We start from the raw sequence: 230686 nt of genomic DNA, 5'->3' as shown, positions 1-230686 counted from the left end.
GAAAGATGTAGACGACTTTGAGCTTATGTGGTCAGAAGGAAAAAGTATTCGGCAAATAGGAGATGTACTCAACCGTGACCCAGACGAGGTATTGATATTAGCGCTGGATCGAATCAAAAACAGAAAGATAGAAGAACGCCCCGGCGGAGCATTGGGGGCGATGGCATGATTACTTTTGTGATAAACGAGCCTCCTATGGGAGCTGTCCGGATGACACAACGCGGCAAATGGACAAAAAAGAACGCTCAAAGGTATCTGGCTTACAAACAAATGATCGGACTTATAGCGCGGAAACAGTTCTCAGAGCCGCTAGAAGGGCCCATAGCAGTCGAAATAGGATTCAGATACCCGTTTCCTAAGTCGTGGACAAAAAAACGATTGAGAGAGGCGCTAGAGTCTCAAGAACTGCCGACGATTAAACCTGATATCGACAACTGTGTAAAAGGTATATTCGATGCACTAAATAAGATAGCTTGGAAAGACGATTCCCAAGTAGTGGCGCTGGTAACACGCAAGTATTATTCAGACCACCCAGAGATTGAGGTAAAGGTGTGGCAGATTGGTGAGGAAGCGCAAGGAATAATATAAATAATTCATATAACAACGTACAGAGGAGTATTAGCGATGGAGAACAAGACCCTTAAATATATCCCTGGCTATTATCCATATCGTATCGACGAAGACGGAAAAGTGTTTGCTCCACATGCAAAAACAGGCTTTCCGGTTTTAGTAAAAGAGAGCAATCGGATGGTAAATGTCCGTCAAGATGGGCGAGCAAAGAGAGTGAAAGTATCGGAATTATACCGTAGAGCATTTAACAAGCTGCTTCCAGAGGATTAAATCTATAGCCCCCAAGGGCAGAGAGGACAAACACATGGGTCTGAGTGACAAGGCATTGCAGATATGCAAGGACAACTACAAGAAGAATTGTGGCCGCTGCCCTATCCGAACGGAATGTATATATCCGATTGGACCCGGAATAGAAGCATGGGAAAGATGGACAGAAAAGGTTAACGATGCGGCGGAAAAAATAGCCCCATATGGGATAAGAAGGAGGGAACAGCCCTCCATAAGGGGGATAGACATATGAATGTTATTTCACTTGGCGTTGGTGTTCAATCCTCTGCAATTGCTCTTATGGCGATGAAGGGTGAAATTCAACCCCCGCCCGATCTAATTGTCTTTTCCGATCCGGGATGGGAGACCAAAGCGACCTATCAATATGCACGTTGGCTCAAAAGAACATTGGAGACTGGCGGCATGAAAGTCATATATACGAACAATGGGAACATAAAAAACGATTTGCTGAAGGCTGCAAAATGGGGAACTAGAGTAGCGTCATTACCTTTCTTCACCCTCTCTGAAGAAGGAGATACAGGTATTGTAATGCGGCAATGCACGTCTGAATACAAAATAAACGGCGTACGCAAAGCGATTAAGCAATACAGAGGCTTCAAGACAAGCAGGGGATTTGCAGACAAGGAGATTAAGCTTTGGATGGGTATAAGCACGGATGAAATACAGCGTGTGAAGCCCTCACAGGAACGTTGGATAGAAAATATATACCCGTTAATAGACAAGGGTATGAGTCGGATGGATTGCATGAGCTGGCTTGAAAGAAACGGTTATCCAGTGCCTCCAAAAAGCAGCTGCATCGGATGCCCATTCCATTCCGATCGCACTTGGCTAGAAATGAAGAGGCATGACCCGGAATCATGGAAAGATGCTGTAGAAGTCGATAAGGCGATTCGGAAGATGCCTAAAATCAAAGGTCAAGTATTCCTTCATCGGAGCTGCAAGCCATTGGATCAGGTAGAGCTTAACGAAAACCAGCTGGAATTTGATTTTGATGGGTTCGGGAACGAATGCGAAGGATTTTGCGGAGTTTGATATAAGGGGGATACACCCCCTACTACCTATAAAGGAGAGATAACGTGATCAAATGGGTTCCATTAGACAAATGCAAACCAGAGGTGGAAGGGCAATACCTTGTTTCTGACGGCGAGCATGTAGATGTAGCTGTCTATCAGTATTATTCCTGGGATAAAGATTTTGAATGGTATCCGCTGACCCGTGATCAAATAACTCATTGAGCCTTTATAAATCTACCGGGAGAGGCATAACAGCCTCTTACCCTATACCCCTATATAAGGAGCGATAAGCGATGAAGGTTAAAATTATTGATCCGCAACATCCGTGCTTTGGACTAGAGCTTGAAGGCGGCATTATCTACTTTGATTATTACCACATCGGCGGCAGACCCGATCTGTATCAGGTTAAAACGCCGGAGGGTAAGATTTATCGGCTGCTTACTGATCAAATAGATGCAGAACATTATGAGGCTCAAGAGGTTGCGAGGGAGATAGAACGTATTGGCGCCAATGTTGGGGATACCGTTTTGATTACTCGTTTGGGCAGCGGAGGAAGCAAAGCCGGATTCGATTTTTCTGTCCCACATGTAATTACCAAAATTGATGGATCAGGACACGTTGAATTTGATGATAGGGCGGCATACGGTTTTCGTCCAGATGTACAAGTCGTACCCCTATAAGGAGAGAATAAGTTGGGATAATACACCTCAAACGCCGCATAGAGCGGTTTTACGTTGACGAGGACGGAGAAACAGTATTTGCACTTTACGAGGATATAGATGGCTACATCCACTATAGATATTGCACGTGGGATACGGATAAATACACGATGTTGTCGGTTCTATTTGAAAAAGAATTTAGGGAGGAATAACAGTCATGAGCCCCAGCACAGTCAAGGAAGGTCAGACATACCACAACGGTAAAGGTGAAAAACGAACGGTAATCTTGATTGGCAATCGTGTTGGTAAAGACGGTGAGTTGTATTACAAGAAGGAACACGTTCGCGGCTGGTATCTTATGACCCTAGTAGGCTTTGCTAGATGGGCAAAAGGTGAGGTATCAGCATTAGGAGAGTAACCACCAATACAATACGCTCCTGGTTGAGCGTTGGAAGGGATATGTAAACATGAAAGCATACAAGGTATACGAGTTATCGACTTGGGGATACGACTCAAATGTTTCCTATTTCAAAAATCCCATTAAAGCAGAAAAAGATTTCCACAAGAGAGTCAAGCAAGGGATTTTAAGCGATGACTTGCCCTCACGTGACGATATGAACGGCTCTGCTCCTTGGGATGTAAAAGAGGGGAACATATTGCTACAGCCAAATCTTAAATTGATTGCAACCATAAGTTTTTGGGATTCACATCATACAGACTGCGGCATGGAATCTGGAATCTCTGAATATGAAATTAGGTTTGAGGAAATTGAGATTGCTTGATGATTAAACCAATACAGGGTGTACCCGATCATATCGTGCGAATGAACGTAATGATACCAAGGGAGGAGAGGAACAACAATGACAGATAAACCAAACATACAGGTAGGGGATCGCGTGAATCATCGTTGCATGGGAAAAGGCACAGTCAAATATATAATCCCTAGGAACATTGGTGTGCTTTTCGATCATAGTAAGGCGGGTATACCTATTTATGTTGATAGCGACAGCTTAACTAAACTCCAAAAGGTAAAAGGGAAACGCTGATGATAAGAGCCTATACCTCTAATAGCGAAGGAGTGAACGTTTTGAAAAAGTACCGAGTACAAACTGACAAGAATTCTTCTGCTCCATTGCTGACGCTAGAACAGGCAGAGAGAGTATTTGAGAGATGGAAAGATGATTACATGTCTGACACGGTTATAGCAGACGAATCTTATGTGGAGATCGTGGAAAGCGAAGACGATTTTGAAGATTATTTAGTTATCCAAAAGGTCATCGCAGTTATTGACAATGATCGAACCGAGTTACGAACACCAAGAGAAGAAGATTTTGATTGGGACTATTGGGCGAAGTGGCTAGAGGTTGCTGAATAGTTCGAAATTAACCACACTTACAGACATTTTTGAGAAGGAAGGAATGTTAGTGTCAGTTAACAACGATAAAGTGACCGCCGCTACACATTGGGTATGGACAGCCAAAGCAGAGCGACACAATGGTACACGCTCTGTCGAAGGTCAGGCTATATGGCCACATTATCTGCACGAAGCACCCCGTAAATGGCTGGATGAAGGGCTTATACAGGATTCAACCGAGTATGTAGACCCTGGTCAGGTTGATTTGTTCGAATTGATATAAAAGGAGCGACAAGATGGGGGCGATAGAACAAATGGAACTATACCCGAGCATCACAGAAGCCGATAAGAAGGCCGTACGCGAGTTGCTAGGCAATTACCCTAAGATGCGCCTTACCGTCGAATCATTAGGCCGTAAGGAGTCTCTAACGGCGGAAGAAAGGCGCGTGTATCAGGAATGGAGCAAGTTGATTACCGAATTAGACATGGCAATCAATTTAATCCTGGACGATGAGGTTAAAAAGATCATTGAGCACCGCTTCATTAAGGGGCGTAAATATAAATTCACAGTGATTCAATTCCAGAACCGCGGTATGAGTGTCAACACCATTGACCGCCGAATAGACGAAGGAGTCAAAAGTATAGCAGAAACCTTAAAGCTATGCGGAATTTTGGGGGTAAGTTGGGGGTAACGTGGGGGCAATTTGGGGGAGAAACCATTTTAAAGTAGGGACATAGGGTTAACGCCCGGGTGTCCCTGCTGTCCCTTACCACGGCAGGACTCGTCCACGCTTAAAGGCACCGCTTTGAACACAGGGTGATAGAGCACTGAGTTGCGGTGGTGTGGAAGCGGGGAGGGAATAGGTTAGAGTCCTTTCCAGGCGCTCCGCCCGGGCGCGGTAGAACTACGGGCAATATCAAATAAGCAAGCATGAGGGCATCGGTATACGGTGTCCTTTTTGCTATGTACAGGAGGAAACAAACGATGGCACAGAATTACGCGTATCTCGATCAATACGGCATTCTACATTTGCATAACCAGCAAGAGGCGGCTAAACACGGTAAGCATGTAGAAACTGAGCTGCAAGCAGACGAAAGCGGTTATCCGATTGTAGAGGGAAGCGGTGTAGTCTACTACAGCAATGAGGATGCAGCATACATCAAGGGTAACCGTAAAGATGGACAACGCATCAGTACGCCTGCTGTAATCAAGCAGTTGGTTGATCAACTCAAATAGGAGGGCGCAAAGTGGAACTGGTAAAGGTAAATAACGGATTGCTGACTGAGAAGTATACTACAGTTCACCATGAAAAGGACTACCAGTACAACGCGCCGCACTATTTTGAGGTTCAAGATCATAGCGGTAACGTCCTGGGGATTGTTCATTTCCAAGAAGGACCGATCCAAGAAGCTGGAGTAAACGGAGTAACCAACGAAGATTTAATTGCTATGGTTCTTGCGCGTCTTGAAGGATTCCAAAACAGTGAATTTCGATGCCGTGATAATGCAGTCGTAATCACGAAGTTGGAAGAAGCACTTCTGTGGCTTAGAAAACGGACATTGGAACGTGAAGCCCGAGGCGTGGAAGGTACTCATACGGTTTAAGTAACAACTTTTTCCCGGCTTAGTCCGGGGATATGACACATACAGGATTATAGCGGTTCGATTCCGCTGTGTGTCTTAATAGCTGTTTACGATTATAAGAAACGTGCTGTAAAATTCGGTTAAACACACCTTAGAGGATGGTACAGCCGATGATAATGGATCGTGAACAATTTAGAATGCGCTTGAAAGAGGGTAATCGCAAAGACTTGCCTCTTATAAAAATAATCGCATTCAAAGCAAAATACGCTAAATTGGAAGAAATGAACTTCAAGACACGTTTCGATAATCTTATGAGTGTACGTCTTAGTAACGCCCTGGCGAAAGAGTTCCAAGGAAAATCATTTCAAGAATTTGCTAACTATAAGCCCTCTTATTATTCAGGGATAAGTAACATGGGCAAGTTGACGTTTGCTGAATTTGTGAACGTGCTGTACGACATGGCCGTTCCGATACAGTTAGACTACAAAAGTAGTGAATACTATACTGTTGCTCAGCTTGCTAAAATATTGGTGGCTAAAGAAGAAGATATAATAAGGCAATTAGAATCAGGCCGCTACAAAGATGCGTTCATCAATGAAGAAGGTGAATGGCTGAAGCCGAAGCCGCCTGAAAATGGATACTAATAACGCAGTCGCCAATAGGCGGCTTTTTTATTTGCTGAAAGGGTGATATGAATGGCAAAGTATCGTAAAAAACCAATGGAAGTTGATGCAATTCAAGTGATTTACGGTCAAACAACACCGAATCAAGTGATTAAACAATTAGGCTGTAATCCTATTAAATCATTTAGGGATGAGCCACATATAGAAACGTTGGAAGGTCGGATGTTGATATCTGACGGAGATTATGTCATTAGGGGTGTGAAGGGTGAATATTACCCATGTAAACCGGATATCTTCCATGATACTTATGAGGAGGTTTGAACGTGAAGCTCTATACAGACGGAACCGTAGAAGGTACACCACAGGAGATAGCGGAGTATAAGGGTTTGAACGGTGATAATAAGCGGTCGGGGGAAGTGCGGATTGGGACGCTTTATATAGGGAATGAGCCGTTGTTTGATGTAAAGGTAAATGTAGCTGATCTAGGGAGGAATAAACTTGGGTCATAACTATGTCATTGTAGTGCTGCCAGAAACGATTATTCAGATACTATTGATAGTCATAGCTCTCATAGGTATAGGGCTTATTGTATGGCAATGGAGAAATGAACTTCGAAGGAAGAAGGCTATAGAAGGCTTGGAAGCTGTTGTAACCAAGTACGAGCAGGCATATGACCGAGTGTTTAATGAGGAGAAATAGACCCGTAATATACATCTGAAAATAGCTGAGAGGTGACAGCTAAGTAGGATACACGGGTCTATTTTTCATGGGGAGGGAAATACATTTGGAAAAGATTCTAAAGAGCTATATTGGAAAAAAAGTTGAGGTCAGTGCACAAGGAGAGTATGGAGTGTTTTCTCTTGTTGGTGAAATGGCTCTGGATGAAGTTAATAAATACGGTGTGTTTGTAAGTGATAAGAATTCGGAGACAGCACACTTTATTGCTTGGTCGGAAATTAAGTATTTGAGTGTCCAGAACTCGTGAAAAACGCGGTAATAACGATTTATAGATCGTTTTAGGCTATGGAGAATGACCAGATAAGGGAGGAAGCACATATGAAGAAATGTAGAGCGTGTGGAGATACATTCATGGAATTGAGAATCCAACCCGTTTTCGATGAGGTGCAAACTTTAGGTATGGCTTCAACCCAAAAAGTAATAAGTTCTTGGGAAGAAGTGTGTACAAATTGCGGTTCGAACGATATAGAACGCATCACCCATGAATTGCAGTGGCGCCCTGAAAAGCCTCCTGATTCTCCACAGGGGAATATAGCAACATTAACAATAGGAGACAAAAAGATAAACGTCACTTATTACAGAGCCAGACGAAAGAAATTCGATGTAAAAGAGGCTCAGGCTATAATGTCACGGGATAATTGGGAAGATGCTTTATCAACTGACGGATGGCAAAGAGCTTTACGTTTAGGGATGTTTAAATCAGTAAGGTTTAATGGGCAGTACATTTAAAATGTCCGCAAAACCAACACAAATAACCAGCCGGGGGTGGTGAAATGTAGTCATGGATTGGTCAGCAATCAGAGAAGAGTACGAAACAACGGATATCTCCTTAACCGACCTAGCTGATAAGCATGGTATTAAATACCCGACCATCAAGAGTCGGAAGCAGCGGCAAAGCTGGAGCAAAGATGCATCCTTATCTGTAAAAGATGCGTCCGATGGCGATAAAGATGCATCCCAAAAAAGACGCGGACCGCCCAAGGGTAGCAGGAATGCAGCGGGGCATGGTGCTCCGAAGGGTAATAAGAATGCAGTTGGCAATAAAGGTGGTCCCGGTGGCCCTTATGGGAATGACAAGGCTGTGACGCATGGGTTCTTCCGAAAATACTTCCCGCCCCGTACGATTGAGATCATGGAGCACATAGCAGAACGCGAACCCATTGATCTAATATGGGACAGCATCATGATTCATTACACAGCGATTATAGCCGCCCAACCGATTATGTATGTTGAGGATAAGGAAGATGTGACCAAGGTTCTGACCGAATCTGCAGACAACGCTTTTGGTGGATCTGAGAAGTGGGAATATCAGCATGCCTGGGACAAACACGCTGCTTTTATGAATGCTCAGAGCCGTGCTATGACCACGCTACAAGGACTCATTAAACGGTATGAGGAAATGTGCAGGCTTGGTTATGCTGACGAGGAACAGCAATTGCGCATCAAGAAGCTTAAGGGTGAAGTTGAGAAGATCAGCGGAGAAGAGAAGAAGCAGCCTATACACATTACAGTTGATTATGGTGATGGATCATGAGTACCGTAACCGTATCGTTCAATCCGAATTTCAAGGAAATGAACTTCACTCGAAAGCGTTACAGAGTATTCAAAGGCTCTGCTGGTTCTGGCAAGTCCGTAAACGTGGCTCAAGACTTCGTTATCAAACTGTCAGATTCGCGATATAAGGGTGCTAACCTTCTTTGTATCCGGAAGGTCAATGACACTAACCGAAACAGCACATACGCCGAATTGCAGGCCGCAATCAATCGCATCTATGGCGACCAAGTGGATGATTATTGGGACATGCCGCAATCTCGTTTGAGTATTAAGCATAAGTCCACCGGGAATGAGGTTATTTTCCGTGGTGTTAACGATGCCAGGGACCGGGAAAAACTTAAATCAATCAACTTTGCTCATGGGAAATTGACGTGGATATGGGTAGAGGAAGCAACCGAGCTTCAAGAATCAGACATTGATATACTTGATGACCGGCTTCGGGGGATACTGGACAACCCGAATCTGTATTATCAGATGACATTCACGTTTAACCCGGTGTCCGCCACTCACTGGATCAAAGGAAAATACTTTGACACTGAGCACGAGGATATCATTACGAACCATAGCACGTACCTGATGAACCGTTTCATTGATGATGCTTACCACCGCCGTATGATGCTCCGTAAAGAACGAGACCCAGACGGATATAAGATTTATGGACTTGGTGAGTGGGGTGAATTAGGGGGAACTATCTTGTCTAACTATACAGTGCATGATTTTAATACATCGTTCGCTATGTTCGATAGTATGACATTCGGGCAGGACTTTGGTTTCAATCATGCGAACGCGATTCTCACTGTCGGCTTCAAAGATGGTGAGATTTTTATTTGCAACGAAATATACGTACATGAGAAAGATACGGGTGAAATCATAGCCTTAGCTGACGGGAAGTTGGATAAGCGCATACCAATGTATTGCGATTCAGCCGAGCCTGACCGCATCAAGACTTGGCGCAATGCAGGGTACAAAGCTAGTGCCGTAGTCAAGGAACCAGGTAGCGTAAACGCTCAAATTGACTGGCTCAAGAAACATAAGATACACATCCATCCAAGCTGCTCGAACACGATTAAGGAAATGCAACAGTGGAAGTGGAAACATGATCCTAAGACAAACACTTATACAGATGAACCAGTCAACTTTTTTGACGATGCAATGGCAGCTCTTCGTTATGCCGTAGAGGGAATGCGTAAAGGCCCTACATTTGAGTTTTAGAGGAAGGAGGACACTATGACATTAGCAGAGGAAATAATGTACAACCTCGACAAGAATGCTCCTATGACTAATCGGGAGATAGCGCAGCAAGAGGTGAATGACTTTAAACTCTCACAACGTTATCAATGGATGCTAACTGGGGAAGCTTACTACAGGAACCAGACAGAGATACTTAAACACAAACGATATATCATCGGAGAGGGTGGCGCCCAAGTCGAAGTCAAGAACCTGGCTAACAATAAATTGGTTCATGGATTTGTCCGGAAGTTAGTTGACCAAAAGACTGGTTATTTATTATCTAAGCCTATCAGCATACAAACGGATGGCCCAGACGAATACAAAGAACAATTAGATAGTTTCTTTGGCAAACCATTCTTGCGCCAACTCAAGAATCTTGGGAAAAACGCTATTAATAAAGGTATCGGCTGGCTGCAAGTCTACTATTCCGAAATAGGTCAGTTGAACTTTAAGGTGATTCCGTCAGAACAGTGTGTGCCGCTGTGGAAAGATGGTGCTCATACGGAACTAGACAAGATGATCCGATTCTATCCGATGGAAGTCTATGAGGCCAAGACAAAAAAGACTGTCCACATTGTGGAGCTATGGGATACTGACGGTGTGATGAAATGGGTACAGGATACTACAATTAGCGCCGATCTTATGCTTTACGAGGAATTAAAAGAGCACTTCACGGCGCAAACGAAGAACGGCCAGGAGAAATTGAACTGGGAGCGCGTGCCCTTCGTCCCATTTAAGTATAACGATGAGGAAATGCCGCTGGTTGAGATCCTAAAAACACTGGTGGACGATTACGACAAACGTATGAGCGAGAACGCCAATAACCTCGAAGACCTGCCGAACAGTATCTACGTTATTAAAAATTATGACGGCACAGATGTAGGAGAAATGCGCCGGAATATGTCTCAGTTACGTGTGATAAAGGTAAGGGACCCGGGCGGGGTAGATACACTCAGCCTTGATATTGATACAGAAGCATTCAGTAATCATATGGAGATGCTCCGCAAGAGCATTTATGAGTTTGGTCGTGGGGTTGATACACAGTCAGACAAGTTTGGTAACAGCCCATCGGGCATTGCTCTGCGCTTCCTATATGGTGACCTGGACATGGATGCGAACATCATAGAGACAGAGTTTCAAGCCAGCCTCGAACAGTTGCTATGGTTCGTGAATCAACATTTAGCTAACACGACGAGCAAGGATTACTCCAAGTTTGATGTAGAATTCATTTTCAATCGGGACATTCTCATCAATGAAACTGAAGCTGTAACGAATGCAAAAGACAGTGTAGGTGTCATTTCTGATGAAACCATTGTGGCCAATCATCCTTTTGTAACGAACGTCCAGGATGAGTTGGATAGGATCAAGAAGGAAAGAATGGAATCAGCGTCTATTCCAACAGACCAACCATACGGCGGTACTGGTGGTACTTCACCTGAAACAGAGCCAAAGCAGGATGATGCGCAATGAAGTCTGAGGAATACTGGTCTAAGCGCATGGATGCCCTAAATGAGGCGCAGCTAGGCAAAGGTGATGCTCACGTCCGCAAAATGGAGATTGAGTACGCCAAGGCTAACGCATCCATCCAAAAGGATATTGACGTGTTCTACCAACGTTTCGCTAAGAATAACGAGATCAGTCTAGCAGAAGCGCGGCAAGTGCTCAAAGCCGGGGAGCTCAAAGAGTTCAAATGGACTGTTGAAGATTATATCAAGGCAGGCCGCGAAAACGCCGTTGATCAGCGTTGGATGAAGGAACTTGAGAATGCATCCATCAGAGTGCGTATGACTCGCCTAGAGGCTCTACAAATGCAGATGCGCCAACATGTCGAGGTGTTGACTGGAAAGCGTCAGGCAGGCGCTAGAGAGCTTATGGGTGACATATACAAGGATGGTTACTATCATTCGGTATTCGAGCTGCATAAGGGCACAGGGTTGGGTGCTACATTCTCCAAGCTGGACAAACGCCAGATAGAGGCAGTCTTATCGAAACCTTGGGCAGCCGATGGATCTAATTTTAGCGCTCGTATCTGGAAAGACCGGGACAAGCTGGTGCATGAGCTTCAAACCGTACTGACTCAAGGAATGATACGCGGCGATACACCGGACAAGATGATTAACGCCTTATCTGACCGAATGGGTGTTTCTCGATCAGCTGCGGCCCGGATAATACAAACGGAATCCGCCTACTTTGCCGGCCAGTCTCGTATGGATGCCTATAAGGAACTGGGCGTAGAGCAATACAAGTTTACGGCTACCTTGGATAAGCGCACATCATCTATCTGCAGGCACATGGATGGAGAGGTATTTGCGATTGGCGAAGCTGAGGTAGGAGTTACTTACCCGCCGCTGCATGCTTATTGCCGTTCAACTACAATTCCTTATTACGAGGATAACGTTCAGGAGCGAATAGCCCGGGATGAGGACGGTAAGAATCAGGCTGTACCAGGTGACATGACCTATGAGCAGTGGGAAAAGGAATATGTTAAACCGAACACACCAAGTGAACCTGCAGAAAGCAATACATCTGAGCCCGAGGTTGAAGAACCTGGAGGAAGTTTTAACCGGAAGTACAATCCTAAAGCTTCTTACCATGTTGATCTACCTAATGTGTCTGAACTGGTGTTAGAAAAGCTGGCTGAGGTTAACCGTAGTCTTGCCCGAGAAGGTCACAAAGCAGGCAAAGAAATCATGGTCATTATGGATCAAACCGCAGGCAAGAAAATCGGTAGAGCTGATGGCGTCATAAACAAAGTCACATTTACTCCTGAGATACATGAGTCACTTATCAAAGCGCCGCCGAATAGCGTGATCCTGACTCACAACCACCCGAGAGGGACAAGGGTTAACGTTAAGGATATACGTAATATGGCGATTTATCCCGCTATATCTAGCCTGCTTGCAGTCGGGCATGATGGCGGAGTGAGTGGAGTATCATCCAATGGTAAATCATCCGATCTGCTTGTGTTCAATAATGTGCTGGAATCTACCGCTTTGACCGCTCTTGAGCAGTTACAATCGTCTGACAACTATGCTACAATGTCAGAGTCAGCAAAGAATGAATATATGGATTATCTATGGCTACAGTTAATAATCAAGGAATTGGGGTGGACGTATGTCGAAGACTTCCAAGCAGCCAAAGCGGACTATCGGTTTAATCGATGATACGCCGCTGAAGTTGGATTTTACTAAATCGCCAAAAGAAATAGCTGCTGACATGTTAAGGCAAGTCAAAGAGCCGTTTGAAAAACAAAATAGTAAGGATTAAAGCCTGATTGCACATTTAGATGCAGCAGGCTTTTTATTTTGCCTATCGCCGTTTGGTATTGTGGGCGCAAAACACAAGACATCACTGGTCGAGACCAGGTTAAAAAACGAAGATGAAGGAGCGGTATTTATGGAATGGTTGAGAGTGTTGCTGGAGGGTCAAGGCGTGCCAGCGGACAAAATTGATGCTATCACAAAGGGGGTTGAGGAAAAGTACACCGGATATGTACCTAAGCATCGATTTGATGAAATCAATGATGCTAAAAAGCAGCTTGAAGGTGATTTGAAGGAACGTGATAAGCAACTGACCGATTTGCAGAAGGCGGCAGGGGATGTGCCAGCGCTACAAGATCAGATTGCGAAGCTTCAGGCGGACAATAAAGCCGCTAACGACAAGTACAATGCCGACATGCAGGAGTTACGTTTGAACACGGCGCTAAAGATGGCTTTGAGTGGTCAGGTACACAACGCTGATATTGTTGCGAAGCTACTGGACAAAACAAAAATCGAATTGGACGACAATGGTGCTATAAAAAGCGGTTTGGACGACCAACTCACAGGCCTTCGCGAAAGCGATGGCTTTTTATTTGTTCCAAAAGAGGACCCGAAGCCAGGATTCCAACCGAAAGGTGCTACACCAGCGGACGGGTCAGGCGGAAAGCAAGACCCAGGTAAGGGTGAACCCAATTATGGGAAGATCGCTGCGCAGAATAAGTCGGCAGATAACGGCGACCTGTCTAAAGCACGCGAGTCGTATTTTCAATAACAGGAGGATGAGAAAATGAGTAAATTTGTGGTCACTAAATACGGTAACAAAAAAGGAATCACCAAATTCCCTGATCATTATGTGAACTTAGCTATTACGGTGGATGATACAGGAATCACCGCTAATGCGGATGGAAAGAAAATTGTTCCTGCTGGAACGATTATCGGTAACGGAATTTTGAATGACATTACAAAGCTGGGCAAAAAAGCAGTCACAACCACTGGGGTTTCTAATGCGGAAGGTGTGCTATTTGAAGACGTTGATGTAACTTATGGCCCTGCACCGGGAGCATTGATGATTCACGGGTTCGTAGATCTGGGCAAAATTCCAACAGCACCAACAGCAGAAGAAATTACAGCACTCAAACAAATCACATTTTTGAAATAAGAGAGGACAGGTGAAGACATGCCAACTATTTTTGATCTTGTAACAGCCGAGAATATTACTACCTACTATCAGGAGACAGCATCGAACGCAATTCCTTACTTGGGAGCGACATTGTTCCCAGCGAAAAAGCAACAAGGGCTAGACTTGAAATGGATTAAAGGGGCGGGAGGCTTGCCAGTATCCCTTCAACCATCTGCATTTGATGCCAAAGCCACATTGAGAGACCGAATTGGCTTTGAAGAAATCAAAACCGAAATGCCGTTTTTCCGTGAAGGTATGAACATTGATGAAACAGAGCGTCAAGAGTTATTGAGACTCTTAGCGTCTCCTAATGCAGCATACTATCAAACGCTCATACAAAAGATTTACGATGATAGAAAAACGCTGATTGATGGTGCTACAGTGGTGCCTGAACGAATGATCATGCAATTACTTTCTTTGGGTCGGATCGACATTGTGGCCAATCGCCAGCAATACAAATACGATTACAAAATGTCTGATGAGCACAAAACCACACTTACGGCGGATGCAAAATGGAGTAATCCTGATGCTCCGATCATTCAAGACATCAAAACGTGGCAGGATTTAGTCGAGGATGACACTGGTGTACGTCCTGAGAATGCTATTTGCACACGGAAAACGTGGAATTACATTTTGAATAATAAAACTATTCGGTTGGATATGAATCCTGTAGGTGGTCAGAACATCATTATGACCGACTCCATGATGAAACAATACCTATTCAGCAAGTTGGGTCTTACTGTAGCTGTATACAACAAAAAGTTTGCTTTACAAGATGGCACAACAGGACTCTTCTACCCTGATGATTACTTTACCCTTATCCCTGCTAACACACTGGGCAATACGTGGTATGGTACTACACCTGAGGAAGCGGATTTGATGAGTGGCGGTACGGACGCTCAGGTACAGATCGTCAATACAGGCGTGGCGGTAACAACCTACAAAGAGCCGCATCCAGTAAACGTCAACACGATCGTATCTGAAATCGTAATGCCTTCGTTTGAACAAATGAATAACATCTTTATCGCTAAAGTTAACTAAGGGGAGACAATCGTCTCTCCTATTTATTTTGGGAGGAGTGAGTAGAGTGAAAGTGACTCTTACAAATAGTGCAAAGTACGGCGGTGAATTCCACATCAAGGGGCAGGAAATTGAGGTAGCTCCAAAGCATGTGCCGGGGTTGATCGCTGACAAAGTTATTAGCCCTGATACGGAAGTGCCTGAAGAACCCGTCGAAACGGATGTCAACAAAATGAATCTAGCTCAACTGAAGGATCACGCCGAACAAAACTCCATTGACCTTGCTGGCGCAACTAAAAAGGAAGACGTACTCGCAGCCATTCTGAAAGCGGGTGAAGGCAATGGAACCGAACCGCAGGGAAGCGCTGCTGACCAAGCTTAAAATCCTACTTGGCATCCCAGTTACTGATACGAGTAAGGATGTGCAACTTGGTTTTTCCTTGGATTTCACCATTGACGGCATCAAAAACTACTGCAACATATCCGACATACCGGAGCAACTAGAAAATACAATGTTGCTGATCACCAAGGACTATTACCTCAATCAGTTCGTTGCTCCGGCCGCAGCTGGTGAAGGTGAAAAGAACGTCCAGAGCATCAAGCGCGGTGACGTGCAATTCACATTCTTTGCGGATGCAAAGCAAGGCGTTGAGGGTACCGCCTTTATTAAGGCATATGGCGCACAGCTTAACGCATTCCGCAGATTGAGGTGGTAGCATGCAATTGGGCAATTCAGCAACAGAACGCAGACTGCTTGAAATGACCTATACGGGAGTTTGTCGGGTAGAGGGACAGATAACCTACAAAGACCCAGTAACAGGCACTGAGCGACCGCGCAAAGGTGTTATATTCGACAACCAGCCGTGTGCATTGTCTCAGGCATCCTTGCCAAGCGCGGCCCAAACGGACACGAACAATGATGTCGCATATGACGGCAAGCTGTTTATTGCGCCTGATATCGTTATTCCGTCTGGAAGCCGTATCTTTGTTACACAGGACGGCATGAGCTATGAATTTCAGCAATCGGGCGAGCCCTTCATTTATCCAACACATCAGGAGATCAAGATGAAGCGGGTTGGTAAGGCATGAGTTTTGCTGAGTTTGATTTTAGTGAGTTTGAGCAGCTAGGCAAGAGCCTGCGAAAGATGCAAGCCGACTATCCTCGCTTTGTAGAGGACTGCATACGCGAGCTTGCCAGCAGGCTTTTAGCTAAAACGGTGGCGAGGACTCCCGTAGATACGGGAATGCTCCGGCGTAACTGGCAGCTTGGTCCTGTAGAACGTGTAGGAGGCGGCTACAGCATTGAATTGTTTAACCCGGTTGAATATGCCCCTTATGTGGAATATGGACACCGCACAAGGCTGCACACCGGATGGGTGGAGGGACGGTTTATGCTGACAATTTCCGAAAGGGAACTTGAAAGAGAATTGCCTGCACTCATGGATCGCAAGCTGAAACGATTTATGGAAGACCACCTGAGGTGATGCAATGGAAGATGTTAAAAACGGAATATTGAAGTACCTGAGCACCTTTCGAACGGGTGTCCCAGTGTACGATGAGCGAATCGAGCAGGGTTTCAAGGAACCGTGCTTTTTTGTGTTGCTCATAAACGGCTCACAAGACCGCGAACTTGGGCGACGTTACATGAGAGTGGGCAACTATGACATTCACTATTTCCCAGACCCAGACAATCCAGAGAAGCGCCGAGAATGCGAGGCCGTGGCTGATCGGCTATATGAGGAATTGGAATACATCCAGTGGGAAGGCAGCCTGTACAGGGCGATTGGCTTAAAACACCAAATTGTCGATGATGTGCTGCATTTCTTCCTGGACATTAACGTTCACCTTATGAAACCAAAGGGACCAGAAACAAAAATGAGGACTTTAAAACAGGAGGCTGGTATACGTGGCTGATAACCAAGAAACAGAAACCGAGACAACGCCTGCGGCAGCGCCTACGAAGAAAGAGGCGGCACAATCCACAGCTTCGGTAGAACCCCGTTTTGCCAAAGAACAATTTCAAGAATCACAGCAGTTCACGCAGATTGAAAAAGATACACTGAACGTCCTTCTAGAGGATGACCAGGATTACACCATCGGTGAAGCTAAACGAGTTCTCGCTGAATGGTTGAAGAAGGAGGTTAAATAATGGCCGGCACTTGGGTTACACAGAACAAGGATCTACCTGGCGTATATACCAACGTTATATCTGAGCCTAAACCACTAGGCACGTTAAGCGATCGTGGTACCGTTACCCTGCCATTGACATTAAGTTGGGGACCAGCAAAACAAATCATTACTATCGATGCTGGTGATGATATTTCAAAAGCGTTGGGATATGACATTACACACGCGAGTCTCCTGTTGGTTAAGGAGGCTCTTAAACGCGCTAAAACGCTGCTTGTGTACCGATTAAACGAAGGGACAAAGGCTACGGTCACAAGCGGCAATCTTGTCGCTACGGCGAAGTATGGCGGCGTGAGAGGTAACGATATTTCAATCGTTATTCAGGCCGATATAGATACACCGTCTAGCTTCAACGTTCGCACCCTGGTTGAGGGCCGAGAGGTAAACACACAAAAGGTTGCTAACATTGACGGGCTGGTTGCGAACGAGTGGGTTAGCTTTAAGGCGACAGCTACAGATAAGACGTTGGCAGCTACGGCCGGGGCTCCGCTGACTGGCGGGGCTGATGGCACTGTAACCAACGCTGATCATTCCGATTATATGGCAGCCATTGAGACTCAAGTGTTTAACACCGTGGGTCTGCCTTATGATGATGCCACCCTTAAGCCTCTTTATGCCACCTACATCAAACGCCTGCGTGATGATGAGGGGAAATATGTACAGTTGGTTGTTCCAAACTATGATGCAGCTGATTATGAAGGTGTAATCAATGTGCCAAATGGTGTTATTTTGTCCGATGGCACAGTGATTGATAAAACAAAGGCCGTAGCATGGGTTGCGGCTGCAACAGCGGCGGCAAACGTTAACCAGTCATTGACTTACGCTGACTACGACGATGCTGTGGATGTTGACGTTAGGTTCACCAACCGAGAAGCTATTGCAGCAGTTCAAAAAGGGCAATTCTTCTTCATTTTTAAAGACGGCAAGGCTAAGGTGCAGCAGGACATCAACACTTTCCGCAGTTTCACGCCTACCAAAAATAAAGATTTCCGGAAGAATCGTGTACTTCGTACATTGGATGGTATTGGAACTGACTTGCAGAGAGTTTACGAAGGCTCATATATCGGCAAGGTGGATAATAATGCCGATGGACGGAATCTTTTTAAGAAAGAAGCCATTTCAATTTTTGAACTCAATCAAAGCATAAACGCAATCGAGGATTTTAATAGCCAAACAGACGTAACGGTAGTAGCCGGTACCGACAAAGATGCGATTTACGCCGAATACTTTGTTAAGCCTGTGGACAGCATCGAAAAAATCTATCAGAAAGTGCGGGTGAGATAATATGGCGTACTTAAAAGCTGGAGATACGATCTCTGGTCAAGAGGGACGAGCCTTTGCCACGATTAACGGCAACGTAGAAGAAATGTTTTACATTAAAACCCTTGAGGCTAAAGCAGAGAAAGAAAAAACCGATGTCAAAACCCTTGGTAAGCGGGGTACACAGCACAAAGCCAATGGCTGGAGCGGTTCGGGCAGTATGACAATCTACTATACAACAACGAGATTCCGACAGTTGATGTTAGATTACATCAAGACAGGTAAGGACACTTACTTTGACATCATGATTGTAAACGAAGACCCTTCCTCTTCGATTGGAAAACAAACTGTAGTTTTGAAAAGCGTGAACCTGGATAGTGTGATCATGGCCAAAGTCGATACCGACTCCGAAGTTCTGGACGAGGATATCGACTTTACTTTTGATGACGTGGATGTACCTGATAGCTTCAATGCCCCTACATTGGGAGCCTAATTTTAACTAAAAGGAGATTAATATAAATGAGCGACTTGACTTTGTTTTATGCACAAAACGTGGATTCTGAAATTACTGAAGATGTGGCAATTTCTCCACGATTCAAGGATAAAGAGGGCAAGCCTGTAAAGTGGGTTATTCGTAGTATCCCGGAAACTGAAAACTCTGTACTTCGCAAGGAGTCAACAAAGAAAGTGAAAGGTAAGAATGGTATCTACTCCAATGAATTTGATTCAGAGGCATACTTGTCCAAAATGGTAGTAGCGGCAGTTGTTTACCCGAATTTGAAAGATGTGGAATTACAAAAATCGTATGGTGTTCTGGGTGCTGAATCACTCATTAAGAAGATGTTACTATCCGGTGAGTATTCTACTTTGCTGGATAAAGTGCAGTCTCTGAGCGGTTACGATCGAGATATGAACGAATTGGTTGAAGAAGTAAAAAACTCATAAAGGAGGATAGCGGGGAAGCTAACTATGCCTACTATGCCCTCCATGAACTCCATATCCTACCGCATGATCTTATGGCAATGAGTCAGCGTGAACGTGCAGCTATTTACGCTATGATCTCTTATAGAATAGACCAAGAGAAGGCGGCACAAAAGAAAGCTAAGAAAAAATAATAGACGTTCCCTGAATGGCTTGGTAGAATGATGGTAAAATCTACCCATTCAGGGAGGGTCATTTGTGAAAAAAGTCCTGACTTTATTTTTATTGATTATTTCATTAACGATTGTATCTGCTTGTTCTTCTGCTAAGGAAGAAGCGGCTACTCCTACTCTTGATGATTATGTAAAAGCTTATACTGACGCAGGGGCCATTGAGCGTGGGAAACTCCAATTTGAAAACGGGAGAGCTTCAAACGGCAAAATACTATATCTTGATAACAGTCCTATACAGATAATGGAGTATGATACGCCTGAGGATGCTAAAAAGGCCCAAGAAGAAATATTTTTTCTCAAAAAGTATTCATTAAAGGGCAACATACTGTTAAACACCAATAACAAAGAAGCAAAAAAAATCTTTGATGAACTGAAATAATTCGGTTGAGAAAGGCGCCTATAAAGGCGTCTTTTTTTATGCCAGAAAGGAGAAATGATGGCAACAGTATCGGCAAGTCTCCAGCTATTTGATAATTTCTCGCAACGGCTGAATGCTGTAAATCAAGCAGTAGAGAATGCAACACGGCATATGGAACGTTTGCAAGCAATTGCACGAAATAATATACGAATCAGCGCAGATGGTAGTAACGCTATTCAACAATTAAACGCAGTACAACGCGCCTTGCAAACCATTAATGACAGGATATTGATCCACGTTGACGCTGCGAATGCTTTCCGAGAGCTTGAAGTCGTTAAGAACCACATTCGACAGATGGGTTCGGGGTCTGTCGTAAGTATAATCATAAATTCAGCGGACGTATTAAGAGAAGTATCACTAATACGCGACCGCATTAGGACGATGTTTACTAGGTCGGTCGTAGACATAACATTGAATGCTGGGGATGTGATTAGCCAGGCAAGACGTATACGACAAGAAATCGAAAGCCAATTACGCCATATACATGCCCGTATACAGGTCGAATTACCGATAGCTCTGCAAGCGATGTTCGGAAACTTACAGATGCTTGTATTAAGGCTAATTAGAGTAGTACGGCAATTACGGACTACTAGCGGAGCCAATGCTGCTGAACTCCAAAACGCTTTACAGCGGATAGCAGATTTAGAAAGAAAAATAGCCCAATTGCAAGAGCAAATAAACGGAAGCTTGAGAAGAGGCGAAGGAGCTTCATCTGGTTTGCTGGCTAACCTAAAAGGTATGGCAGCAGCCTACTTATCAATGCAAGGGCTTAAAGAATTGTTTAGCGCTACGGTGGGCGGCGCGATGGAGCAGCAGAAAATGCAGGATATGTTTGTTGCTCGTACCGGTCAGGAAGACGTGGGTAAAGCTATGTTTGAACGATTCAAGAAAAATGCGTTGGCGGCTGGGCAAGATGTAAATGAATCTCTTCAAGCCAGCCTATCGTTTTTCTCAGCTACGCAAAACGTTGACCAACTGGATAAACTGAATAACCTTGCTCAGCGATTGAATGCCTTCGATAGTGCCGGGAATGGTATGGAAGGAGCTGCCTTCGCCCTTAAGGAAGCATTGAGCGGCGACATTGTTTCTCTGGCTGAACGTTTTAACATGGGTAAATCCGACATTAGAGCATCCGGCATCGTGGACTTTGCTAAAAAAGGCGATATTGACGGTTTTATCAAAGGTTTTGACAAGTTGTTGGAATCTCAAAAGATGGGGCAAAAAGCGTTTGATACTATGCTGGCAAGTCCGGCCAAACAGTTAGAGATCATGAAGAACAATGTAAGATCCATGTTTGCAGATGCTGGTGGCGCTGCTACTAAGTCACTTCTACCAATGATCCAAATGCTAAACAATGCCTTTCAACAAGGTAAGTTCGACGCTTTCTTTGCTAATTTGAGCCAAGGATTAGATTGGGTTGTACAAAATGCGATTAAAGTTTTTAATGTTATATCTCAAGTATACGGCTTCATCTCTAGTAATTGGCAGAACATACTTCCTATTGTTAAAGGAGTTGCAGCAGCATTTATCGCTTGGAACCTTGCAATGAAGGGTGTAGCAGTTACCCAAGGGATTATAGCTTTTGCTACAGGAAGTAGTACAGCCATGATCTTTGCCCAAACGTTAGTTACTCGTGGGCTCTCTGCAGCATGGGCAACTTTAAACGCAACAATGAAAGCAAACGTGTTTATTGCGATCTTGACAGTGTTGGTTGCACTAGTGACATGGATGTATGAAGTTTATACGACTAACGACATGGTAGCGGCGGCAATATTACTAAAGTGGAATGAGGTATTGAACTTTTTTGATCAAGTTCCAATCTTCTTTGTTAAAGTTGGCGTGGGTATTGCTCAAGCGTTTTTGGATGCAAAAGCTAGTGTTATGCAAACAATGCAAGACATGGCCAATGGTGTGATAGACAAAGTGAATGACATGATTAGTGCTCTAAACAGCACAGGAATGACGGATATCAATTTTGTTAGTCAAACTCGGTTTGCAGATGATTCCAAGATATCTGCTGATAAATTTCGGAACGATTCTGCAGCTAAGATTGCAGCAATGGAATCCAAGGCAGCCGCTAAAGCCAGAAAGCGCCAAGATGACACCATGGACTATATCCGTAAACGTGATATGGATCGGAGAAAACAAAAAGCTGCTGCTAATCCTAAGGCAGACAAGCCTTTTGACTTCACTAAATGGAACGCGGCAGCTGACGCAGCTAAAAAAGCTAATGCCGGAAATGACAAGAAGAAAAACGTTGGCAAGGTAGATAAAGTCGGCAAGATCGAGGACAAGGTTGATATTTCCTCTGAAGATTTGAAGGTCATGCGGGATATCGCAGAAATGAAGTCTATACAGAACTTCGTGACTCTTACGCCTACAGTGCAAGTCAAGACAGGCGACATTAACAATGGGGCTGATGTAGATACGATCATCAAAAAGATTGGTGATCATCTGGAAGAACAGTTTGTTTCAACAGCACAGGGGGTGTACACATAACAATGGAACACGCCATACTACTAAGCTACAACAACGGGGAAGAAGCATTTCGTATCCCGGTCAATCCGCCAGAAATGAGTATTAAAGAAGCTGGAGACGGTTCCACATTTAAAATCGTGGACGGGGGCGAGATCAATGCGATTCAGTCACGGAAACTTACGGAGATATCCTTCGATAGCTTTTTCCCTGGACAAGCGTACCCATTCGTCAACACCGATGAATTACGTCCAATACCTGAATATATAGCTTTAATAGACAAGTGGATGGACACTAAGCGGCCCATCCGCTTTATTTATTCTGCGATCAGTTTTGATCCAGGCGCGCAGAAGAGTCCGCAGGAAATTGCTATAAATATGCCAGTCACGATTGAGGAGTTTGAGTGGAAACCTGTGGCTGGTACTTCGGACATTGAATACACGATATCTTTCAAAAAGTACGTGTTTTACAATGCGGTGCAGGCCAAGGTGAAGCAAACCACAACTAAGGCAGGCGCAAAAAAGACCATGACCACAAAGTCGAAAGCCAAGCGGCCTAATGAGAAGGTTAAACCTAAGTCGGTCAAGGTCAAGGCAGGCGATACGCTTTGGATTATCGCTAAAAAGAACTTGGGTGATGGGTCTCGTTACAAAGAAATTCAAACACTCAATAAGATTACAAATGCACAGGCCAAACAGCTAAAGGTTGGGCAAGTGCTAAGACTGCCGGGGTGATGGCATGGATATATTCATAGACAATCGAGATGGTAACGTGTGGCAAGTGTCTGGGGAGTCGATGGCCGGCAAAGAGAATGCGGCCGGGTTGGTTTCTGAGCTCACATGGAAGACTGAGCGCACCGGTAGCCCTGGTAGCGTAGATATCACGCTAGTCCGTGATGGGATCTACCAGAACAAAAAGTTCAAGGTCCAGAATGGAGATATCGTCCGGATTACCAAAGGAAAGTACAAGATATTTTACGGCTATGTCTTTAGCGTTGAGCAATCTGAGAAATCCGACATGAAGATCACAGCCTATGACCAAATCCGCTACCTGAATGCGAATGATACCTATGTTTTTAAAAACCTGACGGCCGGGGCCGTAATTAAGCGGATCGCTGAAGACTTTAAACTCAAAACCGGAATGATAGCCGACACGGGATATAAGATCCCGGCCATGGTGGAGGACAATCAAAAGCTATTGGACATCATCTACAAGGCTATAGACCAAACACTAATGTCAACCGGGACAATCTATGTATTCTACGACGACTTTGGCGCTCTAGCCCTTAAACGGGCCGCTGATATGCTTGTATCTGTATCCGTGGGTGATGGCAGCCTGATGACCGGATACGCGCTTAAACGGTCCATAGACAGCGAGACGTACAATTACGTCAAACTGGTGCGGGATAATAAAGAGAGCGGTAAACGAGACGCTTACGTTTACCAGGACAGCAACAATATCAAAAAGTGGGGGAAACTCCAGCTGTACGACAAGGTAGACGAAAAAATGAATGCTGCACAGATTAAGCAAAAGGCGCAAAACTTGCTCACCTTACACAATAGGGAAAGCAAAAGCTTGAGTATAGATGCTATGGGGGATTTAAGTATCCGGGCAGGTTGTTATGTGCCTGTCTTTATTGATGATTTAAAAGTGAGCCAAGTTTATTTGGTAGATTCATGTACACATAAATTTTCTGGGCTTGAGCACACGATGAGCCTAGAACTGAAGGTGATCTAACTAATGATTAAACAACTGCGGGATATAGCCTTAGGCAGTATAGAAGCATCCAAACCAAGCGAAAGCATGATAGGACAGGTGACAGGAGTAGATCCACTTGAAATTACTGTTGATCAACGGCTGGTGTTGGACGCAGATTTATTACTTGTCACGGAGCGTGTAAAGCGGTATGTGGTTAGTCTTACACACAGTCATGTATACAAAGACGAGACTCCAACGGAAACGGCTACGAAGACCACTCAAACCGCTCTGCCGGATGTGCTGGTAATCCGTGAAGGGTTGAAAATGGGGGATGCAGTTATCTTGCAACGCATGAAAGGCGGTCAAGAATTTGTCGTCATGGATAAGTTGGTGAAACCATGATACCAGAGGGCGGTAGCATCGTAGACGAGGAAATTGAAGAGGAAGAAATGCCCACCAAGACATATGCCTTAGACTTCACGAATGGACGTGCACGCGGCATTGTGGACGGTCTGGAGGCTATGCGGCAAGTGGTGTATAAGATACTACAGACATTACGTTATGAAAATCTAATATATTCCGATGATTACGGAGCTGAGATAGACCGGCTGCAAGGGCAGAGCCGGTTATTTGTGCAGACTGAGCTTAAGCGATTAGTGCGTGAGGCTTTGCTGGCGGATGACCGGATTACGGATGTGCGAGATTTTCAATTCACCTTCACAGGATCGGATGTACTGGCAGAATTCGAAGTCGTGACTACGCAAGGCAATTTCATGAACGAAACGGGGGTGAGCGGCATTGTATGAGGCTCAAACATTTGAAACCATCTTAGAGCGCATGCTAGCTCGTATACCGGACAGCATGGATAAACGGGAGGGCAGTGTTATATATGATGCGTTGGCCCCAGCTGCTTCCGAATTGGCGCAAATGTACGTGGAATTGGATACGAATATAAGTCTGATATTCCCGAACGCCGAAAACGAGGAATATTTAGACTCGGCGGTGGCGTGGTCCGGTATAACTCGTAAAGAAGCTACCAAAGCACATTGGCGAGGGAAGTTTTACGACAGCCAGGGGGTTCTCATGGATGTGCCTATCGGTAGCCGCTACAGCATTGAGGACCTAAACTATGTCGTACTCAGTAAATTGGGTGTCGGCCAGTTTGTAGTGGAATGCGAAACGGCTGGCGTAATAGGTAATCAATTTTCGGGTTCGCTCTTGCCTATTGATTTTGTCGACGGGTTGGCCCGAGCGGAACTGGTCGATCTATTGGTATCAGGAGAGGACACAGAAACAGGGGAGGCTCTATATGATCGGTATCAAGACAGAATATCCAAGCCTATTACAAGCGCAAATAAGAACCAGTACGTCAACTGGGCGCGTGAAGTAACTGGAGTTGGAGACGCTAAAACTTTTGCTCTGTGGAATGGACCTGGTACCGTAAAAGTAGTCGTGCTAGATAATAACAAACGCGCTCCGTCTGCAGCAGTTGTGCAGGCTGTGCAAAATTATATCGATCCTACACAGGACGGACACGGTGAAGGCGCTGCGCCTATTGGCCCGGTTGTCACAGTTGTCGGAGCGACTGAGGTTGCTATTAATGTAAATGTTCGCGTTGAACTAGCAAGAGATGCAACCGTAGCTGATGTAACAGAACAATTAAAAGTCAGCATCGCGAAGTACCTAGAAGGTTTGGCTTTCTCGGATACAGACTTTTTAGTACGGATAACGAGAATAGCAAACCTCATTTTGGATGTCCCGCAAGTGATTGATTACTTCGATCTAACTATTAACGGTTTAACCAGTAATGTTCAGGTTCCGCTAGATTCGGTTGCTGTACTTGGGACGGTGGAAGTACATGTCTAAGAAACTTATGTCCTATCTGCCTGACTATTACCAGGAGATCGAAGAGTTCGTGCAGATAATGGACGCTGAAGATATCGAGTTCGACAAGCTGGATGCCGCAATAGTGGATACATTTCGGCAGTTTCATCCAGAAACGGCCACTTGGGGAATTGCTTATTGGGAAAGAGATTTGAAAATAACTCCGCTCCCGTCTAAGCCGATTGAACAACGTCGCAGCGTAGTCATCTCTAAAATGCGTGGCAGTGGGAAAGTGTCAGCAAGCATGATAAAAAATGTGGCTGATAGCTATGATCGAGGCAAAGTGGATGTAATTGTATATCCGGCTGAATATCGGTTTGACATTAAATTTATTGGCACTTTAGGAGTGCCACCGAACTTGCAGGACCTAAAGGACGCAATAGAGGAAATAAAACCCGCGCATTTAGAAGTGCGATATAAGTTCCGGTATCTTGTCATACGTGAAATACACCATACGATGACCATTAATGCAATAAACAGCACTCCATTAAATAATTTTGCGGGAGGTGTGCCGATTGGCTAGTAATACACCTAAGCTAGGCTTATATATGAAGGACCCAGTAGCAGACGGTAACGATTTTTTCGATGTGAAAACGATGATGAATGACAACTGGGAGAAAATCGATAGTTTTGCTGGCTCAACAAAAGGAAATTTGGATAAGGTGACTAAATTTGTGGTGACGTCAGATATGTTTGGAGCCACTGGAAACAACACGGACCAAACACAGGCCATTCAAAATGCGCTTAATTATCTTGAGAGCGTGGGCGGCGGAAAACTTGTTCTCGGTGCAGGTACCTTCCTTCTGAGCCTAGCGAAAAGCGTTCATAGTAAAGCTTGTATCCTCATTCCAGCTGGAGTAACAATAGAAGGTTCTGGCATGGGTGTCACTATCTTAAAACGGCTGGAAAGTGAGCGTAATCAGGACGGAGTGTTGTTAGTTAATAAAGACTACGACACAAAAGGTGAATATAAAGCAGCCGGCAATATCACCTTGCGTAATTTCACGATTACTGATGGTGATGTTACTGCAACTCCTAGAACCTATGGGGATCTAATTGCACTGGGTCATGCGGATAATGTATTAATTGAGCGGGTTGGATCTTTAAATCATGATCAGCATTTTGTGGATGTTTGCGGTTCGAGGAATATCACCATTCGGGATTGCATGTGTAACAACTTACAAGACACCTATGGGAGTGCCACTATCCAAATTGACCGGGCGAAAAGCCTTGGCATTTGGGGCCTGTTGCTGGATGATACAAATCCAAGCAATGTGACTATTGAGGGGAATAATATCACTTCTATATCTGAACTGATACTACAACTTGGGCATGGAAAGTCTACTGTAGAGGACTTGAGTGTAGTAGACAATGTAATTGTTTGTGCAAGCACCGCAAAAGGACAGATCGCGATAGGAAATGATGAAGATACATCAATATCAACTGCAGATATTGAAGATAACAAGATTGAACTCAACAATATAAACAGTGCAGGAATCTACCTGGTTGGTGATCCAACAAACAAGTTTGAAAACATATCTATCTCCAGCAATATCGTAACGGGTAAGATGCGTGCAGCAATTTTTGTTGGCAGTTCTACGATGCCAAGCACATTTGCCGATTTCAAAAATGTTCTGGTATCGGAAAATACTATTGATATGGATATCAGAGACTCCACTAGCACTCATTACATTTCAGCCATCCGTGTAAGTAACGGCATTAGCGCTGCTATTTGTAACAATACCGTGCGCTTCGCCTGCCAAGGAGGTGGTTATGCAGAGGCTAAAATTATAAGGGCTGATAGCTTTAAGGACATTTTGATTAGCGCAAACCAAATTATAATGTCGGATTCCAATTCTCGAACAGACGCGCAGTTGTACGGAATCCAACTTGAAATGGATTCGGCTATTGCGAATAGTCTCTATTGCAAAGCAAAGATAATCTCAAATATGGTTCTGGGCACTGGGTACCGATGGGGTATTTCGGAGCGCGGAGGGGTTAATGTTTCAAACTTTTTACAAGCGGTGGTTTCACAAAATAATGTGTACGATGACGCACCAATGCAAGGGCATTACCATGAGTCCACGCCGTCGTTAGATGGGACCAATAACCTGCAGTTTGTAAACTTTGAATCTTTAGGTTTTGCGGCAACCGGTCCTGTATTGACAATTCAATCTGCAAAGACGTATACGTTTGTCTCGCCTATCAGAAAAAGCGGAATCACACAGACGGCATACACGACAAGTGGAACAATGTTTTTTAACCCGGTTTCGGCCACGGCATTTGGTACGGATACAGAGGGAATTGAGACGGCTTATTGGGTGGAGGGGGCGACCACCAAGTTTGTAGGCACAGTATTGAGCAAGTCTGTTACAGGGAATGATGCGAATGGGCGAGTTATTAACACACTGACAATCAACACTGGTAATGCTGGCTGTAACATGGCACTCAACTCAACCGACCATACGGGTGTAATTCGTACAAATGGATATTTAATGTTACGAATCGGAGTGTAAATTTACCAATAATATTGACTTTACTTCCCAATTATATGTAAGGTGTTTACATCTACTATAAGTTAGGAAGGTTGTTAGATGATGTGTAAGAAATTACTTATATTTTTATTCATGGTTGTTTGTATTTTAACTCTAGGAATTTCCTTTGCATCAGCAAGTGACTTTCGCATAAGTAATGTTTCTGGCACTAAGCATGGCATTTTGCACAAGGGTCGAAATTTTGTAATTAAAGCTGCAACGTTTGGTGCTACTGGTAATGGCACAGATCAGACCCGAGCTATACAGTCAGCTTTGAAATACCTAGAAAGGGTTGGAGGCGGTAAGCTTGTCCTTGGTAAAGGTACGTTTCTAGTAAGTCTTGCTAAAAGCGTTCATAGTAAAGCTTGTATCCTCATTCCGCCCGGAGTAACAATAGAAGGTTCTGGCATGCGTGCTACCATCCTCAAACGGATTAGTAGTGAACGGAAGGAAAACGGTATACTACTTGCTAATAAGGGTTACGACACAAAGGGCGAATACACAGCGGCGGGTAATATCGTGTTGCGAAATTTCACCATTACAGACGGTGATGTAACGGATAAACCGAGGACTTACGGAGACTTGATTGCGCTAGGACATGCGGATAATGTGCTTATTGAGCGCGTCCAATCGTTAAATCACGATCAACATTTCGTGGATATTTGCGGATCACGCAATGTCACCGTAAGAGATAACATCAGTAACAACCAACAAGATACTTACGGGACGGCCACAATTCAAGTTGATCGAGCCAAAAACCTAGGGATATGGGGGTTACTATTAGATGGAACTAATCCACAGAATGTCACTATAGAAAATAACAAAATCACTTCAATGTCCGAACTGGTGTTACAGCTTGGTCACGATCAATCAACTGTTGAAAATTTAAATGTAGTAAGAAATGTGATTACTGGTGCGAACACTGCCAAAGGACAGATAGCGATAGGAAAGGACGAGGACACATCAATATTGACCGCAAACATTAAAGATAATCAAATTAAGCTCAATAATGAAAAAAGTATTGGGATTAACCTGGTAACCGACACAGCTAATAGACTTGAAAACATTTCAATATCGGGAAATGTTATCACGGGCAAAATGCGAACAGCTACCTTTATAAATAGTGCTGTATCTACGGGTTTTGAGAACATTTTGTATTCACTTTACGTTGACTTGTCTTCTGCGATGAGGGTACTCTATTAATATCTATTAATAAATACCTTTTGGAAGGCGTTGACGATTTTGCGTAAAAAGATAAGTTTTTTGTTTGTGGCACTGGTCCTAATTATGACTACATCCTTCACTTACGCTAATAAGGTGACCAATGAGTCTACCACGTTTAAACAGAAACTTATATCTGTTTACGGCATTCATATGAATAGCGGAAAATTACCGGAGGCTCCGGAAATTATCTACGGAGAGCAGAAAAAGGTAGATGGACTAGATGTAAGAGATATAACTTTTTCTAGTTTTGATGGAGTAAAAGTACCTGGAGAAGTAATCTACCCGAAAGGGTTTAAAACGAGTAATAAGTATCCTACGGTCCTTGTATTTTCTGGACATGGGGAAATGGAAGAACTTATTTCAAAGCCAGAATCTTACCAACATGCTGGCGCTATGGGACTTGCTCAAGAGGGTTACCTCGTTTACACCATGGAGAATAGGGGCATGGGTAAGCTTGCAAAAATGGGCGATCACCTAGTCTTAGACGCGGTATCTCGCTTACATGGCGGTTCGTGGTATGGGGATATAACTACGGACGCTTTATATCTCAGCGCAGCGGTAAACAACGTCACTTACGTAGACCAAAAGAGAATTGGAACCGCTGGCGTATCTACTGGCGGAGCACTGAGTATGTTGGTTGCTGCTATAGATGACCGGGTTAGCGCTGCGTATGTACAGGGTTATCTCGGCACCTACGCAAAAACGTTCACAGACGGTACGCACGATATCTGTAACAACATTAGCGGGATTCTTAATATCGGCGAGATGTGGGATGTCGGCAATTTAATCGCTCCGCGCAGCGCATTATATGTTAATGGTGAGATGGACCATTTCCACTATGCAGATGCTCAGGTTTCATATGCAAAGATAAAGGAGCATTACAAAAAATTAGGTGTTGAAAAAAATGTGAATTTACTATCTCCGCAAGGGGTTACACATGAATTTTCCACTCAAGTTGCTGCGGATTTTTTCGATAAGCATTTTAAATAGGTTTTAACGACACGTCTTAAAAGGCGTGTTTTTTTATGCCCTCAGATTGGTTGAGGGCTTATTTTATAGAGAGAGATGGGGGAAAGGTCATGAATGAAACGGGGGATATCTTCAAAGGAGGGGAAGGGGATGTAGTGCCGATCCAAAGGCTTGAAGATGTGGAAAAAGGTTTGTCTGCACTGGGAGATGAATTTGCTAGGCTCGCAGCAGAAAGTAGAACGATGCAACTAAAACTCAACTATCTAGATGAAAGCCGAAGCCGCCACGAAGAAGATGTAAAGCAAATCAAGCAGTCTGCTGCAGAAATGAAAATTCAATTCAACGAAATTATGCGCCGGTGGGATACCTTGGATGCACGTATGTTCCAGTTACTTCAGCAAAGCCAAGAAGATGAAAAGGCAGGGCAAAAAAGTTGGATGGACTTCACTAAATTCGTTCTAGGCGGCACGATCATTGCTATTGTCGCATTTATCTTTAGAGGGGGATTGTGATAATTGTTTAATCCAAATAAATACACAATAGAACGGCGCTACATAAACAAGCGCCATAACGTAAGACCGGGTACTCGCATAACAAGCGGGAATCCGGTCTTTTTAGTTGCACACGACACGGGTAATCCAGGAGCGTCAGCGGACAACCATTTTACCTATTTTCAAAATCTAAAAGACCGGTCCGCATCTGCCCAGGTCTTTGTGGATGATAAGAAGATCCTTGAGATTATTCCAACTGGAACCGGATCGGATGCGGCCGAGAAAGCATGGCATGTCTTGTACAACGTCACCACGGACAATGAACTGTATGGCGACGATGCGAACGACATAGCTTTGGGTGTGGAATTGTGCTTTGGCGGCAAGATCGACACGCTGGAGGCTTACAAACGTTTTGTATGGTATCTGGCCTACTGCTGCAATAAATGGGGGATTAATCCACGTACACACATCCCATCGCACAAGCAACTGGACCCAACCCGTAAGAGAGACGTAGACCAAGCCCTTGCGACGATTGGCAAGACACTCAAGGAATTGATCTGTGATGTGGAAATGGAGCTTAAAGGAGCTTCTGCGGCTCCTACTGCGCTGGACTTTACGCCGTTACCTGTGTATATCGCTCAGTCACTTATTGATAACTATGTATCTCCAGCTTGGTTCGCTTCTCAAAAGGCAGAGGACCAGGAAGGCAAGACACATTTTCATAACCTTGCGAACAACCTGCGGGCAGCAGCCGGCCTTAATGAAAAGAATCTGCCTCTTGCTGGAGCTGTGAAGCTGTTTAAATCCAATGCACAAGAAATCATTTTCCGCTGGCTCCAACCAGCTTGGTTCAAGGCTAAACAAGCGGGTGACAAGGAACAAATGCAACACTATAACAATCTGGCTAATTATCTGCGTTCTGCCGCAGGTTTGCCAAAACAATAATAGGGGGATTTATAAATGCAAAATGTAATCGAAACAATTCAACCAGCTATTAGTACCATTGTTACAGCCATTGTAGGCGTACTGGTGACCTTTGCCTTAGCGGGGATTAATACACTTAAGAATAAGGCTAATAATTGGTTAGATGCACGCACAACAGACGCACAGAGAGAGGTAATTCATAAAGTAGCAGGAGAAGCTTTCGCGCTTGCTCAAACTACGTTTAAAGATGCTGGCGGGGTTCGTAAGATGCAAGAGGCTTTACAGTATGCATCCTTGCGGCTGACGGAACAAGGTATTGTGGTATCGCCTACAGAGCTACAAGCAGCAATTGAGAAGGCATATCTGGAGTATAAGGCCAAAACAAAAGCGGTACTCGCTACTGAAGCACAGCCAAACGAGGAGGCAGCACAGGTAGCAGCTAAGGAAGCGGTATCGGGTCTGGCAGCTAAGGTAAATGAACTGTTGGCACAGGCTACGGCAGAGGTTACGGCAAGTGCTCTAGTCCACCCTGAACCAGAGCCTGTTTCTCCGCCAACTGAATCTGTCCAAACGTCTGCTTCTGTGGAATAAACTATAAGTAAATACCCTACTGGCTTCGGCTGGTGGGGCTTTTTTTAGTTTGTTGGTTGTTAAATAGACAGTAAATTCACCTATATATCTGTAGTGGTTATAGTAGTAATATTTAGATGCAACTAAAAACAGACTAAAAACGTACAATAATCATCAGGAAATTTACTACACTATGCATTAAACGTATTACAATGAATTTATAACATACGAACTATATATAAATCGAAGATACAATTTTCAAATTGACAGCATAACCATATATTGAGAATGGTTGTGCGCGTAATCAACATATAGTATTATATATTTTTTGTTCATAAAATATTCGATCAAAACCGTAAATTTTATTTACTTTTAGGGTACAAAAGTTATAATGAAGGTACATAAAGCAGGGGACGTTGCATATACTAAGCCGAAAGGAGGTCAACAGTAATGGCTACAAGCAGTATTACACAAAATATTGTTTTAAAAGATAAAAAAAACAGCCGACAGTTGATTTCTGCACTAGAGAATGCTGATAAAAAACGGAGCAATCAGGTGACTTTCTCAAAAGCTCACAGAGAAATCCGTGGTGATAAGATTAAGGAGATTTTTAAGACTCTTTAATGAAAGGTTTTGTCGAATTCCCTTTGCTTGATATGATTGAACAACTTGGAGAGGAGCATGTTAAAAAAATCCTCTCTGATTTTTCGTGTCCGAGAAACAAAGATGTTGAATATTTTCTGAAAAATCGAGCTATTGAATTCTCTAAACAAAAGATTACACAAACTCAGTTGGTTTTTTTACAGTACAAGCAGGAGATGAGATTTGTAGCGTATTATTCGCTTACAAATAAAACGATTTCCGTAAAAGACGAAGGTCTTTCTAAAAGTTTAAGGAAAAGAATAGCAAAGTTTGGTACGAGAGACACGGTGAATAAAGGGTTCTTTCTTCCCGCTCCATTGATTGCGCAGTTAGGTAAGAATTTTACGGATAACCTAAATGAGCAAATTTCGGGCGATGAGTTACTGAAGATGGCATTAGACAAAATAATCACTGTTCAACTTATATTAGGAGGGAAAGTTGTTTATATAGAATGTGAAGACGTCCCTCGACTACTGGAGTTTTACTCTCGAAATGGTTTTATAGAGTTTGGAAGAAGAGTTAAAGAATCGGAAGATGAAGGTAGAATTGCGGGAGACTATCTATTGCAATTATTAAAAGTTATAAATAAGTAGAAAATAAGCACTGTTTACCATAAGGCAAACGATGAGATGAGTTTAGACTTATCCCTCATGATATTACATAATAACTCAGGCTGAAATTTACTTATAATCCGAAAGCATCGGTGATACCCTACTGGCATACGCTGGCGGGGTATTTTTATGTTTTCTTAGTTGTTAAATCGGCTGAAAATTTGCCTATATTTTTAGTGATGAATAATACTTTGTAGTTAATCTATAACCCTAAAACATCCCATATCTCTACACAAAACCGATGCCATCACAAGATATTTACCATAAAATAAAGAAAAAATTAGATTATGTTGGAAGGAGTTGAGGGATATATGTCGTATTATCATACTTAAGAACCACTAAATATGTATGTTGAAGAGGGGCTTTTTGACTATGACTGCTGAAATAGGAATATTAAATAAGACAGCTGTAGCTCTGGCAGCAGATAGTGCAGTGACTATCACGAATAGAAGGGGAGAAAAAATCTATAACTACGCAAATAAATTATTTTATTTATCAAAATATCATCCTGTAGGCATAATGGTTTATGGTAATGCTGAATTATCTGGAGTTCCTTGGGAAACAATAATTAAAGTTTATCGTAAAGTTCTTGATGGCAAAGTATTTGATACTCTAGAAGAATATGCTAATGATTTTTTTGAATTTCTTCAACAAAAAGATAACTACTTATTCACAGAGAATACCGTCAATGCTGGAATGGAGAATATTGTAATGAATTTTCTCCGGAAAATAAGAAACCAATTAATTGAAAATATGCAAGTGAATTTTGACGAAATTGATGATATTGATGATGTTGATCCTGAAGAGATCCTGTCTTTTTGTGATTCATACATCTCGGAAAGATTCGATGAGTTCTCAAATTATAATTATTTAGAACATTTTTCACATAAAGATGTCATTAGAATTCTAGAAGAAAAAGATCAGTTAATTGAAGAACTCATAAATTGGGCTTTTGATGGAATCCCCCTTAGAGCAGAGGCGAAAGAAAGTCTGAGAATGATGACGGCATTATATTTTTGTAAAGATATATTTGTAAATGAATACTCAGGGATAGTAGTAGCTGGTTTTGGTGAATTAGATACATTTCCTTCCCTGTTCTCATATCTTGTTGAATGTAAAATAGGCGATAAACTAAAATTCAGATCAGATGAACAGAATAAAGTTGAAATTTGTGAAGATAGACAAGGAGCGGTTGTTCCTTTTGCTCAAGACGATATGGTAAAAACAATACTAAGTGGTGTGGACCAGGACTATGAAAATTTTTCTAAAAATCTTCTCTTGGAGTTGTTTAGTAATTATCCTCATGAATTGATGAATATCTTAGAGGAGAAGATGGATTTGCCTCAAGATGTAAAAGCTCAAATACTTAAAGAATTTGTTAAGATGAGTGCAGGGTTGTTTAATTCACATAAAGACGAAACCCAAAAATACTTATATTCAAACCATGTATTTCCGATATACAATACAATTGAGATATTGCCCAAGGAAGAACTTGCTTCCATTGCGGAGACCTTGGTTAATATAACTTCTTTTAAACGAAAGATAAGTGCTGCTGCAGAGACAGTTGGTGGACCGGTAGATGTCGCTTTGATCACAAAGGGTGATGGGTTCATATGGATTAAGAGAAAGCATTATTTTGATCCAAACCTTAATCAGCATTTTTTCAGCAATTACTTTAGGAGGGATTCAAATGATTAGTTTGATGACAAAAGAAAGGCAGGATTTCTCTCTCTCTTGGAAGAAGAAATTATTAGATAAAACAAATACAGACAAAAACGCCGCAATTAGCGATCCAAAACAGTTAGCTAAATTAATCGCAAAAAAATCAATTAAAGATGTGATCAAAAATACAGAAATACCAAAAATAAAAGATCAGTAAATATAAAGGCATTGGTGACACTCTGCTGGCTAAAGCTGGTGGGGTGTTTTTACGTTTAAGGGGGAGGAATACATATGTTTAGATGGATATTTACCGTGTTGATAACAGTCCTATTAGCTGGATGCAGTGTACAACAAGACGTTGTAAAGACCACTAAGAGCGACCATGTAGCCGTTCCAGTAACACAGGTATCGGCAGACATGGTTAAGCTGGAATTCCCGTCAGACCGTTATCCTGAAACGGCACAGCACATTAAAGAAGCTATTGCAGCCGGAAAGTCACCAGTATGCACCATAGACCGCGAAGGAGCCGAACATAACCGGGATTTGTCATTGAAAGGTGTACCCACCAAGAAGGGCAAGGACCGCGATGAATGGCCTATGGCTATGTGTTCCGAAGGTGGAGAGGGTGCAGACATTAAGTACATAAGTCCAAAGGATAATCGTGGAGCTGGATCGTGGGCGTGGGTAGGGCATAAGCTGGATGAATATAAAGATGGAACGAAAGTTGAATTTTTCGTTAAATAGCAAAAGCTCAGCTAACCTGATTGGTTGGCAGAGCTTTTTTCATTGATCAGTTTGAATTTAGGTTAGATGTAAATAGATTATAGTGTTGTGTGAAATCAATCACAGTTGAATCACGAAATGTTCTATATTATGGAAATGTATTGAATATAATACCAAATAAATGGAGGATCAAAATGTTTAAAAAAATTATGATTCCCGCTTTGCTTGGTTCTGTTGTTGTAGGTTTACTTCCTGAAAACGCTGCCTTTGCTGATCAGGTAACCACTGTTACGGAGTCTACTTATTCCACTCAATCTACTACTCCAGATATTACTCAAGTTATTACCCCAAGTATTATTGGAATGAAAAGAATTTCAGACGTGCCCGACTTCGATTGGGGAAGAGGATGTACCATATCATCGGCAGCTATGATTATCAAGTATTGGGAGAGTCATGGATATCCATTATTAATTGACCGTGGCGTATCAGATGATGAACTACAAGATATTTTGGCAGATAAATATTTCCATCCTGACAAAGATGGCGGCGTGCCCTTCGTACGAGCAGTAAATGCCTTTGCTAGATATTTAGATGATGTAGGGTATATATATTCATTTGGGGGCTATGGTTTTGCCACAAACTCTGCACAAGAAAAAGCTTGGAATCTGATAACAGAGGAAATTAATGCAGGTAGACCTCTTTGGCTAACAATGAAAAGATACCAAGATGATAGAAGATCAATAGAAGGCGGACATGCTCTAGTTATTGTTGGTTATAAGCAAAATGCCTCTGGCCAGGAAAGAAAACTCATACTTCATACAACCTGGAAAGAAGGGAATGTTAATTATGAATGGAGACCCTCAGATTTTGATGCAGTTTATAGACTAAAAATGGGAAGCAAATAATAATAAATAATCTACAAAATATCAATAATTGTAAACCAAGCGCGTCTCAAATCTTAATATGATATGTAATAAAATAGAATCTGATTCTTTATAATGACGAAAGGTGGAATAAACATGAAAATAAGAAAGGTATTATCAGTCCTTTTTGCTGCGACATTGACATTGACATTGTCGCAAAGTGCTTTCGCAATATCTGGTCAGAATGACACTAGAGAAACAGCCTTAAATGTACAAAGTAGTAACTTTAATTTTGGATCATATCTGGACAAAAATGATGTAGATTGGTTTAAAGTAGTAAATACTTCGAGCAAAGAAATGGGGGCAATTGCCACTTTAAAAAGTCAACAATATATCAATTATGATATAGTTGCTTACTTTCCTGATAAAGGTGAAGAAGAGGTACTTGAAGCTCAAGACAATGGACAAGGGAAGAAAGATGTCTGTGGCACTAGTGGCCTGCTCCCTGGGGATGTGATCTATTTTAAAGTTGTAGGTCATGATGGGGCTTGGGGTGGTAACGGGAAAGGACTCGGTTATACCTTGAATATTAAGAGGGATTTTGATCGTTGAAAATTGATTTCTGTTTGAAAAGCACCTATATAGGTGCTTTTCTTCTGCTCATTATATAGCCTAGTAAATCATTAATTAAGCATACACATGTTATGATCTACGTAAAGATGGGATGACCACCGGCCGGAATTGCCAGCAGGAATTTACTATAGAGTACACATTCTGAGGCTGTTAAGAATAATGTTCGGTAATATGGAAAAGCCGTTACAGATTACCTACAACGAAGAATATCTCATAATACCTATTCTGAGGTGATCAGCATGAACCATACATATAAAGTGTTAAAGTCAGATATAGAACTATTTGCAGCTGCAATAAGCCAGGTGAGAGTATATGTTGTTCAGCCATTAGGTGAGGATTTGATAGATATCGTGGACTACGGCGGACCGGTCGAAAAATACACACCGGAGTCGATCAAGATTAACGCATCTTATTTCTTCCGTAATCAGTTTGAATTTAGAGTAGATGTGAAAAAGGATTCCTAATCGAAATGTGTTTTTTTTATGTCAGACAAAGCTCCCCTTACTTAGACATTCATTAAGTTTATATTTATAGATGAAGATACTATAGAGGAGGACTAAAAAATGAACATGAAATCGGGAAGGAAATCTATCTTATGTTTTTCCACAGCCGCTCTTTTGTTTTCGGCCTTAGCACCTTTGTCCGCTTTTGCAGATGGAACAACTGTCACATCTGATACTTACAACCAATCTCTAAGTCAAACGCTAGCATTATCTAATTTAGTAATTTTTAAAGAAGACTCACTATACACTGATGCGTATATTTCTGTAAAATCGGTGAAGTTTTCAATTGGTGGTTTAGAACATCCTTTTAAACTTGAAAACTATAAAAGAGTATCTTGGACAATGGATGAGAACGAGCCTAATGTAGAAAATGTATTGAGTACTAAAGTTGCACCAAAAACAGGAACTTTGCATGAAGCTAAAACCTCTGAGCGTCTTGATCGTATAAAAGAAAAATTTAATAAAAAAGATGGTATTATATATGGGTGGGTTCAACTGGCAGGTGAAGATACTTGGCATGAAGCAGGATCTGTAAAAATAACATTTCAATGAAAATGCTTTAAGGCCGTAGATATACAACTGTAGATATCTTTTTTCTTACATCATTGTTCCTATTTCGTGTGAGACTCATACCATAATAATCGTATGAGTCTTTTTTGCTTTGCGACAAGCTATGCGATACTTCGACATGACTCTCCAATTAGTATAAAGAAGGCTAAATATTATGGAGGTGTCATATGATAAAAGGGATCGCAAAAGGATTAATCGTATTTTTATTAGTTGCTATTTTTTCCGTTCAAGGTGTCTATGCTGAACCGGCAGCAATCAACCAACAAGCAGCTGGGTATACGTTGGAGTTCCCAAGTTCACGTTACCCTGAAACCGGGACACACATAAGGGATGCTATTGCAAACGGACATTCTGCTGTATGTACCATTGATCGAGATGGGGCAGAGGAGAATAGAAAGGAGTCTCTTAAGGGTTATCCGACTAAAAAAGGATATGACCGGGATGAATGGCCAATGGCAATGTGTGCTGAAGGGGGCGCAGGTGCGGACATTCGATACATAACCCCTAGTGATAACCGGGGAGCAGGCTCGTGGGTAAGTCATCAGTTAGATAAGTATGCTGATGGAACTAAGGTGAGGTTTATTGTTAAATAGTAAAAAGCTCTGCTAACCTTAATTGGTCGGCAGAGCTTTTTAATGTTATCATTTCATGGAACTTTTTCGCCGATATTCTCTATATATCTCCGTTAGTCCTAAGACTTCTTCCATCGTCAGGTTATTACGAAGGTGATTCAGAGCTTCGGCGATGTACAACGCTACCACCATTTGTTTTTGGCCATCAGTGCGTGGCCGTTCCTCTTGTAATTTATCTTGTATGTTCGTTCCTGCGATGTATTCCCATAAATTTTTCTAATTCCATTCATGGCTATTCCTCTCTTTTACGGATCAATTTAACCACTACTGTTATCAACCCTGCTAACGCAGCAGCACTAACCAACATGGTAATAATCACAAACCAAATTGCCTTTACCATAAGTTTACCTCCTAGAATAGAGGAGTCTCAAACATACGTTACTTACTCAGTTTATATAGGCAATACTGGTTCAGGGAAACATTTTCGGCTGCAGCTCGTTCGGATAACTGGCGGTGTAGACTTTTGGGAACACGAAGGTTAAACTTACCGCTGTATTCGTTTTCTCCTGGTGGCTCTGGAATAGGATCGCCGTACTCAAGCTTCACAGACAAGTAACCTTCCATGGCTCCTCTAACGCTCTCGTATGCTTCTGCGAACGTGTCCCCGTCACTTTGACAACCATCTAATTCCGCTACAGTAGCGAAGAAGTATTGGCCGCTTTCGTCATTCATTGGTCTGATTTGGATTGTATACGGAAGCGCCATGTAATACGCTAAATCTTTATGCTGATTATTATTTGCCATTATATATCGGCTAGGATATATTGAGGATTAAGGAAAGGGGAGCGGTCACTCCCCAATCCGACTCAGTACGTCTTTGACGTACGCCGCCTTTAATGGGTTTTTCTTTTTGATGGTGATTAGGTCGCCTTTATCATTTCGGAATTGGCAATGTGACGTTCCATCGTGTCTTGCCTTTATGTATCCGTAATGTTCTAGTACCTTTTCAGCCTCCTCAAATCGAATCCCGTTAGGGCGGTTTTTCATTTTTTCGATGATTTTCTCTATCCTAGCCATGTCTCACCTCCTGTATATATAGTACCATATGTAGTACTATTATGCAATGGGTTAACGGGAAAATATTCTTAGTTTTATGGGAACGTGCGTTTGAATATAATAGTAACAAAGGAGTGGATCGCTTTGTTACCAGACATCGAGCGTAAGTTACTGCGTATTCTTTACAACTTTTTTGCACAGAAACGACGAATGCCAACTATAAATGAGCTGGAGGTCAAGACAGGTAGGAGTGTAACAGATATAAAGGTAGGACTGCTGTCCTTGGAGAAGGATAATTATATTCTATGGGATGATAAATCCTCTTTGCGGGATATCGTAATTCTGGAGGGTTGGGAGCGTGGACAGATCAGGCCTATGTCACCAGGAGATGCGACTAGATACTTTACAGAATATTAAAACCCCGGATTGCTCCGGGGCATCTTTTATTCAAGACCAAATTGGGCTTTCGCTTGTAGCTTGTTACCTTGAAATGTGAAATTGGCATTTGCACCAAGTCCGCCCTCACCTTTATACGAATACATTACAGTATAGTATTTGTCTCCCTTTTCGCCCACCTCTGAGAGAGCCTCACCAGGACCACCGATAATTTTAGCAACTTCCTCATAAGTCATTCCATTTTTAATCTTGTTATATTTAGCTTTTGTAATAGTTCCGGAATTTTGCGGCTCTGCTACTGTACGACCCTCAATTTTTCCGTTATATAGTTTCCAATTAGATTCACCCTTAACGCCACGCGAACCGAGTTCACCACTGAAAGAAACAATATCCCCTTGATTCAGACCGTTTAGTTCTGAACGATCAGAAACTTTTACGATGACAACATCTCCGAGTTTTTTCTTTTCGGCGCTAATATCTGACCATGATTCGCCGTTGTAATCTGCTGGTTTACCGTAAACATAAAGACTGCTTGAGCCAGCTTCAATGACCACACCTGACCATTTAACAACTTGATTTCTTACACTGTCGAATGTTTCTCCCTGCTTGGAAACTGGCATTCCAAAGAGAGTAGATGAAAACTTATCAAAAGGAAGCGATGTGTCAATCAATGGCTTTTTAGCATCAGTCTGTTCCTTTTGCGCTGATTCAGTAGTAACTTCTTTCTCTTTAATAGGCGTAGCAGCTACTGGTTTGGAATTAGTTTCGGTTGGTTTCTGTGTGTCTGCGACTGATATTCCAATAATAAATATTATGAAAGTAGCTAACCCAAAGAGAAACATTTTCTTAGCCTTGCCATTCTTTTTTATTAAAGCTATAGCCCACAAAACAAAAAACACAAAAAAAGCCAGCAAAGCAATTACAGCAATTGCAGTCATTACATAACCCCTATCTATTTGGTAATATTATTATAAAAATAGTATATATGACCTAGGAATATTTTTCTAGTACAAAAGTTTTATAGATGGCAAATAAAATACCTTGTTAGGAACAAACGTTCGTAATATAATCGTTACATAATACATCAGGAGGCTACATACATGGGAAAGAAACTTGAGGGTAATGGATTATGGGAAAGTTCACGCATCATTTTGCCCGAACATAAAGAAGGATACTTAAAACTTATGAAAGACCGTCAGCGGCGCGGTAAACCGGAGTTGGATGACCAAGAGGTACAATTGATTGAGCAGGCTTTAATAGAGTCTTACAATACACGCACAACGATCACGCTCCTCGTATTTAGTCCGTTTGACGATGAGGTAATGACTGGTGTAGTTACGTCAATTAACACGGCTAGACGTGAGGTAAAACTGTTCCGGGGTGAAGATGATTTTAGTTGGATTAAGCTGGAGGATATTATTTCGGTAAATGCGTAAAATGCCTTGATTACCCAATACACCGCTATATAATTAAGGTAGATTAATTAGATGGGCGGTGTGAGGTGTTAAGTAATGCGATTTATATATTGCTTGGTATTTTGGATGCAATAGCCGTTATGGTGTTTAGTCTTAAAATATATATGCTACCAGTGGCGTCATATAAAAAAAGAATTATTGGTTTTGGGATATTAATAGCTGTGATTTCATTTTTTATGCGTGTTGTTTTTGACATTCCGAGGTGGGATCTACCTTTACAATATATACTATTTATATTGTTTTTTAGATATGGAATGTCGATTAAGACGCATTTAGCGGCATTTATCCTAGGAGCTGGAATTAGTGCATATGCGATTTTGCAAGTCGGCGTCTACTATCTTTATAACTTTCTGGGTATTTTGCAGACTGGGGTACTACAGCAAAACACAACTTATCAGGTCTACATCTTACAAATAACATATATCCTTATCTGTTTTGCTATATCGTTTATCCTTAGAATTTATTATACCGGCTTCTCGTTTATCGTTACTCCGCCGCACGATTTTATATGGAAAGAAAATTATTTATCCGAAGAAAATAGGAGGATGTCAGTTAGTGCTCTTTTATCCTCCGTCACCATCTTTATAGCAGAGGTTCTTTTATACCAGTCCAGTCCGTTTGTTCTTTTACTTATGTCTATATTCACCTTCGGTTTCTCCTATATTCTATCGAGAAAGGAGGACAAGGAAGATGCTAGAAAGGCTATCGAGGCGTATCGCGCTAGGAATAAAAAGAGCTGATCCAGAGGGGCCAGGAAGCGTTGAGGTGTTAACCTACATAATAGGTATAAAGCTTAATTGGTTTTCTGGTCTTGTGCTTACGGCGTTATTTGGATGGATGCTAGGACACATGGTAGGTGCACTCGTTGCCTTTTTTTCATTTGTTGCACTTAGGAAGTTTTCTGGAGGACTGCATTTTAAATCTTTAACGGTTTGTGCTGTGTTTTCAGCTGCGCTTTTTGCTAGTATACCCTTGGTGGATTTAGGACATAGTGGCACACTACTACTTACAGCCATAACAGCATTAGTCGTACTATGCGTGGCGCCGAATAACTTCGAAGAAATTAATCCTTCTAAAATAGATCCATATCTAAAATGGATTTCCCTGACTATTGTACTCACTAATTTTATTATTCAATCTCCTATAATTGCTCTTTCTTTCGCGGCTCAGGCTATTTTACTCCTACCGCTACCGATTATGAAGGGAGGTGAAAGAGCATGAAAAAGACTATTGCGCGTCTTGTGTCCAAACACTTATCTAAAGAAGCTAACAAAGCTGCTGTAAGCCGCAAAACAATTATCGGAGCTTTACCGCTGCCGAAAGAACTAAAGAAATGATTTGATCTATGGACAACAACAGAGAGATTTTTGCACCTGAGATTATGTCGGATGGTAGTTATGGAGATAGGTTTTCATTTTTTGAGAGTGATTTAGTCAGTATCGAAAATTGGAAACCAAAATCAAACTATGAAATACCGTTTTTTTTCACAACTAGCGGTAATTATACAGTTCCAACAACTCTCGGGGAATTCGTTAACGGATTTCCCGATTTTATTAGCCTGGATTCTGGCAATTTGGTTAATTTAAAAAATGTTTCTGCACACGAAACAGCAGACTATGGCGGCAAAGTTTTTTTTGGTGGTACCCAAGCTTATACTAGCGTTAATAAGACTAATTCTGTATTTTTGAGTGACCTTATTGATGCTGCTAAAAAGCGCCCCGATGATCAGCGGTTTATTATAGGTGAAACTAAGACTTCGGTTGGCCTTTACCCTGCGAAAGATGTTTGCTTTTTTGATATGTGGGACCCCAAAAAAAATTATCATGTTCCCCGTTTTCATAACCAAAATGAATACATCGCAATCATTTTGACCTTCAAAAAGTGTAAGAAGGTTTTTCCTTATCTGTTCCCCGCTACACCGAGTCACCTTATTAATTTGTCTAAAGTAGCAGGATATGATGAGCAAAGTTATGGAACGGAAATTATATTTAAGGATACGAATTATACTTGCCCTATATCTAAAAGCAAACTTGATATGCTTAAAAAAATATTAGATATTAACTAAGCCCGCCTTTGGTTGGGCTTTTATCATACATATAGGAAAAAGTCAAGAAAAATTCACCCTAGGATGGCGCAAATGGGTTCGACATCATACGACATTTTTCCCCTTTACGTTATAATATGATGTTGGTATAAAAAGGTTAAGAGATTCAAGAATTTAGAATAACAGGAACGAAAGTCCCTGTTACGAGAAGGAGCGTGAAAAAAACGCCTCCCATAAGAGAGACGCTTAATGTGGGTTGGCATCCCTGCCAGGATAGCCAAGTTAGATCCCACGGAAAAAGAATCATCGTGAGTATACAAGAAATTTATTATTCAGTAAAGTCAAACACAAAGGAGTACATCAATGCAGACACATAAGGTAGAGACAGAACAGAACTTAAGCCAGCAGGCGGCAGCAGCTCTTGCAGAAATCATTATGAATGTATATGATATAAAGCCACCTGCTATAATAAGGGTTATCTCACCTCTACAAGAGTATGAATTATTAATGGATAATATTTCTGAATGAGGTATGAACAATTAAATGGGAAAAGAGCAGGGGCTTCACTGCTCTTTTTTTGCTTTGTATCAGTTGAAAAATAACCCGCAAGTTACCCGCAAAAATGCTTGTATGTCGTTATTTTCTCTTGTAGATTTAGCTCGCTCAAAAATCGCAAAAACCCTTTACCCTTGCGGCTTTAAATCGCTTCCTGTATGCTTGTGTAGATAACGACTTATATATGTTCTACATTTGAGGTGGATAACATGAACAGAATTTATCTGGATCATGCCGCATCGACTCCTATGCATCCTGAGGTAGCGCAGACTATAATGGACATCATGACCGGCCAATTCGGCAACGCTTCAAGCGTCCATGCCTTTGGCCGTGATGCCAAGCGCACCGTCAGCGCAGCGCGGGATGCCGTTGCGGCCTCTTTGGGCTGCAAGCCTGAAGAAATTATATTTACGAGCGGGGGGACAGAGAGTGATAATCTGGCCCTGTTTGGGACGGCTACGGCAGATGGTCGTACTTCCGGCCATATTATTACAACCGCGATTGAACATCACGCCGTGCTTCATGCCTGCGATGAGCTGGAAAAAGCGGGATACCAGGTGACCTATGTCCCGGTCAATGGTTTTGGGCGTGTGAATCCCGCAGATATTAAGGCAGCTATTCGCCCGGATACTTTTTTAATTAGCATGATGTATGCAAACAATGAGGTAGGCGTGATTCAGCCGGTCCAAGAAGTAGGACAGATTGCGAGAGAGCATGGAATTATATTTCATGTAGATGCAGTTCAAGCCTTCGGGCATATATCAATCGACTGCGGGAACCTCCCGATTGACTTGCTTAGTGTGTCTGGCCATAAGATTAACGGGCCGCAAGGGGTGGGTGCATTGTATATCCGTCAGGGTACACGCATTCAGCCGCTAATGCATGGGGGACTTCAGGAGAAGAAACGCCGTGCCGGAACAGAAAATATCGCCGGCATTGCTGGGCTGGCTAAAGCCGCAACTCTTGCCAATGCTTCCATAGAGGAGCGAGGAGCACACGATATGGCTCTTCGCCAAACGTTGCTAAAAGCGTTGGAAGGCTCTCTGGGCAGCCAAGAGTTTATAATTAATGGCGATCCTGAATATTTTGTGCCTAATGTGCTAAATATTAGCTTTCCGGCCATTGGTACAGAGACCATGCTGATGAATCTCGATATGGAAGGAATTGCAGCGGCCAGCGGATCAGCCTGTACTTCGGGCTCTCTAGAGCTATCGCATGTATTGCAGGCGATGGATCTTCCTGAAGATGTTTTGAATTCAGCGATTCGGTTTAGCTTCGGTTTGGGTAATACTACGGAAGAAATGGAATACACGGCCAAGAAAATTGAAACCATATGGAAGCGGCTACGTACTAGGTACTAGGGATTTCTCCGCATTTTAGTAAGAAGGGAGGAGCGGTTTCCATTTCATTGCATGAACGGAAGCAAGGTATGACAGGCATGTAGGAAAAGCACCGCACCTTCGTTCGGACTGCATAGTAAGGAGGGACCCTATAGATGAGGCTTCAAGATATGATCGGACTTGCTGTTTTCGATGTCGAGAACGGGAAGCAGATTGGTAAAATACATGACTTTATGTTGACAGCTGATTGGCGAATTACAGGGATCGAGTTGGAAGGTAAGGGGCTTTTTTCATCTCATGTCAAAATGGTGGCCTGGGATGACATCGTTGCTTATGGTGAGGATGCGATCATGATTCGCAATCAGCAGGCCGTCCGTAAAACAGAGGCCCATGATATACAACATACGTACTTGTCTGGACCCGGTAAACTGAAGGATTTATCCGTGCTAACAGAGGAAGGGCTTATGCTCGGGCACATCTCGGATGTTTATTTTGACCAGGAAATGGGCAATAACATAATAGGCTTGGAAATCAGCGATGGTTTTGTATCGGATATTATTGAAGGGCGGAAATGGCTGCCCTGCACCGAAGATATGTCCATCGGGGAAAATGCTGTTATGGTTCCCCCGTTAAGCGAGCAGCGTCTGGAAAAAGCCATATATTCTGTTAATGGATAGGGTGAGTTTATTGAGATGTCCGAATTGTAATTCCAAAGATATCGGAAAAATTGGCTCCCATCAATTTTATTGCTGGGGATGCTTTATCGAACTTCAAGTGAATGGTGAAAAAATGTCTGTCTACCAAGTGGAAGAGGATGGAACGCTCAGTTCGCTGGACGACTTATTCTTTGGAGATGAGATGGCACAACAGGACTTGCCGCAAATTCACGCTTCTTCCTAAGCTTGACTCGGGAAGTGGACAGGCTGTTTACGAAGAGGTGTGATCTTCCACCTATTGCTTAACATATAGCTAAGTGGGTTGGATCATGCTTAATAAAAAATAGAGAGGGTGTCCCGAACGGCTATTGGCCTGGGGGCACCCTCTTTTGTATATCCTTTCTTGTGAAGATGGCTAGTTTTACAATTTAAAGCGTTTGACCTCTTCCAATAGAAGATCTGCATGAGAATCAAGTTTGGCAGAAAGGTCAGCAATATTGTTCATAGCATGACCTTGTTCTTGTACTGAGGAAGCTACTTCCTCGGTAGATGCTGCACTTTGCTCAGAAACAGCGACAACGCTGGAGATGACATCTGAAATATGTCCGGCATTTACACGCAGATGATCTGCTGCAGCAGAAACGTCCTCAATTTGGGCAAGCATGTGCTGAGAAGCGTCACGTATGGACTCAAACGCCTGTCTCGTTGCAATGGCAGCGTGCTCCTGTTCTACAGTTACAGCAAGAGCCTTCTTCATTTCCTCTGCGCTTTGTACTCCCGCAATTTTAATTTCTTCCAGCTTACTCATAATACTGTCACTGGAGCTGCCAGCTTGTTCTGCCAGCTTTCTCACTTCTCCCGCGACGACGGCAAAACCTCGTCCGTGTTCCCCGGCCCGTGCCGCTTCGATGGATGCATTGAGGGCCAGCAGGTTTGTTTGTGCGGCGATATCGTGGATGGCCCCGGCCAGCCGCCCAATATCCTGGGTTTTCAGCGTGAGCGAATCTACCGCTTCTCCTGCCGCAGTGGTCGTTTGTCTGGATTCGGCTGCTAGTTTCGCTTGACGCTCTGCTGTTTCATACCCGGCCAGCACGGCAGAATCTGTTTCGAATACAGCAGTTTGGGTCCGTTTGACACTTTCGCCAATCTGGTTGATGGAGCCTGTCATGTGTGTCAGCTTCTCAGAACCGGAATATACCGCCTCGGCTTGGTCGCTGGCTCCTTGCGCTAGCTCCTGAACTGCACTGGAGATCTGTGACGCAATGGTTCCAGTATCTTTGGCGTGTTGATGCATATCATGGGAAGCGGAACTGACATCGCTAGCTGTATCTGATACCTTGCGCAACAGGTGAGAGAGATTGTCTGACATGAGGTTAAAATCTGTCCCCAGACTGGCAATTTCATCTTTACCCTTAATATCTACACGAGCGGTCATATCGCCTTCAGCTATTCGTTTGACATTTGTTTGGAGTCTGCGAATCGGCTTGATAAAGTTGTTTGCCGCCCAGATCGCCAGCAGCATAGCAACGACTAAAATGATAGCAACAGTAATAATCAACTGATTACGAGTGGAGTAATATTCCTGAAAAGCAATATCTTTAGAAATAGACAGGCCTACAATCCAGCCTGTGCTAGGCATTCTTTTAAAATAAAGCTGACGGTCACTGCCGTTGTAGCTATAGTCTGTTTTTCCTGAAGCTGTGCTGAGCAGGGTCGTGGTCGATGATCCTAACTCGGGGGTTTCCTTGAGGTTTTTGCCAGCCAGCTTGCTGTCTGGGTGCGCGATTACGACTCCCTTTTGGTCAATCAAAAATGCGTAGCCCAATCCGTTCAAGTCTATGGCTTTAATCATTTTTGTCATATCGTTGAGCATAATATCCTCGCTGACTACCCCGGTGATAGAGCCGTTGGCATCCTTGAGAGGTTTAGCAATGGAAATGGTGAAGTCATTGCTGCCTGCATCAGTATAAGGTGAGGAATAGTACATTTCTCCCTTGGTTTTGGCGTCCTTGTACCACGGACGAGCACGAGGATCGTAACCCTCTTCAAACCAGCCAGATCCATCCCAGTAAGATCCATCTTCATACCCTGCATAAATGTTGGAAATATTTTGATCCTTATAGTTTTGGAAAGCTGCTTTTAGAGATGCTATTTTGGCATCTGATGAAATATCGCTGGATTCCAGACTCGCAGCTAATGTTTCAATAATTTCAGCTTTGCCGCCTGTCCATCCGTCGAGCTGATTGACGGTTTCGGAAGCTTTGCTGTTCATAAGCTCTTGGATATCATGATTGGCTTGATTTTTAACACTTGTCATGCTGATGACGGATAAAGGCCCGGCTGCAACGATTACAATGCAAGTGAAAAGGAGAATAAGCTTCATTTTTAAGTTCATGTAACGACCCCCGATGTTTCAGAAATGTGAAAGCTTAGGATAGTGCTTTGTACTTATATCGTCAGATCGAATGACTTTGTTTATTGTTTTCATCCATTTTCATCAAATTTTCACAATGGTTATTTATGGGACATCTTAGACTGGCGGGAAGGATTAAAGTAGAGGTACAGGCATATACTTAAAGGAGGCTAGTCCGGTAAGGGGGCATAAAATGGACCAATTAACGAAAAGTAGACTGTTCCGGTACGGCATATGGACGCTGCTGGGACTTGTCATTCTATATTTTATCTGGTTGCTGAGACCTTTGTTTTTTCATTTGTATGAATTTCTGAAAACAATCATTGCTCCGTTTGCGGTAGCGATGATCATCTCCTATGTACTTAATCCTGTAGTCAGTATGCTGGGCGGTCGAAAGGTGCCTCGTAGTGTGGCTGTACTGCTCATTTACGCTGTGTTTTTGTCCAGCCTTATTGTAATCCTGATGCATCTGATTCCAATGTTCATTGAACAACTGGATGAGCTGAATGAGCATCTGCCTGAATTGACCATGCATGCGCAGGGACTAATGACGAATATGGACAGCGGTATTTTACCCCAAGGGGTGCGTACGGGGATGAATCAATGGTTTTTCCAACTGGAGAATCGGATGGCTACTGGGATTTCTACCTTTATGGACAACATCGGTGGGATGATCAACATGCTGTTTAATGTGTTCATTGTACCTTTTCTCATTTTTTACATTTTAAAGGATTTTGACGTGTTTGAGCGGACGATTGTATCTTATCTCCCGCGTTCTCGTCGTAAGGCGATTGTATCGGTGCTTAAGGAAATTGATCAGGCGCTTGGCAATTATGTCAGGGGCCAATTGCTGGTGTGCGTCATTATTGGCGTGATGGCGTATATTGGATATATGCTGATTGGCATGCCTTATGCGCTGTTGCTGGCCGGCGTAGTGGCTCTTTTTAATATTGTTCCATATTTGGGACCCTTTTTGGGCGCTGCACCGGCAGTAATTATGGCTTCTACGGTTTCCTTAAAAATGGTGCTTTTAGTCGTATTCGTTAATGCCTGTATTCAAGTGCTGGAAAGTAATGTGATCTCTCCTCAGGTGGTGGGACGAACGCTGCATCTGCATCCGTTAGCCATTATTTTCGCTCTGCTAGTGGGTGGGGAAATTGCGGGAATTGCTGGCTTGATCTTGGCAGTTCCAGTGATGGCTGTTTTGAAGGTAGGGCTTCAGCATTTTTTTGCATATTACGTGAAGCGAAAAACAATCTAATTTCGTCTATATCCCGGATGCATGCTGTCTGAAATCGCGTTGACACGGCTAAATGACACGGATATACTGAATTGAGTATGTTTAAATGTGTTTATCCAGTAGGGAAAGCTCATTTCGGAGTGCGGGCTGAACCCGCCGGGATGCTCCCGTTACCAGTGAAAACAAGGCGATCGATCGTCCGTTAAGCAGATGTTGCTGTGCGCTTGCACATGCGGCATTTCGTACAGAGGGGACGACGATAACCAGGGTGGTACCGCGATACAATCGTCCCTGATCCGTTCAGGGGCGTTTTTCTATTTTTAATGGCCTGTGCCATAAACCAGTGACACCATAATTAGGAGGCTACTTATATGAAAGCTAGTGAAATCCGCTCCAAATGGCTGGAGTTTTTTGAAAGTAAAGGACATGTGATTGAACCAAGCGCACCGCTTGTTCCACACAAAGATCCTTCCCTGCTGTGGATTAATGCGGGTATGGCGCCGCTTAAGCCTTATTTTGACGGACGTGTAAAACCAGAAAATCCACGTATCGCCAATTCGCAAAAATGTATCCGCACGAACGACATTGAAAATGTTGGTAAAACGCGTCGTCACCATACGTTTTTCGAAATGCTCGGGAACTTTTCTATTGGCGACTACTTTAAGGAAGAAGTCATCACATGGGCGTGGGAGTTTCTGACAGACCCGAAATGGATCGGCTTTGATCCAGAACGTCTGGCTGTAACGGTATATCCTGAGGATGAAGAAGCGTACAAGCTGTGGAATGAAAAAGTCGGACTTCCGGCTGAACGTATCATCAAACTGGAAGATAACTTCTGGGATATCGGTGAAGGCCCTTGCGGACCTTGTACGGAAATTTTTTATGATCGTGGCGAAGCCTATGGCAGCGACATGACGGACCCTGAAATGTATCCGGGGGGAGAAAATGAGCGTTATCTGGAAGTGTGGAACCTCGTATTCTCACAATTCAACCATAACAAAGATGGCAGCTACACGCCGCTTCCCAATAAAAATATAGATACAGGCGCTGGTTTGGAACGGTTTGCATCCATTTTGCAAAATGTCGATTCCAACTTTGATACGGATATCTTCCAGCCACTAATCCAGAAAACGGCTGCCATGGCAGGAGTTAAATATAACGACAATGTCGACAGTGATGTGGCTCTCAAGGTCATTGCTGACCATGTTCGTACCGTTACTTTCGCGATTGGCGACGGCGTACTTCCTTCTAATGAAGGACGAGGTTACGTCATTCGCCGTTTGCTGCGCCGGGCTGTTCGCTATGGAAAAATGTTGGGCATGAATCGTCCATTTATGTTTGAACTGGTGGAAACCGTTGGGGACATCATGGGCGTATACTACCCTGAGGTGGTGGACAAGCGTGATTTCATCATCAAGGTGATTAAAACAGAAGAAGAGCGTTTCCATGAAACATTGACAGACGGATTAGCTATTTTGGCTGATATCAGTGCTCAGGCAAAGGCCGAAGGCCGCAATGTCATTAGCGGAGCAGATGCTTTCAAGCTGTATGATACGTATGGGTTCCCATTTGACCTCACAGAGGATTATGCGGACGAGCAGGGCTTGAAAGTTGACCGTGAAGGTTTTGATGAAGCGATGCAGGAACAGCGTCAACGTGCGCGTGATGCTCACCAAGATAATGCCAGCATGAAGATTCAGGGTGGAGCTTTGGCTGATCTGGCGGTTAAAAGTGATTTTGTTGGATATAATGACCTCATAACTGAGTCCAAAATTGTAGCGATTGTATATGATGATATGCTGGTGGAGAGTGTTAGTGAAGGGCAGTCCTGTCAGGTCGTGCTGGATGTGACTCCTTTCTATGCTGAAAGCGGCGGGCAAGTCAGTGACCATGGCTTACTGCGTGGTGGAACGGTAACCGCGAAGGTTGAAGGGCTGTTCAAGGCGCCGCAAGGTCAGCATGTGCATCAGGTCGTTGTAGAGGCTGGTGAGCTAAGCGTAGACGATACGGTAAAAGCTGAAGTAGATCAAGCTTCACGTGGAGAAATTGAGAAAAACCATACGGCTACGCATTTGCTTCACAAAGCGCTTAAAGAAGTACTGGGTGACCATGTCAATCAGGCGGGTTCCTTGGTAGAACCTGGGCGTTTGCGTTTTGACTTCTCCCATTTTGGTAGCATTACGCCAGAAGAGCTGGCCGATATTGAACTGCGGGTTAACCGTGCCATCTGGAGCCAGCTGGATGTGACGATTGAATTGAAGCCAATTGATGAAGCCAAGGCTCTTGGAGCGATGGCGCTGTTTGGTGAGAAATATGGTGATATTGTACGGGTCGTTAAGGTTGGCGATTACAGCATCGAACTGTGCGGAGGATGTCATGTCAGCAATACTTCGCAAATTGGCTTGTTCAAGCTTGTCAGCGAGAGTGGCATCGGATCAGGTGTACGTCGTATTGAAGCAGTGACCGGACGTTTTGGATTTGAGTATATGGAAGGTCAATTGGAGCTGTTGAAGGTGTCCGCTGGGCTTGTTAAATCCAAGCTGTCCGAGGTGCCCAAACGCATCGAATCTTTGCAGCAACAAATTAAAGACCTCAGTCGTGAAAATGAATCACTGCAAAGCAAGCTGAGCGCTATTGAGGCGGGTCAGCTGACCGATCAGGTCGTGCAGGCTGGCGGAGTGCAGTTGTTGGCTGCACGCGTGCAGGCCTCCAGCATGGATGCGCTGCGTGCGATTGCTGATGAACTGAAAAGTAAGCTCCCTGCAGCTGTGCTAGTGCTAGGTGCTGCAATGGACGACAAAGTTAATTTTGTCGTTGCTGTCCCAGCTGAGCATACCAAGGCAGGACTTCATGCAGGTAAGCTCGTGAAAGAAATTGCGGCCGTATGCGGCGGCGGCGGCGGCGGACGACCTGACATGGCGCAAGCCGGGGGTAAGGATGCCAGCAAGCTGGACGAAGCACTTCAACGTGCACATGAATTGGTGTCAGCAGCCTCACAAGGATAAAGTTCGATAATTTTTGCGGATTTTTGGAAAAAAACGGACTTAGACATTTCCTTGAAGGGCTTTGCTTATGGTATGATATAAAAGAATAAGCTGGCATAAACATGTACACATGTTTTGTGGAAGCGAGGTGTCAACAATGGATTCCATGGACAAAACGGTCAAATTTAATGTCAAGGCGGATGAGAAGGAAGCTTCTGCTCAGGAGATTTTGTTGACCGTATATGATGCGTTGGTAGAAAAAGAATACAATCCGATCAATCAAATCGTTGGGTATTTGCTATCCGGTGATCCGGCTTATGTACCACGGCATAATAATGCTAGAAGCCTGGTGCGTAAAAAAGAACGCGATGAATTGATTGAAGAGTTGGTTCGTTTCTATCTCGCTAAGCATCGTTAGGAGACAGGCATGAAAGTAATGGGATTGGATTACGGGGATCGCCGAATTGGGGTCGCCGTAAGTGATGCCTTCGGCTGGACCGCCCAAGGATTGGAAGTCATAGAACGACGCGGTGACGACAGCGAGTTCGGTAAAATTGCAAATTTGGTTCGTGAACATGAAATTGGCGAGGTTGTTGTAGGCTTGCCGAAAAATATGAACGGAACCGTGGGTCCACGCGGTGAGATTTGCATTGAGTTTGCGAACCGGCTCAAGGAGTTACTGGGTTTACCCGTTCACCTTTGGGATGAACGGCTGACGACGCGTTCGGCAGAGCGTGCGCTTCTGGAGGCCGACGTCAGCCGCAAAAAACGCAAGCAGGTGGTAGATAAACTGGCCGCAAGCCTGATCTTGCAAAATTATTTGGACGCACACAGTACAAGGTGAGGGGGATTTCGTAATGGCTGAAAATCAATTGGGTATGGAAGAAGAGCCGGAAATTATTTATATTGCCGATGACGAGGGCAACGAGGAAGAGTTCGAGGTCATTATGAAGTTTGAGGTAGATGGTTCCGAAGCAAAGTACATGATGGTTGCGCCAGTGGACCCTGAAGCTGATGAGTCCGATGTGTACGCCTTCCGTTACGAGGAAGAAGGCGATGATATTAAATTGTTTGTGATCCAAGACGATGCCGAATGGGAAATCGTCGAAGAGACCTTTAATACATTTGTAGAGGAAGAAGAAGAGGAAGACGGGAAATGACGAGCTATTCACGTGAAGACCTGAGCTGGACCTCTGATTTGAAGGAAACGTTTGACGGCGATGTAGAGTTGCAGGATGAACAGGGTCATGCGATACGCATGGAGTTGGAAGCAGAGTTCCAGGTAGGTGAGCAACGGTACGCCGTATTGCGTAGGCCTGGCGCTGCTGCTGGCGAACATGAGCTATATCATGTAAGCTCATCCACAGACGGCGAAATCTCCATCACCACCATTGAAGATGATGATGAGTGGGAAGATATTTCTGAGCTGTACGACGAATGTACGTTGCCAGAAGAGCTGTAATTCTGGATAACGAGGAGATCAAACCTGAAAGGGCGGACCAGTCCGCCCTTTTTGGCTGTGAAGGAGTTGGGTGGATGTGAAGCGAAGGACAAGGATGCTTACATTGCTTCTCGTGCTTGTTTGTATAGCAGGAGGTGCAATCTTCTATATATGGAATGCCATGCAGCCTGTTCAGCCAAAAACACAACCCGTTGCTTTTACGGTGGTAAGGGGTACGGGAACATCGGCTATTGCAGATACGCTGGAGCAAAAGGGACTTATACGTAATGCGCTCGTGTTTAAGGCTTATGTAAAATTCAAACAGCAAGGAAACGCATTTCAGGCTGGAAAATATGAAGCGCAGCCTGGCGCGACCTTTGATCAGTTGATTGCCAAGCTATCGGCTGGGGACGTAGTCAAAGAGGAAATGATTCGTTTTACAATCCCGGAGGGTTTTACGATTAGACAGATGGCTGATAAGCTGCAAAAGGAAGGAATGGCGGACCGGCAGCAATTTTTGCAGCTGGCCAACGATCCGTCCGCTTTTGACGTCGCGCTGGTGCGGGACATACCAAAGCAGACGGGGCTTCGCTATGCGCTGGAAGGCTATCTTTTCCCGGAAACCTATGAACTGAAAAAAGGAAGCACAACCAAGGATATCATTCAGACGATGCTGGAGCAGACGCAAAAACGTCTGGATACCATTTCTGATCTGGATGCCGGGTTGCAGCAACGCGGTGAAACACTGCATCAGTTGCTGACAGTTGCTTCTCTGGTAGAGCGCGAGGTGGTTGTAGACGATGAGCGGCCTATCGTAGCTGGCGTTATTTATAACCGTCTTCAACAGGATAAAAAGCTGGAAATTGATGCTACAGTTCAATATATGCTGGACAAGCAAAAGGAACGACTGTATTACAAGGATCTGGCTGTAGAAAGTCCGTATAATACGTATATGCATCAGGGACTTCCCCCAGGACCGATTGCAAGTCCCAGTCTGAAATCAGTAGTGGCGGCTCTACAGCCGAAAGCTACAGATTATTTATTTTATGTGACCAAAAAAGATGGGACACATAAACATTTATTTGCCAAAACGTATAAAGAACATTTGCATAACATTCAGGTAAGTAACCGTAAGACAAACTAGGAGGTGAGCCTATGGCTTACAAACCCGAACTGCTGGCAACTGCCAGCTCTCCGGAGGATGCCCGCCATATGCTGGAGGCAGGAGCTACTGCATTGCTGATTGGAGATGACCGCTTTGGGATGCGGTTGCCAGGACATTTTACCCCGGACCAAATCCGTGAGGTTGTGGAAGAGGCACGGAAGCATGCAGCGCAGGTATATGTATCTATGACGAATTTGATGACGAACGAGCTATTGCCACTTCTTCCCGAATATGTACAGACCATAGCTGGATGCGGCGTAGACGCCATTGAGTTTAATGATCCAGCAGTGCTCATGGCTGTGAAGGAGTATGCCCCTCATCTGAAACTCTTCTGGAACGGAGAGATGATTTCTACCAACTTCGCAACTGCCAACTACTGGGGTGAAAAAGGGGCGTCACGTGTCATCTTGGCCCGTGAGCTCAGTATGGATGAAATTACGGAAATGATACCAAAGTTGAACATAGAAGCACAGGTTCAGGTGCATGGAATGACTAATATTTACCACTCCAAGCGTAAGCTTGTTCAAAGCTATATGCTGCACCAAGGTCGCACGGTAGAAGGCGATCTCGGCAGAGGGCGTGGCTTGTTTCTGATTGAAGCAGAGCGGAAGGAAGAGAAGTTCCCTATTTACGAAGATATCAACGGGACACATATTATGAGTTCGGATGATTTTTGTATCATGGAGGATCTGCATATTCTGATGGAGGCGGGCGTGCACAGCTTTAAGATCGAGGGCTTGTTGAAACCCACCGCTTACAATGAAGCAGTTGTCCGTGCTTACCGTAAAGCAATAGACAGTTATACAGCCGACCCGGATGCTTATGTTTATGATGAAAGCTGGCTGGATGAGGTTCGCCGCCTTCAAGACCCTGAACGGGAACTTTCCTTCGGATTTTTCTACAAAGAGCAGGTTTATTAATTACAAAATGAATATACAGAGGGGGGAACGTCATGGGAACGATCACCAAAACGAGAAAATATACAGGTAAACGGAATCGTCTGGATAAGCCGGAGTTGTTGGCTCCTGCCGGAAATCTAGAAAAGCTGAAGTTTGCCGTTCACTATGGCGCGGATGCTGTATATATAGGTGGGCAAAAATACGGTCTGCGTTCTAACGCCGATAATTTCAGTTTTGAAGAAATGCGTGAAGGTGTGGAATTCGCCAACAAGTACGGTGCTAAGGTGCTTGTAGCGACTAATATCTATGCTCACAATGAAGATATTGCCGGAATTGAGGAATACTTGCGTAATCTGTATGAAGTAGGAATTCATGCTGTTATCGTCGCTGATCCGGCCATTGTATCCGTGGCATTGCGGGCAGTTCCCGGATTGGAAGTGCATTTGAGCACACAGCAGTCCACGCTGAATTGGCAAGCGGTAAAGTTTTGGAAAGACGAGGGACTGCCGCGTGTGGTACTTGGACGTGAAACCAGCTTGGAGGAAATCGAAGAAATTAAAAAGCATGTGGACATCGAAATCGAAGCTTTTGTCCATGGTGCGATGTGCTCTTCATTTTCCGGTCGCTGCGTGTTATCCAATCATTTTACAGACCGAGATTCTAATCGTGGAGGATGTTGTCAGTCTTGCCGCTGGAAATATGATTTGTTTGAGGATGCCCGTCCAGGTGAGGTTTGGATATCTGAGGAAGAGGCACAGGACAACAATGTATTAAAACAGTTCCAGCTTGGCGTTAACCAGCTTCCATTGTTTGAAGAGAGCGATAATGCTTTTTCTATGGGTTCCAAGGATCTGTGTATGATTGAAAATATTCCTGATCTGATTGATGTGGGCGTAGACAGCTTTAAAGTGGAGGGACGTATGAAGTCCATCCACTATGTGGCTACGGTCGTGAATGTCTACCGTCAAGCGATTGATTCCTATATGGCTGATCCGGAAAATTATGTACTCAAACCAGAATGGATTGAAGAAATTAACAAGGCAGCCAATCGTCCGTTAAATACAGGATTCTTCTATGATACACCGGATCATGAGGATCATATTTATGAGCCGGAAGAAAAAGCGGTCCCTTATGATTTTGCCGGACTGGTTATGGACTACGATGCTGCAAGTGGTATCGCAACGATTCAACAACGCAACCATTTTAAACCAGGTCATGAAATTGAATTTTTCGGTCCGAACGGAACATTTTTCAAGCAAACGGTCGGAACGATTTGGGATGAGGAAGGCAACGAATTAGATGCTGCACGTCATCCGCTTCAACGAATCAAAATGAAGGTGGATCAGCCTGTATCATATTTTGATATGATGCGTAAAAAGAAGTAAATAAGTCTTAAGTCACAAGTTAAAAGATTCAAAAGCCTCTCCTATCGGTTGGAGAGGCTTTTTTTTGAATAGTTTTCTAGGAAAAAAGTTTCACAAAATTTAGTGGGTACTCAAAGGAAAGCTACATTCCTTGTCGAATAGTTCCGATAGAGACTATATAGATAATAGATACATAATGGATGACGTGGAACAAGAAACTAATTATATAGTGGTAGGTGAGAGGAATGGGTTTTCGGAAAAAAGAGGGGAATACAGCAAAAAGGCAACCCAAGAAAAAGGATCAAATGAAAGGTTTAAAAGGAAGTAAAGTAACAACGGATAAAGGGGAGGAGACGGTTGTGATGTCTTCGAAGGGTACTCCCTGGGTAGCTGAGGTCTTACGTAAATGCACATACAATTTAAAGCGTTTACTTAAGCCTGAAAGATACAGTCAGGATTTTATGCATTTAGTCAAAAACTATAATCCGATCCGTTCGGTTGGGATGAAGTTGTTTCTGATCTTTTTTGCGGCCATTATGTTATTTGTGGTCAGCTTGGGAATGCTCTCGTACTACAGAGCTAAAAGCACGATTGAGCAAAATGCAGCTACAGCGTATCAGCAAACGGTTCAGCAAACTTCGGAAAAGCTTGATATTATTTTAGAGCGCTTTCAAGACACATCGACACAGGTATTTTTCGATACTGAATTAAGTGATCAGTTGCAAAAGGCTGTAAAGCAAGATAAAAATCCCTTTGCATCTTTTGTTGCTATGGGCGAAGTAAACAAGAAATTAACGAATATTGCTTTTACAAATAAAGCGATTGATTCATTGTATTTGTACCCGGAAGAAACCAGTTTAGCTGCAATGGGTACCGGAACACAAAAGGATGTACGGCAGGAAGCATGGTTTAAGGATATTTTGAAAAACAAGGGAATGGTTTGGCTACCTACGCAGGTGAATGACAATGGCAGCAAGACCTTTCGTCTAGCACGCTCCATGAACAGCATGTCCGGGTTGGGAGGGACTTATGTTCTGGTTATGGATTTAAAGGCCAGTGCGGTGGAGGACGAGTTGAAAGGTGTTAATTTGGGCTCAGGCAGTATGATTAGCCTTGTGACAGACAAGGGTGAGTTTGTAGGCTCTAATAATGAGAGCTTGGCCGGGGGAAAGACAAAGCTGGATTACGTTTCCAAGCTTGAAGGGATCGAAGGAAATCAAATTATGGAGCAGGTAGCAGACGGCAAAGAGCAAAGTGTGCTTACAGTTCATAATACACTGGGAACTTCCAAATGGATTCTTGTGGGTGTAGTACCTGTATCTGAGCTGGTGAGAGACGCTAAGGGAATTCTAACTACGACATGGGTATTTGCTGCGGTGGCTGCACTCATTGCACTGTTCATCGGCTTATGGATCGTGCGCCTCGTGGCTCGTCCACTGACACACCTGAAAGATTTAATGATTGAAGGCGCCAAAGGCAACTTGCAAATCCGAACGAACTATAAGGCTCAGGATGAAATTGGGCAGTTGTCTGCAAGCTTTGATACCATGATGGAGCAAATTACACTGCTGGTAGAACAGACGAATGCATCAGCACAGGAGGTACTGAATACAGCGACGGAACTGAGTGATGCCTCAAAGAAGACAGCCGTTTCAGCCAAAGAAATTGCAGCCGCAACGGAAGAGATTGCTCATGGTGCCACCAGCTTAGCAACAGAGGCGGAACGTGGTAGTGGATTAACTGGGAATATATCCCAACAAATGGATACAGTTATGACTTCTAATTATGAAATGAGTATGGTCGCACAAGAAGTTGAACAGTCCAGTGAAAAAGGGACAATTCAGCTGAAAAATCTATTGAGCAAGACTAAGGTTACGGAAGAAACTACGCATGCTTTGGTAGGCAAAGTAGACGAACTGAAGCAGACAACTTCCGATGTCTTTAAGGTGCTGGACGTATTACAGGATATTGCTAAACAAACGAACATTCTATCCCTGAATGCGACGATTGAAGCGGCACGAGCAGGGACAGCCGGGCGTGGTTTTATGGTGGTTGCAAATGAGGTCCGTCAGTTGGCAGAACAATCACGTCAAGCCATTCGTACGGCTACAGGTATTACGAATAATATCGTCAATGAGATGAATGAAACGGTACAGGCGTTATCTGAAGTATACCCGCTGTTCCGGGAGCAGATGGGTGCCGTACGAGAAACGACGGACATTTTCCAATCGGTGCAGCAGCAAATGGGAGAGTTCGCGCTTCGGTTGGGAACAGTCACCGCCTCCATTCATCATCTGAGTGAATCGCAGACTACTTTGTCCGAGGCAATGACCAACGTAAGTGCGGTAGCCGAGCAATCCTCGGCTACTTCGCAGGAAGTCGCCTCTCTCAGTAATGAGCAGGCCAATATCGGTAATCAGCTGGTAGGCTTGTCTGATAAGCTGGAAGGAGTATCGGTAAATTTGAAAGAACAGCTTTCAAGGTTTACAGTGTAGGTGTTCTAAAAAACAGGAGTATCAGGAGCGCAAATCATGAATACAAACACAAAGTTAGCTTGGGTGGTTCTAGCCATTACTATTTTTATAACGGTCTATTATTCGTTAGATGAAATTTTAGGTTGGAGCCCATATTCATCACTAGATATCCAATAAATTCGGTAACCCATTCAACAATACATGTTGAGTGGGTTTTCTTTTTCCATCACCGGACATACTACTGGAAAAATGATGAAAGGAGGATAAATGTGTCTAGGCATCATAGCAATTTCATTCGTCAACGTCGAATTGCATATATAGCTCTGGGGATCATGGTATCGCTACTGATTTTATGTTTCCGACTGGCTTGGATTCAGGGAACAGCGGGCATTCATTTGTCATTTTATGGGGGGCATTCGCTTAAAGAAATGTCAGTACGTCAGCGACAGGAAGGAATCGCTATTGATACCGGGCGTGGACAGTTTACGGACCGACACGGGCAACCCTTGACTGGAGGAGTCGTATGGACGCCAGTGCTTTTTCCCGATGTAGATGGCCGAGCAGCTTTGCATGGACAAGAACTGGCCAAGCTACTACATACAAGTAAAGGGCAACTGTTGACGCGATGGAAGGAATTGCAATCTCCACTCATATGGCGGGATGGACGTGGAGAGCTCGTACAAATCTATCCGAATGAAGCGGGGAGACTGCTGAAGTTAGCCCCTTCGCTCATAGAGCTTGTGCCGTATGCGCAACGTTATAGGGATGTGCCCAATGGCAGACAATGGCTTGGTTTTCTGTATGAACGTGGTGAACGAGCCAGTGAACTGCCGATGGGGGCAGCGGGCCTGGAAAGAACGCTAGAGCCGTTGCTAAGCGGCGTTGGTGAGACGTTCGTCTCTCGGCTTGTAGATGCGCAACGTCGTCCATTGACTCATGTCCCGCTTCGTGTCAGTGCTCCATCCAATAGTCACTATCCATTACAGGTGCAGACCACAATTGATCTCCCGTTGCAGGAACAGATTGAGAAGCTGACAGAATCTAATCAGTTGACAGAAGGGGCAGTCGTTGTACTTGATGCAGGCAACGCGGATGTGATGGCGATGGTGTCTCGCCCTTTTTATAATCCCAGTCATGTTAATCCGCAGCGAAAAACAGACTGGTCTAATCGTGCCCTCAAAGCAGTAACGCCTGGTTCTATTTTTAAGTTGGTTACGGCTGCGGCTGCACTTGAATCAGGTATGGTTCAACCGCAGGAGCAATTTCATTGTCATGGAGCCTATGGCAAGTACGGCTTGTCTTGCTGGAAAAAAGAAGGACACGGAACCCTGAACCTGGAGGAAGGGCTTGCCGTATCCTGTAATAGTGTGTTCGCCCATCTCGGCGAACGGCTTAACGCTGAGCAAATTCAGGCCGCAGCCTCTGCACTGGGATTGAGTCGAACCGTGGGCTGGCAGGACCGGAATCTGGCAGGGCTACCCCAATTCAGACCGCTGGATCACGAAGAAAAGGGAGCCGTATTCGGCTCCCATACAAATGCATCTGATCCAGGCGTACGTGTGCAGACAGCTATCGGCCAGCGTGATGTGCTGGTAACGCCTCTCCAAGCAGCCAACCTCATCGTCACCTTGCTGCACGATGGTCAAGTACATGCCCCGCGCATCGTAAAACGCATCAGCTACGCAGACGGAAGCACCTTGCTGGAGCTACCTGCTCACGCTGCTCCTTTATCCCAAGGTAGCCGCTCGATTCGCACATCCACGGCTCATATGCTGCGTGAAGCAATGGAACAGGTTGTGACACACGGTACAGGCGCCTCCTTGCGCAATAAAACATGGAAGCTGGCCGGTAAATCGGGTACGGCCCAAGCTTTAAAAAACGGTCGTCCTATAAATCACCAGTGGTTTATTGGTTACGGTCCGATAGAGCGGCCACGTTATGCGGTTGCCGTTCTTGTGCAAAATGCTTCAACGCATGCTGCAAATCAGGCCACAGCACTGTTCGGTCAAGTCATGGATCTGCTAGCTCAATCCTCCTGAGTTCCGCGAGTGGCTTCACGCTCTTCCTCCTGAATTTTGACGATAAAAGGAGGCTCGTCAAATTCCTCAGTCGGAAACCGGATCCATTGCTGCAAATAACCTTGTTGCCACAATTCCTTGAGCAAAATGATCAGAATGGGAGATAGGATTAATCCGGCCAATCCGAAGATGGATAACGATATAATGGCAAAAGAAAGCATTAGATAGGCAGATGAAACGCCGATGGAATTACCAGTAATTTTGGGCTCTGCCAACTGGCGCACAATCACGGTGACAGCCATGACAATAAGCAAGCCTACAGCCAAGCCGGTATTCCCCGTGATGAACAAATACACTGCCCACGGAATAAAGATAACAGGCACACCCAACAATGGCAAAATATCAAACAAAGCTGCTACGAGCGCCAACGATAGGGCATTATCCACTTGCAAAATGAGTAAACCTATAAATACGAGCACAAAGGTAATTCCTACCAATAAAGCTTGAGCCTTGAGAAAGGCGGAGATAGCTTTAAGTACATGATTTTTTAGAAAAAGGTACGCCGTTTTTAGTGTCTTCGGTGTTTTACTGCGGGCAATTCCCTTCCAGAGATTAATTTCCATACTCAAAAAGAACGCTAGAATGATGGCAACCGCAAAGTTGCCCATAAAAACGGTGAAAGAGCTGAGAAATTGAATGAAAAAGGATAACCCTAGTTGTGCCCATTTCGTAGCAATGGTGGTAGCAGTTGCAAAATAATCATTTACACGTTCGGTAACACCCGGAGGCAAGGCAGCAATTTTATCTTGAGAAAGATGAAGAACCCGCGTGAATTCCGTTTGGATAATCTGGGTATAATGTGGGAGATTTTGAGCGACTTTTGTAAATTGAGTAACCAGGATCAGGCCCAATCCGAAAAAAATAGCTAGTAATAAAATAATAAACAACAATACGGAGAGTGCGGAGGCAAAGGGCTTTTTCATACCTTTGCGATGAAAATAACGAGCAGTAGGTTCGATGCACCAAAATACGACGAATGAAAGGAACACAGGTGCGGCTAGCTGATACAGTTTGCTGGATACGAACATAATTAAATACACGGTTAATACAATCAGACCGATATCAAAAACAGTACGCCAATATTTTTTGTACAATGGAAGCATATGTATACAACGACTCCTTTAAGATTTTTATTTATTGTACACTAAATTGTATCTCAATGCTGACCAGTAGCAACGGCAAAATCTCGGCAGGCTTACGTCATTATGATAACATATAAGTAAGTGAGTTTTCTTCAGGAAGCCTGTTTGGAAGTTCAGAATAGAAAAGTGGGGATAAAACGTGCAGACTTTGCTGTTATGGATGTTTTACATTTCAACTTTTTATGCTTTTATTCCGGCGCTGGTTAGTCGTATATTTGGTTTCAGGGTGTTTAGGCGTGGCAAAAGTAACCAAGAATATGCGCTAACTTTTGATGATGGTCCTGATCCAGTCTATACATCACAGTTGCTCGATTTACTCAAGCGTTTTGATGCCAAGGCTACTTTTTTTGTTGTAGGGATGAATGCCGAAAAACACCCTGAACTTCTGAAGCGCATGCATGATGAAGGTCATCTGATCGGTATTCACAATTATGTGCACAAATCGAATTGGCTCATGCGGCCTGTTACGGTTAGAAGACAAATTGCCCAGACAGAGTCAGTCATTCGGCGAGTAACTGGCGAGGGAACGACCTTTTATCGTCCGCCTTGGGGGATTGTGAACTTTTTTGATATTTCCAAAAACAATGGTCGTCGAATCGTATTATGGTCCTCTATGTTTGGTGACTGGAAGGCCAGCATTGGAGCGAAACAATTAGCGGAAAGAATGCTCAAAAAGCTGAGGGGTGGCGAGGTGATGCTGCTCCATGACTGTGGTACGACCTTGGGGGCAGATGCAGAAGCGCCACAGAATATGCTCATTGCGCTAGAGAAGCTATTGATAGTCGCCCAGGAACGGCAGCTACGCAGCGTACGGGTGGATACATTGTTCTGTCGTCAGTCTGGCAACCAATCCACTGTCTCTGGCTTGTCCAGTACAGATTGGATGAAAAGAATGATGGTATTCGGATGGCTACAATACGAGCGGCTTTTTCACGCCTTGTTCCGCCTTCGTCCTGTCAGCAAGGGTAATACGATCTTTTATTATCGTCGCCGTACCTATCATGGACCCAATATAAACATGGAGAACGGTAGATGGCTGGAAAAAGGGGACCCCATAATTGAGCTTCATTTTGACAATAAAATGTTGTTTCAGTTGGGATCGACGGCAAAGTCCTTGGTACATCTAGCGATTCAATTGATTCGAGTTGTGAAAAGACAACTGCCTGATCTTACCCAACGGGTTGTACATGATTCTGGTATGAAGGGTGTAAAGGCGATCTATGCAGTAAGTATGATTCATCGAGGGCCTGAAAAATTAGGATTTCAAGTCCAGGAGCTTCCCCAAGGACTGTTTAAGCATGTGTCTACTGTATATTTAAAGCTGTTATTTCGTATCATCCATCCTTCGGGTTCAGAGCAATTGAGTGAAAAAAAAGAGGTTATGGTACCGAAACTAATCGTGATGCCCATTGATACCTTATTTGATCGTTTCCAACCGGGAGATTCGCAGCGGGCAGGCCAGGTTTTTGATCCAACTAATCAAAGGGATGTGGTTCATACACTCAACAGTAAAATGACCGAAGAAGGTGACCCTATTCATACTTCGATCAGGGCTTCACAAGCAGCAGATACAGGATCAGGTAGTTGATCTAATGAAAAAAGCCTCTTGATCCTTTGTAGGGGTCAAGAGGCTTTTTAGTAGTTCATATAATAATCTATATTGGCAAAGCACTTAGATTTTCATAATTCCGCCGTTACTTGCGTTCGTCACCAACTTGGAATAACGCGCCAGATAGCCTGTCTTCACTTTCGGCTCGAAGCCTTTCCAGTTGGCGCGACGACGTTCGAATTCTTCGTCTGTAATGTGAAGCTCAATCTTACGATTGTTCAGGTCCAGCTCAATGATATCGCCGTCCTCAACAAAAGCGATAGGTCCGCCTTCTGCTGCTTCGGGGGAAATATGACCGATGGAGATACCACGGGAAGCACCTGAGAATCGTCCGTCTGTAATCAGGCCAACCTTGGCACCAAGCCCCATGCCCACGATTTGTGAAGTTGGAGCGAGCATTTCAGGCATACCAGGTCCGCCTTTAGGACCTTCATAACGAATAACAACAACATGTCCTTCGGCAATTTTACCGTTAGCGATGCCAGCCAGCGCATCTTCCTGTGAATCAAAGCAGATGGCAGGACCTTTGTGATAACCGCCAACAGAAGGATCAACTGCACCGACTTTAATGATGGAGCCTTGTGGTGCCAAATTGCCGAATAATACAGCTAGACCACCGCGCTCGGAATAAGGGTTGTCCAATTTGTGGATGACGTTAGTATCCAGAATTTCCTGACCCTCTACGTTTTCACGAAGAGTTTTTCCGGTTACAGTAATACAGTCACCATGCAGTGCGCCCGGTTTCTTCAATAGTTCATTTAGCACTGCGCTTACGCCGCCTGCATTATGAACATCCTCAATGTGATAGTCGGAGGCAGGTGCCAACTTGGACAAATGAGGCACACGGTTTGCGACTTCATTGATGCGTTCGATAGGGTAGTCAACTTCAGCTTCATGGGCAAGTGCCAATGTATGCAATACTGTATTCGTAGAACCGCCCATTGCCATATCTAGTGCAAATGCGTTATCAATGGCTTCTTTCGTCACGATATCACGTGGTTTGAGATCGAGCTTAATCAATTCCATCAATTGGCGCGCAGATTGTTTGACGAATTCTTTACGTTCTTCTGCTACGGCGAGGATGGTGCCGTTACCTGGCATAGCCAATCCCATCGCTTCTGCGAGACAGTTCATAGAATTCGCTGTGAACATTCCAGAACAGGAGCCGCAGGTTGGACAGCCATATTGTTCTAGCTCAAGCAAACTTTGATCATCGATTTTGCCCGCCTGGAATGCACCTACACCTTCGAAGACGGAAGTCAGGGAAATAGAGCGTCCGTTCTTGTCTTTACCAGCTTTCATAGGACCGCCACTGACGAAAATAGTCGGAATGTTAACACGCAATGCCCCCATCATCATACCAGGGGTAATTTTATCGCAGTTAGGAATACATACCATGCCGTCAAACCAGTGAGCGGAAACGACAGTTTCCAGAGAGTCTGCAATAATTTCACGACTTGGCAGAGAATAACGCATACCGATGTGTCCCATGGCAATGCCGTCATCTACACCAATAGTGTTAAATTCGAAAGGTACACCGCCTGCTTCACGAATGGCCTGCTTGACAATTTTGCCAAATTCCTGCAAATGGACATGGCCCGGTACGATGTCAATATACGAGTTGCATACCGCAATAAACGGTTTGTCAAAATCTTCTTCTTTGACACCCGCTGCGCGCAGCAAGCTGCGGTGAGGAGCGCGGTCAAAGCCTTTTTTAATCATATCGGAACGCATTTTCGTCTTAGCTGTCATGATGCTGGTTTCCCCCCAAAGTATAAAAATGGTATGGCGTTCAATGAACGCCGTAATAGCGCAGATGTTTTCTAAAGAGTCTATCATAGTTGTGCGCATATTTCTACATATATGAGGATTTTGAAAAAAGTATAGAAGTGTTCTGTAAGCAACAATATATAGATAGGAACAGTTTTATTTATCTATATATTGCATCTGCAAGGATTTGAATTGGACTCTTCAAAACTCTGATATCCTGATATATTAGCCTATCGGATAAATAGCAAAAGCCCATTCCGCTATAAAACGGATGGGCTCAGGCTTGTTTTTATGTTAAAGGAGGGCGGAATATGAAACTATATTTTAATTTCTGCCACCTTTACGACCAATGTCTCTGTAGAAATTTTTGTCATGCGACTCAGCTGTAGCATCGCCGCCCTTTTTGCCGATTTCCTGATAAAATTCCTTATCATGTGAGTTTGCGGTTGCTTGCCCGCCTTTCTTACCAATCTCCTGATAAAATTCCTTGTTGTGCTTCTTAGAAGTAGCTTCTCCACCCATACGGCCTGCTTCTTCGCGACTCATTTTACCCTGATTTTGATTACGTGCCATTACAAATCACTCCTTATTAAAAGTTGTTTTTTGTTGCGCGTATCTTTTACTTACCACATATTGCCTGTATGAAACAGGGACTATGCGCGAGTAAAGAGGAGGGAGACCCACTTCCAATTTCGTCTGTAAGAGGGTTGTCGCGTGCTGATTTAAAGTATAAATGGATAAAAAATTACGCAGACCGTCTAAAAAGATAAGGTGCTGGCTTCAACATCCACTCTACCTGTGGCTCAATAAGAGGCCGTGTTGCAGTTCGAACCCAAGGCATGGTCAACAGACAGCACAGACCTGCGGCGCACACTAGAATCAACATGACTTCCACAGGAGTATCTATATACTCATAGACTCCCTTTGCAACAATGGAACGAACGATTAAGCCATGGAGCAAAAAAACATATAATGTACGCCGTCCCATCTCGGTTATACGTCCTGTGACGGCTGGAACAAAGCTTAGAAACGCCATAGATGCTATCCATTGAACTCCATAAATCCCGATACGGTAAATCCCTGCGTACCATTCGGTATGGCCCAGTTCACCATAAGTCATGTTGCCATATAGCCAGCCTGCCGGGATGCCAAAATACGACGTTCCCGCCAGTACCATAAGCAAAAGAGATACAATACCGGCGATGATACGGACAGGTGTTGTGAAGAAGCGTCGAACGTCTGCATAATTCAAATGATAACCTGCAACAAAGTAAGGCAAATAAACAAAGGTTCTGCATACGCTTAGCCATATACCGTCTACGGGGAGATATCCGACAAGGATACCCAGCAGAACGGATATACCCAGTTGGAAGACTGGTGGTATTTTCTGAAAAGACAGCATCAGTAGTCTCCAGCAGATGTGACTGGCAAGGAACCAAAGCAGCAGATAAGGAGCAAAAAAAGAATGATGGATATGGGGAACGTGGAAGATTACGACATCCAAAATTGAATATAGGGATTGAAAAATCAGATATTGCATACCGATCTGAAGTAGAACTTTTTGTCCTGCGAGACCCGTCAAAGTGGTTTTGGCAAAGTAGCCTGTAACGAGTACAAACAACGGCATATGAAACATGAATATCCAGCTAAACCATTGTTGGGCAAGATGAATTGAACCGACTAATGGCTCCAGGGCGTTTCCTGCAAATACGCATATAATCAACAGAAATCGCAAATTGAGAAAAAAGCTTTCCCCTTGTACATCATGGCTTGTCGTCATGTGTTTCCCTCCGAACGGCTTCTGCCGACTAAACTATTTAAAAAATAATTCTTTACAAGGAACAAGGTACGATACTCTGGACCACATCATTGTGATTTTATTCACAACAGTAAGCGTTATCATGTCCTATATATGTGGCGAAAGCTTGAACAGCAGATAAAGATGAGCTAAAGTCTGGAAACGTGTGCTAATTTGACCCTGTATGTGCAACGATGTTACCCTAACAAGGTTATAGTTATGCTAACGAATACAGCGACACCTTTTATATTCAAGTCAAGAATCACAAGGTATGAAAGGCGAAAGGAACTTTTACAATGAGAAGAAGAACAAGAAGATCATACAACTCCTATGGAACACGCGGATCTCGGAAAATATGGAAAATTCTTTTAGGTATCCTAATTGTCATTGTGCTAATCGCGGGTTGGGGAGCATGGAAGGTATTTACGCCTTATCAGCCTGACGAGACGGCGGCGGCTGCATTAGCCGAAATAGCGGATACTGTGAAAGTAAATGAGCAAGAGCATTGGTTAAGTTTTGAGCCTACCAAAAGAAGTGGATCGGGAGTCATTTTGTACCCAGGAGCGTTGGTTAAACCCGAAAGCTATGCGCCCTTGGCACGCCGTCTGGCAGAAAAGGGTCATCATGTGATCATTGTAAAAATGCCACTGAACCTTGCATTGATCTCACCGGATTTGGCGAATGAAGTGCTAAAGGCGTATCCGAACGAAGCCTTTGTTATTGGCGGCCATTCGTTAGGTGGTGTGATGGCGGCCCGATATGCAGCTGCACATCCTGATCAGGTTAAAGGTGTATTTTTCCTTGCTTCCTACCCGGATAACAAGGGTAATTTAAAGGATAAAAATCTGCCAGTTATTTCTCTGTTAGGAAGTGATGACGGAGTCATCCAGATGAAAAATGTCCAAAGTGGGAGAACTTATTTACCTTCCAACACGCTGTATTTTACAGTCGAAGGGGGGAACCATGCCCAATTTGGCAGTTACGGTGCCCAGAAAGGGGATAATCCCGCGAAAATTAGCGCCGTTGAGCAATGGAACCAGACGGTAACGGCTTTGCAGGACTGGATGAAAGAGAGTGTAGATTCAGCTCCTAAGAACCCGTAAAGGAGGTGTGATGCATGTCTGAGCTAATCGTGCAGGGGAAGCGGTACCCATGCCGTGGCATCTTATTCGATAAAGATGGCACACTACTAGATTTTATTCAGTTGTGGGGCCCTTGGGCTCGTTCTATACTGGATATGATGGAGCAGCATCTTGTCGTGGCGGGAGCCGGTTTTACGATGGAAAAAGGCAACATTCTAGGCACTGTTCACGATCAGGAGGGACGTGTGATCGGTTACGATCCTTCTGGTCCGCTGGCAATGGGGACGGTGGATGAAAGTACAGGTGTGCTGGCTTGGCAGCTTTATACTGCCGGTGTCCCGTGGAATGAAGCTGTGCGGCTTGTCCGCGAATTTAATAAAACAGCAATGGCTGACGTCCGCCGACATCGGGCAGCGAAGGTGTTTCCGGGGTTGCGGACCTTATTGGAGCAAAGTCGCCTTGCCGGATTGAAACTGGCGGTTGTGACCTCTGACAGTACAGAGGCTGCACAAGAGCATTTGGAGTGGATGGGGCTGACATCCTATTTTGACGAGATCATCGGACATGATAGGGTTACATACGGTAAGCCTGACCCGGAAATGGCTGAAACAGCTTGCGCGTTACTAGGACTGTCGCCAGCGGACGTGATAGTGATCGGAGACAGTAATGGGGATATGCAGATGGGCAAGCGTGCCGGAGTACGGCTAGCCATTGGATTTGCGCCGGAACCGGAGCATTCCGGTCATTTGTTGGATGCGGATAAGGTGGTTCGTGGATATAAAGAGCTGGAGGTGCGTAGAGCATGAAAGTTAATACGTTGGCGGATTGGATACAGCAATCGCAGAATATTGTTTTTTTCGGCGGAGCAGGGACATCGACGGAAAGTGGTATTCCCGATTTTCGTTCAGCAGCAGGCTTGTATCAGAGCGAGGAAAAATTACCTTATTCTCCTGAGGTTATGCTTAGCCGCTCTTTTTTTGTGAAGCATCCTGAAGTATTCTTCGGTTTCTATCGCAGCAAAATGCTGCATCCCGATGCGAAGCCGAACGGCTGTCATCATTTCCTCGCGTCTTTGGAAAAGCAAGGCCGTCTTAAAGCGGTTGTGACGCAAAATATTGACGGATTACACCAGGCTGCAGGAAGTATGAATGTACTGGAGCTTCACGGCTCGGTACATCGCAACTACTGTATGGAATGCGGTCGCTTTTACGACCTAAATGAAGTGATGAACAGTTCCGAGGTTGTACCTAAATGTCCGGTAGATGGAGGAATGATCAAACCGGATGTCGTTTTATATGAGGAAGAGTTGAATCAGGATACCCTTATTCAATCCATCCAGGCCATTTCTCAAGCAGATCTGCTGTTAATCGGAGGAACGTCACTGACAGTTCACCCTGCGGCGGGCTTGATTACTTATTTTCGTGGTAAACATACAGTGCTGCTGAACACAGACCCCACCTCGTATGATCACAAGGCGGATCTTTTGATTACTGAACCGATCGGTAAGGTAATGGAAGAACTTGCTCATCAATTAAGCTTGTAATCGTTTTCTTGTCAACGCCTGGATAAAAGCGCTATGATGATGTTGGGATGGACATAACAATGTTTCGAGAGAGGCTGTGATAGCATGGTTTATTTAGCTGGCGAAGATCGTTATGAAAGTATGAAATATAACCGTACAGGGAGATCAGGTCTTAAGCTGCCCGCTATTTCGCTGGGCTTGTGGCACAATTTTGGCGGAATTAACAACGCCGAGAATGGTCGCAGCATGATTACTCGCTCCTTTGATCTGGGGATTACGCATTTTGATTTAGCTAATAACTATGGTCCTCCTGCGGGTTCAGCTGAGGAATTTTTCGGACAAGTATTAGCCAGTGATATGAAGCCGTACCGGGATGAATTGGTTATCTCTACCAAAGCAGGCTACCATATGTGGGCAGGTCCTTATGGTGACTGGGGATCTCGTAAGTATATGATATCCAGTCTGGATCAGAGTCTGAAGCGATTGGGACTGGACTATGTCGATATATTCTACTCTCACCGCTTTGATCCGAATACGCCGTTGGAAGAAACGATGGGAGCACTGGATCATATCGTACGTTCTGGTAAAGCGCTGTATGTGGGCGTGTCTAATTATAGCGCAGAGCAAACGGCAGAAGCAGCTCGTATTTTGAAGGAGCTTGGAACACCGATGTTGATCCATCAGCCGAGATACTCTCTGCTTGACCGCTGGATTGAGAATGGATTACAAGATGTACTGGACGAAAACGGGATAGGCAGCATTGCCTTTTGTCCACTGGCTCAGGGACTGCTGACCAATAAATATTTGAACGGAATTCCCGAGGATTCACGTGCAGCAAGCACATCGGTTTTCCTGAATGAGAATCATGTGACGCCTGAAACTCTGCGCAAGGTGCGGGCCTTGAACCAGATGGCTGCTGCACGTGGACAAAGTTTGGCTCAATTCTCACTGGCATGGGCTCTACGCGGTGAACGTCTGACCTCTGTCCTGATTGGGGCTAGCCGTGTAAGCCAAATCGAAGAAAATGTTAAAGCCTTATCCAATCTGGAGTTTTCACAGGAAGAGCTGGACCGGATTGATTCAATTCTAAATGCCGGGAACGGACAAGACGGCGGCACAGCCTAATGACAAAAGGTATTTTGGAGTCATTAACCTAATTTCACATTCTCTTATTCGATATATACATAACAGCCCTCATCCGCTTGAAGGATGAGGGCTGTTTGTTATTGGCAGGGAGCTAGGGAAACCTGCTAAAGCTTACTTTACGACTGTGGATACTGCTTAACCTTGCTCCGGTATTCGGTTGGAGAGTGACCACAGAAGCGTTTGAATTGACGTGAGAAATATAAAGCATCGGTTAACCCGACAGAAGCAGCCACTTGCTCAACCGATAGCTCAGGACGCTCACGCAGCAGTTGACGTGATTTGTCGATCCGCAGCTTAAGCAGATAGGTGACGGGGGAGATGCCCGTTTCTTTTTTGAATATCCGTGATAAGTATGCACGGTTATAACCAAGTCCTTCAGACATTTGCTCAATGGAAACGGGGTGTGCATACTGAGTGGACATATATTGGACCATTTGTTTGACTGTACGACGAATTTGCGAATCTGCCCCAGAGGGATCAGTCCAGTCACTCAGGTAATTGCTGGCTTCTCCCATAATCAGGTACAAATATCCCAAGGCTGAAAGATGAGAACTAGATTTTCTGCTGTAGAAGGCCAATTGCATTTGTTCCAGATAACAGGGAATGGGACTTTGATCGGCAGCATGGAAAACAGGCTGATGAACACGCAGTCCTGCCTTCTGCACCACCTGCTCCGTATGGTGTCCGATAAAGGCAGACCAACGATAGCGCCACGGTTCCTCTTCATCCGAGGTATAGCTCACCAGCTGACCGGGATGAATAAGGAAAAAATCGTTTTTTTTAAGCTGATATGTGTGCTGTTCTGTTCGAAAGATACCTTTGCCCGACTCTACAAAATGAAGCAGATAGTAATCATAGATTTTCGGCCCCACGGCATGACCGGATTTGGTCTGGCTCTCTCCTGCAAAAAGCACATGCAGCGGGCTATTTTCATAAAACACCGGATTAGAGGCGACAGCATAACTATATGAATACGCTTGCAAAATAGGGTCATCCTTCCTGCATTTGTGAATAGTTTAGTGGATGCGTTATACTTACATTGTACATGTCCAAGTCACATTTATCCATAGCTTAAACACATGGATGCATTACATTGTGTGACGCTTTCATTTATACTGAACTCATAAGAGGTGTCAACCTGATTAAGATATTACAGGGAAATCAGGTAGACTTTTACTAACGGTGAATGAGGTGGATGCGGATATGAACTCTACTGAATTAAAGAAACATTTTATTGAAAAATATGGTGAAAGCAGCAATGAACTGCTGATATTTCATGCACCTGGGCGCGTCAATCTCATTGGAGAGCATATCGACTATAATGGTGGTTATGTGCTCCCGGCTGCGCTGGAATTTGGTACGACGCTGATCCTTCGTGCGCGCAATGATGATCAAATTCATTTTGCTTCGACAAACCTGTCGTATGAAGTGTCTATCCCCCGCGGAGAGATAGGTAAAAGCAAAATGGATGAGTGGGTGGACTATCCGGTGGGTGTGCTGGTGGAGTTGGCTGAAAAGGGTGTTTATCCGTCTAGTGGATACGACCTGCTCTATCATGGAGAAATACCGAACGGAGCCGGATTATCCTCCTCAGCCTCGATTGAGGTCGTGACAGGCTACGCGTTCCTGACTACCGAAAAGCAGAAGACCGACACTGTTGAAATCGCTTTGTTGTCCCAGCGGGCAGAAAACAATTACGTGGGTGTCAATTGCGGCATTATGGATCAGTTCGCTGTAGCGAACGGAGCGGCTGATCATGCAATCCTGCTGATGTGCGATACGCTGGAGTACCGTAAAGTGCCGTTCCGCACAGGAGCTTATAAGCTTGTGATCGGCAATACAAATAAGCGCCGCGGTTTGGTAGATTCAGCCTATAACGAGCGTCGCAGTCAATGTGCGGAAGCACTGTCCATTTTGCAGCAGCAGGAGCCGTCTCTGGAATACCTCGCACAGTTGGATGAGACTCGCTTTGGAGAGCTTCAGCATCATATTGCAGATGAAACAGTCCGCCGCCGGGCACAGCATGTGGTGGAGGAAAACGCTCGTGTGCTGGCCTCTGTCGAAGCTCTTGCGGCGAATGAACTTGCAGCTTTCGGTCAGTTAATGAACGCTTCTCACGATTCATTACGTGACCTGTATGAGGTCAGCTGCACCGAGCTGGATGTTATGGTGGAAGAAGCACGGCGCATTCCTGGCACGCTGGGTGCTCGTATGACAGGGGCTGGGTTTGGAGGTTGTACGGTTTCATTGGTTCATGAGGATGATGTGGATCGTTTTGTAAAGGAAGTCGGCGAAGCTTATCAGACTCGTACCGGGCTGGAAGCCAGCTTTTATGTATGCAAGGCAGGGGACGGAGTTAAAGAACTGAAGGAGGACGAATAAAATGGCCATTTTAGTCACAGGTGGAGCTGGATATATCGGTTCACATACCGTAGCAGAATTGTTGGATCTGGGAGAAGAAGTTGTTGTGCTGGATAATTTGCAAACTGGGCACAAAGGAGCATTGCTTGGAGGCAAGCTGTATGAAGGCGATTTGAGAGATAAAGAACTTCTGTCCAAACTGTTCTCTGAAAATAGTATCGACGCAGTTATTCATTTTGCAGCCAACTCGCTGGTTGGGGAAAGTATGCAGAATCCTGGGAAGTATTATGACAACAATGTATTTGGTACGTTGAGCTTGCTGGAGGCAATGAAAGATGCCGGAGTAAATAAGATCGTATTTTCCTCGACTGCGGCTACCTATGGGGAACCGGAAAAGGTGCCGATTGAAGAAGGTGACCGTACAGAGCCTACCAATGTATATGGTGAAACCAAGCTGATGATGGAGCGCATGATGTCCTGGTTTGATAAAGTACTAGGCATCAAATACGTGTCTTTGCGGTATTTTAATGCGGCTGGTGCGCATGAAAGCGGCAAGATCGGCGAAGATCACCGACCAGAAAGCCATCTGATCCCATTGGTGCTCCAGACAGCATTAAAACAGCGTCCACATATCGCTGTGTTTGGTGAGGATTATGCGACACCGGACGGAACGTGTGTCCGTGATTACATTCATGTAAGTGATTTGGCGGATGCTCATGTACGCGCAGTGAATTACTTGCGTGAAGGTAATGACAGCAACATATTCAATCTGGGCAACGGGCAGGGCTTCTCTGTGAAGGAAGTTATTGAAACGGCACGCAAGGTCACTGGGCTCGACATTCCAGTTGTTACAGAACCCCGCCGTGCCGGCGATCCAGCAATATTGGTTGCATCTTCTGACAAGGCTCGGTCGGTGCTGGGCTGGAGTCCAAAACGTACTCAGCTGGAGGATATTATTAGCGGAGCATGGGGATGGCATCAGTCACACCCTCAAGGCTACGGCGACGAATAGACGGGAGACGATGACATATGAGCGAGCGCCAATCCGTAGATAAAGGCCAAGACCGGGAACTTTCCCGGCACCTGGCCCATGACATCGACGAAACTGTACAGCAATCGGCTCTATATGCGGTGGAACAACTAGTTGCATTCGCGCAAAAAAGGGGCTTGATCGGTCTGCAAGATACGGATTACAGCCGTAATCTGTTATTAGAGCAGTTCGGGTTTTCGGAGCCTTATTCCGGTGGGGAAGCAGGGGGCATTATTGCCCCCGAAGCTCTACAGCCTGTGCTTAATGTATTGATCGATTATGGTTTTGCCATAGGGCTTATCCCTGAAAACACGGATACGTATCGTGATTTGCTGGATTCCAAAATCATGGGGCAGCTAATGGCGAGACCGTCTGAAGTCATCCGTGACTTTCATCAAACGGAGGCTGAACGTGGCATAGAAGCGGCTACAGATGCTTTTTATCAATTATCCATCGATTCAAACTACATCCGAATGGATCGGGTAGCCAGCAATGTGTACTGGAATCAGTCAACGCCTTACGGAGATATGGAAATTACGATTAATTTGTCCAAGCCAGAAAAGAGCCCCAAAGAAATTGCAATGGCAAAGCTTTTGCCGCCACCTGTTTACCCCAAATGTCAATTGTGCCGTGAAAACGTTGGATATGCCGGGAGAGTAAATCATCCGTCCCGCCAAAATTTGCGTATCATTCCGGTCGAATTGAATGGGGAACCATGGTTTTTTCAATATTCACCTTATGTGTATTACAACGAGCATTGCATTGTGTTCCATCATGATCATGTACCCATGAAGCTTACAAAGGATACGCTGCGGCGGTTGCTGGCCTTTACGAAAGCGTTTCCGCATTATTTCATCGGCTCTAATGCGGATCTGCCTATTGTCGGAGGGTCGATCCTAACTCATGATCATTTTCAGGGTGGTCGTCACACATTCCCAATTGAAAAAGCGGGTGTGGATGGCGTATACCATAACGAAGCGTTTCCGCAGGTTACGGCAGGGATTGTAAACTGGCCGATGTCGGTCATTCGTTTTACGTCATCAGATGCCGAGGCACTGTTGGAGGCAGGGAATGCTGCTTTTGAAGCCTGGAAAGGTTATAGTGATCCGTCGGTAGACGTTCTCTCTCATACCGAACTGGAGGGGGAAACGATTCCGCATAATACAGTAACGCCGATTGTGCGCCGGGATTCCGAAGGAAGATATCAGATGGATCTCGTACTGCGCAACAATCGAACGAGTGAAGAATACCCAGAAGGTATTTTCCATCCCCATCACGAGATGCATCATATCAAAAAGGAAAATATCGGTCTGATCGAAGTGATGGGGCTTGCTATCTTACCAGGTCGACTCAAGGATGAACTGGATGGAATTGCTGATATTTTGTGTGGGGACGATGAATTGGCCGCGGCTATGCAACAAGAAGGACATCCACTGTTTAAGCATGCAGACTGGATTTACCAGTTGAATACCCGGTTTGGTCGTCTGTCTGACAAGGAGACGGCTGTTCGTACCGTACAAAATGAAGTTGGACTAAAATTCAGTGAAATTTTAGAGCACGCAGGAGTGTATAAACGCAATCCATCCGGTCAGCAAGCGTTTGGCCGTTTTATGAAACAATTGGGATATACCTTGGGAGAATAAAGTAGCTTGTGTTGCCACATAATACAATACGAGAACCCTCCCAAGATGTGAAAGGTAACCATACTCCTTAAGGAGTGTGGTTTTTTTTTCTGAAAATAAAGCAATTTGTTTCCTGTAACCATAAAGGTTATAATAGAGTAGTTTCTTAACATTAAACTTTAGAAATATTGGAGGCGAGCGTTTGCGATGAAAGCATTCGAATTTTATAATCCTACACAATTGATCTTCGGTAAAGGACAATTGGAGGCTCTCAAGCGTGAAGTTCCTAAATATGGAAAACGTGTATTGCTTGTATATGGCGGCGGCAGCATTAAGCGCAGCGGTTTGTACGATAATGTAATAAAATTGCTTGGTGAGATTGGTGCAGAGGTAACAGAACTGGCTGGTGTAGAACCGAATCCTCGTTTGTCTACGGTACATAAAGGCGTTGAATTGTGTAAAACAAATCAAATCGACCTTGTACTGGCTGTGGGCGGTGGTAGTGTACTGGATTGCTCCAAAGCTATTGCTGTCGGTGCAAAATATGATGGCGACATGTGGGATTTTGCAGAGCGTAAAGCGGCACCCAAAGCAGCCTTGCCATTAGGTACGGTTCTGACCATGGCAGCAACCGGCTCTGAAATGAACGCAGGTTCTGTTATTACAAACGAAAAAACTCAGGAAAAATTGGGCTGGGGTAGCGTACATGCTTTTCCTGCGTTTTCCATTCTTGATCCGGTGAACACTTACTCTCTGCCACAAAATCAAACCGTTTACGGAATTGTGGATATGATGTCCCATACGCTTGAGCATTATTTCCATTTGGAATCCAATACTCCGGTTCAACTGGGCTGGTGTGAAACGATTTTGCGTACGGTCATAGATGCTGCGCCGGGACTGGTTAACGATCTGGAAAACTACGAGTTGCGTGAAACCATTATGTATTGTGGTACAATGGCACTGAACGGCTTCTTGAACATGGGACTGACAGGTGACTGGGCTACTCACAATATTGAGCATGCTGTGTCTGCTGTTTATGATATTCCGCATGGTGGAGGACTGGCTATTCTGTTTCCGAATTGGATGAAACATAACTTGCATGTGAAGCCTGAACGCTTCAAACAGCTGGCTGTGAATGTGTTCCATGTGAACCCAGAAGGCAAGAGTGACGAAGAAGTAGCGCTGGAAGGTATTCAAGCGTTGCGTGATTTCTGGAACTCGATTGGTGCGCCAAGCCGTCTGGCTGATTACGATATTGATGCATCCCAAATTGATGTAATGGCTGATAAAGCTGTGAAATTCGGACCTTTCGGTGGCTTTAACAAGCTCAATCGCGAAGATGTAGTCGAAATTTACAAAGCATCCCTGTAAACAGCGTTTGGAGCATAAAAAGCACGTTTGTGCGTCATTAGACGTACGAACGTGCTTTTTTGGGTTTAATTTGGAATATTGGAGGTAAATTTTGAAACTTTTTAAGGTTGAATACGTAAACATAGTTATAGACTGGAAACCAGACTGAAAAGGTACATGGAAGGAGGAGTCGCATGGAAACCATATTTTGGTGGTTGTTGGCAGGAGGCGCAATCTTTACCGTAGTTAGTGTGTTGATCGGGGATGTACTCGGTAGCTGGCTGGATGGGGCGATAGATCTGCCGGGCCTTGATTGGTTCAGACCTGTCGTTCTACTTGGGGCTATGACTGCTTTTGGCGGGGCTGGAGTACTACTGACAAAGTATACTGGGCTGACCATGGGCTGGGTCGTTGTGCTTGCTTTAGGGATTGCACTTGTGATTGGAGTGCTAGTGTTTTTTGCATTTATCAAGCCCATGGCCAATTCAGAGGTATCCAGCGGCTTCTCGATGCGTGAACTAACTGGAAGAATTGGTGAGGTCACCATTCCTGTACCTGAGGTTGGTTACGGGGAAGTTATGATCCGCTTGGGTGCAGGCAACACCATACATACAGCATCTAGCTTTGATCACAAACCGCTAGCTGCGGGAACCCGTATTGTCGTGGTTGAGGTCGCAGAGGGCGTCGTCCGCGTAGCGTACCTGGACACATAGACGGCGCATTCGCTTAACTTGAAGGGAGCGTGATCGGGAGTGTCAAATCTGCAAGATATTGTGTTGGTCCCTGGAATTGTTGTCATTGTTATTGTCATATTAGGGATTGCCTTTTGGGCCCGTTACAAAACGGTAGGACCGGATGAAGGAATGATTGTAACAGGTTCTTTTCTGGGAAATAAAAATATTTCCGAGGATGAATCGGGTCGTAAGATTAAAATTGTACGTGGTGGGGGCGCCTTCATTTGGCCTATTTTCCAACAATCCGAATTTATCTCTCTGTTGTCTCACAAGTTGGACGTAACTACACCGGAAGTATATACAGAGCAAGGAGTACCCGTGATTGCGGATGGTGTGGCAATCATCAAGGTTGGCAGTTCCATTGAGGATGTAGCCACAGCGGCCGAGCAGTTCATCGGAAAGCCACTGGAAGCTCTTAGAGGAGAGGCTCAAGAAGTGCTGGAGGGACATTTGCGGGCAATCCTCGGCTCCATGACGGTAGAGGAAGTATATCGTAATCGGGATCGGTTTGCGCAGGAAGTACAGGGCGTGGCTGCGCGCGATCTGAAAAAGATGGGCTTGCAAATCGTTTCATTCACCATCAAAGATGTACGTGATAAACATGGATATCTGGATGCGCTTGGTAAGCCGAGAATTGCTGCTGTGAAAAGGGATGCAGAGATTGCAGAAGCCGAGGCAGTGCGGGATGCCCGAATTCAGAAGGCACAAGCAGAACAGGAAGGACAGAAGGCCGAGCTATTGCGGGATACGAATATTGCCGAGGCAGCCAAGGAGAAGGAACTGAAGGTGGCTTCGTTTAAGAAAGAACAGGATACAGCCAGGGCAGAAGCCGATCAGGCTTATCACATTCAGGAGGCCCGTGCCAAGCAGACTGCCGTCGAGGAACAGATGAAAGTCGAGTTGGTACGTAAGGAACGGGAGATTGATATTCAAGCCAAGGAAATACAGGTACGAGAAAAGCAATATGATGCGGAAGTGAAAAAGAAGGCGGAAGCCGATCGGTATGCAGTAGAACAAGCGGCGGAAGCCGACAAATCGCGTAAAATGCGTGAGGCGGAATCGCTGCAATACTCGATTGAAACACAGGCTAAAGCGTCAGCTGAACAAAAACGTCTAAACGGGCAAGCAGAAGCGGATGCAGAACGGGCCAAAGGTACAGCCGATGCAGATGTCATCCGTTTGCGTGGTCTCGCGGAAGCTGAGGCCAAGGAAAAACTGGCGGAGGCGTTCCAGAAGTTTGGAGAGGCTGCCGTGCTCGATATTATCGTGAAAATGTTGCCGGATCTGGCAGGACGCATTGCCGAACCGATTGCATCCATTGATAAACTGACTGTTGTGGATACGGGTAAAGGGGAGGGAGCAACGCGTGTCAGCAATTATGTCACCGAACTGATGGCGACGGCTCCTGAGATGCTTAAGAGTGTATCCGGTATTGATGTAGAGCAGTTGATCAAAGGACTAACCACTGGAAAAAATGGTCTTCATTCCGTACCGTGCTCCGTTGATGCGAACAAGCTGCACAATCCAGCCTCGGTTGAGGTGACACTAACGGATAAAGAATAACGATAAGCCTTCGGGAGCAGATTCTTAGCCCCCAAAAGACCGCTTTTCATCACAGCATTTCCTAGAAATTGTGATGAAAAGCGTTTTCTTTTTATTGACCTTTAGCGGAATATTTGGTACTTTAACGTGGATTCCTCTGAGCTTCATGCTATAATTCTTAGGATCAAGGTTCTGATAAAAGAGGTGCGGATGTGAGCAGCCTAAAAGTGGCCAAAGCGCTGAATAACAATGTGATTATAGGGATGCATCCCGAGCATGATGAGGTTGTCGTGATTGGAAAAGGAATCGGTTTCAATCGCAGACCCGGCGATCTTATGCCGTTGGATTCAGTTGAAAAATTATTTATATTAAAAAGCCATGAAGAACAGGAGCAATACAAACGGTTGCTTCCTGAGCTGGATGAAAAGCTCATCGAGGTCATCGGTGAGGTACTCCATCTTGTTCAGCTTCAAGCAAAGAAGCCTCTAAATGAGCATATTCTAATTGCTTTAACTGACCATATCGCTTTTTCCATCAACCGTCATAAACAGGGAATTACGATTCATAATCCGTTTTTGTATGAGACTAGGGAAATATATCCTCAAGAATACAAGATGGCTGAGCAGGCTGTTGCTTTAATCAGGGATAAGATGAATGTAGATCTGGGAGAAGATGAAATCGGATTCGTGGCCCTGCATATTTATAGCGCCATGACAAACCAGCATATTTCCGAGGTTAGGAAGGATTCTCGTCTGATTGCTGATATGGTTCAGGTTGTCGAGACGACACTGGATTATCGAATTCCTCTCCAATCCCTTGATTATTCTCGACTGCTGACTCATCTGAGGTTTGCGATTGAACGTGTACGACGAGGAGAGATTGTGCAGGAGATTTACCGATTGGACAAGCTTTTGAATGAAGAATATCCAGAAATGTATATGCTGGCCTGGAAACTTACGAAGATTATGGAGAAAAGGCTACGTAAACCGGTGTATCCAGCTGAAGTTAGCTATTTGACGATGCATCTGCAGCGTTTGTCTCAGCGCAAGGAGCAGGGAGAGCAACAAACTGTAATAAAACCCGAGTAAAAAAGTATTGCCTCGCATTTAGCGTGGTGCTATAATCAATTTTGCAATGAGGAAGACAACAACTAAACATTTTAACGTGTTACTGATTCGATCAGGCATGAGTTGTTTTAAGTTATGATTGTTTACAGCCTACTGGGGTATGCTATATCCCAAGGTTGTGTTCAAACATACTTAAATCGGCTCATGCCTTTTTTGTTGTTTTGCCTCTGTTCTAAATTTCAGAGAAGGATGTGGAAGGTATGTTCAAAAAGCTTTTCGGCGTTTTACAGCGTGTCGGTAAAGCGTTAATGCTTCCAGTAGCCATTTTGCCAGCTGCGGGGCTTTTATTGGGTATCGGCAACATGCTGGTCAATCCTGATTTTCTCCAGTACATCCCTGCGTTAAATGCGGGCTGGGTTCAATCGGTAGCGACGATCATGATGAACGCCGGACAAATTGTTTTTGATAATCTGGCGCTGTTGTTTGCAGTCGGCGTAGCCGTCGGTCTGGCGGGCGGCGAAGGTGTAGCAGGTTTGGCTGCGATCATCGGTTACCTCGTAATGAACATTACGCTGGGGACAGCTGTAGGTGTTACACCTGGCCTGATTGCTCAAAAAGTACCGGGTTATGCGAATGTGTTGGGTATTCCTACACTTCAAACCGGGGTGTTCGGCGGGATTATCATCGGTATACTGGCCGCTGCTATGTACAACCGATTTTTCAAAATCGAGCTTCCTTCGTACCTGGGCTTTTTCGCGGGCAAGCGCTTTGTTCCAATTGCAACAGCAGTATCTTCACTGATTGTCGGACTGGCATTGGTGCTGATCTGGCCCCCAGTTCAACAAGGACTTAACGCTGTATCTCACTTTATGGTGTATTCCAACCCGACCTTGTCGGCGTTCCTGTTCGGAGTTATCGAACGTGCGCTCATTCCGTTTGGTTTGCATCACATCTGGTACTCACCGTTCTGGTTTGAGTTTGGTGAATATGTGAACAAAGCAGGTCAAACCATTCACGGTGACCAGCAGATCTTCTTCAATCAGCTTCGCGACGGTGTGGCACTGACAGCAAGTACGTTCCAAGTAGGTAAATTCCCATTCATGATGTTCGGATTACCGGCAGCAGCACTTGCGATGTATCATGAAGCAAGACCAGAGCATAAAAAATATGTAGCAGGTATCATGGGTTCAGCAGCCTTGACTTCATTCCTGACAGGTATTACGGAGCCACTGGAATTTTCCTTCCTGTTCGTAGCTCCATTGCTGTTTGCAGTACACTGTGTATTTGCAGGTTTGTCATTTATGACGATGCAAATTTTGAATGTTAAAATCGGCATGACGTTCTCTGGTGGATTTATTGATTTCCTGATTTTCGGGATTATTCCAACCCGTACCCCATGGTGGTATGTAATTATCGTCGGTCTGATTTTGGCGGTTATTTACTACTTCGGATTCCGATTCATCATACGGAAATTCAACTTGAAGACACCAGGACGTGAAGAAGCTACAGATAATGTGGATGGTGCAGCAAGCGGTAGCAGTGACGAGCTTCCACATAACATTTTGGCTGCTTTCGGTGGTTCATCGAATATCAAGCATCTGGATGCATGTATCACACGTCTTCGGATCGAAGTTAATGAAAAATCAAACGTTGATAAAGCTCGTCTGAAACAACTTGGTGCCTCGGGTGTCCTTGAAGTAGGTAACAATGTACAGGCCATCTTCGGTACCCGTTCCGATACGATTAAAACTCAAATGGCTGATATCATGGCAGGACGTACACCTGCACCTGCTCCTTCAGAACCAGCTCCACAAGAGGAAAAGGAAGCCGGAGAACAAAAGCAAACGATCGTAGTGGAAGATATTGTGATGCCAGTTAATGGTGAATTGGTTGACATCTCGACCGTTCCCGATCCGGTATTCGCAGAACGTATGACAGGTGACGGCTTTGCAGTTGTGCCAAATGATGGAACCATTGTATCTCCTGTCTATGGTAAAGTATTCAATGTATTCCCAAGCAAGCATGCGGTTGGTATTCAATCCGATGGTGGTAAAGAAGTGCTTGTTCATATCGGGGTGAATACAGTGAAACTTAAAGGTCAAGGATTTGACGTTTTGGTGAACGAAGGCGATCTTGTGTCAGCCGGCCAGCCTATCATGAAAGTAGACCTGGAATATGTGAAGGCCAACGCTAAATCCATCATCTCACCTGTCATTTTTACCAACCTTCCAGAAGGTTCTTCGGTAACTTTAAACAAAACTGGAGTATTGAAGGCTGGCGAAGATGGTATAATTACGATAAAATAAATTCTATGTGTTTCGGATTAGTTGATTAGGCGGCTTAGGCCGCCTGGTCATCTGCCCGGTATACTGCGTGTAAACAAATATTATCTTTAGGAAAGTGGGAGGAACAAATTATGCAAACAACTTTTAGAATTACGGATGAAGACGGTATCCATGCACGTCCTGCAACTGCGCTGGTAAATACAGCTAACAAATTCAGCGGTGCTGAATCTTTCGCCGAAGCTAACGGTAAAAAAGTAACTTTGAAATCCATTCTGGGTGTATTGTCTCTTGGTTTGGAACAAGGGGATACTATTAACATTATCTGCGAAGGCGCTGAAGCTGCTGAAGCATTGAAAGCTCTTGAAAATGTAATCGTTAACGAAGGGCTGGGCGAAGTTCATGCTTAAAATTTCCGGGATTGCCGCTTCGGCAGGCATAGCCATTGCCCGGGCGTTTATCTTGGAGCATCCGAATTACGCTGTAGAGAGACGCGCGGTTGGTGATGTTGAAGCTGAAATCGCAAGATTGGATGCGGCTTTGGCAGAATCTCAAACCGAATTGGAATCGATTAAGGAGAAAACGCTTCGTGAGCTGGGTGAGAAAAAAGCAGAAATTTTTGCATCTCACCTGCTGATCCTGAATGATCCTGAATTGATCGATCCGGTTAAAGCTAAAATCAGAGACGAGCAACTCAATGCTGACTATGCTTTGAATGAAGTAGCTACACAGTTTGTTTCCATGTTTGAAAACATGAAAAGTGCATATTTGCAAGAACGCGCATCGGACATGCGTGATGTAACCAAACGGGTGCTTAATCACCTGCTTGGTGTTCATTTTGTCAGCCCTGCAGAAATTGCCGAAGAAACGATTGTACTTGCAGAAGATTTGACACCTTCAGACACAGCTCAGCTGAATCGTGAATTTGTTAAAGGCTTTGCAACAAATATCGGCGGACGCACTTCGCACTCGGCTATTATGGCTCGTTCATTAGAAATTCCTGCTGTTGTAGGAACAAAAAATATATTGTCTCAAGCTAAAAGCGGCGATTTGATTATCGTCGATGGTCTGGATGGTCACGTATTCGTGAATCCTACCGAAGAAATCGTTGCAGAATACCGCGCTAAACAAGTGGCATATGACAAGCAACGCGAAGAGTGGCGTAAGCTGCGTGGTGAAGCTACGGTTTCCGTTGATGGTGTTCATGTCGAACTGGCAGCCAATATTGGCACGCCTAACGATGTAGCTGGTGTCTTGGATAACGGTGGTGAAGGCGTTGGCTTGTACCGGACAGAGTTCTTGTACATGGGACGCGACAAGCTTCCATCCGAAGAAGTACAATATACAGCTTACAAAACGGTTCTGGAAAGAATGGAAGGCAAACCGGTTGTAGTCCGGACTTTGGACATCGGTGGAGATAAAGAACTTCCTTATCTGGATCTGCCGAAAGAAATGAATCCATTCCTCGGATTCCGTGCTATTCGTCTGTGTCTGGATCGCCAGGATATTTTCCGCACTCAATTGCGTGCTTTGTTGCGTGCAAGTGTGCACGGTAACCTGCGCATTATGTTCCCAATGATTGCTACGCTGAACGAATTCCGTGAAGCTAAAGCTGTTTTGTTGGAGGAAAAAGAAAAGTTGGTAGCCGAGGGTGTATCCGTATCTGAAGAAATTCAGCTGGGCATCATGGTAGAAATTCCTTCTACAGCGGTATTGGCTGACCAATTCGCAAAAGAAGTGGATTTCTTCAGTATTGGTACTAACGATCTGATTCAATACACAATGGCAGCGGATCGTATGAACGAGCGGGTTTCTTACCTGTATCAACCATATAATCCATCCATTTTGCGTCTGGTGAAAATGGTTATTGATGCCGCCCACCGTGAAGGACGTTGGGTTGGTATGTGTGGTGAAATGGCAGGAGACACAACAGCAATTCCGTTGCTGCTGGGTCTGGGACTGGATGAGTTCAGCATGAGCGCAACTTCCATTCTGCCAGCACGTAGTCAAATCTCTAAGTTGTCCCGTGCAGACATGGAGAAATTGGCGGCAAAAGCTCTGGATATGCAAACAGCTGAACAGGTTGTTGAATTGGTTCAAAGCATCGAGGCATAAGGAAGGGTATCACATTTTCAAGGGTTATATCTTTTTCCAACAAAAATTGCTGTATACATACAGCAGCCGGTATCTCAACAGATACCGGCTTTTTTGTATGCTTTGGATGGTTGTGTTTGAATTTAACCTTAACTACATGTGCAATTCAGCACAGGCTTACGGGCTGCAGTGGTTTCATCCAGGCGTGTGACTGGAGTGGTATAGGGTGCATTGATTACCATCTCAGGGTTCTCCTCGGCTTCGCGCGCAATATGAATCATGGTGTCGACAAAAGCATCGAGTGTCTCTTTGCTTTCTGTTTCCGTCGGCTCGATCATGATGCATTCCTCTACATTTAGCGGAAAGTAAATGGTAGGCGGATGGTAACCGAAATCAAGCAAGCGTTTGGCTACATCCAGCGTGCGCACTCCAAATTTCTTCAAGCCTCGCCCTGACATGACAAATTCGTGTTTGCAATGCCCAGGGTAAGGCAGGTCAAAATGCGGAGCCAGTCGATGCATCATGTAGTTGGCATTAAGTACAGCACATTCGGACACTCGCTTCAAGCCATCAGGACCGTAGCTGCGAATATAGGCGTAGGCACGGACGAGAATACCGAAGTTACCGTAAAAGGCTTTGACTCGCCCAATAGAATCTCCCTGCTCCCGATCCCAGCGGTATACACCCAGCGGATCACGTACGACAAACGGCTTGGGCAAATAGGGAATCAGCCGCTGCTTTACGCCTACGGGTCCAGCGCCAGGGCCGCCTCCACCGTGCGGGGTACTCATTGTTTTGTGCAAATTGAGATGCACCACATCGAAGCCCATGTCCCCGGGGCGGGTAATCCCCATGATGGCGTTGGAGTTTGCCCCGTCATAGTAGAGCAGACCACCTGCGTCATGCACGATCGCGGCAATGTCAGTAATTTGTTTCTCGAACAAGCCCAGCGTGTTCGGATTGGTCAGCATGAGCGCAGCGGTGTCGTTGCCTACGGCTTGGCGGAGCGCGTCCAGATCCACCAGCCCCTCAGGGGTGGAGGGAAGGGTGATTGTTTCGAAGCCCGCGACGGTTGCACTGGCGGGATTCGTACCGTGCGAGGAATCCGGCACGAGCACCTTGGTACGTCGCTCACCACGGCTCTCGTGGTACGAGCGAATCATCATCAGCCCGGTCCATTCGCCATGGGCGCCAGCAGCGGGCTGGAGTGTGACGGCATCCATCCCGGTCAACGCAGCCAGATCGTTTTGGAGCGTATGTAGCAGCTCCATAGCCCCCTGGATGCTATTCTCCGGCTGATATGGATGAATTTTAGCGAAGCCTGCGTAACGGGCGACATCCTCATTCACCTTCGGATTGTATTTCATCGTACAGGAGCCGAGCGGATAAAATCCGTTGTCGACGCCAAAATTGCGCTGGGACAGGGCGGTATAATGGCGAATAACATCTACTTCGTATACCTCGGGTAATGCCGCAGGTTCGCTGCGCAGCGCATAATCCGGCAAAAGCTCTGCCACCGGGCGACGAGGAACGTCGCACCCGGGAAGGGAATAAGCGATGCGACCCGGACGGCTCAATTCAAAAATGAGCGCTTGATCGTGCTCCTTCAACAGCTCTTGTTTCTGATCGGGTCCGGTGTGTGTCATAGCAATCCCTCCAAGGTGTGTACAAATTGGTCAATCTCTTCTTTGGTTCTTTGCTCCGTCACGGCAATCAGCATGTGACCCGCAAGTTCCGGATAGTCCCGGCCCAAATCATAGCCTGCGATAAATCCAGCAGCTAGCAGATTGTCCTGAAGTTTGCTCACATCCGTACCTTCAGGCAGCCTAAGGGCAAACTCGTTAAAGGTCGGTGCGTGAAATGAGGCAGTTACGCCTTTCAAGCTCAGCAATTGTTCTAATGCATAGCGGCTTTTATGCAAATTTAGCTCGGCTACTTCCTGGATACCCTGTTTACCCATGACAGACAAGTACACAGATGCAGATAAAGCAAGCAACGCTTGGTTGGAACAAATGTTAGAAGTAGCCTTTTCGCGGCGGATATGCTGTTCCCGCGCTTGCAAGGTCAGCACGAAGCCGCGTTTGCCGTTACGGTCTGTGGTTTGGCCTACGATACGCCCAGGGATACGACGCATATGTGCCTGAGAAACGGCAAAGTAACCGCAGGTTGGACCACCGAGAGAGGACGAGATCCCAAGCGGCTGCGCGTCTCCTACAACAATATCCGCGCCCTGCTTGCCGGGCGCCTCCAGCAAGCCAAGTGCCAATGGGTTGGCACTGACAACCATAAGCCCTTGGTGTGCATGGATGAGGTCAGCCATCGGCTTCAGATTTTCTACGGCTCCAAAAAAGTTGGGGCTTTGGATCAAAACAGCCGCCGTCTGTTCCGATACGGCCGCGGCAAGCGCATCGACATCCGTTACGCCGTCCGAACAGCCGATCTCCACGATGTCCAAGTCCAATCCGCGCGCATAGGCTGCCAATACCTGGCGTGCCTCTGGATGGACAGACCTTGATACGATAAGCTGTTTACGGCGCGTGGCTGCGGCGGCCAGTGAGCCCGCTTCCGCTAGAGCTGTCGCTCCATCGTACATGCTGGCATTAGCTACTGCCATGCCTGTCAATTCGCAAATATATGACTGGAATTCAAAAATGGCTTGCAGCTCGCCTTGGCTTACTTCCGGCTGATAGGGGGTGTAGGCTGTGTAAAATTCGGAACGTGAGGTGATGTGCTGAATGACGGACGGAATATGATGATCATAAATACCTGCACCAAGAAAGCTGGTATGTGTGTCTGTATTGGCGTTGTGTCTGGCCAGCTCGGCCATGTGGCGAGTTAAGGCTCTTTCGTCAAGCCGAGAGGAAAGAGGGAGTTCTCCTTGGTATCGAATAGCCTCTGGAATGTCACTGAATAAATCATCAATGGATGATACGCCCACCACACGCAGCATTTCGGTTTGATCTTGTTCGGTCATAGGGAGATAGCGATGCTGCTTCATAGATTCTGGCTCCTTTCGGAAAAGCAAAGTTTAAAATTGAAGATTAGTTCATCAATAGTCGTGAATTCAAAATCAAGAAGTATATATCAGACATGATCGCTTTTTTAGAGTGATGAGGATTAAGATCAGCGTGACCGTTTATAAAAGGGGGCTGGGACCACTTCCGCACGCAGGCGTTTACCACGAATTTCGACCTCCAGCGGTGTAGATAGGGTGCTAAAACGACTGTCCACCAGGGCCAGCCCCAGATTGCGCTTCAAGGTGGGCGATTGAGTCCCCGTTGTGACCTCACCGATATGTTGGCCCTCCGCGAAGACTGGATAATGAGCGCGCGGGATACCGCGGTCAATCATTTCCAGCCCGATCAGCTTGCGAGGAATTCCTTGTTCTTTCTGGCGTTGCAGTGCTTCCCTGCCGATAAAATCTCCTTTATTCAGCTTGACGAAGAAACCTAAACCAGCCTCAAGCGGTGAAATCGTGGCAGATAACTCCTGTCCGTACAGCGGCAGCCGTGCCTCAAACCGCAGTGTATCGCGAGCACCAAGCCCAGCGGGAATTAGCCCATACGATTCACCGCAACGAAGCAAACCATCCCACACGGCGGGTGCTTCCTCAGCAGGTATATAAAATTCAAAACCGTCTTCGCCGGTATATCCGGTTCGGGAGACGAGCGCTTTTGCTCCGAACAATTGCACGTTCTCATGGAATCGGAAAGATGCCAGATTCGTAATATCTGCATTTGTCACGGCTGCGGCAATACGTGCTGCTTCCGGTCCTTGTAATGCCAGCAATGCTATCGCATCAGATACATTCTCCAGATGAACCGATGTAGGTACGTGGCGCATGAGCCAATCCCAATCTTTGTCGATGTTGGAGGCATTCACAACGAGCATATAGCGCTCGGGTCCTTTGCAGTATACAAGCAAGTCGTCCACTATGCCTCCATCGGGGTAACACAGGAGTGAATATTGTGCCTGGCCCGGTTCCAACTGGCTGACATCATTTGTGGTTACCTGTTGCAAAAAAGCCTCGGCTTCTTTGCCCTCAACCAAAAACTCGCCCATGTGCGAGACATCGAATAAACCCGCACGTTGCCGGACGGCCTCATGCTCCTTTTGGATGCCGCTAAACTGAACGGGAAGCTCCCACCCGCCAAAGTCAATACAACGAACCCCGGGCTGCGTCCCGTAGGACGAAAATAATGGTGTTCTTCGCAAATTAGACATTTTTTCACTCCTATCCAGTGTAATCGGCTAAACAAAAAAGACAGGCTGAAAGAAACGTATAGACGGCAGTCCATACTCTTCTTTCAGCTCTGTCCTTGATACCAGAAAGTTACCCCGGTATGAACCAGGTTTCCTCTTGGGTGATCCGCTCTAATCGCGAATGCTCTCCAGAGATGCGTCCGGCAGAGGTCCTTTTGCCTGAGAGATTCACCTGCAATGCAAGTTTACTCCTTCGGCGCTACCTTTTGGATCAACGGTACGTTACCCGGTTTTGCAGATAACAACTTGATCCGATTCGCGTGCACAACTGTCTCACAAGCGACAACGGCTATGCGAATCTTTTTGGTAGTCTCTCCCTCCGCGTTCATCCGCGTTTGCAGTTGTCGGGGTATTTCCAAAAGCATTTGCTATAACCCATTAATACGCAAATTCATTCAAAATGTCAATAAAAATGTCATATAAAACAATCCAAAAAACATTTAATGTATAAATAAGGATATGTAAGCGTTTGTTACAAGTTATCATTTTTTAATATTCTATGCTATACGAGATAACATGAAGTATTTTTGTTAGTATTATTGACATGAGTGTTCTTGTTGTCATAATCTTAACCTGTCTAATACAGGTGATTAAAAACATTTTATTCATGTGGAAGTGAGGGGAAAGCAAGATGAGTGAAGTGAAACAGGAACTTTGGTATACAGACGAACATGAGTGGGTTCAGCGCACAGCGGACGGGACGTTGCGGATCGGCATTACAGACTTTGCACAGCATCAACTGGGTGATATTGTTTTTGTGGAATTACCTGAGGCGGGAGCAACGATTAAACAGGGGGCAGAGATTGGTACAATTGAATCGGTGAAGACTGTATCCGATCTTTTTGCTCCGGTGGCGGGAACTGTATTGAAAGTGAATGAAGCTCTGGAAAGCACACCGGAGCTGGTGAATGAATCTCCCTATGAGAAGGGATGGATGATCGAAGTAGAGATAGGCAATGATGTCGAGGAAGCTGTGGGCAAGCTGCTGTCTGCAGATCAGTACGAGCAGTTGATTTTGGATGAGCAATAATGAGCAATACAGGATGAAATATTAGCGCTTTATTCTAAATTTTTATATGGATATTGATTTGAATAAGAGCATCGTTAGTCCGCTCGCTTTGTGTATAAAATAGTCGCTATGTTCTGACATGGCGGCTATTTTTTTGTTGTCTTTTAGAAGACGTATTTACGTAACTCAATCAGATTTAGAGGAGAACTCCTCTATACAATTGCACAGATGTACAGCACTGTTTTTTCGACTAATTTCTATTGATATCGGTCATATTAAGAAGAATTATGCAGGTATAATGCCTTGTCGTTACTTTAAATTTAAATGTTGTCATCAATGTTCATGACGAAAGTACGTTTTCATTTCGTTGATGAAGATAGCGCTGTCATTTAGTATGAATTTTAAGAAAAGGTAGTGATGCTATTTACTCACAAGGAGGATATGGATATGAGCACAGTGGACACAAAGTCCAGTTCAAACGGTGGTGCCCGTGTCGCCGTTCAGCGTTTTGGCCGTTTTCTCAGCGGTATGGTTATGCCCAATATGGGAGCCTTTATCGCATGGGGATTAATTACAGCACTTTTTATTCCGACTGGGTGGTTCCCGAACGAGGGTTTTGCACAGCTGGTTGATCCGATGAAAAATTATTTGCTGCCGCTGCTGATCGGTTACACAGGAGGCACGATGATTCACGGACAGCGTGGAGGTGTGATCGGTGCCATTATGACGATGGGTGTCATTGTGGGGGCCGATATCCCCATGTTCCTGGGTGCGATGGTAGCTGGTCCGCTGGCTGCTTGGATATTGAAGAAGTTCGATAAAGCCATTGAAGGCAAAGTCAGATCAGGTTTTGAAATGCTGGTCAATAATTTCTCGGCTGGCATTATCGGTGCCATTCTAGCACTGCTAGCGCATGTGGCGATCGGTCCGGTCGTGCAAACCATTAGTCAAGTGTTGTCGACAGGGGTACAGTTCCTCGTGAACGCAGGGCTACTGCCGCTTGTCAATCTCATTATTGAGCCCGGAAAAGTATTATTTCTCAACAATGCACTGAATCACGGAGTATTGAGTCCGATTGCGCTGGAGGAAGCTGCAAGAACAGGAAAATCCGTTTTGTTCATGCTTGAATCCAATCCTGGGCCGGGCCTCGGTATTTTGCTGGCCTATTGCCTGTTCGGTAAAGGCTCTGCGAAGTCGTCTGCTCCTGGTGCAGTCATCATTCATTTTTTCGGCGGGATTCATGAAATTTATTTCCCTTATATTTTGATGAAGCCGATTCTGATTCTCGCAGCTATAGCAGGGGGCGTTGTGGGAACCTTCTGCTTTATGTTGACAGGTGCCGGACTGGTTGCTGCTCCTTCACCAGGCAGTATCATTGCTTATTTCCTGATGACACCAAAAGGCGGATATTTGTCGATGCTGAGCGGTGTGGTCGCTGCTGCAGTCGTATCCTTTGCTGTTGCCGCAGTATTGCTCAAGACAGGTAAGCAAAAGGAAGAGGGGCTGGAGGAAGCTGCATCCCGCCTGAAAGATATGAAAAATCAAAGCAAGGGTGCTAGTGCTAACGACGCTGTAGTGGGAAGTAACCATGCGTCTGGTCGTACTGTCGAGGCTGCTGCAGATCGAATGCACAAAGATAAGTCCGAAGTGAACAAAATTGTCTTTTCCTGTGATGCAGGTATGGGTTCAAGCGCCATGGGAGCTTCAATTTTACGCAAGAAAATGAAACAGGCGGGCGTGGGCGTTACGGTAACGAATACGGCCATCAGTGAAATTCCACAGGATGCGGATATTGTCATTACACAAAAAACGTTGACAGACCGGGCTAAAACGGTAGCCCCGAATGCTGAGCACATTTCCATTGACAATTTTCTGAAGAGCCCTGAGTACGAAGCGCTGGTTGAACGGCTAAAATCCGATTCTTAATCCCCATAAAGTCAGGCCGGCTGTATACAGTTTGTATTTCCTGCTGGATGGGATGAGAGCTTGGGAAGGAACGGTATGCGCTTATGAATATTACGAAACGACAATCTGACATCGTAGAGTATCTTCTGGAGCAGCCCCAAGAGGTTACGGCCGGGGAAATTGCCGAGAAGATCAATGTCAGTACAAGGACGGTTCATCGGGAACTTGGCGCAGTTGAGTGTTGGTTGGCAGCTCATGAGGTAAAGCTGGAGAAAAAATCAGGGATCGGTATCTATGTGGATGCCGACCCGACTCAGCTTGCAAGTCTGCGGGAGCAATTGCTGCATACGAAGTCAGACGAATACTCGGCTGAGGAGAGAAAAATTGTAGTTCTGTGCATGCTGCTGGATACACAGGAGCCCATCAAGCTACTGGCGCTAGCATCGGATTTGAAAGTTACAGTAACTACGGTCAGTCATGATCTGGACGAATTACAAGGCTGGATCGGAGATCGAGGGCTCGTGCTTGTGCGCAGACGAGGATACGGTGTCGAGATTACTGGACGGGAGATAGACAAAAGACGGGCGATTTCTGAGCTGGCTCTCGAATATTTGGATGAATCGGATCTGTTTTCCGGCCGAGAGGAGCTTCGTTCAGTGACACGTGTCACTGAAAAGTTGCTGGAGATGATTGGCAGAGAGAACCTGCTAATTGTGGAAAATACCCTCTGGCAGCCTCATGATCAATGGCTGAAAAACATGGTAGAAAACAAATATATGGAACTGCTGATTCAAATTTGCGTTTCGCTGGCACGTCTTCGGCTTGGGTACGTTGTGGATCATCGTCTCTCGTATTCGATAACAGATTCGGAGGAGAATATCATGCTGCGCACAGCTATGGTGGAACGCATATGCGCAGAATTGTCAGCAGCGCTGGATATTGAATTTCCAGAACCGGAGCGATGTTATTTCGGGCTGCTGTTCCGTGATGCTGAGGATCATGCCACCCGCTTGCTGCCACTGGATGATCTTGTACTGCTGGAGTCGGTTCATGAGTTGATTCGTCGTGTGGAGGCAGAGACAGGCACACCATTGGCAGAGGACCGTGTTCTGCGTGAAGGGCTGATTGCCCATATGGCTCCAGTATTCAAACGTTTGAGGGAAGGGAGAGCGATCCGCAACCCTCTCCTTCAGCAAATCCGCAAGGATTACGGCAGTTTGTTCGATTCGGTCAAAAGGGCTGCGGCAGATATGACAGAAATGGAAGTGCCGGATGAAGAGATCGGATTTCTGGTCATGCATTTTGGAGCTTCGCTAGAGCGGCTGAGACAGTTGCAACGGGAGGTGCGAGCGATCGTAGTCTGCACGAGCGGGATTGGATCTTCCAGACTTCTGGCAACCAGACTGGCCAAGGAGCTGCCACAGATCAAAATCGTGGATAGTGCCTCATGGTACGAGGCGACGCGAATTCCCAAGGAGGATTATGATCTGATCATTTCGACAGTGGAGCTGCCGCTTGAACCGGATCGATATCTCAAAATCAGCCCGCTGCTGACACAAGAGGAGAGTGAGCGGCTGCGTCATTTCATCCAGCATATTACACTCAATCAACTCAATGACCATCGTCAGGAACAGGCTGTTCTGCCTGGCCAGGGCATGGAGTGGCTTACTGGTCTACGGAAAAGCCTTGAGGAGATTGTACACATTGTACAGAAATTTCAAGTGTACCCATTGGAAAATAGAGGAATGGATATGCCAGCTACCCTAGAGGCTATTTGCTTGTTGGAGGCAGGGCGGGGAAATGTCACAGAGCCTTCTGTTGTTGCTGAACAGCTTATGGAAAGAGAGCGCCAAGGTAGTCAGGTGATTACTGATACCTCCGTTGCTTTAATTCATACACGCAGTCCCTATATTCGCCAGCCTTCGCTAACCTTGTATAGGCTGTCTGAGCCGCTGCTGGCGGATGTGGATGAACAGGTAGAATGCGTACTGCTGATGTTGGGACCTCGTGAGTTGTCAAAAGAGAGCTTGGAGGTATTGAGCGAGATTAGTGCATTACTGTTGCAGGAAGACATGATTACGCTACTGGAACACGGTAGCAGAGATCAGATTGCCAATTATATATCGAGTGAGCTGGCTGAATTTTTTCACAGTAAATTAGGGACAGGGAGGAACCTACCGTGAGTATTATGACGATAGACAAAATAAAAATGAACGCAACCGCCAAAGACAAATATGAGGCGATTCGTATGGCAGGACAAATCCTGCTGGATGCAGGCCATATTACAACTGGGTACATTGGCAAGATGCTTGAACGCGAGGAGATCGTATCCACCTATATCGGGAACGGGCTGGCTATTCCACATGGTACCAAGGAATCCAAGACGCTTGTTCAATCCACTGGCATCTCCATCGTTCAGTTCCCGCAAGGCGTAGATTTCGGGGAAGAAAAAGCATACATGGTGATCGGTATTGCAGCCCAAGGCGGCGATCATATGGAGATTTTGACAAGTATCGCTGTGGTATGTGCGGAGGAAGAAAACATGGACAAACTTCGCAACGCGGTGACTCCACAGGAAATTATAGATCTATTCGAAAGTGAGCTGGAGCTATGAGAGCCGTTCACTTTGGAGCAGGAAATATCGGTCGTGGCTTTATTGGGCTGATTCTGTCACGTGCAGGCTATGAGGTTGTCTTTTCAGATGTCAACGAGACCCTTGTATCTGAGTTACGCCGCCGCAAGCAGTATACTGTAGAGTTGGCGAATGATACGAAGGATACGGAGACAGTTACGAATGTAACCGCGATTGACGGCAGAGATGCATCGGCTGTAGCAGATGCCGTAGACCATGCTGATCTGGTAACGACCGCGGTAGGGGTTAGCATCCTCAGGCATATTGCAGCAGGTATTGCCGAGGGCATAGCGAGGCGGGTAGAGCGAGGGGCAGGCCCGCTACATGTGATTGCTTGCGAAAATGCAATTGGAGGCAGCGCCCAACTGAAAGAGCATGTTTTTGCGCTACTGGATGAGGCGACTCGTGCTAAAGCAGAGGTTTCGGTATATTTTCCCAATGCTGCTGTGGACCGGATTGTGCCGATCCAGCATCATGAGGACCCGTTGCATGTGCAGGTAGAGCCTTTTTACGAGTGGGTTGTGGATCGCTCGCAAATGGCTCCTGATCATCAAGAAATTGAAGGCATTCTTTACGTGCAGGATCTGGAGCCTTACATTGAACGCAAGCTGTTCACGGTGAATACGGGCCATTGTGTGGCAGCCTATATTGGTTATGTCGCAGGTTATGCCACGATCCAGGAGGCCATGAAGGATACCAAGGTGGTGGATTCGATACAAGGGGCGCTGGAGGAAACAGGATCGGTGCTTGTGAAGCGATTCGGTTTGAATCAAGGGGAGCATAAGAAATACATCTCTAAGATTTTGGATCGCTTCCGCAATCCTAATCTGACAGACGAGGTTACTCGGGTCGGACGTTCACCGCTGCGTAAGCTGTCTCCCAATGACCGTCTTGTACGTCCCGCGCTGCAAGCGCAGGAGTATGGTATCCGGACCGATCATCTGGCGTTGGGAATGGCTGCTGCTTGTAAATTTGATATTACGGAAGACCCCGAAGCGGTTGAGCTTCAACAGGTGATTCGCAGTCAAGGGGTGAGTGTAGCACTGACACGTTATACGTCCATACCTGCAGATGACCCGTTACATCGACAGGTATTGGAGCAATATGATATTATAAGTTCGTAAAACAACGTAATAACACGCACTTATTTCGCTTTTCCTCTTGAAGACCAGACATCTACATGAACACAAAAGTGTTCTGTAGAGTTGAGCTTCAAGAGGATTTTTATATGCGTGATTTACATCACATAACAACCTGAATAAATTATATATATTGATAATGATTATCATTATCCATAAAATTTCATTAACAGTATATATATTAGGGGGATTACAGTGAAACCGATTTATATTACCTTAGGGTTTTTATTTTTGGCACTTGGAGTGATTGGCGTAGTGGTGCCGTTGCTGCCGACTACACCGTTTCTGCTGCTGGCAACCTTTTTCTTTATGCGGGGGTCTGAAAGGATTCATCAGTGGTTTTCGAATACATCTTTGTACCATAAGTATCTGGAGAGTTTTGTACAAACCAGGTCGTTGAAGCTGTCTACAAAAATTACGTCATTGGGCTTAGCGTCAACTATGCTCATTATAGGCTTTATCTTTACCCCCATTGTGTGGGGCAAGGCGCTCATCGTCTTGGTCATCCTTTTTAAATACTATTATTTTATATTTCGAGTCGGAACTGTGAGGGAAGGTAAGGTGGAAACTCCGTCTTCAACTGAAGCCGTCCCTCCTCCGAAAAAAAGGTCTAAAATGGTCGACAGTCGTCTACTAGGCCTGGTGGAGCATTCTCGAAAATATATCATCTTGGGTGTGCTTGTACAGTGGATCGGTCTTTTAGGGAGTATAGCCGCGGTTTTGTCTATGGCCTTTGTGATGCAGCAAGCGTGGGAAGGACAAGTAACTCGCAAGCTAATTCTATCCATGACGGTCATTGTCATTGCTGCCATTGCTGTTCGCTTCCTGAGTAATTATGCAGCTAGTATGTTGTCCTATCGGGCTTCAATCAATGCTAAAAAGACGCTGCGCTCGCAGATTTACAGCAAGCTGTTAAAGCTGGGACCTTCATATACGGATCATATCTCCACCTCGGGGGTTATTCAGGTTGCTGTAGAAGGGGTGGAGCAGCTTGAAACCTATTTTGGCAGATACATGCCTCAGCTATTTTATAGTCTGCTTGCACCTGTAACGTTGTTCATCACCCTCTCTTTTGTCAGCTTCAAAGCGGCTATTATTCTATTGATCTGCGTTCCCTTAATTCCAGTGTCCATTATTGTCATTATGCGGATGGCTAAAAAGCTGTTTCGGAAATATTGGGGCAGCTACGTCAATTTGGGCCACAGCTTTTTGGAAAATGTACAAGGTCTGACCACGCTCAAAATTTATGGGACAGACCAGAATAAACATCAGGAGATGAACACAGCGGCTGAGGATTTTCGCAAAATGACAATGAAAGTCCTGACCATGCAGTTAAACTCTGTGGCTGTCATGGATCTTATTGCATTTGGTGGTGCAGCCGCAGGTGTACTGGTCGCGGTAAACGAATATTCTTCGGGTCATATTGGTTTGGCAGGAGCGCTCATCATTGTTTTGCTGTCGGCAGAGTTTTTCATTCCGCTGCGTCTGCTGGGTTCTTACTTTCATATCGCCATGAACGGAATGGCAGCAAGCGATAAAATATTTCAAATGTTGAGTACAGAGGATCTTATACAAGGACAACAAAGCATAGAAGCCACAGACATTCAACTGGAACGGGTAAATTTTGCTTACGACGAAAGAGATACCTTGCGTAATATATCCATGAACATCCCTCAAGGCAGCTTTATTTCCATTGTTGGAGAATCAGGCTCAGGCAAAAGTACGGTAGCCGGATTGATTGTCGGACATCATGAGGGTTATCAAGGAAGCCTGACGATCGGAGGAATCGAACTGACCTCCATTTCGGAAGAAAGCCGCATGCGTCATATGACCTGGATCGGTTTTAACAGCTATATTTTTAAAAGCACCGTCGAAGCAAATTTGAAAATGGGCAATGAGCACGCTGATGAGCAACAAATGCTGGAGGCGTTGCGGCAAGTGAAACTGTATGATTTTATTCTCTCCGAAGGGGGATTGGAAGCAGAGATAGAGGAGCAGGGTGCGAATCTGTCAGGAGGACAGCGTCAACGTCTAGCACTGGCCAGAGCGTTGCTGCACGACAGTCATGTATATATTTTTGATGAGGCTACTTCTAACATTGACGTTGAGAGTGAGGAAGGAATCATGGAGGTCATACATGCACTGGCAGGTCAAAAAACAGTGATTCTCATCTCTCACAGACTGGAAAACGTGATCCAATCTGACTGTATTTATGTGCTGCAAAATGGTTTGGTGGCAGAATCCGGAACGCATCAAGAGTTGTTGAGCCAGCAGGGACATTATGCGGAGATGTATCTCAGTCAGCATAGGATGGAACAGTTTGTAAAAGGGGGCGCTGTATATGCGTAGACCCGGTTTACGAATCATGGGTCAATTGTTGGTCTTGGCAGGACCTCTTTTACCTGTGCTGCTTATCACGATTGTTACAGGAGTGCTTGGCTTTGCTTGTGCTATTGGCATTATTGTGTACGGGGCCCTTGCCCTACTGACAGCAACGGGCATCATGACAGGCTACAGCATGACATTTTTGCTGACTGCCATCGTGCTATGTGCTGTATTGCGCGGTGTATTTCGTTATGGCGAGCAAATGAGTGGTCATTATCTCGCTTTCAAGCTGCTGGCTGTGCTGCGAGACAAGGTTCTTCAAGCCTTGCGCAGATTGGCTCCAGCCAAGCTTGAAGGCAAGGACAAAGGGAATCTGATATCGCTGATTACAAGTGATATTGAGCTGTTGGAAGTATTTTATGCGCATACGATAGCGCCTGTTATGATCGGCATCATCACTTCATTGCTCATGGTATTTTTTATAGGCTCTTATGAGCCTTTACTAGGCTGGATCGCTGCGCTTGCTTACATAACCGTCGGTTTGTTTATTCCTCTGCTTACGTCACATATAGGCAAGCGTCAAGGAATGGAATACCGGAGTAGCTTCGGCCAGCTGAGCAGTTATTTTTTGGACAGCTTACGCGGGATGAAGGAAATTGTGCAATATGGGCAAGGGGAACAACGATTGAATGAAATTAACCATCGTACGGATCAGTTGGATGCCAAGCAGAGGGACTTGAAACATCATGAAGGCATCACAAGAGCAGTCACAGATGCGGCTGTAGTCGGTTTTTCATTCTTGATGCTGCTAGCTGGATTGTATGGCATGTCTAAGGGGCAGATGGATTTTACAAGTATGCTGATTTCAGTCATTGCCCTGTTTAGTTCATTTGGTCCGGTGGTTGCGCTGAGCAATTTGTCCAACAATTTGCTTCAAACGCTGGCAAGCGGGGAGCGAGTGCTGAGTCTGCTGGAGGAGACCCCGGAAGTAGAAGAAAATATGGATGGAATGATCGTTGGCTTTACTGGGGCGCAGATAGACAAGGTGACCTTTGCATACGATGGTCAAACGGTGCTGAATGATGTAAGTCTCACAATCCCGCATAAGCGAATTATAGGTATTCAAGGTAAAAGCGGCTCCGGCAAGTCAACGTTGCTGAAGCTGCTGATGCGATTCAGAGACCCGCATAAGGGTGGGATTTTGCTATCTGACCACGATTTGAGGGACATTGAGACCCGGCATTTGAGAAGCTTGCAAAGCTACGTCGACCAGCATACATTCCTGTTTGACGATTCCATTGCAGCTAATATCAAAATTGGAAAGCCGGATGCTACACATCAACAGGTTGTGGAAGCAGCCCGTAAGGCATCAGTACACGAATTTATTATGACCTTGCCTCAAGGATATGACAGCCGGGTCGGAGAGTTGGGGGACAGGCTGTCTGGGGGAGAACGCCAACGCTTTGGGCTGGCCAGAGCCTTTGTTCATGATGCGCCCCTCTTACTGCTGGACGAACCTACTAGCAATTTGGATAGTCTGAACGAAGCGATTATTTTAAAATCTTTAAAAGAACAGCAGCAGGACAAAACGATTATCCTTGTTTCGCATCGAAGCTCTACTATGCGAATGGCTGACGAAATTTTTCAAATGGATAACCGCCGACTCTCCTGAAAATGATACATGTTTTAGCATGCTTTTTTCAGTCTAGTCTATAGGTGATAAAAGCTAGGAAATAAATGTGATGCTTTGAAGGCGAAAGCTGTAGCCTGTTCATTGTTTTGTCATAAAATGGAGTGTGCGTGTTGAAATGAGAGTGTCATCCTTATTTAAATCATCCAGCTTTTCAAGCTTGTCTTAATTTGATAGCCTATGAGGTGAGGATTTTGCAAATCCTGAGGTATATTGACAAGTCATAAACATCATAAATGATGGATGAACAGAGGCTATAAGCCGATGTATAAAAATGGGTGGTGAACAGGAATGTCTGATTTCAATCAGCTCAAGGGACTTGAGCACACAGCATATCCCATATATGAAGGCTATGATTTGGGTCTTACTTATACGCCTGCGGGCAGCAAATTTAAGGTATGGGCACCGACTGCACAGCAGGTTCATATCGCGTTGTATACCGATGCAGGGGTGTACGATCAGGAAGGAATCGTTCAGGAGCACGGCGGTGGTCAGGAATTTCTCATGAGCCGTGATGGTCAAGGAGTATGGTCTATAGAGCTGGAAGGCGACTGGAACAGATATTATTACATGTACAGGCTGGAGTGGGCGGACCACAGCATTCATTATGCTGCCGATCCATATGCCAAAGCGGTATCAGCCAACGGGCAGCGTACGGCTATCATTGATTTGGATCGAACCAACCCGGATGGATGGGAACAGGATAAGGGCCCCGTACTTGAGCGTACGACAGATGCCATTATCTATGAGCTTCATGTGCGTGATTTTTCAATGGACCCTCATTTTAATACAGGAATAAAAGATTTATCTGCCGCTCAGGGGCGGTTTTCAGCCTTTACGTATACGGGATTAATGGATTCCGAGGGTAACAGTGTCGGACTGGATCATTTGCTGGAGCTGGGCATTACACATGTTCATTTGCTTCCAGTGGCTGACTTTCATACGGTGAATGACTTTTCGGAATTAGGAACTGAATATAACTGGGGCTATGATCCGCAGCACTATAATGTGCCGGAGGGGTCTTACTCTTCTAATCCAGCTGACCCGGAGACGCGTATACGAGAGCTGAAACGGCTGGTACAGTCTTTGCATACTGCCGGCATCGGTGTCATTATGGACGTCGTGTACAATCATACGTATTCGGTGGATAAGGGTCCATTTGAGCCTGTCGTACCAGGATATTATTATCGTACGGATGAGCAAGGGAAGCTTACCAATGGATCAGGTGTAGGTAATGAGGTGGCAACCGAACGTCCGATGGTGCGCAAGTATATCAAGGACTCACTACGCTATTGGGCAGAGGAGTATCACATAGATGGCTTCCGGTTTGATTTGATGGCGTTAATTGATACACCGACTGTAGAACAGTTGACCCGAGAGCTTCGCTCTACGGTGCGTCCCGATCTGCTGATCTATGGTGAGCCTTGGACGGGTGGGGAGTCCCCGCAGCCTTTGCTTACGTTAAAAGGAACGCAGCGGGATAAGGGCTTTGCCGTATTTAACGACAATTACCGCTCTGCCATTAAGGGAGATAGCGACGGTACAGGAAGCGGATTTGCCACGGGGGCAGAAAATCAGGAGGAGCGGATACTTCAAGGTGCTTTTGGAGCTATCTATGATTTTACAGCTCATCCATCAGAGACCGTCAATTATGTAACGGCCCACGATAATCTCAATTTGTGGGATAAAATTTTGACGGTGAGACATGTGCGGGAGAATTGTTGTTTTCCGCAGTGGGAGCAGGGGAAACCCAAAGATGGAAGGACAGCCGAACAAGCCGTAGCCGAAGCAGATCCCTATCAGGAACTGGATGAAAGTAACCTACTTGAAAACGAAACTGTACGTAAGTCTCTGTTGGCTAACGGCATGGTTCTGACATCGCAAGGTATTCCTTTTATCCATGCAGGAGATGAACTGCTGCGCTCCAAATATGGAGACCATAACAGCTACCGAAGCTCTGATGTAGTGAACGCCATCCGTTGGAATAACAAGGCGAGGTTTCGTCCTGTGTTTGATTACTACCAAGGCTTAATTGCTTTGCGGCGTAGTCATCCGGCATTCCGTATGGAGCAGCGTGAACTTGTGGAGCGGCATATGGAAGTCTTGCAAAGCAGTGGACATGTGGTCGCTTTTGCTTTGAGACACCATGCTAACGGTGATGCCTGGAATCATATTGTGGTGATTTATAACGGTTCGGATACAGAGCAGACAATATCATTGCCTGCGGAATCGGATCGTTGGCATGTGGTCGTGGATGCACACGGGGCCGGAAATGAGACCCGCTATGAAGTGGTAGGCCATCGTGTGACTGTATCGCGCTGGTCGATGATGGTGTTGTATGATCAGGCTGGACCTCCCCAAGCCTCCTTTTTGACTGAGCAAGATCAAGCTAACGAGCAAGTGGATAACGGAACGAAAGGCTTGGATGAGGGGACAAATCAAGAGATTGCAGGTACAGCAATGACAGATGCCCAGCGAGGAAACGATAGAGCAGTTATTCCGTTTCGTACGATTGAACTGATCTACGAGCGTGCAGACCGGCAATACTCTGGCTGGAATGTGTGGGTATGGGGTACCGGATACCAGGATGGACATGTTGAATTTCACGATTGGGATGATGGTCGGGCAGTAGCCCGCATTCGGGTGGCTCCTGATGTACAGCGAATTGGCTACATTGTCCGCCTGAATCACTGGGATGCCAAGGATGTGGAGGCAGATCGATATATTGAGGTAGACCCGACCCAGTCTGTGATGCAGGTATTGATTCATAGTGGCAGAGAGGAATATTTATTACTGGTTAACGATAACCGGGCGGGATAGACTTATAGGCCTGGTTGCCATATATACACGAGAAAATAGCATTTTTCGATCCTTTCGAGAAATGCTATTTTTTTATGCAAATGTGCGTCAGTTTCAGAAAAAAGGGGTAAAATAGAATTATGGACTTGTTTAGTTTTGCCAGCTTGCTGGCTTATATTCTGTAGTACGACTGGTAAACAAGCAAGATTCTTGGAGGAAAATCATTTGTAAGGTAACCTGAAGGAGGTTGTATATCATGAGTTCTAATGGAGGAAGTATTCAACTAACCGCCCAGCCGAGAACAGAGAAGAAAGGTTCGGCCATTCGTGGATTGAGGTTAAAAGGACGGATTCCAGCTGTGGTTTACGGCTCTGAGATCGAGGGAACCCCTGTACATGTCGATGCCAAGGAATTTAATAAAGTAATCAGAACCGGACGTTCAGAGGTTTTTAACCTCTCAGTAGAAGGCGGAGAAACGATTCCAGTCATTATTAAAGATTATCAACAGCGTGACAATCAATGGTTGCATGCCGACTTTTTGAAAATTTCCAAAAACAAACCGCTTCGCGTGCGTGTTTCAATTGATTATCAGGGTACACCTGTAGGTACAAAATCAGGCGGTATTCTGCAAGTTCAAGAAACAGAAGTCGAGGTTGAAGGTTTGCCTTCTGACTTGCCGTCCACCATTGAAGTGGATGTATCCGCACTGGACATTGGCGACAAGCTGAGCGCAAGCGACTTGAAGCTTCCTAAGGGCGTGACGCTGCATGTCTCTGAAGAGGAGTTGCTGGCATCCGTGATCGTTCCGCGTGCAGTCGAAGTAGAGAATGCTGCTGTGGAAGGTGATGCAGCGGCAACTGAAGGTGCTGAAGAGGCTTCCGAAAACAAGGAATCTTAATGGATTCAGCAGGCACATTAAACGTTTGCTAATTAAAGAAAATGATTAAACTGTGAATTAAAGCCGTTCCCTGTTAGAGGGGCGGTTTTTGTCTTTAAAGTACGACCATCATTCAATACGCGTTCTGATATGACGATATATATAGTATGGTATTTACATTTTTATTTTATAAATACCTAATATATCTCTAAGGAGCGCGTACACAATCATGGACAGAACGAATGAATTGTTGTGGCAAAGAAACAAATTGGTGATCATTATTTTTTGGATTATGACTTTGAGCAGCATCGTCCCGGCAATATCTAATCCCTCGATGTGGATATCTAGCGGTGTAGGATTAGTAGTCGCGGCAGTTTTGACGATTCTGAATATACAAAAGATAGGAATCCGGCTTATACCTTGGATTATTACATTTTATAGTGCATTAATATGTATATTTGTGAACTTATCTAGCGTGGAGGTAGTGACTACGATCTTTATTTGTTCATTGTTGTTACTCTACCCATCTTATCCATATTTTCTGGTAGCTATGACTTTAAATCTATGTAATATTTTTATACAAATTACGATCGGTACGCCTGCAACTCTGCCAGCTACCGGTTCTTTGCGTTATGTACATGAATTTATTATTGTAGTGCTGATTGGGGTACTATTGCTAGTGGTATCGGTGTTAAACCAAAAGCAGTTTAAGATAACGGAGGAACAAAATAAAAATATGGATTCCACAAGGCAACGTATTGAATTTCTGTTTGAGCAAGTGAGGCAAGCTGTAGCGGGATTACATAGCTTTACAGAACGATTCAGGAATCAAGTGGATGCTACAGGCATTGTGACGAATGAAGTCGCCATCGGGTTTCAGGAGGTTGCCAAAGGGGTAGAGATGCAGGCTTCGAATATCACTGAGGTCACCGATAACTTGGCTCAGTCTGACCGGCATGTGCGCGAGGTTGCCGATCATTCCCGGGAGCTGAAGCAGCTCTCTGAAGATACGAAAAATGCCGGCGGTAGAGGGAGTAGTCAACTGCTTGCATTAACGTCCCAAATTAAAGATTTGGGTCAGGTGATGAGTCGTACCAAAGAAGAATTGGATGAGTTTAAATTGCAGAGTGACAATATGTCTGCCATGCTTAAAGATATTACTCAAATTTCAAAGCAAACCAATTTGCTGTCCTTGAATGCATCCATTGAGGCCGCCAGAGCGGGAGAGCATGGAAAAGGATTTGCGATCGTGGCTGGAGAAGTGCGTAATTTGGCTGAAATGGTTGGGAACACCTCAGTGGCGATGGAGGGTATTTTGGAGCAGCTGAGAACTCAGATGGATTCTGTCGTAAGCCAATTTGACATGGGACAGGAAAGATTACAGCAAAGCATGGAGTCGGCACATTCGACCGAAATTGTACTGGAAGATATCCTGCAAAATGCCAATAAAGTATTGGTGCAGGCTGTGGAGGTAGAGTCCAGTACGAATAGTATGCAACAATTTTCGTCTCAGGTCGTTCAAGAGATGATGGAATTTTCCAGTGTGACAGAACAAGCAAGTGCAGCGTCTGAACAAATTTTGGCTGGAGTAGAAGAGCAGCAAAATATAACCTCCAATATGGTGGCGGGATTTAGTGAGCTGGAGGCATTGATTATTCAGTTGAAAGAGCTGGTCCATGATCAGAATGAGAACAACAGCTCTAGTGAAATCGGCAAAAGTAAATAACCGAAAAGCATCATCATCGGACTAGAGATCCGGGGCTTATCGCTAACAAGCGGTATCCCCGGTTTTTTACTTCTTATTGGGAAGAAGGGAAGGAATGAGGTGGGAAGTTTTAGAAGCTATAATTAGATGGAAGTTGATGGTATAATTTGTGGCAGTTTAAATGCTTTGTAACAAGGGGGAATGACCGTGATGATGGGAAAGCAAGCACCTAAATTAAAAGCTGGAGACGAGATACGCATTCTTTCGCCATCCCGAAGCTTATCTATTGTTTCTGAGGAAAATCGCCTGATTGCCCAGAATAGACTGGAAATGATTGGGTTTAAAGTGAGTTTTTCTCAGCATGTGATGGAAAACGATGACTTTGCATCTTCTTCGATAGAGTCTAGAGTAGCTGACTTGCACGAAGCTTTTGTCGATCCAAAGGTAAAGGGCATTCTGACCTCCATTGGGGGGTATAATGCCAATCAGCTTCTAGCCCATCTGGATTATGATCTGATCGGCGCTCATCCTAAACGATTATGTGGCTATTCGGATATAACGGCGTTAAGCCATGCGATTTATGCCAGAACAGGGCTTGTCACGTATGCAGGACCTCACTTTTTGACGTTCGCTATGTTGCGAGGAAATGAATATACGACGACTTATTTCCAAAGGTTAATGTTGGAAGAGGGCAGCATTCAAATCCAATCGTCGCCAGAGTGGAGTGACGATACTTGGTATCTGGATCAGGATCAAAGAAGCTTTCACCGCAATGCGGGTCCATATGCGATTCATGAAGGCGAAGCAGAGGGTACGATTGTGGGCGGAAACTTGTGTACTCTGAATTTGTTACAGGGAACCCCATACATGCCAAGTCTAAAAGGAACCATAGTGTTTGTTGAAGATGATTACGAAAGCTCGCCCGCTACATTTGACCGGGATTTGCAATCATTGTTGCACCAGCCTAGATTTGATCAGGTTAAAGGAATCATCATAGGACGATTTCAGAAGGCTTCGCATATGACAGAAGAATTACTGCGGCAAATTATTCGTTCGAAAAGAGAATTGGCATCTATTCCTGTGATTGCAGATGCCGATTTTGGTCATACCACGCCGCAGTTTACATATCCGATTGGCGGGAAGGCGCTTATTCGTGCCCGTAATGGCAGGGTGGGGATTGAAATATGTGAATAATGGGTTTTTATTTGGGAGGAACGCATGTGAACGCCTTGCTGGAAATGCTGATGCAGCTATTTGAGCGCGCAGCATTGTTGCTGATTTGTTTGTTTTTTATTACACGTATCCCCCGGTTTAAGGAAACCTTGCAGAAGAACAGTCATTCTCCGGCAGAGCTGACGTTACTAACATTGATTTTCTGTATGTTTGCCCTGTTTGGTACCTACACCGGGATTGAGGTTGAAGGCTCGCTGGTTAACGTTCGAATCATTGCAATTATGGCGGGCGGTATTTTGTTTGGACCCTGGGTTGGGATCATTACAGGTATTGTATCGGGAATCCACCGTTATCTAATTGATATCGGGGGAGTGACCTCGATTCCGTGTCTGATTACAAGTATTCTGGCAGGTGTGGTGTCAGGATATATCGGCCGCCGAGTCAATCGTTCTAAAAGATGGCTGGTCGGCATCGCTGCAGGTATGGTCTGTGAAGCGTTGACGATGCTGCTCATTCTGGTGATGGCAGAACCCCATGGACTTGGAGTGGACATCGTTTCTAAGATCGGCCTACCGATGATTATCGGAGAAGTCAGTATTGGTTTAATTGTTCTGTTGATCCAGAGTGTGGAAGGGGAAAAGGAGAATATCGCGGCCAGACAGGCCAAGCTGGCATTGGATATTGCCAACAAGACGTTGCCTTATTTTCGTTCGATTAATGCGGAATCCTTGCATACGATTTGCTCGATTATAAAAGAAGACATCAAGGCAGACGCGGTGGCGATTACGGATACCAGAGATGTACTGGCTTACGTCGGATTTGGCGAAGAGCGCTATCATATCGGGGATGAAATCATTAGCGATGTGACTAAATCGACGATCCGCAGTGGTAAAATCACGATCCGCAACCATATTGCTGACGACAAAACGCCCCAAATCCAGTCTCTGCTCATTATCCCGTTAGAGGAGCGGGGAGAAGTAACCGGAACCCTAAAGATTTACTACCGAAAAGCTTATAAAATCACGTATCCGTTGCAGACGATGGCGATTGGCTTGTCTCAGATCATTTCCACGTTAATGGAAGTGTCGCGTGTGGAGCAAATTAAGGAAGCGGCGAATAAGGCCGAGTTAAAGGCACTCCAGACGAAGATTAACCCTCATTTTCTGTTCAACGCGTTAAATGCTATTGCCTCGACGACACGCACTAAGCCGGATAAGGCACGAGAACTGATCATTAATTTGTCAGGCTATCTGCGTTACAATTTGGAGCTGAATGATGATTTGATCGAAATTCATAAGGAGCTTCAGCAGGTGTCTGATTACGTAGAAATTGAAAAAGCACGTTTCGGCAATCGGCTTCAGGTGGAGTACGTAATGGATGAGGTGTCAGTGCGGATTCCGAGCCTAATTATCCAGCCCCTGGTTGAGAATGCGATTAATCATGGAATCCTCAAGAAAAAGGGACCGGGTACAGTAACTATTTCTGTAAAGAATCGTGGCGAAAAGGTGCGTATTTCTGTAGCTGATACCGGGGTGGGTATACGGGACGATGTAGTGGATAACCTATATCGTGATCAAGTTCCGGCTAAACAGATCGGCTTGTACAATGTGCACAGAAGACTCAAGCTTATGTACGGTGAAGGAGTCATTATTCTTAAACATGATCCGGGTACCGAAGTATATTTTGACATACCAAAGGAGAAGTCATGAAGGCCATAATTGTAGAAGACGAACTTCCAGCGCGTGAAGAGCTGGAGTATCTCATTCAGACTCATAGTAGCATTGAGGTGACCGATAGTTTTGAGGATGGGCTGGATGTGTTCCGGTTTCTGCAAGATCAGGAGACGGATGCGATTTTTCTGGACATTAACATTCCTTCATTGGACGGGATGCTATTGGCACAGAATATTAGCAAATTTGCTAAAAAGCCCTATATTATTTTTACGACCGCCTATAAAGAACATGCGGCGCAGGCTTTTGAACTGGAGGCGTTCGACTACATTCTTAAGCCATATGATGAAAAACGGATCGCATCCATGCTGCATAAGCTCGAAAATGCTTATGAGCAGCGAAACGCTCAAATACAGGAAGCTGTCCAGGCTGGGCAACCCCGAGCTGCTGAAACCAGTACCGTTGCTGCTCCGGGGCGTATTAATCTGCTGAAAAATGACAAAATTATCGTAACGGATGCGAACGATATTTACTATGCGTGTGCGCAGGAAAAGGTAACTCGTGTCTTTACAAGGCACGAAGAATATACGATGCCGATGAGCATTTCGGAATTTCATGCCCGCTTGCCGCAGCAGGATTTCTTTCGCTGTCACCGATCGTATACGGTTAATCTGTCGCAAATCCGTGAAATTGTACCTTGGTTCAATCATACGTATCTCCTGCGCTTGCGTGGACTAGAAGCAGAAATTCCGGTGAGTCGCAGTAAGGCCAAGGAGTTTCGGCAAATTATGCGACTTTAAAGGCATTTCATTCCGCTGTAGGTGCATTTCATTCCTCAAACGATTTCTAGCTGACATGCAGAGTTATAATAACCGTGTAAACAGAATCCTTACAGAATTGCTCTTTCACAGGCGCAAAGCGTACTGGATTCACGGTTATCATCATAACAAATGGATGCTGTAGAGCCGGAATGAAAAGAGGAGATCAATATGAAATCAAACAGCGGAAATCGCCTGCTGGTCGTACTGGGAACGATTATTGTTCAAATGGGATTAGGTACCATTTACACATGGAGTTTATTTAATCAACCGTTGGTGGACCGCTTTGGCTGGAACCTCAGTTCGGTCGCTATTACATTTTCAATTACCAGTTTTGCACTCGCGTTTGCTACGTTATTTGCAGGCAAGCTACAGGATAAATGGGGACTCCGTCGTCTGATTTTGTGTGCAGGTATCGTGTTAGGGGCAGGGCTCATGCTCAGTTCACAGGTAACTTCGTTATCCCTGCTGTACATTTTGGCGGGTATTGTCGTAGGTTTTGCGGATGGAACGGCATATATTACATCATTGTCAAATCTGATTAAATGGTTTCCTGAGAAAAAAGGACTTATTTCCGGTGTTTCAGTTGGGGCTTACGGAACAGGCAGTCTGATATTCAAGTATATTAACGGTTCGCTGATTCAGTCTGTTGGCGTATCGCAGGCATTTTTGTATTGGGGTATAATCGTGCTGATCATGATCGTCGGTGGTTCTTTCCTGGTGAAAGAAGCAGTAGTTGTGAACAAACCTTCGGAACAAAATGGGGCTGTACAGCGGGACTATTCCGTTAAAGAAATGCTGCGCACCAAGCAGGCATACCTGCTGTTCGTCATGTTCTTTACCGCTTGTATGAGTGGTCTCTACCTGATTGGAGTGGTCAAAGATATCGGTGTACGGATGGCCGGCTTGGATGTAGCAACAGCCGCTAATGCGGTCGCTATGGTCGCTATTTTCAACACGGCGGGTCGGATTATTTTAGGTACGCTATCCGATAAGGTAGGTCGTCTGAAAGTGGTAGCAGGTGCACTTTTAACAACAGCAGTTGCAGTTACAGTACTGAGTCTGGTACCCTTGAATTTTGGTTTGTTCTTTGCCTGTGTAGCAGGAATTGCTTTTTGCTTCGGCGGCAACATTACAGTCTTTCCTGCCATCGTAGCTGATTTCTTCGGTCTGAAGAACCAAAGCAAAAACTATGGTATTGTGTATCAGGGCTTTGGCCTTGGTGCACTGGCGGGATCATGTATCGCAGCCTTGCTCGGCGGATTCATACCGACCTTTACCACAATTGCTGTGATGTGTGTTGTTTCATTCCTGATTGCCCTCACCATTCGTACTCCAGAACAAGGTAAAGGCAAACTGCGCAGCGAACGGAAGAAAAGTACCAACGGTGTGCGCAGTATGAAGCCAGGTACAAAATTAGGTTAAACGATTTGAGAAAATAGGACCAGATGAATGCCAAAAGACCTGTCATCATTTCTCTAAGGGAGATTATGGCAGGTTATTTGTTTTTCCAATAACCTGATTTACGGTATAATAAAAAGACGTGTAATAAGCCGATATATACAAAAGACATAAGCTAAGAACCTGACAGGAGGACGAGTCATGATCGTGGATACAAGCGGGAATCTGCTTGCCCGCAATACGAAGCTGCGAAATACATATCAAATTCGAAGCGCCTTGTCCCGCAGTGAGCTGGCCATCGTGTATACGGCAAGGCTGTTGGATAACCGAGAAAAGGTGATTGTAAAGGAATTTTTCCCGAATGCGCTGGCTTTGCGGGGGATGGATCGAAAAACAGTCACTTGCAGCGCTTCTATGCAATCCAAATATGTAGAGTTTATGCATTATTTCTTGCGTGAAGGGCAAATGTTGAAGGAATTAAATCATCCGGGGGTTGTCGGTTATATAGATCACTTTGAGGAAAATGGAACTGCTTATCTGGTCATGGAATACTGTGCAGGCAAGACGCTGGATCGAATGATGAAAGAAGAAGCTGTGCCAACGTCTGATCCTACTTTTTTGTACCAAACGCTGCTGCCTTTAATTGATGCCTTGGAGTATATTCATAACAAAGGAATTATTCATCGGGACATTAAGCCAGGCAATATTATGGTTGGGGAACATGGCAACATCAAGCTGATTGATTTTGGCTCTGCTGTGCATTTTGAAGGCAAGGAGCATCCGATCTTCACCACGGCAGGTTATTCTCCGCTGGAATTTTATTCTAACCGTTCGCGACAGGGACCTGTATCGGATATTTATAGCTTGGCCGCAACGCTGTATTATTGCCAAAAAGGATCACCCCCACCGGATGTACCGGGCAGATTATTTGCAGATCGGACCGAACGGATTCGGATCGAAAATGCAGGGATTTCACTACTGCCGTACGTAATTCGGCGTGGCTTGGAGGTACAGGCTAACAAGCGTTGCCGCTCACTTCGATGGTTTAAAGCCGCACTACGTGCGGAATATTGGATAAAAAAAGGGAAGCGCCCTACTCTTACGGTTCGTTAATCGTAAGAGACGGTGCTTCTCTTTTTTTATTCCGACGGGCGTTATCCTGTCGGAGCTTGAATATGGTCGGTGTACACTGAAGTGTTCGGCTTAATCGCCTTGTACCGCAGCTCAATTTCAGTGACGCCGTCCTCAAACGTGATGTACAGTTTGTCACCATACGCCATGACCGCTTTTTTGTTACGGGTCAATCTGATTTTTCCATGCTGCAGGGCGCAACGTGTATCATGTTTCACGATCAGAGTCCCTTTTTTACCCGCGGAAAATAGGATTCGTTCCGCTTCTGACAACGGTTCGTGAACGTCAAGCGTACGGAATAGCTCCTGCAAGCTGACCTTATGACCCGGAAAGGAGGTAAGTGGCCAAGATTTTACCGGAATCTCCTGCCCACTCGCTGTAGCGAGAAAATATCCTTCGATTCTTCCAGCAAACTGCGGCTTCGGTCGCAAGAACCAATACAGAAGAGCAGCTATCACAATGCTGATGGCTACCGTCCATTTAATGGCTGTATACCGGGATTGGACTGAAACGGTCAGTGTAGCGCTGCTGGATGCACCTTCTGGGTCGGTAGCGGTAATCTTTAGCTTCGTGTCACCTGTGTGAAGCTCGGATAGCAGCAGATCATTACCGTTAATCTCGGCATTAATCGTATCCTCAGAAGCTCCTGAATCCAGCTTAAAGTTCAGCTTGTCATGATTGGGATCAACAATAAAATCCGATAAACTTTGACGGGAATCACCGTCTTCTTTTACCAGGCGTATCGTCAGGTCCTTTAAAACTTGTGGTGCTGCATTGGTGGCGTGAACCTTATGTACAATTCCCTTACGGTACCACTGCGGACTGTCCAGAGATAGCTGCCATGTATAGTCACCCGTTTGTGGGAACGCATATTCGGTATGAAAGGCTCCTGACTTATAGGTCATAGGCACCTTTTTAGCTGTACCGTCTTTTACAGGGGTAACTATAATATGGGCTTGGAGAGATGTATATACAGCCTCATCGGTAAGTTTTTGGCCATCCGGTAACAGGAGCTGAGCTTGAAACGGTGTCGCTTGTCCCTTCAGCAATTGCATAGGCTTGTCGTCATGAGTTGCTGTTGCTTGCGTTCCCCCTATAGTAGCTTCAGCCTCCAGTCGATAGCTGCCAAGTAAATTGATTTTAACCAAATCTCCGCGTATACCCCGTAATTTCAACTTCACTTTACCTGCTTGTGGATGCTCAATTTTCAAAATCGCATATCGGCTCGACTTGTACCTGCGGACATTTTCTGAATTGGAGTATAGCTGGGTTTCCAGCAGAGGATGCTCCGACAAAAGCACCAGATTGGCTTCCTCCATACTAGAGTCCGGTAGAGCCACCGTTAATTCTTGCATCTCGCCAGTGGTCGTAATTGCAGCAACTGGAACGAGCTTGGAGCGAATTTGACTGGCAAAAATACGATTCAGAATTTCCGGCAGATCCTCAGCACTACTCGTAATAAAAGAAGCTCCTCCCGTTTGAGAAGCGATCCGTTCGAGTTCTTGCCGGTTTACCGTGCCGTCATGGTTCAGGCCAATCGTATACACCGGGTATCCCTTGGTCTGTGCAGATTTGATGACAGAGGATACATCATTATTCGAGTCACCCTTGGAACGAGAACCAGAAGAGGCACCAAAATCAGTTTCCCCATCTGACAATAAAATCATAAAAGGCTGCCGTCCTTGGGATGCCCCGGCGGCTAGCAGTTCTGAGCCTTTACGCAACCCAAGTCCCAAATCTGTATAGCCAGAACGGTTCAACATTCTGATTTCCTGCTGAATCTGCGATTTTTGCGCTGCCACGCCAATTGAGGTCAATGGTTTTGAGGCAACAACGTGATGGTTGTAGGCAACAAAACCTACGCGCGTACGATCTGCATCACTCAAGTCCATAAACATACTGATGACTTCGGCGGCAATGCCCTCGGGGTCCGTGTCTCTCATGGAATAGCTGGTATCCAGTACAAAAACAGCATCGTAACCCTCGATCGAAGCAGTCCCCAAAGATGCTGCATTAGCCTGATTTACAGTGCAAATGACCCCGTTTAGGCCCATTCGAAAAAATAGTACAAAAGTCATGAAAATGATAATTCCTAGTTTCCTTATTCTGAACATAAGCTCCTCCATCGGCGAGACCAATGTGGGTGTGCCAACTCTCCTAATCCTTGGGATATAAGGGATAAAGGATCAAAACAGATGAAAACAATCACATTAGCCATGAATTTGATACTTTTACGCTTATCAGAAATATCCAATGAACTTCTATCGGTAATTGGATTGCATTTGTGAATATTTCCCTGAAGAAACAGGTCTAACATATCATAAAAATTACGTATTCACGCATAAAATGAGTCAAAATGCCCTGTTTCAATCTGAGACTACAGAAATTGACAAAACTAAAGAGTGCTTTGTATGATAGCTCTCGTATCAACGGCAAAAATTGGGATTGAAGTTAGGAATACGAAATCATAAATTTGAAATTTCTGTGTTATATGACTTTTGATTTTGAATTTTATCTCATTTGAATGCTTTGCCGTTAAAAGCCGAATAGCGCTTCGGATCGATTTTCGAGGTTATATGCCTGTACCGTAAATGTGGTATAAGCTCAATCCTTTGACAAATTTAAATGTTAAGTAGGGGGGGGAGGCAAATGAACTAAAAATGATTATTCGTCCGTTTCAAATTGGACATCCCATGTCCGGATATGGAGCAATGGACCTATAACTCATAATTTATTCATTTGCCGACAGCGATGGAAATCATTTATCAAACCAACCGGACAATGCTTTTTGAAGAGATTAACCCGGAAAAGCTGGACCTGATCACCATTGTAGGTGATGTGAAGGGTATCGACAGCTTGAGCGATGAGAAGATCAAGGAAATTAATCAGCACCTGCTGGTGCGCAGCTTTGATGAATTTTTGGATAAGTTTTCACCGACCGTGTATTCATTTTTTAACGCGGCCAATCAAAAGGTCGTCTACACCCTTAAAAAGCCTGAGGGAATTGATGAAGACAGCATTTCTGAAATTCGTATCAATCAAAGCAATGATTTTCTGAAAATGTTGTTTACGCTCATTGATACTAAGCGCAGTCAAGGAATCACCAATGTAGATTTCAAGTTTGAAAATCTGCTGGATATGATTTCACCGAAAAAGGTTATGGATGATATTCGTCAAGTCCGCAAAGAAATTCACTATATGTACGGTGAATACGACAAGCTGGATGATGGAGATCCGAAGAAACTCGACATGGGTGACAAGCTGAATGCCATGTTTGAGGAAGCGAGCCAGAACTATAACAACGTTATGGCTATGCTGCCACTGGCCATTGAGGACATCAAAACCCGTCTTCTGCTCGGTGGCGCCCAAGAGGAAAACGCCGGTGAGTTGATCCAGGTGGGTATGCTCTCCATTGGGGAAAGCGGCGAACTGAAAATTATTGAAGCGCCGAAGAGCGAAAGTACTGAGCTGATGCTGTTGGATGAGAACAGCACTGGCGATCTCTCCCAAGTATTCGAAGAAGATTATAACTCTATCACAGATACGCCATCTGATTATGTGAAGGACTTGGTGGTTCGCACGTTTGTGCCACTTCCAGCTGTTCAGACCAAGGTTGACACAGCGGTTGAAGTTCAGAACTACAACACGTATCTGGAGTTCTATAAAAATGCCAAGGATGATTTCGTAAAGGCAGTTAAGCCGCTGGTAGAAAAAATCCTCGGTGTCAAAATGTTCTTCGACCAATATGCGACGAAGAGCAAAGGGATGCTGCCGACAATGCTGGTGGCGAATAACAAGCTGGACATGCTGGTGAAAAGCAGCAATATCCCGCGTCTGGAAACGTACCTGAACACCGTGAATGCCAAAAATGAATTCAGCGACACCATCTGGTTCGGGATCGTTCCATCGATCGAGCTGGAAGCAGCCGGTAAGGTAAAGGTTTCTCGTGAACGCTTTAAGGGCAACGAGAAGGTCGTAAAGCAGGGCGGAAATTCAATGGAATCGCTTTCGATGCTGCTGCAAGTCGTGAAGGATTACAAAATTCAAATGTTCTTTAACTTTGAATCCGGTGAAGAGACGACCTTCAACAGTATGGCGACAGCAGGCATCGACAAATATGTCGATAAATGCGCCAGTCTTGTGCGTAGAGAATATAGCGAATTTGCGATTCCTTGTGTACCGAACTTTACCATTATTCCCAAGGATAAATCGGGTGTCATTATTGATAGCAAGATGCTACAGACCGAAGATGGTGTGCAGCTCTCCAAGGAGAAAGAAGATATTCTCAAGCTGTGGATCGAGGGCGTATATGTGGGCGCTGCCTATGTGGCCGCTGGTTTGGTCGCTGCCTATCAGTGTCCTGAATACCTGCGTGAAACATTCAAGACAGTAAATAAAAACTTCCCTGGTGTACGCTTTGACATCGAAGCGGGAGACAACAGTCTGCGCACGGTAACGACGATGGCCAAGGAAATCACCGGTTTCACCAACACGATCAAGGATGCCATCAACCGTAAAAACTTCGGCTTTGTATTCTCATCCGAGAATGCACAGATTCAGGATAAGGATATCCGCCGGATTACTGTCTACAAGGCAAGAAGCATGGCGATGTCCGAGGACGGCTTTGACTCCATCTACAAAACGCTGGTCAGCACGTACATTGAACGTATTTTGCGCTACCAAACAGGAGACTTCAAGCACGAAAATATCGTCCGCTTCTTTAGTAACAATCCGAGCAGCCAGAAGAGCAAGTGGCTGAGCAGCAGAGGTTCTGTGAACTCAATCATTCAGGACGGAGACGATATGAGCTTCATTATTGACGAGAAAAGCAATATGTGCCATATCGATCTGGTCTTCAATGGCAATGTGAAGAACCTGGAAGTCATGATCACTAAGGGAACCAGCTCGGTCAAATCATGATCCGAGCACTACGAAAGATGGTAGAGGCGTTTCTATCCAGAACCGCCTTTATACATAAATCGCGGAGAAGCACTGCTTCTTCCGCCATCATTTTACCTAATATCAAGGAGGCAACACACATGGGATTCAGATTGAAAGTAGAAGGACAAGAAACAATCGAGCTGGGCTTGGATAACATCCAAACGGTTATTTATGACACCGATACACCGGACGATTCCAATGCACGCTCCACTGACGTAGGCTCCACGCTGCGTATCAGCGGTAAAATCATCACAGCAGTAGACGGTGACAGCGCGGATGACACGCTGAAACTGGCTTTGTGGTCTCTGGTTCCTGCTGAAAAAGCAGACAGCTACCGTAAAGTAACACTGGAAGTTATCGCAGCAGATCAAGTGGTGCGTAAAATCTACTTCCCGAATGCTTTCGTTGTAGACTACAACGAGCACTTCGGTGACACAGAAGGTGTAGGTGCGTTTACACTCTACATCAAACAAAAGAAAGACAAAACCGAGCTGGCTACTATCGACGGCGGATATCCGGTTTAAGCTTGACGTCTTAACGTTAAGCGCAGCTTAAACACACACTCACCCGGCGCATACGTGAAGGGTGGATAAATATTAAGAGGCCTACGGGTCTCTTAATATTTATTTTTTTCGGAGAGGGGAACATCAGACAATGACCAACTACTATGAGCTGCTCGGTGTCGGCCGGGATGCTTCGGAGGCAGAGATTAAGCAAGCTTACCGTAAACTGGCCAAAAAGTATCATCCTGATACCAACCAGGGAAGCGAGGAAGCAACGCGCAAGTTCAAGCTGATTCACGAGGCTTACAATACCTTGCGTGACGAAGCATTGCGGCAGGCATACGATGCTGAGCTCATCCGAAAAGCTACGGGAACTAGCGGAGAACAGCAGGATAAAGCGAGAGGGGCAGCACCTTCAGGCGGTACGCGCAGGACAGCTAAAGGATTCAATCCGGCTGACATAGGCACTGATTTTGAGCAATTTTTCGGCTTTCATCCGAAAACGAAGGAAGGCTCACCAGGGAAAAAAACGAAAAAATCCGGTGATCCGACGGATACCTCAGCCATGTTCAACCAATTTTTTGGTATTCGTAAAAAGTGATGATTTCAGGATAGAAACGGGGGAAGCAAGCAGTGAAAACGGCGCAGAGCAGATGGGTTTTCATCATAGATGTTGCCATGTTCGGGCTGATGCTGGCGATCGCCTTTTATGTGTTTAATCGTACAGGCTACAGCGGTTTGAAGACTGTGGTCGCGATAGGTATTGGGATTAGCGTGCTTGTATACATACTGCGCAATCTGGTGTCCGTGGTACCTGTGCCCAAGCCAAAGGCAGAGCGTAAACGGATTGCCAAGCTGGTGTTGATTGATGAAGAGGGTGAGTCTGTTAAAGAATGGTACATCGAAAGCGAAACATCATTGTTAATCGGCAAAACAACATCACGCTCTGAGGCGGATATTGATTTAGCAGGTACAGATTATGCTTCCTTGGTAAGTGTGGAGCATGCGGTACTCAACCGGGTAAACAGCGACTGGTTTGTGGAGGATGTGGATTCTGGCAATGGGACTGGGCTACGGTCTGCGAACGAAAGTGTCACCAAGAAGCTGGAAGGTGGCGAGCTTTACCGCATTTACTCAGGTGATTTATTATATATTGCCAATACCAGGCTGCTCGTTAAATAGAAGAAATTACACAATCCTTAGATCGCTGTAAAGACAATCAAGACAATGGGGGAAGGAACTGATTATGAGTTTGACAAGATGCCCGAACGGACACATGTTCAGTACACGAAAGCACGGAAATACGTGTCCATATTGTAATTCAGTAGTAAATATAGCCGCACCCAAGAACACCGAACCAGCAGCGAAAACAAACGTTGCGGGAGACGATGAGAAAACCATGCCGTATTTAGGCGAGACGGTGGGGATTCACCCGGTAACCGGATGGCTGGTATGTATCGAAGGAGCACAGGTGGGTCAGGACTATCGCATTATGGCGGAGAAAAATTTTATCGGGCGCGCAGAAGAAATGCACGTCCGTATTATCGGAGACAACACGATTTCCCGCAGAAATCATGCGGTCATTGTGTATGATCCGAAAAAACGCAACTTTTACTTGCTGCCAGGCGATTCGTCAGGCTTGGCGTATCACAATAACGAGGCGGTATATTCACCAGTGGAACTGGCTGCTTATGACGTGATTCAGCTCGGGCGCAGCAAATTTATCTTTATTCCGCTGTGCGGCGCTCATTTCGAGTGGGATAACGAAAATTAGAACGGAAGTGGGCAATAGTGCAGGGAGGTAACGAGATGCAGCCTTATTTTGTTGTATGTGGAGCTGTGGTGCTATTCGCTGTTCTTCTTATCATCCGTATACGACTGACGCGAAGTTCCGGCAGCCGTATCGTGAGTGGAATTGAGATTGGAAATGGGCAAACGATCGGGAGCCGGAGCGAGCAGGATGATTATTTCTCCAGTATGACCACCCCTGTCGGTACGTTGGCTGTTGTTGCAGATGGGATCAGCGGGCTAGCTAATGGACGCATGTCCAGTACCTTGGCTGTGACGACTTTTACGAAGGCATTTGCCAAGTTAGAAGATGCAACGAATTTGAACGGGTATTTTGCAGAGGCGGCAACCCAAAGCAATCGCGGTATTTTGCAAAATTTGAATGGGCAGGGCGGGGGAACGACGCTCGCGGCGGTCATTGTGTGCGGCTATCAGCTGTATTACGGAGCGGTGGGCGACAGCTTGATTACAATTTACCGCAATGGTCACTTTCAGACTGTCAATTCCAAGCATACAGCTGAAACACTGCTGGAGAAACGAGTGCTTGCTGGACAAATGACCTCGGAGGAAGCTAAAACGAGTCCTGTACGTAATCAACTGGTCAACTATTTGGGTTATGAAGGTTTTGAGAGCATGGAACTGGGGAGTGCGCCGATTCGTCTGTATTCGGGTGATTATGTGCTGCTGTGCAGTGATGGCATTTCGGAGGCGCTGACGGAGATTGAGCAGGAAGAGATCATGCGCAAGGGCGGAACACCGCAGGAAATGGCGGATGCCATGATCGACACCATCAACGATAAAGGGTTTAAAAGTCAGGATAATGCGACAGTGGTTATTTTGGCGATAGGATGAAACAAGAAAGACGGGGGTAGCGATGCGCAAGGACAACAGCGATTTTAGTACCGCCTTTGTGTCGGAAGCGGGCTCTTATATAGACAACCGGGACTATTTTGCATTCATGGAGACGGACGACATGGCCTGTTATGTCCTCGCAGACGGTATGGATTCGGATCAGGAGCTGCGCAGCGCAGAAATGGTTGTCAAAACGGTGCTGGAAAACTTTATGGAGAAGCCTTCCATGTCCAAGCGGCGCTTGATGAGAGATCTGCGTGAAGCGCAGGAATGGCTGCAATTTGAAAGTCGCCGCGTTCGGCTCAAGGCCAGCTTGCTGATGGTAGTGACCAACTACAATAAAATGGTGTACGTTTCGTGCGGTAATGTGCGGCTATATCATTTTCGCAATGGAAGGCTTAATTTCCGCAGCAAGGACCATAGCCTGGCTCAGTCATTGGCAGATGATGGACGTATTCCAGACGAAGCGACCAGTACACACGAGGAACGGGGGAATCTGCTGGAATATCTCGGGAATCCGAATGGGGTTCATGCCCATTACGCCAAAAAGACACAGCTTGCAGATGGAGATGTCATGCTGCTCGCTACATCCGGGATGTGGGAGGACGTTGAACTGGCGGAAATGCTAGGTGCGCTGGAGGAAGCGAAGGACCCGGGTATGCTAACGGATACGTTGGAAGAGGTCCTGCTGAGCAAACAGCGCCGGACGGTGAATAATTACACGGCTGCTGCCATTTATGTAAACAAAGTTTTTCAGGAAAAGCCTAAAAACCGTCGTAAGCTGATCAAACGGATCTTGATTGCGTTGCTCGCCTTTGTAATCGTGGGTGGGGGAGCATGGATTACACTGGCGCGTATGGCTGCGAACAAAGCGGCTGCGCTTGAAACGATGATCGAATCGGCTCAGGCCGCGGATGATTATGCAAGGGCTGGCGATTATGCAAAAGCGCTCAAATCCTACAGTGAAGCGAAAAACGCGGCAGTTAAGATTAATGATAAAATTCACAAGCGGTTGTACACGGCAGAGCAGAAAGTATCTCAGTTGATGATCGACGGAGACGGCTATGTGGAAAAGGCCGATTTTACCAAAGCTGAAGCCAGCTACGATAAAGCACGGAAAAGCGCCGGGCTATATCCACCATTTAATGTGAAGGACATTGAGCATAAAATCGACCAACTGGACAGCTATGCCGAGACGGCGAGCTGGATGAAGGACGGAGATTTAAAATTCCAGGGTGGTGATTACACAAATGCACTCAAGCTGTACAAAAAAGCCAACAAGGCTGCGATGGAATCCGGTTATACGTCCGCGCAAAAAGAGCTGGAGAAGAAGATTACAGAGACCAATGATAAATTGACAGCTATTCAGCAGCAGCTCAAGGAGATTCAAGCTGGCAAGCTTCAGGCCAAAGGGGATCGGCTGATGAAAGATCTCGATTATGAAGGGGCCATTGATGCTTATAGCGGGGCACAGGAGATTTATCAGGAGATTGATAAGCTCGAAAGTGTTCTGGCGCTGGAGCGGAGCATAGCCAAGGCGGAGGAAAAGCAGAGCGCGGAGCAGCAGAAAAATGGACAACTTCCTGCTGGATTGGGATTGTCTGACGGAGTGTTGAACGACACGGATGCTGGAGACGCAGCGAGCGAAGCTCCATCTTCCGCTGCGGCAACCTCTGCTACAGCATCGCAAACGAAGACTGTGCCGACGGCTTCAGCCGGTACTACGCCCGCGAAGAAGGAAGCCTCTCTGGCTGCAAAAAGCGGTGGTACGGGGGATGGCAATGCCGCTTCGACCAAGGTGGACACCAGCAAAGAGCAAGGAACTGCTGATTCTGCTTCTAAAGCAGTCGGGGCGTCGAATTCAGAGAGTCAGGATCAGGCTGCTGCGAACGGGAAATAAGTTTTTATGTTCATTGAATGCTGGAGCCGGAAAGGAGTGAGACGTCGTGAAAGAGCTGGTACAAGATCGTTTGAGCAAGATGGATGATTTAGAGCAGAGACGTTTACTGAAAAATATGATGGCGGGGGTATTTATGAATCTCGTCGAATATCAGGAAGAAATGACCCGCCAGCTAGAACGGCGGGTATTTGAGGAAATTGAGAATACGGAAGAAAAGTTTGATGTGTATGTGTCATTGACATCGCGTGAGGACTATGACCCGATTCATGAATTTTTATATCCTGTGTTGCCCTCCGATGCAGTAGAAAAACAGGTAGACATCAGTCGTGTGGCAGAGGTGGTGCGCGAAGGCGGGGAGATGCCGCTGTTTACGCTTTTTCTCGAAATGGAGACCGAACGAATCTCGGCACTGGTACGCAGCAAACGTATTTTCTCAGGAATGCTGGTCATGGAAACCGGAAACTATCCGATTCGTTTTCGTCTGGAGCATAATCGTTCTTATATGTTGGAGATTGAGCAGTTGTATCATACATTTATGCAAAATGGTATGCCGTGGAAAACGATTAATCACCCGTACGCTTATAAATTTGTGGACTGTGTATTGATTGGTGGGGACGGTGAGCCGGCTGCCCATGAAGAAATTCATGAAATCACCATTTCGTTGGAGGAATTCGACGTTTATAAGAAAGCCGATGTTTTCCCGCTATGGAACATTGAAAGACTGGCTCTAAAGAACAGCGGTTTTCCTATACCAGCTATAGATCGTGTGAACTACGAGCATGTGCTGCCTTTGCGTAAAACAGGACCAGAGCATGGTTACCTGATTGACGGGGCTGAAAGCGATATCCGCTATATCAAGCGGACAGAAGAGGAACTGACGATTGTCACACCACGTGATAAATCTGGCGAATGGAATGTGTTGAAGGTTACGAAACCAGTTACAACCAAGCTTAGTCGTCAGACTTATCCCGTATTGTCCAATCGGCGGCAGGACAGCTTTTTGGGTCGCTATGCTGGGAAACAGGCCGTGATTGTCCGGGCCAAAGCAGAGATCACGCGCATCGTCAATTCGTTTGAAGCGGCACAGGGGCTAGAGCTAGAGCGTGTGGACATCTGGGGAGGTGCAGGGAGAAATGATATAAGCAACCTTGTAACCAAAACTCAGACGTATCCGTTAAATCCGTTTGTTAGCGATAATGTACGGACAGAGGATGGCAAGCAGATCATGCGTTTGGGGTTCAGACGTGGTTCTGAGGATGTTGTGCCAACCACACCTGCTTACATTTTGTCCGATTTAATGAGCTTTCTGGTGTCAGAAGTGCAGATGTATTTTCCAGAGTACAAGTGTGAAGGAGAATGGGTGTGAATTATGTTTGGGATTTGCTCATGCGTGCAAGGAAACAGGGGCTGGATGTAGATAAATTCCGCTTCGTACCCGCTGTCAGCTACTCTCCGTATATGGAACTTAGCTTGGCTGAGCTGAATACGTCCCATTTGGAGCAGGTAGTGGAGATTAATCCGTACTACCGCTTTTATTCTATTTTTCGGGATCTGTTTCCACCGGATGCAGCAGATGATCTGGAGCTGAGAGAATCGTTATTTGATATTATGATGCATTTTCTGGCGGAGATCGATTTGTATCAAGGGATGAATCGACGAGAGTATCATATAAAGTTTGTTCAGCGTGATATTGCGGATGGCATCTTTGGCCCGAAGGTAAAGGAAGCCTTTGGACTATTAAACCGTGAGGAACAGGACGCGATTGCTGAAGGCCTGCTGCGCCTGTATGAGACGGGGGAAGCCGTACATCTGCTAAAACAAACGATGCGTCGCGTCTTCCATCGCTCGATCATTTACACCAACTGTGAGGAAAAAGACGAACTGCTCATATATATTGGTCAGGAGGAGACGATGCTCTCACGAATCAAAGTGGATTTGATTCTCGATTTGTTTCTTCCAGCACGGTTTACGACGGAATTGTATTGGACCAGTCATTTCGGCATTTTGGAGGAAGACCCTACGATGAAAATTGACGCTATCGCCCTCTATTAAGGCTAAATGGCTAAGAAAGGACATGTGAACGATGAACGGACCCTATACATACAGGTTGCTAGACCCGCTCACCGATCGAAAAAGCGCTCGCTTCACAACCAAATACACGCGGGCGGAATTGGAGCAAATGACGACCTTTCAATTGCGCGGGATATGTGATAAAGAGCGACTGGTCGAGGGCTTTGCGAATCGTCTGGCACGTGAAGAATTGATTCGCGTAATTTTGCGATTTCGTAGCGCGGAGGAGCATCTACTCATCACCAGACCCAATCCTGGCAGTTTTGAACGTATACAATTGGCACTACAGCGCAACTGGAATGACCGCCCGCAGGAGAGCGGCGGTATCCGGGTTCCCGCCAAAATCACGCTGTATCAGGGGGTGCGCACAGGTCGCATGGACAACTATCGGATCGAATCCGATTTGCCTTGGCTGAGCTCATCTAATGTGCTGCTGGTGAATGCGACAGGGGAATTATGTGGTGTTTTAAATTTGGTGAAGGATGAGGGACGAACAGGCGTATATTATCTTTCTCGTCACCGCGATGCTGAACTGCGAGAGACGTCCAATCATAGCTATAGCTTGCTGTTTCTGCGAAGACAGGAGTCAGAATATTTTTATAACCTCTACTATGGAGATAAGCCGATGCTACCGCTGAAACTTCAGGGTCACCGAATCCCGGTGGCAGAGCTGATCATTCGGGGAACGGAAACAACCGATGCGGTACTGGCGATTGATTTTGGCACCTCGAACACTACGGCAGGTGCTTATTTGGATAGTTCCTACGTTACGGCCCCTGATACAGGGATGAGCAGCACAGTAAGGCTGGACGCCATCAATTATGTATCATTCCCTGGTCCAGAAGGTACGGAAGGCGACTGGATCGAAGTGTTGCCGACCGCTATTCGCGTCGCGGACTGCTCCAATCCTGAGCATATCGTTTATGCATTTGGGGAGGAGGCATTACGTGGAAGCGATGTGGCAGGTAGCCGTGCCACGGTATTGCGGGGAATTAAACGTTGGGTCAATGACTATAAGCGAATCGAAGAATTAATGGATTCTGAGGGAAATACAGCAACCGCTTCCCGCAGCGATATTTTAGCAGCGTTTATCCGTTATGTGATTGCTACAGCCGAGCAGCAATTTAAGTGTCGATTTCGCAATTTACACTTTTCTGCTCCTGTCAAGCTGCAGCCCCAGTTTATTGAGATGTTTAGCGATATTTTGCCCGATTATCGGATTGAAGCGGAGGACGCGCTGGACGAAGGGCTGGCAGTGCTGTACAACACGTTGGCAGACCAGATGGAACGAGGAACTTTTGCAGACGGTGAGGAGTATCAGGCACTTGTCATTGATTGTGGTGGGGGCACGACTGATTTGTCTTCCTGCCGCTTCCGGATTGAAGATGGACGTATTGCTTACAAGCTGGATATTCACACAACGTATGAAAATGGGGATACCAATTTTGGTGGAAATAATCTGACGTATCGGATTATGCAGTTTATGAAAATTGTATTTGCAGGTTATTATGCTGCTGAGACGCGTTTGCCTGACACTGATATTGATGCTCTGATCGGCATTCCTTCGGGAGATTTGTACCGTCATGTGGATGAGTTTGGGGTAGATGCTGTATACGCAGGGCTGGAGGAACGCTATCGTGAGGCAGAGGCGATCTTGCCTACCGCGTTCAAACGGTATGAGCATGCTACACGGGATGAATATCAACGGGTACTGAGTAATTTTCATCTGTTGTGGAGTGCAGCAGAAAATATGAAAAAGGAATTTTTTCTACGTACGGGAATCTTGCGCAGCCGCTTTGAATCCGAGCAGGTATTATCTGCTGAAAGCGACCTGAACATTGCTGTAATGGATCGTTGGCTGGTTTCGGTCATTGAGAACGGACGGTTCCGTGATGAATATGGTTTGCCTGATGTGGTGTTTAATATTCGTGAAGTACAGCAGCTGCTTAAGGCAGATATCTACAATATCGTGCGTAAGTTTCTGGATGATTTTTATTTGGAGGGGCGCTTGCAGGATTATTCGATTATCAAATTGACCGGGCAGTCCTGCCGGATAGACGTGTTCCGCGAAGCACTCAAGGAATTTGTGCCTGGGCGCAGTATTGAGTTCCGACAAAAGGCAGAAGACCTAAGCCGGGTACCTGAATTGAAAATGGCCTGCCTGCGTGGGGCTATCCGTTACCTGAACGCTAAAAAAATGGGAACCATTGAGCCTGTCATTATCAATCATATTCCGGCTATTCCGTATACGGTCAGCGCATGGACGCATACGGGGCGTGAGAAGGAACTGATTGCGAGTTTGGAAAGCAATCGGATACGCGGTTCTATATCCCGGCCGTCTCAAGCGGTCGAAGTGGAATTTTTCCTGACGGCCAACGGGGGCAAGCTTCGTCAGCGCCATGTATACCGCAGTCAGCCAGATGCTTTTGAACCCATGCCGTATGAGGAAATCGAAGAGCTGTACGGCCGGGATATCCCACAGGATGATACGGACTCCATTCGCAATGAGGAAACGAAATATTTTGTTTTTGTCGGGGATAGTCGTTGGGGATTCTATGTCGTACCGATTACTCGCCGTGATGAATTGCTGTATCTGGGTCCGAAGCACTTTTTTGCCTTCGAAAATGATCTCTCCGAGCTGGATTTCTTTGACGGCACGAAATAATAAATTAAGGATTTTGCAAAATGCAGAAATCAGAAAAGCACACAACACATGGAGGAAATAACATGCTGTATGCAGGTTTTTGGAAACGAACTTTGGCCTATATTATTGACAGCCTTATTTTAGGATTTGTATTTATGATCATCGGACTGGTCTGGATCATCATTCAGGCCATTGGAGATTGGGTGCCATCTCCGGCAGAAACCTCTATGCTGACAGACGGGGCGACTGCTATTTTTACTATGCAACTATTAGGACAAACTTTGATGAATTTGGGGGCTTCATGGTTGTATTTTGCGATCATGGAATCGTCCAAATGCAGAGCTACGGTGGGCAAGCTGGCTCTTGGTATCGTTGTAGTAGATGAATTTAACCAAAAGCTGAGCTTTGGGCGTGCGAGTGCCCGCTACTGGAGTAAAATTGTATCGAGTATCATTTTGTGGATCGGTTTTATCATGGCAGGCTTTACGGCTAGAAAACAGGCTCTTCACGATCTGATTGCCCGTACCTATGTTGTGGACAAGCGCGAGCTGAATTATATACTGCGCGAGCAGGCTCAACGCGGAGCCGGGATGTAAAGGTAGATCAATAAATTCTGAGATTATAATGAATCTCGGTCTTTAATCAGGGGGAGCACGATGGATTTACGCAGATGTATAGAAAAGAATTGTCGCCTATTTATTGGATTTCTTGGAGTAGGTAAAGCTCCACCCACCACCGATGAAGAAGTTATTGTTCCGCCTCCTGCGCCTGGTGTGAATCGGCTATCTGTTCCCTTAAATAAAGAAGAATAGAGAAAGGAGGAAACCCCATGTTAACGCATATCGTTCCAAAGTTTGAAAAAGGTCGCATTCTCAAAACCGAAATGCTGGAAAATTTGCGGGATTACCCCCGTAGCTTTCTGGATATCCGGTATCAGGATTATTCGGATGGTATTATTACCGGAATGAATGTGACCGTCGGGGAACATGCGCTGATCGTAGGCAGAGGCATTGTAAAGCATAAAAATAGATTATACCTGCTGGAGCAAGAGCAGGAAGTTCCATATGTGGCTACGGGGCGGCTATCAGTGTTGAAGCTGCTATTTTTGGAACAAACCGATCGCCCGGATTTCACCGTGCATCATGCAGATATTGTGCTAGAGGCCGAGGCTGAGATCGGATTGGATGAGCTGGAGTTGGGTCGATTCAAACTCAAAGATGGAGCTGTGCTTCGCTCCAATTATCAGGATTTTGCTGATATGGCTACTGAATTCAATACATGGAGTGATATCCATGCCCCCTTTGCGGGCTTGTATCAAAGTACATTACGTCCAGAAACGTTGCGCTACTTTGCATCCGAGCTGCTCAAAAGCGGTACGAACGATCCGATGGATTGTATGTTTGCTATGATGTGCCTGAACCTGGAGGCTATGGACAGAGAATCTATCCAGCATTATATTGCGAACCGAAATGGTGCGGAATATAAGGAATATTCACATGCTCAGCTCCATAGGCAGCTAGTGCTGATTTTGGAGGGAGCCGGACGGGGGAAGCGCACAACAGGCCGCTGGCAGGGCGGTGGTGCTGGACGGATGATTGTGGATTAGAACATCAGATAGAGGAGTGGAGTGTGCATCCCCCTCTATCTTTACTTCTGTGCCCCAGCATTTGTTAAATCAATCTGGTGTAAGCCTATACATTTTTTAAAATAAAAAAGATGACATATGTATAAAAAACAGGAATAAAGTCACTAAGACTATAGTCGCTTGTTTGGTGAAGTATGCATTCTTTAACCTGCTGAAATTCGACATTTTATAGGCTAGATGGATGTGCTTGAGACTAAGCTTGAGGTCAACAAAGTTGTCTTATCAAGGAATACGTCCTTTAAGAAGTCATAAGTGAGAGAGACTTGAACGGATAAGTTGCAGCCATTGCGCAATTGTGCTTGTCCATGATGAGTCTTTTCATATCGCTCCTCCCATACCTTGTAAAACCAGTCCGATTAGAGTAGAAAATTTGCATACATATGTATAAAAATGAGTATTAAGTCTTGCAAACGCCCTTTGTTACGGTGAATTGACAAAATATAAAGCAGTGGCTAATATGGTTGGGGACACGGGAGATATTGGAATTTATAAAGGGGTAATGAGTTTTGAACAAGAGACTAGATAACAGATGTAACCACAAAATGAGATGGGGCCAAACGATTTTGGGAGCGCTGTTGGCGCTTAGTCTGGTGTTACTCAGTGGAGGAAATGCGTGGGCTTCATCCAGTGAACAATTAAAATGGATTGAGGGTGGCCGAAAGGTAGACCTGGGAAATGTGGCTGCGGTTGATTTAGACTCATCACTTCTTTTTTTGGATGCGGCTAACACTGCGAAGGTAAGCGAGATGAATCACGAGAAGCCATCTGGCAAGGAAATTGGGAGTATATTTCCGAAGGATGAAAATCAAAATTGGGAAGTTGTTTTTGAATACTATGAACTTGGACATATCAAGGATGATGAAAAAGAAGACATCGATGCAGATGCTATTCTAGATAGTTATAAAGAGGGTACGGAAGAGAGTAACAAGGAAAAAGCGGAAAGTGATCGCCTGTATGTTACGGGCTGGGATGTGGAGCCTTTTTATAATGAAGCGACCCATAATCTAACCTGGTCTATGCTGGCGGAGGATGGGAACAAGGAAAAGCTGATTAATTATAATGTTCGCGTGCTCACTCGTCAGGGGTATATCTCTGCCATATTAGTGTCCGATCCTGCACATTTGGACGCGGATAAGAAGTTTTTGAATGAGAAAATATTACCCAAGCTGACCGTCAAATCAGGGGAGCGATACGAGGATTTTAATGCTTCAACAGACAAAATTTCTGAGTATGGCCTGACTGGACTGATCTTGGGAGGAGCCGGTTTGGCAGTAGCTAAAAAGGTAGGCTTGTTGGCATTAATCATTGCTTTTGTTAAGGGCGCGGGAGTTAAGGTGCTCGTCCTCATTGGTGCTGCTTGTGTAGGTGTGTTTGGTGTGATAGGCAAGTGTTTTGCCAAATTATTTCGCAAGAAAAAATCAGAATCCTTGCACAATGAAACGAATGCTCAGGATCAGTCAGAAACATTACGGTAGCTCTAAAGAAACACACCATAATAAAATTGCTGATAAAAAGGGGGATTTGTATGTCCGTTCATGATGATGGGAAAACGAAAATTTATAAATTGGATAATAAACGTTTTGCTATTCTTCATCCTCATGCCATTCTTACCGATTTGGCTCAAGCTCAGGCAGAAGCAATCAGTGTGCAGCTTTCCGAAGGAACTGTGACGATGGAAGAAATGGAGCATTGTGATTATTGTATTCCATTACATGCAATAGAAAGCGTGCAAACGAATTTGACTAAATTTGATGATACGTTGCTTCTTACCTATACAAAAGCAGGTAGCTCCACACCTGAAAAAGTGAAAATGGAATTTGCCAGTGACGAAAAGGACGCGTTCGTACAGCATTTGTACAGCTACATGAAAAAGGATTATACTTATGAGCAATCTACGAATACAGCTTGGGCATCTATGAAACCGTCGATCGTCTTTTTTCTATACACATTATTGATCGGGGGCTTTCTCTCCTGGCTGGCGTATTATATGGAGACGGCTGATGAGTATTCGTTCAGGGTACCTGCCATCCTGTACCCGGTTGTAGAGCTGATATCGTATACGGGTTATATACCGGTCGCCATCTTTATGGGGGTAATTGCATTGATTTCCTTAATGATGGTCGTCAAAAGAGCCATCAAACCAAGTACTAAACTGGTGATTAAGCGCAAATCACAATCACGGGCAGCCTGATCAGTACACACAGATTATGTAGCTTGGACAAAACTATTATGAACAGATGATCATGGTAACGATAGACCCATGAATCATCTGTTTTTTCGTTTATTTATCCCTTGTAATACTTTCGGTATACCGCGGGTGTTGTGCCTTCATATTTTTTGAATATTTTAATAAAATACCCCGGCTCATTGAAGCCGAGCTCGCTACTGATCTGGGATACAGGAATATCTGTAGCTTCGAGTAGCTGCTTCGCCCATCTCATCTTTAAGCGGGAAAGATAGCTGGAAAAGTTCTCACCCGTTTCCTTCGCAAATAGCCGACTAAAATAGCTTGGACTAATGTGACACAAGTCAGCCATGGCTTTTAGAGAAAAATTTTCACCCTTGTGCTCATAAATATATTCAAAGGCGGGTTTAAGTATAGGATTTCCGCACGGAATATCCTCATCCCCTGAGGAATTCAGATAGGCATCTGCTAAGAAATTATTCATTTCTTTCTTAAGACTTTCGATATGCTTCAGCGAGTAGCCAGGAAGGATATCAGACAACTGCGGACTGGGCTGTATGGCCGAAGCCTTTTCGAACATTTCCGCGAGTAGATTTTTGTTCATTGCTTCTTCAACAATATAATTACACAATAAGGATAACATGTTGGAGATCATCTGAATTTCCTGATAGGTCATCGTCGGCAGATCGGCATAGTAGTCCTTAAGTTCCTCCCATTTGGAGCTGTACAGCTTTTCATTTTTTGACGTGAGGATTTGTTCCAGCTGTAAAGCGCTCGAAGGATCGGCCAGGCGAACCTGGCCTGCCATGACGGCGCCGATGTACTTATCGTCGATAATAATCGGTACCGCGATGTCAACGATGTCATAATGACAGAGATAAATGTAAGGTTTGTTAGAACGCACGGCCTCAAGTCCACCACGAGAGTCACATTTTTGGCAATAGGGAAGGAGATTCTCATCTTGGCGAACCTTCTTGCAGAACGATTGGCATTGGCTGTGGCTAGTTACGGGATTCCCTCTATAATCGACGGTGAGAATGGCTAATTTGGTAACGGATGCTAATGAATCCTGCAACTGCTCCCACTTTTTCAAATCAAAGATTTTCTGGATGCTCAAATGTTCACGTATCAAGCTTCTCATCCCTTAATGGTAAATTATCCTGTAAGCAACAACAAAAAAATACAATTTACATGCTTCAGTGCAAAAAAATACGATTGTAGATTATAATATATTCCTTGATTCCTCCAATGTAAAGTTCACATGGTTCGTTTATAGTTTTAATCAGAACGAAACCAACACAATTAAAGGGAGGAATTATAGATGAGAAAAGCATTTATTAGCCCAAGCAAATATGTTCAAGGTGAAAACGAATTGTTGAATTTGGGTTATTATGTGAGCACCTTCGGCAAATCTGCTTTACTGATCGCACATCCAGCCGATGTGGAGCGGGTGAAAGATAAGCTTGATTCCACTACGGAAAAGTATAACGTGACCTTTATTGAAAGCGGTTTTATGGGTGAGTGCTCCAGACAAGAAGTGTCTCGACTCCAGGAAATCGCCACTGCGAATGGATGTGATTGCATCGTTGGTCTCGGTGGTGGCAAAGCGATTGATGCGGCGAAATGTGTGGCACAAGGGGAAGCACTTATCATCTGTCCGACGATTGCTGCGACGGATGCGCCGACAAGTCACTCAGCCGTTCTTTATACTCCAGAAGGTGCATTCGACGATTACGCTTACTTTAAGCAAAGCCCGAGTGTCGTATTAGTCGACACCACTGTAATTGCCAATGCACCAACCCGATTCCTCATTTCAGGTATGGGTGATGCACTGTCGACTTATTTTGAAGCCCGTGCGACCTCCCGTTCTTATTCCAGAGTCAACGCTGGACTGCCTAACGGAGTACGCGAGGGGCAGTGTGCGCCAGCCGTAGGGACGAATGCGGCGATGGCACTTGCAACGTTATGTTATGAAATGCTCTTAAAAGACGGTGCCAAAGCCAAAGCGGCATGCGATGAAAATCAAGTTACACAAGCGCTCGAAAATATCGTTGAAACTAATATTTTACTCTCAGGTCTTGGCTTCGAAAGCGGCGGACTTGCTGCGGCCCATGCGATTCATGATGGACTCACCATTTTGGAAGGCACACACCACTATTACCATGGAGAGAAAGTCGCGTTCGGTACGATCGCACAGCTGGTGCTCGAAAACGCACCGACGGAGGAATTGCATCAGGTACTGGATTTCTGTTTAACCATCGGTTTGCCGGTCTGCTTGGCCGATATCGGTGTCGATCATATCAGCCAGGAAGAACTCATGGAAGTAGCAGCTAAAGCCTGCATTGAGGAGGAATCGATTCATGCCATGCCGTTTCCGATCACGGTAGAGCAGGTTGCAGCGGCAATTGCTGCGGCCGACCGGATCGGCAGCCAGTACAAAGCGGAGGTAAAATAGCATGAAAAAGGTCATCAACCGTACGGAAAATTTGGTTCTTGAGATGTGCAGTGGTATCGCGCTCGCGCATCCCGAGTTGGAATTTCTACCAAAATATAAAGTGCTCAAGAAAAAGGAACTGAACACGGAGAAAGTAATGCTCATCAGCGGCGGTGGCAGCGGACACGAGCCCGCTCACGCCGGCTTTGTCGGCAAGGGGATGCTCGATGCAGCGGTTTGTGGTGATGTCTTTGCCTCTCCTTCGCAAATTCAAGTGTATCAGGCCATCCGAGCGACAGCTGGGAAAAAAGGCACACTGCTGATTATCAAAAACTACAGCGGTGATATCATGAACTTTAGAAACGGCGCTCATCTGGCTGCTGAAGACGGTCTGGAAGTGGATTATGTAAAGGTGGAAGACGACATCGCTGTAGAAGACAGCCTATACACGGTTGGGCGGCGCGGTGTAGCAGGTACGGTACTTGTGCATAAGATCGCGGGTGCAGCGGCTGAAGAGGGCCGTAGTCTGGCGGAAGTCAAAGCAGTGGCCGAGAAAGCAGCGGCCAATGTACGCAGTATCGGATTTGCATTGACGTCGTGCACCGTGCCGGCGAAGGGCTCGCCAACGTTTGAGCTTGGGCCTGATGAAATCGAATACGGCGTTGGTATTCACGGTGAGCCTGGAATCAGACGTGAGAAGCTGACAGATGCGGATACACTGGCACGCAGAATGGTAACCGATCTCCTTCGAGACATGCAGATCGAAAACGAATTTAGTGGAGAAATCGCTCTGCTAGTCAATGGTTTTGGCGGTACGCCTCTGCAAGAACTGTATCTTTTCAATTATGCGGTCACTCGCGAACTAGCAGCGAAGGGGATCAAGATCAATCGAGCATTCGTCAACAATTATATGACAAGTATCGATATGGCGGGCATCTCAGTTTCGATCATGAAGCTGGACAACGAACTGCAAACCTTACTTTCCCATAAAAGCAACACGCCTGCGTTCAAGGTGTCTGGACCTGTAGATCACGTTGAATTCACGGATCTTTCAACTGTAGTAGACGAAAATCGGCAAGTATCTTTTGAGGTGGAAACCGCTCCTGCTTTTGCAGTTATTGAGGATAACAAGATTACGTTGAACAATTTGATCTACCTGGTTGACAAAATGAGTGAGGTTATCATCAAGAATGAGGTGCCTTTCTGCGATCTTGATTCTCATGCAGGCGATGGCGACTTTGGCATGAGCGTTGCTAAGGGGTTTCGTCAGCTGAAACGGGAATGGAACGACATCCTGGACCAAGATTCCTTGACGATGGGAACCTTTTTACATTCATGCTCGCTCGTCATCATGGAATACTGTGGTGGGGCTTCGGGTCCAATCTGGGGCTCAGCATTTCGCGCGGCAGCACGATCTGCGGGCGAACGAAGCGAACTGACCGTTGCCGAATTCGCGGATATGATGCAGGCTGCGGTGCAAGGCATACAGTCGACAGGTGAACGTTCTTTCGGCAGAGGAGCCGTCGTGGGTGATAAAACGCTTATTGATGCATTAGTGCCATGTGCGGATAGCTGGGTAGAGAGCGTGAAATCAAATGTTGACGCGAAGACCGCCCTTGTACGAGGTGCTCAAGCCGCTGTACTAGGGGCCAAAAAAACGGAAAACATCGTGGCGCGTATGGGACGTGCCGGAGCGGTCGGAGAGAGAAGCCTTGGTTATCCCGACGCGGGGGCTTATGCGCTTGGAGTGATTTTTACGGAGCTTGCTGAATGTTTGAACTAATTCGCTAATTCTTAAAAATTCAAGGTTTGTTCATTGCAATTGGGGTGCATTAGGTTTATAATTTCAGACGGATTCAAATGGCTTATCCCTGGATCCGTGGGAGTTCATCCCATCTGAGCAAGCAAACCGCATGCTCAAATAAGAATTAAGCGAGGGATTTACAATGAAAACCTGCTGCACCATCCAAGTTGACGAAGACAGTTTAGTTATTGATTTGCCAGAAGAAGGAACCACGCTAGAGTCCCTGCTCGGTGATATTGAGAGCTGTGGAGGCAGTGAAGAACCTTGGATACAACTTATAGACAAGGTAATGGGTAATTCATCTGAGACTGTACTGACAGATCAAGCGACGGATGGCGGCGATATGAACGAAGATCAGGCAACCCAAGAACCTCAAGCTGCCGCTAAGGGGTAATAGGGACATCATACGTTAAGACGATTTTTTTACATTATTTGATCACATATAAGATCATGGTAAGACTGCTGTACCGAGCCTAGGCATCGGGAAGCAGTCTTTTTTTAGGTTAAAGAGTTGCAATTGAGACTCTTTTTAACCTGTTAACCAGCCCAAATTGGCCAATTTTTCAATAACTAAATGAGACTTTTGTCCCTTCAGTACTCTACAGTAGCTAACTAAGGGGTACATATCCCAAAACCATGACTTCTTATTCATTTTCTGGCATAAAGTCGAAATGTAACATGGAACTAACTATAATAGTAGTAGCATCCATATACAGGTAAGTGACATCGAATGTGGACCTGATCCTTTTATTGTATGAAGGAGGGGACAAAAAAGCGGAGAACAACGTACTGATAAGTCTCATCTACTTTATTAAAAGGAAGGAATGGGTAAATGATGAACGGGCAATGGGTCCTGCCAAGGATCGCAAAAAGAGTAGCAGTACTGCTAACAGCAGTGTTGTTATTAACATTAACGAATGGGTTTAACTGGAATGCGCCAACAGCAGAGGCGGCCGGGACGACCCCTGTGGAACGTTACGGACAACTTTCAGTAAAAAACGGTAAACTGGTGGATAAAAATGGACAGCCTGTACAGCTCAAAGGCATTAGTTCTCATGGCGTCCAATGGTTTGGGGATCTGGTGAATCAGGACACTATGAAATGGTTGCGGGACGATTGGGGCATTTCCGTATTTCGAGTTGCGTTGTACACTGAAGAAAACGGTTATATTGCCAATCCTTCATTAAAAAATAAAGTGAAGGAAGCAATCGAGGCAGCACAGAAACTGGGCCTGTACGTCATTATTGACTGGCACATTCTCTCAGATGGCGATCCAAACATTCATAAAAATGAAGCCAAAGCTTTCTTTAATGAATTTTCCACTAAGTATGGTCATTTGCCTAACGTAATCTATGAACTTGCTAATGAGCCGAATGGGAATGTGAACTGGAACAATCAAATCCGTCCTTATGCATCTGAGGTATCTCAGGTTATTCGAGCTAAGGACCCGGATAATATCATTATTGTAGGAACAGGTACTTGGAGTCAGGATGTACATGATGCAGCAGACCATCCACTTCCAGACAAAAATACAATGTATACCGTGCATTTCTATGCGGGAACACATGGACAATATTTGCGCGACCGGGTTGATTATGCACTGAACAAGGGAGTAGGCATTTTTGCTACCGAGTGGGGGACAAGCGACGCTTCGGGTAACGGTGGTCCGTTCCTGAATGAATCCAAAGTATGGACTGATTTTCTGGCTAGTCGTAAAATCAGTTGGGCCAATTGGTCGCTTGCTGACAAAAATGAAACCTCGGCTGCGCTATTGCCTGGTGCCGATCGCAAGGGTGGATGGCCTGATTCACAATTAACAGCTTCCGGAAAATTCGTAAAACAGGCGATTCTGGAAGGTTCTAGCAGTCATGGTGGAGGAAGCAGCGGGAATGACGGCGGAGACGGCAACAATGGTGGTAGTAACGATGGGGGAAATAGCGGTGGAAACAATGGTAGCGATCACAGTGGAAGTACACCAGGCGGTAATAATGAAGGGATCGTGCTTCAATATCGCACCGATGATACGAATGCCAAGGATAATGCAATCCGACCTCAATTTAACATTAAAAATACGGGTAAAACAGCTGTAAAGTTGAGTGATCTGAAAATTCGCTACTATTACACAGATGAGAGCAAACAAGCTCAGCAGTTTTTTGTAGACTGGGCCAAGATTGGCAACGAAAAGGTAAAAGCAACTTTTGTAACATTGCCAAATCCGAAGGCCAAGGCAGATAAATATGTAGAAATTTCTTTCACAGATGGAGCAGGAACGATTCAGCCCGGCGGCGAAACCGGGGAAATTCAATCCCGTATTCATGCTGCAAATTGGAGCAACTTTGATGAGACTAACGATTACTCCTATGGTGCAACCCAAACAGCATTCGCAGACTGGGACCATGGCACCGTATATCAGCAGGGTAAGCTGGTATGGGGTATAGAACCCTAGCATTCAGCCATGACAAACTTGGCTGGGATAGTAAAGAGATGGGACTTTTGGTTGCACTCTTTTGAAGAAATGAAGTATAGCGTATGCGCCTTTGGTATATGGATGATGGACTTTAGGAGTAAACAACTTATACATCGGTTCCGATGGACATACTACCAAAGTACCATATGACGTTCGACTTTTGTGGTATCTATTATTACTTCTATAGTGCAAATGAGTTGGTTCTAATGAACCAACTCTCTACAACAAACCCCCGCTGTTGCCTTTATAGGCAGGCGGGGGTTTTAAGGTTAATGAAAACTAGTCTTTGTTCATTCGTGTTTATACCAAATTAAAAGCTTTGGCCAGCAGCCGGTAGGACTGAACACGTTTATCAAAGTCATGAATGGAAGAAACGACCAGTAATTCATCGGTACGATACTGCTCGGCCAGTCTTAGTAGCTGTTCCTTGCACTGCTCAGGAGTACCAACAACACGCCATGCTGCGGACTGACGCAGCCGCTCACGATCAAATTCTGTATAGGGATAGGACATGGCTGTTTTCACCGATGGAAGAGAATTCATTTCTTTACCCTGCATGAGTAAAAGGAAATACAAACTAGCACTGGACGCCAGTTGCTCAGCTTCCTCTTCAGTTTCAGCGCAGGCTACCGTAACGGCCGCCATGGAATGGGGCTTATCTCCTAAAATCGAAGGCATGAATTGCTCGTGGTAACGCGCGGTAGCTTCTACGCCGCCCGGAGTACCGAAAAATTGGGCAAAGGCATAGGAGGCCCCCATCATTGCTGCCAATCTGGCGCTTTCCCCGCTGGAGCCAAGCAACCATAATTCAGGAACGGTCGATATCATCGGGGAGGCATGAAGACCAGCAAACCGATGATTGTCAGGCACCGAATCATGGAAGTAGTCAATTAAATCTAGTATCTGTTGTGGATATTGTTCGACAGCTTGGTATTTCCCTTCCTGCAATGCGCGAGTAGCCAGCGGCAAACCGCCTGGAGCACGCCCTATTCCCAAGTCAATGCGTCCTGGGTGGAGCGCCTCCAGCAAGCGGAAGTTTTCAGCTACTTTATAGGCACTATAGTGTGGCAGCATAATGCCGCCTGAACCCACACGAATCCGCGATGTATGAGCAGCCAAATGGGCAATCAATACCTCGGGACTTGAGTGTGCTAGTGTTTTGGATGCATGATGCTCGGATACCCAATAACGGCTGTACCCCAGTTGATCAGCTTCACGCGCTAAATCTGTTGTATTAGACAATGCATCTTGAGCAGAACCGCCTTCAGGAATATGAGACTGGTCCAGTATACCCAGTTTAAGCATTTTACAATCACCTCTTACACAACTGTATCAAACACAACTCATTTGGTCAAAATTCAAAATTGGATAGGTTGGAGTTTGGGCATCTTTTCGTTATAATATAAGGATGCATAAGGGATGAGAGAACATCTCTGCTCATGGAGAGGGGATTACAATTGTGTGGAGAACACCTTTAGGGCGTGTCCGACTCATGCTCTGGATTCAAGCTATAGCGTATTTGGCGATACTATTCACCCACCAGCCGCTGCAAGCTGCAGGCATGACCCAGGCGGTTATGGTGATTGGTAACATATACCGGGTGAGCTTTCTGTTGCTCCTCGTCGCTTTGATCTATGGAAAAACCGCACTGCATTGGTCTATACGGCGGCCTCTTTTCATTATGTTTGCATCCTTCATTCCGTTTGGTCTGATGATTATGGATTTTGTTTGGGTGCGCAAATGGACAGGGGATTCGGCAGCAGAACAGAGAACTGCATCGTAAACTTTACAGGAGAGGTGCTTCGCTGTGAAGTGTGGAGGAGCTTATCTGTGGAAGCGAGACTGGCTCCGATGCAGTAGAAGGAACATTACGCAGATGGATGCGTGGTGTTCTTTTTTTATGCACCGGAGGAAAGGTTAACTCAATATAATGCTAGAGTTTGAACTAAAAATTCAGCCGTCTTGCGTCTGTGGAAACCTTCAACCCAATGTCCGGTGAACGGATAAATTTCAATCGTTTTTGATGATTCAATGCGGTTATAAGCAGCGAAAATCGTCTCTGGCATACACACCGTATCCTTCAACCCTACAGATACCATGACCGGGATACGAATGCGATGAGCCAGATTCATCACGTCAAAATAACTTAATGTATGTAGTATCTGCTCCAAATGCTCGGGGAAGCGGTTAGCGAACTCGGCAGCTTCAGTCAGTGAACTGGTAGAATTCATCATACCAAAATCCATATGACACATATTGGGAATGTCTGCCACTGTAGTTGCAGTTTTATCGCTGAGTGCAGCCACCATTAATGCAAGCCCACCGCCCTGGCTGGCGCCACTAATTGCGATTTTAGCCGAGTCGACATCGGACTGCTCCGCCGCCCAGTCTACGGCTCTAAGGGCATCGGTTGTAATCGTTTTGTAGTAGCAGGTATCCTTGTCCAATATTCCTTTCGTGACCCAGCCTTTAACGGTTCCGTGAGGGTCATTCCGACGGTCCCCCGTTTCTCCTCCCTGACCACGAACATCTACCGCCAATACAGCAAAACCAAGCATTAGCCAAGATGAATAATCTTCAGGATAGCCCTTTCCGCCTGTGTAGCCATGAAACAGAACGATGCATGGCAGCTTCTGATCTCCTGCAAATCGGGGACGTACATACCAGGCATGCAGAGGCGTATCATCGATCCCCTCAAAAGTGACCCGATAGGCCATCATATGAGGATACGGTGTTTCTACGGGCGTTTTGAATGCACGTACAGGTTTGGCGTGAACTTCTTTCAGTGTTTTGTCCCAAAATAAATCCATATCTTTGGGGGTGGTAAGATCGGGAACGTACTGCTTCAATTCGGCAATTCTTTTTTCAATAACATTCATAATCAAAAATTCTCCTTCATATAGAATGAGTTCTCTTAGGCATTACTCGGTAAAGTGGATTTCTCCAGCTCGCTCAGCAGTTCAAATGCTCTTTCATTAGTGTCTCCGCATGTATCCTTATCCGCATGAAAGCCACTGCATACAGCAGGACGCTCAGATTTTCCAAATAATTGGCAGCGGTAATCATGCGTGAGTTGAGGGCAAGGAACACCAGCGGGTTTTCCGTCTGGCATGCCGGGAATAGGGGAAGAAATCGTAATGGCAATGCAACATGCAGCACATCCTACTCGACACTCCAGTGGGGGTCACTCCTTAATAATCTGTTATTTTTGTAACTTATGCATGAAGTGACTTCAGTGAAGCCATAATGTGAGGATGGCACAAAAAAAGCAGGAATACAAGGATAAACGGATAGGAGACACACTTTTCACACAAAGAGCATAAATAATCTGGGAGGCACGTAGGATGGTATCAAGCCCCCAAATCAGCGTACCATTGAGTGGTAATATTAACCATTTGGTCTCTGTGTGTTCAAAAGGAGTTCGAGTGGTTAATAATAGAACACAACGATAAAAACTAAAACGAGGTGACGCAAAATGAGTTGGTTATGGGCATTGATTGTTGGTGGTATTATTGGTTGGTTGGCAGGAATTATCGCAGGTCGTGATGTTCCGGGTGGTGTGATTGGTAACATCATCGCTGGTTTTATCGGTGGATGGTTGGGTAGCTTGATTCTGGGTGACTGGGGTCCTGAAATCGGATCGTTCTACATCGTTCCTGCTTTAATTGGTGCGATTGTGCTGGTCGTGATTGTAAGCTTGATCTTCCGTTCCGTTGGACGGAGCAGAGGCTAACTTCACGAATCAGTGAATAGACTTGCCCCTATGGGCGCAGGCCAAAATGGAAAAGGCTGCTTCCGCAAGGTTCACAAATGAACCTGTGGAAGCAGCTTTTTTTTGTGAAAAGTTTATATAGTTTTCTATTGAAAACGCCTGATATGAGGAACAAATAGAACGCCCAGCACGATACACATGCCGATGGTTGCAAACATGCCGATTGTGAGGATACCACCAAGCTTGTCCGCCACGGCACCTACGGCCAGATAGCCGATAGGAAGCAGTGCAAAGGAAAACATCAGATCCAGACTGGCTACACGTCCAAAAGATTCAGCGGGAACTAATTCCTGCAGGCTTGTCTCCCAGATGATCGCAAAAATCATAATGCCAAATCCTTCGAGCATCATGCTCATAATCAATCCTGGCATCCAGGTGACTATAGACAACAGCAGTAAGGCAAGACCACTGACAAAAGCTCCTAAGTAAGCGAGCAGACCGCGGTGCTTCCAATGCTTGCGCGATCCATACACAAAGGCTCCTAGCATGGCACCAATGCCACTACTTGCCATTGCGATGCCGTATACGACTGGATTATAGCCATGATGGACCTTGAACAGCCACGGAATGAGCACAGCGATAATACCTGAATAACAGATATTAATGAAAGAAAAGGCGAGAATGGTAATCCATAGCCAAGGATGGCTTTTAAGAATGGCAAAGCCTGCTATAAAATCTTTGAGAAAATGTTGTCCATCCTGATCCTCCTGTTCTGAACCGGCCTGACGTTTGCCGATGATGGAGGACAAATGAGCACTTAGCATCCAAAAACAGGCAAAAGATATCAGATAAGCGATAGAATCCAGTCCAAACCCGACACCGGGAGAGGAAAAGGATACAATAAAGCCTCCTAGCGGAGGACCGAGTAGACGAACAGCTTGTATGCTGATTTGACTTAGCGCATTGGCAGCATTGCGGATGTCCGTTGTAAACACTTGTGCACGTAAGGCCGAATAAGCCGGATTAAAGATACCATCCATCAATCCGTACAACGCAAGCCCAACGAATAGGAACGGCAACTTCATCCCGTCCGTAAACATCAGCACCGAAGCAACGAACATCAGACCAAAGCGGGCGACATTCGTGAACAGAAGGAGGCGAATTCGGTCGATTCTGTCCACAATCATTCCTGCGAAAGGAAGAATAAGTACATTTGGCAGCATATAAACCGTCATCGCCAATCCCATGATGGTGGTCGAGCCTGTCAGAGAATAGATAACCAGTGGCAAAATGACTGTCGTGACGGAGCTTCCTAACATCGCGATCCAATGTCCAAGCCACAAGAGAGTGAACGCTTTGGATTGTTTTAAAGGTGAAGTAAAGGTAGCCCAGGCCGAATACCTTCCTTCAGGGGATAAAGTTGTATTTTGGGTATCCATGATCACACTCCGGTAAATATTTCTAATCTGTATATTAAAACCTATTATACGAAATCTATTATGTAATGGTACACAAAAGTTGTTGCGAGGGGAGTGAAGATGAATAGTCAGCCTATAATGGAGTCAACCTAGAATAGCATTAGATGCTAAAAAATATAACTTACCTTTTAGATAGGGATTATTGGATAAGAGCATTGACGTGCGAAAATGAATGATGTACTATTCAATGACCAGCCTGTACTAGGTTATCAAGAAAAAGGGAAAGAGTGTGGATAACATGAGAAAATTTAGTTTTTTACCGATTGTACTCATCGTGATGGCATTGCTGGTTTCGGCTTGCGGTAACAATGATAAAGGCGCTAGCACGAATGATGCATCGACCGGAGGGAACGGTTCTAATAATGGAAAAGCAGATACAACGGCTGCAGCTACTCTTGAATCTGTAAAAGCGAGTGGCAAGCTGAGAATTGGTACGGAAGGTACCTATGCTCCGTTTACGTACCATGATGCTGCTGGCAAACTGACAGGCTTTGACGTCGATATTGCAACCGAAGTAAGTAAGCGCCTGGGTGTGCAACCGGAATTTATCGAGACACAATGGGACGGAATATTTGCAGGCTTGAACTCCAAGCGGTTTGACGCAGTATTCAATGAAGTGTCTATTACAGAAGAGCGTAAGCAAAAATATGATTTCTCCGATCCGTACATTGTCTCCAAGGCGGTTCTGATCGTGAGTGAAGATAATACGGACATCCAGAAATTTGCTGATCTAAAAGGTAAAAAGGCAGGACAATCTCTGACTAGCAACCTGACTCAAATCGCAAAAAGCAACGGTGCGGAAATTGTAGCAACCGAAGGATTCAATCAAGCTATTGACCTTCTCACTTCCAAACGGGTAGATGCGACCGTCAACGATGGATTATCCTATCTGGATCTGAAAAAGCAAAAGCCTGATGCTCCAATTAAAAAGGTGGATGAATCTTCGGAGGCTTCACACAGCGCAGCAGTATTTAATAAAGGTAGCGAAGATTTGATCAAGGAAGTCAACAAAGCGTTGGCTGATATGAAGGCTGACGGTACGTATCTGAAAATTTCTGAAAAATATTTTGGAGCCGATGTGTCCAAATAATAAAGGATGTCTGTACAATGGATGATCGCCAAATACAAATTATTATGGATTCATTATTGCCTCTGCTAAAAGCAGGGGTTTCTTTTACGATTCCGCTCACCCTGATCTCATTTGCTCTGGGACTCGTACTGGCGCTGATCACTGCACTCGCCCGGTTGTCCAAATGGAGAATACTCAAGCTGATTTTCGGCTTTTATGTATGGGTGATTCGAGGAACTCCTTTGCTGGTGCAATTGTATATTATTTTCTATGGTTTACCTTCGGTAGGGATTACACTGGACCCGTTTATTGCTTCAGTGATTGGCTTTACGCTCAGCGTGGGGGCCTACAGCTCTGAAATTATGCGTGCGGCTATTATTTCCATTCAGGAGGGGCAATGGGAGGCGGGATATTCCTTGGGGATGACGCGCTGGCAAGTGTTGCGGCGGATCGTACTTCCTCAAGCTTCCCGAGTGTCCGTACCTCCGCTGGCCAATTCATTCATCAGCTTGGTAAAGGATACCTCACTAGCTGCCACCATCACCTATGTGGAAATGTTCAGAACAGCTAATCAGATTGTAGCTACCACCTACGAACCGTTATTAGTGTATACCGAAGCTGGAGTTATTTACCTGCTGTTTAGCACGATATTGACTGTGCTGCAAAATTATTTGGAAAAGCGCCTGAGCCGTTTTTCCATTAGATAAAGGAGATTGTACCGGTGATCCAAATTCGGAATATACACAAGTCGTTCGGCTCGCTGGAAGTGCTTAAAGGGATTGACGTGACGTTGGATAAAGGGAAAGTGCTTGTGATTATCGGTCCTTCTGGTTCGGGTAAAACAACGCTTTTACGCTGCTTGAATTTGCTGGAAGTTCCCAACCAGGGAGAAATTCAGGTAGGTGATATTGCCCTGAATTTTGCGAAAGGAACGAAGCTTCGACAAGAAAACATTTTGGCGCTGCGTAAACGGACAGGGATGGTATTTCAATCCTACAACCTCTTCCCGCATATGACTGCGATACAAAATGTGATGGAGGGGCAAGTCACGGTTCAGAAAAAAAGCAAGGTCGAGGCGCGCAAACGTGCTTTGGAGCTGCTGAAGAAGGTAGGGTTGGCTGATAAAGCGGAATCCTATCCGCATCAATTGTCGGGAGGACAGCAACAACGGGTCGGTATTGCCCGGGCAATGGCGGTCGAACCTGAGGTGCTTTTGTTCGACGAGCCGACCTCTGCTCTTGATCCCGAGTTGGTAGGTGAGGTGCTCAAGGTCATAAAGCAATTGGCTGCCGAAGGAATGACGATGGTTATTGTCACCCATGAAATGAAATTTGCCGCAGAGGTTGCGGATCATGTAATCCTGATGGATCAGGGCGTAATCATTGAGCAGGGTACGCCACATCAGATGCTGGAGCAGCCGACTAGTCCACGTGCCATCCAGTTTTTGAATCGACTGAGTGGGGAAACGGAATAAACTGAACAGAAAGACAGCTACAGCCGGGGGTTAAAAATAACGCCCAAGGCCAGTAGCTGCCTTTTATTCATCAGTAGTCCTCTTTTACTTCACTCTCATTTTTAATGTAATCAAGAAGGTAATCAATAGAATACAACAGCCTGTTAAAAATGGAGCGAACATATTCACATCAAATAAAAATCCCGCCAGAGTGGGACCTAAAATATTCCCGACACTCAAATAGGCGTTATTCATACCAGCTACATATCCCTGCTCATTGCCTGCCATCTTCGACAATTGTGTATTAAGAGCTGGACGAAGCATAGCTGTGGCAAAGAAAATAAGGGAAGTCACAAGAAAGATACTCCAAAAGTCTTTGGCGAAGAGAAATAAAATATAAGCAGCAGAGGTGAAGAGAAGCGAGCCTTTGATCAACCTTTTTTCACCAAACTGCTTGATCATTTTAGCAACAACCAATGCCTGCATACCGACACCGATCACAGCACCTGCGGTTAGAAGGATTGAAATATGTTGCGGTGAGAATTGGAAGCGATCCGTTACATATAAGCCAAGAACAGATTCAAAGTTAGCGAGTCCAAAAGTCATCACCAGGACAATGACATAGAACATCGCATATTTTGAATTTAATGATCTTGCATATTGTTTGAAAATAGATTCCCTTCGATGAGTTGTTGCCCGCGCTGCCTTCATTTGTTCTTTGGATAAGCTTTCAGGTAAACAAACGATTGAAAAAATAACTGCAATCATAGCTGCACCTGTTGCTGTATACAGCGGCACTCTCGTTCCATATCCTGCAAGAAGGCCGCCAAGTCCTGGACCAATGACAAATCCAAATGACATCGCTGCCGCTAGCAGGCTATTTCCTTTGGCACGTTCTTCGGTTGTTGTAATATCAGCTACATATGCCATCATGGGTGGAATAATCAGGGCTGCTGCCACTCCTTCCAGAAGTCTTGAGGTGTACAGCATCCACAGCTCATCCCCAATAGCAAACATAAATTTAGCTACCGCAAAAATAATAACACCTACGACGATAAAAACTTTTCTCCCATATCGATCAGACAGCTGTCCAGTCATGGGAGAGAACAAGAATTGTGTTATGCCATAGGCTGCTACTAATAAACCGATGGCCCGCCCACTGGCACCAAATTCAATGATCAGTTCCGGCAGAATAGGGGTAATCAAGCCAACGCCAACCATTACTATAAATATATTGATCATGAGAATTGCGAGTATTCTTTTCATACAAAAAAACCTCCTTATCCATTAGTTCTGGATAGGAGGCAGACATACGAACAAGAAGATACACTGCTCCCGTCAAAGAAGCAATGCTCTTATCGTTAATACCCAAAAGCCTACACTAATCCTATCCAGAAAATTCGTAAGATTACGTTTTTTCTTTGGAAATAGGATTAGTAGATCATTGGCTTAAGGTCACCCTTTCGGTACTTTATTGTTTATCATCGTAACATGAATTTCATAATGAGGCAATAAAAGGATGCCTCAGAAGAACCCAACTCGTCCTTCGGAGGCATTTTTTAGCCAGTCCTGCTTGCGGCTTTTATCAAGCTCGCCTCGCATGCCCTTAATAATCAGCTCAATATCGGCTTTTCCTTGCTCATGCCATTCCAGCGCCGTACTGACATACAGTTCTCCGAGCTGAGCCAGGGAGAAGCCATCCGTCATCGCAGCTGCCTTCTGTGTACCTGTCTCACCTGCAAAAACAAGGAAGTTACGCAGCTTGAGATACGCGAGTCGCAGCTCTTCGTCAGGCAAACTGATTTCATAAGCCCGGTCGAAGCGGCCTGCCCGGTTCATCAGACCTGGGTCGATTTTTTCTGGATAATTGGTCGTTCCGATCAGGAAGATGCCCTCCTTGGATGTAGCGCCGTCAAGCGTATTCAGGAAAAAGGAACGAACCTCCTGAGGCATGGAATCGATGTCTTCAATGACCAGCACCATCGGAGCCAGGCGAGTAGCTGCCTCGAACACCTCTTTGACCGATTCGCTGGTTGTATATTCTGTAATTTGCCAGTAAGCAGCCGGACCAGGTACACTGCTAGCAATAGATTTCACTAGGGTTGTTTTCCCGTTGCCCGGATGGCCGTATAGCAGAATCCCACGCTTGTAAGGAATGTTATAAGTCTGATAGAAAGTACGATCTGCTTCAAAAAACTGATCAAGTGATCGGAAGATATCCCGCTTGATTTCCGCTTTCAAAATCACATCATCCCGTGTAATCGCACGAGTTATCGGTTCTGCTTGCCGTGAGAGTCCCCGGCTTGTATCGGTGAAGACGGTGACACGCTTCATATTTTGCTTGCGTTCACGCCCGCGTACGCCTGCGAGGAAGCTTTGCAGCTCCTGGTCGCCTGTAGCAAATACGTAATCTTCATTGTATACGCCATTTTCACGGAAAAAGGGAACTCGTGCCAGTGCGATCCCCCACTTGGGATAGGCAAATACATTATTACGCATCGACAGATGCACACCGTATTCAGGAGTCGGTCCGTCATCGTCATACTGGATAGTGCGTTCCTCCAAACGATCGAAGACTCGTGCCACATGCTCCAGCTCAGGGCTGCCTGAACGAATATCCTCCTCTAGCAGATCCCAATATTCAATATTGGGATCATCACTGGCATACAGCTCGTATTTTACGCCATAGCGGTTATAGAGTGCTTCACTAATACCGTCGATCAGACGGGCATAAGCGGCATAACCGGTAATGCGTCCATCTGTTCGTTCGTCAAATTCATAAATAGCTGGGATGTCTATACTCAACATTATTTTGCTCCTTTCAGGGCGGCCAGCGGTCTACATTTGGCTACAACGGCTGCCAGTCCTGCCCCGGTAACACTTTCAATAATATCATCTACATTTTTGTAGGCTTGTGGAGATTCGTCGATAATGCTTTCCAGAGATGCCTGATTGACTACAATTTCGTCGTCTGTCCCCACACCCAGGGCGCCTGCAAAATCGTCTACACTAACGAGACGTTTGGTAGCAGAACGCGAGCGAATACGGCCCGCTCCATGACAAATGGAGTGAAAGTTATCCTGACCGTCCGGTAAACCTACCATAATATAAGAGGCAGTCCCCATTGAGCCGGGGATCAGGGCCGGATGCCCTGTCGCCTGATAAGGTCGCGGATTGTCAGGGTGTCCTGCTGGAAGCGCGCGCGTCGCACCCTTACGATGCACAAACACGCTGCCGTGATCCGGATGGGACTCCTCCCAAGCATAATTGTGCATCAGATCGTACAGCGTACGCAAATCGCACTTTGTACCAAAGACATCGCGGAAGGCTTCTCGCACGGAGTATGCAATCAGATGTCGGTTGACCACAGCATAATTCAGCGCTGAATACATCATATCCACATAATGTGCTGCCTCGGGATGATCGAGCGGTGCGAATACGAGTCTCGGGTCGGAGGTGCCGAGACCGAGACGGCTCATCGCTTTGGCGATGGCAGATGAACTGGACTGGCTGACTGCTCCACCCCAAGCGCGTGATCCGGAATGAATCATCACAGACACCTGACCATCAAACATCCCCCAAGCTTCAGCGATTTCTCTATTTTCTTCCGCAATTTCAATCGCCTGAATTTCGACGAAATGATTGCCTCCACCCAGCGTGCCCAGCTGCCGATGAGCCCGGTGCCAAGTACGGTCTTCGACGAGATTCAGCACTTCCTCATCAAAGGAGAACTTACTGTGTTCTACATGGGTCAGAGAGGTGGATTTCTTAGGAGTGTAGCTATCTGGAATATATTTATTAGGTAAGCCATGCAAACCCTTGCGTACAATATGCTCCAGTCGTATATCTGAATAATGTCCGCGTTGGTGGGCTTCCATCGGCAAGTATTTGTCGATTGTCTTAACCAGCTTGCGGCGCAGTTTGATTTCCTTCAAAGCATCCTTGTGCAGATTGGTCAGGTGTACGCGCATGCCGCAGCCAATATCGCTGCCAACGATGGAGGGAGATACATAGCCGTCTTCCATTCCCCATACCGCAGTTGTACCGATACAGGTTCCGACGCCTACATGTACATCCGGTGTATATCCCATATAGCGGATACCTGGAATTTGTAAATTGTTATTAGCCATCTCGAACACTTTATAATCCAGTGAGGAGAAGAGTTGCTGCGAAGCGTACACGGTCAGATCCCCTGCCGGAAGCTTCATCAGGTGGCTGTATGGTCCTTCATGAATAGATGAGTTGGTCGTAGGTTGTATATTCATAATAAATGGGTAGTTCCCTTCTTCATGTAAATTCATAACATCGTATAAAAAAATTCAAAAAAACAAAAAAGCCGCAGACTTGTCGTCTACGGCTTCGTGCACCGAAAGTGTCATTACATTCTATGATCAGTACATCATAAAAACATAAATAACCTGTTCTTTCAATAGCATACAAAAATAAAAAAGCCTGGTTCATCACGCCGTCAGACAGCGTGACATCCCCATCATGTCGCCCGAACGGGGCCGATGAGACGAAATTTCGAATATGTGATTGTATCATGCTGACTGATTGTCATTATCGTGTAAAGCTTAGTCATGTCTGTCGGCCCCCTTTTCTTAAAGTTAATTGTTATATTAATGGAAACCTGTGGAAGCTGTCAACCCTAAAGATAAAAGTATGGAAAAATGTGACTATACGCATGGTGAAGTGTGAGTAACATCATAGTTCAATTGACCCAAAACTGTTATTGTACTGAATATTCAAATATTCAGATATTGTTGGTCGTTATGAAAACAATCTGTGAGGAGGACGGCGCAGGCATGGAAGGAGATCTCCAGAAGTTTAAGGCTGACTTTTTCAAAGCATTGGCTCACCCTCTGCGCATCCGTATTTTGGAGGTGCTGAGTGAAGGGGAACGGAATGTGAACGAGCTGCAGACTGCGCTCGGTTCCGAAGGTTCTGCCGTATCACAGCAATTGGCTGTCTTACGGGCTAAAAATTTGGTGAACAGCTTCAAGGAAGGCACAACGGTCGTGTATTCACTACGTGATCCGCTCTTAACGGAGCTGCTAGCGGTGGCGCGGCAGATTTTTGACAATCATTTAGTCGAAGCAATCTCGTTGCTGGAAGGCATACGTAACGAGAAGTAATGCTACTACAGAAAAGAAGGGTTACAGGAATGAAGTGGATAGGAAGGTTCGAAGGCTATAACGCAGGGGCTTTACGAAAGGATCTAATTTCTGGAAGCATTGTAGCGATTGTGGCCATCCCGCTCGGTATGGCGTTCGCCATTGCATCGGGGGTAAAGCCGGAATATGGTCTGTACACAACCATTGTAGCGGGGATTTTGATTTCACTGCTGGGTGGGTCCAAATTTCAGATCGGAGGACCTACAGGTGCGTTTATTCCAATTTTGCTGGCTATTGTCATGCAATACGGCTATGAGAATTTACTTATAGCAGGGTTTATGGCAGGCATCATACTCATTTTAATGGGTGTTTTAAGGCTGGGGGCATTGATTAAGTTTATTCCCAAGCCCGTAACCATTGGCTTTACAGCCGGGATTGCCGTGACGATCTTCAGTGGTCAGATTGCTAACTTTCTCGGCTTGCGCGGGGTAGAGCGACATGAAACTTTTCTGCCTTCGATGGCAGAGCTCGTCCATCGACTTCCTTCACTCAATGTGTATAGCATCCTGACAGCTTGTATCTGTCTTGCCGCGCTTATTGTGGTGCCTAAAAAATGGCCCAAGATACCTGGCTCACTGGTCGGTCTACTCTTGTCAACGCTGGTGGCAGCTTTGCTTTTTCCAGGACAGGTGGCTACGATTGGCTCTGCTTATGGCGCAATTCCGGCATCTTTGCCTGAGCTGCATATTCCTGCGATGACGTGGGAATTGATCGTGAAACTGTTGCCGCCAGCACTTGTTATAGCGATGCTGGGTGCTATTGAATCGCTGCTTTCAGCTGTAGTAGCTGACGGGATGACGGGAACCCGCCATAACAGCAATCGCGAACTGGTTGGACAAGGGATTGCTAATTTGCTAACACCACTATTCGGCGGCATTCCTGCGACAGGGGCGATTGCCCGTACGGCTACCAATATCCGCAACAACGCGGTTTCTCCGATGTCAGGCATTGTGCATGGAGTTGTGGTGCTCCTCATTCTGGTGCTTTTTGCACCTTATGCATCTAATATTCCGTTGGCTAGTATGGCACCGGTGTTGATGGTAGTCGCTTGGAATATGAGTGAGCGCAAGCATTTTGCGCACATCCTCAAAACACGGACAGCGGATTCTATTGTGCTGGTCGTCACCTTTTTGCTGACGGTTTTTACGACACTGACAACGGCTGTAGAGGTAGGTCTGATTCTGGCAGTTGTATTGTTCGTCAAACGTATGAGCAGTACACTTTCAGTCGATAAGGTGCTACCTGACCCTTCTGTGAAGCATGAAAAAGTAGGCGCACATATGGTTACAGAGCAGCACGATTGTCCGCAGGTGGCTATTTACAATGTCGAAGGCCCCCTATTTTTCGGTGCAGCTTCGACGTTGGAGAACTCAGGTGTAGGGGGACAGACTGGCCACCTGCAAGGGATTTTGTTGTTGCGAATGGGAAAGGTCCCTTTTATGGATATGACGGGAGAAGCTAACTTTACCGCATTAATTCACAAGTACCGGAAGTCTGGTGGGACAGTGCTTGTGTCCGGACTCCAGCCCCAACCGCTGGAGTTACTGCGGAAAACCGGATGCTACGACATGATCGGACAAAAGAATTTTTTCGAACATACAGGAGAGGCTCTGACGGCAGCTCTTGCAATGGTGAATCAGGAGCGATGCAGGGGATGCAGGCAGATGGCTTTTCGAGAATGTAAGAGCCTGTGTCGTAGAACCCAGGAAACCAAATCTTCCTTTCCAGAAGGAGCCGTTTCGGTTCCCATACCTGTAAATAGCGGCAGATAGCATTCTTCTACATTTGCTGCTGATTGCCTAAAACCTCTTTTATTTTCGAACCAAATGCGAGTTTTCTCGGTGCATTTGGTTGCGGATTATAGAAGAGGTTTTTCACTTCTTCAAGAAAAAAAGGAATAAAATTCAAAAAAATGCTTGAATATCTGATTTTATGACACTATACTAGATTCAAAAGATACCAAATGATTCATTCTTTTGTTTTAAATTGTATTTTAATATATGCTTATCAACCTCCTCGATCACTTCTAGTATCTTACCCTACCTTTTTCTTCATTTTTTTCACTTACTTTCTTCCAGACTTGTCCACAGTTCTTAATTGAATGTCGTTCCTTGCGGTCTGCACCAAAGGTTATTCACCTTAGAATATGACCTATGGATTTCACCCCAGAATCTATATTTTTAAAGGAGGTGAGTACCAGAGGCTATTTGTGAGCTTTTGACGCTGCTATCGGAAGGTTGTCTTTGAGAATCAAAAAAACCAAGTAAAGGGAGATGAAAAGTATTGATTAAGTCGAAAAATATCAAAAAGACGCTGTCGGTCGGTTTTACCGCTATTCTTGCTTTTTCTCTGATTTCTCCGGTGTATGGAGATTCCAGCACAACCTCCTCAGCAGGAGCATCGACGATTTCCGCCAAGGTTTCAGCCAAGTTGAACCAGCAATTCAGCACCAGCGAGTATGTCACCTATCTGGTTAAATTAAAAGATCAGGTAGACACGGAGTCTGTTGCTAAGCACGCTTTTCAGAAGGCTTCCGCCGAGCAGATTTCCCCCGCTGCTGCTAAGCTATCTGTACGTACAACGGTTGTAAACTCTCTCATGGATACTGCAGAAAAAACTCAACAATCCGTGGAAGAATACTTAAAGAAGGAAGTCAATAATGGAAACGTCAAAAAATACAAGAGTTACTTTATCGTAAACGCATTTGCGGTAACCAGTACCAAAGAGGTCATGGATAATCTCGCCACCCTACCTGAGATCGACAAAATTTTGCCAGATGAAAAGCGCGAGTTGCAAAAGGTAGAAATCGATAAGGATGCCCAGCCGGTAGGGGAGCAATCAACAGCAGACCAAGCAATTACAGATCAAACTGCTGTTGACCCGGCTGTGACGGAAGAGAATGCACAAAAATCGGTCGAAGAATCCGTATATAAAGATGCAGTAACGCCAAGTCGTGTGGAGTGGAATATTTCTAAAATTAAAGCACCACAGGTGTGGGCCAAAGGTATTGACGGCAAAGGCATTGTCGTTGCCAATCTGGATACAGGTGTTGAATATACTCACCCGGCATTGAAAAGAAAATGGCGCGGTCTGAATACTTCTGGTCAAGTCGTCAATCCTGAGCTGAGCTGGTATGATGCGGTTGATGGAGCATCGCTGCCAACAGATTCCCATGGACATGGTACACATACGATGGGGACAAGCGTTGGCTCAGACAGCAACGGTACGAATCAAATCGGTGTTGCTCCAGGGGCCAAGTGGATTGCCGTACGAGTATTCAATCCAGATACCACAGATTCCATCTTACTGGATGGTGGGCAGTGGATTCTTGCACCTGTAGATAAAAACGGCAAAAAGCACCCTGAGCTTGCACCGGATGTGGTGAATAATTCTTGGGGCGGTGGACCTGGCCTGGACGAATGGTATCGCCCAGTGACCAAGGCGTGGAGAGCGGCACAAATTTTCCCTGAGTTCTCCGCAGGCAATACAACACTGTCGAATCCCGGCGGACCTGGGTCTGTGGCCAATCCAGCTAACTTGCCAGAAGCCTATGCCACAGGAGCCACGGATATCAATAACAAGCTGGCAAGCTTCTCGTTGCGTGGTCCTTCTCCTTATGGCGAAGTGAAGCCAGAAATTTCGGCTCCTGGTGTAAACATTCGTTCTTCTGTACCTGGAGGAGTTTATGAGGGAGGCTGGAACGGTACCTCTATGGCAGGTCCGCATACGGCTGGATTAGCGGCATTGCTGCTTCAGGCTAAACCATCATTAACTGTGGATCAATTGGAGGATGTTATTTCGAAAACCGCAACACCGCTGACAGACAGTCAGTATCCGACTTCACCCAACAACGGCTATGGAAATGGTCTGATCGATGCGCTTGCTGCGGTGAACTCTGTACTTAACTAAAAATAATCAGACAGGTTTAAGAAAGATCCCCGAAAATCCCTTTGGTGGCTTGTATAAGGATTGCATGCAACTGCTGACGTGTGTTGCAATCATGACGTAGCTGCTTAAAAGGGGTTTTCGTACATAAATAAACATAAAAGTCATAGAATTTCAAGAAAAATGCAAGAAAATGACTTGTATATCTGTTTTGATAACTTTATACTATTCCATAATATATGATTTTATATCAATTTTTAATATAAACTGTAATGATATAACATGTTTTTCTTCGAAGTTCTCCTGCTTTTTCTCCTTGGAATCTACTGAATTTCACCGCTTGCTATGTTGGATCGTAAACTCACCTACGAAGTATTGCCATCTATGAACAGCCAAATATTTATGGACCTCTCTATTAATCTATGAAGGAGGTGGTCGCTAACACATCGTATTGCGCAACCCGCATGTTTGATGTGCAAGGCATGAGGTCTGACTCTTGTACAGGTTATTCCAGAATCATTAAACCTAGTAAAAGGAGTGGAGAAGTAATTGATTAAACCTAGACGTTTCAAGAAACCGTTATCTATTGGACTCTCTTTGCTTATGGCCTTTTCATTTGTTCAACCCGCTTTGGCGAAAAACACCCCGGATGGCTCCAAGCTGGAGTTGAAATCAGCCTCGCACAAGGTCACGACCGCGAAGGTATCCGCGAAGCTGACCAAACAGTTTGAGGAGAACAACTATGTTACCTATTTGGTCAAATTAAAAGAACAGGTAGATACGAACAAGGTTTCCAAAAATGCTCTCCAAAAGGCTTCACTTGAGAAAATAACACCTTCCGCTGCTAAAATGGCTGTGCGCAGCCATGTGATCAGCTCTCTACGTGAAACGGCTTCCAGAACCCAATACGGGCTTGAAAGTTATTTGGATAAGGAATCGGAGAGCGGCAGAGTAAAGGAATATAAAAGCTATTTTATAGTCAATGCTTTGGCTGTCACGAGCACCAAGGAGGTGCTGGATCATATCTCGAAGCTGCCTGAGGTCGATAAAATTGTACCGAATGAAACACGTTATCTGCAAAAGGTAACGGTTGATAAGCAGCCAGAGGACACGGGCACCCAAGCGGCTGGAACAGCAGCGGCAGCAACGGCAAAGTCTGACACAGCTCAGAAAGCTGTAGAACCGGAAAAGGACGATGGCAAAACATCGGCATTGCCCGGTAATACAGGTAAGAATGCTGTGGACCCATCCACAGTGGAATGGAACATATCTCATATTAACGCACCACAAGTGTGGGAAAAAGGAATCGACGGAACCGGAATCGTGGTCGCCAACCTCGATACAGGCGTTGACTACACGCATCCAGCTCTGCATCGCAAATGGCGTGGTCTGGATGCGGCAGGCAATGTCGTGAATCCAGAATTGAGCTGGTATGATCCGCATAGTCATGCGGCGCTTCCGGTCGATCAGGAAGACGATTCCCATGGTACGCATACGATGGGCACGATGGTTGGCTCCGAGGAAAATGGAACAAACCGAGTGGGCGTTGCCCCTGGTGCGAAGTGGATTGCGGTTCGGATTTTTAATCCGGAAACGACAGATGCGATTATACTGGACGGCGGCCAATGGCTGCTTGCGCCAAAAGATGCCCAAGGTAATCTTCATCCCGAGCTTGCTCCAGATGTAGTGAACAACTCGTGGGGAGGCGGACCGGGTCTTGATGAATGGTTCCGGCCTGTAGTTCAGGCATGGCGGGATGCTCAAATCTTCCCCGAATTCTCCGCAGGGAATACCTCCCTCTCCAATCCGGGCGGACCTGGATCGGTAGCCAATCCGGCCAACTATCCGGAATCCTTTGCCACTGGGGCAACCGATATTAATGATAAACTGGGAAGCTTTTCATTGCTGGGACCCTCACCTTACGGTGAGATCAAGCCCGAGGTTTCCGCGCCAGGTGTAAATATTCGTTCCACCGTAGCCGGTGGCGGTTATAAAGGTGGATATAACGGTACTTCCATGGCGGGTCCTCATGTTGCAGGTCTTGCTGCTCTGCTGTTGCAAGCGAATCATTCTCTTACCGTGGACCAGCTGGAGGAAATTTTGGAAAACACAGCTACCCCTCGGACAGATAGCACATATCCTACTTCGCCAAACAATGGGTATGGACATGGCGTCATTAATGCACTTGATGCAGTCGGATCTGTCATGCAGGGTCTGGGCTCTGTATCTGGTAAAGTCGTAACGGGTGGCGACGATCTGGAAGCGCCTGTTCTTGAACATACACCGCCTTCAGCTGCATTTGAGGGTATTGATATACCTTTGACTGCTCATGTAACGGATGATGTCGGGGTAACAGCCGTTGAGGCTTTTGCCAAAACAGCGGGTTCGTCAAACTATGTATATATTCCGTTGGAGCGGACCTCTGGAGACAGCAAAGACGGTACATATCAAGCGTCCATTCCGACCTTTTTGGTGGATAGCAAAGGTTTGGAATATTATATTCGTGTAAATGATTTCGGTAATAATGGTTTTGAAACGGAAGTATATAAGGTGAATGTCTCCAAAGGTGTTAAACCAGGCTACACACAAGACTTTGAAAAAGACATCGCCGGTATCAATATCGGGGGTCAGGGTAGTGTTTGGAAATGGGGAACCCCGACAAGCGGCCCTAAAGGCGCGCATTCGGGTACAAAGGTCATTGCGACCAATCTCGAAGGCCAATACCAAACCAACTCCAACAGTTATTTTGTGGCCCCTCCAATCGATCTAACTGAAAGTTCCAAAGGTGCACTGGTCAGCTTCAAGCATTGGTACGATCTTGAAAACAATTCTGATTTCGGCAAAGTGTATGTAGCGACCACAAACAATCAGAATGCGTTTGAGCAGGTATTATCGTTTACTGGCACCAGCAATGGCTGGAAAACACAATATCTTGATTTGCGAGCGTTTGCGGGTCAAAAGGTATACCTCCTGTTCAACTTTACTAGTGACAATACAATCGTGAAAGATGGCTGGTATATTGACGATCTGTCCATTCAGGAACCAGACAGCGTTGCCCCTGCTGCCCCTGGCCATTTGACTGCTGAAGCAGATACTGTGGGCAATGTTACACTCGCCTGGGGTGCTTCCTCTGATGAAGATGTGAAGCAGTACAAGGTGTATCGTTCAACCCAGTCCGGCAAAAATTATACTTCCATCGGTACAACCTCTGGGCTGACCTACACGGATACGATCACTGTCGGTGGTGCGACCTATCATTATGCAGTGGCGGCCGAGGATTATAGCGGTAATGAAGGTGTCAAGTCGAACGAGGCTTCACTAAGAGTGGACGTGCCGGATACGCTGTATAGCGATCATTTTGACGGCAGCTCAGACAATGGTTGGACTCATTCCGGGACCAAGGATGAATGGGAACGCGGCATTCCTAAGGAAGTAGGACCGGAAAGCGCAGTGTCCAAACCGAATGTGTGGGCCACCGATCTCGATAGCAACTATGAGAACGGTGCTGATTTTTCACTGGTTTCTCCAAAAATTAATTTGAATGGTATACGCAACGCAACACTGACCTTTAATCACTGGTTTGAAATTGAGGGCGGCTATGATTACGGATATGTAGAAGTGTCCAAAAACAATGGCGACACGTGGAGTGAGGTGGGCAAATTCTCGCATAATACAACTGGGAAAAAGTGGACTCCTGTTTATTACAATCTGGATAGCTATACCGGCAATGAGATTCAAGTTCGCTTCCGCTTAAAATCGGATAACAGTGTGAACAAAAATGGCTGGTATATTGACGATTTCCGTGTGCTGGGTGTTCCAGCTTCGACAGTGACCAAGGATATCGTACCTGAGTCCAATATCAAGCTGGAAAAAGCGGAAGAACAATTCCCGCTGTACAAAATTACAAGCACTGAAAAGAGTGAATTCCAGGAAAAAGTGAAGCCGGCAGAAGCATCAGTGGATCGTGGACGTGTCGGTCTCGACAGTCTTCCAGCTAGTGCTACGGTTACGGTGCTGGAAACTGGACGTTCGGTGAAAACAGACCCAACCACGGGCAAATACAGCTTCACTCATGTAGCGGGTGACTATACGTTGAAGGCCGAAGCCTACGGTTACGTGCCTCAGACGAAAGCAGTCACGATTGAGAATAACAAAGTCATCAGAGCAAACTTTAGTCTCCAGGCTGTCCCTCACGGTACAATTCACGGGGTTATTACTGACAAGCAATCCGGTGAACCGATCCAAAAAGCGAAAGTATTGGTGCTCGAAGATGCACGTATTGCTCCGGTAGAGACGAATGAGGCTGGAGAATTTACGCTGGACGTACTGGAAGGAACATACACATTGTCCATCGCAGCCGAAAATTATTACAGTGACAGTGTTTCCGTGACTGCTCCTCCAAACGGCAGTGTTGAAGCGAATGTCACGTTGAAGCCTTTCATCGGTTTCCAAGGAGGCATCGCCTATGATGACGGTACAGGAGAAAATGCCAGAGCCTTTAACGCGGCAGGCAATTCATGGGCAGTGAGAATGACACCTGAGTCGGAAGTGGCACAGGTGACAGGAGCATCACTGTTGTTCTGGAACTCTGCTTTCCCGAATCCGGGAGGAACGACATTCCAATATTCTGTCTATGACGCCTCCGGTGCAGCAGGAGCACCTGGACGTCTATTGGCTGGTCCATTTGACGGAACAGCTGTACGGGATGAGACAAAATGGACGACGGTACAGCTTCCAGAGCCGGTGACGGTTCAAGGCGATTTCTATATTGTATATACACAGTCTGCGGTAGGCACACAGTCGCCGGGTCTTGCTACAGATGAAAACAGCCCCAATGCGCTTCGCAGCTGGCAAGGTGTAAGCGGCACATGGAGCCAATCCCCTGAAGAGGAAGGGAACTACATGATCCGGGCGATCGTCAGATATCCGGTCAATGCTCCAACGATTACGACTCCTACGAAGGCCACGTATACAAAGGAGGATACAATTACCGTAACAGGAACTTCTCCGGCAGAAGGAGCTGATATCCAGCTCTTTAACGGCAGAGAGCTGGCTGGCACAACGAAAGTGAAGGATCGTCAATTCAGTTTATCGGTCGATCTTCAGCCAGGTGCTAATCCACTAAGTGTTCAAGCGGCGGTATATGGCAAAGTAACCGATCGTTCCGAACCGGTGGTCGTGACGCTTGATCAGACAAAGCCTGGTCTGATCCTGACTTCGCCTGGTGAGGGAGCACGTACGAACGCGGGGGTGGTCAGTGTAACCGGTACGGTGTATGACGAGTTCCTCAGCGAATTGACGATTAACGGCGAGCCCGCTGAATTCGGAAGTGACGGCAGCTTTAATAAACGGTTGCTTATCAATGAAGGTGAAAATCAAATTACGGTAACGGCCAAAGATCTTGCCGAAAACGAAACGACTGTTACACGCTCGGTGTATGTCGATACAGCGCTGCCGAAACTTGAAAATATTAGTCCTGCTGAGGATGTACGTATCACTCCAGGACAGCCAGTACGAGTAGCTTTTGACAGTGCATCCGGTTTGGAGGCATCCTTCCATGTGGAACTGCCCTTTAACCTGTCCACTCTGGCCCGTAACGAAATTCCATTAAATGAAACTTCGTCAGGCCACTATGAAGGGACTTATTTCACTTCATCTTCTCTGAACCTGGAAGGCGGAGTCATCGTGATCCGGGTAAGGGATGCAGCGGGGAATGAAGTGGAGACGGAGGCACCGGGAAGAGTGTATGTAACCCATGGTGGAGGAGAGGGCCCTGGTCCGAATCCACCTACATCGAATGAAAAGCCAGTAGCTATTATCCAGGCGAATGACTCAGCCAAGAAGAACAAAAATGTACAATTTAACGCCAAAGCCTCCCGTGATGCAGATGGTGAGATCGTCAGCTACAGTTGGAATTTTGGCGATGGCGATACGGCGGTTGGTTCGAAAGTGAAGCATAAATTCACCACAGCCGGAACGTATACGGTGGAGCTAACAGTGACGGATAATGACGGCGCAAACGGTAAGGCAGTTCATACCATCACGATCCGTTAACAGCAAGTAAGAGTAAGAGGATAGAAGATTTTTTAGAATGCAATGCAGGCCCACAGCAAGCCACTGTTAATAGAGGCTACTGTGGGCCTTTTAAATTTGTCCAACAGTTCAGGAAGCGATACAATGAATAGTACTCTAAAAAGTGAATCGTTTCACAATAATATTTTTTTAGCAGGAGAGGATCATATGATTCATTTGGAAAAAGAAAGCGGACGTATCCGTCTTGTGCTGGATGCCTATTTTATGGGGGAAGATATCGTTGTGCTCATATCAGGCGGTGATCAGCCTCACTTGGGAACGATTACAGCAGGAGCTAGGCTTGAGCCGATTCAAACCGTGCAATTGCAAAACCACAAGGAATTTTATATTACTGAAGAAATTGCAGTTCGCTTGCGTAAAGAGTTTGCGGGTAACTTCGCCATTTGCTGTGGGACGCATTTGGATCATGCAACCAAGGACGAAATCCGAATGCTGACAGATATGGCTATACAAATGGGAAAAGAGCTCATTGAAGAACTTAAGCAAGTACGCTTGTAGCGACCTTTTTAAGTGAACTCCTGAAAGAGTAGATTGCGATAGGGATATTTACTAAAGGGATACTTAAAAAGCAATGCAAATCCATTATCCTCAATGTCTACAGATTTTAGCGCAGAGGATGGAATTAAACTACGGATCATTACCTGAACTGCACGCTGGTCTTGCCTGTTGATCGCTTTGGCTAAGGCAGAAGCAAAGCATTCATTGCGTGCCAATTCGCGATATAGCGGAAAAACGGCTTTGGCAATGGCGCGATGAACCTTGGGTTCAAATGTAAACTGTACCGTCCCGGGTGGAATCGTCGTACCGTTCGTATAATAAAGCATCGGTGGCTGAGCTAAAAAGGAAATAAAGTAGCCGATCCCATTCGTGCCTAAGCCTTGTTTGGCAGCAAATGGCGCTACCGAGCAGAGAAGGGATTTCATCCGGTCCAAATTACCCTGAACGATAGCGCGTGACCATTGGACGGCAAAAGCACGTCGGGTTGCAATAGCTTTATAAAATGGCAGCATGGCGGCGGATATTTTCCGAAGTGTCTCTGCGTGTAAACGTTGGTGACGCGAGCCCTTTCTGCGGGCTGTTCCACGATATAACATAGCTCCGTCCTCCTTGGTAGGATGCTCTTATGGAGCGCAATTTATCTGTAATAGGTACAATACTGTATGCCTGGTTATCTCAAAAAGTGCTAAGATGCTATGCTTCTTCTTTTTGATGTTCTAATTTAAAAAATTGAAATAAGTACTGTCCTGATTTGTAAGATTGTGGTACCCTAGAACTTATATATTGCTATTATAATTATTGGAGTTGAATTAAACAGATGAGTGACTTGTACAAGGAGCCTCGATCTTCCGATCCTTTCCAGGAGTCGAACGATTATAACGCCCCATTTAACCAGCCCCCAGTAGTTCCACCTACAAATAGTAAAGCTGTTGCGTCGATGGTGCTCGGGATTTTATCTGTTGTCATTCCCTATCTTGGGTTGATCATCGGAATTGTAGGTATTATTTTGTCCAGTCTTTCCCTGAAGGAAATTAATCGTCATGGTGAGCAAGGCAGAGGCATGGCTATTGCTGGACTGGTATGTAGTATTATCGGCACACTAATTTATGCACTGATTATCATTTTCTTGGTTATTGTTTTTGTTGTGGCGGCTTCTAGTGGTGACTCGGATATTTTTTCAGACATTTAATGAATTAAAGAATGCTTGAGTCAGACAAACCATTCACGATTTGCCTATTGGATGCTATGATAGAGGGAGTCCAATCAAGGAGAGTGAAGCTGTATGGCACGTACTCAAACACAAAAAGCGTTAAGCAAGGCGAAACGCGCCGGGATCTATTGCGCGGCACAGAGCCGCAAAACGAATGATCATTATGGCGAGATTTCGCAGCACACGCGAATGAAGCCGACCAAACAGGAACAATTACAAAAGGTCAAGCACAAGAAGCGACTCGTTCAGGGTGACGCTTCTTTTTTTGTCTCAAGCGAAGTCAAAAAACTTCGAGAAAGTGAATGTATAGGAGAGGATAGTATTTTCTATAACATAGGTCAAAAAGGACTTGATAATAATTATCATTCTTGTTAGAATCATAAGAAAGAAGGAACCCTGGCAGGGGCTCCTTCATGATAAAGCTATGATTTGGCTTGAAAACCAAGGTTTACTTTGCTTCAAAGGTTTTGCAGTCTGTTTCTTCGGACGTGTGAGTGTTCTCAGGTTTGTTGCTTACGATATAAATGGAGCTTGCGCTACATTTATTATCCTGAGCCCAGTACGTACATGAGTTGACTTCGCACAGTACGTCTTTTGCCATATTGTTCACCTCCTTATAGGAATGTGATGGGCTGAGCAAATATAATCACAGTCAGTCAAGGTAGGACTTGTCCAACTGTGCTTACCCTCTTGGTAAGAAGAGGGATTTTGCTATGCCTACTTGTACAATATCAAAACAATTTTAAAATTGCAATGTTTGCGTCATGTTGCAGATCCAAATAGACACAAGAGTTCCTTTTAATTAAAAAACAAAAGCTGTCTCTATGCAGAACTGAAATGTTCTTCTGCCGGAGACAGCTTTTTTATGTTTTTCTAAATGAATGGCGGTACTAAAAGACTTAGCGCACGTTAGGAATATTTACGATGGGATCAATATCAGCATCATAGTCCACACCCTCGAATTCAAAGCCAAACAGCTGGAAAAATTCGCGACGATATCCTTCAATATCTGACAATTCATAGATATTATGGGTCGTCAGTTCCTCCCATATTTTCGCAACTTCTGCCTGCACATCCTCGCGCAGTTCCCAATCATCAATGCGAATACGACCTTCTTCATCTACAGCAGTTTCTGGTGCGTACAGACGCTCGGCAAACAGGCGGTAGCTCTGTTCTATGCACCCCTCATGCAGACCTTTCTCCTTCATCACCTTATATAAAGCGGAAATATACAGAGGAACGACAGGGATGGCCGAACTGGATTGGGTAACGAGTCCTTTGGTGACTGCAACGAAGGCGCGTCCACCCGTCGTTTTCAGCTGGTTGTTTAGTTGACGTGCTGTCGCCTCCAGATGATCTTTTGCACTTCCGATACTGCCTTCTCTGTAGATGGCTTGGGTAATATCTGAACCGATATACGAAAAAGAGAAGGTAGTGGCGTTATCAGCGAGTACACCGCCTGCACGCAAAGCGTCAATCCACAATTTCCAATCCTCACCGCCCATAACCTCTACAGTCCCCTGTACTTCTTCTTCTGTAGCTGGTTCGAGCGTCACGCTGCTGACTTCACCGGTGTGGAAGTTAACGGTCTTATTCGTGTAGGCCTCACCAATAGGTTTGAGCACGGAATTAGACGTTTCGCCTGTGCGGGGATGGGTGCGGCGACCTGAAGCAACACTGTAAATCACCAGATCGACTTGTCCCAGTTCTTCGCGAATGGCTTCCACCGTTTTGGCTTTGACCTCATCCGAGAAGGCATCTCCCGTCACGCTTAAAGATTTAAGCCCAGCTTCCTGAGCGGCTTTTTCAAATGCAGCAGAATTGTACCAGCCTGCCGATGCTGTGCGTGTAGCCGTAGCATTGCTAGGACGATATACACCAATTGTATTGGCACGCGCACCGAAAGCGGCCGTAATTCGAGAAGCCAACCCATATCCGGCAGATGCCCCGATCACAAGCACATTACGAGGTCCGTGGATAGCAGGATGGGCTTGTACATAGTCAATTTGCTCCTGAACATGTTGGGCACAGCCCACCGGATGAGCAGTGGTGCAGATAAAGCCACGTGTTCTTGGTTTGATAATCATGTTATTGTAATTCCTCTCTTCTTGTAGCAATCTTCACCCTTACTATTTTAACTTTTAACAATTTTTTTTCAAACGTGGATTTCAGTAAGTATCCTTTTTACCTAAAAGTGTATCCCTGTACAGGGTGGCAAGTGCCTAAGAGTCTGCATATGATGCTGTAACGATAAACATGAGAAGGGAGAGAGCTGCTTGAAGAACAAGAGCCGCAAAACCAACAGAAACAAAAAGCCGCTCTATCGTGTAATTGACCCGGATATGAATGAATTAAGTATGATACAACGCTCAAAGCCACTGCCTGCGGAGAGGGAGACAGAAGCAAGACTTCATCAAGTTGCTTCTCCGCCTCCCCCAACTACAGAGGAGTCGGAGCTACAGACAGTTGTCGAGCCTGAAGTCGAGGCTCTGCAGGAAAAAGAGGTTGAGATCGCAGATGTAGAGGAGACTCCAGCTTTGATGGAAGAACCCCCGCTGCCAGAGTTAGAACCAGAGCTAGAACCAGAACCGGAGCCGGAGCCGGAACAAGAACCAGAGCCAGAACCTGACCCAATTGATGTGGAAGAAATTTTGAACAATAAGAAGGCTCCGCATGTAAACAATGCTTTCATCTATACAGACGATTTGAGTGATCTCGCTGTGACGGGTGAGAAGATCGCTCCTGCTTCCATAGATTCCAGCAAGCTGAAACAAGAGAGTATCCAAACGGAATCTCTAGCAGATTATGCTGTTCATACGATTAAAATAGCTGACGGTGCTGTGACTTCTTCGAAGATTGCCCCCGACTCCATCACGGTCGAGCATCTGTCTGACGCATCAGTGGCAGGCAGTAAATTGCAGGATCGCTCTATTAGTGGTGAAAAACTTCGCGATGGCAGCATCACTCCAGAAAAGCTGGCGGATAAAATTATCAGCGGCGATCATATTGCCAATGGCTCGATTGAGAGCCGTCACTTCAAGCAATGGATCGTGTCCTCAGATATGCTTCAAGATCAGTCGGTCACCTCGGATAAAATTCGCAGCGGTACAATTCAATCGAACAATTTGGCGAATGAAGCTGTTGATAGCTCCAAGCTGGGTGATCAGTCTGTGACCACCTCCAAACTGCGGGATGGGGCTGTGGATGGAGCTAAAATCCAGGCAGGCAGCATTGAGAGTGCACACCTGACCGAGCATGCCGTTCATGCCCGGCATCTAGCTCCCGGTTCGATTAATCGCAAGCAGCTATCCAACGGAATTGTAGGCAGGGAACAATTGGAGGAAGGTGCTGTCAGCGGGCGTCATCTGGAGTCTGAGGCAGTCACCAGCACTCACATTCAGGCAGGAGCGATTGAAAGAAAGCATCTCAGTCCTGGCTCCATCGGGGAAGAGCAGCTTGGAACGGGCCAAGTGACAGCACGGCATATCGCGGATCGGAGTATTCATTCCAATAAACTGGCAGATCAGTCTGTAGGCTCATTGCAAATTGTCGATCAATCCGTCACTTCATCCAAAATATCGGATCAGAGCATTCTCCCACACAAAATTGCCGATGAGGCGGTACTTACCAGACATATTGCAACAGCAGCCATACAAGGGCCTCAGATTTCTCCAGAGGCAGTCTCTTCCGTGCATCTTCAATCCGAAATTATTCGGAAGGATCATATTGCACCAGAGGCGGTTACGGAGCAACATTTGCATTCCGGGGCTGTGACAAGCGAGAAAATAGGGAAGGGTGCAGTGCTGGATCACCATGTAGCGAATCAGGCTGTCAAGGAAAATCACATTGCTTCCAGCGCGATTAAGTCTGACAAAATAGCTGACGAGGCGGTTATAGAAACTAAAATTGGCACAGGGGCGGTAACTGGAAATAAAATTGCGCCTCAAGCCATTACCCACGTACACATTGCAACGGGAGTGATCCGTGAAAACCACCTTGCCGACAACAGTGTGGGTGGAAAAGCGTTACAGGCGCAATCGGTTGATTCGACCCATTTGGCCCAGAGCTCTGTACAGAGCAAGCATCTTGGGGAAGACAGTGTCGGAACCGCGGCGTTGCAGGAACAGTCCGTTACCGCAGACATACTAGGCGAAGGCGCTGTTCAAACTGCGCATTTGGCCAGTGGTGCGGTATACTCCCACCATTTGCAGGATCATGCCGTTACTTCGTTGAAACTATCGCCGGAAAGTGTGGCTACGGATAAAATTAATGATTTGGCGATTACTGCGCCTAAGTTAGCTGAGGGCAGTGTCACTTCCTCCAAGCTGTCTGCTCGTTCTGTGCAGCCATGGCATATTACAGATAAAGCGGTGCTGAGCAACCATCTGGCTGTTGAGGCAGTGGAGGCGAATCATCTTGCTCCGGAATCCGTCACCTCCAACCATTTGCAGTCTGCTTCGATTCAAACCAAACATCTCGCCCCGGATAGTGTGTCCGGCCATGCTCTTCAGTCGGAAAGCGTCACTTCCGAGAAGTTGGCGGCTCGGGCTGTGCAGGCTTCCAACCTGGCGGAAAACAGCGTGGGACCCGGACATTTGGCTGCACAGGCCGTACAAACCAGACATTTGGCAGCAGGAGCAGTAGAGGACACGATATTAGCCCAGAATGCTGTGAAGTCTGAGCATCTTGCAGCAGAATCCATCCAATCCGAGCATTTGCAAAGCGGGATTATTCAGGGAGAGCATATTGCATTGCAGGCTATAGCCACTCCGGCCATACAGGATGAAGCGGTTACCTCTGCCAAACTGTCAGAGGAAAGTGTAACCTCCACTAAGCTGTCAGCCCATGCAGTGCAGTCCGGGCATATTATGGACGAAGCTGTACAAAGCAACCATTTAGCCGTGGCGGTTGTGGACTCGACACACCTGGCATCTGGAGCGGTCACTTCGGTGCACCTACAGGCCTCCTCGGTGCTTACGAGACATTTGGCCCCGGATAGTGTGTCTGGTCGTGCGCTACAAGCGGAAAGTGTAACCTCGGAAAAGCTGGCAGCCCGCTCGGTACAAGGAATGAACCTTGCGGAAGGCAGTATCGGCCCTTCACATCTATCTGTGCAGTCCGTACACACGCGGCATTTGGCAGCTGGAGCGGTACAGGATAGAGTGCTGGCAGAGGGAGCAGTGAAGTCCGTGCACATTGCCCCGGAATCGATTCAGCCACACCATCTGCACACTGAAATTATTCAGGGCGAGCATATCGCATCCCAGGCCATATCGACCGATGCTTTACAAGATGAGTCTGTGACATCTGACAAACTGGCGGATGAGGGTGTGACTGCCGCCAAGCTGTCGGCCCACTCGGTACAGTCGTGGCACATTACAGACGAAGCCGTGCAAGGAAATCATTTGGCAGAAGAGTCCATCCAGTCGAACCATCTGGCGCCGGAAAGTGTAACCTCAGCCCACTTGCAGTCTTCGTCAGTGCTCACGAGCCATCTGGCTCCGGATAGTGTGTCCGGCCGTGCGCTACAAGCGGAAAGCGTCACCTCGGATAAGTTGGCAGCCCACTCAGTTCAAGGGACGAATCTTGCGGAAGACAGCGTCGGCCCGTCACATTTGTCTGCTCAGTCGGTACACGCCCGGCACCTGGCAACTGGTGCAGTACAGGATACAACGCTGGCAAAGGGAGCAGTGAAGTCGGTTCACATTACCGCGGGGTCCATCCAGCCGCATCACCTGCACACTGGAAGCATTCAGGGCGAGCATATCGCATCCCAGGCCATATCGACCGATGCTTTGCAGGATTCATCCGTTACGTCTGATAAATTGGCGGATGAGGGTGTGACTGCCGCCAAGTTGTCGGTCAACTCGGTACAGCCGTGGCACATTACAGATGAAGCTGTGCAAGGAAATCATTTGGCGACAGAAGCCATCCAGTCAAGCCATCTGGCCTCGGAATCCGTTACCTCTCGCCATTTGCAGGCCTCCTCAGTGCTTACGAGCCATTTGGCGCCAGATAGTGTATCCGGTCGTGCACTACAGGCGGAAAGCGTCACCTCGGAAAAGCTGGCAGCGCGCTCGGTACAAGGGACGAATCTTGCGGAAGGCAGCATCGGCCCGTCACATCTGTCGGCACAGTCCGTACACAGCCGGCATTTGGTAGCTGGAGCGGTACAGGATAGAGCGTTGGCAGAGGGAGCAGTGAAATCCGTGCATATCGCTCCCGAATCGATTCAGTCGCACCATCTGCACACTGGAACCATCCAGGGCGAGCATCTGGCATCCCAGTCGATATCGACTGATGTATTACAGGATGAGTCCGTTACGTCTGATAAATTGGCGGATGAGGGTGTGACTGCCGCCAAGCTATCGGCTCACTCAGTACAGCCATGGCACATTACAGATGAAGCTGTGCAAGCTAATCATTTGGCAGAAGAGGCCGTTCAGTCGAGCCATCTGGCGCCGGAATCTGTCACCTCAGCTCACTTACAACCTTCGGTGATACTTGCGAGCCATTTGGCACCAGAAAGTGTATCTGGTCTTGCGCTACAAGCGGAAAGCGTCACTTCGGAAAAGCTGGCAGCACACTCGGTGCATGGGACGAATCTTGCGGAAGATAGCGTCGGTCCTTCGCATTTGTCCGCACAGTCGGTACACACTCAGCATTTGGCAGTTGGCGCAGTGCAGGATACAGCGCTAGCAGTGGGGGCAGTGAAGTCGGTACACATTGCCACGGAATCCATCCAGCCGCATCATCTGCAAACCGGAACCATTCAGAGCGAGCATCTGGCATCCCAGGCTATATCGACCGATGCATTACAGAATGAGTCCGTTACGTCCGATAAATTGGCAGATGAGGTCGTGACTGCTGCTAAAATATCTCCACATTCCGTACAGCCATGGCATATTACGGACGAAGCCGTGCAAGCCAATCATTTGGCAGAAGAGACCATCCAGTCGAGCCATCTGGCACCAGAGTCCGTCAGTTCAGCCCACTTGCAGTCTTCGGCGGTACTTGCGAACCATCTGGCCCCTGATAGTGTGTCTAGTCGTGCGCTACAAGCGGAAAGCGTCACCGCGGAGAAGTTGGCAGCGCACTCGGTGCAAGGAACGAATCTTGCGGAAGGCAGCGTCGGCCCGTCACATCTGTCTGCACATTCGGTACACACCCAGCATCTGGCAGACGGTGCAGTACGGGATACAGCGCTGGCAGAGGGGGCAGTGAAGTCGGTACACATTGCCATGGAATCCATCCAGCCGCATCATCTGCAAACCGGAACCATTCAGAGCGAGCATCTGGCATCCCAGGCTATATCGACCGATGCATTACAGGATGAGTCCGTTACGTCCGATAAATTGGCAGATGAGGTCGTGACTGCTGCTAAAATATCTCCACATTCCGTACAGCCGTGGCACATTACGGATGAAGCCGTGCAAGCCCATCATTTGGCAGAAGAGACCATCCAGTCGAGCCATCTGGCGCCGGAATCCGTCACCTCAGCCCACTTGCAGCCTTCGGCAGTGACGATCCAGCATATTGCGCCAGGGAGTGTATCTGTTCACGCGCTACAGGCAGGCAGCGTGAACGCTGAGAAGCTTGCGCTTCGAGCGGTGCGTGCTTCGAATCTGGCGGAAGCCAGCGTAAGCTCCGTACATTTGACAGAGCATGCCGTGCAAGCCCAGCATTTGTCCGATGGGGTGATTCAAGAGTCCGCACTGGCCGAGGGGGCTGTGCAGTCCCGCCACATTTCACCGGATTCTGTCCAATCCGAGCATTTGCAAGCAGGAGCTATTCAGTCACAGCATATCGGCTGGCAGGCGGTGTCAGAGCAAGCTATACAGGATGGAGCAGTGACATCCGGCAAACTCGCAGATGGAACGGTGGAGTCCCGCCATGTGGCTGTGGAGGCAATTGAAGGCCATCATATTGCAAAGGAAGTCATTGATTCGCACCACATAAAGCCCGGCTCGGTGACACTGGATCAATTATCCACAGATATTCATCTCTCGGGGCTTTTGCCGGAGGAAGGGATCAGTGGCGACAAACTTCAGGCAAACAGTATATCCCGCAGCCATCTGCAGGCTCAGGTCGTCGACAGTGAGGTGCTGAGCCCAGAAGCTGTAGGTCCAGATCATCTACAGGCTGCTGCGGTACAAAGTCATCATGTGGCAGAGCAGAGCATCGAAGGTCATCATCTGGCAGAAGGGTCCGTTGGCTCACGTGAGCTGGAACTGAACGCAGTGACACCGGAGCATTTGAGCATCACCCCGGTTCGTACTTGTGCGAACCAGCCTGCATTACAGCAGTTTGGCAGAGCGCCGTTTCTTTTAAAAGGAAGCGAAGGAGAGACAGAAGTAACCATTGTATTTGGGGAGCCATTTGTGAACCCGGACTACACGTTGGTAGCGATGACGAACCATCCTCTCTTTCATGCAACACTGAAATCTCAGACGACTAATGGAGCGGTGATCGTCGTAACCAAGTGGAGTGAAACCGCGCATAACTATGGTATTATTTCCTGGATTGCCATCGGTTAGCGAAGGGGATAATTACAACACTTATAGCGTGCAGACTCATGTATTTTCCAGATACGGAGCTGCACGCTTTTTCATATACTTTTCACATATTTGCTCCACAAAAATCCCGAAATCTCCTGGTAAGCTAAAGATACTTTAAAGGAGAGGTGATTCAATCATGAAAAAATGGACTAAAAATGCAGCAGCCGTATTGACCGTAGTAAGCGTACTGGGAGGAGCAAGCAGCGCATTCGCCGCTACAGCAACCCCAACTCCAGCCACCACTGCACCTGCCGTCAAAGCTCCTGCGGTTACGACTCCTGCTAGCAAAACACCGGCAAAAGCACCTGTAACGAAAACACCTGTGGTGAAAGCACCTGTTAAAAAAGCTGTAACAGCTCATAAAGCAACAACCAAAGCAAAAAAAGCTCCTGCCAAAAAAGCCACTGCGAAAAAAGTGGCAAGCCACAAAGCAAAAGCAGTGAAAGCAAAACACCGCACAGTTAAACATCATGTGAAAAAACATAACGCTGTTCATCGCAAGGCAGCAGCACATAAAACTCGTGCACAGCATGTTGTAGCTAAAAAAGTAACCCATAAAGCTCCAGTAAAAAAAGCAGTTCCAGCCAAAACAGCTCTAAAAACGGTGAAAACAGCTCCAAAGGCAGCAGCTAGAGTAGTAACAACTAAGAAATAAGGTTGAAAATAAAGTAGAAGTGTAGTTGGCTTTCAGTTCACCTGGCATATACAGCAGCGATTCACGATAAGAAAAGACGGGACCGGGAACGGTATACCCGTCTTTTGTCTATTCTGCTGGGCTTCTGTTAAGCTTGAAGAAAGGATGCTAGCATCCAGAACAACGGCAAGGGGTTAAGGCCATGACAAAAATAGTAGTAGTAGATGACGATGTGTTCATTTTGCAATTAATATCTGAATATTTAAAAAAAGAATCCTACGAGGTAACTTCCTTTTCCAGTGGAAAAACATTGGTAGAGCATATCCGAACAAATCGTCCGGATTGCCTCGTGCTTGATATTATGATGCCGGGCATTGACGGGCTTTCTCTACTGACTCAGCTTCGTGAGTTTACAGAAATGCCGATCATTATGATCTCCGCGCGCGGAGAGGAAAATGACCGTATCCAAGGGCTGGAATTGGGATGCAGTGATTTTTTGACCAAGCCCTTTAATCCAAGGGAGCTGGTGGGAAGGGTCAAAGCGATGCTGAGACTGAGCAAGGCGGGAACGTCTACATCAGATGACAAGCAAACAGCAGATAGCGCAGATATGTGCCATGCAGGCAATCTTTGTATTGTTGCTGACTATCGTAAAGTTACAGTAGACGGACGCGAGTTGAATTTAACCTCACGTGAATTCGATCTGTTGCTGTTTCTTGCGAATCATCTGGAACGGCCTTTTGGCAGAGAGCATTTGATTCAGCAGGTGTGGAGCTATGATTTTATAGGTGATGTGAGAGTCGTAGATGATCTGGTCAAACGTATTCGCAAAAAGTTGGCAGAGTGCCACTCCACGCTTGTCATTAACACGGTATGGGGATTTGGATACAAAGCAACGGTTCAGGAGATGTAGCCATGCGTACGATGAGAGCCAAAATTCTGCTTTCTCTGTCCATTGCAATGCTGATTACTGTCTGTATTACGGTGGTCTTATTTATCAGGCTCATTGATGACATTCTGGTGAATCAGGCCAAATCCAAGCTTCATGAGCAGGCGCGCAAAGCCGTCCATATATTGAGTGACGGAGGCTTTGACCGACTGGATAATGCGGAATTGAATTATGTTATTAAGGGTGTACTTTTATCTGCCGATTACTTTATTTTAAGCACGGATAACCGCATCATCGACTCCAGCGTCTCTGGAATGGAAGGCAAAAAGATCGAGCGTTTGCTTTTGACCCGCCAAGGATTTTTTGCATCGGTACATCCGTCTGCCCATGATCTGATTACTACTCATGAAGGCGTTGCTGTCCTTCAAGGTAAAAAGGTGCTGTTTACAAATGAAGAATTACCCGGACAACCTTTCCGCATCTTTGTATACTCACCCTTATCTTCTTTGAGAGCCCTCTATGTACCGTTAATGAGAACTACGCTGCTGTCGATCGTAGCGAGTTTTCTGGTGATTCTTGTTATTGGTCTGATGGTGGTTTCACGTCTGGTGCGTCCGCTCAAACGATTGAAAGAGGCGGTAGGCAACTATGAACCGAATCAGCCACAGGATAGTGATTTTCCGCAGGCAGACAAAAGCGAAATTGGCGAACTGATAGGCACCTTTCATTCCATGTCGGCCCGCATTCAGCACCACCACCACAGCCAGATTGAATTTCTGCAAAATGTATCACACGAGCTAAGGACACCGTTAATGTCCATTCAAGGCTATGTATATGCTATTCAGGATCAAGTGGTATCCCAGGACGAGGGACTGAGCATTATTAAAGTGCAATCCCAGCGATTAATTGATATGGTGGAAAAGTTGCTTCAGCTATCGAGGCTGGAGGCGTTGAATGAGGAATGGCCTGTCTCTCTGATTGATCTGAGAAGTATGGCGGAGGACGCTGTGCATCTATTGATGCCGATGGCCAGTGAACGCTCGATCTCACTGCGAGTGGAGGGAGAGGGGCTGCATGTGGCTGTTCCGGCCGAGCAATTATTCCGCATGATATTAAATTTGCTGCAAAATGCAGTTCGACACACCTCCACAGAGGTTGTCATTCAGTTGGAGACGGGGACAACACCGGAGGTTGTGTGGATTATGCATGTAGATGATGATGGGGAAGGTCTCACCGAATCCGAAGCGGCCGAGGTGTTCGGAAGATTCTATACCGGATCAAATGGTGCCACGGGACTAGGATTGGCCATTTGCCGTCAGATAGCCTCCCGGCTGAATGGAGAACTACTTTGTACACGGTCGCCATTAGGTGGTGCACGCTTCAGTTACATTCAACACATGTTATAAATGAGGCAAAAATGGTTAAAAATGATCATTTTTCTGCTTATATATGCCACTAACATGACATATCATGAGAGGTTTTTGGTGATATTTTAGATATTGCTTGACTGGCAGGTACTTAAATGAGTAAAATTATTCGTATATACCTTGACTCATGAACGTCGTTTTTTTAGATAGTGGTCAATAATAGTGATGAATAATAAATGAAAGAGTGATGAGATGAACCGCCTTTTGGAAGTGAAGGACTTAACGATATCTTTCAAGACCCGTCAGGGACTAGTGCAGGCCATTCGTGGCGTAAACTTTCATGTCAATAAAGGAGAGACGCTGGCGATTGTCGGTGAATCCGGCTCAGGCAAAAGCGTAACCTCACAAGCTGTTATGAAGCTGATCCCGACCCCTCCAGGCATTTATCAAAAGGGTCAAATTATGTTTGACGGACAAGAGCTGATTAATAAAACGGAAAAGCAGATGCAAAAGATTCGTGGTAAGGAAATTGGCCTGATTTCTCAGGACCCAATGACTTCACTTAACCCGACGATGAAAGTTGGTAAGCAGATCACGGAAGTGCTTTTCAAGCATGAAAAGATATCCAAGGACGCTGCTCGCAAGCGGGGTATTGAGTTGCTGAATTTAGTAGGTATTCCGCATCCTGAACAGCGTTTTAACCAATATCCACATGAATTTAGTGGCGGTATGCGTCAACGTGTCGTCATTGCGATGGCATTGGCTGCTAATCCGAAACTTTTGATTGCCGATGAGCCGACGACTGCGCTGGACGTAACGATTCAAGCTCAAATTTTGGAGCTGATGAAGGATCTTCAGAAGAAGATTGATACTTCTATCATCTTCATTACTCATGACCTCGGTGTTGTGGCGAAGATGGCGGATCGAGTTGCTGTTATGTATGCAGGGCAAATCGTGGAAACAGGCACGGTTAATGAAATTTTTTATAACCCAAAACATCCATATACATGGGGACTCCTCGCTTCCATGCCTAGCTTGGACAGCCATGGTCAGAAGCTGGCTGCGATCCCGGGAACACCACCGGATCTGCTTCACCCACCTGTAGGGGATGCCTTTGCAGCTCGTAGTTCTTATGCCATGAAAATTGACTTTGAGAAAGAGCCTCCACTCTATCAATTGTCCGATACACACTTTGTGAAATCATGGTTGCTTCATCCAGATGCACCTGCGGTTGAGCCACCAGAAGCGGTGAAGGCTAAACTTCGCAAGCTGGATAACGCATTTGAAAAGCCGGTTTTAGTTGAACAATACGGCAGTTAAAGCAATATATAATTTGTAAATAAACAGATGATAAATAAAAAAAGGCTGTTTTCTCCATGTGGAATACTATTACGGAGGAACAGCCTTTTTGGTGTAACACTCAGGTTGCATGAGTTTGTGGTGATTTGTATTATACGGCAGCGCTTACAGCTTGCCGGAACCGGCTTGGGAAGTGACTTCTGCCTTCACGCTGGCGGACGGGGAAATTTTATCGTTCAAGGATGGTTTCCAGCCTACAGAGGAGCTAAGACCCACGCTAGAGCCTGCGTTAACGGCCTGTCCATTCAGAAGTGTGCCAGTGTCTGACAAGGCAGTTCCACCAAAAACAGTCACAATTTTGGCTGCGGATAGTCCCGCAACGTCAATGACATTGTTTTCAGCAAAAATTTTAGAGGATTTGCCCGCCCCCCATATATATAGTGTAGGGTATTCAGAGCGTTTTACATCACCTGTATAGTAATTGTTATAGAGATGGACTTGTCCATAACGTACGCGCGGTGTGCGTTGTACTGTATTCTCATAATAATTGTGATGTAGGGTTACACGTAAAGCCCCTTCATCTGCTGTTTTGCTGTCGCTGTTGCCGATAATGGATGTTTTGTCATGATCGTAAAAGTGATTGTATGAAACGGTAACCAGATCACCTTGGTTAATCACATCGAGCAGTCCATCGTGATGTTGGTATTCTTGACCGTAGAAGGTGCCATTTCCGCTATCGGGGTGGGAAACATCATTGAACGTATTGTGATCCACCCACACATGCGTAGCTCCGTTAATGGTAATGCTGTCATATTCTGAATTCCAGTTGCCTGTACTGCCGTCAGTTGGGTCCCATTGCGGGAAATAATCGTAGGCATCCTGAAATTCAATATTGCGGATAATGACGTTGTCGGTACCCTTTTTCAATTGGAAGTTTGCACCATTAATGATAGCATTGTTGCCCAGACCGACAATCGTTGTATTGGATGGAATTTCAATAACGATACGACTGGCTTGATTTTTCTGTGATGCCTTACGTGCGTCTTCCAATGTACCGGAAGGAACCTTTTTACCCCAAGTAGACGGATCATACGCCTTGAGATACGCATTGAAATCATACTTAGGGTCCTTGTAATCGTTCAATCCTAACGGTTTATTATTGTCATCGACGTTGGCATTGATTGTACCTTTGACATAAATGATTTTAGGTGTAGTATTGCTGCTTTTACCTAACGCATCGACAAGTTGTTTGCGGTTCGTTACGGTGAAAATATTGGAGGAAGTAGCTGTAGCTCCACCTGTTGTGCCTGTAGAAAAGGCGGCCCAACCGTTTTTGCTGCCGAGTGTCTCCTTGCCAATATCGCTTGCTGCATGAGCAGGTGCACCCATAGGAGCCAGAGTAGCGAACAGTAACACAGCTGCGATTCCGAGTGAACATCTCTTTTTCATAAAATACCTCCGTATATTGGATAAATGCAGTAGACGAACGAGGGAGTCCCGGGTGCTCCTGTAGGTTCTACATGTTCTATCATACTTTGTATACCAGTATTTGTTAATATAATAAAAGTTACATACTAAAATTTTTGTCGAATTTTTAAATAATTCAATAGAGACCTTCTTTTTCCAATCAAAATGCAGATTCATAAATGAAAACGTTAACAATCACACGGAATAGGAATTGTATATATGATTATATGGAGTTTTTATAGTGAATAAAGATAGAATGATTTTTCTAAATGTTAACGATCTCAAGTCAAAAAGTGAAGAAAAATGACAGGGGATTTATGGATTTTTGTATTATCCTCAGGTACAATGCTTGTAATAAAGCTGAGGAGGAATGGGCATCATGGCAGAGCATTTAGCAAATATCTTGAAGTTGTTGAAGCAAAAAGAGTGGGTGGACTTGTCCCATGCCTTTTATCCTGAAATTCCCCATTTTCCGGTTTTCGATAATGTCCAGGTGGATACCTTGTTTACCCACGACGATGGCTTTTTTGTAAAGCAATACTGCTTTCCAGGGCAGTATGGAACTCATATCGACGCCCCTGTTCATTTTGTGAAGGGTAAACGTTATTTACATGAGCTTTCGTTGAAGGAGCTAGTATTGCCGCTGGTTGTCATTGACCGTTCAGCAGCCGTTGCAGCCAATTCCGACTATGAGCTTACGGTTGCGGATATTCTGGACTTTGAAAAAGAGCACGGACGCATTGCCGATCAGTCCTTTGTCGCCTTTCGCAGTGATTGGAGCAAGCGTTGGCCTAATCCAGATGCCTTCTCCAACAAGGACAACGCCGGAGATGCACACTGCCCAGGCTGGTCGCTAGATGCGCTGCGCTTTTTGGTAGAGGAACGGAATGTTGCTGCTATCGGACATGAAACACTGGATACGGACTCCTCTGTAGCTTATCGAAAAGCGGGCAAGCTGGTGGGGGAATATTACATATTGGAGCAGGATCGATATCAAGTTGAGGTGCTGACGAATTTGGATAAGCTGCCCCCGACGGGCGCGGTTATTTATAATATCGTTCCAAGTATTCAGGATTCTCCCGGATTTCCAGTGCGCTCCTTTGCTATTTTGCCTTAATCTTGAGCTTAAAAGACCGATTCAGATATCGACATCTGAATCGGTCTTTTTCTAGCTTATACGGGGTAGTGTACAGCGCGAATGACCATTCAGTCCAGCTTGGTTCAAAATCATTGAAACGCCTTATGTGATAATTGTTACGGTAGGGGCCGAGATGGTAGGCTGGGTTGTGATGGTGGAGGTTGTGCCGCTAAAATCGGATATTTCTATGACAGCGGGGACACCTGGTGTAATATCTACGGAGGCAATGACCAGACTTGCCGTGGTTAGGGTGAATAAGGAGCTCTGCTGAATAACTCCGTTAATATAATAATTAGCAGAATCAGTAGCCGTTAATGTTGGCAAAGCAACGACTGGAGCATCGGCGTCATCTACGAAGCTGGCAGCAGGAATAGTTGTTGTTGTTGCACCGATCATCCCGGCTGTTATGGTTGCAAAAAAACGAGTCACGGCTGGGGTGACAGTCGTGCTTATGGCACCACCAGTTGCTACGGGAGCAGTAGCTACTGCTGTGTACACTGGTTTTATGATTGGCATAGTTCTCATCTCCTTTCTTTAATGGTATGAGCCATTCGCTGGCTCTTAATCAATAAATGATTTTTCAACCTATTCGGAAACGGCATATGAACCTTTCTATTAATAATAGGGTAATTGGAGAAGGCCCTATTTTACTGCACAAAAAATGAAAGCGAATACTTGGAATCTGCATGCTACAAATGCCTAAGACCCTAATGGGAGATGTGCATACAATACATAAGCATGAGAGGAGGAGGTGTGTACGGCTGGTATGAGGAGACGTGATGCATCACTAAGAAGGCAAGGAAAGAGAACAGTACATTGCAAGATCAACAAACGAAAAAAGTGTAAGCCCAGGTATCCATTCAAGGGTGAAACAAAAACGGGGTTGCATGCCCAAAAGCATCCAAAGCTAATTATTATACAACGGCGCTTCAGAAATACTCCTGCCAAACGGAGGAGGAGAATGGAGCAGACAGGAAAGCAAGGTCTGCCAGGTTCAGCAGGGATGCCAGGTGAAGCCGGGGTGCCAGGTGAAGTCGGGGTGCCAGGAGCGCCAGGAGTGCCAGGAATACAGGGTCCTGCAGGAACACAGGGAGCACAGGGAGTGCCCGGTCCAGCTGGAGCTCCAGGTAGGGCAGGCGCTACAGGTGCACCCGGCCCTACCGGAGCACAGGGTATGCCCGGCCCTACCGGAGCACAAGGCATACCCGGTTCTACCGGGGCACAAGGCATACCCGGTTCTACCGGGGCACAAGGCATACCCGGTTCTACCGGGGCACAGGGCGTAACCGGTCCTACTGGAGCCCAAGGTATAACTGGTCCAACAGGTCCGGCTCCTGACATCTCCAATATTGAAATTATCCCTACGGCTGAGCGGTATTTTTATTTTACTCCTGATCCGATTGAATCTTCAGTCACGATTATGGCGGATCAATTTTCTGTAGATGGTGTTCAGGGAGCTTCTCGGAGGTTTCATGTCGGCAGCAATAGTTATGCTAATCTGTATATTAACGGGATGTTACAAGAAAGAACGTTGTTCAGCTTGACACCTTCATCGCTGACGATTCACCTCCGCGAAGGGGAGACTATTTCCTCCGGCACACCTATTATTGTGGAAATTGTTCAATTTAGTGTGCGATACAGTGCATGACATTGCTCGCGATGAATACTTCATGTGATGGACATTATTTTAAAACCAAAAATGGTTATAGGGTACAGGTCCTTCAATACGAACACCGAGTTGTTCGGCTGCCTGTCTGGGCCAGAATGGATTACGCAGCAGTTCCCGACCTACCGCAACCAGATCCGCCCGACCATTACGCAAAATTTCCTCGGGTTGAATACCGTGAGTAATCAATCCTACGGCCGCGGTAGCTATATCAGCAGCCTGACGAATGGCCTCAGAGTAAGGCACCTGATAGCCGGGATATTCACTCGGCGCATCCGGTAATACACCGCTCAGAGCTAACATCAATCAAATCGACACCCTGTTCCTTTCATGTAGCGGGCATACAGAATGGAATCCTGAACTCCATTGCCGAGCGGGCTGTATTCATCTGCCAGAAATTCGTACAAATAACGGACCATCCCACACGGTACGTATGACATCAATAATTTCGCGTAAAAACGGATAGCGTCGTTCTTCCGAGCCGCCATATGTATCATTGCGTTGATTCGTATATTTAGATAAAAAATTGTTAATCAGATATCCGTGTGCGGCGTGCAGTTCAATGACATCTATTCCGGCTTGCGAAGCCCGTACAGCGGTATCTCTGAAAGCAAGCACAAGATTATGAATTACTTCTATAGACAGTGCAGAGGTCGCCCGTTCGCGGTGAGGCAAACCAGAGGCGGATACAGTTGTTTTATGAGGCAACGAGCTCTTGCGTCCGACATGCCAAAGCTGGAGACCGGCTTTGGAGCCTTGGTCATGGATGGTCTGCACCACTTTTTGCAGCGGGGAAAATGTGCTCGTCGCTCCATATGCCAAGGCTGCCTGAATCTTTTCCCTGCTGGGTGACTGCATGCACTTCAAGCATGATTAGCCCCACTTGTCCTAATGCCCTAGCGCCGTAATGCAGCGTATGCCAATCGGTTGCTTTTCCATCTTCTGCCGCTGAGACGTACCCATGGGAGACATCATAATCCGGTTTATTAGCTCTACATTGCGTATTTGAAATGGTTGAAACAGTAAGCTCAATTGGATTCACTCCTCTTTATTTACGGCTCAGAACGTCCGCTTTTATTCGGTTACATATATATTTTATAGGAATAAATTGAAGCGATACACGTATCATTTAACGTATTCAGGCTTGTAATTTGGTTAGTTATCACTTACTATAATCCTATGAATAAGAAAACACATGTAGACAGCAAAAAGAAGGATATTCTGCAGGCAGCGATGTGCCTATTTGCAACCAAAGGAATTGACGGGATTTCAGTCAAAGAAATTGGAGAGGCTGCCGGTGTGACGGATGCCGCGATTTATAAGCATTTTAAGAGTAAAGATGCAATGGCCTTGGAAGTATTCAGACAGTATTGTAATAGCTACACCACCTTAATTGACTTTTATCGCAAGCAAAGTGGGAGCTTCGTCAGTCGTTTCCATCGACTGGTAGATGAAGTGCTGAATATGCATGATGAGGACCAGTATGGTTTACTTCTACTATCACAGCATCATGAGCTGTATGTTGAAGCAAACCAGAGCCAGAATGTGCGTCAGCCGCTGGAGGCGTTGACTGAATTCATCGAACAGGGGATTCAACAAGGTGAACTGCCGAAGCAAGATGTTCAGCTATCCGGTGTGCTCATCATTGGAGCCATTACACGCTTGTCCGTGTCCAGCCTAGAAGGTGAACTTCCACAGCAACTGGTTCCATTGGCAGCAGAGGTCAAACAACGTTTAACTGCTTTATTAAGTAAAGGTCAGTAGTGACCTTTTCTTTTTAAATATAAAGTAAGTGTTTTCTAACTAAAATCATAATATGAAGATTAGGAAGGGACTTATATGTCTAAAAAAATATTGGTGATATCGGGGAATCCGGTCGCTGGCAGTTATGGAGAAGCGCTGGCTCAATCTTATGTAAAAGGAGCGAAAGGAGCAGGGGCAGAGGTTCGCTTATTGCAGCTGTCCGCGTTGGAGTTTAATCCAAATCTATCAGGTGGATATCGGAATAAATTGCCGCTAGAGCCTGATTTAGTTCAAGCACAGGAATGGATTACATGGGCAGAACATCTCGTTTTTGTCTTTCCCATCTGGTGGGGCAGCTTGCCTGCACTAATGAAGGGATTTATTGACCGTACCTTTATGCCGGGATTTGCGTTTAAGTATCAAAAAGGAAAACCCTTGCCTGACAAGCTTTTAAAGGGAAGAACAGCCCGTCTTATCAGCACGATGGACGGTCCGCACTGGTATTACCGATTTTTCCAGGGACAGCCTGGGCACCGGATGATGAAGGATTCCACATTACATTTATGTGGTGTCACACCAGTACGTTCTACAACCATTGATCTTATGAATAAGAGGACAGATCAACAGCGGAACGAATGGCTGAGCAAGGTCGAGCAGCTAGGTCGAAGCATGAGCTAGGTTTTCGCCATCTCAATAGCAAACAAGCTGATCCATTAAATATAGAGGACATTCGGAAAACTACATTTTAACTCTGGATTTCGATATTGATCTTGTTGATCGAAAGAATACTTTTCCAGATTCGCCTCTATCCCGTGTATCACTCTTGTAATCGTAATAGTACAGGTCATGTACCCTCAGAGAGAAGAATTTTTATACACGTGTTCGTAGCAATAATTGGCGTACTCGTGATACAGTCAGCTGGTTTGGGGCCAGCGTGTTTGTCCTACTCCAAAAGTAACGGCCTGTGACCTACAGTTCCAGTATGGAACATACAGATTCACAGGCCCAGTTCATTTTCATTCATGGTGGTGACCGTTAGGCTATGGACGTTTGGGACAGCCCCTTGACTTATAAAGCACGATTGAATTTCTCGACAAAATGTTCAATGACAGGGTGAATTCGTGAGTCGTCCACTAAGGACATCTTTTCCGGTTTGAACAATTGAATTTTTTTAAAATAATAATAATCATTGAGGACTTGTTGAATGGTGATTTGGTTATAAAGCAAATACTTCACATTCATGATTTCCCGGAGCAAAATATCGTCTTGAAGTAAAATGAACTTCTCATTAATCGGATTAAAAACCCCCTTGTCCTTCCCATCTTGATAAAATTTGAGGGTTTGCTGTTCCCTTTTATCCAACGCAGTCTTCAAAACCTCGTATAATTCTGGAAATACCATTTGTAAATCCTTCAGAAACACATCAGATATTTTGCCAACTAACGATACCGATTGTTGAAATAATTGCTGAAACCAAACCCCGAATGATCGATCATCATCCTCATGGGTACGATCCTCTAGCTGTTCTAAATAGTCAACAAAAATGCGAACGACGCCTTCGATGACTTCTTCTTTTGAAGAAAAATTCTTGTACATCGTTGCTCTGCTAACATCCATAAATTTAGCAATATCATCCATCCTCATTTGTTGAAACCCGTCCTTCATGAGGGACGGAATCAGTTTTTTCAGCAGCTTGTTTTTTGCTTTATCTTGCTGATTCTCCATTGACATTTACGCTCCCCCTTATCTGTTCCTTCTATTATACACGTTTTCAATAGGACATAAACGAATTATACAATATAGACAATTTATATGTATTTTGTTTACTTAGTTTTTGTTGTGTGCTATCATTCTTTTTAGCAAGAGCACGAAGGGGACATCTCCTAAAATGAATTCAAAGGAGTTATTTAAATGAGAACCATTAATCGAGTTTATATCAACGGGGAATTTGTAAAGCCTTATGGCACAGAGGTACAAGAACTTATTAATCCTTCAACTAGGGAAATCATCGGACGTGTTACTTTAGGGAACGAAGAGGATGCCAAACAAGCAATCGCGGCAGCAAAGAAAGCCTTTAAGACTTTCTCACGAACTTCAGTGGAAGAGCGCAGCCAAATGCTGCAAAGACTACATGACGCAGTTATGAGAAAATTAGAAGTAATGATGGAGGCTAACATCAATGAATATGGTGCTCCGAAGCCCGCTGCCATTGGCCGAGTTAAACTGGCGGCTACGAATTTTTTGGACACGAAAGAAGCACTTGAGGAATTCAATTTCGTTAAGTATATCGGGAAAGCGAAAGTAGTAGCAGAGCCAATTGGAGTTATTGGAATTATTACTCCCTGGAATGCAACCTATTCTCAGATTACTGCAAAGCTTGCTTCTGCCATAGCTGCGGGCTGTCCAGTGGTAATCAAGCCAAGTGAACTTAGCGCGATGCAGGCACATCTGATCACTGAATGTTTCCATGAGGCTGATATTCCAGCTGGTGTTATCAATGTAGTTCATGGTCTTGGTCAAACGGTTGGATTCGAACTGACCCGCAATCCGGATATTGCAATGATCACCTTCACTGGCTCCACTCGAACAGGGAAAGAAATTCGGAGAGGTGCTGTAGATTCGATGAAGCGGGTCACGCTGGAACTGGGCGGCAAATCACCGAACATCATCTTAGATGACGCCGATTTTTCCATGGCAATTCCGACCGCTGTAAGACTGTGTTATAACAATAATGGGCAAGCTTGCGTTGCAGGGACCCGCCTTTTGGTTCCCAAGCAACGCCTGGAAGAAGTGAAACAGATAGCTAAAGAAACTGTGAAACGCATCAAAGTCGGCAATCCCTGGGAAGAAGGCACAGAACTTGGTCCAATCGTAACAGAGAAGCAATACAATCAGGTTCAGCGATATATTCAGTCTGGTATTGATGAGGGTGCTGAACTGGTCATCGGAGGTCTGGGGCATCCAGAGGGGCTGGAACAAGGATATTTTGTTAAACCAACGGTTTTCGCTCAGGTGACAGAAGACATGAAGATCGCCAAGGAAGAAATCTTCGGTCCCGTCTTATCGATTTTAACTTACGAGACGGAAGAGGAAGCCATCGAAATGGCTAACAATACAGATTATGGTCTCGGTGCCTACGTGAGTTCCTCGGACATTAAAAAAGCCAATGAAGTGGCAGCCCAAATTGCTGCTGGTGTTGTACTCATTAATGGGGCGGGTTTTGAAATGAAGGCACCGTTTGGGGGATTCAAGCAATCGGGTATCGGCAGAGAATATGGATTACATGGGCTGGAGGAATGTTTGGAGACGAAAACCATAACAGGCTATGACTCGGCCCAATAATCAAACACAGTGTAAGATCCTTTCCTCCTTAACAACTCGGCATCAGCTCGCTTCGCTGATTCTCGAACGGCGAATGTAGCGAAAAGGCTAGATTGACCTTCAAAAAGAAAAAAAAACGCAATGGGAGCAATTAGCTCGCATTGCGGTTTTTGGAATCCTCATTTTTTTCAATCCACGTATATAAATATAGTTGCAACGATTAAAACAAATCCGATCACTAGACCAGCAGGACCCCAATAATGCATAGGGATAAAAAATAAACTGTGCTGGGTTCCCATTCGAAGCGTTGCCCTGTTTCCATCCGTTTCTCCACATCTTCATAGTCTCAGCATAAACTGACCTGAAGGGGAAAAATCGGCTTTTTGAATAAACAAAGTGAAGTCCTGTGCCTATTCGGCTGCTGCTTTTGCTTGCTCTGCTATGAAATGCACAGGCTTCATAATCCGGCTCAGCATGTCCTGTTTCGGACGATTCCAGGTAGTCCAGTCATCCAGCAGCAGACCGCCTGTGTCACCGCTATTCGGATTCAGGGACCAATACGTGAAGTACAGGTTATTGGCACCGATATAGTCAACAAGTGCATTCTGCCATTTCCCCTCAGGGGAGGACAAATCAACATTACGGCCACCGAATTCACCAACCAGCACCGGAGCTATGTTTTGTCTGCTGATGTAACCCCAGGTTTGGTCCCAGATCGCTGGCAGGTTGGACGGGAAGGTCGAGTCGTTGAACCATGGCTGCGAGGACACACCAGGACCGTAGTCATGTGGTGAATAGACAACACGGTTCGGTACGTCCAGAACCACAGGATAGTTGGCTACACCTGTCAGGTTGCCGCCCCACCAGTATTGGCTGTTGTTGCCTTTTACATTGTGGTCCACACCTTCTACGAGAATCAGCCAATTCGGATTCACGGACAGAATGGCGTTCCCTGCACGCTGCGCCGCGAGACGCCAGTCTGTGGAGACATCGCCTGTTCCCCAGCTTGCCTGACCATGTGGCTCGTTGTGTAAATCTGCACCAATAACGGTAGGATTATTTTTATACCGTTCAGCCAACATCTTCCAGTCGCTAATCCAGCGGGACTCAGGGTACTGGGGGGTATACCATAGCTCGGATTGCCCACCTGAGCCTGGACGGTGACGGTCAAGGATAATCTGAATACCGCGTTGTCCAGCTTTTTCGATTAGCTTGTCCATAATTTGAATCGGAGTCAATCCGACCAGATCAGGATTTTTGTAGTAATCAATACTGTCCGCACGAGAGCTGGAGTCGAATAATTGATTGCTGTAAGGCAGACGGATGAGATTATAGCCTTCCTTTTTCACCTGATCCAGCATGTCGTCCATTGAGCGGCTCCACAGTCCATGCAAGGTGTAATTAGGGGTTTCCAGACCGAACCAGTTTAGACCGTTAAATGCAGCTTCTTTCCCGGATTCATCTACAATCTTGTTTCCTTGAGTGTGATAGTATCCTTTCACGCTGGCTGCATCTGCCGAAGGTGGAATGTACCCATACAGTGTGAAGCCCATGACGAGGGAGGCAATGACGAAAAATGTTTTTTTTAACCCTTTTTTCTTCATGATTCTTGCTTCCTCCTTTATATAAATGATATTGTAACCGATTACATTTTCATTTTATGTTCAAATCTTCCATCAAACAAGTTCATAAAATTCGTATGTTTTTAAGATTTTGTTTGAAATTATTAGATATTAACAACGTGATTCGACACATTTCATTATGATCTTTTTTAGAAGAAGACCTGCAAGACCTGCAAGTATGTTATATTTAACAAACGGCAATCGTGATGAACAGTAATGTAGTGATTTCTAGAAAAGGATGAGATTAATTTGGAAAACAACGAAACTCAGCAGGAATTTACAGAAGTATATGAGCAGCTTAAGGTGGCTGCAAACCGAACCTCCGATTGGAAGGCGCGTCTAGCTGCGGTGAATGATCTGGGTGCATGGAAGAATCAGCAGACAATTGACTTGCTGACGCACCGAATGAATAATGATATGGTATATGCTGTTCAGGAAGCTGCTTACCACAAGCTTCAGGAATGGGGCGAAAACGTACAGCCTCCTGTGCGCAAAGAGGGTGAGCTTGTTAAGGGGCTGACGAAGATTCTGGTGCGGATTAAAAAAAGCCTGCCAGCCGATCATACCTATAACGATTTCCGCGAGAAGCTGCACAAGATGAGAGTCGATATTTATGACGTATATGAAGGCGACAAGGGTGCTGAGTTTGATCAGTGGCTGGAGCAAAAATGGGCTTCGTTATCTACAAGATAATGTCTGAACCCTGCCATTGAATGTAACTCTGAGAAATTGCTACTGGTAATGCATACGAAGTCTTAACAAGGATAAAGTGTATCTTTGTTAAGGCTTTTTTGATATGCATCGTTATTACGTGTTATTATCAAACGTCAATGATTCCATAGAGAGCTGGCCGTTTTCATTAATCTCTGCTAAAAAGATGCCAACAAAGGTGAAGGATGCGCTAGAATAGAAAATAGAAAGCGCTATCATTATCAACTTTTCTGCAATGATTCAGGGGGAGAAGGCTTATGCGTTCAAGGTTCCAACCATTAAATACGTTGCGTAATCAGATTTTTATCGGCTTTATATTGGTGATGCTCATCATGATGAGTGTAGCGGGGGCGTTCATTTACCTCAATGTCTCTCACCTGTTGAAAAACAGTGCCGAACGGCATATTGGTCAGACCGCAGTACAGGCAAGTGGCAGATTGGATGCATTAATCGGCCAGATGGACAGCCTGACGGAACAAGTGGCGAATCATCCATCTGTTCAGCATATTTTGCTGGAAGAGCGCAATGGAGGCAAGGTGACTTTCGGACAGCGTCAATCGCTACTGCAAGTGATGCATAGCTATCAGGCTTATATGCCGAGCGTCGGCTCGCTGGAGCTGTATACCGCTGAAGGGAAGATGTTGTTTCCAATTAGAGAAGGCAGTCTGGAGGAGCGTATCGGACAGGCGGACATTCGGGAAGCAAATGAGATGAAAGGCAGGCTGGTCTGGATCGGCATAGATCCTGAAAATCCCCAGTCGCTGCTGGCGATTCGGCAGGTGAGCCTGGTAGATCGCTGGTTTTCACGCGGAGGATATCTGATTACCCGCATGGACCGAAGTTATTTTGGGCTAAATGGTACGTCAGCGACCAATGAAGAAGCAAATGAAACCATGCTGCTTGTAGATCGTGGAGGCGAGCTGCTATCGGGTGAGCCTATGAATCAGACTAATTTATTAGATGTATTGTACAGCAAGACACAGACGGTTCATATTGGAGAGCGCGAGTATGTGAAGGCAGTTCAGCAATCGGAACGGACCGGCTGGTCACTGCTGATTCTGATTCCGGTTAGCGTCGTCACAGACGGAATTACGGTTTTACGGACGACACTTATTATTTCGGCGTCTCTTGGTGCCATATTGTTCCTGTTCATGTCTTTTATGCTGTCCACGTTGATTACCAGACCGATAGGTCACTTGATTCAGGCCATGCGTCGTTCACGGGAAGGGGCGTTGGCCTTGAATCCAGAACCTGCAGCAGCGGTTGAACTACGGGAATTAAACGCAGAGTACAACACGATGATTGTCGATATCAATGAATTGATCCGTGTCATTTGCGAGAAGGAGACTTTACAAAGCCAGACCGAGCTTAAAGCACTGCAAGCGCAGATCAACCCGCATTTTCTTTTTAACACGCTGGATGCTTTTAACTGGTCGCTACAGGAGAAGGGAGAGGAAGAACTTGCCGGGCTGATGGTGTCCATGTCGCGGCTGTTTCGTTATGTGATCGAACCGGCTCACCATGACTCTTGGGTGACACTTGGAGAAGAAATAGCCCAAGTCCGTCGTTATCTGGAACTGATGGAGATGCGCCTGGGCGAACGCCTGAGCTGGCAAATTCATATGCCACCAGAGGCAGCAAGAATTCCGCTTCCTAAGCTGCTGATCCAGCCCATTTTAGAAAATGCAATCTTACATGGTGTCGAAAATCGCATCGGCAATGGCCGTGTTGAAATTCGAATCACTCCTTCGGCGAGATTGGGCTGGACTAAGATCGAGGTTGTAGATAACGGACCTGGAATGACACAGGAGGAACTTGCAGCTGTGCGTACAGCGTTGATGGAGGGATCTGCTTGTCAGAGCAAGGGAACCGGTATGGGACTGGTTAATGTGCAGCGCAGGCTTGCTCTCTATTATGACAGCGCATCTTATCGAACGGACGGCGTGCTGATCCACAGTGCTGTGCAGGAAGGAACTGTGGTCGCTTTTGAAATTCCTGATGAATACGGGGGGCGGTAGGAATGAGTTTTTCATCCAAGACCATTGTTATTGTGGACGATGAACAAAGAACACGTCAGGGGATACATCAGACACTGGAGCAGTGGGCCTCCGGGAAATACCGAATTATGACATCGGGGAATGGCCTGGAGGCATTACATATGCTGCAAGCGGAGAGGGTTCATCTGCTCATTACAGATGTCCGTTTGCCGGAATTCAGCGGGCTGGATTTAATCCGTTCTCTGGAACGGGAGTCATATCGTCCGGCGATCATTGTGATCTCGGGATATGCGGAATTTGATTATGTCCAGCAGGCGCTTCGTCTCGGAGCCGTTAATTACTTGCTCAAGCCGATTGATAAGCAGGAGCTACTGAATGCGGTAAATGAAGCACTTCAGCTGGAAGAGGAACGGCAGCGATACAAGAAGCTGGACAAGCTGGCTGACCCTGTTCTGCTGGAGCTTGACCTCCAAGCGACTACGCTTAGCGATCCGGTACGGCAAGCCTTCGCCTATATGGCGGAGCATCTACACGAGCCCATTACGATGGCGCAGACTGCGGCGTATTCACACCTGAATGCGAGCTATTTTAGTGTTTTATTTAAGGAGCAAAGTGGTTTGTCCTTCAGCGAATATCTGCACCGGTTGCGGATCCAACGGGCCAAGGAGTTGCTGCTGCATACCCAGCTGACGATCGCTCAAATCGGTGAGCGCTCAGGCTACCGGACAGATAAATATTTTATTAAAGTATTTAAAGCGACCGAGGGGGTCAGTCCCAGCCGCTATAGGCAGCAGATGCGTACAGGACCGGAGAATATCGACTGACATATAGGCTGCTCACAACCCAATAAAAGTGGAATTATACCCAATGAGCGTACCCTGTTGGAAGCAGAAATAGAGTGCTAAACTTACAAATGATAACGGTTACAAAAAATATAATAACAATAACGGAGGTCTAACGATGTCCAACGAGTATTCAGTTCGTAAGCGCTCATATCGAAAATGGGTTGCTGGGTTGACCCTGCTGCTGTCATTTATGCTAGTACTGTCCGGTTGTGGTGTTGGTAAGGATGGTCAAGGCGGTTCCAGCGGAGTAGGGGGCAAGGTTACGCTCAAAATGATGCACCTGTGGCCAGAGGGAAGCTCGGCACAGCAAAGCAAGCTTGTAACTCAGATTATAGATCAATACCAAAAGGATCATCCGAATGTCGTCATTCAGCAGGAAGTGCTGGAAAATGAACAATACAAAAACAAACTTAAAGTGCTGTCAGCTTCCAATGAATTGCCGGATATCGGTATCACCTGGGCAGCGGGCTTCATGGAGCCTTACGTTAAAGGCGGATTATTTACGCCGATGGATGACCTGCTGCAAGGTTTCAAGTTGAAGGACAAATTCGTACCGGGAACGACCGATGCCTATGCGCTGGATGGCAAAACGTATGCGCTTCCGATCGAATTGAACATAACACCCATTTATTACAACAAAGCCATATTCCAAAAATACAACTTGAAGGTACCTGCGACATTTGATGAATTTAAGCAGGTGGTGAAGACACTTGTAGATCATGGAGTTGCACCGATTGCATTGGGCAATAAAGACCGCTGGACGGGTTCGCTTTGGTACATGTATCTAGCAGACCGTATAGCAGGTAGCGAAACGCTGAAAAAAGCAATTGACGGCTCAGGCTCGTTCGATGATCCTGGTTTAATTCAGGCGGCCTCCGAAATTCAGACGCTGGTGGATATGAATGCCTTTAACAAAGGATTTAACGGCTTGTCCAATGATGAAGGAAAATCCGAGTTTATGAACGACAAAGCGGCGATGTATTTGATGGCTACCTGGGAGTTGCCGAATTTTACGACTAATCCCGAAATCCCGCAAGCGTTTAAAGATCAAATCGGCTTCTTTAAATTCCCGATGGTTGCAGGCGGCAAGGGCAACGAGAACAGTTGGGTAGGAGGTCCAGGAGTAGGCTTGTTCGTTTCGGAAAATTCCAAAGTGAAAGAAGAAGCCAAAGCATTCGTTGAATACTTCGTAGAAAAATGGGGAGAGCAATCGGTCACACAGGCAGGCGTTATTCCAGCGACAAAAGTGGATACCTCCAAAGAAAAATTGCCCAAGCTGTATGTCGATTTGCTGAATGGGCTGAACGAAGCCAGCAACATTACATTATTCGCTGATGTTCAGATGAAGCCGAATGCGGCACAGGTGCATTTGAATATGATTCAGGCGTTGTTTGGTAAAGCGGTGACACCGCAGCAATTTGCCGATCAGCATAAGGCTGCCATTGAGAAAGGAAATTGAAATTGACCACCTAAGGAGGTCTGACCGTGGAAAAGGTCATGTCCAATAAGCTCGTCATTGCTCTCTATGTGTTGCCTTCCCTGCTGCTGTTGTTCGCCGTGATTTATGTGCCCATCGTACTGACCGGCTATTATGGTCTGAATCAGTGGAATGGGATCGGCCCTATGACTTTCGTAGGGCTGGATAACTATCAACATTTGTTCACAGATGCGGCGTTTTGGCAAAGTGCCTGGCATTCCCTGCTGCTGGCCTTGTTTTCAGGTATCAGTCTGATCGGTTATCTGGTCGTTGCGATGATTTTGTCAGGAAAAATCAAGGGAGCGAACCTGCTGCGGAAAATTTATCTGATTCCCATGCTGCTGTCTTCTGTAGCGATCGCTCAATTGTGGCTCAAAATGTATCACCCGACCAACGGAGTGCTGAATTCTTTGCTGGCGTCAGTCGGAGTTCACAACCCACCCGAGTGGTTAGCTAATCCGTCTCTGGTGCTGCTCGCCTTGTTCATTCCGATTATTTGGCAATATGCAGGCTTTTATATCCTGATCTATTATGCTGGACTGAAAAACATTCCCGAAACGCTGATGGAAGCTGCACGGATCGACGGAGCCAGTGCCTGGCAGATTGCGACTCGTATCAAATTGCCTCTGCTGCGCGAGGTGATTAACGTGACGATCATATTGTCCATTGTCGGCTCGCTCAAATATTTTGACCTGATCTACGTCATGACAGACGGTGGGCCGAACGGAGCCAGTGAAGTGATGGCTTCGTACATGTACCACCAGGCGTTCCGCAGCTTCGATTTTGGATATGGCAGTGCTACAGCCTTTGCCCTGCTGCTCATCTGCCTGATTGCTACGTGGGTGATTCGTAAGGTGACCGCTACTAGTGACACCATCCAGTATTCATAGGACACTTATGTAATTAGATCAGGGGTAACAGAGGACAGAAAGAGGGAGGAACGGATATGAAAACCCAGGCAGCCGCCAACTATCCGCTTGGAGTCGCTACCCGCGGCAAAATGTTAACTCGGGTCGGTTATGCCGCTTTGTATATACTTTTGATCATCTTGGCGGTGACACAGCTTTTGCCCCTAGTGTGGCTGATGCTTTTCTCGCTTAAAAATAATCAGGAAGTGTTTAATCTTCCACCGTTCGCGTTCCCGTCCCAGCCGCATTGGGAAAACTATATGAATGTGTGGACCAGCGGCAATATCGGACGGTATTTCTTCAATAGTGTGTGGATTACGGTCATATCCGTGGCGCTGACCGTACTGCTCGCCAGTTTTGTAACGTTTGCCATTACACGGATGCGGTGGAAAGGAAGTCAGCTGGTCCTCGGGCTCTTTATGGTCGGGCTCATGATTCCAGTTCATTCGACCTTGATCCCGCTGTTCAGTATGTTTCTCAAACTGCATCTAACAGACACTTCGGTATCTATCATTCTGTCGTATGTCGCTTTTAATCTACCGACCACGATGATGATTTTGCTGGGTTTCTATTACGCCTTGCCCCGTGAAGTGGAAGAAGCGGCCGTGATGGACGGCTGCTCCGTCAACCGGATGTTCTTCCGGATTGTACTGCCCATGACCACCCCCGTCATGGCAACGACGTCTATTATTAACATGATCTATAACTGGAACGAGTTTATTTTCGTGAATACGTTCATCAGCTCGGACGAAAACAAAACACTGACCGTGGGCGTTCAGAACTTTATCGGTCAATATACGACCGACTGGGGAGCAATCGGAGCCACGTTGATGATCAGCATTTTGCCCATTTTGCTCGTGTTCCTCATCATGAGTGACCGGATTGTGGAAGGAATCGCAGCCGGGTCGGTTAAGGGGTAAATCAAATTTCCCCTGATTAGAAGAGCACCCCCTAGTGTAGACATTGGATCAAACCTCTTGGTTTGTCCAATGAATGCTAGAGGGTGCATTTTTGTTGAGTTTAGTTGAGTTGAAGGAAAATGAAGTAGAAAACCCATAATGTTAAGCCTTTTCAGAAAAATTATCCGAATTTATCGACAAACTATTGACATGGCTTATTTGAATCTTTCTAAACTATGATATGGATTCGAAATATTTCCACCAACTTCATCAATTGTTTCTATAATTTCTTTTAAAATTAATTCGTCTATATCCTTATCTTGATTTATTGAATCTTTAATTTTTTGAAAGCAATTTTTTAGTCCGAGGTTTACAGCAATTGAAAGAATGATATCTACATCATCATAAGAGTCAGTATTCCACAACCTGTGAAGCACCTTATCTATACTATTTCTTACTTTGATTTCCAATAATTCGTAGGTCATAACTTGTCTATCTGTTAATTGACTAAGAATTAATAAAAAATCCTTTTTCTCAATTTTACCCGTATCAAATTCATTCAATACGTTTTGAAACATCAACGCTAATGTTTCTGTTGGTAATACATCAGGTAAATTCTCAATTTCTTTAAGATTCATTCTTTTGTTTCGCCTCTAATGGAATATGAACTTCATTTAAAGATTAATGTTAGTCCATGTCCTATCGGTTTTTATAAACTTATTTTTGCCCAACTGTCGAATAGATGCTTCATCTTTTGGTAGAATGTATCCTTTTGTTCACCGGAAAATCTTTGATAAAATCATTTCACCACACTTCGAGAAACCAATCTGACATTACACATCTCCCTCCCGTGGTTGGTGTATATTAACTCTGAGGGGAGGAATGGCAAATCATTTAACCTGTGTAAAAAGGCTTATTCCTACAGTCAAGTTGTAAAGAGCATTGAAAGTTTATCAAGTATTGAACTACTAGTGTTTGATTTATTAGTTGTATTGTATGATTCTGCTCTTGGTTTGTTAAACTACAACAGCTAATTATATTGCGTACTACTCATCAGCAATCCACACAGTTTCGTTTAATCTCCAAGAATCAGACAATAATTTGCAAAGCTCTATAAGCAGTTCCTTTGTCTCCACATTTAATTGCTCTGTTTTTATTTCTTGTAGTTGTTTTAAGGCAATTGCTATATCTGGGATCTGCCATGGTCTTTCCCACCAAGGCTCTTCAACATTGTAGTAATATGCCAGACCTGTCCAACCGCTTTCTTCTGGCGTTATTCCCCTCATTATTTCATCAAAGTAACCATCCCAGATTCTTATTACATACTTATCACCATTAGAGAGATGCCTTATAAATTGTATCTCTCCTTCGCCCTCATAACCTTCATAGTATTTACTATTTATTATTTCCATGACTCCATCTCCTTGTTATGGTGCTGGCCAGTGTCCATTTTCCAACATCTTATTTTGTTCTGCTGTCGCAGTACCATTCTTTCTAGCGTTAATAGCAGTTTGCCATTCATGTCTTGGAGTCCATTGATTATCACCAGTTAAAATATGATACGTCCTCTGCTGTCCAGTAGTATTTCCTGGTGTGGTTCGTTCAATAACCCAAGTATTTCCTTGATTTTGAGGCGCTCCAGGTGTTCGCGTATGCCAACGTCCTTCATACTTGTAATAACCGTCTGACCATTTAAACTGTATCTGCTCATACCCAGTCTTTGACTGTATTTTTACTGATGCAGTAGGAGGAATACTTATTGGGGAAGATTGAGAGAGATTTGAGCGTATTCTCGCTTCTCTATCCTGCGCTTTCCAATCTTCTCGTGTTGTCGTTCTTTCATCGGGTTGCGGCTTATAGCCTCTGTTTTCAAAACCTTGTCCGGTCCCCTCCATTTTAGGAGGTTTCTCCTTGGGTTTGCCTGCTTTTGAAGGCATAACTTCTGATGCATTCTCAATAGGCTCGGACGCATTTTTTGTAGTAATGCTTTTTTGATCTATTCGCTGTTGAATTCTCCTCACATTTACTCTTGCGAGCCTAGCGTTCTCAGATGCCTCTTCTTTGCTCATTTTGGAGAATTCATTTTTAAAGGCTCTACCTTCACCACCTCGACCGTCGAGTGCAAACGGCTCTGCTGTTAGGTTTGCATAGCTCATCCATCGTTGTTCTTCCGGTGTGATTCCCTCTTGATTAGATAGAACCAAAAAATCTCCTGGATAGTTTTGTTTCCAGTCATCGTAGTATTTAAAATCTGGATCTCCATTCGCTATACGAACCACCCCGTCCTCAGCACGGTAGCTTCCTAGCGGAATTTCAGGTCTGCGATCACCTTCTAATGAAGCCCAATAGACATAATCACTATAAATTCTCTCATACTCTTCATCTGTAAGCTCTGGTGGCGCAGCTTCTTTTTTCGCTTTAAGGGCTTTAGCTCTAGCTTCTTTTTCTGCTTTGAGAGCAGCTTCAGCCCTTGCTTTTTCTTGTTCTTTATATTCCCTCAGCATTCTATCTTTAACACTTTTAGGTACCTGTTGGTAGGCATGAACCATGGTTTTCGATGTTGTCAACAAGTTTTGGATCAACTCTAATCGGCTGCCGGAATGTACTATTTGACGTGCGCTTGTATACACTTTCCCCAGAATCCATTTGCTATAGTAGGCATGTCTCGCTTGCTCATGTTCATACTCAGTAATTAACCCTTGTAATGCTAGACCAGCCAAGTGTTTCAACGGATGAATGCCGTTCCCCTTACCGCCTCCTCCAACGGTAGGGGTCCCTTTGCTCCGAACTGGGATCGCTGCGGTTGCTCTCAGAATCACACCTCCTGCAGGTCCACTTAGCGCTCCCGCTACAACACCAGCCACTTTTCCCATCACTGGAATGGAGCCTAATAGCTTGGACACCGTACCCATCAAGGCATTCGCCTGTTTAAGCTCTGCTGGACTGGTGACTTTTGCTTTAGGGGTAGAGGCTTGGCTGCTAGATGAATCCTTGGCTGCTGATTGAGCTGCTTCATAGGCTTTGATGCTCATGAGTGGCGGCTCGGGCACAGGAGGGAGGTCAGCAACGAAAACAGGTGCTTTTACCGTTCCTTCCTGATAAATCACTGGAGCTTTGGTATCCGTCTCACCATCCAGTACCATGCTGCTGGCTCCACCTTTTAAGTATAGCGCCGTGCCAGCTTCGAGTGATAGTTCCTCGCCTGCACCCAGCTTCACATGACCACCCTGAATCTGCACATTCCCCGGACTGTCGATGGTAATGCCGCTACTTTCATGCAGTGTAATGGAAAATTCACCGGAGGTGGATAGGGTCAGTTCATGTTCAGACATTTCTACGCCGCTACCTTGGATATGTTGCCATACCTTCACATTCGGCTGTCCATTGGTGTAGCGTTGTTGTCGCAGCGAATCCGTTACATAGGCAGCCTGTTCGCGGTGTGTTGGCAGATACAATTCCACCTGTTCCCCGATCTCAGGCATATCGTACCAGCCGCTATGTTCTTCGGCAACATAACGGGTGGCTACAGGGAACCAGCAGGCTTTAGCCGGGTCTTGCTTGGGATCAATGTCGAGTTGAAGCTGGACGAAATCCTGCTGTACCTTCAGTACCGTTCCTATCAGCGAAATTCCAGTAGCCTGATCGTTTTCATACCGCGCATAGCGGATATCTTGTTCAGCTTGAAGATCATAACGGGTGCGCAGTAGGCCGTCCGCTAGCGTAGTCACTGCTCGAACCACGACCAACTCTTTACCTTGTCCAATGGGTAACGTAATGAGGTCGCCAAGCGCATAGTATTGCAGGCTTTCGATCATATAGGTGACATACGAGCCAGCACGTTCTCCCGGCTTTTCCGCATCCAATTCATGAAATGTTTTCCGTACCCGATAAAATACATCCCGTTCCACCTTGTACTGTTTGCCTTCTGGTATCCCGAAGAAAACCTTGGGCGAGGATGCGGTTACCTCTGGCACAAGTACGGAGCCAAAGCGAGAAGCGAGACGTTTTAAAAACGCCCAATCGGTCTCATCATATTGTAAAACAAATGTCTCCAATTTGGCATGGTTGCTTACCGTGTCAATGGCATCTCCGTACTGATATTTTCGAACCAGTGCTGTGACCAGATTATCATAAGTGCGGTGAATATCTTGATAGGAGCGCCTTTTACGCTTAATATCCATCTGGTATGAATGGGAAGCGGCCTCCAGTTCAAACGTATACACGCCTCGCACACAATGTACGGACATACGTGTAACAATCCCATGGAACAATCTTCTCAGCGATTGTCCCTGATCATTTAACTGACAAATCACAATCGGCTCTTGATCCATATTTTGACCGATACAAGCTGCTCCCTGTTCTTCAGAGAGAAAGCCACTGATATGTAAATAGGCATGATCGTTAATGGCACGTGTTATTTGAAGTTGTTCGATGTGTAATGGCTGAAAGGGACCATAAAAGCGTAGGTTTTCATATCCGATCCCATCTGATAATATGCTCAAGTGAGTTCATGACTCCTTTCTAGATGCGATGGGTATTTCCAAGTAAAGCACGTCATCTATGTAATGTATACGGGGGTTGTTTGGTATTAAGAAACGAGAGGTGATATTTAATAAACAACCCAGCATATGTCTTTATCGGTTAAAAGAGAGAGTTAGTTTACAGAATGACCCATTCATTATGGTATTTACTATGTGTAAATCTGGAATTAGAAGATATGAGAGGGAAGTATAAGATGGAAAAAAGCATATAATAGGTGGTAAGAAGAGTACAAAGAGTTATGTATAAAAGATTAGCTTTTAATGAGAGAGGAGGGTTCAGGTTATGCCAAAAAACGATAATATGCTGGCCATTTTATGGATGCTGAATTCGGGTGTAAAAATGACGGCAAAACAAATATCCGAAAAGTTAGAAATAAATATAAGAACAGTTTATAGGTATATTAACGCTCTATGCGCCAGTGGAGTGCCAATAATATCCGACACGGGTCATCATGGCGGGTATAGCTTGCTGAATAATTTTATTAGAGCACCCTTACTATTTGATATGGCGGAAAAAAAGGCACTCCTTCATGCTGCTGTTTTTGCAAAAGAAGCTGGATCTCCTTTAAGTGAGGCATTAAGCAGTGCGACCTCAAAATTGAAAATGTATTCGAATCAAGAGCATGAAAGTATACTTAGCCGTCATTTAGCCGGATTTGAAGTGATAAATCGCATGGGAGATCCTTCTCTTCAGCCGATATTGGCAGAATTGGAGCAGGCTGTAAGCAACGAATTTTCTGTAGAAATGGATTATCGCACAAGTCATGAAGAACAACCCAAGAATAGGGTGATAGACCCCTATGGAATGGTTTACTGGAACAACAAATGGTATACTGTTGCATTTTGTCACCTAAGGAATGAGATCCGTAGCTTTCGGGCAGAGCAATTTTTTTTTTACAGATCAAGCGTACTCCAAACCTATTTAAGCGTCCTGAGGCTTTTTCGGCTCGTGAATTTTTTATGCAAAATCTGTTACCTGATTTAGTGGGCAAGGACGGTTTAATTTCTTTAATGATCGAAGGCAGGTCAGAGGCATTGGATGACTTATGTCTGCATTGGTTTTTGGGGCATCATTTGAAAGAGCGAACATCCAATCAAGCCATCTTTTGGCTTGAGGAAAAATCACTTCATACCTATGTCCCTTATTTAATCCTACCCTACGGGAAATCAATTCAAGTCATCGAGCCACAGAGCTTGAAGGAAAAGCTTGTTGCGGTTGCGTCGGAGTTAATGGAATATTATCAACGTTAAAAGCTTCACTGACAGCGGATGTCAGTGAAGCTTTTTTATAATGAGGGTAATCATGGATTACCGAGAGCTGGTATCACTTGATAAATTATAAAATAAGGAGAACCTGTGAATGAATAGTACGGTATATCTTTATGTATTTGACACCATGGCAGACTGGGAGATCGGTTACTTAACTGCCGAACTGAACTCGGGGAGATATTATAAAAAGGGGCTGGGCCCATCCAAAATAGTTACTGTGGGAATGGAAAAGACTCCTGTAACTACCATGGGTGGATTGACAATCCTGCCTGACATCAAATTGGACGAGTGCGGTATTGAGAGCACGGATGCATTGATTCTACCTGGTGGAAATACATGGGCAGAAACCATTCACCAACCGATCTTAAAAATGGTTGAGAGATGTTTAGAGGAAGGTATATGGGTTGCAGCGATTTGTGGTGCTACCATCGGACTTGCTCAGGCAGAGCTGCTGAATTCACGTTGGCATACAAGCAATGATCTGGAGTATCTTAAAATGATCTGTCCCACCTATACGGGCGAAAAGTATTACAAAATGGAGTCTGCTATAACGGATGGAAAACTGATCACTGCATCTGGAACGGCTCCGTTGGAATTCACCGTACATGTTTTGAAAGCTCTGGGTGTGTTTTCTTCTAAAACATTAGAAGCGTGGTATAGTCTTAATAAGACTCGTGCATCCAAACATTACTATGAGTTGATGGACTCAATCCAATAAAGGTATGCGTAATAATTGAACTGTTAAGAACATTTAAAGGAGGAGTCAAAATGACCGAAAGCAGAGAATATGTGGGAGTGTCAGGTAAATATACAAAGAAGGGAATACCCAACGGCTTTACAGCTATTACCCCGTTTATTACCGTGAAGAATCCTTCGGAAGCAATAGAGTTCTATAAAAGTGTTTTCAATGCAAGGGTTAAGGATATTACTGAATACCCTGATGAGAATGGCAATACAATCATTGTTCATGCTGAATTAGATTTTGGAAATGGTTTTTTGCAGCTGGGAGCAGCGAATCCGACATATCAATTGGTCTTGCCGCCAGAAGGAGACAATGCGTGCTATTCTTTCGGGATTTACGTCATGAATGTGGATCAGGTCATTGAAAACGCGGTAGCAAGAGGAGCGAAAGTAAGGGAACCCGTTACAAACTTTGTTTCAGGTGATCGATTCGCAAGTATATTGGATCCTTGTGGAGTAAGATGGTCTATTATGACCAGGATTGAGGATTTGTCCGAAGAAGAAAGTAGCCGTAGGGTTGCTGAATGGGCCAAAAGCTTGAGTGGAGAATAAATGCATGCGATCACTTTTTGGTAAAACGTATTAAAAGTGACTATCTGCTGAAATGAGGTAATAGAAATTCGGGTGCCAAATAGTTGGCGAAAAATACGGCATCATTATCACCACATAAGGCAGTTTGAGCGCTATTCATTGTCAGTAATCTTTATATTTATGAAAGTAAGAGTTGGATGGTTCTTGGCGTATTTTAAGGTTTAACACTTTTCACAATTGTAAAACAAACAACCCCGGCCGAGAGGCAGGAATTAGCACATTACATGCTGTTTTCTGCGCCATCGTCACGCGACCTTACAAGAGTGTTAGGCAATTGTCATCTAGATCAATGGTATCAACCTAGCTGCTCCTCTATACTAATCCATTGATAGGATTATTTGTTAAGGGGGAGTTGGCGTGAGGTTTTTTGAAATGCTGCTATTCTTTTCAAGTGCTTGTTTGTTGGCACTTCTGTTCATTACCAATCAACGTATCCGAAGATCAGCTTTGCTCCTGGCAAGCGGAGCAAGCTCCATTTTTTTAGTGATACATTTGCTTGTCGAAGGATACAGGGTTCAGCTTTTATTTTTATATGGATTTACGATCCTGATGCTTTCACTTTCGCTTATAGACGTTTTCATAACGCCGAAAGTCGTTCGGACTACCTCGCGAATCCGTAGGGTGCTGGGCCGCCTTTTTATCGTGATTGGGCTAATCGCAACAGGGTGCTTCCTTTATGTGTTTCCTGTATTCGACTTTCCGGCTCCAACCGGCGAGTTGAAGGTAGGCACGCAAGTCTTTCATTTCATCGATCCAAGCCGAGAGGAGACATTTGGCAAAACTGAGACAGGCAAGAGGGAATTGATGGTTCAGGTCTGGTATCCGACTCAAGCTAGCATTGGCAAGTACGCTCCCTTTATTCCCGATACCGAGATTTTACGTTATATGGCCGCCAACTATGGCCTTCCCGGGTTTACGTTTCAACATCTGAAGTACGTATCCAGTCATGCTTATTCGGGAGCCGAAGTCTCTTCGGCACAGACTTCATACCCGCTGATCCTTGCGAATCCCGGCAACGGCTCGTCCAGGTTCCTCCACACGTCGCAAGCTGAAAATCTCGCGAGTCACGGATATATCGTGGCAGTGATCGACCACACCTACAATACATTTGCAACCGAGTTTCCGGACGGTCGAATCACGACCAGCACAACCGACGACTTATTCTCGCCCGACCATGATTACCGGACGGAAAGCGAAAATCGTGACAAGTTGGGAAAAGTTTTAACCGGTGATGTGGCGTTTACGCTGGACCAATTCGAGCTCATCCAATCGGGGCAGATTCCAAGTCATCTAAAAGGGAAGATTGATCTCGGTCATGTCGGGGTGTTCGGCCATTCCATCGGCGGAGCGACGGCCTATGACGCTTCTTACGATCCGCGAATCGCGGTTGGAATAGATTTTGATGGAGGGCTTTATCGACTGCGTGACAGAGAGGGTCTGCGAAAGCCGTTTTTGTTTATCAACTCGGAAAGCTATTTCGAAAAATTAAAAATGGTGATGGATAACCGGGTCTACACGGATGCAGAGCTTAAGCGTATGGGATCAACAAGAGAGTGGGAGGATCAAGTAACGGAAGATAAAAAGTTGGAGCTTGAACGGATGCGCGAAACGGTCGACGAAGGGGGACAAGTCCTCTATATCGAAAATACGGAGCATTTGAATTTTACCGATGTACAGTTCATTTCTCCGATTTTCAAAATGCTGGGCATTACAGGAAAGATTGCGCCTGAAAGAGCGAACTCCGTTATCAATGCCTATATGCTGGATTTCTTTGATATGTATCTGAAAAATCAAGGCGGAGTCTTAATGAAAGGACCGGATAGCCGCTTCCCAGAGGTGAAGTTCGTAACCTCGCTATTATAAATTACGAAACAGGCTACCGATTTTGATATGCTCCCCTTCAAGTAGACAGGTTTAATAAACAAACCGCTACTTGAAGAGGAGTTTTCCTTTGTCTAAGAAGAACGGATACAATACGATTGAGAAACTAGCCATCATACACATAAAATTTCAAAAATATATTCTGACCTGCTTCAAAGAGTGGGCCAAAGAGGGGCGGCTTGCCCCTCTTATTTGTGTGATGTTGAGCATTTTTATTTATTTACAGAAAGTGTAGCATTTAATTTCATAATTTTTCATCACAAAAAGGCTTTTGTCTCATTCAATGAGCGTGCTATATTCGATAAAAGCTGAATTGTATTCCTGATCTCGTGTTCCGTAGTGTCTGGGTGAATTGCACAGATTCGGAGAACCGTTTTTCCATTAAGTTGTGTTGTAAACACAGAGGCGTATCCACTGGTCACCATTTCTTTGGAGATCTTTTTATTGAGCGAATCTAATTCTTGCTCAGATAATCCAGCAGGCGCATATCGAAAATTAACAATCGCTAATTGTGCGGGGGATACAATTTCCCAATGATTATGTTTTTTGATTTCATCTTCAGCCCATTCTGCGAGTTGAACTCCATGCTCTATGGCTTCACCGACAGCATCAGTCCCCAAAGCTTGCAGTGTCACCCATAATTTCAAACTTCGAGCAGGCCGCGTTAATTCAGGGCCCAGATCCCAATAATTAATATGTTCTTCATTAGTCTCGGCATCTTTCAAATATTCTGGATGTGTGCTGAAGCAGTTTCTGAGCTGTTGATTTTCTTTGGCTAAAACTACGCTACAGGAATAGGTCTGCATTAACCATTTATGTGCGTCCCAGGTAATGCTATCTGAACGCGATATCCCGCTCAAAAGAGACTTATATTTCGAAGAAGCCAAAATCGATGCCCCGTAAGCTCCATCCACGTGTAACCAAATATTATGTTTTTCACATAGGTCAGCAATTTCGTTTAACGGGTCAATGCTTCCCGTATTGGTTGTGCCTGCCGTGGCAATGATCGCAAAAGGCTTCATGCCAGCCGTCTGATCCTCTATTACTTTTTTTTCTAAGGCTGAAACATCCATACGAAAATTTTTATCACTTGGAATCTTTCTGATCTGATCACTACGGAATCCGAGGATGCGTAGCCCTTTGGCGACCGATGAATGAGTTTGGTCTGAAACATAAGCAGTTCCAATGGCATATTCCTGCTCGGATAACTTTGCATTGCGTGCAGCTGCCAAAGCGGTCAAATTTGACAACGATCCGCCGGACAGAAATAAGCCTCCAGCCGTATCGGGATATCCTGCTTGGTCACACATCCACCGGATTACTTCCCCCTCTAGAAGGCTTGCGCTCGAACTCAGCATCCAGCTTCCGGCGTGGGTATTATAAGCGCTGGTCATGATATCTCCTAACCACGAGTAAAGAGACATTGGACTAGGAACCAATGCGAAAAAGCGAGGGTGTTGCATAAACGTTTGATAAGGATAGACGTTTTTCCTCATTTCATTAACAATTTCTTTTATCGGTCTTCCTTTTTTGGGAAAACCAATTCCCCTTAAATGAGCTATGGTATCCTCATCTGCAGTGTTGATTACTTTTTGAGAGCGGATATTGTTGTTTTCTGCCATGTATGAATGTATGAACTGCTCAATAATTTCACCTAATTGCTGATTTGGTTCTTGATTCATCATAAGCATCTCCATCTCCTTTGTTTAACTTCAACCAAAGTATAATATAACATCTGTTGTCATATTGTGATATTCACCGATTTCATCATTACGTTTATTTTTAGGCTCTTCGCTATTACGCAAAGTAATTCTCAAAGGCAAAGAGGGCTATAAAATCTCCGTTCAGTGCAAATGCTGGAAACGTGATGTTGGGAAGAGATAGTACTCCAGCTCAAGGCTGGTAAGTAGCTACATAGCTGCTGTGTGCTTGGATAGTAACGACGAGTAATTTTACAAGACAGCTAAGGAAACGGGGGAGCTTGTAATATAGGAGGGGGGAGGGGGAAACCTTAGTTATCTGAAAATAATTAAAAAAGAGAATAAATGTATAGTACTTGTAAATAAAGTGCTCGAAACGCTTTGCCAGATGTTGCAACTGAGCTACTTAAATATTTAAATAATGACTCCAATTAGAGCTCCAAATTCTTTAGGATTTTTATATCCAATGATTCAACTGGGAGTAAAAAAATACTGGTGGCCCTGAAATATGCGATAGGAGCCACCAGTACAAACTAAATTTATGATATTGTTACATAATATGAGCCAGCTATACTTTTACTGTATATACACAACACCTTAACTTCGGTCGGGAATTATTGTCCAATTTGTTCTAAGATTTGTGTGTAAGCATTCCTATAATGATCGGGGTTAGGATCTTCTCCTATTATCTTGGGTACGTCAAAGTCAGACAGCAGGAAATGGTGTTTGGGTTGAACTTCATGTCTTGCTAAGCAACTCTTGCAACAGGACAAGGGACAGCCGTCAATTGCAATGATGTCACGTCCCGATTTTGCTGTTCTGACAAGGGGTTTGACATCACCGCCAACACCAGCTATACAGGACATTTCAGCGACTTTTTCTCGATCCATTTGTATAGCGATCATGTTAGCGGTTTGTGCTGCGGAGGAACATCCAGAACAAGAATAGACAAGAGGTAAATCAGTTCTTTTCATCTTTGTACACTTCCTTGTTTTTTCTTTGTGATCCATTGATCACAGTATCTTTGGTTTCAGCTGAAATAAATTTAAAATTGTTTGTATTTTAACTTAAATTTACAGTCTAAACCGTGATTGTGATCACGACAATATTTTTGTGAAATCTATATAGGGCTAACTGTATGTATATATAAAATCAGCTAGATCTTTAGAAAAAAAGCTTATCCCAACTCATTGAAGTTGGAATAAGCTTTTGAAAGTTTAATGTTTAGGTACACTTAAACTAATCAATTTCCGTGTTAAAGAATTTTAGACAATTTTGTACCATCAAACTTGTCACCCCATCCTCTATTTTCTTCTATAGAAAATTTTAAAAATGGTTCTATTTTTGGCAGTGGAAAATTGTAATCTATCATGAGCTTTATAATTCTCTCTAAAGATTTCAAACTGCTTTCGCCGTATCCTTCGATTACAGTGTACGCATGACTGATACCAAGGTCATAAATACCTCGTAGTAAGGCGTCGACTGATCCATCAATATTTTGATATAAGCTATACAAATATATGAATTCATCTTTACTCAACTTCTCAAACTCTTCCTCCTCGTATGTTTTGAATTCTGTTAAATTCTCAGGAATTAATTCAACGACTATATCGTTCCAATCATCCAAGTAATGTATATTAGTGAATTCCCATAAATAATTTAAAACGATCTTCCAATCATTAATGTCATACTTCAAGACTATAATAGCGTTCTCAAAACAGCTAATACCAAATGCAACTCTACCTCTCATTGAAATATGCTTAAATTTTTCCATGTCCATCATCGTTAGTCTCCTTTATACCATCCGGTTAGTGCGTCAGTAACATTTCCTTTAAAAGTAAATGTGCAGTTTGAGTTTCGACATTATCTTTGTCTTTTTTTGATTTTGAGTATACAAAAAAAGCTCATTCCTACTCATAGATTCAAGTCGAAACAAGCCTTTGAAAGTTTATCAATTTTATGTCTTTTTTAGTGTTTGGTTTGTTGTATTGTAGGATCTTATTGTCACCTTGTACTCATAAGTTAGTTTTGGGATTCTTATAGCACCAATCTGGGTCATACGGTAATAATTTTAATTTTTGAATATCTTCCCAACTGTAAACCCAGTCATAATCTGCAATCCAAAAATAATCATCAGGATTTAGCTTGAGGTATTCATAAATAAAATTGAATATCAACTCTTGATTACCATAGATATCCTCAATATGACCGACTTGACACAGCAATAAATTTGTATCTAATCCTAAATCTTCGTGATAGTAAAAATAAATACTTGAACTGTTAATACTATGAATATAAAAGGTTAATGAAGATTCGTTGTTCGCCGCAAATGATCTATTATTAATATTCAGCGTTGTATATGAAAACTCCCCTTCATTTGAGTAATTTTTATTGTTGTAGAAATAGAGAGATGCATCCGAATGAAAGGCTGCAACTATAGTATCTGCTAACAGCTTCTCAGGAGAATATCTCTCTTTATTCGTTAAAATAACTGCCGAAGTCCCCATTTTTACTTTAATACCTCCTTGAGTTCATCTATAGAGTTTACAATAGTAACACCTTTAGATTTAATAACTTCCAATTTATTCAGATCGTTCTGATGTAAATTAGTCAACGGCTTGTCAATATATAAAATGACTTTCTTCTGGTTATGATTAAAATAACCGTCATGATTTACATTAACGTATTTATCAAACTGTTCAACATTTGTAACGGCTTTTAATGATTTCTTAACTTCAATAATTTCATCCTTAGTTACTACGTCAAAATCGCCCGCCGGGTTATCATCTGCCCTTTGAATTTTCTGGGCAAATGCTGTTACTTCCTTATTTTCTCTAACAGCAGAAGCTACTTTTGCCTCAGTAGCTTTTCCGGGGTCTTTACTGTTTAGAAGATTATCAATATCGCGATTAATATTTTTCGGATGTTGATCATCTCAAATTAACTCATCACCAGCCGAATTCGTATATTTGTTTTATTTCCACTCTTGACTACACTACCAACATTAGAAGCTTTTAGAGTATCCTCAGGAGGCTTGCTCTTGCTCGAATTCGGTAGTTTAGGTGACTCCTTAGGTCTACTTAAATTTTCCCCATTATAAATCGCTGAATCATTGAGCTCATCAATGGGTCTGTTTACACCTGGACCACCCTTTGGATTGGGTTTTGCAGGCGGATTTTCTGCAATAGGTGGCTGGCTGGACTTAGCAGGAGAACTTCCTGCACTCTCCATACCTATATGAGCTTTTACAATCCCATAAGTCGTGTCTTCGACTAAACCGCTTAGGCCTGTCCTCTCCATGTAATCTCCAGATTTTGTCCAACTCAATAGCATTTGTAGAGTCCACACCCATCGCTACTAAACCATCTTCGATGGCATTGAGAGTTCCTTCATCCCATACTTGCGTTCGTTTTGCGTTGACGATACGCTGTATGGCGGCCAATTTATTAGAATCTTTAATATCATACAGTGATAGTTTGCGCTTCTTTGTAATTTCAGTGCACAGTGCTTGCTCTGCTTGTTTTAGCTTGTTTTCATCCTGCCACCAGTTGACTAAAAAATAATCATATTTATTATGAATACCAAACGGCATAAGGCCAAGAGGAAAGCAAAAAAATAAGTCAATCATGGTAGTATCTGACCATAATCGACTCGTTCGACATAATTGAAAAACGTTATTTAGGATATTCTCATTTCACTTTTAACATGTAATAAACAGAAAGAAGTTACCTTCTATACCCGCTATTTTTAAAAAAATCTTCTTCTAAATAAGGATAATTCAGTAGCTCTAGATTTTCTTTAGTGATATACCTGGTTTGATATTCATCTAGATTATTATTGATATATAAACGCCCTTTAATTCTTTTTAATAGTGGGTATGAGGAATCATCTTCAACGATTAAATCTTGATCGTTCAATCGCAATAGTTTTCCAATAACTTCGAGTAGCTTTAACCATCCAATGTCAAAAGTACGTGATATAAATTGAATACTAATAAGAACATTTGTATCTACGCCGTGATCTTCGAGATTCATTTCTTGAAAACGTTCTAAATAGTCATCCTCATCATCTAAATTAATGCTTATAGAAAAATAAGTACAACTAATACTAACCTGTCGAGCATCAGACCAATCTTTTACTTCCACTTCATAAAAATTTATTTCCATTACTAACACTTCACATATCATATTATAAAGCAACTTTCCCAAGGCTTCTCTAGACAAATTAGAGCCAATAGATAACCTAAAGTCCATTTTACTCAAACCTCCAGTACGCTCTAGTTACTTGACGATCTTCAATGATTAGCAATTCATCTAAATGTTTTAAATCCTTATATGTTTGACTTTTTAAATTTTCAATAAGCTCGCGTCTTTTTTCAATAGGATAATCATTTAAATTTAACACTATTCTTCTAGCTTGTTTTGTAGTTTTCTCTCTGAGTGTATCAAGAATGTTCCGTAGACTCGTAGTTGTATCAGGAGCGTAACAATCAAATACTTGTCTCTCTATTATGAAATCTGGACTTTTTTTAGGATCAATACCATAACCATTTCCATTATCAAGTTCGTCAAGCATTGTTGTACGATATCCTTGTTCTGTGAGTACATCTGCAGCTTCATTTTGTCTTTCTAAACCTCGGCTACCTTTACCTTTAGTTTCAGCATAATTTCCTTCCGGTTTCCCCCCTCTAGGTAATGAAGGCTTAGTACTGATAGCATTCGGTCTGATTTTTGGTGTATAAGGAATATAATTAGGACCATATAGGTTGTATTCAGAACTAGTTTTCCAGTCTACATTATTATCGCCATATCTTGAACGGAAATATTCATCCCATTCTGGTCCTGTTCTAGGTATCTTTGCAGAATTACCCATCCCCTCAATCTCTTTATTAGGCTTCAGGTTTGGAAGTTGGGGTGGCTCTGTTTTGATTTTAGGACCTGCATGAATAGGTTCTTTAACGGGCAATTTTAGTGTAGGTTTCGGCTTGAAAAATGAACCGGTTCCCTCAACAATCCCTACTAGACCAATAATGTTGGACCAATGTTCTGCTGACAAAGGATCTTTAGGTGTCAACGCTCCACGTATAGTCTCTGTTATTCCGAACGTAGCGAAATTGATAGTATCGCTACCAGAATTCCCCTGATTACGTGCACGCTCCATATAAGCCTGATAGATTCTCTTAGGAATACCGTACGACAAGTAATCCAAATATGCACCAACTGAATCGTAGCGTTTTTGGATCCTTTCCATATTAGCTTCATAAATTTCTGTTCCTATTTCAGTTAGGCTATCTGCCGACTTTGTAGTCACATATTGTGCTGTGTGTGCCTGTTCCATTGCTATTTGACTTTTTATCATCGCACTACTACCCGTATATTCCAGGTAACGATCCCACCAAGACTTAGGCTTCTCAACTTGTTGTTTAGGCTGTTGCTGTGCCATGCGGCTGTCGTAATCGGCTCTCCAGCGTTTTCTTACTTCTTCCGGAACCTGCTGATACGCATGAACCATGGCATTCGATTCTTTAAGCAGGTTCTGTACTAGTTCCAATGGGCCACCGGAATGCGCTATATGACGGGCGCTCGTAAACACTTTCCCAAGAATCCATTTACTATAATAGGCTTGTTTAGCTTTCTCATGCTCGTGTAGACTAATCAACCCTTGCATAGCCAAACCAGCCAAGTGTTTCAACGGATGAATGCCGTTCCCCTTACTGCCTCCAACGGTAGGGGTTCCTTTGCTCCGAACAGGGATCGCTGCAGTTGCTCTCAGAATCATACCTCCCGCAGGTCCGCCTAAAGCTCCCGCAACAACGCCAGCCACTTTTCCCATCACTGGAATGGAGCCTAATAGCTTGGACACCGTACCCATCAAGGCATTCGCCTGTTGAAGCTTTGCTGGACTGGTGACTTTTGCTTTAGGGGTAGAGGCTTGGCTGCTAGATGAATCCCTGGCTGCCGATTGAGCTGCTTCATACGCTTTTATACTCATCAATGGTGGCTCAGGTACAGGAGGGAGGTCAGCTACAAAAACGGGAGCCTTTACCGTTCCTTCCTGATATATCACCGGAGCTTTGGTATCCGTCTCACCATCCAGTACCATACTGCTGGCTCCGCCTTTTAGATACAGAGCCGTTCCAGCTTCGAGCAAAAGCTCCTGCCCAGCATCAAGCTTGACGTGACCACCCTGAATCTGCACGTTTCCTGGACTGTCAATCGTAATGCCGTTACCTTCATGCAGTGTAATGGAAAATTCACCGGAGGTGGATAGGGTCAGCTCCTGCTCAGACATTTCGACGCTGCTACCTTGCACATGTTGCCATACCTTCACATTTGGCAGACCACTTGTGTGGCGTTGTTGTCGCAGTGAATCCGTGACATAGGCATCTTGTTCACGATGGGTAGGCAGATACAGTTCCACCTGTTCCCCGATTTCGGGCATGCTGTACCAGCCAATATGTTCTTCGGCGACATAACGGGTGGCTACGGGAAACCAGCAGGCTTTGGCAGGATCTTGCTTCGGATCGATGTCCAGTTGTAGCTGTACAAAATCTTGCTGTACCTTGAGCACCGTTGCTGTCAGCGAGATTCCAGTAGCCCGATCGTTTTCATTACGGGCATAGCGGATATCTTGTTCGGCTTGAAGATCATAACGGGTGCGCAGTAAGCCATCTGATAAGGTTGTCACGGCTCGAGCTACGACCAGTTCTTTGCCTTGTCCAATAGGTAACGTGATGAGGTCACCTAGTGCATAAAATTGCAAGCTTTCGATCATATAGGTGATATATGAGCCAGTACGTTCTCCCGGCTTTTCCGCATCCAACTCATGAAATGTTTTCCGTACTCGATAAAATACATCCCGCTCCACCTTATGCTGCTTGCCTTCTGGCATCCCGAAGAAAACCTTGGGCGAGGCTGCGGTTACCTCTGGCACAAGTACGGAACCAAAGCGAGAAGCAAGACGTTTTAAAAACGCCCAATCGGTCTCATCATATTGTAAAACAAATGTTTCTAGTTTGGCATGGTTGCTTACCGTATCAATGGCATCTCCGTACTGATATTTTCGAACCAGCGCAGTGACCAGATCATCATAGGTACGGTGAATATCTTGATAGGAGCGCCTTTTACGCTTAATATCCATCTGGTATGAATGGGAAGCGGCGTCCAGTTCAAACGTATACACGCCTCGCACACAGTGTACGGACATACGTGTAACAATCCCATGGAACAGCCTTCTTAGCGATTGTCTCTGATCATTTAACTGACGAATCACAATCGGCTCATGCTCTATATTTTGACCGATACAAGCTGCCCCCTGTTCTTCGGAGAGCATCCCACTGATATGTAAGTAGGTATGATCGTTAATTGTACGTGTTATTTGAAGTTGTTCGATGTGTAGGGGCTGAAAAGGACCATAAAAGCGTAGGCTTTCATATCCGATCCCATCTGATAATACGCTCAAGTGAGTTCATAACTCCTTTCTAGATGCGATGGGTATTTCCAAGTGAAGCACGTCATCTTGCATTTGCTTCTGAATTATCGAAGCTGCAGATGAGTACAACAGTGAGTCAAAATAGATATGTATTACAAGGTTTGTACGCTATAAAGGGACGAGAGATGATATTTAATAAACAACCCAGCATATGTATTTATCGGTTAAAAGAAAGATTTAGTTTACAGAATGACCCATTGGTTGGGGGATTTACTATGTTTATTTTTGGAAGTAGGAGGATGAGAGGGAAGTGTAACATGAGTTAATTAGGAATATGGTAATACGCCACATGGTTTGCCATTTCGATGCTTTTTGTGCTGCCTAATCAGATACTTAAAACCAAATGATACCCTACCTAACTAAACGATCTAAATTTAAAAATGGAGTGATAGAATGATAAGGGGACTTGTGCTTTTAAATAGTGGGAATATTGAAGATTACTTACCAGACTTATATGATTGGGAGTCTTACTGAAAGCAAAAAAGAGCAACATACTTGCCGACCCATAATCGAACCTCCTCCATATAACAATTATAAAGAGAATGTACTGAAAAGGCTTGCAAATGGCAATTAATATATATCTTGGTTGATAAAAGTAACAGTAATAAGCGGATAGGATTGGAGTTGAACAAAATTTATGCAACGGTTGCAGCATGTAGTCAAGCTTCTATAAAATGATTAGAAAAATTCCATTTTAAGCTGGAGGGAACTTATCGAGAGCATTATTGGTTTAGTGATGGTTCGATATGCGATCAATACCATTATTCTTTGCTAAAGAGACAGTATGCTAGCTTAGCTGAAAAAGAAATAGAAGGAAATTGAACTATTATTTTTAAAATGGAACGAGTTAATCAAGTAAATCCGTTCCATCCTCTCGACACACGTTGAGGCCGTAGTAAAGCTAGACTTTCTGAGATGGATATTGTGAACAGACCTGAATTCTCGGAATGGGAGGATAAGCATCATTACAAGCAAGCATTGGAGAATGAAGCTTTGTACTGGCAGGGCATGAAGGACGGAGCACAGTTTGTATATGTTGTATTAGAGATGATGCTTCATGATAAGAGAAAGAAGAATAGCCAATGGAGATTAGATGGTTATAGAGAACATTAAAAAAGATGCTGGGCACCTACCAATCTGGTCATACCCCTGTCAAGTAGACAGGGTATGACCAGATTGGTAGGTGTTTTAATTTGTCTTACGTTATGGGACACAGGCTCAGGCTTTTCAGCTCAATTCATCTTGATTGACTATGCTTGCAACTTACCCGCACGAATATCATCTGTCATGCCCGCGTAAGGTGCCTGGGCAATCAACTTCTCGTTGTTCACACCTGCATTTTCAATGAAAGTAATATATGCGAATTCAGGAACTACATGCTTCGGATAAGTCTCATACTTTTCACGCGATTCTTCCATCAGAGGGATGAAATCATTTTGATAGCGTACATTAATCTCTGGATGCTCATGCACCCATTTCGGAAAGAAAATAATACCATGCATGGTTAATGAAATGGCTGGATGGGTTCAGTATCGGAGAAGCTTCGCCGAAAGAATCATAAACTTTAAGTCGGTATAAGTCGATTAAATAATTAAGGGCTTATATATACACAAATTTCTATATTAGAACATACCTAGCAGTGAACTTAAGCCCAGGCATAGAAGCCGTATCTAAAAATAGAATTCATTCCAGGAGGTAAGCTATGAATAAGAGAACAGGCTTTAGATTTTTAGTTGTAATTATGATGATTTATGTATTTACTTTTAATCTGGGTGTGGAAACTGTAAAGGCAAATTCCGTATATTATGTTTCTACAACGGGGAATGACATCACTGGAACCGGTACACTATCAAATCCATGGAAAACCATACAAAAGGCAGCAGATACCATGAAAGCCGGAGATACCTGCATCATACGAGGTGGTACATACCGGGAAACAGTAACACTTCATACTTCCGGAACTTCTGCAAAACCCATAAACTTTGAGGCTTATACAGGAGAGAACGTAACGGTATCCGGTGCCGATCCGGTTACTGGCTGGAAAAATTACTCCGGATCCATCTATTATGCGGAAATGAAGGGTTCCCTTGGAACAAAAAATCAGATATTTGTTAATAAGCAAATGCAATTTGAAGCCAGATGGCCCAATTCACCAACACTTGATCCCTTAAATTTAACATATGCAACAGTTGATTCCGGTTCCACTACAACCATCAAGGATGGGGACTTAACTCAGCCACCTGGATACTGGGTTGGCAAAACGGTTTGGAGTGTTCCGGGAACAGGCTACAAATCTTATAAAAGTACCATTACCAGCTCAAGTGACGGCTCCATTACCTTTGATCAAATAGATACTTCAGCGACAGGCGGTAACAGCTATTATATTACTGGTAATCTTAAAGATCTTGACAGTGCGGGAGAATGGTATTATGACAGCGTTACTGGCAGACTTTATTTATGGGCACCTGGTGGAGTTGATCCGAATACTTTGACAGTAGAAGCAAAGAAGCGGACTTATGCATTTGATTTAAGTTCCCACTCTTACATAAATATTACCGGAATTAATATCTTTGCCTCCAGCATTAAAATGTCTAATTCTAATTACTGTAAAGTTTCTAATATGATTGCGGAATATGTCAGTCATGATTCGGATGTTACCAGACAATACAGTACAGGGATATTTATGTCCGGTACCAATAATGAGCTTAGAGACAGTACTTTGACCTACAGTTCCGGTAATCTGGTGAGTATAGAGGGAACAGGAAATAAGGTAATTAATAATCTTATTCATGAAGCAAATTATTCGGCAGCGGATATTCCGGCAATCTATCTATTGGGGGCAAACCATCTAATCAGTCATAATACGGTATATAACGCTGGGCGTTATCTGATATTTATGCCTACCCAAAACAGCCAGATACAATATAATAATCTGTACAATGCAGGAAAGCTGACAAAAGACTGCGGAATACTCTATGAATTTGCCTGGGATGGGCAAGGGACGGTAATTCATCATAATTACATCCATGATAATCTGGCAAAGAACTATTCCGGCACTGGTATCTATCTGGATAACGGTAGCAAGGGCTATACTGTGCATCATAATGTTGTATGGGGAAACTATACAGGGATAAGATTGAATACACCCAGTAATTTTAACCTGATTTATAACAATACCACCTACAGTAACGGAAATGTAGGATATTGGGGAAGTAATTTTCAGTCGGATATGTACGGCGACAGAATTTTCAACAATATCTTTACTACAGCCTTTACACTGCCTGGTACTCATATAGAGGGAAATAATATTACCTCAGAAACCAATCCGTTATTTGTGAATCCCACAGCATATGATTTCAGGTTGCAGTCTACTTCTCCAGCTATTAATGCAGGGGTTGTAATATCTGGAATCACGAATGATTATGTTGGTTCGGCACCGGATATTGGAGCATATGAGTTCGGTGGCACTGACTGGACTGCCGGGCATGATTTTTCTTCACCTCCGGACCCGGTTTTTGAGAGTGTCAGCTTACTTTATGTTAATAACGTAAGGCAATCTGATTTCGAGAGAGGGATAATCTCACCATGGGCAGCAACATATTCAGATACTGCTGCAAGTGTATCGGTACCAAGAAGCGGCTCTAAGAGTGTTAGATTGGGACCCGGAGAAGATGGTATCGAGCAGGTACTTACGGGGCTAAGTCCTAATACCAGCTATATGTGTACCGCCTGGGTTAAGGCAGACATAGGAGGGCGGATTCAGATTGGCGTTAATGGCTTTGAAGGAACGGATGCATCCGCAACATCTGACAGTACATCCTGGACAATGGTAAACATTCCTTTTACAACCGGTGCAGGCGCTACTAGGGCAACAGTGTATGCTTACAAGAATCCTGGTACAGCATATGTTTATGTGGATGATTTTGGGGTAGTTGAGCAATAAATTATTTTACTGGTTTTATGTTTGACAGGATTGTCAGAAAGTCAGAAAAACCAAGACTGCCTTGGGGCAGATGGATCAGGAGGGACACTTTCAGTGAAAATAAAAAAAGAAAGACATAAAGACTCTGATCTAAAAATGATAGATTTTCCGCCAAGGGGCGACCAGCCCTTAGGGTCATCATTTTTGTACACTCAAGGCATGTGGAGTGCGTGGTCGTAATATGTCGAGATGAGAAGCATTAATATACGAGGGTTTAAGAGCAATTTGAATATGTTCCTGCATTCAAAAAATTGTTTTAGGGTTGAGTGCGGGAATATATTTTATTTACATACATAAGGCACATGTGTAAGCTGTTTGTTCCTTGATTTATAAGGGGTTTGAGTGATTCCAGCAAATATGCACTGAGCAGTAAAGTATATTGTGGATGCTGTGGAGCCATTTTTAAACGCCGAACCTGGAACAGCAATAATCCATCCAAAAAAGTAGTATGGCAATGCAAAACGTATGTCAATGAAGGTAAAGCAGTTTGTGATGCCAAATCGGTTGATGAACAAATTTTACATTCTGCGTTTGTACGAGTATTTAATCGGATGTATGAGAACAAGAAAGAATTCATTAAAACGCTGAAGGGCAATATTGAATCGGTACTTTCCAGCAAAGTAGAACGAGACCCCTTAGTTGAAATTGAAGGACATATGCAACAATTGAAATCCGACCTGAAGGAATTGGTAAATCTCAAGTTGCGGAATCAGATTGATGAAATTGTATATGATGAAGAAACGAACAGACTTTCCAGTGAGCTCAACGAGCTACGGCAACAGATGCTGATACTAGAGCAGGAGAAAGAGCAGCAAGCAAAAATTAAGGAACGTGTGAATGAAATTATTCAAGTACTAAGCTTACGGGAAGATATACTGGAACAATTTGATGATAGCCTGTTTAATGCGTTGGTGGAGAAGATAACCATTCTCTCACCAGCGCATTTTGTTTTTACCTTGGAAAGTGGAATGAGCATAGATGAAATATTGGACTAATAGAATCATAGGCTAAAGTGATCAAAAGCTAACGAGTAACTGTGGGTTGTATGATGGGAAGGATCAATCGAATCCCGTCTTTAACTCCTTTCATATAGGTAGATTGTTTGTCCTGACTTAGTTGATAGCCTACTGCTTCTTCCCATTCCGATAGCAGACGTTGAATATCTTCGTTTTGGTTGGTTTTGAATTCATCCATTTGAGTGAATAGATTTTTGTCCTCAGATAAACATGAAGCCTGTCGTTCACTGGCTAGTTCAAATTGATAAACGTTGGCGTAATGCTTCTTGAAACCAATCTGGCCAATTTGACATTGTGTATTTTCCCTCCCGTGGTTTGAGTGTGTGTATGTTAACTCTGATGGGGAGGGATGGCAAGTCATTGTTTTGTGTGGAGGGATGTTGAATTATCTTTAAAAATATATTTTGCATTTGGATTTGTATGTAGATTTAATCATTGGAAAAAATAACCTATTTAAGTAATAAGGATAACAAAAAACAGGTCAATCATGGTGGCATCTGACCATAATCGACCTGTCAATGTAACGGAAAACCGTTATTTAGGTGATGAAATTCAAGCATTGATGTGTGCGTACAAACTAAATGACGAAATCTTTATACGCGTATTATATGGGTTAAATGTATTATTGCTTGAATGATGGGTTCATTCGGCACTGGGTGGTGTCTACTCATCAACAAACCTCAATAGGATAAAAGACCACAATACGGGTGGCTATCTCGTATTGTGGCAATGTTGGTTGTATTGTACGATCTTGTTGTTGGAGTTCTAAATTAGTTTACACAATATCGTGCAGCCCTCCACTAATCGCCATACCCAACCACTATTCTTCAATACCATATTTGGATTTAATTCTTAACAAATATTCGTTTATCTCATCTTTTTTATCTGAGTTCTTTTCAATATAGAAATTACACGCTACCTGCAAATAATCATATAGTTCTTTATAACTGACAATATCATAATTATCATCTACTCCATAATAAAACAAAACCCTATTCTCACCAAAATAACCTTCATCCCCAACATCGTATTCATCTGAATAGATTACTCCCATATAATCTCGTCTCTCAATATACTCGTTTAAAAAACCCTCTAATACCTTAACAATATCATGTTCCAACACAAAATCACCAAGAACATCAATGACTGAGCCTTTTTCAAATCCTTTTTCTTCATACATGAGAATCAACTTATTTTTATCATTGTAAACAGTGTTCATCATGTTATCTCCTTAATTTTCTCCAAATTTCAATACCGGATAAAAGTTCTCGATTTCTCCAGTATCAATATTTTTTATCCCTTCAAACTTCAATCCATTACTTGAAACTCCTCGGATTATTTGCTTATTTGCTTGGCTTTTCAATTGATTTACTCTTTGCGATTTTATACCTTCTTCCATAGCCTCTTTTCCTAATCGAACAATATCATCACTGGAGATTACATTAGGGTCATATATGGTTTTCTTAAGAGGTGGCTTATCTTCTTTTGGAATAACTTTATATTCGCCTGTTCTTTTTCCTTGGTAGTTCTTTACTTCAACCTTTAATCTGTATTCAATATCAGATATTCCTGAGATATCCGGATGATTTGTTCTTCCTACTTCTTCATATCCATATTTCCCATTTATGTCAAAGAATTTCTTAAACTCCTCATAATTATGCCCACCACTGACACCTTTCCAATCTGTACATTTTTTAACTTCTCCGGTTAAATGTTCAATATGGTAACCTTCTTTATACTTAAGATTACCCGTCCCCTCAGTTTCAGGCAGTTGCGATTTAACAATTTCTTTTTCCTTTTTTAAATATTCTTTTATATTTGAGGCTTTTCTTGTATTTGTACTCTTATTTACATTATATATGACCTTCTTTTGAATTTGACTATTTTCTTCTCTAGCTGCTTTGGAGGCAGTCTCTCGTAGCGTTTTCCTTGCCTGTTGATCCTGTTGTTTATATTGGTTTTTCGTTGTTAACCTTTCATTTGGCTGTGGCTTGTAGCCTTTGGTTTCAAGAGTTTGGTTAATTTTTTGGGAAGCTACGTTTTCTGTAGCTTCTATTTGTTGTCTCGCTAATAATTCCTGGACTCTTACTTTTGCACTTACTCCAGAAGAAATATTAAAGAACCCTTTCCCTCTACCCAGTTTTGAAAGTATCCCCTCTAATTCTTTAGTATTGTCCATACCCCCTCGACCACCAACCATAAGAGGGTTTTCTATGGAAATAGCATAGAACATCCACTTTTTTTCTTCTTCGGTTATACCTTGCTTCCTAGTTTGCATGAAGAAATCATCATCTTCGGGATAATTATGTTTCCATTCACTATAGTATTGGACATCGGGTTTACCGTCACGAGTACGTACAACACCATCTTCTCCTCGATAACTCCCCGGTTTAAGTTTGGGCCTACGGTCTTCGGTATATATGTTCCTTCGATAATCCTGCCAGATCTTTTCGTAGTCTTCTTCTGTAAGCTCTGGTGGTGCAGCTTCTTTTTCTGCTTTAAGAACAGCTTCAGCCCTAGCTTTTTCTTGTTCTTTATATTCCCTCAGCATCCTATCTTTAACACTTTTAGGTACTTGTTGATAGGCATGAACCATGGTTTTCGATGTTGTCAGCAAGTTTTGGATCAGCTCTAATCGGCTGCCGGAATGTACTATTTGACGTGCGCTTGTATACACTTTCCCCAGAATCCATTTGCTATAGTAGGCATGTCTCGCTTGCTCATGTTCATACTGAGTAATTAACCCTTGTAATGCTAGACCAGCCAAGTGTTTCAACGGATGAATGCCGTTCCCCTTACTGCTTCCAACGGTAGGGGTTCCTTTGCTCCGAACAGGGATCGCTGCGGTTGCTCTCAGAATCACACCTCCTGCAGGTCCACTTAGCGCTCCTGCAACAACGCCAGCCACTTTTCCCATCACTGGAATGGAGCCTAATAGCTTGGACACCGTACCCATCAAGGCATTCGCCTGTTGATGCTCTGCTGGACTGGTGACTTTTGCTTTAGGGGTAGAGGCTTGGCTGCTAGATGAATCCCTAGCTGCTGACTGGGCTGCTTCATAGGCTTTTATGCTCATGAGTGGCGGCTCAGGCACAGGAGGGAGGTCGGCTACGAAAACCGGTGCCTTCACCGTACCTTCCTGATATATCACCGGAGCCTTGGTATCCGTCTCACCATCCAGTACCATGCTGCTGGCTCCGCCTTTTAAATACAACGCCGTTCCAGCTTCGAGAGAAAGTTCCTCGCCAGCATTAAGCTTCACGTGACCACCCTGAATCTGCACATTCCCTGGACTGTCAATCGTAATGCCGCTACTTTCATGCAGTGTAATGGAAAATTCACCGGAGGTGGATAGGGTCAGCTCGTGCTCAGACATTTCGACGGAGCTACCTTGCACATGTTGCCATACCTTCACATTCGGCTGATCATTTATGTAGCGTTGTTGTCGCAGCGAATCTGTTACATAGGCATCCTGTTCGCGGTGGGTAGGCAGATACAATTCCACTTGTTCCCCGATTTCAGGCATATCGTACCAGCCACTATGTTCTTCGGCGACATAACGAGTGGACACCGGAAACCAGCAGGCTTTAGCAGGATCTTGCTTCGGGTCAATGTCCAGTTGTAGCTGTACAAAATCCTGCTGTACCTTCAGCACCGTTCCTATCAGCGAAATTCCAGTAGCCTGATTGTTTTCATATCGGGTATAGCGGATATCCGGTTCGGCTTGAAGATCATAATGGGTACGCAGTAAGCCATCTGCTAAAGTTGTCACGGCTCGAACCACGACCAGTTCTTTGCCTTGTCCAATAGGTAGCGTGATGAGGTCGCCCAGCGTATAGTATTGCAGACTTTCGATCATATAGGTGATATACGAGCCAGCACGTTCGCCTGGTTTTTCCGCATCCAACTCATGAAATGTTTTCCGTACTTGATAAAATACATCCCGTTCCACCTTATGCTGCTTCCCTTCTGGCATCCCGAAGAAAACCTTGGGCGAGGCTGCGGTTACCTCTGGCACAAGTACGGAACCAAAGCGAGAAGCAAGACGTTTTAAAAACGCCCAATCCGTCTCCTCATATTGTAAAACAAATGTCTCCAGTTTGGCATAGTTGCTTACCGTATCAATGGCATCTCCGTACTGATATTTTCGAACCAGCGCAGTGACCAGATCATCATAGGTACGGTGAATATCTTGATAAGAGCGTCTTTTACGCTTAATATCCATCTGGTATGAATGGGAAGCAGCCTCCAGTTCAAACGTATACACGCCTCGCACACAGTGTATGGACATATGTGTAACAATCCCATGGAACAGCCTTCTTAGCGATTGTCCCTGATCATTCACCTGACGAATCACAATCGGCTCTTGCTCCATATTTTGACCAATACAAGCTGCTCCCTGTTCTTCGGAGAGCATGCCACTGATATGTAAATAGGCATGATCGTTAATTGTACGTGTTATTTGAAGTTGTTCGATGTGTAGGGGCTGAAAGGGACCATAAAAGCGTAGGCTTTCATAGCCAATCCCATCTGATAATACGCTCAAGTGAGTTCATAACTCCTTTCTATTGTGATGGGTATTTCCAAGTAAAGCACGTCATCTTGAATTCGCTTCTGATTAAAGAAGCAGCAGATGAGTACAATAGTGAATCCATATAAATATGTATAAAAAGGTGTGTACGCTAAAAAGGAACGAAAGGTGATATTTAATAAACAACCCAGCATATGTATTTATCGGTTAAAAGCGAGACTAAGTTTACAGAATGATACATTCATTGGGGGATTTTCAATGTGTGTATTTTTGGAGATAGGGCAAATGAGAGAGGGGACGTAGCAAAAACCCCCTTGAATAGTCATACATTTGTGATGTATACCAAAGGGAGCCCTTGTATAAAATTTATAGTTTGCAGCTTCTAATTAGTCTGTTTGTTCCATCCAATTTAGAATAACTTGCAAAGCCAGTCCAATATTACCGATCTGACAGTGAGTATCACATGTTTCATGTGGAGTAAACATTCTTGCTGAAAGTGATCGAACATTTGTTAGCGTCAAAATTTGATCTGTAAGCTGATTGATTGGCACGTAATGATCGTTTTGTCCTGCAAGCAGCAAGACATCCTGAGTTACTAAATGAGAGAAGTGATTCGCATTGTAGGCCTTTGTGCCGTTAATGAAGTCATAAGGGGTGCTGCTTCCTATAACATGCATGCCTTGAGCAAGAGCCCATTCTAGCATTAAACTCTGCTTCATTAATTGAGCTAAGGTCTCATTTACGTTTTGCGAATTTCCTTCATCAATCATAGTTTTAAGCTTATCCCGGAAGGAAGGGGGGATTTGATGCGTTACTACTTCATAAAAATCCGTTAATATATTATAGGCAACTGCTTTTTTTACTCTTGGTTCATAAGCAGCTGCTCTCAAAACAAGATTGCCGCCTAAAGAGAGGCCTATAAGTGTTACATTTTCAACCTCGAAATAGTCAAGCAAACTTTTAACTGGTTTTTCCCATTCATGTGTCATTGGAATATTGTAGGTTTCCAAGACACTGCCTTGTCCTGGACCTTCAAACATAATAACATCATATCCAGCATCTCTGAACACCATAGACATTCGGAAAAGCTCTTCAATATAACTGTCAAAACCTCCAAATAAAACTAAAGTCTTCTTCGGATTCTCTGCCGAAAGACGATAAGCGGAAAGATAGCCTCTTTCATAGGGAATTAAATAGTGCTGTTCATTTGTAATACCATAAGTTTCTTTGGAGAGCTGAATAAACTGATCACGTAAATTTTGCTTGAGTGAATTTGATTGTGGAATAAAAAACTCAGCGCCTCTGAAATAAAAGGCTGCACGTAATTTTGCACCTTTTTTCAAAGACTCGTCTCCAAGTTCTATAAAGCGTTTAATTAATGTTTCATAGTTGTGAGCAGTTTCGCCTACTTCCCGCATTTCTTCAAGTAAGACGTTATCATTGGTCCAGTTATAGAATACATTCATATGGAAGTTGACGCTTGCATCAGGATGCAGCTCGTAGAGTCCTACCGGAAAATCCTCAGGTTGCCATTTCTTTGTCATATTAAAACTCCCTTCAAATAAGTATGAACCCAGCATAATATTCTTGTGTAATAGCCTTCAATCATTGATATATAGGGATTTGTTGCTTATACGACACGAATCTCAAATATGATGATTATTGTGTATATAGTAGACAGGAGGGATTAAAATGATTCGAAATAAGGACTTACGTATTATAAAAACACAAAAAGTCATTCGGAATGCATTTATTGATTTGCTCGATAAAAACGGATTTGAGGCGATTACCGTTCAGGAGATTGTGAATGCAGCTATGATTAATCGTTCTACCTTTTATTTACACTATGTGGACAAGTATGATTTGCTGCAAAAAACAGCGGACCAAGCGTTAGCTAATATCATAGAACTGGTAGCCCCTGAAACACATATTGTTAATGGAGAACTAGAATATAGCAGCTTCAAAGAAAATATTCGTGCAATTCTTAAAGTTGTGGAAGATGATGCGGTGCTATACAAGGTACTGCTTAACGATCCGCAGATGATAGACATTAATCAAAAGTTTCAGCAAGCCCTCATGAGAAAAATGGATAGCAGCTTCCTGAATAATATCTTAATATCTCGGGATTTATTCTTGGAATGGATGACATCTTTGTATATGTCAGTGATACGATGGTGGCTGAACCAAAACATGAAATATTCATCAAACTTCATCGCTGAAGAATTCATAAAATTATTAGTGATTGGCCCTGTAAAAACGGTTGGTTTTTAGGAGTATAAAGAAATCTTTCAGTATAAACTCGATGGACTATATAAGTCTGCCCGTTTTTCTCGGCCATTTTTTCTTCAACTAAAACCTTTTACAGCATTCTATCTTTAGCATTTTAGTATCTGTTTATAGGCATTATCTATAGTTTTTGATGGTGTTACCAGCAAGTTTTAATCCAGGCTCTAAAGGGTCACCTAAATACGTTATATTACATTTGGACAAAGTGAAAATAATTAACCTACGATTTTTTCCTTTCCTAAGCTGTTGTTATGTGCCAAAAAAAGGAGTACATTCAAATTGAACAAGAAATATTTGTTTTACCAAAATTACAGGAGGCATGAAGATGGATAAGCTTACAAAGGGTACCTGGATTGTAAACACAGTTAAACATCTTGCTGAACTTAAACAGTATACAACCGAGCTTGCTTTTTATGAGGCAACAGAACAAGCAGGAAAAGCTGGAGCCTTTCTTGGTAGGCTGGTGGCAGATAAACAAGAAATTATACCTATACAGAATGCAAAAGTTTTTGCTCGCCAATCTAGTATTTCACCTGCAGAATTGAATACATATTTGAGCTACTTACGGCAAGCTGAGAAAGTCGATTATTCAGTTGATGCAATGAACAGACCGAAAGAAATTGAAATCTATTGTTTCTCTGGTAAGGAAGCTCTGGAAAGCGTATCAACCATTTATGAGAAGCTTGAACCCCAACAAGAAGAGAATGCGAGTTTAATCGGTCTAAATCACACCTTTCATTTACCAAGAACTACAGATGAACTCAAGCAGTATTTGACAACCAGTAGTATATCTGAAGAATGTGCTGAAACAACTATCAAGTTACAGCAATCTTTTGGACTAGTTAGAGAGAGTGGTCAGAGTGGTGAAAAGGTATTGTTTAACGAATACTCGTTTAATGGAGACCCACAAAGGGTAGTAAAAGCATTATCGTCACTGGACAACAATGAACGAGATATGGTAATTGAAATTCAAAATTTGATTTCTGAGACACAGGGTTTTCTAATTGAAAATATTCCATCGCATATTCCTACGTATATTGTGGAGATGATGGAAGGAGTGGGGCTTGTTGATGGTATTACTGTACAATCTGCAATAGGATCGGCCACTTTCCTAACAACACCTCAAATTAAAGGTCAAGGTATAGGAAGTTTTTCACTTTCTGAGGATGTTTTCCATAAGGCGAAAATACTATTAAGTTGTTTGCGTTTTGGACAAACAAAGTCGACATGGGGGAGAGGGAAAATTTCTACTCTTGACAAGATGATGAATATTCTGAATAAGTTACTCCGTGGACAGTGGGTTGGTCCTGCAACAGCTATAGGTCAGGATTATGCATTGTTGGAAATTGACGGTGTGATACAAACAAGACCAGCAAAGCCATATGGTTTTGAAATGAAGTTACGCCAACTTGAGGTGGGGGAACTTGTTCGACAAATGATTACTTACAATAAAGTTGCCCTTGAAGCGGAGGCAAATATTGGAGATCTATTAAAAGATCAGCCAAGTGGCTGTATTATTCCTGAAACAAGGAAAAGCGAGATTTTTGCAAAATCTACAGCTCCAGTAGAAGCCTTGCGAAATAAGTTGCTAACTACTATTCGTACTTCGTCGGGGGTGTAAAGTGTGGTTTATAATAATAAATCTGATCAGAAGGGCTTTGGGTTTGAGTATGATGTTTCTAGTATGTTTCAGAGCCAGGGTTACTTAACTAGAAGAGGAGTCCCCTTATCCTATGGCAATGATGCGACTGATATAGATGTTTTGGGAATTTTATTTACTAATCCCTTTCAAGGTCATAAGATAATATGCGATTGCAAAAACAAAACTAGAGCTAAGCCTTTTGAGAGGGTATTTTGGGCAAAAGGTCTTGGTGAATTTGTTAATGCTTCTAATGTATTCGTAGCTCTCAACAAAACACAATGGGAAATTATTCGTTTTGCAGCTTCAGGTGGAGTGAAAGTTCTTACTAGTGATAGTATGAGTGAATACCGAAAGAATCAATCTTCTTACGGTTTAGCTGACGGGCAATTCTATACTCACTATGAACAGAAAATAAAGAATGCTGCAAAGTCAAGTTCTCTTTTGAATAATATCATTTTGAATACTAAAAAGTTATATCTTCATAAGAATCCTTACGTTGCTATTAACATATGTATGGAGTTTCTTACTAACATTGCAAAAGGCTTTCAACATGGAGGGAATCATAGCAAAGATCATTATGATGCTCTAAAGTATCTCGCATGTGAACTAACAGTTTTAGTTGGATTACAGATATTGTGGATAAGTTCAGATATACTAGGTCTACCAGAAAAGGCTAGAAGAGAACATATTTCATCAAAGCTTACTTATGGAGAGCTAGACCCAGGTACTGCTAGAAATCTAATAAATACTGCCAAGGAACTTGCAAATGAAATAATAAAAACTTCAGTTCCGAAGGCAATGATGCCAAAAGATGTTGACTTTGGAGAGATTGTCCCCCCCCCTTACACTTCTAGTCTAATTGGTCTCATTGAAAGAGCATTGGCTCGTCCAAATGCATACTTGTCAATGCCTCAGCATCTCGATTTCTTACTTTTTGAGCAAGGTATAAAGGGTAGGGATTACACAGATGATGAAATTAGGAATTTGTTCGGATATACGTTATCAGATGAAAAATTTAAAGTATCGCGTAATATACTTTCTTTTGTGAGAGAATCTTGTGGATTAGATTGGAAGTCAATGTGGAGTAAGATAGAAAATAGCTCAGAATCACCAAAATCCGGTGGTAAGGAGCGAGAAGAGAGTAAACCATATAGAAAATGGAAAAAGCCCTCTGATCAAGCCCAATCAGAAGGCCTAAAACCTGAGAATAAAAAACAAGAAGAGTGTAAACCTAACGAAAGATTAAAAGATGCACTTAAAGAGCTAGGATTAGAAGGTTCAAAGTTTGAGAAGCAAGATAAAGAACCTAAAATGGCAGGGAGTATTCCTAATGAGACCAATTTAAAGGGCGAAAAATCTGATCATGACGAACAAATAAAACAGAATTATAGCGTTAAAGAAGGTAAGGAAGTTAAGTCTGAAAATGGAAATGGTCAATAATAAAAAATTAACACATTTTTTAACTTGATTTGGATTAAAAGAGGAATATTTAATTATTCCTGTTGTACTTATTTTGTCCGAAAGAATTGGCAGCCCCTGTTGAGTAACACTCACAGGGGATTTTTTTGTTTATGTTTTGATTTTGCTATTATCCAGATTTTTTAATGATTAATAGAAAGTTTCTTACGTGAAATATAGAATGAAGCTTACATAGTGCTTAATTTTATCTATTGAAACATAATGTAATACAATTTTCGACATTTTTTTCGGTCAAACTGAGTTATTATTTATATAGGACTTAATTACTGAGTCAAATGTCATGAATATTTTAAAAAGGAAGAGTAGATATATGTTAGAGGTAATAATGTTTCCTGCATCGTATGGTGATAGTTTTCTTATTTCTTGTAGAGGGAAAGCAATTAATCATATTTTAGTGGATATGGGCTTTGCTACTACCTATGAAAAGTTTATTAGTGAGGAACTTCAGAAAATAAAAGCAGAGGGTATATCTTTGTTAATTTTTACTCATGTAGATGAAGATCATATTCTAGGTGGAGTTAGATTCTTTAAGAAAAACGGTCATTCTGATAATCCAAATTCAATTGACATAAGAGAAATTTGGTATAACAGTTTTCGACACTTACAGTTTGATAAGATTCAAACTAAAGGGGAACTCTCTATTAACAGTGGAATGAATAGCATTCTTTCCATGGGATATCCACGGGAAATAGGAGTAAGAGAAGTAGCAGATATAGGATATAAGCAAGGCTCAACTTTGGGATCACTAATACTACAAAATGGTTATGAGAACAATTGGAATACTAGCTTTAATCATAAAGCTGTAGTAGTTGATGAAAACGAGATCAAGGTAAACTATACGAATGAAGAATTATCAATAACTTTATTATCTCCTAATATTGAAAATCTTCAATTGCTTTCTAATAAATGGGCTGAGAAATTATCATCACTCGGTTATCAAGATAAAGTTGATAGTGATCAGACACTGGACGATGCTTTCGAATTTTATATGTCGAATATCCAAATGGAACAAAAACAGAGAAAGGTCCAAGATATAAATTCTACTAGATACACATTGGAAGAAATAGCACAACAGTCTTTTGAACCAGATAGAGCAGAAGTGAACGGAAGTTCTATTGCATTTATATTGGAGTTCAACTCTAAGAAACTGCTTTTCTTAGGAGATTGTCATTCGGAAATTATTGAAAATAATTTAAAAAAATTATTGAATCAGAGAAAAGAAGAGAAAATGTGGTTTGATATGGTTAAAGTTTCTCATCACGGAAGTAAACACAATACTAGTGTTAGTATGTTAGAGCTGATACATTCCAATAAATATATTTTTTCAACAAACGGTAAAGGCAAGAACTTTAGCCATCCTGATATTGAAACGATCTATAGAATAATATCGACTGACAAAACCCCTGATAAGGAGCTAATTTTCAACTATAAACCTTTCAGGATTTTAAATGAATTTAATAATCCAAATTTGATGGAAAAGTATAGCTACAGTATTCATTACACCAATGATTTGGCAAACACATTGGATGATGTTCCTACAATAATTTCATTTCAAAAAAACGAAAAAGTTAAGGAGGAAGTTTAGCATAGATACTATTAAATATTTATATAAAACTACAGCGAAAATTATCTGCCGTAACCAAGGTACTGCATTTTTAATTGATGAAAAACGTGCTATTACAGCAAGACATTGTATACAAGAGCATATTGACAATAATGAGCCAATAGAACTTGAATTTTATCCTGGAAGTACGAAATCTTTTAAAAGGTATGCGAGTTTAATAGCTGAATCAATCGAAGATGATATGGCTCTGCTTGAAATTACTGATAAAGTAACGCATATTGAAGAATGGCTAGCAATTGACGTAAATAGTTATGATAGCAGGGAGATTGAATGGGAGAGTATGGGGTATCCCAAAGATTGGAATACTGATGCCGAGGGAGATGCTTATTGTTATCTCAGAGGGCAACTCTACTTTGATAGCAGTTTTGATGACAGTAAAGAGTATGATAAGCAATTAACAAGTGATTATATAAAAGAAGACTGGCCGTACGGTCTTTCAGGCCTATCAGGTGCCCCATTATTGGTTGATAAGAAAATAGTTGGTATCTTAATTAAAGAGGAGTACAGCCTTTTAAAGAATCAACTGAAGTCAGTTAGCTTCTTCAAGTGTGCAAACTTCTTGCTACAAAATGGAATTCTGATTAATTCTTCACTAGCAAATTCCAATAACTTATTGAAACAAAGATTAGATATACAAAAGAGAGTATGTAACGACATATTCAACAAACTAAACCATTCGATGATAAATAAGGAATTGAATATGGATGTTGATTTCTACTATGTAAAATATCATGAATCAGGAAATAAAAGAATTAGTGAACTAGCTGAACATTTAACACTTGTTTTACAACAGTATGCTAATAGTCTAACCATTATTAGTTCATCATCAAATGACCTACGTAAACAATTAGAGATTTTTAAGAATAATAATAAAATAGTTAGTGAAATTAGTAAAAGTGGAAAACTTGGTTCTATGCTCTTGTGGATGTTGATAGAAGGAATTTTAGAAATGCCTAAAATGTATACAAGAATTAGAAGCGACATCCCGTCTACAGAACTGAATTATATTTCAGATGATGTGCATGCGGGCTTGAAGAATGGGCAGTTGGCGCTTTTTATTGGTGGAGGCATTCTACATGATAATTTTGAAGTAGCTATTACTACAATTCTTAAAGAATTAGAGGAAATAGTGAATATTGAGAATGATTTTCTCTTTTATGATGATTATTCATATGAGACTTTAAATCATGGTCCGTTGAAGACTCTAATTGACAAATTCTTTGATTCAAGGGATTGGAGCAAAGTTAATGTAGAAATGACTGTATTTACAGGTTATAATTCTGAACTTTTAAATATGTTTGAAAAAGATGGAATAAACGGTCCGACCTTAGAAAAACATTTAAATCATTATTTTATTAGTGAATTGAAGAAGAACTACGAATCTATTTGCCATCAATTATTAAAAACAAGCAGTATTAAAAATGTAAAGATTAATTGGTTTATACTTCCTTTTAATAAAATTATTGATTTCGAGAATCAATTTATGCATAAAATTGGAATGGAGGTGTGATTTATGAACTTCGAGTCCCTAATATATAAAATGGAATACTCGGGAAATATAGATTTTTTAATAAAAAAAATAAAGAAAATGGAAATTCAACTAGAATTCTTTAATCAAACTGATGAAGAATTATCGGGTGAAGAAACTAGGATACTTT

Annotated in this window: 212 protein-coding genes, 3 pseudogenes and 2 riboswitches (2 of these 217 only partly in view); of the genes and pseudogenes, 169 read left to right on the top strand and 46 right to left on the bottom strand. The window is 44.6% G+C overall.

Annotated elements, in window-relative coordinates:
* The 60 genes from ACN6NF_RS18715 to ACN6NF_RS18420 form a co-directional block, all read left to right on the top strand.
* Positions 1-169, top strand: the 3' portion of a protein-coding gene (locus tag ACN6NF_RS18715; protein ID WP_474319008.1) for a hypothetical protein. Its footprint begins 77 nt before the window's first position; 169 of the gene's 246 nt are visible here — the last part of the coding sequence; the start codon falls outside the window, past its left edge; its stop codon occupies positions 167-169.
* A gap of 41 nt (positions 170-210) precedes the next feature.
* Positions 211-588: a RusA family crossover junction endodeoxyribonuclease gene (locus ACN6NF_RS18710; protein WP_474319007.1), complete on the top strand. Its 378-nt coding sequence runs from the start codon at positions 211-213 to the stop codon at positions 586-588.
* Between the two features lie 36 nt (positions 589-624).
* Positions 625-840: a hypothetical protein gene (locus ACN6NF_RS18705; RefSeq protein ID WP_474319006.1), complete on the top strand. Its 216-nt coding sequence runs from the start codon at positions 625-627 to the stop codon at positions 838-840.
* 246 nt (positions 841-1086) lie between these two features.
* On the top strand, positions 1087-1890 hold the full coding sequence (locus ACN6NF_RS18700) for an adenine nucleotide alpha hydrolase family protein (RefSeq protein WP_474319005.1): 804 nt from the start codon (positions 1087-1089) through the stop codon (positions 1888-1890).
* A 44-nt stretch (positions 1891-1934) separates the two neighbouring features.
* On the top strand, positions 1935-2093 hold the full coding sequence (locus ACN6NF_RS18695; protein ID WP_474319004.1) for a hypothetical protein: 159 nt from the start codon (positions 1935-1937) through the stop codon (positions 2091-2093).
* A gap of 71 nt (positions 2094-2164) precedes the next feature.
* Entirely contained in the window at positions 2165-2551 is a 387-nt protein-coding gene (locus ACN6NF_RS18690) for a hypothetical protein (RefSeq protein WP_474319003.1), read from the top strand.
* Between the two features lie 196 nt (positions 2552-2747).
* Positions 2748-2948: a hypothetical protein gene (locus tag ACN6NF_RS18685; protein ID WP_474319002.1), complete on the top strand. Its 201-nt coding sequence runs from the start codon at positions 2748-2750 to the stop codon at positions 2946-2948.
* A 49-nt stretch (positions 2949-2997) separates the two neighbouring features.
* Entirely contained in the window at positions 2998-3312 is a 315-nt protein-coding gene (locus ACN6NF_RS18680; protein WP_474319001.1) for a hypothetical protein, read from the top strand.
* Between the two features lie 78 nt (positions 3313-3390).
* Positions 3391-3576: a hypothetical protein gene (locus ACN6NF_RS18675; RefSeq protein ID WP_058830728.1), complete on the top strand. Its 186-nt coding sequence runs from the start codon at positions 3391-3393 to the stop codon at positions 3574-3576.
* A gap of 32 nt (positions 3577-3608) precedes the next feature.
* Complete coding sequence (locus tag ACN6NF_RS18670) at positions 3609-3905, top strand: hypothetical protein (RefSeq protein WP_474319082.1); 297 nt, start codon at positions 3609-3611, stop codon at positions 3903-3905.
* Between the two features lie 49 nt (positions 3906-3954).
* On the top strand, positions 3955-4167 hold the full coding sequence (locus ACN6NF_RS18665; protein WP_290404233.1) for a hypothetical protein: 213 nt from the start codon (positions 3955-3957) through the stop codon (positions 4165-4167).
* A gap of 13 nt (positions 4168-4180) precedes the next feature.
* The gene (locus ACN6NF_RS18660; RefSeq protein ID WP_263560017.1) at positions 4181-4576 is read left to right on the top strand and encodes a hypothetical protein; all 396 of its coding nucleotides are present in this window, start codon (positions 4181-4183) and stop codon (positions 4574-4576) included.
* Positions 4577-4869: 293 nt separating this feature from the next.
* Positions 4870-5121: a hypothetical protein gene (locus ACN6NF_RS18655; RefSeq protein WP_474319000.1), complete on the top strand. Its 252-nt coding sequence runs from the start codon at positions 4870-4872 to the stop codon at positions 5119-5121.
* A gap of 11 nt (positions 5122-5132) precedes the next feature.
* The gene (locus ACN6NF_RS18650; RefSeq protein ID WP_474318999.1) at positions 5133-5489 is read left to right on the top strand and encodes an Acb2/Tad1 domain-containing protein; all 357 of its coding nucleotides are present in this window, start codon (positions 5133-5135) and stop codon (positions 5487-5489) included.
* 149 nt (positions 5490-5638) lie between these two features.
* Positions 5639-6112, top strand: a complete 474-nt coding sequence (locus tag ACN6NF_RS18645; protein ID WP_058830724.1) for a hypothetical protein — start codon at positions 5639-5641, stop codon at positions 6110-6112.
* Between the two features lie 51 nt (positions 6113-6163).
* Positions 6164-6412, top strand: a complete 249-nt coding sequence (locus ACN6NF_RS18640; RefSeq protein ID WP_058830723.1) for a hypothetical protein — start codon at positions 6164-6166, stop codon at positions 6410-6412.
* A gap of 2 nt (positions 6413-6414) precedes the next feature.
* Positions 6415-6600 (top strand): hypothetical protein, encoded by a 186-nt coding sequence (locus ACN6NF_RS18635; RefSeq protein ID WP_058830722.1) that lies wholly within the window; start codon positions 6415-6417, stop codon positions 6598-6600.
* Entirely contained in the window at positions 6590-6790 is a 201-nt protein-coding gene (locus tag ACN6NF_RS18630; protein ID WP_474318998.1) for a hypothetical protein, read from the top strand. Before ACN6NF_RS18635 ends, ACN6NF_RS18630 begins: the two co-directional genes overlap by 11 nt.
* 85 nt (positions 6791-6875) lie before the next feature.
* The gene (locus tag ACN6NF_RS18625) at positions 6876-7076 is read left to right on the top strand and encodes a hypothetical protein (RefSeq protein ID WP_474318997.1); all 201 of its coding nucleotides are present in this window, start codon (positions 6876-6878) and stop codon (positions 7074-7076) included.
* Positions 7077-7180: 104 nt separating this feature from the next.
* Positions 7181-7558: a hypothetical protein gene (locus tag ACN6NF_RS18620; RefSeq protein ID WP_474318996.1), complete on the top strand. Its 378-nt coding sequence runs from the start codon at positions 7181-7183 to the stop codon at positions 7556-7558.
* Positions 7559-7610: 52 nt separating this feature from the next.
* Complete coding sequence (gene terS / locus ACN6NF_RS18615) at positions 7611-8363, top strand: phage terminase small subunit (protein ID WP_474318995.1); 753 nt, start codon at positions 7611-7613, stop codon at positions 8361-8363.
* On the top strand, positions 8360-9595 hold the full coding sequence (locus ACN6NF_RS18610) for a PBSX family phage terminase large subunit (RefSeq protein WP_474318994.1): 1236 nt from the start codon (positions 8360-8362) through the stop codon (positions 9593-9595). Before terS ends, ACN6NF_RS18610 begins: the two co-directional genes overlap by 4 nt.
* 15 nt (positions 9596-9610) lie before the next feature.
* Complete coding sequence (locus tag ACN6NF_RS18605) at positions 9611-11083, top strand: phage portal protein (protein ID WP_474318993.1); 1473 nt, start codon at positions 9611-9613, stop codon at positions 11081-11083.
* Complete coding sequence (locus ACN6NF_RS18600; RefSeq protein WP_474318992.1) at positions 11080-12777, top strand: minor capsid protein; 1698 nt, start codon at positions 11080-11082, stop codon at positions 12775-12777. Before ACN6NF_RS18605 ends, ACN6NF_RS18600 begins: the two co-directional genes overlap by 4 nt.
* Positions 12778-13009: 232 nt before the next feature.
* Entirely contained in the window at positions 13010-13645 is a 636-nt protein-coding gene (locus tag ACN6NF_RS18595; protein ID WP_474318991.1) for a phage scaffolding protein, read from the top strand.
* Between the two features lie 15 nt (positions 13646-13660).
* On the top strand, positions 13661-14032 hold the full coding sequence (locus ACN6NF_RS18590; protein ID WP_459703723.1) for a hypothetical protein: 372 nt from the start codon (positions 13661-13663) through the stop codon (positions 14030-14032).
* A gap of 18 nt (positions 14033-14050) precedes the next feature.
* The gene (locus ACN6NF_RS18585) at positions 14051-15094 is read left to right on the top strand and encodes a major capsid protein (protein ID WP_025720216.1); all 1044 of its coding nucleotides are present in this window, start codon (positions 14051-14053) and stop codon (positions 15092-15094) included.
* Between the two features lie 46 nt (positions 15095-15140).
* Positions 15141-15455 (top strand): Rho termination factor N-terminal domain-containing protein, encoded by a 315-nt coding sequence (locus tag ACN6NF_RS18580; RefSeq protein WP_474318990.1) that lies wholly within the window; start codon positions 15141-15143, stop codon positions 15453-15455.
* Complete coding sequence (locus ACN6NF_RS18575) at positions 15415-15789, top strand: phage head-tail connector protein (RefSeq protein ID WP_474319081.1); 375 nt, start codon at positions 15415-15417, stop codon at positions 15787-15789. The genes ACN6NF_RS18580 and ACN6NF_RS18575 overlap by 41 nt, the downstream gene beginning before the upstream one ends.
* Position 15790: 1 nt before the next feature.
* A complete protein-coding gene (locus tag ACN6NF_RS18570) occupies positions 15791-16162 on the top strand; it encodes an ABC transporter ATP-binding protein (protein ID WP_474318989.1) in 372 nt (123 codons plus the stop codon).
* On the top strand, positions 16159-16557 hold the full coding sequence (locus ACN6NF_RS18565; protein ID WP_474318988.1) for an HK97 gp10 family phage protein: 399 nt from the start codon (positions 16159-16161) through the stop codon (positions 16555-16557). Before ACN6NF_RS18570 ends, ACN6NF_RS18565 begins: the two co-directional genes overlap by 4 nt.
* Positions 16558-16561: 4 nt before the next feature.
* A complete protein-coding gene (locus tag ACN6NF_RS18560; protein WP_474318987.1) occupies positions 16562-16987 on the top strand; it encodes a phage tail terminator family protein in 426 nt (141 codons plus the stop codon).
* Positions 16980-17222: a hypothetical protein gene (locus ACN6NF_RS18555; RefSeq protein ID WP_474318986.1), complete on the top strand. Its 243-nt coding sequence runs from the start codon at positions 16980-16982 to the stop codon at positions 17220-17222. The genes ACN6NF_RS18560 and ACN6NF_RS18555 overlap by 8 nt, the downstream gene beginning before the upstream one ends.
* On the top strand, positions 17219-18544 hold the full coding sequence (locus ACN6NF_RS18550) for a phage tail sheath family protein (protein WP_474319080.1): 1326 nt from the start codon (positions 17219-17221) through the stop codon (positions 18542-18544). Before ACN6NF_RS18555 ends, ACN6NF_RS18550 begins: the two co-directional genes overlap by 4 nt.
* A gap of 1 nt (position 18545) precedes the next feature.
* On the top strand, positions 18546-19013 hold the full coding sequence (locus ACN6NF_RS18545) for a phage tail tube protein (RefSeq protein ID WP_226000891.1): 468 nt from the start codon (positions 18546-18548) through the stop codon (positions 19011-19013).
* A gap of 26 nt (positions 19014-19039) precedes the next feature.
* Positions 19040-19465: a phage tail assembly chaperone gene (locus tag ACN6NF_RS18540; protein ID WP_474318985.1), complete on the top strand. Its 426-nt coding sequence runs from the start codon at positions 19040-19042 to the stop codon at positions 19463-19465.
* Between the two features lie 234 nt (positions 19466-19699).
* Positions 19700-20053, top strand: a complete 354-nt coding sequence (locus tag ACN6NF_RS18535) for a hypothetical protein (RefSeq protein ID WP_474318984.1) — start codon at positions 19700-19702, stop codon at positions 20051-20053.
* A 57-nt stretch (positions 20054-20110) separates the two neighbouring features.
* Complete coding sequence (locus ACN6NF_RS18530; RefSeq protein WP_474318983.1) at positions 20111-22591, top strand: phage tail family protein; 2481 nt, start codon at positions 20111-20113, stop codon at positions 22589-22591.
* Between the two features lie 2 nt (positions 22592-22593).
* A complete protein-coding gene (locus ACN6NF_RS18525; RefSeq protein WP_474318982.1) occupies positions 22594-23301 on the top strand; it encodes a LysM peptidoglycan-binding domain-containing protein in 708 nt (235 codons plus the stop codon).
* 4 nt (positions 23302-23305) lie between these two features.
* Positions 23306-24304 (top strand): XkdQ/YqbQ family protein, encoded by a 999-nt coding sequence (locus tag ACN6NF_RS18520; protein WP_474318981.1) that lies wholly within the window; start codon positions 23306-23308, stop codon positions 24302-24304.
* A 3-nt stretch (positions 24305-24307) separates the two neighbouring features.
* A complete protein-coding gene (locus tag ACN6NF_RS18515; protein ID WP_474318980.1) occupies positions 24308-24667 on the top strand; it encodes a DUF2577 domain-containing protein in 360 nt (119 codons plus the stop codon).
* Positions 24664-25071 (top strand): DUF2634 domain-containing protein, encoded by a 408-nt coding sequence (locus ACN6NF_RS18510; protein WP_474318979.1) that lies wholly within the window; start codon positions 24664-24666, stop codon positions 25069-25071. The genes ACN6NF_RS18515 and ACN6NF_RS18510 overlap by 4 nt, the downstream gene beginning before the upstream one ends.
* Positions 25064-26131 (top strand): baseplate J/gp47 family protein, encoded by a 1068-nt coding sequence (locus ACN6NF_RS18505; RefSeq protein WP_474318978.1) that lies wholly within the window; start codon positions 25064-25066, stop codon positions 26129-26131. The genes ACN6NF_RS18510 and ACN6NF_RS18505 overlap by 8 nt, the downstream gene beginning before the upstream one ends.
* Positions 26124-26672 carry a YmfQ family protein gene (locus ACN6NF_RS18500; RefSeq protein ID WP_474318977.1) on the top strand — a complete coding sequence of 183 codons (549 nt, stop codon included), beginning with the start codon at positions 26124-26126 and terminating at the stop codon, positions 26670-26672. The genes ACN6NF_RS18505 and ACN6NF_RS18500 overlap by 8 nt, the downstream gene beginning before the upstream one ends.
* A complete protein-coding gene (locus tag ACN6NF_RS18495) occupies positions 26665-28665 on the top strand; it encodes a glycoside hydrolase family protein (RefSeq protein WP_474318976.1) in 2001 nt (666 codons plus the stop codon). Before ACN6NF_RS18500 ends, ACN6NF_RS18495 begins: the two co-directional genes overlap by 8 nt.
* A gap of 78 nt (positions 28666-28743) precedes the next feature.
* Complete coding sequence (locus ACN6NF_RS18490; RefSeq protein WP_474318975.1) at positions 28744-29886, top strand: hypothetical protein; 1143 nt, start codon at positions 28744-28746, stop codon at positions 29884-29886.
* 39 nt (positions 29887-29925) lie between these two features.
* Positions 29926-30897 (top strand): acetylxylan esterase, encoded by a 972-nt coding sequence (locus ACN6NF_RS18485; RefSeq protein WP_474318974.1) that lies wholly within the window; start codon positions 29926-29928, stop codon positions 30895-30897.
* Positions 30898-30986: 89 nt separating this feature from the next.
* Positions 30987-31388, top strand: a complete 402-nt coding sequence (locus tag ACN6NF_RS18480; protein WP_090887529.1) for a hypothetical protein — start codon at positions 30987-30989, stop codon at positions 31386-31388.
* Positions 31389-31391: 3 nt separating this feature from the next.
* Complete coding sequence (locus ACN6NF_RS18475) at positions 31392-32312, top strand: peptidoglycan recognition protein family protein (protein WP_474318973.1); 921 nt, start codon at positions 31392-31394, stop codon at positions 32310-32312.
* Between the two features lie 15 nt (positions 32313-32327).
* The gene (locus ACN6NF_RS18470; protein WP_474318972.1) at positions 32328-32882 is read left to right on the top strand and encodes a phage holin, LLH family; all 555 of its coding nucleotides are present in this window, start codon (positions 32328-32330) and stop codon (positions 32880-32882) included.
* A gap of 429 nt (positions 32883-33311) precedes the next feature.
* Positions 33312-33485, top strand: a complete 174-nt coding sequence (locus ACN6NF_RS18465; protein ID WP_474318971.1) for a hypothetical protein — start codon at positions 33312-33314, stop codon at positions 33483-33485.
* The gene (locus ACN6NF_RS18460; RefSeq protein ID WP_474318970.1) at positions 33485-34096 is read left to right on the top strand and encodes a hypothetical protein; all 612 of its coding nucleotides are present in this window, start codon (positions 33485-33487) and stop codon (positions 34094-34096) included. The genes ACN6NF_RS18465 and ACN6NF_RS18460 overlap by 1 nt, the downstream gene beginning before the upstream one ends.
* Positions 34097-34486: 390 nt before the next feature.
* Positions 34487-35812 carry a hypothetical protein gene (locus tag ACN6NF_RS18455; RefSeq protein WP_474318969.1) on the top strand — a complete coding sequence of 442 codons (1326 nt, stop codon included), beginning with the start codon at positions 34487-34489 and terminating at the stop codon, positions 35810-35812.
* Positions 35805-35993, top strand: a complete 189-nt coding sequence (locus ACN6NF_RS18450) for a hypothetical protein (protein ID WP_474318968.1) — start codon at positions 35805-35807, stop codon at positions 35991-35993. The genes ACN6NF_RS18455 and ACN6NF_RS18450 overlap by 8 nt, the downstream gene beginning before the upstream one ends.
* Positions 35994-36067: 74 nt before the next feature.
* The gene (locus ACN6NF_RS18445; RefSeq protein WP_474318967.1) at positions 36068-36520 is read left to right on the top strand and encodes a NucA/NucB deoxyribonuclease domain-containing protein; all 453 of its coding nucleotides are present in this window, start codon (positions 36068-36070) and stop codon (positions 36518-36520) included.
* Positions 36521-36693: 173 nt separating this feature from the next.
* The gene (locus ACN6NF_RS18440) at positions 36694-37404 is read left to right on the top strand and encodes a C39 family peptidase (protein WP_474318966.1); all 711 of its coding nucleotides are present in this window, start codon (positions 36694-36696) and stop codon (positions 37402-37404) included.
* A 114-nt stretch (positions 37405-37518) separates the two neighbouring features.
* The gene (locus ACN6NF_RS18435; RefSeq protein ID WP_474318965.1) at positions 37519-37974 is read left to right on the top strand and encodes a hypothetical protein; all 456 of its coding nucleotides are present in this window, start codon (positions 37519-37521) and stop codon (positions 37972-37974) included.
* A 260-nt stretch (positions 37975-38234) separates the two neighbouring features.
* A complete protein-coding gene (locus ACN6NF_RS18430; protein ID WP_474318964.1) occupies positions 38235-38459 on the top strand; it encodes a hypothetical protein in 225 nt (74 codons plus the stop codon).
* Between the two features lie 99 nt (positions 38460-38558).
* The gene (locus tag ACN6NF_RS18425) at positions 38559-39050 is read left to right on the top strand and encodes a hypothetical protein (protein WP_474318963.1); all 492 of its coding nucleotides are present in this window, start codon (positions 38559-38561) and stop codon (positions 39048-39050) included.
* Positions 39051-39235: 185 nt separating this feature from the next.
* A complete protein-coding gene (locus ACN6NF_RS18420) occupies positions 39236-39661 on the top strand; it encodes a NucA/NucB deoxyribonuclease domain-containing protein (protein ID WP_474318962.1) in 426 nt (141 codons plus the stop codon).
* Positions 39662-40078: 417 nt separating this feature from the next.
* Here ACN6NF_RS18420 and ACN6NF_RS18415 read toward each other — a convergent pair whose 3' ends face one another.
* Positions 40079-40444 carry a type II toxin-antitoxin system HicB family antitoxin gene (locus ACN6NF_RS18415; RefSeq protein WP_474318961.1) on the bottom strand — a complete coding sequence of 122 codons (366 nt, stop codon included), beginning with the start codon at positions 40442-40444 and terminating at the stop codon, positions 40079-40081.
* Between the two features lie 45 nt (positions 40445-40489).
* Entirely contained in the window at positions 40490-40717 is a 228-nt protein-coding gene (locus ACN6NF_RS18410) for a type II toxin-antitoxin system HicA family toxin (RefSeq protein WP_474318960.1), read from the bottom strand.
* Between the two features lie 123 nt (positions 40718-40840).
* Here ACN6NF_RS18410 and ACN6NF_RS18405 point away from each other — a divergent pair, with 123 nt between their 5' ends.
* Entirely contained in the window at positions 40841-41113 is a 273-nt protein-coding gene (locus ACN6NF_RS18405) for a hypothetical protein (RefSeq protein ID WP_474318959.1), read from the top strand.
* A gap of 26 nt (positions 41114-41139) precedes the next feature.
* On the opposite strand, the gene ACN6NF_RS18400 is transcribed toward ACN6NF_RS18405, so the two are convergent.
* Positions 41140-42030, bottom strand: a complete 891-nt coding sequence (locus tag ACN6NF_RS18400; protein WP_474318958.1) for a DUF3862 domain-containing protein — start codon at positions 42028-42030, stop codon at positions 41140-41142.
* Between the two features lie 162 nt (positions 42031-42192).
* Here ACN6NF_RS18400 and ACN6NF_RS18395 point away from each other — a divergent pair, with 162 nt between their 5' ends.
* The 7 genes from ACN6NF_RS18395 to ACN6NF_RS18365 all read left to right on the top strand — a co-directional run bounded on the left by ACN6NF_RS18395 (position 42193) and on the right by ACN6NF_RS18365 (position 47406).
* The gene (locus tag ACN6NF_RS18395) at positions 42193-42528 is read left to right on the top strand and encodes a YolD-like family protein (RefSeq protein WP_474318957.1); all 336 of its coding nucleotides are present in this window, start codon (positions 42193-42195) and stop codon (positions 42526-42528) included.
* A 729-nt stretch (positions 42529-43257) separates the two neighbouring features.
* Complete coding sequence (locus ACN6NF_RS18390) at positions 43258-43788, top strand: accessory gene regulator ArgB-like protein (protein ID WP_474318956.1); 531 nt, start codon at positions 43258-43260, stop codon at positions 43786-43788.
* A gap of 124 nt (positions 43789-43912) precedes the next feature.
* Positions 43913-44632, top strand: a complete 720-nt coding sequence (locus ACN6NF_RS18385; RefSeq protein ID WP_474318955.1) for a LytTR family transcriptional regulator DNA-binding domain-containing protein — start codon at positions 43913-43915, stop codon at positions 44630-44632.
* 342 nt (positions 44633-44974) lie between these two features.
* Entirely contained in the window at positions 44975-45139 is a 165-nt protein-coding gene (locus tag ACN6NF_RS18380; RefSeq protein WP_474318954.1) for a hypothetical protein, read from the top strand.
* Between the two features lie 236 nt (positions 45140-45375).
* Positions 45376-46527, top strand: a complete 1152-nt coding sequence (locus ACN6NF_RS18375) for a cysteine desulfurase family protein (RefSeq protein ID WP_474318953.1) — start codon at positions 45376-45378, stop codon at positions 46525-46527.
* 134 nt (positions 46528-46661) lie between these two features.
* Positions 46662-47183 carry a PRC-barrel domain-containing protein gene (locus ACN6NF_RS18370; RefSeq protein ID WP_474318952.1) on the top strand — a complete coding sequence of 174 codons (522 nt, stop codon included), beginning with the start codon at positions 46662-46664 and terminating at the stop codon, positions 47181-47183.
* Positions 47184-47193: 10 nt separating this feature from the next.
* Entirely contained in the window at positions 47194-47406 is a 213-nt protein-coding gene (locus ACN6NF_RS18365) for a hypothetical protein (RefSeq protein ID WP_013311529.1), read from the top strand.
* A 177-nt stretch (positions 47407-47583) separates the two neighbouring features.
* On the opposite strand, the gene ACN6NF_RS18360 is transcribed toward ACN6NF_RS18365, so the two are convergent.
* Positions 47584-49557 (bottom strand): methyl-accepting chemotaxis protein, encoded by a 1974-nt coding sequence (locus ACN6NF_RS18360; RefSeq protein ID WP_474318950.1) that lies wholly within the window; start codon positions 49555-49557, stop codon positions 47584-47586.
* Positions 49558-49768: 211 nt separating this feature from the next.
* On the opposite strand from ACN6NF_RS18360, the gene ACN6NF_RS18355 reads away from it, so the two are divergent.
* Entirely contained in the window at positions 49769-50836 is a 1068-nt protein-coding gene (locus tag ACN6NF_RS18355; RefSeq protein WP_474318949.1) for an AI-2E family transporter, read from the top strand.
* Between the two features lie 81 nt (positions 50837-50917).
* Here ACN6NF_RS18355 and ACN6NF_RS18350 read toward each other — a convergent pair whose 3' ends face one another.
* Positions 50918-51100, bottom strand: coding sequence for a hypothetical protein (locus tag ACN6NF_RS18350; protein ID WP_474318948.1), 183 nt, complete (start codon positions 51098-51100; stop codon positions 50918-50920).
* Between the two features lie 86 nt (positions 51101-51186).
* Between ACN6NF_RS18350 and alaS the strand changes: the two genes are divergently transcribed.
* The 10 genes from alaS (at position 51187) to ACN6NF_RS18300 (ending at position 63181) form a co-directional block, all read left to right on the top strand.
* Positions 51187-53820 carry an alanine--tRNA ligase gene (gene alaS / locus ACN6NF_RS18345; protein WP_474318947.1) on the top strand — a complete coding sequence of 878 codons (2634 nt, stop codon included), beginning with the start codon at positions 51187-51189 and terminating at the stop codon, positions 53818-53820.
* Positions 53821-53956: 136 nt separating this feature from the next.
* Positions 53957-54217, top strand: a complete 261-nt coding sequence (locus tag ACN6NF_RS18340) for an IreB family regulatory phosphoprotein (RefSeq protein ID WP_007431624.1) — start codon at positions 53957-53959, stop codon at positions 54215-54217.
* Between the two features lie 9 nt (positions 54218-54226).
* Positions 54227-54643: a Holliday junction resolvase RuvX gene (gene ruvX, locus ACN6NF_RS18335; protein WP_016819084.1), complete on the top strand. Its 417-nt coding sequence runs from the start codon at positions 54227-54229 to the stop codon at positions 54641-54643.
* Between the two features lie 13 nt (positions 54644-54656).
* Entirely contained in the window at positions 54657-54959 is a 303-nt protein-coding gene (locus ACN6NF_RS18330; RefSeq protein ID WP_013372606.1) for a DUF1292 domain-containing protein, read from the top strand.
* Positions 54956-55261 (top strand): DUF1292 domain-containing protein, encoded by a 306-nt coding sequence (locus tag ACN6NF_RS18325; protein WP_474318945.1) that lies wholly within the window; start codon positions 54956-54958, stop codon positions 55259-55261. The genes ACN6NF_RS18330 and ACN6NF_RS18325 overlap by 4 nt, the downstream gene beginning before the upstream one ends.
* A gap of 94 nt (positions 55262-55355) precedes the next feature.
* On the top strand, positions 55356-56384 hold the full coding sequence (mltG, locus tag ACN6NF_RS18320; RefSeq protein WP_474319079.1) for an endolytic transglycosylase MltG: 1029 nt from the start codon (positions 55356-55358) through the stop codon (positions 56382-56384).
* Positions 56385-56395: 11 nt separating this feature from the next.
* Positions 56396-57325: a peptidase U32 family protein gene (locus ACN6NF_RS18315; RefSeq protein WP_016819081.1), complete on the top strand. Its 930-nt coding sequence runs from the start codon at positions 56396-56398 to the stop codon at positions 57323-57325.
* Positions 57326-57357: 32 nt separating this feature from the next.
* Positions 57358-58689: a peptidase U32 family protein gene (locus ACN6NF_RS18310; protein WP_013372602.1), complete on the top strand. Its 1332-nt coding sequence runs from the start codon at positions 57358-57360 to the stop codon at positions 58687-58689.
* Positions 58690-58913: 224 nt separating this feature from the next.
* Positions 58914-61163: a methyl-accepting chemotaxis protein gene (locus ACN6NF_RS18305; RefSeq protein WP_474318944.1), complete on the top strand. Its 2250-nt coding sequence runs from the start codon at positions 58914-58916 to the stop codon at positions 61161-61163.
* 248 nt (positions 61164-61411) lie between these two features.
* Positions 61412-63181 carry a peptidoglycan D,D-transpeptidase FtsI family protein gene (locus tag ACN6NF_RS18300; RefSeq protein ID WP_474318943.1) on the top strand — a complete coding sequence of 590 codons (1770 nt, stop codon included), beginning with the start codon at positions 61412-61414 and terminating at the stop codon, positions 63179-63181.
* Here ACN6NF_RS18300 and ACN6NF_RS18295 read toward each other — a convergent pair.
* Positions 63169-64323: an AI-2E family transporter gene (locus tag ACN6NF_RS18295; protein ID WP_474318941.1), complete on the bottom strand. Its 1155-nt coding sequence runs from the start codon at positions 64321-64323 to the stop codon at positions 63169-63171. The genes ACN6NF_RS18300 and ACN6NF_RS18295 overlap by 13 nt on opposite strands.
* 178 nt (positions 64324-64501) lie before the next feature.
* Between ACN6NF_RS18295 and ACN6NF_RS18290 the strand changes: the two genes are divergently transcribed.
* Positions 64502-65950 (top strand): polysaccharide deacetylase family protein, encoded by a 1449-nt coding sequence (locus ACN6NF_RS18290; protein ID WP_474318940.1) that lies wholly within the window; start codon positions 64502-64504, stop codon positions 65948-65950.
* Positions 65951-66034: 84 nt separating this feature from the next.
* On the opposite strand, the gene ilvD is transcribed toward ACN6NF_RS18290, so the two are convergent.
* The 3 genes from ilvD to ACN6NF_RS18275 all read right to left on the bottom strand — a co-directional run bounded on the left by ilvD (position 66035) and on the right by ACN6NF_RS18275 (position 69521).
* Positions 66035-67723, bottom strand: a complete 1689-nt coding sequence (gene ilvD, locus ACN6NF_RS18285; protein WP_474318939.1) for a dihydroxy-acid dehydratase — start codon at positions 67721-67723, stop codon at positions 66035-66037.
* A gap of 342 nt (positions 67724-68065) precedes the next feature.
* A complete protein-coding gene (locus ACN6NF_RS18280; protein ID WP_013372595.1) occupies positions 68066-68314 on the bottom strand; it encodes a KGG domain-containing protein in 249 nt (82 codons plus the stop codon).
* Positions 68315-68486: 172 nt separating this feature from the next.
* Positions 68487-69521 (bottom strand): acyltransferase family protein, encoded by a 1035-nt coding sequence (locus tag ACN6NF_RS18275; RefSeq protein WP_474318938.1) that lies wholly within the window; start codon positions 69519-69521, stop codon positions 68487-68489.
* A gap of 314 nt (positions 69522-69835) precedes the next feature.
* Here ACN6NF_RS18275 and ACN6NF_RS18270 point away from each other — a divergent pair, with 314 nt between their 5' ends.
* From ACN6NF_RS18270 to mgrA, 4 genes are all read left to right on the top strand, one after another.
* Positions 69836-70642 (top strand): alpha/beta fold hydrolase, encoded by an 807-nt coding sequence (locus ACN6NF_RS18270; RefSeq protein WP_474318937.1) that lies wholly within the window; start codon positions 69836-69838, stop codon positions 70640-70642.
* Positions 70643-70656: 14 nt separating this feature from the next.
* Positions 70657-71427 carry an HAD family hydrolase gene (locus ACN6NF_RS18265; protein WP_474318936.1) on the top strand — a complete coding sequence of 257 codons (771 nt, stop codon included), beginning with the start codon at positions 70657-70659 and terminating at the stop codon, positions 71425-71427.
* Positions 71424-72164, top strand: coding sequence for an NAD-dependent protein deacylase (locus ACN6NF_RS18260; RefSeq protein ID WP_474318935.1), 741 nt, complete (start codon positions 71424-71426; stop codon positions 72162-72164). The genes ACN6NF_RS18265 and ACN6NF_RS18260 overlap by 4 nt, the downstream gene beginning before the upstream one ends.
* 84 nt (positions 72165-72248) lie before the next feature.
* Positions 72249-73268 carry an L-glyceraldehyde 3-phosphate reductase gene (gene mgrA / locus ACN6NF_RS18255; protein WP_474318934.1) on the top strand — a complete coding sequence of 340 codons (1020 nt, stop codon included), beginning with the start codon at positions 72249-72251 and terminating at the stop codon, positions 73266-73268.
* Between the two features lie 137 nt (positions 73269-73405).
* Here mgrA and ACN6NF_RS18250 read toward each other — a convergent pair whose 3' ends face one another.
* Entirely contained in the window at positions 73406-74272 is an 867-nt protein-coding gene (locus ACN6NF_RS18250) for an AraC family transcriptional regulator (protein ID WP_474318932.1), read from the bottom strand.
* A gap of 220 nt (positions 74273-74492) precedes the next feature.
* Here ACN6NF_RS18250 and ACN6NF_RS18245 point away from each other — a divergent pair, with 220 nt between their 5' ends.
* From ACN6NF_RS18245 to ptsP, 10 genes are all read left to right on the top strand, one after another.
* Complete coding sequence (locus ACN6NF_RS18245) at positions 74493-75671, top strand: galactokinase (protein WP_474318930.1); 1179 nt, start codon at positions 74493-74495, stop codon at positions 75669-75671.
* Between the two features lies 1 nt (position 75672).
* Positions 75673-76662 carry a UDP-glucose 4-epimerase GalE gene (gene galE, locus ACN6NF_RS18240; RefSeq protein ID WP_474318928.1) on the top strand — a complete coding sequence of 330 codons (990 nt, stop codon included), beginning with the start codon at positions 75673-75675 and terminating at the stop codon, positions 76660-76662.
* Between the two features lie 17 nt (positions 76663-76679).
* Positions 76680-78323, top strand: coding sequence for a UDP-glucose--hexose-1-phosphate uridylyltransferase (locus ACN6NF_RS18235; RefSeq protein WP_474318927.1), 1644 nt, complete (start codon positions 76680-76682; stop codon positions 78321-78323).
* Between the two features lie 186 nt (positions 78324-78509).
* Positions 78510-79673 (top strand): iron-containing alcohol dehydrogenase, encoded by a 1164-nt coding sequence (locus ACN6NF_RS18230; protein ID WP_474318925.1) that lies wholly within the window; start codon positions 78510-78512, stop codon positions 79671-79673.
* 173 nt (positions 79674-79846) lie between these two features.
* Positions 79847-80365, top strand: coding sequence for an NfeD family membrane protein (locus ACN6NF_RS18225; RefSeq protein ID WP_474318924.1), 519 nt, complete (start codon positions 79847-79849; stop codon positions 80363-80365).
* Positions 80366-80413: 48 nt separating this feature from the next.
* Entirely contained in the window at positions 80414-81949 is a 1536-nt protein-coding gene (locus ACN6NF_RS18220) for a flotillin family protein (RefSeq protein ID WP_474319078.1), read from the top strand.
* Between the two features lie 191 nt (positions 81950-82140).
* Complete coding sequence (glcT, locus tag ACN6NF_RS18215; RefSeq protein WP_090889850.1) at positions 82141-83016, top strand: glucose PTS transporter transcription antiterminator GlcT; 876 nt, start codon at positions 82141-82143, stop codon at positions 83014-83016.
* 239 nt (positions 83017-83255) lie between these two features.
* Entirely contained in the window at positions 83256-85301 is a 2046-nt protein-coding gene (gene ptsG, locus ACN6NF_RS18210) for a glucose-specific PTS transporter subunit IIBC (protein ID WP_474318923.1), read from the top strand.
* Positions 85302-85411: 110 nt separating this feature from the next.
* Entirely contained in the window at positions 85412-85687 is a 276-nt protein-coding gene (locus ACN6NF_RS18205) for an HPr family phosphocarrier protein (protein WP_013372579.1), read from the top strand.
* Complete coding sequence (gene ptsP, locus ACN6NF_RS18200) at positions 85680-87392, top strand: phosphoenolpyruvate--protein phosphotransferase (protein ID WP_044787244.1); 1713 nt, start codon at positions 85680-85682, stop codon at positions 87390-87392. Before ACN6NF_RS18205 ends, ptsP begins: the two co-directional genes overlap by 8 nt.
* Before the next feature lie 128 nt (positions 87393-87520).
* Here the strand turns inward: ptsP and gcvPB are convergent, their stop codons facing one another.
* The 3 genes from gcvPB to gcvT all read right to left on the bottom strand — a co-directional run bounded on the left by gcvPB (position 87521) and on the right by gcvT (position 91595).
* Positions 87521-89017, bottom strand: coding sequence for an aminomethyl-transferring glycine dehydrogenase subunit GcvPB (gcvPB, locus tag ACN6NF_RS18195; protein ID WP_474318922.1), 1497 nt, complete (start codon positions 89015-89017; stop codon positions 87521-87523).
* Complete coding sequence (gene gcvPA, locus ACN6NF_RS18190) at positions 89014-90369, bottom strand: aminomethyl-transferring glycine dehydrogenase subunit GcvPA (RefSeq protein ID WP_474318921.1); 1356 nt, start codon at positions 90367-90369, stop codon at positions 89014-89016. The genes gcvPB and gcvPA overlap by 4 nt, the downstream gene beginning before the upstream one ends.
* A 125-nt stretch (positions 90370-90494) precedes the next feature.
* Positions 90495-91595, bottom strand: coding sequence for a glycine cleavage system aminomethyltransferase GcvT (gcvT, locus tag ACN6NF_RS18185; RefSeq protein WP_474318919.1), 1101 nt, complete (start codon positions 91593-91595; stop codon positions 90495-90497).
* Positions 91596-91674: 79 nt separating this feature from the next.
* Positions 91675-91771: riboswitch (glycine riboswitch) on the bottom strand.
* Positions 91772-91873, bottom strand: a riboswitch (glycine riboswitch). It abuts the riboswitch before it with no gap.
* A 392-nt stretch (positions 91874-92265) separates the two neighbouring features.
* Here gcvT and gcvH point away from each other — a divergent pair.
* The 15 genes from gcvH (at position 92266) to ACN6NF_RS18110 (ending at position 113890) form a co-directional block, all read left to right on the top strand.
* A complete protein-coding gene (gene gcvH, locus ACN6NF_RS18180; protein ID WP_474318918.1) occupies positions 92266-92664 on the top strand; it encodes a glycine cleavage system protein GcvH in 399 nt (132 codons plus the stop codon).
* A 426-nt stretch (positions 92665-93090) separates the two neighbouring features.
* Positions 93091-94569, top strand: coding sequence for a PTS mannitol transporter subunit IIBC (locus tag ACN6NF_RS18175; RefSeq protein ID WP_474318917.1), 1479 nt, complete (start codon positions 93091-93093; stop codon positions 94567-94569).
* An 83-nt stretch (positions 94570-94652) separates the two neighbouring features.
* Positions 94653-96731, top strand: a complete 2079-nt coding sequence (locus tag ACN6NF_RS18170) for a BglG family transcription antiterminator (protein WP_474318916.1) — start codon at positions 94653-94655, stop codon at positions 96729-96731.
* A complete protein-coding gene (locus ACN6NF_RS18165) occupies positions 96728-97162 on the top strand; it encodes a PTS mannitol transporter subunit IIA (protein WP_474318915.1) in 435 nt (144 codons plus the stop codon). The genes ACN6NF_RS18170 and ACN6NF_RS18165 overlap by 4 nt, the downstream gene beginning before the upstream one ends.
* The gene (locus ACN6NF_RS18160) at positions 97159-98304 is read left to right on the top strand and encodes a mannitol-1-phosphate 5-dehydrogenase (protein WP_474318914.1); all 1146 of its coding nucleotides are present in this window, start codon (positions 97159-97161) and stop codon (positions 98302-98304) included. Before ACN6NF_RS18165 ends, ACN6NF_RS18160 begins: the two co-directional genes overlap by 4 nt.
* Positions 98305-98514: 210 nt before the next feature.
* Entirely contained in the window at positions 98515-100668 is a 2154-nt protein-coding gene (locus ACN6NF_RS18155) for a DUF454 family protein (protein ID WP_474318913.1), read from the top strand.
* On the top strand, positions 100661-102316 hold the full coding sequence (locus tag ACN6NF_RS18150) for an amino acid ABC transporter ATP-binding/permease protein (RefSeq protein ID WP_474318912.1): 1656 nt from the start codon (positions 100661-100663) through the stop codon (positions 102314-102316). Before ACN6NF_RS18155 ends, ACN6NF_RS18150 begins: the two co-directional genes overlap by 8 nt.
* Positions 102317-102625: 309 nt before the next feature.
* Positions 102626-105154, top strand: coding sequence for a type I pullulanase (gene pulA, locus ACN6NF_RS18145; RefSeq protein ID WP_474318911.1), 2529 nt, complete (start codon positions 102626-102628; stop codon positions 105152-105154).
* A gap of 235 nt (positions 105155-105389) precedes the next feature.
* Entirely contained in the window at positions 105390-106031 is a 642-nt protein-coding gene (locus ACN6NF_RS18140) for a 50S ribosomal protein L25 (protein ID WP_474318909.1), read from the top strand.
* A 208-nt stretch (positions 106032-106239) separates the two neighbouring features.
* Positions 106240-107736: a methyl-accepting chemotaxis protein gene (locus tag ACN6NF_RS18135; RefSeq protein WP_474318908.1), complete on the top strand. Its 1497-nt coding sequence runs from the start codon at positions 106240-106242 to the stop codon at positions 107734-107736.
* A gap of 186 nt (positions 107737-107922) precedes the next feature.
* Complete coding sequence (locus ACN6NF_RS18130; protein WP_474318907.1) at positions 107923-108909, top strand: S66 family peptidase; 987 nt, start codon at positions 107923-107925, stop codon at positions 108907-108909.
* A gap of 26 nt (positions 108910-108935) precedes the next feature.
* Positions 108936-110597 carry a LytS/YhcK type 5TM receptor domain-containing protein gene (locus ACN6NF_RS18125; protein ID WP_474318906.1) on the top strand — a complete coding sequence of 554 codons (1662 nt, stop codon included), beginning with the start codon at positions 108936-108938 and terminating at the stop codon, positions 110595-110597.
* Positions 110594-111358: a LytR/AlgR family response regulator transcription factor gene (locus ACN6NF_RS18120; protein ID WP_474318905.1), complete on the top strand. Its 765-nt coding sequence runs from the start codon at positions 110594-110596 to the stop codon at positions 111356-111358. Before ACN6NF_RS18125 ends, ACN6NF_RS18120 begins: the two co-directional genes overlap by 4 nt.
* Positions 111359-111547: 189 nt before the next feature.
* Positions 111548-112801 (top strand): L-lactate MFS transporter, encoded by a 1254-nt coding sequence (locus ACN6NF_RS18115; protein ID WP_474318904.1) that lies wholly within the window; start codon positions 111548-111550, stop codon positions 112799-112801.
* A 177-nt stretch (positions 112802-112978) separates the two neighbouring features.
* Positions 112979-113890: a serine/threonine protein kinase gene (locus ACN6NF_RS18110; protein WP_016818667.1), complete on the top strand. Its 912-nt coding sequence runs from the start codon at positions 112979-112981 to the stop codon at positions 113888-113890.
* Between the two features lie 41 nt (positions 113891-113931).
* Here ACN6NF_RS18110 and ACN6NF_RS18105 read toward each other — a convergent pair whose 3' ends face one another.
* Complete coding sequence (locus tag ACN6NF_RS18105) at positions 113932-116022, bottom strand: vWA domain-containing protein (protein WP_474318902.1); 2091 nt, start codon at positions 116020-116022, stop codon at positions 113932-113934.
* A gap of 637 nt (positions 116023-116659) precedes the next feature.
* On the opposite strand from ACN6NF_RS18105, the gene ACN6NF_RS18100 reads away from it, so the two are divergent.
* The 15 genes from ACN6NF_RS18100 (at position 116660) to ACN6NF_RS18030 (ending at position 132442) form a co-directional block, all read left to right on the top strand.
* Entirely contained in the window at positions 116660-118828 is a 2169-nt protein-coding gene (locus ACN6NF_RS18100; RefSeq protein ID WP_063212089.1) for a hypothetical protein, read from the top strand.
* Positions 118829-118947: 119 nt separating this feature from the next.
* Entirely contained in the window at positions 118948-119373 is a 426-nt protein-coding gene (locus ACN6NF_RS18095) for a hypothetical protein (protein ID WP_007431573.1), read from the top strand.
* A gap of 130 nt (positions 119374-119503) precedes the next feature.
* Positions 119504-119953, top strand: a complete 450-nt coding sequence (locus ACN6NF_RS18090) for a J domain-containing protein (RefSeq protein WP_016818669.1) — start codon at positions 119504-119506, stop codon at positions 119951-119953.
* A 32-nt stretch (positions 119954-119985) separates the two neighbouring features.
* Positions 119986-120534, top strand: coding sequence for an FHA domain-containing protein (locus ACN6NF_RS18085; RefSeq protein WP_474318901.1), 549 nt, complete (start codon positions 119986-119988; stop codon positions 120532-120534).
* 64 nt (positions 120535-120598) lie between these two features.
* Positions 120599-121126, top strand: a complete 528-nt coding sequence (locus ACN6NF_RS18080) for an FHA domain-containing protein (protein ID WP_474318900.1) — start codon at positions 120599-120601, stop codon at positions 121124-121126.
* A 35-nt stretch (positions 121127-121161) separates the two neighbouring features.
* Positions 121162-121992 (top strand): PP2C family protein-serine/threonine phosphatase, encoded by an 831-nt coding sequence (locus ACN6NF_RS18075; RefSeq protein ID WP_474318899.1) that lies wholly within the window; start codon positions 121162-121164, stop codon positions 121990-121992.
* A gap of 22 nt (positions 121993-122014) precedes the next feature.
* Positions 122015-123892 (top strand): serine/threonine protein phosphatase, encoded by a 1878-nt coding sequence (locus ACN6NF_RS18070; protein WP_474318898.1) that lies wholly within the window; start codon positions 122015-122017, stop codon positions 123890-123892.
* Positions 123893-123938: 46 nt separating this feature from the next.
* Positions 123939-125258, top strand: coding sequence for a normocyte-binding protein (locus tag ACN6NF_RS18065; RefSeq protein ID WP_474318897.1), 1320 nt, complete (start codon positions 123939-123941; stop codon positions 125256-125258).
* Entirely contained in the window at positions 125255-125944 is a 690-nt protein-coding gene (locus ACN6NF_RS18060; RefSeq protein ID WP_474318896.1) for an iron-dependent peroxidase, read from the top strand. Before ACN6NF_RS18065 ends, ACN6NF_RS18060 begins: the two co-directional genes overlap by 4 nt.
* Positions 125945-125975: 31 nt before the next feature.
* Positions 125976-128627 (top strand): Hsp70 family protein, encoded by a 2652-nt coding sequence (locus ACN6NF_RS18055; RefSeq protein WP_474318895.1) that lies wholly within the window; start codon positions 125976-125978, stop codon positions 128625-128627.
* 62 nt (positions 128628-128689) lie between these two features.
* Positions 128690-129202 (top strand): RDD family protein, encoded by a 513-nt coding sequence (locus ACN6NF_RS18050; protein WP_474318894.1) that lies wholly within the window; start codon positions 128690-128692, stop codon positions 129200-129202.
* A 60-nt stretch (positions 129203-129262) separates the two neighbouring features.
* A complete protein-coding gene (locus ACN6NF_RS18045) occupies positions 129263-129418 on the top strand; it encodes a hypothetical protein (RefSeq protein WP_474318893.1) in 156 nt (51 codons plus the stop codon).
* Positions 129419-129435: 17 nt separating this feature from the next.
* A complete protein-coding gene (locus ACN6NF_RS18040) occupies positions 129436-130212 on the top strand; it encodes a DNA and RNA helicase (RefSeq protein ID WP_474318891.1) in 777 nt (258 codons plus the stop codon).
* A 581-nt stretch (positions 130213-130793) separates the two neighbouring features.
* Positions 130794-131726, top strand: a complete 933-nt coding sequence (locus ACN6NF_RS18035; protein ID WP_474318890.1) for a DUF2167 domain-containing protein — start codon at positions 130794-130796, stop codon at positions 131724-131726.
* Between the two features lie 50 nt (positions 131727-131776).
* Positions 131777-132442, top strand: coding sequence for a hypothetical protein (locus tag ACN6NF_RS18030; RefSeq protein WP_474318889.1), 666 nt, complete (start codon positions 131777-131779; stop codon positions 132440-132442).
* A 94-nt stretch (positions 132443-132536) separates the two neighbouring features.
* Here the strand turns inward: ACN6NF_RS18030 and ACN6NF_RS18025 are convergent, their stop codons facing one another.
* Entirely contained in the window at positions 132537-133568 is a 1032-nt protein-coding gene (locus tag ACN6NF_RS18025; RefSeq protein WP_474318888.1) for a PocR ligand-binding domain-containing protein, read from the bottom strand.
* Positions 133569-133757: 189 nt separating this feature from the next.
* On the opposite strand from ACN6NF_RS18025, the gene ACN6NF_RS18020 reads away from it, so the two are divergent.
* From ACN6NF_RS18020 to ACN6NF_RS18005, 4 genes are all read left to right on the top strand, one after another.
* A complete protein-coding gene (locus ACN6NF_RS18020; protein ID WP_474318887.1) occupies positions 133758-134891 on the top strand; it encodes a glycerol dehydrogenase in 1134 nt (377 codons plus the stop codon).
* A 1-nt stretch (position 134892) separates the two neighbouring features.
* On the top strand, positions 134893-136653 hold the full coding sequence (gene dhaK, locus ACN6NF_RS18015) for a dihydroxyacetone kinase subunit DhaK (protein ID WP_474318886.1): 1761 nt from the start codon (positions 134893-134895) through the stop codon (positions 136651-136653).
* 163 nt (positions 136654-136816) lie between these two features.
* Complete coding sequence (locus ACN6NF_RS18010; protein WP_474318885.1) at positions 136817-137068, top strand: hypothetical protein; 252 nt, start codon at positions 136817-136819, stop codon at positions 137066-137068.
* Positions 137069-137506: 438 nt separating this feature from the next.
* Positions 137507-139120 (top strand): cellulase family glycosylhydrolase, encoded by a 1614-nt coding sequence (locus tag ACN6NF_RS18005; RefSeq protein WP_474318883.1) that lies wholly within the window; start codon positions 137507-137509, stop codon positions 139118-139120.
* Positions 139121-139441: 321 nt separating this feature from the next.
* Here ACN6NF_RS18005 and ACN6NF_RS18000 read toward each other — a convergent pair whose 3' ends face one another.
* Positions 139442-140446, bottom strand: coding sequence for an LLM class flavin-dependent oxidoreductase (locus ACN6NF_RS18000; RefSeq protein ID WP_474318882.1), 1005 nt, complete (start codon positions 140444-140446; stop codon positions 139442-139444).
* Positions 140447-140600: 154 nt separating this feature from the next.
* Here ACN6NF_RS18000 and ACN6NF_RS17995 point away from each other — a divergent pair, with 154 nt between their 5' ends.
* Positions 140601-140924 (top strand): DUF3817 domain-containing protein, encoded by a 324-nt coding sequence (locus ACN6NF_RS17995; protein WP_474318881.1) that lies wholly within the window; start codon positions 140601-140603, stop codon positions 140922-140924.
* Between the two features lie 139 nt (positions 140925-141063).
* On the opposite strand, the gene ACN6NF_RS17990 is transcribed toward ACN6NF_RS17995, so the two are convergent.
* Complete coding sequence (locus ACN6NF_RS17990; RefSeq protein ID WP_474318880.1) at positions 141064-142020, bottom strand: acetylxylan esterase; 957 nt, start codon at positions 142018-142020, stop codon at positions 141064-141066.
* Positions 142021-142055: 35 nt separating this feature from the next.
* Entirely contained in the window at positions 142056-142319 is a 264-nt protein-coding gene (locus tag ACN6NF_RS17985) for a YkgJ family cysteine cluster protein (protein WP_474319077.1), read from the bottom strand.
* 297 nt (positions 142320-142616) lie between these two features.
* Between ACN6NF_RS17985 and ACN6NF_RS17980 the strand changes: the two genes are divergently transcribed.
* A complete protein-coding gene (locus ACN6NF_RS17980; protein WP_013372531.1) occupies positions 142617-142874 on the top strand; it encodes a GlsB/YeaQ/YmgE family stress response membrane protein in 258 nt (85 codons plus the stop codon).
* 125 nt (positions 142875-142999) lie between these two features.
* On the opposite strand, the gene ACN6NF_RS17975 is transcribed toward ACN6NF_RS17980, so the two are convergent.
* Positions 143000-144292: an MFS transporter gene (locus ACN6NF_RS17975; RefSeq protein ID WP_474318879.1), complete on the bottom strand. Its 1293-nt coding sequence runs from the start codon at positions 144290-144292 to the stop codon at positions 143000-143002.
* A gap of 277 nt (positions 144293-144569) precedes the next feature.
* Here ACN6NF_RS17975 and ACN6NF_RS17970 point away from each other — a divergent pair, with 277 nt between their 5' ends.
* The 3 genes from ACN6NF_RS17970 to ACN6NF_RS17960 are packed head-to-tail and all read left to right on the top strand — an operon-like array spanning position 144570 to position 146874.
* Positions 144570-145421, top strand: a complete 852-nt coding sequence (locus tag ACN6NF_RS17970) for an amino acid ABC transporter substrate-binding protein (protein ID WP_474318877.1) — start codon at positions 144570-144572, stop codon at positions 145419-145421.
* 17 nt (positions 145422-145438) lie between these two features.
* Positions 145439-146107, top strand: a complete 669-nt coding sequence (locus ACN6NF_RS17965) for an amino acid ABC transporter permease (RefSeq protein ID WP_474318875.1) — start codon at positions 145439-145441, stop codon at positions 146105-146107.
* A gap of 14 nt (positions 146108-146121) precedes the next feature.
* A complete protein-coding gene (locus ACN6NF_RS17960) occupies positions 146122-146874 on the top strand; it encodes an amino acid ABC transporter ATP-binding protein (protein WP_474318873.1) in 753 nt (250 codons plus the stop codon).
* A gap of 84 nt (positions 146875-146958) precedes the next feature.
* Here the strand turns inward: ACN6NF_RS17960 and ACN6NF_RS17955 are convergent, their stop codons facing one another.
* From ACN6NF_RS17955 to ACN6NF_RS17945, 3 genes are all read right to left on the bottom strand, one after another.
* The gene (locus ACN6NF_RS17955; protein WP_474318871.1) at positions 146959-148119 is read right to left on the bottom strand and encodes an MFS transporter; all 1161 of its coding nucleotides are present in this window, start codon (positions 148117-148119) and stop codon (positions 146959-146961) included.
* A 258-nt stretch (positions 148120-148377) separates the two neighbouring features.
* On the bottom strand, positions 148378-149661 hold the full coding sequence (locus ACN6NF_RS17950; protein WP_474318869.1) for an AAA family ATPase: 1284 nt from the start codon (positions 149659-149661) through the stop codon (positions 148378-148380).
* Positions 149661-151118, bottom strand: a complete 1458-nt coding sequence (locus ACN6NF_RS17945) for an RtcB family protein (protein WP_474318868.1) — start codon at positions 151116-151118, stop codon at positions 149661-149663. The genes ACN6NF_RS17950 and ACN6NF_RS17945 overlap by 1 nt, the downstream gene beginning before the upstream one ends.
* Positions 151119-151658: 540 nt before the next feature.
* Between ACN6NF_RS17945 and ACN6NF_RS17940 the strand changes: the two genes are divergently transcribed.
* From ACN6NF_RS17940 to lpdD, 5 genes are all read left to right on the top strand, one after another.
* Positions 151659-151988, top strand: a complete 330-nt coding sequence (locus tag ACN6NF_RS17940; RefSeq protein WP_016818694.1) for an ArsR/SmtB family transcription factor — start codon at positions 151659-151661, stop codon at positions 151986-151988.
* A 29-nt stretch (positions 151989-152017) separates the two neighbouring features.
* Positions 152018-153799 (top strand): SulP family inorganic anion transporter, encoded by a 1782-nt coding sequence (locus ACN6NF_RS17935; protein WP_474318866.1) that lies wholly within the window; start codon positions 152018-152020, stop codon positions 153797-153799.
* Positions 153800-154310: 511 nt separating this feature from the next.
* The gene (locus tag ACN6NF_RS17930; protein ID WP_474318865.1) at positions 154311-155936 is read left to right on the top strand and encodes a S8 family serine peptidase; all 1626 of its coding nucleotides are present in this window, start codon (positions 154311-154313) and stop codon (positions 155934-155936) included.
* 525 nt (positions 155937-156461) lie between these two features.
* Entirely contained in the window at positions 156462-161966 is a 5505-nt protein-coding gene (locus ACN6NF_RS17925) for a S8 family serine peptidase (protein WP_474318864.1), read from the top strand.
* A 186-nt stretch (positions 161967-162152) separates the two neighbouring features.
* On the top strand, positions 162153-162503 hold the full coding sequence (gene lpdD, locus ACN6NF_RS17920) for a prenylated flavin chaperone LpdD (RefSeq protein ID WP_102998994.1): 351 nt from the start codon (positions 162153-162155) through the stop codon (positions 162501-162503).
* A gap of 8 nt (positions 162504-162511) precedes the next feature.
* On the opposite strand, the gene ACN6NF_RS17915 is transcribed toward lpdD, so the two are convergent.
* Positions 162512-163099 (bottom strand): hypothetical protein, encoded by a 588-nt coding sequence (locus ACN6NF_RS17915; RefSeq protein WP_474318862.1) that lies wholly within the window; start codon positions 163097-163099, stop codon positions 162512-162514.
* Between the two features lie 221 nt (positions 163100-163320).
* On the opposite strand from ACN6NF_RS17915, the gene ACN6NF_RS17910 reads away from it, so the two are divergent.
* Together ACN6NF_RS17910 and ACN6NF_RS17905 are read left to right on the top strand one after the other, a co-directional pair.
* Positions 163321-163692 carry a DUF4190 domain-containing protein gene (locus tag ACN6NF_RS17910; RefSeq protein ID WP_017426778.1) on the top strand — a complete coding sequence of 124 codons (372 nt, stop codon included), beginning with the start codon at positions 163321-163323 and terminating at the stop codon, positions 163690-163692.
* Positions 163693-163785: 93 nt separating this feature from the next.
* Positions 163786-164088: a hypothetical protein gene (locus ACN6NF_RS17905; protein WP_474318861.1), complete on the top strand. Its 303-nt coding sequence runs from the start codon at positions 163786-163788 to the stop codon at positions 164086-164088.
* A gap of 73 nt (positions 164089-164161) precedes the next feature.
* Here ACN6NF_RS17905 and ACN6NF_RS17900 read toward each other — a convergent pair whose 3' ends face one another.
* On the bottom strand, positions 164162-164314 hold the full coding sequence (locus tag ACN6NF_RS17900; RefSeq protein WP_474318860.1) for a DUF1540 domain-containing protein: 153 nt from the start codon (positions 164312-164314) through the stop codon (positions 164162-164164).
* Positions 164315-164612: 298 nt separating this feature from the next.
* A complete protein-coding gene (fabV, locus tag ACN6NF_RS17895; protein WP_474318859.1) occupies positions 164613-165800 on the bottom strand; it encodes an enoyl-ACP reductase FabV in 1188 nt (395 codons plus the stop codon).
* Between the two features lie 189 nt (positions 165801-165989).
* Between fabV and ACN6NF_RS17890 the strand changes: the two genes are divergently transcribed.
* The 5 genes from ACN6NF_RS17890 to ACN6NF_RS17870 all read left to right on the top strand — a co-directional run bounded on the left by ACN6NF_RS17890 (position 165990) and on the right by ACN6NF_RS17870 (position 176481).
* The gene (locus ACN6NF_RS17890; protein WP_474318858.1) at positions 165990-172250 is read left to right on the top strand and encodes a WIAG-tail domain; all 6261 of its coding nucleotides are present in this window, start codon (positions 165990-165992) and stop codon (positions 172248-172250) included.
* A 157-nt stretch (positions 172251-172407) separates the two neighbouring features.
* Positions 172408-172926 carry a hypothetical protein gene (locus ACN6NF_RS17885; protein ID WP_474318857.1) on the top strand — a complete coding sequence of 173 codons (519 nt, stop codon included), beginning with the start codon at positions 172408-172410 and terminating at the stop codon, positions 172924-172926.
* 181 nt (positions 172927-173107) lie between these two features.
* A complete protein-coding gene (locus ACN6NF_RS17880; protein ID WP_474318856.1) occupies positions 173108-173818 on the top strand; it encodes a response regulator transcription factor in 711 nt (236 codons plus the stop codon).
* Between the two features lie 2 nt (positions 173819-173820).
* Positions 173821-175200 carry a sensor histidine kinase gene (locus tag ACN6NF_RS17875; RefSeq protein ID WP_474318855.1) on the top strand — a complete coding sequence of 460 codons (1380 nt, stop codon included), beginning with the start codon at positions 173821-173823 and terminating at the stop codon, positions 175198-175200.
* A 213-nt stretch (positions 175201-175413) separates the two neighbouring features.
* Positions 175414-176481: an ABC transporter ATP-binding protein gene (locus ACN6NF_RS17870; RefSeq protein ID WP_016821906.1), complete on the top strand. Its 1068-nt coding sequence runs from the start codon at positions 175414-175416 to the stop codon at positions 176479-176481.
* 144 nt (positions 176482-176625) lie between these two features.
* On the opposite strand, the gene ACN6NF_RS17865 is transcribed toward ACN6NF_RS17870, so the two are convergent.
* A complete protein-coding gene (locus ACN6NF_RS17865; RefSeq protein WP_474318854.1) occupies positions 176626-177909 on the bottom strand; it encodes a pectate lyase family protein in 1284 nt (427 codons plus the stop codon).
* Positions 177910-178306: 397 nt separating this feature from the next.
* Here ACN6NF_RS17865 and ACN6NF_RS17860 point away from each other — a divergent pair, with 397 nt between their 5' ends.
* Positions 178307-179044: a cyclase family protein gene (locus tag ACN6NF_RS17860; protein ID WP_474318853.1), complete on the top strand. Its 738-nt coding sequence runs from the start codon at positions 178307-178309 to the stop codon at positions 179042-179044.
* A gap of 123 nt (positions 179045-179167) precedes the next feature.
* Here the strand turns inward: ACN6NF_RS17860 and ACN6NF_RS17855 are convergent, their stop codons facing one another.
* Complete coding sequence (locus tag ACN6NF_RS17855) at positions 179168-179581, bottom strand: DUF4183 domain-containing protein (RefSeq protein WP_013372504.1); 414 nt, start codon at positions 179579-179581, stop codon at positions 179168-179170.
* 445 nt (positions 179582-180026) lie between these two features.
* Between ACN6NF_RS17855 and ACN6NF_RS17850 the strand changes: the two genes are divergently transcribed.
* Entirely contained in the window at positions 180027-180713 is a 687-nt protein-coding gene (locus ACN6NF_RS17850) for a DUF4183 domain-containing protein (RefSeq protein ID WP_474318852.1), read from the top strand.
* A gap of 39 nt (positions 180714-180752) precedes the next feature.
* Here ACN6NF_RS17850 and ACN6NF_RS17845 read toward each other — a convergent pair.
* Positions 180753-181706: pseudogene (locus tag ACN6NF_RS17845) on the bottom strand (oxidoreductase).
* A gap of 204 nt (positions 181707-181910) precedes the next feature.
* Between ACN6NF_RS17845 and ACN6NF_RS17840 the strand changes: the two are divergent.
* A complete protein-coding gene (locus ACN6NF_RS17840; RefSeq protein ID WP_474318851.1) occupies positions 181911-182495 on the top strand; it encodes a TetR/AcrR family transcriptional regulator in 585 nt (194 codons plus the stop codon).
* A gap of 75 nt (positions 182496-182570) precedes the next feature.
* Positions 182571-183152 (top strand): NAD(P)H-dependent oxidoreductase, encoded by a 582-nt coding sequence (locus ACN6NF_RS17835; protein ID WP_474318850.1) that lies wholly within the window; start codon positions 182571-182573, stop codon positions 183150-183152.
* Positions 183153-183542: 390 nt separating this feature from the next.
* On the opposite strand, the gene ACN6NF_RS17830 is transcribed toward ACN6NF_RS17835, so the two are convergent.
* The gene (locus ACN6NF_RS17830; RefSeq protein WP_474318849.1) at positions 183543-184205 is read right to left on the bottom strand and encodes a TetR/AcrR family transcriptional regulator; all 663 of its coding nucleotides are present in this window, start codon (positions 184203-184205) and stop codon (positions 183543-183545) included.
* A gap of 180 nt (positions 184206-184385) precedes the next feature.
* Here ACN6NF_RS17830 and ACN6NF_RS17825 point away from each other — a divergent pair, with 180 nt between their 5' ends.
* The gene (locus ACN6NF_RS17825) at positions 184386-185816 is read left to right on the top strand and encodes an aldehyde dehydrogenase family protein (RefSeq protein WP_474318848.1); all 1431 of its coding nucleotides are present in this window, start codon (positions 184386-184388) and stop codon (positions 185814-185816) included.
* 389 nt (positions 185817-186205) lie between these two features.
* On the opposite strand, the gene ACN6NF_RS17820 is transcribed toward ACN6NF_RS17825, so the two are convergent.
* Complete coding sequence (locus ACN6NF_RS17820) at positions 186206-187399, bottom strand: glycoside hydrolase family 5 protein (RefSeq protein ID WP_474318847.1); 1194 nt, start codon at positions 187397-187399, stop codon at positions 186206-186208.
* Between the two features lie 267 nt (positions 187400-187666).
* Between ACN6NF_RS17820 and ACN6NF_RS17815 the strand changes: the two genes are divergently transcribed.
* The 6 genes from ACN6NF_RS17815 (at position 187667) to ACN6NF_RS17790 (ending at position 194275) form a co-directional block, all read left to right on the top strand.
* Positions 187667-188110 (top strand): HEAT repeat domain-containing protein, encoded by a 444-nt coding sequence (locus tag ACN6NF_RS17815; RefSeq protein WP_474318846.1) that lies wholly within the window; start codon positions 187667-187669, stop codon positions 188108-188110.
* A 275-nt stretch (positions 188111-188385) separates the two neighbouring features.
* On the top strand, positions 188386-190146 hold the full coding sequence (locus ACN6NF_RS17810; RefSeq protein WP_474318845.1) for a cache domain-containing sensor histidine kinase: 1761 nt from the start codon (positions 188386-188388) through the stop codon (positions 190144-190146).
* A 2-nt stretch (positions 190147-190148) separates the two neighbouring features.
* Positions 190149-190949: a response regulator gene (locus tag ACN6NF_RS17805; protein WP_474318844.1), complete on the top strand. Its 801-nt coding sequence runs from the start codon at positions 190149-190151 to the stop codon at positions 190947-190949.
* Between the two features lie 136 nt (positions 190950-191085).
* Positions 191086-192429, top strand: a complete 1344-nt coding sequence (locus ACN6NF_RS17800; RefSeq protein WP_474318843.1) for an extracellular solute-binding protein — start codon at positions 191086-191088, stop codon at positions 192427-192429.
* Positions 192430-192455: 26 nt separating this feature from the next.
* Positions 192456-193337, top strand: a complete 882-nt coding sequence (locus tag ACN6NF_RS17795; RefSeq protein ID WP_164964602.1) for a carbohydrate ABC transporter permease — start codon at positions 192456-192458, stop codon at positions 193335-193337.
* Between the two features lie 56 nt (positions 193338-193393).
* Positions 193394-194275 (top strand): carbohydrate ABC transporter permease, encoded by an 882-nt coding sequence (locus tag ACN6NF_RS17790; RefSeq protein WP_016821887.1) that lies wholly within the window; start codon positions 193394-193396, stop codon positions 194273-194275.
* Between the two features lie 194 nt (positions 194276-194469).
* Here the strand turns inward: ACN6NF_RS17790 and ACN6NF_RS17785 are convergent, their stop codons facing one another.
* From ACN6NF_RS17785 to ACN6NF_RS17775, 3 genes are all read right to left on the bottom strand, one after another.
* Positions 194470-194892, bottom strand: a complete 423-nt coding sequence (locus tag ACN6NF_RS17785; protein ID WP_025365545.1) for a hypothetical protein — start codon at positions 194890-194892, stop codon at positions 194470-194472.
* Between the two features lie 408 nt (positions 194893-195300).
* On the bottom strand, positions 195301-195666 hold the full coding sequence (locus ACN6NF_RS17780) for a dihydroorotate dehydrogenase (quinone) (protein ID WP_474318842.1): 366 nt from the start codon (positions 195664-195666) through the stop codon (positions 195301-195303).
* Between the two features lie 15 nt (positions 195667-195681).
* Positions 195682-198756, bottom strand: a complete 3075-nt coding sequence (locus tag ACN6NF_RS17775; protein ID WP_474318841.1) for a contractile injection system protein, VgrG/Pvc8 family — start codon at positions 198754-198756, stop codon at positions 195682-195684.
* A 322-nt stretch (positions 198757-199078) separates the two neighbouring features.
* Here ACN6NF_RS17775 and ACN6NF_RS17770 point away from each other — a divergent pair.
* The 4 genes and pseudogenes from ACN6NF_RS17770 to ACN6NF_RS17755 all read left to right on the top strand — a co-directional run bounded on the left by ACN6NF_RS17770 (position 199079) and on the right by ACN6NF_RS17755 (position 203259).
* Positions 199079-200046 (top strand): annotated as a pseudogene (locus ACN6NF_RS17770) (helix-turn-helix transcriptional regulator).
* A 109-nt stretch (positions 200047-200155) separates the two neighbouring features.
* Complete coding sequence (locus tag ACN6NF_RS17765) at positions 200156-200782, top strand: type 1 glutamine amidotransferase family protein (RefSeq protein ID WP_474318840.1); 627 nt, start codon at positions 200156-200158, stop codon at positions 200780-200782.
* 50 nt (positions 200783-200832) lie between these two features.
* Positions 200833-201357, top strand: coding sequence for a VOC family protein (locus tag ACN6NF_RS17760; protein WP_474318838.1), 525 nt, complete (start codon positions 200833-200835; stop codon positions 201355-201357).
* Positions 201358-201753: 396 nt separating this feature from the next.
* Positions 201754-203259, top strand: a complete 1506-nt coding sequence (locus tag ACN6NF_RS17755) for an alpha/beta hydrolase family protein (RefSeq protein WP_474318837.1) — start codon at positions 201754-201756, stop codon at positions 203257-203259.
* Between the two features lie 275 nt (positions 203260-203534).
* Here ACN6NF_RS17755 and ACN6NF_RS17750 read toward each other — a convergent pair whose 3' ends face one another.
* The 8 genes from ACN6NF_RS17750 to ACN6NF_RS17715 form a co-directional block, all read right to left on the bottom strand.
* Complete coding sequence (locus ACN6NF_RS17750) at positions 203535-204962, bottom strand: pyridoxal phosphate-dependent decarboxylase family protein (RefSeq protein ID WP_474318836.1); 1428 nt, start codon at positions 204960-204962, stop codon at positions 203535-203537.
* Positions 204963-205591: 629 nt separating this feature from the next.
* Positions 205592-205951 (bottom strand): putative zinc-binding protein, encoded by a 360-nt coding sequence (locus ACN6NF_RS17745; protein WP_013311396.1) that lies wholly within the window; start codon positions 205949-205951, stop codon positions 205592-205594.
* Positions 205952-206232: 281 nt separating this feature from the next.
* The gene (locus ACN6NF_RS17740) at positions 206233-206760 is read right to left on the bottom strand and encodes a hypothetical protein (protein ID WP_474318835.1); all 528 of its coding nucleotides are present in this window, start codon (positions 206758-206760) and stop codon (positions 206233-206235) included.
* Between the two features lie 232 nt (positions 206761-206992).
* Positions 206993-207484, bottom strand: a complete 492-nt coding sequence (locus ACN6NF_RS17735) for a hypothetical protein (protein WP_474318834.1) — start codon at positions 207482-207484, stop codon at positions 206993-206995.
* A 433-nt stretch (positions 207485-207917) separates the two neighbouring features.
* Positions 207918-208208 (bottom strand): hypothetical protein, encoded by a 291-nt coding sequence (locus tag ACN6NF_RS17730; RefSeq protein ID WP_474318833.1) that lies wholly within the window; start codon positions 208206-208208, stop codon positions 207918-207920.
* The gene (locus tag ACN6NF_RS17725) at positions 208180-208605 is read right to left on the bottom strand and encodes a hypothetical protein (protein ID WP_474318832.1); all 426 of its coding nucleotides are present in this window, start codon (positions 208603-208605) and stop codon (positions 208180-208182) included. Before ACN6NF_RS17725 ends, ACN6NF_RS17730 begins: the two co-directional genes overlap by 29 nt.
* Before the next feature lie 97 nt (positions 208606-208702).
* Complete coding sequence (locus ACN6NF_RS17720) at positions 208703-209230, bottom strand: hypothetical protein (RefSeq protein ID WP_474318831.1); 528 nt, start codon at positions 209228-209230, stop codon at positions 208703-208705.
* A gap of 1 nt (position 209231) precedes the next feature.
* Positions 209232-212438 carry a CdiA C-terminal domain-containing protein gene (locus ACN6NF_RS17715; RefSeq protein WP_474318830.1) on the bottom strand — a complete coding sequence of 1069 codons (3207 nt, stop codon included), beginning with the start codon at positions 212436-212438 and terminating at the stop codon, positions 209232-209234.
* A gap of 945 nt (positions 212439-213383) precedes the next feature.
* Here ACN6NF_RS17715 and ACN6NF_RS17710 point away from each other — a divergent pair.
* Positions 213384-213581: a hypothetical protein gene (locus ACN6NF_RS17710; RefSeq protein WP_474318829.1), complete on the top strand. Its 198-nt coding sequence runs from the start codon at positions 213384-213386 to the stop codon at positions 213579-213581.
* A 137-nt stretch (positions 213582-213718) separates the two neighbouring features.
* Here ACN6NF_RS17710 and ACN6NF_RS17705 read toward each other — a convergent pair.
* Positions 213719-213970: pseudogene (locus ACN6NF_RS17705) on the bottom strand (phenolic acid decarboxylase); the annotation flags it as partial.
* Between the two features lie 200 nt (positions 213971-214170).
* Here ACN6NF_RS17705 and ACN6NF_RS17700 point away from each other — a divergent pair.
* Together ACN6NF_RS17700 and ACN6NF_RS17695 are read left to right on the top strand one after the other, a co-directional pair.
* Positions 214171-216411 (top strand): carbohydrate binding domain-containing protein, encoded by a 2241-nt coding sequence (locus ACN6NF_RS17700; protein ID WP_474318828.1) that lies wholly within the window; start codon positions 214171-214173, stop codon positions 216409-216411.
* Between the two features lie 377 nt (positions 216412-216788).
* Positions 216789-217445 carry a recombinase zinc beta ribbon domain-containing protein gene (locus ACN6NF_RS17695; RefSeq protein WP_474318827.1) on the top strand — a complete coding sequence of 219 codons (657 nt, stop codon included), beginning with the start codon at positions 216789-216791 and terminating at the stop codon, positions 217443-217445.
* Between the two features lie 28 nt (positions 217446-217473).
* Here the strand turns inward: ACN6NF_RS17695 and ACN6NF_RS17690 are convergent, their stop codons facing one another.
* From ACN6NF_RS17690 to ACN6NF_RS17675, 4 genes are all read right to left on the bottom strand, one after another.
* Positions 217474-217644 carry a hypothetical protein gene (locus tag ACN6NF_RS17690; RefSeq protein WP_290404879.1) on the bottom strand — a complete coding sequence of 57 codons (171 nt, stop codon included), beginning with the start codon at positions 217642-217644 and terminating at the stop codon, positions 217474-217476.
* A 642-nt stretch (positions 217645-218286) separates the two neighbouring features.
* Entirely contained in the window at positions 218287-218685 is a 399-nt protein-coding gene (gene cdiI, locus ACN6NF_RS17685) for a ribonuclease toxin immunity protein CdiI (RefSeq protein WP_017426820.1), read from the bottom strand.
* 12 nt (positions 218686-218697) lie between these two features.
* A complete protein-coding gene (locus tag ACN6NF_RS17680) occupies positions 218698-222012 on the bottom strand; it encodes a contractile injection system protein, VgrG/Pvc8 family (protein WP_474318826.1) in 3315 nt (1104 codons plus the stop codon).
* Between the two features lie 371 nt (positions 222013-222383).
* The gene (locus ACN6NF_RS17675) at positions 222384-223541 is read right to left on the bottom strand and encodes an alpha/beta hydrolase (protein WP_474318825.1); all 1158 of its coding nucleotides are present in this window, start codon (positions 223539-223541) and stop codon (positions 222384-222386) included.
* A gap of 148 nt (positions 223542-223689) precedes the next feature.
* Between ACN6NF_RS17675 and ACN6NF_RS17670 the strand changes: the two genes are divergently transcribed.
* The 6 genes from ACN6NF_RS17670 to ACN6NF_RS17645 all read left to right on the top strand — a co-directional run.
* Positions 223690-224268 (top strand): TetR/AcrR family transcriptional regulator, encoded by a 579-nt coding sequence (locus tag ACN6NF_RS17670; RefSeq protein ID WP_474318823.1) that lies wholly within the window; start codon positions 223690-223692, stop codon positions 224266-224268.
* Between the two features lie 340 nt (positions 224269-224608).
* The gene (locus tag ACN6NF_RS17665) at positions 224609-225904 is read left to right on the top strand and encodes a hypothetical protein (RefSeq protein ID WP_474318822.1); all 1296 of its coding nucleotides are present in this window, start codon (positions 224609-224611) and stop codon (positions 225902-225904) included.
* A gap of 3 nt (positions 225905-225907) precedes the next feature.
* A complete protein-coding gene (locus tag ACN6NF_RS17660; protein ID WP_474318820.1) occupies positions 225908-227365 on the top strand; it encodes a hypothetical protein in 1458 nt (485 codons plus the stop codon).
* Between the two features lie 349 nt (positions 227366-227714).
* Complete coding sequence (locus tag ACN6NF_RS17655) at positions 227715-228989, top strand: MBL fold metallo-hydrolase (protein WP_474318819.1); 1275 nt, start codon at positions 227715-227717, stop codon at positions 228987-228989.
* A 1-nt stretch (position 228990) separates the two neighbouring features.
* Positions 228991-230538: a Hachiman antiphage defense system protein HamA gene (locus ACN6NF_RS17650; RefSeq protein WP_474319076.1), complete on the top strand. Its 1548-nt coding sequence runs from the start codon at positions 228991-228993 to the stop codon at positions 230536-230538.
* 3 nt (positions 230539-230541) lie between these two features.
* Positions 230542-230686, top strand: partial view of a DEAD/DEAH box helicase gene (locus tag ACN6NF_RS17645; RefSeq protein ID WP_474318818.1) — the 5' portion only. Its footprint extends 2399 nt past the window's final position; only the first 145 of its 2544 coding nucleotides appear in the window; the start codon lies at positions 230542-230544; its stop codon lies off the right edge, out of view.

The sequence above is a fragment of the Paenibacillus sp. TSM33 genome (genome assembly GCF_056099025.1).
The sequence above is the reverse complement of the archived record's forward strand: the minus strand, read 5'-3'. Positions and strand labels throughout refer to the sequence as shown.

What these genes read in the sequence shown, in the direction of transcription:
- gcvPB (WP_474318922.1), bottom strand. Translation starts at nt 89,017, where the DNA reads ATGACACACACCGGACCCGATCAGAAACAAGAGCTGTTGAAGGAGCAC.
- ACN6NF_RS17785 (WP_025365545.1), bottom strand. Translation starts at nt 194,892, where the DNA reads ATGAATCTTAAAGAAATTGAGAATTTACCTGATGTATTACCAACAGAA.
- galE (WP_474318928.1), top strand. Translation starts at nt 75,673, where the DNA reads ATGGCCATTTTAGTCACAGGTGGAGCTGGATATATCGGTTCACATACC.
- ACN6NF_RS17875 (WP_474318855.1), top strand. Translation starts at nt 173,821, where the DNA reads ATGCGTACGATGAGAGCCAAAATTCTGCTTTCTCTGTCCATTGCAATG.
- ACN6NF_RS18480 (WP_090887529.1), top strand. Translation starts at nt 30,987, where the DNA reads ATGAATGAAACGGGGGATATCTTCAAAGGAGGGGAAGGGGATGTAGTG.
- ilvD (WP_474318939.1), bottom strand. Translation starts at nt 67,723, where the DNA reads ATGACAGCTAAGACGAAAATGCGTTCCGATATGATTAAAAAAGGCTTT.
- ACN6NF_RS17840 (WP_474318851.1), top strand. Translation starts at nt 181,911, where the DNA reads ATGAATAAGAAAACACATGTAGACAGCAAAAAGAAGGATATTCTGCAG.
- ACN6NF_RS18660 (WP_263560017.1), top strand. Translation starts at nt 4,181, where the DNA reads ATGGGGGCGATAGAACAAATGGAACTATACCCGAGCATCACAGAAGCC.
- dhaK (WP_474318886.1), top strand. Translation starts at nt 134,893, where the DNA reads ATGAAAAAGGTCATCAACCGTACGGAAAATTTGGTTCTTGAGATGTGC.
- ACN6NF_RS18045 (WP_474318893.1), top strand. Translation starts at nt 129,263, where the DNA reads ATGGATTTACGCAGATGTATAGAAAAGAATTGTCGCCTATTTATTGGA.
- ACN6NF_RS18275 (WP_474318938.1), bottom strand. Translation starts at nt 69,521, where the DNA reads ATGACGACAAGCCATGATGTACAAGGGGAAAGCTTTTTTCTCAATTTG.
- ACN6NF_RS18570 (WP_474318989.1), top strand. Translation starts at nt 15,791, where the DNA reads ATGCAATTGGGCAATTCAGCAACAGAACGCAGACTGCTTGAAATGACC.
- ACN6NF_RS18710 (WP_474319007.1), top strand. Translation starts at nt 211, where the DNA reads ATGACACAACGCGGCAAATGGACAAAAAAGAACGCTCAAAGGTATCTG.
- ACN6NF_RS18700 (WP_474319005.1), top strand. Translation starts at nt 1,087, where the DNA reads ATGAATGTTATTTCACTTGGCGTTGGTGTTCAATCCTCTGCAATTGCT.
- ACN6NF_RS18340 (WP_007431624.1), top strand. Translation starts at nt 53,957, where the DNA reads ATGGATTCCATGGACAAAACGGTCAAATTTAATGTCAAGGCGGATGAG.
- ACN6NF_RS18465 (WP_474318971.1), top strand. Translation starts at nt 33,312, where the DNA reads ATGGCTACAAGCAGTATTACACAAAATATTGTTTTAAAAGATAAAAAA.
- ACN6NF_RS17710 (WP_474318829.1), top strand. Translation starts at nt 213,384, where the DNA reads ATGGATATTGTGAACAGACCTGAATTCTCGGAATGGGAGGATAAGCAT.
- ACN6NF_RS18170 (WP_474318916.1), top strand. Translation starts at nt 94,653, where the DNA reads ATGAATATTACGAAACGACAATCTGACATCGTAGAGTATCTTCTGGAG.
- ACN6NF_RS18100 (WP_063212089.1), top strand. Translation starts at nt 116,660, where the DNA reads ATGGAAATCATTTATCAAACCAACCGGACAATGCTTTTTGAAGAGATT.
- ACN6NF_RS17655 (WP_474318819.1), top strand. Translation starts at nt 227,715, where the DNA reads ATGTTAGAGGTAATAATGTTTCCTGCATCGTATGGTGATAGTTTTCTT.
- ACN6NF_RS17780 (WP_474318842.1), bottom strand. Translation starts at nt 195,666, where the DNA reads ATGGAAATAATAAATAGTAAATACTATGAAGGTTATGAGGGCGAAGGA.
- ACN6NF_RS17700 (WP_474318828.1), top strand. Translation starts at nt 214,171, where the DNA reads ATGAATAAGAGAACAGGCTTTAGATTTTTAGTTGTAATTATGATGATT.
- ACN6NF_RS18370 (WP_474318952.1), top strand. Translation starts at nt 46,662, where the DNA reads ATGAGGCTTCAAGATATGATCGGACTTGCTGTTTTCGATGTCGAGAAC.
- ACN6NF_RS18295 (WP_474318941.1), bottom strand. Translation starts at nt 64,323, where the DNA reads ATGCTTCCATTGTACAAAAAATATTGGCGTACTGTTTTTGATATCGGT.
- lpdD (WP_102998994.1), top strand. Translation starts at nt 162,153, where the DNA reads ATGATTCATTTGGAAAAAGAAAGCGGACGTATCCGTCTTGTGCTGGAT.
- ACN6NF_RS17870 (WP_016821906.1), top strand. Translation starts at nt 175,414, where the DNA reads ATGAACCGCCTTTTGGAAGTGAAGGACTTAACGATATCTTTCAAGACC.
- ACN6NF_RS18600 (WP_474318992.1), top strand. Translation starts at nt 11,080, where the DNA reads ATGAAGTCTGAGGAATACTGGTCTAAGCGCATGGATGCCCTAAATGAG.
- mgrA (WP_474318934.1), top strand. Translation starts at nt 72,249, where the DNA reads ATGGTTTATTTAGCTGGCGAAGATCGTTATGAAAGTATGAAATATAAC.
- ACN6NF_RS18325 (WP_474318945.1), top strand. Translation starts at nt 54,956, where the DNA reads ATGACGAGCTATTCACGTGAAGACCTGAGCTGGACCTCTGATTTGAAG.
- gcvT (WP_474318919.1), bottom strand. Translation starts at nt 91,595, where the DNA reads ATGTCTAATTTGCGAAGAACACCATTATTTTCGTCCTACGGGACGCAG.
- ACN6NF_RS18005 (WP_474318883.1), top strand. Translation starts at nt 137,507, where the DNA reads ATGATGAACGGGCAATGGGTCCTGCCAAGGATCGCAAAAAGAGTAGCA.
- ACN6NF_RS18260 (WP_474318935.1), top strand. Translation starts at nt 71,424, where the DNA reads ATGAAAGTTAATACGTTGGCGGATTGGATACAGCAATCGCAGAATATT.
- gcvH (WP_474318918.1), top strand. Translation starts at nt 92,266, where the DNA reads ATGAGTGAAGTGAAACAGGAACTTTGGTATACAGACGAACATGAGTGG.
- ACN6NF_RS18620 (WP_474318996.1), top strand. Translation starts at nt 7,181, where the DNA reads ATGGAATTGAGAATCCAACCCGTTTTCGATGAGGTGCAAACTTTAGGT.
- ACN6NF_RS18640 (WP_058830723.1), top strand. Translation starts at nt 6,164, where the DNA reads ATGGCAAAGTATCGTAAAAAACCAATGGAAGTTGATGCAATTCAAGTG.
- ACN6NF_RS18035 (WP_474318890.1), top strand. Translation starts at nt 130,794, where the DNA reads ATGAGATGGGGCCAAACGATTTTGGGAGCGCTGTTGGCGCTTAGTCTG.
- ACN6NF_RS18500 (WP_474318977.1), top strand. Translation starts at nt 26,124, where the DNA reads ATGTCTAAGAAACTTATGTCCTATCTGCCTGACTATTACCAGGAGATC.
- ACN6NF_RS17675 (WP_474318825.1), bottom strand. Translation starts at nt 223,541, where the DNA reads ATGACAAAGAAATGGCAACCTGAGGATTTTCCGGTAGGACTCTACGAG.
- ACN6NF_RS17820 (WP_474318847.1), bottom strand. Translation starts at nt 187,399, where the DNA reads ATGAAGAAAAAAGGGTTAAAAAAAACATTTTTCGTCATTGCCTCCCTC.
- ACN6NF_RS17745 (WP_013311396.1), bottom strand. Translation starts at nt 205,951, where the DNA reads ATGAAAAGAACTGATTTACCTCTTGTCTATTCTTGTTCTGGATGTTCC.
- fabV (WP_474318859.1), bottom strand. Translation starts at nt 165,800, where the DNA reads ATGATTATCAAACCAAGAACACGTGGCTTTATCTGCACCACTGCTCAT.
- ACN6NF_RS17810 (WP_474318845.1), top strand. Translation starts at nt 188,386, where the DNA reads ATGCGTTCAAGGTTCCAACCATTAAATACGTTGCGTAATCAGATTTTT.
- ACN6NF_RS17910 (WP_017426778.1), top strand. Translation starts at nt 163,321, where the DNA reads ATGAGTGACTTGTACAAGGAGCCTCGATCTTCCGATCCTTTCCAGGAG.
- gcvPA (WP_474318921.1), bottom strand. Translation starts at nt 90,369, where the DNA reads ATGAAGCAGCATCGCTATCTCCCTATGACCGAACAAGATCAAACCGAA.
- ACN6NF_RS18070 (WP_474318898.1), top strand. Translation starts at nt 122,015, where the DNA reads ATGCGCAAGGACAACAGCGATTTTAGTACCGCCTTTGTGTCGGAAGCG.
- ACN6NF_RS18315 (WP_016819081.1), top strand. Translation starts at nt 56,396, where the DNA reads ATGGCTTACAAACCCGAACTGCTGGCAACTGCCAGCTCTCCGGAGGAT.
- ACN6NF_RS18245 (WP_474318930.1), top strand. Translation starts at nt 74,493, where the DNA reads ATGAACTCTACTGAATTAAAGAAACATTTTATTGAAAAATATGGTGAA.
- ACN6NF_RS17765 (WP_474318840.1), top strand. Translation starts at nt 200,156, where the DNA reads ATGAATAGTACGGTATATCTTTATGTATTTGACACCATGGCAGACTGG.
- terS (WP_474318995.1), top strand. Translation starts at nt 7,611, where the DNA reads ATGGATTGGTCAGCAATCAGAGAAGAGTACGAAACAACGGATATCTCC.
- ACN6NF_RS18410 (WP_474318960.1), bottom strand. Translation starts at nt 40,717, where the DNA reads ATGGCTAGGATAGAGAAAATCATCGAAAAAATGAAAAACCGCCCTAAC.
- ACN6NF_RS17940 (WP_016818694.1), top strand. Translation starts at nt 151,659, where the DNA reads ATGGAAGGAGATCTCCAGAAGTTTAAGGCTGACTTTTTCAAAGCATTG.
- ACN6NF_RS18655 (WP_474319000.1), top strand. Translation starts at nt 4,870, where the DNA reads ATGGCACAGAATTACGCGTATCTCGATCAATACGGCATTCTACATTTG.
- ptsG (WP_474318923.1), top strand. Translation starts at nt 83,256, where the DNA reads ATGTTCAAAAAGCTTTTCGGCGTTTTACAGCGTGTCGGTAAAGCGTTA.
- ACN6NF_RS17905 (WP_474318861.1), top strand. Translation starts at nt 163,786, where the DNA reads ATGGCACGTACTCAAACACAAAAAGCGTTAAGCAAGGCGAAACGCGCC.
- ACN6NF_RS17990 (WP_474318880.1), bottom strand. Translation starts at nt 142,020, where the DNA reads ATGAATGTTATTGAAAAAAGAATTGCCGAATTGAAGCAGTACGTTCCC.
- ACN6NF_RS17690 (WP_290404879.1), bottom strand. Translation starts at nt 217,644, where the DNA reads ATGGATGAATTCAAAACCAACCAAAACGAAGATATTCAACGTCTGCTA.
- ACN6NF_RS18075 (WP_474318899.1), top strand. Translation starts at nt 121,162, where the DNA reads ATGCAGCCTTATTTTGTTGTATGTGGAGCTGTGGTGCTATTCGCTGTT.
- ACN6NF_RS18460 (WP_474318970.1), top strand. Translation starts at nt 33,485, where the DNA reads ATGAAAGGTTTTGTCGAATTCCCTTTGCTTGATATGATTGAACAACTT.
- ACN6NF_RS17725 (WP_474318832.1), bottom strand. Translation starts at nt 208,605, where the DNA reads ATGATTGACTTATTTTTTTGCTTTCCTCTTGGCCTTATGCCGTTTGGT.
- ACN6NF_RS18415 (WP_474318961.1), bottom strand. Translation starts at nt 40,444, where the DNA reads ATGGCAAATAATAATCAGCATAAAGATTTAGCGTATTACATGGCGCTT.
- ACN6NF_RS17950 (WP_474318869.1), bottom strand. Translation starts at nt 149,661, where the DNA reads ATGTTGAGTATAGACATCCCAGCTATTTATGAATTTGACGAACGAACA.
- ACN6NF_RS18450 (WP_474318968.1), top strand. Translation starts at nt 35,805, where the DNA reads ATGATTAGTTTGATGACAAAAGAAAGGCAGGATTTCTCTCTCTCTTGG.
- ACN6NF_RS17735 (WP_474318834.1), bottom strand. Translation starts at nt 207,484, where the DNA reads ATGGGGACTTCGGCAGTTATTTTAACGAATAAAGAGAGATATTCTCCT.
- ACN6NF_RS18445 (WP_474318967.1), top strand. Translation starts at nt 36,068, where the DNA reads ATGTTTAGATGGATATTTACCGTGTTGATAACAGTCCTATTAGCTGGA.
- ACN6NF_RS18525 (WP_474318982.1), top strand. Translation starts at nt 22,594, where the DNA reads ATGGAACACGCCATACTACTAAGCTACAACAACGGGGAAGAAGCATTT.
- ACN6NF_RS18330 (WP_013372606.1), top strand. Translation starts at nt 54,657, where the DNA reads ATGGCTGAAAATCAATTGGGTATGGAAGAAGAGCCGGAAATTATTTAT.
- ACN6NF_RS18420 (WP_474318962.1), top strand. Translation starts at nt 39,236, where the DNA reads ATGATAAAAGGGATCGCAAAAGGATTAATCGTATTTTTATTAGTTGCT.
- ACN6NF_RS18455 (WP_474318969.1), top strand. Translation starts at nt 34,487, where the DNA reads ATGACTGCTGAAATAGGAATATTAAATAAGACAGCTGTAGCTCTGGCA.
- ACN6NF_RS18305 (WP_474318944.1), top strand. Translation starts at nt 58,914, where the DNA reads ATGGGTTTTCGGAAAAAAGAGGGGAATACAGCAAAAAGGCAACCCAAG.
- ACN6NF_RS18235 (WP_474318927.1), top strand. Translation starts at nt 76,680, where the DNA reads ATGAGCGAGCGCCAATCCGTAGATAAAGGCCAAGACCGGGAACTTTCC.
- ACN6NF_RS18030 (WP_474318889.1), top strand. Translation starts at nt 131,777, where the DNA reads ATGTCCGTTCATGATGATGGGAAAACGAAAATTTATAAATTGGATAAT.
- ACN6NF_RS18400 (WP_474318958.1), bottom strand. Translation starts at nt 42,030, where the DNA reads ATGACTGCAATTGCTGTAATTGCTTTGCTGGCTTTTTTTGTGTTTTTT.
- ACN6NF_RS18140 (WP_474318909.1), top strand. Translation starts at nt 105,390, where the DNA reads ATGAGTTCTAATGGAGGAAGTATTCAACTAACCGCCCAGCCGAGAACA.
- ACN6NF_RS17750 (WP_474318836.1), bottom strand. Translation starts at nt 204,962, where the DNA reads ATGATGAATCAAGAACCAAATCAGCAATTAGGTGAAATTATTGAGCAG.
- ACN6NF_RS17860 (WP_474318853.1), top strand. Translation starts at nt 178,307, where the DNA reads ATGGCAGAGCATTTAGCAAATATCTTGAAGTTGTTGAAGCAAAAAGAG.
- ACN6NF_RS17955 (WP_474318871.1), bottom strand. Translation starts at nt 148,119, where the DNA reads ATGAAAAGAATACTCGCAATTCTCATGATCAATATATTTATAGTAATG.
- ACN6NF_RS17665 (WP_474318822.1), top strand. Translation starts at nt 224,609, where the DNA reads ATGGATAAGCTTACAAAGGGTACCTGGATTGTAAACACAGTTAAACAT.
- ACN6NF_RS18540 (WP_474318985.1), top strand. Translation starts at nt 19,040, where the DNA reads ATGAGCGACTTGACTTTGTTTTATGCACAAAACGTGGATTCTGAAATT.
- ACN6NF_RS17850 (WP_474318852.1), top strand. Translation starts at nt 180,027, where the DNA reads ATGGAGCAGACAGGAAAGCAAGGTCTGCCAGGTTCAGCAGGGATGCCA.
- ACN6NF_RS18230 (WP_474318925.1), top strand. Translation starts at nt 78,510, where the DNA reads ATGAAAGCATTCGAATTTTATAATCCTACACAATTGATCTTCGGTAAA.
- ACN6NF_RS18115 (WP_474318904.1), top strand. Translation starts at nt 111,548, where the DNA reads ATGAAATCAAACAGCGGAAATCGCCTGCTGGTCGTACTGGGAACGATT.
- alaS (WP_474318947.1), top strand. Translation starts at nt 51,187, where the DNA reads ATGAAAGCTAGTGAAATCCGCTCCAAATGGCTGGAGTTTTTTGAAAGT.
- ACN6NF_RS18120 (WP_474318905.1), top strand. Translation starts at nt 110,594, where the DNA reads ATGAAGGCCATAATTGTAGAAGACGAACTTCCAGCGCGTGAAGAGCTG.
- ACN6NF_RS18105 (WP_474318902.1), bottom strand. Translation starts at nt 116,022, where the DNA reads ATGTTCAGAATAAGGAAACTAGGAATTATCATTTTCATGACTTTTGTA.
- ACN6NF_RS17835 (WP_474318850.1), top strand. Translation starts at nt 182,571, where the DNA reads ATGTCTAAAAAAATATTGGTGATATCGGGGAATCCGGTCGCTGGCAGT.
- cdiI (WP_017426820.1), bottom strand. Translation starts at nt 218,685, where the DNA reads ATGAACACTGTTTACAATGATAAAAATAAGTTGATTCTCATGTATGAA.
- ACN6NF_RS17970 (WP_474318877.1), top strand. Translation starts at nt 144,570, where the DNA reads ATGAGAAAATTTAGTTTTTTACCGATTGTACTCATCGTGATGGCATTG.
- ACN6NF_RS18205 (WP_013372579.1), top strand. Translation starts at nt 85,412, where the DNA reads ATGCAAACAACTTTTAGAATTACGGATGAAGACGGTATCCATGCACGT.
- ACN6NF_RS18610 (WP_474318994.1), top strand. Translation starts at nt 8,360, where the DNA reads ATGAGTACCGTAACCGTATCGTTCAATCCGAATTTCAAGGAAATGAAC.
- ACN6NF_RS18435 (WP_474318965.1), top strand. Translation starts at nt 37,519, where the DNA reads ATGAAAATAAGAAAGGTATTATCAGTCCTTTTTGCTGCGACATTGACA.
- ACN6NF_RS18375 (WP_474318953.1), top strand. Translation starts at nt 45,376, where the DNA reads ATGAACAGAATTTATCTGGATCATGCCGCATCGACTCCTATGCATCCT.
- ACN6NF_RS17885 (WP_474318857.1), top strand. Translation starts at nt 172,408, where the DNA reads ATGAAAAAATGGACTAAAAATGCAGCAGCCGTATTGACCGTAGTAAGC.
- ACN6NF_RS18055 (WP_474318895.1), top strand. Translation starts at nt 125,976, where the DNA reads ATGAACGGACCCTATACATACAGGTTGCTAGACCCGCTCACCGATCGA.
- ACN6NF_RS17740 (WP_474318835.1), bottom strand. Translation starts at nt 206,760, where the DNA reads ATGATGGACATGGAAAAATTTAAGCATATTTCAATGAGAGGTAGAGTT.
- ACN6NF_RS18575 (WP_474319081.1), top strand. Translation starts at nt 15,415, where the DNA reads ATGGAACCGAACCGCAGGGAAGCGCTGCTGACCAAGCTTAAAATCCTA.
- ACN6NF_RS17980 (WP_013372531.1), top strand. Translation starts at nt 142,617, where the DNA reads ATGAGTTGGTTATGGGCATTGATTGTTGGTGGTATTATTGGTTGGTTG.
- ACN6NF_RS18685 (WP_474319002.1), top strand. Translation starts at nt 2,748, where the DNA reads ATGAGCCCCAGCACAGTCAAGGAAGGTCAGACATACCACAACGGTAAA.
- ACN6NF_RS17900 (WP_474318860.1), bottom strand. Translation starts at nt 164,314, where the DNA reads ATGGCAAAAGACGTACTGTGCGAAGTCAACTCATGTACGTACTGGGCT.
- ruvX (WP_016819084.1), top strand. Translation starts at nt 54,227, where the DNA reads ATGAAAGTAATGGGATTGGATTACGGGGATCGCCGAATTGGGGTCGCC.
- ACN6NF_RS18095 (WP_007431573.1), top strand. Translation starts at nt 118,948, where the DNA reads ATGGGATTCAGATTGAAAGTAGAAGGACAAGAAACAATCGAGCTGGGC.
- ACN6NF_RS17945 (WP_474318868.1), bottom strand. Translation starts at nt 151,118, where the DNA reads ATGAATATACAACCTACGACCAACTCATCTATTCATGAAGGACCATAC.
- ACN6NF_RS17800 (WP_474318843.1), top strand. Translation starts at nt 191,086, where the DNA reads ATGTCCAACGAGTATTCAGTTCGTAAGCGCTCATATCGAAAATGGGTT.
- ACN6NF_RS17760 (WP_474318838.1), top strand. Translation starts at nt 200,833, where the DNA reads ATGACCGAAAGCAGAGAATATGTGGGAGTGTCAGGTAAATATACAAAG.
- ACN6NF_RS17805 (WP_474318844.1), top strand. Translation starts at nt 190,149, where the DNA reads ATGAGTTTTTCATCCAAGACCATTGTTATTGTGGACGATGAACAAAGA.
- ACN6NF_RS18310 (WP_013372602.1), top strand. Translation starts at nt 57,358, where the DNA reads ATGGGAACGATCACCAAAACGAGAAAATATACAGGTAAACGGAATCGT.
- ACN6NF_RS18135 (WP_474318908.1), top strand. Translation starts at nt 106,240, where the DNA reads ATGGACAGAACGAATGAATTGTTGTGGCAAAGAAACAAATTGGTGATC.
- ACN6NF_RS17865 (WP_474318854.1), bottom strand. Translation starts at nt 177,909, where the DNA reads ATGAAAAAGAGATGTTCACTCGGAATCGCAGCTGTGTTACTGTTCGCT.
- ACN6NF_RS18425 (WP_474318963.1), top strand. Translation starts at nt 38,559, where the DNA reads ATGAACATGAAATCGGGAAGGAAATCTATCTTATGTTTTTCCACAGCC.
- ACN6NF_RS18225 (WP_474318924.1), top strand. Translation starts at nt 79,847, where the DNA reads ATGGAAACCATATTTTGGTGGTTGTTGGCAGGAGGCGCAATCTTTACC.
- ACN6NF_RS18690 (WP_474319003.1), top strand. Translation starts at nt 2,165, where the DNA reads ATGAAGGTTAAAATTATTGATCCGCAACATCCGTGCTTTGGACTAGAG.
- ACN6NF_RS18515 (WP_474318980.1), top strand. Translation starts at nt 24,308, where the DNA reads ATGATTAAACAACTGCGGGATATAGCCTTAGGCAGTATAGAAGCATCC.
- ACN6NF_RS18565 (WP_474318988.1), top strand. Translation starts at nt 16,159, where the DNA reads ATGAGTTTTGCTGAGTTTGATTTTAGTGAGTTTGAGCAGCTAGGCAAG.
- ACN6NF_RS18355 (WP_474318949.1), top strand. Translation starts at nt 49,769, where the DNA reads ATGGACCAATTAACGAAAAGTAGACTGTTCCGGTACGGCATATGGACG.
- ACN6NF_RS18160 (WP_474318914.1), top strand. Translation starts at nt 97,159, where the DNA reads ATGAGAGCCGTTCACTTTGGAGCAGGAAATATCGGTCGTGGCTTTATT.
- mltG (WP_474319079.1), top strand. Translation starts at nt 55,356, where the DNA reads ATGCTTACATTGCTTCTCGTGCTTGTTTGTATAGCAGGAGGTGCAATC.
- ACN6NF_RS18585 (WP_025720216.1), top strand. Translation starts at nt 14,051, where the DNA reads ATGCCAACTATTTTTGATCTTGTAACAGCCGAGAATATTACTACCTAC.
- ACN6NF_RS17880 (WP_474318856.1), top strand. Translation starts at nt 173,108, where the DNA reads ATGACAAAAATAGTAGTAGTAGATGACGATGTGTTCATTTTGCAATTA.
- ACN6NF_RS18675 (WP_058830728.1), top strand. Translation starts at nt 3,391, where the DNA reads ATGACAGATAAACCAAACATACAGGTAGGGGATCGCGTGAATCATCGT.
- ACN6NF_RS18040 (WP_474318891.1), top strand. Translation starts at nt 129,436, where the DNA reads ATGTTAACGCATATCGTTCCAAAGTTTGAAAAAGGTCGCATTCTCAAA.
- ACN6NF_RS17720 (WP_474318831.1), bottom strand. Translation starts at nt 209,230, where the DNA reads ATGGACTTTAGGTTATCTATTGGCTCTAATTTGTCTAGAGAAGCCTTG.
- ACN6NF_RS18175 (WP_474318917.1), top strand. Translation starts at nt 93,091, where the DNA reads ATGAGCACAGTGGACACAAAGTCCAGTTCAAACGGTGGTGCCCGTGTC.
- ACN6NF_RS18395 (WP_474318957.1), top strand. Translation starts at nt 42,193, where the DNA reads ATGGGAAAGAAACTTGAGGGTAATGGATTATGGGAAAGTTCACGCATC.
- ACN6NF_RS18590 (WP_459703723.1), top strand. Translation starts at nt 13,661, where the DNA reads ATGAGTAAATTTGTGGTCACTAAATACGGTAACAAAAAAGGAATCACC.
- ACN6NF_RS18645 (WP_058830724.1), top strand. Translation starts at nt 5,639, where the DNA reads ATGATAATGGATCGTGAACAATTTAGAATGCGCTTGAAAGAGGGTAAT.
- ACN6NF_RS18560 (WP_474318987.1), top strand. Translation starts at nt 16,562, where the DNA reads ATGGAAGATGTTAAAAACGGAATATTGAAGTACCTGAGCACCTTTCGA.
- ACN6NF_RS18090 (WP_016818669.1), top strand. Translation starts at nt 119,504, where the DNA reads ATGACCAACTACTATGAGCTGCTCGGTGTCGGCCGGGATGCTTCGGAG.
- ACN6NF_RS17830 (WP_474318849.1), bottom strand. Translation starts at nt 184,205, where the DNA reads ATGTCAATGGAGAATCAGCAAGATAAAGCAAAAAACAAGCTGCTGAAA.
- ACN6NF_RS18520 (WP_474318981.1), top strand. Translation starts at nt 23,306, where the DNA reads ATGGATATATTCATAGACAATCGAGATGGTAACGTGTGGCAAGTGTCT.
- ACN6NF_RS18545 (WP_226000891.1), top strand. Translation starts at nt 18,546, where the DNA reads ATGGCGTACTTAAAAGCTGGAGATACGATCTCTGGTCAAGAGGGACGA.
- ACN6NF_RS17730 (WP_474318833.1), bottom strand. Translation starts at nt 208,208, where the DNA reads ATGGAGAGTGCAGGAAGTTCTCCTGCTAAGTCCAGCCAGCCACCTATT.
- ACN6NF_RS18000 (WP_474318882.1), bottom strand. Translation starts at nt 140,446, where the DNA reads ATGCTTAAACTGGGTATACTGGACCAGTCTCATATTCCTGAAGGCGGT.
- ACN6NF_RS18080 (WP_474318900.1), top strand. Translation starts at nt 120,599, where the DNA reads ATGAGTTTGACAAGATGCCCGAACGGACACATGTTCAGTACACGAAAG.
- ACN6NF_RS18530 (WP_474318983.1), top strand. Translation starts at nt 20,111, where the DNA reads ATGGCAACAGTATCGGCAAGTCTCCAGCTATTTGATAATTTCTCGCAA.
- ACN6NF_RS18380 (WP_474318954.1), top strand. Translation starts at nt 44,975, where the DNA reads ATGCAGACACATAAGGTAGAGACAGAACAGAACTTAAGCCAGCAGGCG.
- ACN6NF_RS18020 (WP_474318887.1), top strand. Translation starts at nt 133,758, where the DNA reads ATGAGAAAAGCATTTATTAGCCCAAGCAAATATGTTCAAGGTGAAAAC.
- pulA (WP_474318911.1), top strand. Translation starts at nt 102,626, where the DNA reads ATGTCTGATTTCAATCAGCTCAAGGGACTTGAGCACACAGCATATCCC.
- ACN6NF_RS18440 (WP_474318966.1), top strand. Translation starts at nt 36,694, where the DNA reads ATGTTTAAAAAAATTATGATTCCCGCTTTGCTTGGTTCTGTTGTTGTA.
- ACN6NF_RS18280 (WP_013372595.1), bottom strand. Translation starts at nt 68,314, where the DNA reads ATGGCACGTAATCAAAATCAGGGTAAAATGAGTCGCGAAGAAGCAGGC.
- ACN6NF_RS17975 (WP_474318879.1), bottom strand. Translation starts at nt 144,292, where the DNA reads ATGGATACCCAAAATACAACTTTATCCCCTGAAGGAAGGTATTCGGCC.
- ACN6NF_RS17825 (WP_474318848.1), top strand. Translation starts at nt 184,386, where the DNA reads ATGAGAACCATTAATCGAGTTTATATCAACGGGGAATTTGTAAAGCCT.
- ACN6NF_RS18470 (WP_474318972.1), top strand. Translation starts at nt 32,328, where the DNA reads ATGCAAAATGTAATCGAAACAATTCAACCAGCTATTAGTACCATTGTT.
- ACN6NF_RS18050 (WP_474318894.1), top strand. Translation starts at nt 128,690, where the DNA reads ATGCTGTATGCAGGTTTTTGGAAACGAACTTTGGCCTATATTATTGAC.
- ACN6NF_RS18385 (WP_474318955.1), top strand. Translation starts at nt 43,913, where the DNA reads ATGGACAACAACAGAGAGATTTTTGCACCTGAGATTATGTCGGATGGT.
- ACN6NF_RS18270 (WP_474318937.1), top strand. Translation starts at nt 69,836, where the DNA reads ATGAGAAGAAGAACAAGAAGATCATACAACTCCTATGGAACACGCGGA.
- ACN6NF_RS18010 (WP_474318885.1), top strand. Translation starts at nt 136,817, where the DNA reads ATGAAAACCTGCTGCACCATCCAAGTTGACGAAGACAGTTTAGTTATT.
- ACN6NF_RS18110 (WP_016818667.1), top strand. Translation starts at nt 112,979, where the DNA reads ATGATCGTGGATACAAGCGGGAATCTGCTTGCCCGCAATACGAAGCTG.
- ACN6NF_RS18390 (WP_474318956.1), top strand. Translation starts at nt 43,258, where the DNA reads ATGCTAGAAAGGCTATCGAGGCGTATCGCGCTAGGAATAAAAAGAGCT.
- ACN6NF_RS17670 (WP_474318823.1), top strand. Translation starts at nt 223,690, where the DNA reads ATGATTCGAAATAAGGACTTACGTATTATAAAAACACAAAAAGTCATT.
- ACN6NF_RS18360 (WP_474318950.1), bottom strand. Translation starts at nt 49,557, where the DNA reads ATGAACTTAAAAATGAAGCTTATTCTCCTTTTCACTTGCATTGTAATC.
- ptsP (WP_044787244.1), top strand. Translation starts at nt 85,680, where the DNA reads ATGCTTAAAATTTCCGGGATTGCCGCTTCGGCAGGCATAGCCATTGCC.
- ACN6NF_RS18265 (WP_474318936.1), top strand. Translation starts at nt 70,657, where the DNA reads ATGTCTGAGCTAATCGTGCAGGGGAAGCGGTACCCATGCCGTGGCATC.
- ACN6NF_RS17915 (WP_474318862.1), bottom strand. Translation starts at nt 163,099, where the DNA reads ATGTTATATCGTGGAACAGCCCGCAGAAAGGGCTCGCGTCACCAACGT.
- ACN6NF_RS18705 (WP_474319006.1), top strand. Translation starts at nt 625, where the DNA reads ATGGAGAACAAGACCCTTAAATATATCCCTGGCTATTATCCATATCGT.
- ACN6NF_RS18430 (WP_474318964.1), top strand. Translation starts at nt 38,235, where the DNA reads ATGAACCATACATATAAAGTGTTAAAGTCAGATATAGAACTATTTGCA.
- ACN6NF_RS18605 (WP_474318993.1), top strand. Translation starts at nt 9,611, where the DNA reads ATGACATTAGCAGAGGAAATAATGTACAACCTCGACAAGAATGCTCCT.
- ACN6NF_RS18680 (WP_474319001.1), top strand. Translation starts at nt 2,998, where the DNA reads ATGAAAGCATACAAGGTATACGAGTTATCGACTTGGGGATACGACTCA.
- ACN6NF_RS18150 (WP_474318912.1), top strand. Translation starts at nt 100,661, where the DNA reads ATGCGTAGACCCGGTTTACGAATCATGGGTCAATTGTTGGTCTTGGCA.
- ACN6NF_RS17965 (WP_474318875.1), top strand. Translation starts at nt 145,439, where the DNA reads ATGGATGATCGCCAAATACAAATTATTATGGATTCATTATTGCCTCTG.
- ACN6NF_RS18490 (WP_474318975.1), top strand. Translation starts at nt 28,744, where the DNA reads ATGATGTGTAAGAAATTACTTATATTTTTATTCATGGTTGTTTGTATT.
- ACN6NF_RS17855 (WP_013372504.1), bottom strand. Translation starts at nt 179,581, where the DNA reads ATGCCAATCATAAAACCAGTGTACACAGCAGTAGCTACTGCTCCCGTA.
- ACN6NF_RS18510 (WP_474318979.1), top strand. Translation starts at nt 24,664, where the DNA reads ATGATACCAGAGGGCGGTAGCATCGTAGACGAGGAAATTGAAGAGGAA.
- ACN6NF_RS18595 (WP_474318991.1), top strand. Translation starts at nt 13,010, where the DNA reads ATGGAATGGTTGAGAGTGTTGCTGGAGGGTCAAGGCGTGCCAGCGGAC.
- ACN6NF_RS17935 (WP_474318866.1), top strand. Translation starts at nt 152,018, where the DNA reads ATGAAGTGGATAGGAAGGTTCGAAGGCTATAACGCAGGGGCTTTACGA.
- ACN6NF_RS17790 (WP_016821887.1), top strand. Translation starts at nt 193,394, where the DNA reads ATGAAAACCCAGGCAGCCGCCAACTATCCGCTTGGAGTCGCTACCCGC.